Source organism: Paraburkholderia tropica (genome assembly GCF_014171495.1).
Classification (GTDB): Bacteria; Pseudomonadota; Gammaproteobacteria; order Burkholderiales; family Burkholderiaceae; genus Paraburkholderia; species Paraburkholderia tropica.
Map to the genome: position 1 here is coordinate 517,306 of NZ_CP049136.1, position 230,686 is coordinate 747,991.

At 65.0% G+C, this 230,686-nt stretch carries 194 protein-coding genes, 3 pseudogenes and 2 riboswitches (1 of these 199 cut by a window edge); of the genes and pseudogenes, 73 read left to right on the top strand and 124 right to left on the bottom strand.

Annotated features, from left to right (window positions below):
* Positions 1 to 38: 38 nt before the first annotated feature.
* The 3 genes from G5S35_RS25890 to G5S35_RS25900 all read right to left on the bottom strand — a co-directional run bounded on the left by G5S35_RS25890 (position 39) and on the right by G5S35_RS25900 (position 3,791).
* Positions 39 to 995 (bottom strand): flavin reductase family protein, encoded by a 957-nt coding sequence (locus G5S35_RS25890; protein ID WP_110327267.1) that lies wholly within the window; start codon positions 993 to 995, stop codon positions 39 to 41.
* Between the two features lie 434 nt (positions 996 to 1,429).
* The gene (locus G5S35_RS25895; protein ID WP_065060826.1) at positions 1,430 to 2,113 is read right to left on the bottom strand and encodes a GntR family transcriptional regulator; all 684 of its coding nucleotides are present in this window, start codon (positions 2,111 to 2,113) and stop codon (positions 1,430 to 1,432) included.
* Between the two features lie 436 nt (positions 2,114 to 2,549).
* Positions 2,550 to 3,791, bottom strand: coding sequence for an NAD(P)/FAD-dependent oxidoreductase (locus tag G5S35_RS25900; RefSeq protein ID WP_065061013.1), 1,242 nt, complete (start codon positions 3,789 to 3,791; stop codon positions 2,550 to 2,552).
* Between the two features lie 171 nt (positions 3,792 to 3,962).
* Between G5S35_RS25900 and G5S35_RS25905 the strand changes: the two genes are divergently transcribed.
* Complete coding sequence (locus G5S35_RS25905; protein WP_074982045.1) at positions 3,963 to 4,712, top strand: class I SAM-dependent methyltransferase; 750 nt, start codon at positions 3,963 to 3,965, stop codon at positions 4,710 to 4,712.
* 75 nt (positions 4,713 to 4,787) lie between these two features.
* Here G5S35_RS25905 and G5S35_RS25910 read toward each other — a convergent pair whose 3' ends face one another.
* The 18 genes from G5S35_RS25910 to G5S35_RS25995 are packed head-to-tail and all read right to left on the bottom strand — an operon-like array spanning position 4,788 to position 22,041.
* Complete coding sequence (locus G5S35_RS25910) at positions 4,788 to 5,228, bottom strand: excinuclease ABC subunit A (RefSeq protein ID WP_074982043.1); 441 nt, start codon at positions 5,226 to 5,228, stop codon at positions 4,788 to 4,790.
* A gap of 18 nt (positions 5,229 to 5,246) precedes the next feature.
* A complete protein-coding gene (locus G5S35_RS25915; protein ID WP_065061014.1) occupies positions 5,247 to 5,705 on the bottom strand; it encodes a signal peptidase in 459 nt (152 codons plus the stop codon).
* Between the two features lie 57 nt (positions 5,706 to 5,762).
* Positions 5,763 to 7,007 carry a beta-ketoacyl synthase N-terminal-like domain-containing protein gene (locus G5S35_RS25920; protein ID WP_183040019.1) on the bottom strand — a complete coding sequence of 415 codons (1,245 nt, stop codon included), beginning with the start codon at positions 7,005 to 7,007 and terminating at the stop codon, positions 5,763 to 5,765.
* Between the two features lie 2 nt (positions 7,008 to 7,009).
* Complete coding sequence (locus tag G5S35_RS25925) at positions 7,010 to 8,236, bottom strand: beta-ketoacyl-ACP synthase (protein ID WP_176081258.1); 1,227 nt, start codon at positions 8,234 to 8,236, stop codon at positions 7,010 to 7,012.
* Positions 8,236 to 8,985: a 3-ketoacyl-ACP reductase FabG2 gene (locus G5S35_RS25930; RefSeq protein ID WP_065060831.1), complete on the bottom strand. Its 750-nt coding sequence runs from the start codon at positions 8,983 to 8,985 to the stop codon at positions 8,236 to 8,238. Before G5S35_RS25930 ends, G5S35_RS25925 begins: the two co-directional genes overlap by 1 nt.
* Entirely contained in the window at positions 8,982 to 9,473 is a 492-nt protein-coding gene (locus G5S35_RS25935) for a hotdog family protein (RefSeq protein WP_183039918.1), read from the bottom strand. Before G5S35_RS25935 ends, G5S35_RS25930 begins: the two co-directional genes overlap by 4 nt.
* Positions 9,470 to 10,696: a beta-ketoacyl-[acyl-carrier-protein] synthase family protein gene (locus tag G5S35_RS25940; protein ID WP_183039919.1), complete on the bottom strand. Its 1,227-nt coding sequence runs from the start codon at positions 10,694 to 10,696 to the stop codon at positions 9,470 to 9,472. Before G5S35_RS25940 ends, G5S35_RS25935 begins: the two co-directional genes overlap by 4 nt.
* Positions 10,696 to 13,134 carry an MMPL family transporter gene (locus tag G5S35_RS25945; protein WP_183039920.1) on the bottom strand — a complete coding sequence of 813 codons (2,439 nt, stop codon included), beginning with the start codon at positions 13,132 to 13,134 and terminating at the stop codon, positions 10,696 to 10,698. The genes G5S35_RS25940 and G5S35_RS25945 overlap by 1 nt, the downstream gene beginning before the upstream one ends.
* The gene (locus G5S35_RS25950; RefSeq protein WP_183039921.1) at positions 13,134 to 13,808 is read right to left on the bottom strand and encodes an outer membrane lipoprotein carrier protein LolA; all 675 of its coding nucleotides are present in this window, start codon (positions 13,806 to 13,808) and stop codon (positions 13,134 to 13,136) included. Before G5S35_RS25950 ends, G5S35_RS25945 begins: the two co-directional genes overlap by 1 nt.
* The gene (locus G5S35_RS25955) at positions 13,796 to 14,230 is read right to left on the bottom strand and encodes an acyl-CoA thioesterase (protein ID WP_065060835.1); all 435 of its coding nucleotides are present in this window, start codon (positions 14,228 to 14,230) and stop codon (positions 13,796 to 13,798) included. Before G5S35_RS25955 ends, G5S35_RS25950 begins: the two co-directional genes overlap by 13 nt.
* On the bottom strand, positions 14,227 to 15,840 hold the full coding sequence (locus G5S35_RS25960; protein ID WP_183039922.1) for an HAL/PAL/TAL family ammonia-lyase: 1,614 nt from the start codon (positions 15,838 to 15,840) through the stop codon (positions 14,227 to 14,229). The genes G5S35_RS25955 and G5S35_RS25960 overlap by 4 nt, the downstream gene beginning before the upstream one ends.
* A complete protein-coding gene (locus G5S35_RS25965; RefSeq protein ID WP_183039923.1) occupies positions 15,827 to 17,569 on the bottom strand; it encodes a glycosyltransferase family 2 protein in 1,743 nt (580 codons plus the stop codon). Before G5S35_RS25965 ends, G5S35_RS25960 begins: the two co-directional genes overlap by 14 nt.
* Positions 17,566 to 19,374, bottom strand: a complete 1,809-nt coding sequence (locus G5S35_RS25970; RefSeq protein ID WP_237181713.1) for an AMP-binding protein — start codon at positions 19,372 to 19,374, stop codon at positions 17,566 to 17,568. The genes G5S35_RS25965 and G5S35_RS25970 overlap by 4 nt, the downstream gene beginning before the upstream one ends.
* A complete protein-coding gene (locus tag G5S35_RS25975) occupies positions 19,371 to 20,009 on the bottom strand; it encodes a COG4648 family protein (RefSeq protein WP_176081252.1) in 639 nt (212 codons plus the stop codon). Before G5S35_RS25975 ends, G5S35_RS25970 begins: the two co-directional genes overlap by 4 nt.
* Before the next feature lie 8 nt (positions 20,010 to 20,017).
* The gene (locus tag G5S35_RS25980; RefSeq protein WP_065060839.1) at positions 20,018 to 20,269 is read right to left on the bottom strand and encodes an acyl carrier protein; all 252 of its coding nucleotides are present in this window, start codon (positions 20,267 to 20,269) and stop codon (positions 20,018 to 20,020) included.
* Between the two features lie 3 nt (positions 20,270 to 20,272).
* Positions 20,273 to 20,572 (bottom strand): phosphopantetheine-binding protein, encoded by a 300-nt coding sequence (locus G5S35_RS25985; protein WP_065060840.1) that lies wholly within the window; start codon positions 20,570 to 20,572, stop codon positions 20,273 to 20,275.
* Entirely contained in the window at positions 20,547 to 21,341 is a 795-nt protein-coding gene (locus G5S35_RS25990; RefSeq protein WP_074982029.1) for a lysophospholipid acyltransferase family protein, read from the bottom strand. The genes G5S35_RS25985 and G5S35_RS25990 overlap by 26 nt, the downstream gene beginning before the upstream one ends.
* Positions 21,325 to 22,041, bottom strand: a complete 717-nt coding sequence (locus G5S35_RS25995; protein ID WP_074982027.1) for a beta-ketoacyl synthase chain length factor — start codon at positions 22,039 to 22,041, stop codon at positions 21,325 to 21,327. The genes G5S35_RS25990 and G5S35_RS25995 overlap by 17 nt, the downstream gene beginning before the upstream one ends.
* A 354-nt stretch (positions 22,042 to 22,395) precedes the next feature.
* Between G5S35_RS25995 and G5S35_RS26000 the strand changes: the two genes are divergently transcribed.
* From G5S35_RS26000 to G5S35_RS26015, 4 genes are all read left to right on the top strand, one after another.
* Entirely contained in the window at positions 22,396 to 23,154 is a 759-nt protein-coding gene (locus G5S35_RS26000; RefSeq protein ID WP_309251713.1) for a LysE family translocator, read from the top strand.
* Positions 23,155 to 23,182: 28 nt separating this feature from the next.
* The gene (locus tag G5S35_RS39570; RefSeq protein WP_237181715.1) at positions 23,183 to 24,298 is read left to right on the top strand and encodes a methyltransferase family protein; all 1,116 of its coding nucleotides are present in this window, start codon (positions 23,183 to 23,185) and stop codon (positions 24,296 to 24,298) included.
* 109 nt (positions 24,299 to 24,407) lie between these two features.
* On the top strand, positions 24,408 to 24,998 hold the full coding sequence (locus tag G5S35_RS26010) for a GNAT family N-acetyltransferase (protein WP_237181717.1): 591 nt from the start codon (positions 24,408 to 24,410) through the stop codon (positions 24,996 to 24,998).
* Positions 24,995 to 25,402 (top strand): RidA family protein, encoded by a 408-nt coding sequence (locus tag G5S35_RS26015; protein ID WP_074982025.1) that lies wholly within the window; start codon positions 24,995 to 24,997, stop codon positions 25,400 to 25,402. Before G5S35_RS26010 ends, G5S35_RS26015 begins: the two co-directional genes overlap by 4 nt.
* Here G5S35_RS26015 and G5S35_RS26020 read toward each other — a convergent pair.
* The 7 genes from G5S35_RS26020 to G5S35_RS26050 form a co-directional block, all read right to left on the bottom strand.
* On the bottom strand, positions 25,387 to 26,463 hold the full coding sequence (locus G5S35_RS26020) for a helix-turn-helix transcriptional regulator (RefSeq protein ID WP_065060845.1): 1,077 nt from the start codon (positions 26,461 to 26,463) through the stop codon (positions 25,387 to 25,389). The two genes, G5S35_RS26015 and G5S35_RS26020, sit on opposite strands and share 16 nt — an antisense overlap.
* A 180-nt stretch (positions 26,464 to 26,643) precedes the next feature.
* Positions 26,644 to 26,928, bottom strand: coding sequence for a hypothetical protein (locus G5S35_RS26025; protein ID WP_237181718.1), 285 nt, complete (start codon positions 26,926 to 26,928; stop codon positions 26,644 to 26,646).
* Positions 26,929 to 26,988: 60 nt separating this feature from the next.
* Positions 26,989 to 27,381, bottom strand: coding sequence for a hypothetical protein (locus G5S35_RS26030; protein WP_156773773.1), 393 nt, complete (start codon positions 27,379 to 27,381; stop codon positions 26,989 to 26,991).
* A 373-nt stretch (positions 27,382 to 27,754) separates the two neighbouring features.
* Positions 27,755 to 28,636, bottom strand: a complete 882-nt coding sequence (locus tag G5S35_RS26035) for an NmrA family NAD(P)-binding protein (protein ID WP_065060846.1) — start codon at positions 28,634 to 28,636, stop codon at positions 27,755 to 27,757.
* Positions 28,637 to 28,760: 124 nt separating this feature from the next.
* Positions 28,761 to 29,345 carry a TetR/AcrR family transcriptional regulator gene (locus G5S35_RS26040; RefSeq protein ID WP_183039926.1) on the bottom strand — a complete coding sequence of 195 codons (585 nt, stop codon included), beginning with the start codon at positions 29,343 to 29,345 and terminating at the stop codon, positions 28,761 to 28,763.
* 97 nt (positions 29,346 to 29,442) lie between these two features.
* Complete coding sequence (locus G5S35_RS26045; protein WP_074982018.1) at positions 29,443 to 32,016, bottom strand: response regulator; 2,574 nt, start codon at positions 32,014 to 32,016, stop codon at positions 29,443 to 29,445.
* Between the two features lie 17 nt (positions 32,017 to 32,033).
* A complete protein-coding gene (locus tag G5S35_RS26050) occupies positions 32,034 to 33,257 on the bottom strand; it encodes a hypothetical protein (RefSeq protein ID WP_183039927.1) in 1,224 nt (407 codons plus the stop codon).
* Between the two features lie 318 nt (positions 33,258 to 33,575).
* Between G5S35_RS26050 and G5S35_RS26055 the strand changes: the two genes are divergently transcribed.
* On the top strand, positions 33,576 to 34,085 hold the full coding sequence (locus G5S35_RS26055) for a GNAT family N-acetyltransferase (protein ID WP_183039928.1): 510 nt from the start codon (positions 33,576 to 33,578) through the stop codon (positions 34,083 to 34,085).
* A gap of 1 nt (position 34,086) precedes the next feature.
* On the opposite strand, the gene G5S35_RS26060 is transcribed toward G5S35_RS26055, so the two are convergent.
* On the bottom strand, positions 34,087 to 34,977 hold the full coding sequence (locus G5S35_RS26060; protein WP_065060850.1) for a LysR family transcriptional regulator: 891 nt from the start codon (positions 34,975 to 34,977) through the stop codon (positions 34,087 to 34,089).
* 137 nt (positions 34,978 to 35,114) lie between these two features.
* On the opposite strand from G5S35_RS26060, the gene G5S35_RS26065 reads away from it, so the two are divergent.
* Positions 35,115 to 36,692 (top strand): MFS transporter, encoded by a 1,578-nt coding sequence (locus G5S35_RS26065; protein ID WP_183039929.1) that lies wholly within the window; start codon positions 35,115 to 35,117, stop codon positions 36,690 to 36,692.
* A gap of 60 nt (positions 36,693 to 36,752) precedes the next feature.
* Here G5S35_RS26065 and G5S35_RS26070 read toward each other — a convergent pair whose 3' ends face one another.
* The 4 genes from G5S35_RS26070 to G5S35_RS26085 form a co-directional block, all read right to left on the bottom strand.
* Complete coding sequence (locus tag G5S35_RS26070; RefSeq protein ID WP_183039930.1) at positions 36,753 to 37,940, bottom strand: M20 aminoacylase family protein; 1,188 nt, start codon at positions 37,938 to 37,940, stop codon at positions 36,753 to 36,755.
* Between the two features lie 74 nt (positions 37,941 to 38,014).
* The gene (locus tag G5S35_RS26075; RefSeq protein ID WP_074982010.1) at positions 38,015 to 39,352 is read right to left on the bottom strand and encodes a DUF3100 domain-containing protein; all 1,338 of its coding nucleotides are present in this window, start codon (positions 39,350 to 39,352) and stop codon (positions 38,015 to 38,017) included.
* 37 nt (positions 39,353 to 39,389) lie between these two features.
* Positions 39,390 to 40,898, bottom strand: coding sequence for an aldehyde dehydrogenase family protein (locus G5S35_RS26080; RefSeq protein WP_183039931.1), 1,509 nt, complete (start codon positions 40,896 to 40,898; stop codon positions 39,390 to 39,392).
* Positions 40,899 to 40,962: 64 nt separating this feature from the next.
* A complete protein-coding gene (locus G5S35_RS26085; RefSeq protein WP_183039932.1) occupies positions 40,963 to 41,844 on the bottom strand; it encodes an NAD(P)-dependent oxidoreductase in 882 nt (293 codons plus the stop codon).
* A 162-nt stretch (positions 41,845 to 42,006) separates the two neighbouring features.
* Here G5S35_RS26085 and G5S35_RS26090 point away from each other — a divergent pair, with 162 nt between their 5' ends.
* Positions 42,007 to 42,915, top strand: coding sequence for a LysR family transcriptional regulator (locus G5S35_RS26090; RefSeq protein WP_065060855.1), 909 nt, complete (start codon positions 42,007 to 42,009; stop codon positions 42,913 to 42,915).
* Positions 42,916 to 42,933: 18 nt separating this feature from the next.
* Here the strand turns inward: G5S35_RS26090 and G5S35_RS26095 are convergent, their stop codons facing one another.
* On the bottom strand, positions 42,934 to 44,139 hold the full coding sequence (locus tag G5S35_RS26095; protein ID WP_237181721.1) for a phytanoyl-CoA dioxygenase family protein: 1,206 nt from the start codon (positions 44,137 to 44,139) through the stop codon (positions 42,934 to 42,936).
* 106 nt (positions 44,140 to 44,245) lie between these two features.
* Here G5S35_RS26095 and G5S35_RS26100 point away from each other — a divergent pair, with 106 nt between their 5' ends.
* On the top strand, positions 44,246 to 45,337 hold the full coding sequence (locus G5S35_RS26100) for a LacI family DNA-binding transcriptional regulator (RefSeq protein WP_074982004.1): 1,092 nt from the start codon (positions 44,246 to 44,248) through the stop codon (positions 45,335 to 45,337).
* Here G5S35_RS26100 and G5S35_RS26105 read toward each other — a convergent pair.
* From G5S35_RS26105 to G5S35_RS26135, 7 genes are all read right to left on the bottom strand, one after another.
* A complete protein-coding gene (locus tag G5S35_RS26105) occupies positions 45,319 to 46,233 on the bottom strand; it encodes an ABC transporter ATP-binding protein (RefSeq protein ID WP_065060857.1) in 915 nt (304 codons plus the stop codon). The two genes, G5S35_RS26100 and G5S35_RS26105, sit on opposite strands and share 19 nt — an antisense overlap.
* Positions 46,234 to 46,316: 83 nt before the next feature.
* Complete coding sequence (locus G5S35_RS26110; RefSeq protein WP_065060858.1) at positions 46,317 to 47,288, bottom strand: ABC transporter permease; 972 nt, start codon at positions 47,286 to 47,288, stop codon at positions 46,317 to 46,319.
* Between the two features lie 78 nt (positions 47,289 to 47,366).
* On the bottom strand, positions 47,367 to 48,365 hold the full coding sequence (locus tag G5S35_RS26115; RefSeq protein ID WP_065060859.1) for an ABC transporter substrate-binding protein: 999 nt from the start codon (positions 48,363 to 48,365) through the stop codon (positions 47,367 to 47,369).
* A gap of 74 nt (positions 48,366 to 48,439) precedes the next feature.
* Positions 48,440 to 50,263: an allophanate hydrolase gene (gene atzF, locus G5S35_RS26120; RefSeq protein ID WP_420874547.1), complete on the bottom strand. Its 1,824-nt coding sequence runs from the start codon at positions 50,261 to 50,263 to the stop codon at positions 48,440 to 48,442.
* Entirely contained in the window at positions 50,260 to 53,859 is a 3,600-nt protein-coding gene (locus G5S35_RS26125; RefSeq protein WP_183039934.1) for a 5-oxoprolinase/urea amidolyase family protein, read from the bottom strand. The genes atzF and G5S35_RS26125 overlap by 4 nt, the downstream gene beginning before the upstream one ends.
* On the bottom strand, positions 53,859 to 54,512 hold the full coding sequence (locus tag G5S35_RS26130; RefSeq protein WP_065060862.1) for an urea amidolyase associated protein UAAP2: 654 nt from the start codon (positions 54,510 to 54,512) through the stop codon (positions 53,859 to 53,861). The genes G5S35_RS26125 and G5S35_RS26130 overlap by 1 nt, the downstream gene beginning before the upstream one ends.
* Positions 54,513 to 54,521: 9 nt before the next feature.
* Entirely contained in the window at positions 54,522 to 55,295 is a 774-nt protein-coding gene (locus G5S35_RS26135; RefSeq protein ID WP_176081238.1) for an urea amidolyase associated protein UAAP1, read from the bottom strand.
* Positions 55,296 to 55,351: 56 nt separating this feature from the next.
* Positions 55,352 to 55,491, bottom strand: a riboswitch (guanidine-I (ykkC/yxkD leader).
* On the opposite strand from G5S35_RS26135, the gene G5S35_RS26140 reads away from it, so the two are divergent.
* Positions 55,491 to 55,760 (top strand): hypothetical protein, encoded by a 270-nt coding sequence (locus G5S35_RS26140; RefSeq protein ID WP_156773774.1) that lies wholly within the window; start codon positions 55,491 to 55,493, stop codon positions 55,758 to 55,760. It overlaps the preceding riboswitch by 1 nt.
* 295 nt (positions 55,761 to 56,055) lie before the next feature.
* Positions 56,056 to 56,457, top strand: a complete 402-nt coding sequence (locus G5S35_RS26145) for a hypothetical protein (protein ID WP_065060863.1) — start codon at positions 56,056 to 56,058, stop codon at positions 56,455 to 56,457.
* 45 nt (positions 56,458 to 56,502) lie between these two features.
* Here G5S35_RS26145 and G5S35_RS26150 read toward each other — a convergent pair whose 3' ends face one another.
* The gene (locus G5S35_RS26150; protein WP_065060864.1) at positions 56,503 to 56,715 is read right to left on the bottom strand and encodes a DUF1059 domain-containing protein; all 213 of its coding nucleotides are present in this window, start codon (positions 56,713 to 56,715) and stop codon (positions 56,503 to 56,505) included.
* 457 nt (positions 56,716 to 57,172) lie between these two features.
* Here G5S35_RS26150 and G5S35_RS26155 point away from each other — a divergent pair, with 457 nt between their 5' ends.
* Both G5S35_RS26155 and G5S35_RS26160 read left to right on the top strand, forming a co-directional pair.
* Positions 57,173 to 58,567, top strand: a complete 1,395-nt coding sequence (locus G5S35_RS26155; protein WP_065060865.1) for an FAD-binding oxidoreductase — start codon at positions 57,173 to 57,175, stop codon at positions 58,565 to 58,567.
* A 64-nt stretch (positions 58,568 to 58,631) separates the two neighbouring features.
* On the top strand, positions 58,632 to 58,925 hold the full coding sequence (locus G5S35_RS26160; protein ID WP_183039935.1) for a GYD domain-containing protein: 294 nt from the start codon (positions 58,632 to 58,634) through the stop codon (positions 58,923 to 58,925).
* Between the two features lie 10 nt (positions 58,926 to 58,935).
* Here the strand turns inward: G5S35_RS26160 and G5S35_RS26165 are convergent, their stop codons facing one another.
* A complete protein-coding gene (locus G5S35_RS26165) occupies positions 58,936 to 60,183 on the bottom strand; it encodes a hypothetical protein (protein ID WP_183039936.1) in 1,248 nt (415 codons plus the stop codon).
* Between the two features lie 249 nt (positions 60,184 to 60,432).
* Between G5S35_RS26165 and G5S35_RS26170 the strand changes: the two genes are divergently transcribed.
* Positions 60,433 to 61,089 carry a helix-turn-helix domain-containing protein gene (locus G5S35_RS26170; RefSeq protein WP_065060868.1) on the top strand — a complete coding sequence of 219 codons (657 nt, stop codon included), beginning with the start codon at positions 60,433 to 60,435 and terminating at the stop codon, positions 61,087 to 61,089.
* 16 nt (positions 61,090 to 61,105) lie between these two features.
* Here G5S35_RS26170 and G5S35_RS26175 read toward each other — a convergent pair whose 3' ends face one another.
* The 7 genes from G5S35_RS26175 to G5S35_RS26205 form a co-directional block, all read right to left on the bottom strand.
* The gene (locus tag G5S35_RS26175; RefSeq protein ID WP_074981991.1) at positions 61,106 to 62,131 is read right to left on the bottom strand and encodes a substrate-binding domain-containing protein; all 1,026 of its coding nucleotides are present in this window, start codon (positions 62,129 to 62,131) and stop codon (positions 61,106 to 61,108) included.
* Between the two features lie 178 nt (positions 62,132 to 62,309).
* A complete protein-coding gene (gene rbsB, locus G5S35_RS26180) occupies positions 62,310 to 63,302 on the bottom strand; it encodes a ribose ABC transporter substrate-binding protein RbsB (RefSeq protein ID WP_065060870.1) in 993 nt (330 codons plus the stop codon).
* Between the two features lie 84 nt (positions 63,303 to 63,386).
* Positions 63,387 to 64,343, bottom strand: a complete 957-nt coding sequence (locus G5S35_RS26185; protein WP_074981989.1) for an ABC transporter permease — start codon at positions 64,341 to 64,343, stop codon at positions 63,387 to 63,389.
* Positions 64,344 to 64,399: 56 nt separating this feature from the next.
* The gene (locus G5S35_RS26190; protein WP_269453903.1) at positions 64,400 to 65,917 is read right to left on the bottom strand and encodes a sugar ABC transporter ATP-binding protein; all 1,518 of its coding nucleotides are present in this window, start codon (positions 65,915 to 65,917) and stop codon (positions 64,400 to 64,402) included.
* A 7-nt stretch (positions 65,918 to 65,924) separates the two neighbouring features.
* On the bottom strand, positions 65,925 to 66,323 hold the full coding sequence (rbsD, locus tag G5S35_RS26195) for a D-ribose pyranase (protein ID WP_065060872.1): 399 nt from the start codon (positions 66,321 to 66,323) through the stop codon (positions 65,925 to 65,927).
* A gap of 6 nt (positions 66,324 to 66,329) precedes the next feature.
* Complete coding sequence (rbsK, locus tag G5S35_RS26200; protein WP_183039937.1) at positions 66,330 to 67,220, bottom strand: ribokinase; 891 nt, start codon at positions 67,218 to 67,220, stop codon at positions 66,330 to 66,332.
* A 290-nt stretch (positions 67,221 to 67,510) separates the two neighbouring features.
* Positions 67,511 to 67,801: a hypothetical protein gene (locus G5S35_RS26205; RefSeq protein ID WP_065060874.1), complete on the bottom strand. Its 291-nt coding sequence runs from the start codon at positions 67,799 to 67,801 to the stop codon at positions 67,511 to 67,513.
* A gap of 111 nt (positions 67,802 to 67,912) precedes the next feature.
* On the opposite strand from G5S35_RS26205, the gene G5S35_RS26210 reads away from it, so the two are divergent.
* Entirely contained in the window at positions 67,913 to 68,878 is a 966-nt protein-coding gene (locus G5S35_RS26210) for a GlxA family transcriptional regulator (RefSeq protein ID WP_183039938.1), read from the top strand.
* 48 nt (positions 68,879 to 68,926) lie between these two features.
* On the opposite strand, the gene G5S35_RS26215 is transcribed toward G5S35_RS26210, so the two are convergent.
* From G5S35_RS26215 to G5S35_RS26250, 8 genes and pseudogenes are all read right to left on the bottom strand, one after another.
* Entirely contained in the window at positions 68,927 to 70,327 is a 1,401-nt protein-coding gene (locus G5S35_RS26215) for a sensor domain-containing diguanylate cyclase (RefSeq protein ID WP_065060876.1), read from the bottom strand.
* A 109-nt stretch (positions 70,328 to 70,436) separates the two neighbouring features.
* Positions 70,437 to 73,382, bottom strand: coding sequence for a bifunctional diguanylate cyclase/phosphodiesterase (locus G5S35_RS26220; protein ID WP_183039939.1), 2,946 nt, complete (start codon positions 73,380 to 73,382; stop codon positions 70,437 to 70,439).
* Positions 73,379 to 74,620: an ABC transporter substrate-binding protein gene (locus tag G5S35_RS26225; RefSeq protein WP_065061026.1), complete on the bottom strand. Its 1,242-nt coding sequence runs from the start codon at positions 74,618 to 74,620 to the stop codon at positions 73,379 to 73,381. The genes G5S35_RS26220 and G5S35_RS26225 overlap by 4 nt, the downstream gene beginning before the upstream one ends.
* A 580-nt stretch (positions 74,621 to 75,200) precedes the next feature.
* Positions 75,201 to 75,614 carry an SMI1/KNR4 family protein gene (locus tag G5S35_RS26230; protein WP_183039940.1) on the bottom strand — a complete coding sequence of 138 codons (414 nt, stop codon included), beginning with the start codon at positions 75,612 to 75,614 and terminating at the stop codon, positions 75,201 to 75,203.
* Positions 75,615 to 75,616: 2 nt separating this feature from the next.
* Positions 75,617 to 77,389: pseudogene (locus tag G5S35_RS26235) on the bottom strand (HNH endonuclease signature motif containing protein); the annotation flags it as partial.
* A 297-nt stretch (positions 77,390 to 77,686) separates the two neighbouring features.
* Complete coding sequence (locus G5S35_RS26240; RefSeq protein WP_074981978.1) at positions 77,687 to 78,697, bottom strand: PoNe immunity protein domain-containing protein; 1,011 nt, start codon at positions 78,695 to 78,697, stop codon at positions 77,687 to 77,689.
* Positions 78,698 to 78,720: 23 nt separating this feature from the next.
* Complete coding sequence (locus tag G5S35_RS26245; RefSeq protein ID WP_074981977.1) at positions 78,721 to 80,283, bottom strand: hypothetical protein; 1,563 nt, start codon at positions 80,281 to 80,283, stop codon at positions 78,721 to 78,723.
* Entirely contained in the window at positions 80,280 to 83,132 is a 2,853-nt protein-coding gene (locus G5S35_RS26250) for a type VI secretion system Vgr family protein (protein WP_183039941.1), read from the bottom strand. The genes G5S35_RS26245 and G5S35_RS26250 overlap by 4 nt, the downstream gene beginning before the upstream one ends.
* 240 nt (positions 83,133 to 83,372) lie before the next feature.
* On the opposite strand from G5S35_RS26250, the gene G5S35_RS26255 reads away from it, so the two are divergent.
* Positions 83,373 to 84,113 (top strand): transporter substrate-binding domain-containing protein, encoded by a 741-nt coding sequence (locus G5S35_RS26255; RefSeq protein ID WP_074981975.1) that lies wholly within the window; start codon positions 83,373 to 83,375, stop codon positions 84,111 to 84,113.
* A 21-nt stretch (positions 84,114 to 84,134) separates the two neighbouring features.
* Here G5S35_RS26255 and G5S35_RS26260 read toward each other — a convergent pair whose 3' ends face one another.
* Positions 84,135 to 84,863, bottom strand: a complete 729-nt coding sequence (locus tag G5S35_RS26260; protein WP_065060883.1) for a FadR/GntR family transcriptional regulator — start codon at positions 84,861 to 84,863, stop codon at positions 84,135 to 84,137.
* 234 nt (positions 84,864 to 85,097) lie between these two features.
* Here G5S35_RS26260 and uxuA point away from each other — a divergent pair, with 234 nt between their 5' ends.
* The gene (gene uxuA, locus G5S35_RS26265; protein WP_173816913.1) at positions 85,098 to 86,138 is read left to right on the top strand and encodes a mannonate dehydratase; all 1,041 of its coding nucleotides are present in this window, start codon (positions 85,098 to 85,100) and stop codon (positions 86,136 to 86,138) included.
* Positions 86,139 to 86,212: 74 nt separating this feature from the next.
* Positions 86,213 to 87,532 (top strand): MFS transporter, encoded by a 1,320-nt coding sequence (locus G5S35_RS26270; protein ID WP_183039942.1) that lies wholly within the window; start codon positions 86,213 to 86,215, stop codon positions 87,530 to 87,532.
* Between the two features lie 138 nt (positions 87,533 to 87,670).
* Here G5S35_RS26270 and G5S35_RS26275 read toward each other — a convergent pair whose 3' ends face one another.
* Positions 87,671 to 87,841 carry a hypothetical protein gene (locus G5S35_RS26275; RefSeq protein WP_156773776.1) on the bottom strand — a complete coding sequence of 57 codons (171 nt, stop codon included), beginning with the start codon at positions 87,839 to 87,841 and terminating at the stop codon, positions 87,671 to 87,673.
* Positions 87,842 to 87,857: 16 nt separating this feature from the next.
* Here G5S35_RS26275 and G5S35_RS26280 point away from each other — a divergent pair, with 16 nt between their 5' ends.
* The gene (locus G5S35_RS26280; RefSeq protein ID WP_183039943.1) at positions 87,858 to 88,124 is read left to right on the top strand and encodes a hypothetical protein; all 267 of its coding nucleotides are present in this window, start codon (positions 87,858 to 87,860) and stop codon (positions 88,122 to 88,124) included.
* A 104-nt stretch (positions 88,125 to 88,228) separates the two neighbouring features.
* On the top strand, positions 88,229 to 90,586 hold the full coding sequence (locus tag G5S35_RS26285; RefSeq protein ID WP_183039944.1) for a diguanylate cyclase domain-containing protein: 2,358 nt from the start codon (positions 88,229 to 88,231) through the stop codon (positions 90,584 to 90,586).
* Between the two features lie 85 nt (positions 90,587 to 90,671).
* Here the strand turns inward: G5S35_RS26285 and G5S35_RS26290 are convergent, their stop codons facing one another.
* The 7 genes from G5S35_RS26290 to bcsD all read right to left on the bottom strand — a co-directional run bounded on the left by G5S35_RS26290 (position 90,672) and on the right by bcsD (position 104,023).
* A complete protein-coding gene (locus G5S35_RS26290; RefSeq protein ID WP_183039945.1) occupies positions 90,672 to 95,396 on the bottom strand; it encodes a cellulose synthase subunit BcsC-related outer membrane protein in 4,725 nt (1,574 codons plus the stop codon).
* 59 nt (positions 95,397 to 95,455) lie between these two features.
* Positions 95,456 to 96,661: a cellulose synthase complex periplasmic endoglucanase BcsZ gene (gene bcsZ / locus G5S35_RS26295; RefSeq protein ID WP_183039946.1), complete on the bottom strand. Its 1,206-nt coding sequence runs from the start codon at positions 96,659 to 96,661 to the stop codon at positions 95,456 to 95,458.
* 1 nt (position 96,662) lies between these two features.
* Positions 96,663 to 99,323, bottom strand: a complete 2,661-nt coding sequence (bcsB, locus tag G5S35_RS26300; protein WP_183039947.1) for a cellulose biosynthesis cyclic di-GMP-binding regulatory protein BcsB — start codon at positions 99,321 to 99,323, stop codon at positions 96,663 to 96,665.
* Between the two features lie 5 nt (positions 99,324 to 99,328).
* On the bottom strand, positions 99,329 to 101,545 hold the full coding sequence (bcsA, locus tag G5S35_RS26305; protein ID WP_065060889.1) for a UDP-forming cellulose synthase catalytic subunit: 2,217 nt from the start codon (positions 101,543 to 101,545) through the stop codon (positions 99,329 to 99,331).
* A complete protein-coding gene (bcsQ, locus tag G5S35_RS26310; RefSeq protein WP_176080845.1) occupies positions 101,542 to 102,333 on the bottom strand; it encodes a cellulose biosynthesis protein BcsQ in 792 nt (263 codons plus the stop codon). The genes bcsA and bcsQ overlap by 4 nt, the downstream gene beginning before the upstream one ends.
* Entirely contained in the window at positions 102,330 to 103,376 is a 1,047-nt protein-coding gene (gene bcsP, locus G5S35_RS26315) for a cellulose biosynthesis protein BcsP (protein WP_074981966.1), read from the bottom strand. The genes bcsQ and bcsP overlap by 4 nt, the downstream gene beginning before the upstream one ends.
* A 191-nt stretch (positions 103,377 to 103,567) precedes the next feature.
* On the bottom strand, positions 103,568 to 104,023 hold the full coding sequence (bcsD, locus tag G5S35_RS26320) for a cellulose biosynthesis protein BcsD (RefSeq protein ID WP_065060892.1): 456 nt from the start codon (positions 104,021 to 104,023) through the stop codon (positions 103,568 to 103,570).
* A gap of 919 nt (positions 104,024 to 104,942) precedes the next feature.
* Between bcsD and G5S35_RS26325 the strand changes: the two genes are divergently transcribed.
* Positions 104,943 to 105,389, top strand: a complete 447-nt coding sequence (locus G5S35_RS26325; RefSeq protein WP_065060893.1) for a cupin domain-containing protein — start codon at positions 104,943 to 104,945, stop codon at positions 105,387 to 105,389.
* Between the two features lie 36 nt (positions 105,390 to 105,425).
* Here the strand turns inward: G5S35_RS26325 and G5S35_RS26330 are convergent, their stop codons facing one another.
* Positions 105,426 to 106,802: a polyhydroxyalkanoate depolymerase gene (locus G5S35_RS26330; RefSeq protein ID WP_065061029.1), complete on the bottom strand. Its 1,377-nt coding sequence runs from the start codon at positions 106,800 to 106,802 to the stop codon at positions 105,426 to 105,428.
* A gap of 396 nt (positions 106,803 to 107,198) precedes the next feature.
* Here G5S35_RS26330 and G5S35_RS26335 point away from each other — a divergent pair, with 396 nt between their 5' ends.
* Together G5S35_RS26335 and G5S35_RS26340 are read left to right on the top strand one after the other, a co-directional pair.
* Positions 107,199 to 107,870: a glutathione S-transferase family protein gene (locus tag G5S35_RS26335; protein ID WP_065060894.1), complete on the top strand. Its 672-nt coding sequence runs from the start codon at positions 107,199 to 107,201 to the stop codon at positions 107,868 to 107,870.
* Positions 107,871 to 107,994: 124 nt separating this feature from the next.
* Entirely contained in the window at positions 107,995 to 109,467 is a 1,473-nt protein-coding gene (locus tag G5S35_RS26340) for a circularly permuted type 2 ATP-grasp protein (protein WP_065060895.1), read from the top strand.
* Positions 109,468 to 109,534: 67 nt separating this feature from the next.
* On the opposite strand, the gene G5S35_RS26345 is transcribed toward G5S35_RS26340, so the two are convergent.
* Complete coding sequence (locus G5S35_RS26345; RefSeq protein WP_183039948.1) at positions 109,535 to 110,635, bottom strand: zinc-binding metallopeptidase family protein; 1,101 nt, start codon at positions 110,633 to 110,635, stop codon at positions 109,535 to 109,537.
* A 176-nt stretch (positions 110,636 to 110,811) separates the two neighbouring features.
* On the opposite strand from G5S35_RS26345, the gene G5S35_RS26350 reads away from it, so the two are divergent.
* The 3 genes from G5S35_RS26350 to G5S35_RS26360 all read left to right on the top strand — a co-directional run bounded on the left by G5S35_RS26350 (position 110,812) and on the right by G5S35_RS26360 (position 118,057).
* On the top strand, positions 110,812 to 114,342 hold the full coding sequence (locus tag G5S35_RS26350) for a transglutaminase family protein (RefSeq protein WP_183039949.1): 3,531 nt from the start codon (positions 110,812 to 110,814) through the stop codon (positions 114,340 to 114,342).
* Between the two features lie 110 nt (positions 114,343 to 114,452).
* Positions 114,453 to 117,164, top strand: coding sequence for a circularly permuted type 2 ATP-grasp protein (locus tag G5S35_RS26355; RefSeq protein WP_183039950.1), 2,712 nt, complete (start codon positions 114,453 to 114,455; stop codon positions 117,162 to 117,164).
* Positions 117,161 to 118,057: a transglutaminase family protein gene (locus G5S35_RS26360; RefSeq protein ID WP_183039951.1), complete on the top strand. Its 897-nt coding sequence runs from the start codon at positions 117,161 to 117,163 to the stop codon at positions 118,055 to 118,057. Before G5S35_RS26355 ends, G5S35_RS26360 begins: the two co-directional genes overlap by 4 nt.
* 43 nt (positions 118,058 to 118,100) lie before the next feature.
* Here the strand turns inward: G5S35_RS26360 and G5S35_RS26365 are convergent, their stop codons facing one another.
* Entirely contained in the window at positions 118,101 to 118,388 is a 288-nt protein-coding gene (locus tag G5S35_RS26365) for a PAAR domain-containing protein (protein WP_065060899.1), read from the bottom strand.
* A gap of 937 nt (positions 118,389 to 119,325) precedes the next feature.
* On the opposite strand from G5S35_RS26365, the gene G5S35_RS26370 reads away from it, so the two are divergent.
* The 4 genes from G5S35_RS26370 to G5S35_RS26385 are packed head-to-tail and all read left to right on the top strand — an operon-like array spanning position 119,326 to position 121,405.
* Positions 119,326 to 119,508 carry a hypothetical protein gene (locus tag G5S35_RS26370; RefSeq protein WP_065060900.1) on the top strand — a complete coding sequence of 61 codons (183 nt, stop codon included), beginning with the start codon at positions 119,326 to 119,328 and terminating at the stop codon, positions 119,506 to 119,508.
* Positions 119,505 to 119,750, top strand: coding sequence for a DUF6726 family protein (locus tag G5S35_RS26375; protein WP_065060901.1), 246 nt, complete (start codon positions 119,505 to 119,507; stop codon positions 119,748 to 119,750). Before G5S35_RS26370 ends, G5S35_RS26375 begins: the two co-directional genes overlap by 4 nt.
* A gap of 14 nt (positions 119,751 to 119,764) precedes the next feature.
* Positions 119,765 to 120,625 carry a hypothetical protein gene (locus G5S35_RS26380; protein ID WP_074981960.1) on the top strand — a complete coding sequence of 287 codons (861 nt, stop codon included), beginning with the start codon at positions 119,765 to 119,767 and terminating at the stop codon, positions 120,623 to 120,625.
* Positions 120,626 to 120,679: 54 nt separating this feature from the next.
* Positions 120,680 to 121,405, top strand: coding sequence for a flagellar basal body L-ring protein FlgH (locus G5S35_RS26385; protein WP_080180786.1), 726 nt, complete (start codon positions 120,680 to 120,682; stop codon positions 121,403 to 121,405).
* Between the two features lie 143 nt (positions 121,406 to 121,548).
* On the opposite strand, the gene G5S35_RS26390 is transcribed toward G5S35_RS26385, so the two are convergent.
* Positions 121,549 to 122,319 (bottom strand): response regulator, encoded by a 771-nt coding sequence (locus G5S35_RS26390; protein WP_065060903.1) that lies wholly within the window; start codon positions 122,317 to 122,319, stop codon positions 121,549 to 121,551.
* Between the two features lie 81 nt (positions 122,320 to 122,400).
* Positions 122,401 to 122,988, bottom strand: a complete 588-nt coding sequence (locus tag G5S35_RS26395) for a hypothetical protein (protein ID WP_065060904.1) — start codon at positions 122,986 to 122,988, stop codon at positions 122,401 to 122,403.
* A 393-nt stretch (positions 122,989 to 123,381) separates the two neighbouring features.
* Here G5S35_RS26395 and G5S35_RS26400 point away from each other — a divergent pair, with 393 nt between their 5' ends.
* The 3 genes from G5S35_RS26400 to G5S35_RS26410 all read left to right on the top strand — a co-directional run bounded on the left by G5S35_RS26400 (position 123,382) and on the right by G5S35_RS26410 (position 126,452).
* Positions 123,382 to 124,281, top strand: coding sequence for a lysozyme inhibitor LprI family protein (locus G5S35_RS26400; protein WP_183039952.1), 900 nt, complete (start codon positions 123,382 to 123,384; stop codon positions 124,279 to 124,281).
* 128 nt (positions 124,282 to 124,409) lie between these two features.
* A complete protein-coding gene (locus tag G5S35_RS26405) occupies positions 124,410 to 125,177 on the top strand; it encodes a response regulator (RefSeq protein ID WP_074981955.1) in 768 nt (255 codons plus the stop codon).
* A 12-nt stretch (positions 125,178 to 125,189) separates the two neighbouring features.
* Positions 125,190 to 126,452 (top strand): ATP-binding protein, encoded by a 1,263-nt coding sequence (locus G5S35_RS26410; RefSeq protein ID WP_065060907.1) that lies wholly within the window; start codon positions 125,190 to 125,192, stop codon positions 126,450 to 126,452.
* A 73-nt stretch (positions 126,453 to 126,525) separates the two neighbouring features.
* Here the strand turns inward: G5S35_RS26410 and G5S35_RS26415 are convergent, their stop codons facing one another.
* Positions 126,526 to 127,458, bottom strand: coding sequence for a tyrosine-protein phosphatase (locus tag G5S35_RS26415; protein ID WP_080180785.1), 933 nt, complete (start codon positions 127,456 to 127,458; stop codon positions 126,526 to 126,528).
* A 478-nt stretch (positions 127,459 to 127,936) separates the two neighbouring features.
* Between G5S35_RS26415 and flhC the strand changes: the two are divergent.
* A pseudogene (gene flhC / locus G5S35_RS26420) lies at positions 127,937 to 128,503 on the top strand (flagellar transcriptional regulator FlhC); the annotation flags it as partial.
* 276 nt (positions 128,504 to 128,779) lie between these two features.
* Here flhC and G5S35_RS26425 read toward each other — a convergent pair.
* Positions 128,780 to 129,133 carry a phiTE_015 family protein gene (locus G5S35_RS26425; RefSeq protein ID WP_124263106.1) on the bottom strand — a complete coding sequence of 118 codons (354 nt, stop codon included), beginning with the start codon at positions 129,131 to 129,133 and terminating at the stop codon, positions 128,780 to 128,782.
* A gap of 162 nt (positions 129,134 to 129,295) precedes the next feature.
* Between G5S35_RS26425 and G5S35_RS26430 the strand changes: the two genes are divergently transcribed.
* Together G5S35_RS26430 and G5S35_RS26435 are read left to right on the top strand one after the other, a co-directional pair.
* Positions 129,296 to 129,829: a hypothetical protein gene (locus tag G5S35_RS26430; RefSeq protein WP_237181727.1), complete on the top strand. Its 534-nt coding sequence runs from the start codon at positions 129,296 to 129,298 to the stop codon at positions 129,827 to 129,829.
* Positions 129,830 to 129,988: 159 nt separating this feature from the next.
* On the top strand, positions 129,989 to 131,119 hold the full coding sequence (locus G5S35_RS26435; protein ID WP_110327212.1) for a hybrid sensor histidine kinase/response regulator: 1,131 nt from the start codon (positions 129,989 to 129,991) through the stop codon (positions 131,117 to 131,119).
* Between the two features lie 46 nt (positions 131,120 to 131,165).
* Here G5S35_RS26435 and G5S35_RS26440 read toward each other — a convergent pair whose 3' ends face one another.
* The 3 genes from G5S35_RS26440 to G5S35_RS26450 all read right to left on the bottom strand — a co-directional run bounded on the left by G5S35_RS26440 (position 131,166) and on the right by G5S35_RS26450 (position 135,696).
* On the bottom strand, positions 131,166 to 133,823 hold the full coding sequence (locus G5S35_RS26440; protein WP_183039954.1) for an ATP-binding response regulator: 2,658 nt from the start codon (positions 133,821 to 133,823) through the stop codon (positions 131,166 to 131,168).
* Positions 133,824 to 133,851: 28 nt separating this feature from the next.
* A complete protein-coding gene (locus G5S35_RS26445; protein ID WP_110327210.1) occupies positions 133,852 to 134,889 on the bottom strand; it encodes a 3-oxoacyl-[acyl-carrier-protein] synthase III C-terminal domain-containing protein in 1,038 nt (345 codons plus the stop codon).
* A 372-nt stretch (positions 134,890 to 135,261) separates the two neighbouring features.
* The gene (locus tag G5S35_RS26450; protein WP_183039955.1) at positions 135,262 to 135,696 is read right to left on the bottom strand and encodes a hypothetical protein; all 435 of its coding nucleotides are present in this window, start codon (positions 135,694 to 135,696) and stop codon (positions 135,262 to 135,264) included.
* 408 nt (positions 135,697 to 136,104) lie between these two features.
* Between G5S35_RS26450 and G5S35_RS26455 the strand changes: the two genes are divergently transcribed.
* The 4 genes from G5S35_RS26455 to G5S35_RS26470 are packed head-to-tail and all read left to right on the top strand — an operon-like array spanning position 136,105 to position 142,405.
* Complete coding sequence (locus G5S35_RS26455) at positions 136,105 to 139,665, top strand: response regulator (RefSeq protein ID WP_183039956.1); 3,561 nt, start codon at positions 136,105 to 136,107, stop codon at positions 139,663 to 139,665.
* Between the two features lie 3 nt (positions 139,666 to 139,668).
* Entirely contained in the window at positions 139,669 to 140,514 is an 846-nt protein-coding gene (locus tag G5S35_RS26460; protein ID WP_065060916.1) for a CheR family methyltransferase, read from the top strand.
* A gap of 14 nt (positions 140,515 to 140,528) precedes the next feature.
* Positions 140,529 to 141,260, top strand: coding sequence for a chemotaxis protein CheB (locus tag G5S35_RS26465; protein WP_082991981.1), 732 nt, complete (start codon positions 140,529 to 140,531; stop codon positions 141,258 to 141,260).
* A gap of 5 nt (positions 141,261 to 141,265) precedes the next feature.
* Positions 141,266 to 142,405: a hybrid sensor histidine kinase/response regulator gene (locus tag G5S35_RS26470; protein WP_065061034.1), complete on the top strand. Its 1,140-nt coding sequence runs from the start codon at positions 141,266 to 141,268 to the stop codon at positions 142,403 to 142,405.
* 67 nt (positions 142,406 to 142,472) lie between these two features.
* Here G5S35_RS26470 and G5S35_RS26475 read toward each other — a convergent pair whose 3' ends face one another.
* Positions 142,473 to 143,642 carry a porin gene (locus G5S35_RS26475; RefSeq protein WP_065060917.1) on the bottom strand — a complete coding sequence of 390 codons (1,170 nt, stop codon included), beginning with the start codon at positions 143,640 to 143,642 and terminating at the stop codon, positions 142,473 to 142,475.
* A gap of 114 nt (positions 143,643 to 143,756) precedes the next feature.
* Here G5S35_RS26475 and G5S35_RS26480 point away from each other — a divergent pair, with 114 nt between their 5' ends.
* Together G5S35_RS26480 and G5S35_RS26485 are read left to right on the top strand one after the other, a co-directional pair.
* Positions 143,757 to 144,506, top strand: coding sequence for a TetR/AcrR family transcriptional regulator (locus G5S35_RS26480; RefSeq protein WP_322004261.1), 750 nt, complete (start codon positions 143,757 to 143,759; stop codon positions 144,504 to 144,506).
* A 94-nt stretch (positions 144,507 to 144,600) separates the two neighbouring features.
* On the top strand, positions 144,601 to 145,530 hold the full coding sequence (locus G5S35_RS26485) for an alpha/beta fold hydrolase (protein ID WP_183039957.1): 930 nt from the start codon (positions 144,601 to 144,603) through the stop codon (positions 145,528 to 145,530).
* Positions 145,531 to 145,568: 38 nt separating this feature from the next.
* On the opposite strand, the gene G5S35_RS26490 is transcribed toward G5S35_RS26485, so the two are convergent.
* The 5 genes from G5S35_RS26490 to G5S35_RS26510 form a co-directional block, all read right to left on the bottom strand.
* On the bottom strand, positions 145,569 to 146,390 hold the full coding sequence (locus G5S35_RS26490; protein ID WP_065060920.1) for an ATP-binding cassette domain-containing protein: 822 nt from the start codon (positions 146,388 to 146,390) through the stop codon (positions 145,569 to 145,571).
* 8 nt (positions 146,391 to 146,398) lie between these two features.
* Positions 146,399 to 147,544, bottom strand: coding sequence for a FecCD family ABC transporter permease (locus G5S35_RS26495; RefSeq protein WP_183039958.1), 1,146 nt, complete (start codon positions 147,542 to 147,544; stop codon positions 146,399 to 146,401).
* Positions 147,545 to 147,607: 63 nt separating this feature from the next.
* Positions 147,608 to 148,525: a heme/hemin ABC transporter substrate-binding protein gene (locus tag G5S35_RS26500; RefSeq protein WP_183039959.1), complete on the bottom strand. Its 918-nt coding sequence runs from the start codon at positions 148,523 to 148,525 to the stop codon at positions 147,608 to 147,610.
* Positions 148,522 to 149,616 (bottom strand): hemin-degrading factor, encoded by a 1,095-nt coding sequence (locus tag G5S35_RS26505; protein WP_183039960.1) that lies wholly within the window; start codon positions 149,614 to 149,616, stop codon positions 148,522 to 148,524. Before G5S35_RS26505 ends, G5S35_RS26500 begins: the two co-directional genes overlap by 4 nt.
* A gap of 24 nt (positions 149,617 to 149,640) precedes the next feature.
* A complete protein-coding gene (locus G5S35_RS26510) occupies positions 149,641 to 152,016 on the bottom strand; it encodes a TonB-dependent hemoglobin/transferrin/lactoferrin family receptor (protein ID WP_183039961.1) in 2,376 nt (791 codons plus the stop codon).
* Positions 152,017 to 152,764: 748 nt separating this feature from the next.
* Here G5S35_RS26510 and G5S35_RS26515 point away from each other — a divergent pair.
* On the top strand, positions 152,765 to 154,552 hold the full coding sequence (locus G5S35_RS26515; RefSeq protein WP_183039962.1) for a tannase/feruloyl esterase family alpha/beta hydrolase: 1,788 nt from the start codon (positions 152,765 to 152,767) through the stop codon (positions 154,550 to 154,552).
* A gap of 93 nt (positions 154,553 to 154,645) precedes the next feature.
* Here G5S35_RS26515 and G5S35_RS26520 read toward each other — a convergent pair whose 3' ends face one another.
* Positions 154,646 to 155,650 carry an AraC family transcriptional regulator gene (locus G5S35_RS26520; protein WP_183039963.1) on the bottom strand — a complete coding sequence of 335 codons (1,005 nt, stop codon included), beginning with the start codon at positions 155,648 to 155,650 and terminating at the stop codon, positions 154,646 to 154,648.
* 94 nt (positions 155,651 to 155,744) lie between these two features.
* Here G5S35_RS26520 and G5S35_RS26525 point away from each other — a divergent pair, with 94 nt between their 5' ends.
* Complete coding sequence (locus G5S35_RS26525) at positions 155,745 to 156,584, top strand: oxidoreductase (RefSeq protein ID WP_065060926.1); 840 nt, start codon at positions 155,745 to 155,747, stop codon at positions 156,582 to 156,584.
* A gap of 16 nt (positions 156,585 to 156,600) precedes the next feature.
* Here the strand turns inward: G5S35_RS26525 and zigA are convergent, their stop codons facing one another.
* Positions 156,601 to 157,848, bottom strand: a complete 1,248-nt coding sequence (gene zigA, locus G5S35_RS26530; protein ID WP_065060927.1) for a zinc metallochaperone GTPase ZigA — start codon at positions 157,846 to 157,848, stop codon at positions 156,601 to 156,603.
* Between the two features lie 114 nt (positions 157,849 to 157,962).
* Positions 157,963 to 158,110, top strand: a riboswitch (adenosylcobalamin (AdoCbl) riboswitch).
* Between the two features lie 242 nt (positions 158,111 to 158,352).
* Here zigA and G5S35_RS26535 point away from each other — a divergent pair.
* Genes G5S35_RS26535 through G5S35_RS26550 form a run of 4 tightly spaced genes read left to right on the top strand, consistent with a single transcriptional unit; the run spans position 158,353 to position 163,414 of the window.
* Positions 158,353 to 160,557, top strand: coding sequence for a TonB-dependent receptor (locus G5S35_RS26535; RefSeq protein WP_183039964.1), 2,205 nt, complete (start codon positions 158,353 to 158,355; stop codon positions 160,555 to 160,557).
* A gap of 24 nt (positions 160,558 to 160,581) precedes the next feature.
* Positions 160,582 to 161,388 carry an ABC transporter ATP-binding protein gene (locus G5S35_RS26540; RefSeq protein WP_183039965.1) on the top strand — a complete coding sequence of 269 codons (807 nt, stop codon included), beginning with the start codon at positions 160,582 to 160,584 and terminating at the stop codon, positions 161,386 to 161,388.
* Positions 161,385 to 162,383: an ABC transporter substrate-binding protein gene (locus G5S35_RS26545; protein ID WP_183039966.1), complete on the top strand. Its 999-nt coding sequence runs from the start codon at positions 161,385 to 161,387 to the stop codon at positions 162,381 to 162,383. The genes G5S35_RS26540 and G5S35_RS26545 overlap by 4 nt, the downstream gene beginning before the upstream one ends.
* Positions 162,380 to 163,414: a FecCD family ABC transporter permease gene (locus G5S35_RS26550; protein ID WP_183039967.1), complete on the top strand. Its 1,035-nt coding sequence runs from the start codon at positions 162,380 to 162,382 to the stop codon at positions 163,412 to 163,414. Before G5S35_RS26545 ends, G5S35_RS26550 begins: the two co-directional genes overlap by 4 nt.
* A 48-nt stretch (positions 163,415 to 163,462) precedes the next feature.
* Here the strand turns inward: G5S35_RS26550 and G5S35_RS26555 are convergent, their stop codons facing one another.
* Positions 163,463 to 165,001, bottom strand: a complete 1,539-nt coding sequence (locus G5S35_RS26555; RefSeq protein ID WP_065060931.1) for an amino acid permease — start codon at positions 164,999 to 165,001, stop codon at positions 163,463 to 163,465.
* 65 nt (positions 165,002 to 165,066) lie between these two features.
* Complete coding sequence (locus G5S35_RS26560) at positions 165,067 to 165,843, bottom strand: SDR family NAD(P)-dependent oxidoreductase (RefSeq protein ID WP_065060932.1); 777 nt, start codon at positions 165,841 to 165,843, stop codon at positions 165,067 to 165,069.
* Positions 165,844 to 166,076: 233 nt separating this feature from the next.
* On the opposite strand from G5S35_RS26560, the gene G5S35_RS26565 reads away from it, so the two are divergent.
* The 3 genes from G5S35_RS26565 to G5S35_RS26575 all read left to right on the top strand — a co-directional run bounded on the left by G5S35_RS26565 (position 166,077) and on the right by G5S35_RS26575 (position 169,083).
* Positions 166,077 to 167,051 carry a helix-turn-helix domain-containing protein gene (locus tag G5S35_RS26565; RefSeq protein WP_065060933.1) on the top strand — a complete coding sequence of 325 codons (975 nt, stop codon included), beginning with the start codon at positions 166,077 to 166,079 and terminating at the stop codon, positions 167,049 to 167,051.
* A gap of 170 nt (positions 167,052 to 167,221) precedes the next feature.
* A complete protein-coding gene (locus G5S35_RS26570; protein ID WP_074981927.1) occupies positions 167,222 to 168,127 on the top strand; it encodes an intradiol ring-cleavage dioxygenase in 906 nt (301 codons plus the stop codon).
* A gap of 143 nt (positions 168,128 to 168,270) precedes the next feature.
* A complete protein-coding gene (locus G5S35_RS26575; protein WP_183039968.1) occupies positions 168,271 to 169,083 on the top strand; it encodes a phosphodiesterase in 813 nt (270 codons plus the stop codon).
* Between the two features lie 16 nt (positions 169,084 to 169,099).
* On the opposite strand, the gene G5S35_RS26580 is transcribed toward G5S35_RS26575, so the two are convergent.
* Entirely contained in the window at positions 169,100 to 170,860 is a 1,761-nt protein-coding gene (locus G5S35_RS26580) for a methyl-accepting chemotaxis protein (protein ID WP_183039969.1), read from the bottom strand.
* Positions 170,861 to 171,565: 705 nt separating this feature from the next.
* On the opposite strand from G5S35_RS26580, the gene G5S35_RS26585 reads away from it, so the two are divergent.
* Positions 171,566 to 172,114, top strand: a complete 549-nt coding sequence (locus tag G5S35_RS26585; RefSeq protein ID WP_221224336.1) for an ATP phosphoribosyltransferase regulatory subunit — start codon at positions 171,566 to 171,568, stop codon at positions 172,112 to 172,114.
* Between the two features lie 197 nt (positions 172,115 to 172,311).
* Positions 172,312 to 172,644, top strand: coding sequence for an H-NS family nucleoid-associated regulatory protein (locus G5S35_RS26590; RefSeq protein ID WP_074981922.1), 333 nt, complete (start codon positions 172,312 to 172,314; stop codon positions 172,642 to 172,644).
* Positions 172,645 to 172,934: 290 nt separating this feature from the next.
* Here G5S35_RS26590 and G5S35_RS26595 read toward each other — a convergent pair whose 3' ends face one another.
* A complete protein-coding gene (locus G5S35_RS26595; protein WP_065060938.1) occupies positions 172,935 to 174,119 on the bottom strand; it encodes a GGDEF domain-containing protein in 1,185 nt (394 codons plus the stop codon).
* 419 nt (positions 174,120 to 174,538) lie between these two features.
* On the opposite strand from G5S35_RS26595, the gene G5S35_RS26600 reads away from it, so the two are divergent.
* The 11 genes from G5S35_RS26600 (at position 174,539) to G5S35_RS26650 (ending at position 184,309) form a co-directional block, all read left to right on the top strand.
* On the top strand, positions 174,539 to 175,150 hold the full coding sequence (locus tag G5S35_RS26600; protein WP_183039970.1) for a sigma-70 family RNA polymerase sigma factor: 612 nt from the start codon (positions 174,539 to 174,541) through the stop codon (positions 175,148 to 175,150).
* Positions 175,147 to 175,908 carry an anti-sigma factor gene (locus G5S35_RS26605; protein WP_183039971.1) on the top strand — a complete coding sequence of 254 codons (762 nt, stop codon included), beginning with the start codon at positions 175,147 to 175,149 and terminating at the stop codon, positions 175,906 to 175,908. Before G5S35_RS26600 ends, G5S35_RS26605 begins: the two co-directional genes overlap by 4 nt.
* 121 nt (positions 175,909 to 176,029) lie before the next feature.
* Positions 176,030 to 176,854 (top strand): DUF1295 domain-containing protein, encoded by an 825-nt coding sequence (locus G5S35_RS26610; protein WP_176080871.1) that lies wholly within the window; start codon positions 176,030 to 176,032, stop codon positions 176,852 to 176,854.
* Positions 176,851 to 177,996: an SAM-dependent methyltransferase gene (locus G5S35_RS26615; protein WP_183039972.1), complete on the top strand. Its 1,146-nt coding sequence runs from the start codon at positions 176,851 to 176,853 to the stop codon at positions 177,994 to 177,996. The genes G5S35_RS26610 and G5S35_RS26615 overlap by 4 nt, the downstream gene beginning before the upstream one ends.
* A 47-nt stretch (positions 177,997 to 178,043) precedes the next feature.
* Positions 178,044 to 178,652, top strand: coding sequence for a lipocalin family protein (locus tag G5S35_RS26620; protein ID WP_074982189.1), 609 nt, complete (start codon positions 178,044 to 178,046; stop codon positions 178,650 to 178,652).
* Between the two features lie 129 nt (positions 178,653 to 178,781).
* Positions 178,782 to 180,116 carry an NAD(P)/FAD-dependent oxidoreductase gene (locus tag G5S35_RS26625; protein ID WP_183039973.1) on the top strand — a complete coding sequence of 445 codons (1,335 nt, stop codon included), beginning with the start codon at positions 178,782 to 178,784 and terminating at the stop codon, positions 180,114 to 180,116.
* On the top strand, positions 180,113 to 180,973 hold the full coding sequence (locus tag G5S35_RS26630) for a DUF1365 domain-containing protein (protein ID WP_183039974.1): 861 nt from the start codon (positions 180,113 to 180,115) through the stop codon (positions 180,971 to 180,973). Before G5S35_RS26625 ends, G5S35_RS26630 begins: the two co-directional genes overlap by 4 nt.
* Entirely contained in the window at positions 180,970 to 182,229 is a 1,260-nt protein-coding gene (locus G5S35_RS26635) for an SAM-dependent methyltransferase (RefSeq protein ID WP_176080874.1), read from the top strand. Before G5S35_RS26630 ends, G5S35_RS26635 begins: the two co-directional genes overlap by 4 nt.
* Before the next feature lie 142 nt (positions 182,230 to 182,371).
* Entirely contained in the window at positions 182,372 to 182,599 is a 228-nt protein-coding gene (locus G5S35_RS26640; RefSeq protein ID WP_065060946.1) for a hypothetical protein, read from the top strand.
* Positions 182,600 to 182,823: 224 nt separating this feature from the next.
* Positions 182,824 to 183,888, top strand: coding sequence for a polyamine ABC transporter substrate-binding protein (locus G5S35_RS26645; protein WP_237181749.1), 1,065 nt, complete (start codon positions 182,824 to 182,826; stop codon positions 183,886 to 183,888).
* A gap of 58 nt (positions 183,889 to 183,946) precedes the next feature.
* Positions 183,947 to 184,309: a cupin domain-containing protein gene (locus tag G5S35_RS26650; RefSeq protein WP_183039976.1), complete on the top strand. Its 363-nt coding sequence runs from the start codon at positions 183,947 to 183,949 to the stop codon at positions 184,307 to 184,309.
* On the opposite strand, the gene G5S35_RS26655 is transcribed toward G5S35_RS26650, so the two are convergent.
* The 6 genes from G5S35_RS26655 to G5S35_RS26680 all read right to left on the bottom strand — a co-directional run bounded on the left by G5S35_RS26655 (position 184,299) and on the right by G5S35_RS26680 (position 190,568).
* Positions 184,299 to 185,813, bottom strand: coding sequence for an amidase (locus tag G5S35_RS26655; protein ID WP_183039977.1), 1,515 nt, complete (start codon positions 185,811 to 185,813; stop codon positions 184,299 to 184,301). The genes G5S35_RS26650 and G5S35_RS26655 overlap by 11 nt on opposite strands.
* 12 nt (positions 185,814 to 185,825) lie before the next feature.
* Positions 185,826 to 186,491, bottom strand: coding sequence for a GntR family transcriptional regulator (locus tag G5S35_RS26660; RefSeq protein ID WP_074981907.1), 666 nt, complete (start codon positions 186,489 to 186,491; stop codon positions 185,826 to 185,828).
* A 55-nt stretch (positions 186,492 to 186,546) separates the two neighbouring features.
* The gene (locus G5S35_RS26665) at positions 186,547 to 187,872 is read right to left on the bottom strand and encodes an amidase (protein ID WP_183039978.1); all 1,326 of its coding nucleotides are present in this window, start codon (positions 187,870 to 187,872) and stop codon (positions 186,547 to 186,549) included.
* A gap of 61 nt (positions 187,873 to 187,933) precedes the next feature.
* The gene (locus G5S35_RS26670; protein WP_065061040.1) at positions 187,934 to 188,902 is read right to left on the bottom strand and encodes an ABC transporter substrate-binding protein; all 969 of its coding nucleotides are present in this window, start codon (positions 188,900 to 188,902) and stop codon (positions 187,934 to 187,936) included.
* Entirely contained in the window at positions 188,899 to 189,717 is an 819-nt protein-coding gene (locus G5S35_RS26675) for an ABC transporter permease (protein ID WP_065060951.1), read from the bottom strand. The genes G5S35_RS26670 and G5S35_RS26675 overlap by 4 nt, the downstream gene beginning before the upstream one ends.
* Positions 189,714 to 190,568, bottom strand: coding sequence for an ABC transporter ATP-binding protein (locus G5S35_RS26680; RefSeq protein WP_237181730.1), 855 nt, complete (start codon positions 190,566 to 190,568; stop codon positions 189,714 to 189,716). The genes G5S35_RS26675 and G5S35_RS26680 overlap by 4 nt, the downstream gene beginning before the upstream one ends.
* On the opposite strand from G5S35_RS26680, the gene G5S35_RS26685 reads away from it, so the two are divergent.
* A complete protein-coding gene (locus G5S35_RS26685) occupies positions 190,567 to 190,830 on the top strand; it encodes a hypothetical protein (protein WP_156773780.1) in 264 nt (87 codons plus the stop codon). The two genes, G5S35_RS26680 and G5S35_RS26685, sit on opposite strands and share 2 nt — an antisense overlap.
* A gap of 66 nt (positions 190,831 to 190,896) precedes the next feature.
* Here the strand turns inward: G5S35_RS26685 and G5S35_RS26690 are convergent, their stop codons facing one another.
* The 9 genes from G5S35_RS26690 to urtA form a co-directional block, all read right to left on the bottom strand.
* Entirely contained in the window at positions 190,897 to 191,643 is a 747-nt protein-coding gene (locus tag G5S35_RS26690) for an SDR family NAD(P)-dependent oxidoreductase (RefSeq protein WP_183039979.1), read from the bottom strand.
* A 166-nt stretch (positions 191,644 to 191,809) separates the two neighbouring features.
* Positions 191,810 to 192,835, bottom strand: a complete 1,026-nt coding sequence (locus G5S35_RS26695; protein ID WP_065060954.1) for an aliphatic amidase — start codon at positions 192,833 to 192,835, stop codon at positions 191,810 to 191,812.
* A gap of 77 nt (positions 192,836 to 192,912) precedes the next feature.
* A complete protein-coding gene (locus G5S35_RS26700; protein ID WP_065060955.1) occupies positions 192,913 to 193,248 on the bottom strand; it encodes an FmdB family zinc ribbon protein in 336 nt (111 codons plus the stop codon).
* A gap of 38 nt (positions 193,249 to 193,286) precedes the next feature.
* Complete coding sequence (gene fmdA, locus G5S35_RS26705; protein WP_065060956.1) at positions 193,287 to 194,525, bottom strand: formamidase; 1,239 nt, start codon at positions 194,523 to 194,525, stop codon at positions 193,287 to 193,289.
* Positions 194,526 to 194,586: 61 nt separating this feature from the next.
* A complete protein-coding gene (gene urtE / locus G5S35_RS26710; protein ID WP_065060957.1) occupies positions 194,587 to 195,276 on the bottom strand; it encodes an urea ABC transporter ATP-binding subunit UrtE in 690 nt (229 codons plus the stop codon).
* Positions 195,277 to 195,310: 34 nt separating this feature from the next.
* Positions 195,311 to 196,054: an urea ABC transporter ATP-binding protein UrtD gene (gene urtD, locus G5S35_RS26715; RefSeq protein ID WP_065060958.1), complete on the bottom strand. Its 744-nt coding sequence runs from the start codon at positions 196,052 to 196,054 to the stop codon at positions 195,311 to 195,313.
* A 3-nt stretch (positions 196,055 to 196,057) separates the two neighbouring features.
* A complete protein-coding gene (gene urtC, locus G5S35_RS26720; RefSeq protein ID WP_065061041.1) occupies positions 196,058 to 197,227 on the bottom strand; it encodes an urea ABC transporter permease subunit UrtC in 1,170 nt (389 codons plus the stop codon).
* Positions 197,228 to 197,304: 77 nt separating this feature from the next.
* Positions 197,305 to 198,222, bottom strand: coding sequence for an urea ABC transporter permease subunit UrtB (urtB, locus tag G5S35_RS26725; RefSeq protein WP_065060959.1), 918 nt, complete (start codon positions 198,220 to 198,222; stop codon positions 197,305 to 197,307).
* Positions 198,223 to 198,277: 55 nt separating this feature from the next.
* Positions 198,278 to 199,552, bottom strand: coding sequence for an urea ABC transporter substrate-binding protein (gene urtA, locus G5S35_RS26730; protein ID WP_065060960.1), 1,275 nt, complete (start codon positions 199,550 to 199,552; stop codon positions 198,278 to 198,280).
* A 202-nt stretch (positions 199,553 to 199,754) separates the two neighbouring features.
* On the opposite strand from urtA, the gene G5S35_RS26735 reads away from it, so the two are divergent.
* The 3 genes from G5S35_RS26735 (at position 199,755) to G5S35_RS26745 (ending at position 206,585) form a co-directional block, all read left to right on the top strand.
* Positions 199,755 to 203,225 (top strand): hybrid sensor histidine kinase/response regulator, encoded by a 3,471-nt coding sequence (locus G5S35_RS26735; protein ID WP_183039980.1) that lies wholly within the window; start codon positions 199,755 to 199,757, stop codon positions 203,223 to 203,225.
* A gap of 67 nt (positions 203,226 to 203,292) precedes the next feature.
* Positions 203,293 to 204,225 (top strand): response regulator transcription factor, encoded by a 933-nt coding sequence (locus tag G5S35_RS26740; RefSeq protein ID WP_237181752.1) that lies wholly within the window; start codon positions 203,293 to 203,295, stop codon positions 204,223 to 204,225.
* A gap of 197 nt (positions 204,226 to 204,422) precedes the next feature.
* Positions 204,423 to 206,585: a TonB-dependent siderophore receptor gene (locus G5S35_RS26745; RefSeq protein ID WP_074981901.1), complete on the top strand. Its 2,163-nt coding sequence runs from the start codon at positions 204,423 to 204,425 to the stop codon at positions 206,583 to 206,585.
* 98 nt (positions 206,586 to 206,683) lie between these two features.
* On the opposite strand, the gene G5S35_RS26750 is transcribed toward G5S35_RS26745, so the two are convergent.
* The 6 genes and pseudogenes from G5S35_RS26750 to G5S35_RS26775 form a co-directional block, all read right to left on the bottom strand.
* A complete protein-coding gene (locus tag G5S35_RS26750; RefSeq protein WP_183039982.1) occupies positions 206,684 to 206,899 on the bottom strand; it encodes a DUF3820 family protein in 216 nt (71 codons plus the stop codon).
* A gap of 69 nt (positions 206,900 to 206,968) precedes the next feature.
* A complete protein-coding gene (locus G5S35_RS40045) occupies positions 206,969 to 208,786 on the bottom strand; it encodes a methyl-accepting chemotaxis protein (protein ID WP_176080885.1) in 1,818 nt (605 codons plus the stop codon).
* A gap of 210 nt (positions 208,787 to 208,996) precedes the next feature.
* On the bottom strand, positions 208,997 to 209,899 hold the full coding sequence (locus G5S35_RS26760) for an alpha/beta hydrolase (RefSeq protein ID WP_183039983.1): 903 nt from the start codon (positions 209,897 to 209,899) through the stop codon (positions 208,997 to 208,999).
* A gap of 78 nt (positions 209,900 to 209,977) precedes the next feature.
* Complete coding sequence (locus tag G5S35_RS26765; RefSeq protein WP_237181732.1) at positions 209,978 to 210,781, bottom strand: AraC family transcriptional regulator; 804 nt, start codon at positions 210,779 to 210,781, stop codon at positions 209,978 to 209,980.
* 135 nt (positions 210,782 to 210,916) lie between these two features.
* A complete protein-coding gene (locus G5S35_RS26770) occupies positions 210,917 to 212,065 on the bottom strand; it encodes a porin (protein ID WP_183039985.1) in 1,149 nt (382 codons plus the stop codon).
* A gap of 123 nt (positions 212,066 to 212,188) precedes the next feature.
* Positions 212,189 to 212,623 (bottom strand): annotated as a pseudogene (locus tag G5S35_RS26775) (amino acid permease); the annotation flags it as partial.
* A gap of 66 nt (positions 212,624 to 212,689) precedes the next feature.
* Here G5S35_RS26775 and G5S35_RS26780 point away from each other — a divergent pair.
* Complete coding sequence (locus tag G5S35_RS26780) at positions 212,690 to 213,040, top strand: helix-turn-helix domain-containing protein (RefSeq protein WP_074981893.1); 351 nt, start codon at positions 212,690 to 212,692, stop codon at positions 213,038 to 213,040.
* A gap of 31 nt (positions 213,041 to 213,071) precedes the next feature.
* Here G5S35_RS26780 and G5S35_RS26785 read toward each other — a convergent pair whose 3' ends face one another.
* Positions 213,072 to 213,458: a hypothetical protein gene (locus G5S35_RS26785; RefSeq protein ID WP_124263103.1), complete on the bottom strand. Its 387-nt coding sequence runs from the start codon at positions 213,456 to 213,458 to the stop codon at positions 213,072 to 213,074.
* A complete protein-coding gene (locus G5S35_RS26790) occupies positions 213,455 to 214,477 on the bottom strand; it encodes a DUF6402 family protein (RefSeq protein ID WP_237181754.1) in 1,023 nt (340 codons plus the stop codon). The genes G5S35_RS26785 and G5S35_RS26790 overlap by 4 nt, the downstream gene beginning before the upstream one ends.
* Positions 214,478 to 214,689: 212 nt before the next feature.
* On the opposite strand from G5S35_RS26790, the gene G5S35_RS26795 reads away from it, so the two are divergent.
* Positions 214,690 to 214,830, top strand: coding sequence for a hypothetical protein (locus G5S35_RS26795; protein ID WP_161495602.1), 141 nt, complete (start codon positions 214,690 to 214,692; stop codon positions 214,828 to 214,830).
* Positions 214,831 to 215,502: 672 nt separating this feature from the next.
* On the opposite strand, the gene G5S35_RS26800 is transcribed toward G5S35_RS26795, so the two are convergent.
* From G5S35_RS26800 to G5S35_RS26825, 6 genes are all read right to left on the bottom strand, one after another.
* Positions 215,503 to 216,930 carry a gamma-aminobutyraldehyde dehydrogenase gene (locus G5S35_RS26800; RefSeq protein ID WP_110327331.1) on the bottom strand — a complete coding sequence of 476 codons (1,428 nt, stop codon included), beginning with the start codon at positions 216,928 to 216,930 and terminating at the stop codon, positions 215,503 to 215,505.
* A 77-nt stretch (positions 216,931 to 217,007) separates the two neighbouring features.
* Positions 217,008 to 217,817, bottom strand: a complete 810-nt coding sequence (locus tag G5S35_RS26805) for an ABC transporter permease (RefSeq protein WP_183039987.1) — start codon at positions 217,815 to 217,817, stop codon at positions 217,008 to 217,010.
* A complete protein-coding gene (locus G5S35_RS26810; RefSeq protein WP_065060970.1) occupies positions 217,807 to 218,769 on the bottom strand; it encodes an ABC transporter permease in 963 nt (320 codons plus the stop codon). Before G5S35_RS26810 ends, G5S35_RS26805 begins: the two co-directional genes overlap by 11 nt.
* A gap of 2 nt (positions 218,770 to 218,771) precedes the next feature.
* A complete protein-coding gene (locus G5S35_RS26815) occupies positions 218,772 to 219,797 on the bottom strand; it encodes an ABC transporter ATP-binding protein (RefSeq protein ID WP_065061044.1) in 1,026 nt (341 codons plus the stop codon).
* Between the two features lie 90 nt (positions 219,798 to 219,887).
* Positions 219,888 to 221,048, bottom strand: coding sequence for an ABC transporter substrate-binding protein (locus tag G5S35_RS26820; RefSeq protein WP_234774685.1), 1,161 nt, complete (start codon positions 221,046 to 221,048; stop codon positions 219,888 to 219,890).
* Between the two features lie 399 nt (positions 221,049 to 221,447).
* On the bottom strand, positions 221,448 to 222,365 hold the full coding sequence (locus tag G5S35_RS26825) for a LysR family transcriptional regulator (protein WP_065060972.1): 918 nt from the start codon (positions 222,363 to 222,365) through the stop codon (positions 221,448 to 221,450).
* A 247-nt stretch (positions 222,366 to 222,612) separates the two neighbouring features.
* Between G5S35_RS26825 and G5S35_RS26830 the strand changes: the two genes are divergently transcribed.
* A complete protein-coding gene (locus G5S35_RS26830) occupies positions 222,613 to 223,119 on the top strand; it encodes a GNAT family N-acetyltransferase (protein WP_183040026.1) in 507 nt (168 codons plus the stop codon).
* Positions 223,120 to 223,293: 174 nt separating this feature from the next.
* On the opposite strand, the gene G5S35_RS26835 is transcribed toward G5S35_RS26830, so the two are convergent.
* Complete coding sequence (locus tag G5S35_RS26835) at positions 223,294 to 223,866, bottom strand: hypothetical protein (protein WP_110327178.1); 573 nt, start codon at positions 223,864 to 223,866, stop codon at positions 223,294 to 223,296.
* 949 nt (positions 223,867 to 224,815) lie between these two features.
* Here G5S35_RS26835 and G5S35_RS26840 point away from each other — a divergent pair.
* Positions 224,816 to 225,379 (top strand): hypothetical protein, encoded by a 564-nt coding sequence (locus G5S35_RS26840; protein WP_156773781.1) that lies wholly within the window; start codon positions 224,816 to 224,818, stop codon positions 225,377 to 225,379.
* A 259-nt stretch (positions 225,380 to 225,638) separates the two neighbouring features.
* Entirely contained in the window at positions 225,639 to 226,058 is a 420-nt protein-coding gene (locus G5S35_RS26845) for a hypothetical protein (RefSeq protein ID WP_176080890.1), read from the top strand.
* Between the two features lie 358 nt (positions 226,059 to 226,416).
* Here the strand turns inward: G5S35_RS26845 and hutC are convergent, their stop codons facing one another.
* The 5 genes in view from hutC to G5S35_RS26870 are tightly spaced (at most 45 nt apart) and all read right to left on the bottom strand, a layout consistent with a single transcriptional unit that may run on beyond the window.
* Entirely contained in the window at positions 226,417 to 227,151 is a 735-nt protein-coding gene (gene hutC / locus G5S35_RS26850) for a histidine utilization repressor (protein WP_231957601.1), read from the bottom strand.
* Between the two features lie 45 nt (positions 227,152 to 227,196).
* Complete coding sequence (locus G5S35_RS26855) at positions 227,197 to 228,807, bottom strand: HAL/PAL/TAL family ammonia-lyase (protein WP_065060976.1); 1,611 nt, start codon at positions 228,805 to 228,807, stop codon at positions 227,197 to 227,199.
* A gap of 19 nt (positions 228,808 to 228,826) precedes the next feature.
* On the bottom strand, positions 228,827 to 229,618 hold the full coding sequence (locus G5S35_RS26860) for an ABC transporter ATP-binding protein (protein WP_183039988.1): 792 nt from the start codon (positions 229,616 to 229,618) through the stop codon (positions 228,827 to 228,829).
* A 25-nt stretch (positions 229,619 to 229,643) separates the two neighbouring features.
* Positions 229,644 to 230,390 carry an ABC transporter permease gene (locus G5S35_RS26865; protein WP_183039989.1) on the bottom strand — a complete coding sequence of 249 codons (747 nt, stop codon included), beginning with the start codon at positions 230,388 to 230,390 and terminating at the stop codon, positions 229,644 to 229,646.
* 18 nt (positions 230,391 to 230,408) lie between these two features.
* On the bottom strand, positions 230,409 to 230,686 hold the 3' portion of the coding sequence (locus G5S35_RS26870; RefSeq protein ID WP_065060979.1) for an ABC transporter permease. Its footprint extends 445 nt past the window's final position; only the last 278 of its 723 coding nucleotides appear in the window; its start codon lies beyond the right edge, outside the window; it ends in the stop codon at positions 230,409 to 230,411.

Below are 230,686 nucleotides of genomic sequence, written 5' to 3' on the forward strand. Positions count from 1 at the left end.
TTTCAGTCTCTTTTCAGTCGAGCGACTGCCGCACGCGATCAGTGAGCCACGGCAAGTGCCTGAACCGTGCCAGCTTCGTTATCGCCGACATAAATACCGAAAGCGTCCTCGCTGCGTTCGCGCACATAGCGCTGCAACATCGCGCGCACGGCTTCGTCGCGCAGTTTGCTCCACGGAATCTGCGAGAGCGGAACGATATGAATCGCATTGTCCATCATCGCCGCAGCGCTACTGTTCACGCGGCCGCGGTAATACACCTGCACGCTCGACGACGGCCCTTGCCCCGATTCGAATACCGCAAACAGGAAGTCGAGATGCGCCGCGAGGCCGAGTTTCGCGAGCACGCCGCGCAGGCTTGCCGCGTCGCTTGCCGGTTCGAGTTTGACGCCTGTGGGCAACTGGAATCCGTCCGGCGTTTCCAGCAGGATCAGACCGTCACGATGTTCGAGGATCGCGCCGACCTGCGCGCGCGCACCGGTTGCCGCCAGCGCGTCCTGCGAGAGACTGAAATTGACGTAGGCGCCACGGCAATAACCGAGCGGCGAAGCATTCGTATGCACGAAATCCACCACGCGCCCAATGAGAATGATGTGATCGCCCGCATCGACGACTTCATGCGTGCGGCAATCGAATATTGCCGCCGCGCCGTCCATCACCGGCGCGCCGGTCGCGCGGGCGCGCCAGTCCACCTGATCGAATTTGTCGGCCGATTTCGACGCGAATACGCCGGACACGCCCTTCTGGCTTTCCGCAAGCACGCTGACCGCGAAGTGATCGGTGGCGCAGAACACACCGTGACTCGACGCCGTCTTCGCAATGCACACGAGAATCAACGGCGGATCGAGCGACACCGACGTGAATGAATTGGCCGTGAAGCCGCGCGGCGAACCGTCCGGCTGAATCGTGGTGACCACCGTCACGCCGGTGACGAATGCGCCCAGCGCGCGACGAAACTCGGCAACATCGAAAATCGGTTCGATATTCGGCTCAGACATGATGCTCTCCACGATTCCAGATATTCGCTAAACGGCTTTTATGGCGGTGCGGAAAAATCGTTCATTCGCATTAAACCGAATGACGAATCCATTCCTGTCTTTGCGAATGAAAAGCTTCGCTGCGATGCCTTGCGTACCGGCTTGCCCTGCCGCCGTCGCCCGCCCTCCGTCGATTCGGAAGATTATGGTATGCCATACTATCGACTACCACGCATTCTAAATATTATGGAATACCATAAGTAGGCGCAGCACGCGGCTGGCACGAATGCCGCCGACCGACGGTCAAGGAAAGGTGCGACAAATGGGGAAGCGCTGGCGATGGGAAGACAGGCGCCGCTACGCCAGAAAGCGCGCTGGCCGCGCCTGCTGACGTGCGAAGACAGGCCACCGGACAGTCAGCCGGCAGCCAGAGGAGGTGGAGCGTTAGCGGGAAATCAGGCTTCGGGGGCTTCGCCGCGCGCAGCCAGGGCGGCCAGCGCGAGTTCAGCCGTCCGCTTGATGTGCGCGATCGAGGCCGCGAACGCCGCGTCGCCATCGCGTCGCTCGATTGCGTCGAGCATCTTGTTCATCTCGCGATTCGACTCGCCGCTGCGCCCAGGCGTGGCGATCGTCAGCGCCCGCAGCCGGTTGATGCGCGCATTGAGCGTCTTGACCACGGCGAGCGACACCGTCTTGTTCGCGCCTTCGAACAGCGCCTCGTAGAAGCGCTCGGTGTGCGCGAGCACGGTCGGCAGATCGCCGGACTTGAACGCGGCCTCGATCTCCTTGCGAATCTCGCGCAACGATTTAACGAGTTCGGGCGTGGATTGTTCGGCGCAGGCGCGCGCGGCGTTCGCCTCGAGCAGGCCGCGCAACTCGTAAATCTCGCTGACCTGAGCGGGATTGAGCTGCGCGACGACCGGCCCCTGACGCGCGATCACTTCCACGAGCCCTTCCGTTTCCAGGTGCCGCAGAACTTCGCGCACGATGGTGCGGCTCACGCCCAGTTCATCGCACAGCGTGCGTTCGACAAGACGCGCGCCCGGCTTGAAATAGCCTTGCACAATGGCGTCGCGCAGCTTATCCAGCGTCAGTTCCCGAAGGGTTTTGGTTTCGCGGACGATTTTTAGATCTGACATAGGGCGCGTAAGGTGAACGGAGAGAAATAGCCGGACGACGACCATTCGCCGACTTGGGATGCCATATTATCCCTCATACGGAAAGAGCGCCAGTTTTGTAAGCTATTTTCAATGTTCCGCGTCGGGCAGCCCTTGACCTGCAAAACCACTGCGCGGTGGCTTTTGAAGGGTGGTGTTGAGCGCGGTTGACCGTTAGTTGCAACGTTGGGCGGATAGAACGAACCGGCAATACGTTGATCTCCCCGCCCAGCCATCGCACCTTAACAACCTTGCTGAAGCCGGGAACATGAAAACGAGCTATTTAATTCGCAATGCCTGTTATTAAAATTTGCATCGGCATCGGCTCGTTGCGCAAATCAGATTCTTCGCGCGCGTGGACATGAAGCGGCCCAACTGCCGCATCAAACCCTGAGCTTCCCGCACCTTCCCCGCCACCTCACATCCGCAAACACGCCTCATGCAGCGTATTGAGCCGGCGCACCGGTTCCGCCACATACGGATTGCTCTCGTCCCACGCATAACCCGCCAGCACGGAGCTGATCATGCGACGAATCAGCGGCGTTTGACGCGGATAATAAATAATGTCCTGCAATTCGCCCGTGTACCAACGCTCGACGAAAGCACGGAACGTGTCGATGCCCTTGCGCAGCGGCACATCGTATTCAGCGTGCCAATCCACGGTTTCGCCGTTCAGCACGCGATCCACCACTTTCGCGGCCATATGCGCGGAACGCAGCGCGATCGTCACGCCCGAAGAAAACACAGGATCGAGGAACTCGCCCGCGTTACCGAGCAGCGCATAACCCGCGCCGTGCAAACGCTCGACATTCGCCGAATACCCGCCGATCTGGCGCACCGGCATGAGGAACGGCGCATCGCCGATCAAACGATTGAGCGTCGGTTCCTCGCGAATCAGCGTACGCAGGCGCGCTTCGCGCTCGGCTTCCGGCAGATCGAAGAACGCGGCTTCCGCCACGCAACCCACCGACGAGCGCCCGCCCGCCAGCGGAATCATCCAGAACCACACATCGCGATGCACCGGATGCGTCGCGACGCAAATCTTGTTGCGATCGAAATCGTCGAGCGCGAGGCCATCGCGCACGTGGCTGAAAATCGCCGCGCGCGTCGGCAAACCGGTCGGCGCTTCGAGATTCAGCAAACGCGGCAGCACGCGGCCGAAACCGCTCGCGTCGAGCACATAACGCGCGTGCACTTCATAGCGCGTTTCGTTCTCGTCGATGACTTCGAGCACCGGCGCATCGCCCGGATGCATCGCCAGCACGGTGTGACCGAATCGCACTTCCGCGCCCTGTTTTGCCGCACACTGGATCAGCAGTTCGTCGAACTTCGCGCGCTCCACCTGAAACGTCGTGCCCCAACCCGGCGAATGTTTATCGCGAAAGTCGTACGCCGTCGCCTGATCGCGCCACACGAACTGCGCGCCGTTCTTGTACTGGAAACCGGCTTCGACCACGGCCTGCAACATGCCCGCTTCTTCGAGGTATTCCATGCTCTGCGGCAGCAGGCTCTCGCCGATCGAAAAACGCGGAAAATGCTGACGTTCGAGCACCAGCACCGAACGCCCGCGTTTGCGCAGCAGTGCAGCCGCCACCGCACCCGAAGGACCGGCGCCGATGATCGCCACATCGACGCGCTCGCTACGGCCCGAGCCTTCCAATTGACTGTTCACTGCCGCTTCGCGGCGCTGTTCCCGGCTCTGTTCCATGCGTCCCTTCCTGTGCCTGGTTTGCGCGATGCGGATTCGTTGGCGAGTTCATCGCCTCGCACACCACGCTTGCTATTACAATGCCCGTTCTTGTTCACGACCGAATATGCATCGGGGAAAAATATGTCGGTTTCCGAATCAAATGTTGTGCCGTTCGTGCCGGAAACGGCCTTCGGCATCTGGTTTCTCCGCACCCACACGTGGGAGCATCATGTCCTGCGCGTGGCGATCAACGACCTCAAGCGCCTGATCGATCAACCGCTGCCGCACGCGCCCACGATCGTCGACGTCGGCTGCGGCCAGGGCAAATCATTCCGTTTGCTGGCCGAGGCGTTTCGCCCGCGCCGCATCGTCGGGATCGACTTTCACGAAGCGTCGCTCGATCTCGCTCAACAAGCGGCACACGCGGTTCAGCAGCGAGCGGCATCACCGTCGCAAGCGCACATCGAATTCGACGTGCTGCACGGCGACTGCGCGAATCTGCCGCTGCCGTCGGGCAGCGCGGACATCGTGTTCTGTCATCAGACGTTTCATCATCTGGTCGAACAGGAACGCGCGCTCGCGGAATTCCATCGCGTGCTCAAGCCCGGCGGCGTGCTGCTGTTCGCCGAATCCACCGAAGCCTATATTCGCTCGTGGGTCATTCGTCTGCTTTTCCGCCATCCGATGCAGGTGCAAAAGAGCGCCGACGGTTACCTTGCCATGATACGCCACGCAGGTTTCCGCTTCGCCGAGCACAATGTCTCGCTCCCTTATTTGTGGTGGAGCCGCGCGGCGGACTTCGGCCTGTTCGAGCGCCTTGGGCTGCACCATCCGAAGCCTGGCAAGCGTCGCGAAACGCTCGTCAACGTGGCGGCGGTGAAGGCGCAGTAATCCGCTCGACTCGGTGCGGCGCGCGCATTATCACGCGCAGTCACGCGCCGCCGCCCGAAAAAAACTAAAAAATAATTACTTCGCGCCCTTCAACGCCACCACGTCGCCCACCAGCGCCACGCCCGCGATCATCGCGCCCGCGCCGCACGTGAAGTCCGTCGGGCTTTCGGTCAGGTTGTTACGGTAATTGCTCTTGATGTTGATGACCGCGTTGCCGCCCTGCTGGCGCGCGCGCTCCTGAAGCTCGCGCACCGCCGAAAGAAACACGTGCTGACACGCTTCTTCATCGCTCTTGTTGAATGCGTTCGTCTTCTTGTTGGTCGCGATCGTACCCATCGTCTTTTTCACGGCCGGATGCTTCTGGCCCGCGAAGTACAGCGCAATATCGTCGCCCACTTTGCCCGGTTCACTTTGCAGCGCTTGCGCCACCGGATACGTGTCCACCGTATCGCGCGCCCAGGCGTGCGTCGTCACCAAAGCCGCGCAAAGCGCGGTCGTCATCCACAGCTTGTTCATTGTGACTCTCTAGTTGGATCAATGGGCCTGCAGCACCACGAGGTCGCCCTTCACGGCAATCGCCGCCGCGCTCGGGCTCACGCCGCAGGTGAAGTCGGTCGACGAATTCGATTCGTTCTCGTGAAAGCGCGTCGTCACGTCGATAACGGCGTTCGCGCCCTTCGCACGCGCGTCATCGCGCAGCTTGTCGATCGCGCTGGCGAGCGCCTTGTTGCACGACACGTCGGCGCCATCGGCGGAACGCGCGATACGCACGGAATGCGACGCTTCGCCCACGCGCCGCGCGACATCCGCGTGCGCCTCTTTGCCGAAGTAGACCGCGACTTTCGCGCGCTCCGCCGCTGCCGTACTAAATGCATCAGTCGGCGCCGCGGACAGTGCCGGCTGAATCGGCAGCGTCTTCAACTGCGTACCGCAAGCAGCCAGCGCGAGGCTGGCGAACGTGGCGGCGGTGAGCGTAAGGCGTGGTGTTCTCATAGTTTTCCTCGTGGTTTTCAGGAGCGCCTGCAACGTCATGACGCGTTCAAGATGCGCTCATGACAAATTCAGCGTGCGAAACATCAGGCTGGCGCAACTGCCGCCAAACCCGAACGACACCGACATCGCCGATTCGATCCGCGCCTCGCGCGTGACGCGCACGAGCGGCATGCTCGCGGCCAGCGGATCGAGTTCGTCGATCCCCACTGAGCCCGCGAGATGACCGTCGCGCATCATCAGCAAGGTGTAGATCGCTTCGTGCGCGCCGCACGCGCCGAGCGGATGACCGCTGAGCGCTTTCGTCGACGAAAATGCGGGCACGTCCGCGCCGAATACGTCACGCAGCGCGAGCAGTTCCTCGACATCGCCCGAAGGCGTGGAAGGCGCATGCGTGTTGATGTAGTCGGGACGGCACGCGGACTCCGCGAGCGCCGCGCGCATCGCGCGCGCGATGCCGCCCGCTTGCGGCGCGACCATCTGCGCGCCATCCGTGCAATGGCCGAAGCCCGTCAGCTCGGCGTGGATGTGCGCCCCGCGCGAGCGCGCGTGTTCGAGCGATTCGAGCACCAGCACGCCCGCGCCCGAACCGATCACGAAGCCGTCGCGCTGCGTGTCGTACGGCCGCGACGCGCGTTCGGGCGTGTCGTTGAAGCCGCGCGAGAGCGCGCCCATCGCGTCGAACATCAGCGTCATGTTGTCGTGCAGCGCTTCGCTGCCGCCCGCGAGCACGATGTCCTGGCGGCCGGTCTGGATCAGTTGCATCGCCTGGCCGATCGCGAGCGCGGACGTCGTGCACGCCGACGACGGCGAGTACGTCACGCCTTCCATGCCGAACACGTGCGCGAGATTCGCCGACGCCGTGCTGCTCATCGCCTGCGGCACCGTATAGGGTGGCACGCGATCCACGCCGCGCGCATTCGCGCACGCCATCGCCGCGTCGTAGGCCGACATCGTGCCGACGCCCGAACCCACCACCGCACCCACGCGCGGCTGCCGCAACACGGCTTCGTCGAGCCCTGCGTCGTCGATGGCGCTGCGCGCCGCGTGACACGCAAAGCGCGCCGTGTCGCCCATGAAGCGCTCGGCCTTGCGCGCGAACGGCGTCTCGTCGTCCACCGACGCGACCGCCGCCACCTGGCTTCCGAAGCCGCGCTCTCGCCACGCCGCCATGCGCGTGATGCCGCCGCGTCCTTCGCGCAACCGCGCGGACACGCCGTCGAGCGTGTTGCCGAGGCACGAGACGATGCCCATGCCCGTCACGACCACGCGCTGCAATCCATTCGACGCCGACGTTGCGTGCATGCTCACCGGACGCGCTTGAAGATCAACGACGTGTTCACGCCGCCGAACGCGAAGTTATTGCTCATCACGTAATCGGCGTCGATCTCGCGCGGCGCGCCCATGATGTAGTCGAGCGGCGCGCAGGCCGGATCGACTTCGTGCAGATTCAGCGTGGGCGCGTAGCGATTGCGCTTCATCATTTCGATCGTCCACCACGCTTCGATCGCGCCGCACGCGCCGAGCGTATGGCCGATATAGCTCTTGAGCGAACTGATCGGCATGCGCGCGCCGAACGTCTCCGCGGTCGCGTGGCTTTCGGCGATGTCGCCGCGATCGGTCGAGGTGCCGTGCGCGTTCACGTAGGCAATTGCGTCGGGCGCGAGTTGCGCGTCGGCGAGCGCCTGGCGCATCGCCACCGCCATCGTCGCCGCCGTGGGCTGCGTGATGTGCGCGCCATCCGAGTTGCAGCCGAAGCCCACGACTTCCGCGTGAATGCGCGCGCCGCGCGCCACCGCGTGCTCGTATTCTTCGAGCACGAGCGTGGCCGCGCCTTCGCCGACCACGAGGCCGTCGCGCGCGGCGTCGAACGGACGCGGCGTGGTGTGCGGATCGTCGTTGCGCGTGCTCGTGGCGTAGAGCATGTCGAACACGGCCACGCCCGGCCCCGAGAGTTCCTCGGCGCCGCCCGCCAGCATCAGCGTCTGCTTGCCGTTCGCGATCATTTCGTAGGCATAGCCGATCGCCTGGCTGCCCGAGGCGCACGCGCACGACGTCGGCACAATGCGGCCTTTCAGGTCCCAGAAGAGGCTCACGTTGACCGCCGTGGTGTGCGGCATCATCTGCACGTAGCTGTTCGACGTGACGTCGCTCATCGAGCCGGTTTCGAGCATCTTGCCGAACGCGCGCACGGGTTCCACCGAGCCCGCGGACGAACCGTACGCCACGCCCATGCGGCCGTCCTTGATCGACGCATCGTCGAGCAGGCCTGCGTCCGCCAGCGCGTATTCGCTCGCGCGCACCGCGTAGAGCGAGACCGGCCCCATCGAGCGCGTCTTCTTGCGCGGATAGTAGTCGGGCGTTTCGAACGCCGGCAGCGGCGAGGCGAGACGCGTGTGCAGCGCCTCGATGTAATCCCAGTCGTGCACGCGCCGCACCGCATTCACGCCGCGTTCGAGCGCGGCCTCGACCTGCTCCCAACGATCGCCGAGCGCGGTCACGCCGCCCATGCCCGTCACCACGACGCGCTTCATCAGACCATCCCTCCGTTCACGCCGATGACCTGGCGCGTGACGTAGGACGCCGCATCCGACATCAGGAAGCCGACCACCGCGGCCACTTCGGCGGGCTGGCCCACGCGGTTCATCGGCACGGCCTTGAGCGCGTGATCGAGCGGCACCTCGTCGAGCATGCCGGTATCGACGAGACCGGGCGCGACGCTGTTGACGGTGATGTTGCGCGTGGCCAGCTCGACAGCGAGCGCCTTGGTCGCGCCGATCAGGCCCGCCTTCGCGGCGCTGTAGTTGACCTGCCCGCGATTGCCCGTGACGCCCGACACCGACGCCACCGTGACGATGCGGCCGCCCTTGCGCGCGCGCACCATCGGCATGACGAGCGGATGCACGACGTTGTAGAAGGCGTCGAGGCCGGTTTCCAGCACGATGTCCCAGTCTTCGTCGGTCAGTGCGGGGAAGGCGGCGTCGCGCGTCACGCCCGCGCAGCAGACGATGCCGTAGTACGCGCCGTGCGCGGCCACATCGGCTTCGAGCGCGGCGCGGCAGGCGGCGCGATCGCGCACGTCGAATTGCAGCACGCCGGCCGAACCGCCCTGCGCGGCGATGCCGGCGGTCACAGCCTGCGCTTCTTTCAGGCCCGTGCGGCAATGCACGGTGACGGCGAAGCCGTCGGCGGCCAGTTGATAGGCGATCGCGCGGCCAATGCCGCGGCTCGCGCCGGTCACGAGTACACGCCGGATCGTGGTCGGGCTCGGAGTCTGGCTCATGCTCGGGAGTTTTCCTCGATGAAAGTCTGAAAATCGTGCGGCTGATACACCTTGATCGTGGCCTCGGCGCACAGCACGCCATCCTGTTCGATGGTGCAGCCGTAGGCGCCGTGGCCTTCGTCGCTGCGCAGCAGTTCGTTCACGCTCACGCGCAGCGGCGCGCCGGCCGCGAACGCGTCGCGCAGCGCCGTGAAGCGGCGCGTGCCGAGCAGCACGCCGGGGCGCGCCGCCTCGCCCGCGCGCATCGACAGCAGGCCCACGTGGGCCGCGATCGCCTGCGCCATCAGTTCGATGCCGATCCACGCGGGCATCGCGCCCTGCGCATCGGCGTACCATGCGTCGGCGCGCACGCTGGCTTCGGCGCTCAGCGATTCGTCGCTGCACGCGCACACGGCATCGAGCAGCAGCATCGTGCCGCGATGCGGAATGATCGCGTCGATCGGCGGAAAGATCTCGCCGCCCGGCGCGGCGCTCAGGGAGTCGGTCATCGTGCGAGCACCAGGGAAACGTTGCTGCCGCCGAACGCGAACGAATTGCTCATCACGTATTGGCTTTGCGCGCCCGCGCCGCGCGGCAGATAACGCGCGGACTCGACGAAATCGAGCGGCGGCAGCGTCGCGTCGGCCTGGCCGTCCCACCGATGACGCGGCAGCGCGACGTCGTCGCGAGCGAGCGTCAGCCACGCAAGACCCGCTTCGGTCGCGCCCGCCGCGCCGAGCGTGTGGCCCGTGAACGGTTTGGTGCCGCTCACGGCCACGCCGTCGGGAAACACGCGCGCCATCAGGTGCGCTTCCATCTGATCGTTCTTGAGCGTCGCGGTGGCGTGCAGGTTGACGTAGCCGATCGCGCGCGCGTCGATGCCCGCGTCCGCCAACGCCGCGCGCAACGCGATCTCGCCGCCCGCACCTTCCGGATCGGGCGCGGAGATGTGATGCGCGTCGCTCGACTCGCCCGCGCCGGCGAAGCGCACCGGGCCTTCTTCGCGGCTCATCAGAAACACCGCCGCGCCTTCGCCGATATTGATGCCGCGCCGGTTTGCGCTCATCGGATTGGTGCGTACGGCGCTCGTCGATTCGAGCGAGGCGAAGCCTTGCAGCGTGAGTTCGCAGAGCGTGTCGACGCCGCCAACCACCACCGCGTCGCACAACTGCGCGCGCAGCAGACGGCGCGCGGCTGCGAAGGCCTTCGCGCTGGACGTGCAGGCCGTGGAGATCGTGAACGCCGGGCCGCCGAGGCCGAGCGCGGCGGCGGCAAACGGCGCGACCGTGCCGATTTCCATCTGGCGGTAGTCGAAGGACTTCGTGTTCTTTGCCTCGGCGTCGGCGAAAGTGGCTTCGACCGCACCGATGCCCGACGTGCTCGTGCCCAGCACCACGCCGACGCGACCCGCGCCGAAGCGCTCGCAGGCCGCGTCGATGGCGGGCCGGATCTGCGCCAGCGCCGCCAGCAGCAGACGATTGTTGCGGCAGTCGTAGTGCGCGAGCGCGGCGGGCGGCGCGAACGCGGCCTGATCGAGCGATGCGAGCACGCGGCCCGCAAAGGCCTCGCCGATGCGCGTGCGGATCGGGCCCATGCCGGGCGCTTCGCCGCGTGCGAGCGCGGCGGCGATGGCGCTCACGTCGTCGCCGAGCGCGTTGACCATGCCGAGCGCGTGCAGATACACCGGCTGCGAAGTTGGCCGATGCGCTGCCTGAAAAGCGGCTTGCGCCATCAATTCGTTCTCCGTGAATTCGAAGGCATGCCGACCGGCGCGAGCAGGACCGACACCATGATGCCGAGCGACAGCGTCGCGCCGAAGCTCTTGAGCGCGGGCATCGAGGTCATCGCGAGCATGCCGAACGACAGCAGCGTCGTGGCGGCGGACAGCAGCACGCCGGTCCAGACCGCGCCGGTGTCGGCGTTCGCGCGCATCGCGCCTTCGCGCAGAAACACCGCGTAGTTCGCGCCGACGCCGAGCACGAGCATCAGCGCCAGCATATGAAAGAGGTTGATGCGCACGTGCGCATAGCCGAACACGGCCAGCGTCACGCCGATCGCGAGCCACACCGGCAACGCGACCGCGAACGCCGCGCGCCAGCCGTAACGCAGTGTCAGCAGCGCGAGCACCAGCACGAGCGCGCCCGCGAGCCACAGCGCGCCGTCCTCGCGATAGACGCCGAACAGATGCGAAACGCTCGCCGCCTTGTCGACGAAACTCACGCCCGGCAGCGTCGGGGCGAGCGCGCGCAAGGCGGGTTCGTTCGCGTTCGACACGCCTTGCGGAATCACGACCGCCGCGAACGCGCCCGGCGTGCTCGCGGAGCGGCCGAGCCACAGATGGCGGAACGGTTGCGACCACGGCTCGGCGAGCCATGCGTCCACGCTCAGCGCTTTGCCATCGGATTGCGCCCACGCGCGCGGCCATGCCTGCACGATCTCGTCGCGGAAACCCGCCGCGTTCAGCATCGCGCGCAACGCGGCCGGATCGTCGAAAGCGTGCGCGGCCAGCACGGCGCGATCGGCGCGCTGCTGTTTCGCGGACGGCACGAACGACGTGACCGACTGCCAGCCGCTCACGGCGGACGCGCCCGTGAGCGTGCCCAGCTTCGCGCACAGCGCTTCGGCGCGTTCGAGCACGTCTTCCGGCGACGCGCCGCGCACGACGAAGAACTGCGCGCTGTTGTCGACGCCGACCGCGCGGCTCACCACGCGTTCCTGCGCGACCAGCGAAGCATCGCGCTGAATCAGCAGATGGATGTCGTCGTCGCTGCGCAGTTGCAGCCAGCCTGGCGCGGCCACGATCGCCAGCGCGAGCGCGACGAACCATGCGCGACGCCCGCCGATCAGCGCCTGCCATCGCGCGAGCGCGGCGGCGGCCGCGGCGAACAGCGTGCGCGGACTGCGGCGCGCGGGTCGCGTCATCAGGCTCGGCAGCAAGCCGATCACCGAAGCAAAGGCCGTAAAAATGCCGACGATCGCGAAGCACGCGATCTGCTTGAGCGCCGGGAACGGCGCGAAGGTCAGGATCGCGTAGCCGAGCAGACTCGTGCCGAACGCGACCGCCAGCGCGGGCATCACCTCGCGCGCGCCGCGCCGCGCGTTCCACTGCTCGCGCGCGCCCAGATAGACGACGAAATACTGAATCGAATAATCGACGGCCTCGCCGATCAGACTCGCGCCGAACACCAGCGTGAGCAGATGCAGCTTGCCGAAGATCAGCAGGGTCGCCGCGAGCGCGCACAGAATGCCCAGTCCCGTCGACACGAAGCCCAGCGCGATGAGACGCGGCGAGCGGAAGATCCAGAGCATCAGCAACGCAATGCCAACGGCCGAGACGATGCCGATCACGTGCACGTCGCGCTCCGAGGCGCGCCGCGCCGACTCGGCGTAGAACACCGCGCCCGTGCGCGCGACGCTGACGTCGGGCCACGCCGACTTGAGCGCGTTTTCGCCTTGCGCCACGGCGCGCAGCACGTTTTGCTGCACCGACGATTCATACGCCGATCCCGTCAGCGTGCCGACCACCAGCACGCTCGTGGTCGCGCCGCGATGCGCGACCAGCAAGCCGTCCTCGACGGTCAGATTCGACGCCGCGAGCGGCAAGCCCGACAGCCAGTGCTGGAGCCAGCCGAACGGATCGTCGGCGAGCGAGGTCGAAAGGCCCGCGCCCGGCAGGCCGTAGAGGCGCTCGGTCAGCGCGTTGAGCAACGCGGCCTGACCGCCCGTGGCGTTCGTCAAGCTCGCGCGATCGTCGGGCGTGAGCAGGCCGAAGCGGTACGGCATGTAGAAGCGCGCGATGCGTCCGAGATCGAACGGCGGAATGCGCGCGGTCACCGAAGCGAAGGCGTGGCTCGCGCTCAGCGACGCGCCCAGTTGCAGCGCCGCCGCTTTCGCGTGCGCGTCGTCGTCGCTGGAAACCAGCAGCACCGCGCGATTGCCGAGCACGTTCGCGAGTTGATCGACGGCTTCTTCGGCAACGGGATCGGCTTCGGTCGCAGGCAGCAGCGCGAGCAGATTCGTCTGCAACGGCGACGGCCCCGCGAAACGCCAGCCGCAATAGAGCGCGGCGACCACGGCAAGCAACAGCCAGGCGGCGCGCAGCGCCCACTGCCGGCGCGCGGTGCGAGCGGTGCGTTCGACGGGTGCGGTGTGAAGCTCGGGCGATGTCACTACGGCGTTCCGAACAGTTTCTGGTCGGCGGGCGCGAGTTCGCTCACGGGCGCGCTGCCGCTGAACGCGTACTGCGTGACGTCGCCGTTCGCGAGCGTGATGCGCAGCCCTTGCAGGAACTCGCCGCCGTCCATTTCGATGCCGCGCAGCGCCTGCGCGATCTGCGGCTGGCGCGGCACGAGGCGCATCTGCCAGCGCGCGGGCGTGCCGCGCGCCTGGACGTCGAATTGCGTGTAGAGCCCGCTGAGGTCGCCGCCGAGCATCGCGCGCATCATCTTCGCGATTTCGGCCGCGCCGCGCGCACTCTGCGCGCTGTTGTTCGCCACGCGCTGACCGGTCGCGTCGATCGCGATCATGCCCGCGTCGCTCATCACCCAGGTCTTTTTATAGGGCGTGTCGATTTGCCAGATCACGCCGCGATCGCGGAAAAACAGCAGCGATCCCGTGCTGACGAGCGGCGTCTTGAGCGCGGCCAGCGTCTGCGTTTGCGTGAAGCGCGCACGCACGCCTTTCGCTTGCGCAAGGCGTGCCGCGATCTGCGAAACGAGCGCCGCGTCGGCGTCGTTCGATGCGTTTGAACCCGACGATGCCGATGTTGCCGCATACGCAGGCAGACACGCAACCTGAATCGCCATCATTCCCACGAGCGTCGCACGGCAAATCAACGTGCCCATGCGCGCTCCAGTTTCTCCTGCACGCACGGCGGTGAAACGAACTGCAATTCCTGCGTCGCGGCGTTCACCGCAACCTGAATCGTGTAGCCCTTGGTAAGTCGCGCGCGCGTGACGCAATCGAAGATTTCGTAGCCTATTTTCAGGCGATTTTCGTGTTCGAGCAGATGTGCGCAGACCTCGATCTGCTGCCCGTAAATGGCCGGACGCACGTACTTCAAATGCGCCTCGACCACGGGCCACACATAGCCTGAGGCCTGCATCTCGCGATAGTCGTAATCGAACTTGCGCAGCAGCGCCGCGCGGCCGAATTCGAAGTACTTCAGATAGTGGCCGTGCCAGCAGACGTTCATTGCATCGACGTCGTGGAACGGCACTTCAACCGTTGCGCTCGCGCTCAATACCGCTTTGTCCGCCACGCTCATGCTGCGTCTCCTTCACGCTTGCCGCCCTCAACGCCGATGAAATCGCCCTCGGCGATTTTCGCCGTCATCGCGCGCAGTTCGTGTTCGAGCGCGCGGTCTTCGTCGACGAACGGCGACACCGTCGCCACGTCCGTCATGAACGCGCGCAGCGGCGCGGGAATCACGGTGGCGGCGTTGCCGCGCAGACGCAATTGCGCGGCCTGCACGGTGGCGAGCGCGTGCGCCGCCGCGACCTGCTCGGTCAGTTGCAGCACGCGCAGACAGTCGCGCGCCGCAATCGTGCCCATGCTCACCTTGTCCTGGTTGTGCGCTTCGGTCGAACGCGAAAACACGCTCGCGGGCATCGTGTGCTTGAGCGCTTCCGCCGTCCACGCCGACGACGAAATCTGCACGGCCTTGAAGCCGTGATTGATCGGCGCGCGCGCGGCGCTCGCGCCCGTGAGGTTGCGCGGCAGGCCGTTGTTGAATTTGTCGTCGACGAGCAGCGCGAGCTGGCGATCCATCAGATCGGCGAGATTCGCGACGGCGTTCTTCAGGCCGTCCATCGCGAACGCGATATGGCCGCCGTAGAAGTTGCCGCCGTGCAGCACGCGCTCGCCGTCGGGATCGATCAGCGGATTGTCGTTGGCACTGTTCAGTTCGTTTTCGATGTCGCGGCGCATCCACGTCAGCGCGTCGCCGAGCACACCGATCACGTGCGGCGCGCAGCGGATCGAATAGCGGTCCTGCAGGCGATGGCCCGGCGTGTCCGGACGCCCGGCGAGATCGGCGCGAATCCACGCGGCCGCCTCGCCCTGCCCGGCATGCGGCTTGGCTTCGAAGATCAGCGGATCGAAATGCGCGGCGCGACCGTCGAGCGCCACCGTCGCGAGCGCGGTGAGGCGCGCGCTCAGGCGCGCGAGCTGCGTCGCGCGCGCGAACGCGAGGCATGCGAGGCCGGTCATGACGGCCGTGCCGTTCATCAGCGCGAGCCCTTCCTTGGGCGCGAGCGTAAGCGGCGCGTGGCCGAGCGTCTGCCAGGCGTCGCGCGCGCTGCACGACGCGCCGCGAAACTGCACCTCGCGCTCGCCCGCCAGCGCCGCCGCCACGTACGACAGCGGCGTGAGATCGCCGCTCGCGCCCACCGAACCTTCGGCGGGAATGCGCGGCAGCACGCGATGATTGATGAGATCGGCGAGACGTTCGAGCAGCACCGGACGCACGCCCGAGAGCCCGTACGCGAGCGAATTCAGACGCGCGGCGATCACGGCGAGCGCGGACGCATCGTCGAGATATTCGCCCATGCCGCAGCCGTGATAACGCGTGAGTTGCAGCGGCAGCGCCTCGACGAGCGCCATCGGCACGTCGACCACGCAGGCGTCGCCGTAACCCGTGTTGACGCCGTAAACCGTTGCGCCCGCATCGAGATGACGACGCAGGAACTCCGCGCCGCGCGCGATGCGCGCGCGCCAGGCAGCGTCGCCGCTGAGTTGCACGGCGGCGCCTTCGCGCGCGACCGCCACCACGTCCTCGATCGTCAGACGGCGGCCGCCGATCACCACGGCGGCGGTCGCGACGCGGTCGTGGCGCATGTCTTGGCTCATGTCGGCGCTCAGGTCATGTTCGGCCATTCGTCTTCCCACTGGGGCGCGCCCAGAAATCGTAAAAGTTGAACCATTGATAAGGCGCCTTGCGGCAATGGTGTTCGAGGCGGCTCGCGAAGCGCTGCGCCCAGTCCGCGATATGTTCCGCGCGGCCGCGTCGCGGCAGCTCGATGCGCTCGGCGAACGGCTCGAAATAGAGCCGGTAGCCGCTGCGCTCCTTCAGGCAGAACAGCAGATAGACGGGACACGCGAGCGCATGCGCGAGCACGTACGGCCCTTGCGCGAACGGCGCGGTCGCGCCGAGAAACTGCGCTTCGGTCAGACGTCCGCTTTCGTGCGCGGGCGTGCGGTCGCCGACGATCACCAGCAGCTCGCCGCGTTCGATGCGCTCCTGCATCATCAGCGCGGTCTGCGGCCCGAAGTCGCTCACCGGCACCAGATGCTGCATGAAATCGCGGTTCGCGCCCGCCAGCACGCTGTTGAAGCGCTTCGCGTGCTCGGTGTAGACGATGGCGGTCACCCTCGTCTGCGCGCCGCGCACGGCGAGCGCGCGCGCCATTTCCAGATTGCCGAGATGCGAGCCGATCACGAGCGCGCCGCGTCCGCTGGCGAGCAGCGCATCGAGCGCGCGGGCGTCGTCGATTTCGACGTCGGAAAAATCCACGCGGCCGGTCCATGCGGCGAGCTTGTCGAAGCCCGATTGCGCGAACGCGAGCATGTGCCGGTACGAACTGAGCCAGCCGGGGCGCGGCGTGCCGGGCTGCGGCGCGGCGTGCGCGAGCTGCACGAAATAGCGCTGCGACGCCTCGCGCGCCGGACGGCCCGTGAGCAGAAAATACGCGACGATCGGATGCAGCCAGAGCGACGTAAAGCGCCGCCCGAACAGGCGGCAGCTCAGCGCGAGCAGGCTCATGCCGAGACGGCTGCCGCGCTCGGCGCGCCGCCACCATGGCGCGGTGCTCGCGTTTGCGTCTGCGTCTGCGTCTGTGTTTTCGTTTTCACTTTCGCGACGCCGCGGCAAGACCTTGTGCGCAAGCAGCAGCGGCAGACGCGCGAGCATGCCCGCGACGAGCCGCGTGTGGCTGCGGCTGATCCGCACGTTGTCCCAGAGCACGTCGAAATGCGAGACGCCATCGGTCGCGTAGGTCACGGCCGTGGGAATCGACACGAACTCGACGCGCCGCCAGTACAGCCGCACCAGAATTTCGATGTCGAAGTCCATGCGCTCGGGCAGCTTCACGCTGTCGATCAGCGCGCAGGCGAGATCGAGCGGATAGAGCCGGAAGCCGCACATCGAATCGCGGATCGTGAACGACAGCGTCTCGATCCACACCCACACATGCGTCAGATAGCGGCCGTAGAGGCGCGCCTTCGGCACGCTCTCGTCGTAGACGGGCTGGCCGAGCACGACCGCGCGCGGATGCGCGGCGGCGGCGGCGAGAAAGCGCGGCACGTCGGCGGCGTCGTGCTGGCCGTCGGCGTCGATCTGCAAGGCGTGCGTGTAGCCCGCGTCGCGCGCGGCGCGCAGCCCCGCCATCACCGCCGCGCCCTTGCCGCCGTTCACGGGCAGACGCAGCAGCGTGAGCCGGTCCGCGTGGCGCTGCGCGAGATCAGCGAGCACCTGTTGCGTGGCCGCGTCGCTGCCATCGTCGACGACGAACAGCGGCAGGCCGTGCACGACCAGATTCGCCACCGTGCCGCCAATCGCGTCCTTGTGGTTGTAAATCGGAATGACGATGCAGGCCGCGAGGCTCATGCGGGCTCCCGGTACACGATGACGCCCGAGGCGCAGTCTCGCTCGCCGAAGCGCCACGCGAACGCGATGCGGCGGCGCGGCGCGTCGTGCCTGAGCACGAGCTTGAGCACAACGCCCGGCGGCACCGGCGCCATGAATTTCAGCTGCTCGATCGTGGCGAGCGCGCGTGCGCCCGGCACCCATTCGTCGGCGAAACGCAGCGACCAGTCCACCTGCACCACGCCCGGCAGGATCGGCAAGCCGGGAAAGTGGCCTGCAAAATGTTCGAGCGTCAGCGGCACGCGCATTTCGAAGACACGGGCGGGCAAAGCAGGCGGTTGATCGGCTTGATGGGTGGCGTCGGTCTCGTCCCATTCCGCGAGCAGTTCGAAGCCCTCTTCGCGCGCGGCGAACGCCTGCGCCACGGCGCGCGCCTGAATCTTGCCGCGCGCATCGACCGGCAGCGCACGACGGATGCGCCAGTGACGCGGCAGCACGACCGCATCGAAATACGCGGCGAGATGACGACGCAACGCCTTCACGAGCGCCACGCGACCTTCGCGGCGCAAGATCTCGCGGCCTTGCACGGACAGCACGACGAGCGCGCCGATCCGCTGACGCGTCGCGCCCGCAAGCGGCGCGGTCCGCACCTCGGCAATCGCCGGATGCAGCAGCAGACGACTCTCCAGTTCGCCGAGCGAGACGCGTTTGCCGTCGAGCTTGAGCACGCGGTCGAGCCGGCCGCGCAGACGGAAGCGGCCCGCTTCGTCGAACGCGGCCTGGTCGTCGGTGCGATGCCAGTCGTCGTGGCCCAGATGCGGCGAGCGGACTTCGAGCGCGCCGCCGTGGATCGCTTCGTTTACCTCATTGCTTTCGCTGAATTCGCCGGATTCCAGCGCCGCGCCCGCGCGCACGGCGATGCCGTGCATGGGCGTCCAGGCGTCGGTTTCGCTTTGTCGGCGCCACGCAATGCCGCCCGTCTCCGTGCTGCCGTAGATTTCCAGCGGCGCGTCGCCGAACGTCGCGGCGTAACGCAGCGCGGCATCGGCGGAGAGCGGTCCGCCCGACGAGAAAAACGCGCGCGGCACCGGCGCGAGCGTCGCGAAGCCCGGCAAATCGGGCCAACGCGAAAGTTGCGCGGGCGTCGACACCACCACGGTCGCGCCGCATTGCGCGATCCGCGACTGCAATTGCGCGGGATCGGCGCAGGTCGCGCGATCGAACGGCCGCCCCGCCGCCAGCGGCCAGAACACGCGGAACAGCAGCCCGTAGATATGGTGATGCGGCACGCTCGCGAGCACGGTCGCGTCGCCGAGGAGCGTGCCCCATTCGGCTTCGAGCGTGCGCACTTCGGCGTCGAATTGCGCGAGCGTCTTGTGGACCGGCTTCGGCGTGCCGCTGCTGCCCGAGGTGAACAGCGTGAGCGGGGCTTGCGGGTCGATCGCTTCAAACCATGCGCTCGATTCGCTCGATCCACGCGACGGCGATCCGGCAACAGCGCCATCGGCGCACCACGCGGCGAGTTCGCTGTCGTCGAGCACGGCGTCGTAAGCGTCGCGCAGATCGGCGAGATAACCGGGCGTGGCGTTGGCCGGAATCACCGGCACCTTGCCCGCCGCGAACACGCCGAACAGCGCGCACGCGAACACGTAAGGGTCCTCGCTCCAGAGCGCGATGCGTCGCGCGTCGCGCTCGCGCAAACGCGCGGCAATCGCACGCGCCTGCGCCTGAAACGTCGCGAAGCGCGTGACGCTCGCGCCTTCGATGCAGACCACCGTCTGCGCCTCGCGCGCCGACGCCGCGAGCAATGCGTGCAGCGCGATCACAGCGCCTCCTGTCGCGCCGCGCGCGGCAGCATGATCCATTTGCGCCACGCGATCTCGCCCACGATCAGCAGGCCGATCAGCGCATACGCGAGCGCCCCGTTATAGAGCGACCACAGTTTCGGCGGCCAGGCGAACGCCGTCCACGCGGAAAACGCGCCATTCGCGGCGAAGAATACGCACCAGAGCTGCGTGACGCGGCGCGTATAGCGCACGATATGCGCGGGCGGTTCGGGATAGGTCCGCTGCGCGAACTTCTCGATCATCGACGGACCTTTGACGAGCGTCGCACCGAACGCGACGAGCAGCCCGAGATTCACGAATGCGGGATACAGACGCATGATCCGCGCGCTATCGGTAAACACGATCGCCACCGAAGCAAGGTTCAGCGTAATGGCCACGGCCCAATCCACGCGCGTGAGCTTGCGCAGTTGCGCCGCGATCGCGCCGGTGCCCGCCACGCGTTGCAGCCAGAGCAGCGCGAGCAGCATCAGCCCGACGAGACGCGGCGACTCCCAGCGCCACGCGCACAGAATCACGACGGGATACGCGAGATTGGCGAGCAGCCGCAGCTTGCCCGGCGCACGCGCGGCGACGGGCGCGAGCGGCGCGTCGGCGTGCGCGGAACGAACGGTCACGGACGGCCTCAAGCCTGGGTCGCGAGCAGCGACTCCACAGCGGCGATCACGTCGCCCACCGTGCGCACCGACTTGAACTCTTCCGGCTTGATGCGGCGGCCCGTCATTTCCTGCAGCTTGATCGCCAGATCGACGGCGTCGATGCTGTCGAGATCCAGCTCTTCGAACAGGTGCGCTTCAGGCGTGACGCGCGACGGCTCGATGTCGAAATTTTCCTGAAAGATCTCGCGGATGCGCCCGAGAATTTCTGCGTCGTTCATGATTCAATCCCCCTTGCCTGCAGTGGCTTCCAGCGTTTCGTTTTCGTTGCGATGACCCGCGACCAGCGCCGCGAGCGTGGTGATCGAACGAAAATGGCCGCGTACGTTTTCGTCGTCGGCAGCGATGGTCAGTTGATAGTGTTGGCGCAGCACGATGCCGATCTCCAGTGCGTCGATCGAATCGAGCCCCACGCCGTCGGTATCGAACAGCGGTGCGTCGTCGTCGATATCGGCGGGCGTGAGATGCTCCAGATCGAGCGCCTCGATCAGGAGCTGCTTAATTTCCAGTTTTAAAGAATCCATAGTCGAACAGGTACTGGGTGATGTGCGCCTCGATGGCGCGCGTGACGTTGCGTGCAGCGAGCGCCGAGGGCATCTCGCGCGGCGCGAGCCGCTCCACGCCGATGGGCGCCAGCACGTTCACGGTCATGCGAAAGGGCCGCTCCGGCACGTGATACCAGCGCATCTGCTTGGTGAAGGCGGGCGGGTCGCAGTGCATCAGCACCGGCTGGATCGGCACGCCGGCCTCCAGCGCCGTATGCGCGAAACCGCGCGAAAACGCATGCAGACGATTCGGCGCGGGACTGCGCGAGCCTTCGGGAAAAATGATCATGCTGTAGCCGTTCGCGAGCTGGCGCGCGCAGTCTTCCACGAAGCCCTGCGGATCGGCGTTGCTCACGTACTCGGCCGCGCGCACGATGCCCCACAGACACGGATTGCTCCAGTGCGCGTTCTTGACGACGCAGCAGGCCGACGGCATCAGCGCAAGCAGCACGACCACGTCGAGATAAGTGGGATGGTTCGCGACCACGATGGCGGGCGTGCCCGAGCGCAGCGCCTGCACGCCTTCGACGTCGAGCTTCATGACGCCCATGCGCTGCAACGCGGCCACGAGCGCGCGGAAGAACGCGTGAATGATGGCCGACATGGCGCGCTGACGCGACGCGCGATGCGGCCAGACGCACGCAAGCGGAAACGCGACCAGCGAAAACAGCAGCCCGCACACGCCGAACACCACGAAACTGAGCGCCGTGGCGAACAGACGCCAGCCGTAATCAAGCCGTGCCGGCATGCCAGCTCCATTGCCATGTGCCGCCCGCGCCGTCCCACGCAGCACATTCGCCCGCGCTCAGGCAGTGATGCAGCGCTTCGCTCTGCGTCGCGAATTTGCGGAGCGAAGCGGGATTTTGCGTATGAGTTTGCGTAGAAGCATCGGGCGCCACCGAGCACGCGAGGCGGCCTTGCGAAGACTCGCCCGCATCGAGCAGCAACGCGAACGCGCCGCCCTGCACTTCCTGTTCGATATCGCCGTAACGCGCGTGCGCCGGTTCGTCGGCGTAAATCACGAGGACCGGCGCGCCCGGCTCGCTTGCGTATTGCGCGTGCGCTTCGAGCAGCGCGTAGCCCAGCGTTTCAGCGCCGGCCGAGACCGCCGTGGCGGCGGAGCGGTCGCCGCGCGCGATGCCGAATAACCCCGACATGGCGTTGAGCACCGAAAGACTGAACGCGTTCGGCGAGACCGGTTTGCTGGCTTCGATGTCGCCCAGAATGTCGGTCGTGCGGCGCAACTCGCCATGCCGCGACGCGAACACCACGCGCACCGGCGTGCTCGCATCGACGCAATCGCCCGCCACTTTCAGGGCCATCCGCGAAAGCGAACTCAGCCGGCGGCGCATCATCGGGTCGACGAATGCAACAGCCGGCGGGCTTTCCGAAGTGGAAGACCAGAAGGACCATCGCGCCACGGGCACGGTCCAGGCTAAATCAGGCATAGGAGGTGGTCTTGGCGACACAAGCGAGTGTGTCGCGCCCCGAACGGTGTATGTTTATTGTTCCCGCCCCGCGTCAAGGCAGGGGCGAGATCTCGCGCTCACTTTAACGGCATCTCATGAGCTTTATTTAGGGATATCGCCGAAATATTTTAGAATTCCGCGACTATAATCAATACTCACTTTTAAATCAATGGCTTAACAATGTTTTAACATCACCTTCAAATTGACGGCAGAAATAGCCCAATTCGTCAATACGATTCATTCCGCATAGTCTGAATCCGCGCGCCGCTCCGTTCCGCCCCTTATATGGCTGCGTTAGCAACTTTATAGTCATGGCACTCTGCGCGCAAAAACGTGAAGCCCGGCAATAAACCAGGCAGCGGCCGCGAAAGTCGTAAAATGTCGGGCTCACGGCAAGGTTGCGCGCTTCTGGCGGCTACTCTGCCTTTTTGCCGCCCCGCTGCTCGCTCGATGCGGGCCGGCACGCTTGTATCGGTCACTCGTGCTCACCTCATGTTCACCCTTTCCTCTGCCGCGCTGATGGCGTCGGGCTGCGCGATCGTGCTGCTCATGCCCGGACCGACCAACACCCTGCTCGCCGCCGCCGGCTTGAGACTGGGTTTTCGGCGCTCCGCGCATCTGACCGCTTTCGAACTGGCCGGTTATCTCGTCTCGATTACGGTCTGGGGCCTCTGCTTCACGCACGCTTCGCAATCGCTGAGCTGGTTGCCCAAGATTCTGCGCGTGGCCAGCAGCCTGTATCTCGCGTGGCTTGCAATACGTCTGTGGCTCACGGCCGATTCGATCGAAACATCGAACGTTAAAGTGATTGGCCCGCGCACGCTGTTTAGCGCGACGGTGCTCAATCCGAAAGCCATTCTGTTTGCGGGTTCAATTTTTCCGCCCGCGGCATTCGCCACGTTTTCAATCTGGCTGGAAGCCATGGCGTTATTCGCGATTCTGCTGATTCCAATTGGCTGCGCGTGGATTGCCATTGGCGCGGCGCCACGCGAAGGCCGTCTGCCGCTGTTGCGGCCCGCGATTATCCAGCGCTGTGCGTCGGTGGTCGTGGCCTTGTTTTCAGGTTCGCTGATCTGGGCGCTCGCGCATTGAGCGTCATTGAATTCGCGCACGCATAGCCGTGCGGCGAATTCAAACCGTTTCGTCGATACCGATTCACTGCGTATCGACAGGCGGAAAACATCGCGGCATCGCCGTGCTGTTCATTTCGACGATATTCGCGCGCATCACGCCGTATCTCGTGCGGCCCGACCCGCTGCCGATCGCCATCACTGAAGCGTATCCGTTCTACGTCCCCGGTGTGTCCTTACAGCGCGTAACGCTCCGCGCTGCTTTTCAATCTGTTTACGACGAAGTGCTTACTGAACAGTCGCCTTCGATACGCCAGGCCATCGCCGGAATAGCTATATGCGGCACGGGTGATCAATGGCGCAACTCACTACAACGCCTTACGATTCCCTACAGAAATCGAATTCGGCGACCGTTATTGCATGAACTGTCGTCATCGCGCCGCTATTGCGGCAGCCAACCCGAGTTTGTCGAGCGCCGATCCATGTCCCCTCCTGCACCCGCGACCCTGTCCGATCCGCCCAAGGCGGACGCTGCGGCTACGCGCGGCGCAACGGCATCGGCAATCGCCCTGGAAATCGTGTTGCGGACCGGCAGCGTACTCCTGCTGCTCCTCTTTCTCCACACGCTGCTGAAACAGTATCGACTCGACGAATCGCGCATTACCTTGCTGATTCTCGCGATTGGCGAAGCCGTGACGATTGCCGTCTCGCTGATGGCGCGCCTGCCGCGTGCGCGCGACTGGCATCCGTTCAGCATCTTCGTAACGTTTGGCGCGAGCTGGTATTTTCTGTTTGTCCAGTTGCGGCCCGGTATTCATCTGCTGCCGGATACCGTGGGCGCCACGCTGCAAATCGGCGGCGTGCTGTTTTCGATCTGGGCGAAACTCTGTCTGCGCCGCTCATTCGGGCTGCTGCCGGGCAATCGCGGCGTGGTCGTGAATGGACCTTATCGATGGGTCCGGCATCCGGTTTATCTCGGCTATTTCATCCGAGATATTGGCTTTCTGCTGCCGAATTTCGGCATCAGAAACCTCGCGGTGATTCTGTGCCTCTGGGCGCTGCAAATCAGCCGTATCGTGCGCGAAGAGCGGCTGTTGTCAAACGATCCCGCCTACCGTGATTATCGCGAGCGCGTGCGTTTTCGGCTGCTGCCGAGGTTCTTCTAAAGTAATCGCGCGCATTCGGGCGCGCATGCTGGCAATCAACCCGTTCGCGAATTGCTAAATGCCAAGGGTTGAAATATCCTGCGCCATTCACACGCGGATATTGCTCGCCATGTTCGAACCTGTCACGCTGATCACGGCACGCCTGCGCGTGCGCCCGCTCGAACAAACCGACGCGCGCGCGTTCTTCGCCATCTGGTCCGACGCACAAGCCATGCGCTATTTTTCGTTCGCGCCCATGCAGCACGCGCACGAAGCCGAAGCGCGCATCGAGAAAGTCCTGCAATCGGCCGCCAACGGCGAAGTGTTCGTGAGCGCCATTGAGACGCTGGATAGCGGCGAAGTCATCGGCGGTTGCGATCTCTTTCATCTGAACGCACAATGCCGCCGCGCCGAAATTGGCTTCAGCCTGCAACGGCGGCATTGGGGCAAAGGCTATATGAGCGAGGCGGCGGCGGCCGTCGTCGATTACGCGTTCGATATCGCGAAGCTCCATCGCCTCGAAGCCGATATCGATCCGCGCAATCTTGCTTCCGCGCGCGTGCTGGAGCGGCTCGATTTCGTGCGCGAAGGTCTGTTGCGCGAACGCTGGATCGTCGGCGACGATATCAGCGACAGCGCACTATACGGGCGATTGCGGCGCGATTGGCGCGCGGGTTTGAAATACGCCCAGCCTGCTTTTACCGAAGGATCGGGTTCATGACCGACCGTGAAGTCATCATTCCGCCTGCCATGCAGCGCATTGTCGAGCACGCGGGCTACGCGCCCGCCGTGAAGGTTGGCGCAACCGTCTATTGCGCCGGACAAGTCGGGCGCACCGCCGACCTCGACGTGATCGCCGATCCCGAGGCGCAGTTCCGCGCGTGCTGGGACAATCTGCGTATCGTGCTGGAGGCGGCGGGCTGCACATTCGACGATATCGTCGACATGACGACATATCACGTTCAGATGCAGGCGCACATGGCCGTCTTTCGCGAGGTGAAGAATCGCGTTTTCCCGCGCGGAACCTGCGCCTGGACGGCGATCGGCGTAGCGGAACTCGCGCATCCAGGCTTGCTCGTGGAAATCAAGTGCGTGGCGGTGCAGCGCGCTCAGGGCGCGGTGTAAGCGTCGACGTCGGAGTCCACGTCGGAATTCCCATAAGGCGTCGCATAGCGTGTAGCCGCCGCCATCAGCGTCTGGGCAATCTCCGCACGCAGGTGCGCTGGCGAAAGCAGTTCCACCGTGGGCGCGTGTTCGAGCAGCAGATTGCGCAACGCGCGCGAAGGCGTGAGTGTCGCCGTGAGAATAAAACCGCCCGCAACTTCCTCGATCACCTGATCGTCCGAGAGACGCGCCGCGCGAAACGCACTCGGAATGCCATTCGTCTCCGTCACGCGCAACACGCACCGCTCGGGCATTTCCGGAAACCATTCGAAAACGCGTTCGCTGCGAATGAACGCGGCGAGATCGAAATTCGTATCGCGCTTCAAATCGTAGCCGCGCGGTGCGACCGATTGCACACGGTCCATGCGTAGCAGGAAGGGCGCACCCTGCGCGCCGCTCGAACGGCGCAGACTCACGACCAGATACCAGAACGGCGCTTTCTCGACGATCGCATACGGCAGCACGAGATAGTCGCGCGTGGCGCCTTCGCTCGCGTCGGCGGATCGATAGGTGATGTGCAGCGTTTCGTCGCGATAGAGCGCAGCGCACGCCGTATCGAACACGGTCTCGTCGATTTCCGGTTCAAGCACCGGATAACCGGGCGCGACGCGCGCGGTCTTGCCGATCCAGGCCTGTGCGTCGCGCGTGCGGGAGTCGAGCGGCGGCACACCGAGCACGCGATTCGCGCCCGCGAGATATTCCCGGAAGTCGCCGATTTTTCCCGGCGGCAAATGGTGTCGCGCGAGTTGACGCAGTTTCAGCAGAGCCAGCGAAATATCGACGGTCGGCCGAATGGTTTCGCTCGGCCCGCGCGCGAGCAGTATCCACGTGGTATTGCGGCCGTTGCCGTCGCGCTCGATCAATGCATCTTCTTCGAGCTTCACAAATAACCGGCGCACGGTCTTCTCGCCCAACTCCGGCAGCCGCGCCAGCACCGCTTCCTTAAGAATATTCGAAGGCCACGCGCGATCCGGCTGCGTGCCCATGATGTCGAGTACGGTTTTTTCTTCCTGAGTAAGCATGGAGACTGCTGGTCATTTTTGTTTATCCCTGTGCTTATCGTCAGACCACACGAAAACTTTACGGTGATATTGGCGCATCGTCGCCGAATCACTTTTTCGTTTATCGCAATGATGGATTCAGCAAGGACGTCGTGCTTTACTTGAGCAAACGCCTCAAGTTTTGGCAAACGTTTGCCCGGTTTATTTCGGCGTTTTAACGGACGCGTGAAGAAAAAAATCATCGACGATTTTTCGTGCGGCGCTATAACCGCCCATGAGCGCGTCGATATCGGTGGCGAACGGACGACCGCCAATATCGCCGAATCTCAATGGAGAAAACACCGAGACTACCTCGCCCCGCCAATAGAGGGTGACGACCGCCACATAGCCCCCACGCTTGAGCGCATGAGGCACGGAGCCGACCATGACGCAGGACTCGACGGACACTTCGAACGTGTAACCTTCGTACTCGTAGTTGCGCAACATGATGCACACCATTCAACGGGCCGAAAGACCAGGCAGCAATTTCGATTCCCGCCCGGCCCGTCAACCCGGCGTCGCACACCGTCGCGAGTCTTCGAGACGATCGAGACGCGCAAGCAGTGCTTTCGCCTGCTTTTCGATGTGAATCGGCAAAAGCGGCATGGCCAGCAAGGTTCGCACTCGCGCGCGCCAGTAGTTCAGGCTGATGCCTGCGCCGGTCGCCGCGGCGCTGTCTTTCCCGGCCGTATGCTCGAGATGGCCCAGGATATTCTGGATGTGCGCCAGATCCTTCTCCGCGAAGTCATAGCCCACGATTGCCCCCGTTGTGTGCACAATAACCACCCCTGAATTTCTATCAGGATGACTAACGACGTACTCGCGTCCAGCGGCACCAGTCGTGATGATCCAGATGACGCAGCAAGTCAGCGCGTCGGCGTTCCCGGCGATAGTGCGCACGCGTGGACATCGCTACCAACGCCAGCACGATTGCACCGGCCGCCAGCCCGATCCAGGATTGCTCCATGTCCGCCTCCTCTACTTCGCCGTCGTCGTTATGTACGCTCGCGCACACAGTTCAGGCCGCCGTCCCGCCGTTGCATTTGCGACCTAGAGATTTCATTCTAACTTTGTTAAATCCGCGTGGAAGGGTGATGCGATTTGGGAGTTTCCCCAATATATGGAACGCCGGCACGCGTGAGTCCCCGATGGCTCAAGGCCGGCGCGCGGACATGACGACTATTTGACGTTCACGTGAACGCTTTAAGGCAATTCGCCGCCAGCGATAAACACGCGAACGCCCGCTCATCCGCGAGCGGGCGTTCAGCACGAATCATGCTGAAAAAAGCTGACTATTGGTGCGCACGAATGCTTCAACGGTTTGCGGCGCCTTGCCAGTCACCTGCTCGATAATATGGTCGCTGCCTTTAAACACACCATTGCGGTAATCGACGGCGACTTCAATGAAATGCTGGATCGCAAACTCCGGCAAATCGTAGCGTTGCAAATGCGCACGATAGTCGTCCAGCGTGCCGGGGTTATAGACAATCTTCCGGCCGATGACTTCGCTGATCTTCTGCGCGATCTCGTGATGATCGAGTTCGACCGGCCCGCACAGCTCGTAAGCCTTGCCGATATGCGCGGACGGCTGCGTGAGCACCGCCGTGATGAAGCGCGCCTGATCTTCCGCCGCGATCGGTGCGTGACGCCCTTCGCCATAAGGCAGCGTGATCTGGCCTTCCTTGACGATCGTGTCGCGCACCCACGGGAAAATCAGCCATTCCGAAAAGAACGTCGGACGAATGTGAACCGTCGGCACGCCCGACCAGTCGAGCACACGCTCGGCAATCCAGTGATCGCGGGCAGCATGGCTTTTCGCATCTTCACGCGCGGAGATTTGTGACATTTCCACGACCACGTCGAGGCCCGCGCGGCGCGCGGCGTCTGCGAAATACGCGGTGCCTTGAATGAAGCCCGGACGCACCGGGTAGCACAGATACGCGCCCGTCACGCCATCGGTCGCGCGAAGCAGATCGTCGTGATCGAGCAGATCGCCCACCACCACTTCGGCGCCCGCCTCGCGCAGCGCGGCGCTGCGCGCGTCTTCGCCGTGAACCATGGCGCGAACGTCGTGGCCCGCCGCCAGCAGATTGTTGACCGTGTAGACGCCGGTTTTGCCGGTCGCGCCGGTAATCAGGTATTTGCGCTTTTCCATGATGACTCTCCGTTCAGGTTGGGTTCAGATGCGGACAAAGAATCGGCTATCGATTCGATATCCTTATTAGTGCATATGCACATACGGCAGTAAAAAAATGCAGCGCGCGATACGCACCGCTCGTTCAGATCGTTTCGAGTTGTTGTTTGATCGTGTTCAGCAGCGAGGCCGAAGCCTCCGGGTCCGCGACGATGCGCGATAGCGTGAGCCCGCCCACCATCGCCGAGAATGCGAGCAGCGCACGCGAACGGCCCGCTTGCGCGTCCTCGCCTTCACCCGCGCGCTCACGGGGGCTGACGAGCAGATCGACCAGTTCGTCGATGCCGCGCGCGGCCACTTCACGCGTCGCGTCGTCCGCGCGCGCCAGTTCGCTGCCCATGCCCGCGATCGGGCAACCGCGCCCGGGCGCGTCGCGATGGCCGGTCGAGAGATAGGCGTCGACCACGGCCTTGAATGCGTCCTCGCCCGCCTGCCCTTGCGCGGCAGCCGCGAGCGTGCCGACGATGCCGCTCAACCCGGCCTCGCAGGCCTCGGCGACCAGTTGATCCTTCGATTCGAAATGGCGGTAGAAGCCGCCGTGCGACAGGCCCGCTGCGGCCATTACGTCGGCGACGCCGGTGGCGTGAATGCCGTCGGCCCGGAATGCCTCGGCGGCGACCGCCACGATGCGCTCGCGCGTTTCGGCGGTTTCGGCCCTCGATTTCCTCATGGTGCGCCTGCTCCGTGATTCGATGATTTAGATGCTAGTCGTCATCTAAATCGAAGTCAAGGCGCATTTCGCGATCATCCGGAGCGATGCAGGCGGCTCATAACGTTAGCAAACGCGTCGCGCTTGCGTTCGTCGCGCGGTCGGGATGGCGCAGCGGCGTGACCGAATCGAAATACGTTTCCAGCGCGTCGGCCGAGCGCTTGCCCAGCGCGGCGATCTGCTCGATCCAGTCGGGCTCCAGCGGCCACTGCCCGTCGACGATACGCGGATAAATCGTGCGCCCGAACGCATGCAGCGATTTCGCGCCGATATTGCCGCTCACGCCCAGCAGCCGATGCAGCGCCGTGTGCGCGGGCTCCGATTCCATCGAGCGCGCGCCGCGCACGAGTTCGTCGACGAGCGCGCGAATCTGCGCCACGCCGTCGAGAAAGGTCTGGTCGATCAACCCAAGCGCCGTCAATTCACCCAGTTGCAGTTCGTCGAGCAACTCGCGGCCGGTGGGCAGCGTGAGATCGTGCACCATCGGCGGCAACGGCGCCGGTTCCGCGCTCGCGGGCGACGCCTTCGCGCCGAGCCGCGCAATCTGCGTCGACACCGCCGCGCACAGCACGGCGGCCTGCACGGGCTTCACGAGCACGTCGTCCATGCCCACGCTCAGGCACTCGCGAATCGCCTCCATATCGGACTGGCCCGTGAGCGCGACGATCGGCACGTTCGCATACGCGTCCGTGCGCGCGCGGATCGCCGCCGTGGTGTCGGGGCCGCCCATGCCCGGCATGTTCATGTCCATGACAATGGCGTCGATGACCTCGCCCGCGCGCAAATGGTCGAGCACCGCGTGGCCGTGCTCGGCCTCGATCACGCGCGCGCCGCTGCGTTCGAGCCAGGCTTTGGCGATCGAGCGGCTATAGGTATCGTCGTCGGCGACGAGGATCGACTTGCCCGACAGCCGTTCGACGCCCTTGCGCGCCACGCGCCGGTCGCCGCTTTCGAACAGCGCCTGCAACGCGCCGATCAGCTCCAGCACGCTGCCCGCCTTGCCGAGCATGACGTCCATGCCCGCGCGGCGCGCGAGCACTTGCGCCACGCCGCCGGGCTGCGCCGCAAAGCCCGCGATCAGGATGTTCTGGATCGCCCGATGATTCGACGCGCGAATGCGCTCCGCGACCGCATAGCCGTCGAGCGCCGGCATGTTCGCTTCGATCAGCACGAGGTCGTAATGCTCGCCGCCGCGCTCGCGCAGCATGGCCAGCGCGAGCTGGCCGTTGTCGGCCTCGCTGACCTGTGCGCCCATGCCCGCCAGCACGCGACGCGTTTTCGCGCGCTGATACACGTCCTCGTCGCAGAGCAGAATGCGCTTGCCTTCGAAAACCGGACGCGCGCGATCGAGCATTTCGCGCTCGTATTCGGCCACTTCACGATCGGGAATCGCCGGAAAATGCAGCGCGAATTCCGTGAATTTGTCCACTTCGGAGCGGCACGCGATAGTGCCGCCAAACGCCTGCATCGCGCGCTGGCAATAGGCGAGACCGAGCCCCGTTCCCGCCGAATTGCCGGACGTGCGAAACGGCTCGAATAGATGCGCGAGCATCTCAGGCGCAATACCGGAACCGGTATCGCGCACGATAATGCTTTGCCGCTCGACCGTGAGCGTCAACGTGGACGATGCGCGCGCCGCCATGTGATGCAGCGCGTTCTTCATGAGATTGAAGAGAATGAACAGATAAACCGTTTCGTCGACCTTGAAGGTGAAGTCTTCACGCACGAGCAGCTTGACTTTGCTGCGTTCGTCTTCGTCGTCGAAACCGAACTCTTCAAGCGCCTTGCGCGTGGTGGCCGCCGCGCTCAGATACGCGAGACGGTCCGAGCGAATGGGTTTGGCGCTCACTTCGTCCAGCGTCATGGCGATAATGCGCAGACCGCGCTCGATCGACGTTTTGCCCTGCGCGAGATGCCGGTAAAGCGCAGCGGCCTTGTCGTGCGACAGCACCGCAGGACGATTCGGCTCGGTGGCCGCGGGCAGATTTTCCTCGACGTTTTCGAGCACGTGTTTCAACTGGCTCAGCGGATTACGCATTTCATGCGCAATAGATCCTGCAAGCGCCTGCAATACCCGATTCTTTTCAACGAAAATACGCCCGATGCTGATTGCATGACTGAATGCCATGCTGCACAACATCACCACGGGCAGCAAGGCGAGATCGGATTGATTGGCCGTGCTCAGCACAACAGGAACGGGCGACGTAACCACCGCCGCCACCGAACTGGTTGCCACGCCGACACCAATACAGGCCATCAGTAAAAGCGGACTGTCGATGCAGAGCGCCATGATAAAAATCATCATGACTTCCGTCATCATCCACATCGTCGAAAATCCATTACGAATAGCCAGAAACGTGCAGACGAACGGCAAGACGTAAATCAGGCAGGCGTGCCAGTAAAGCAGCAGGTAATGATTGAAACGCCGCGGCCAGTACGCCTGGAAGATCAACGGCACGCAAACGAGCGCCGCGCTCAAACGCAGGGCGAGATTATCGTAGGGCTGCGGCAGGACATAGGTCCAGACCAGGTAATAGATGGGGTGGCACAGGAGGCCCAATATGCCTCCCCATCGGATAGCCAGCCGGCTACGTTCCAGCATCTCCCCCATGCGCTCGCGCGACATCACGATTGGGCCTCCGTTAATCGTTATGGTCCTACCAGTTCCGGTTTGCCGTCATGGCGCATATCCATTTCGATCGGCAAGCCATTTTTCCCGTGAAATGGCCCGACTGAAAAACCGTATTTCTTTACCAGTCCATGCGTATAGGATACGGACCACACGGGCGGACTGCCGATAATGAAATCGGACGCAATGCCCTCTTGCCACGCGGCATAACCTTCGGCAAAGCAGGTATAGCAATCGCGAGTGGACGGTAAGCGGAACGGGAATGCCGTATCGAGCCCAACCGGGCCACGGGCAAAACACTCAATATATAGCGTATGGCCACGCGAAGCGAGTTCCGCTTCGACACTCGCCGCACGCGGATGCGAATCGTCAATCCAGAACTGCGCGCGTTTGAGGTCGGCGGCGGTCAAATACGGCACGCTGGTGCTGCTCGCGAGAATGGCGCCGTCGAATTGTGGCAGCGGCGTGTCGGGGCTGAAGGTATGCACGGACACTTTCGTGTGCCCCAGCAGATCCGAGGCCAGCAATTCCTTCGCTTGATCGTGCAACAAATTCACCTTGTCGGGCAGATCGATCAGGATCAGCTCCTTCGGTGCGTCCTTGTACGTCGCGTAGCGCGCGACCGTCGTGCCGAGCCGTCCCGCCGCGCCGAACAACGCGAGCCGCGTCTTGCCGAAATCGAGCCCGACTTCGTTGCAGCAGTGCATGGCCCATTCCTTGAGCATCGCCGCCGTGGCCGCGTGACCGGTCGTGATATGAGGCGGCTTGATCGGACGCGGCAGCGCGCCGTAATTGCAGGCATAAGGCGTGGACGCGCCCATCGCCACCATGTTCAGACCCGCGCGGCGCGCCAGTTCGAGTGCCGGAAAAAATTGCGTCTCGCGAAAGCGCTTGATGCCGCGCGGACTGCCGAGCCACATTTCAAGCGGTACGGGACAGGCGATATTCGCGCCGATCATTTGCGTGCCCGAATAAATCGGCGACGCAATGAAAGGCGGCGTGCGCCACAGCTCTTCCTCGAATGCCTCATTACGCGTCTTGACGTTATGGAATGAGAATGAAAGCGTCTCCCAGTCGGTGGCATGAAAAAGAAAGCCAATGCCGCCCTGACCGACCGGCAGGTTGTCGCGGATCGATTCAGGATGAATCGTACGTTTGAGTGCTAACGGCGCGTGGACATCGCCCAGGTTGACGTCGGCAAGCTTGAACTCCGCAGCGAGTTCGTGGTGATAAGTCGTGCTCATCTAATTTTCCTTGGGTTGAGGTTGCGCCTGAAATCGGCGCGGTATCGCCGCTCGTGCATGACCGGCGATCCTTCAACTCTAGAGAAAACCCATAGCGTGTGGCCGTCTGTTCGGGCGCATGACGATACTCGCCCGTTCGAATCATTCGTCTACCCGGATTTCGGCGATTTTTTATGCAATTTGGATAGCGTCGATAACGCATGCGAATAGCGCCCCGAATAAGCCCGCCTTAGAGAATTTCGGCACCATTTTTTATTGAGCGACCAGAGAATTTGCTATCTTTCCCTCCCGCCTTTTTGCCCCGAATTCCCGATCCCCATGCGCCCCATTCTGCTGAACCGCGTCACGCGCGCCGACGCGCCCGACCTGATTGCCGCGAACCTCGAAAGCCAGTCCCATCATCTGCCCTGGGTCACGTCCTTCACGGATCAGGCGGGTTTCGACGCCTGGTTCGGGCGCGGTCTGAGCGGCCCGAACGCGAGCCTGATTGCGCGCGAGGCCGCGAGCGGCGGCATTGTCGGCGTCATCAATCTCAGCGAGATCGTCGCTGGCGTGTTTCAGAGCGCGTATCTGGGCTACTACGGCATGGCGCGTTTCGCGCGCACGGGGCGGATGACCGAAGCACTGCGCGCCGCCGTGGCCTACGCCTTCGACGATCTCGGCCTGCACCGGCTCGAAGCGAATATCCAGCCGGAAAACAGCGCGTCGATCGCGCTGGTGCGCCGCGTGGGCTTCAGCAAAGAAGGGTTTTCGCCGCGCTATCTGCGGATCGGCGGCATCTGGCGCGATCACGAACGCTGGGCGATCGTCTCGGATCGCGACGCCTGAATCAGCTCTCGCGAAACAGCTGCTCGCACATGAAGTCGACAAATACGCGCAGCTTCGGCATCAGTTGCCGGTTCGAGGGCCAGAGAATCGAAAACTGACCGGGCGCGATCGTGTGGTCGTCGAGCACGGTCACGAGCGAGCCGCATTCGAGCGCCTCGCGCGCGAGAAAGTCGGGCATGAAGCCGATGCCGAAGCCCGCGATCACCGCGCCGCGCAACGCTTCCATGTTGTTGCACGTCATCGCCGCGCCGAGGTGGGGCGGCTCCGTGCCGTCGGCTTCGAGCGTCCACGGCTGCAATTTGCCCGTGGTCGGAAAGCGGTAGCGCACGCAACGATGCCGCGCGAGGTCCGCGAGCGAGCCCGGCAGGCCGAAGCGCGCCGCGTAATCGGGCGACGCGCACAGCACGAAGCGAAACGGTCCGAGGCGGCGCGACATCAGGCTCGAATCGGTGAGCGCGCCGCTGCGGATCACGGCGTCGAAACCGCCATCCACCACATCCACGAGACGGTCGTTGAAATCGAGGTCGAGTTCGATCTCCGGATACCGCGCGCCGAACGCGGGCAAGACCGGCAGCAAAAAGCGGTAGCCGATCACGGGCAGGCTCACGCGCAGCCGCCCGCGCGGCGTCTGCGCGGCCTGCGAAAGCATCGCTTCGGCGTCGCGCAGTTCGTCGAGAATCCGCTGGCAGCTTTCGTAAAAGCGCCGCCCCTCCTCGGTCAACGTCACGCGGCGCGTGGTGCGGTGAAAGAGGCGCACGCCCAGCGAGCGTTCGAGCTTCGCAATGGTCTTGCCGACCGCCGACGCCGAAATGCCCAGATGCCGCGACGCCGCCACGAAGCTGAGCGTGTCCGCCGTGCGCACGAACGCGACGATGCCGTTGAGATTGTCCATACCCCGATTTGATCCGATCTTTGCCGACGTATTGCGGAATATAGCGCCGCAATTTACGGAACGGCACCTTCTTTTTCGCCGATTGAATCCGAATTATCGTGACTCGCTCCAGCATTCAAGCACTCAGGAGGAGCGTGATGCAACCTTCCCACCCCGGCGACCCGGCGCGACGCCTCGTCGTGCTCGGCGCCGTCTGTATCGCGGCGCTCGCCATGCCGCTCGCATTTTCGGGCGGCGCGGTCGCCACGCCCGCCATCGGGCGCGATCTGGGCGGCAGCGCCGTCGCCATGAACTGGATCACCAACGCGTTCATGCTCGCCTTCGGCAGCCTGCTGATGGCGGCGGGCACGCTCGCCGACCGCTACGGCCGCAAGCGCATCTTCGCCTGGGGCGTGGCGGGCTTTACGCTCAGTTCGCTCGCGCTCGGCTTCGCGCCGTCGATCGTCGTCGATCTGTTGCGCGGCGCGCAGGGCATGGCGGCAGCCGCGGCGCTCGCGGGCGGCACCGCCGCGCTCGCGCAGGAATTCGACGGCCACGCCCGCACGCGCGCCTTCAGCACGCTCGGGGCGACCTTCGGCATCGGGCTCGCGTTCGGACCGGTGATCGCAGGCGGTTTGATCGCGCAGTTCGGCTGGCGCGCGATCTTCGCGACGGGCGCCGTGGCGGGCGCGCTGTCGCTCGTCTTCGGCGTGCCGCGCATGCGCGAGTCGCGCGATCCGCACGCGCGCCAACTCGACCTCGCAGGCACGCTCACGTTCACCGCGGCGCTCACGGCCTTCACATGCGGCGTGATCGAAGCGCCCACGCGCGGCTGGACCTCCGCGCCCGTGCTCGCGCTGCTCGCGGCCTGCGCCGTGTGCGCGCTCGCGTTCGTGGCGGTGGAAACGCGCGTCGCACGGCCCATGCTCGATCTCTCGCTGTTTCGCTATCCGCGTTTCGTCGGCGTGCAGGTGCTGCCGATTGCGACCTGCTACGGCTATATCGTGCTGCTGGTGATGCTGCCGCTGCGCTTCATCGGCATCGACGGCGTAAGCGAAACGCACGCGGGCCTGCTGATGCTGGCCTTGTCGGCGCCGATGCTCGTCATGCCCTTCATCGCCGCGGCGCTCACGCGCTGGCTCTCGGCGGGCGTGATTTCGGGTATCGGCTTGACGATCGCGGCCGCCGGTCTGCTCGCGCTCGGCAGCACGCTGCACGACGTGGGCGGCGCGACGCCTGCGAGCGCCGGCGGCGCAACCTGGGCGATGATCGCGATTGGCGTGGGCGCGGGATTGCCGTGGGGATTGATGGACGGTTTGTCGGTGAGCGTGGTGCCGAAGTCGCGCGCGGGCATGGCGACCGGCATTTTCAGCACGACGCGCGTGGCGGGCGAAGGCATCGCGCTCGCGGTCGTGAACGCGCTGCTCGCGGCGCTCGCGCAAGGGCATCTGCACGCGCTGACAACGCATGCCGATACGGCGACGCTCAACGCCGCGGCCGCGCGCCTCGCCACCGGCGATCTCGCGAACGCGAGCGCGCTGTTGCCGGGCGTCGCGCACGCGGCGCTGCAAGCGAGCTATCGCACGGCGTTCGGCGTGCTGTTGCAGGTGCTCGCGGGCATCACGCTGGTCTGCGCGCTCGCGGCGTTCGCGTTCCTCGCGCGCGTGCGCGCCCAGGACGAATGGCGCGACGCGCAAGCCTGCGAAGTCGGCGAAATCAGGACGAGCGCGCCGTGAGGATGCGCGGCGCGCGCGGCGAATGTCGAGCGTCGAACGTCGAACGTCGAACGTCGAATTTCAGCCGAGGAAACGCTCGGCGAGCTTCACGAAGTAACTCGCGCCCACGGGCAGCAGCGCATCGTTGAAATCGTAGCTCGCGTTATGCAGCAGACACGGACCCGCGCCGTGCCCCACCGCGCGATGATCGCCGCTGCCGTTGCCGATGAACGCATAGCAGCCCGGCTTCGCGCGCAGCATGAACGAGAAGTCTTCGGCGGCCATCGTCGGTTCGGCGGTGGCGTTCACGTGCTCGTCGCCGACCAGGTCGCGCATCACCTCGACCGCCAGCGCGGTCTGCGCGGGATCGTTGATCGTCGCCGGATACTGGCGCTCGAAATCGACCTCGCTCTCGCAGTCGAACGCCGACGCCGTCGCCGCCACCACCGCCTTCATGCGGCGCTCGATCAGATCGAGCGTTTCGTCGGAGAACGTGCGCACGGTGCCGCCGAGCCACGCGTCGGTCGGCACCACGTTGAGCGCCTCGCCCGCGTGAATCTGCGTGACGGACAGCACCGCGCCGTCGATCGGATTGCGGTTGCGCGTGACGATGCCCTGCAGCGCGCTCAGCACCTGCCCCGCCGCGAACACCGGATCGCGGCCCAGATGCGGCATGGCCGCGTGACAGCCCGCGCCGCGCAGCGTGATGCGAAAGAGGCTCGTCGAAGCCATCAGCGCGCCCGGACGCACCGCGAAATCGCCCTCCGGAATGCCCGGCCAGTTGTGCAGGCCAAACACGGCATCGCACGGAAAACGCTCGAACAGACCGTCGTCGATCATCGCGCGCGCGCCGCCGCCCGCTTCCTCGGCGGGCTGGAAAATCACGTTGACGGTGCCGTCGAACGCGCCGTGTGCGGCCAGGTGTTGCGCCGCGCCGAGCAGCATCGCCGTGTGGCCGTCGTGGCCGCACGCGTGCATCGCGCCCGCCACCGTCGAACGATGCGCGAAGGTGTTGGCCTCCTGCACCGGCAGCGCGTCCATGTCGGCGCGCAGACCGATGGCGCGCGTGCTCGTGCCGCGCGTGAGCGTGCCCACAACGCCCGTCTTGCCGACTTCGCGCGTGACCGCGAAGCCCCATTGTTCGAGCCGCCCGGCCACCAGCGCGGCGGTGCGCTGCACGTCGTAGCCAATCTCGGGATGAGCGTGAATATCGCGGCGGATCGCCTGCAACGCGCCGGCGTTCGCCTGAATGGAATCGATCAGTTTCATGCGGAGGAAAGCGGAAGAAAGCGCCGCGCGCCCGTCGCCGCACGAAGGCGGTACGGGCGCGCAGGCGCGTGAAATCAGATGTGGAAGAGCTGGGCGACGAGCGTCGCGCCAATGAACGTACCCGCGTTGGCGACGAACGACACCAGCACGATGCGCCAGCCGAGGCGGCGGAACGCCGGAATGTCCTTCGCGATCGAGAGGCCCGCGAAGGCCAGCATCGGCGTGGTCACGCCAAGGAAATCGTTGTGCGCGCTGAGGGCCGAAATCTGCGTGCCCCACGGGCACCACGGCGAAGTCAGGAACATCGCCACCACCGAGACCCAGCAGACGGCCGGAATCTTGCTGCCGGTCACGCGCGCGAGCGCGTCGCCGACGATGGTCGCGCCCACCATGATCGCGATGCCGGGCAGCCCGACCAGCGGCGTGGTGCCGTGCGCCATCCAGTCGCACACGAGCGCCATCGCGGCGGTCACGACCCACGCGAGCAGCTTGCCGCCATAGCCGAGCGACGGCGCTTCGGTCTGCAAGTCGCCGAGCGACGGACGCGCGCTCGCGTCGTCCTGGGTCGACGCCTTCGTCGTGCGGCCGATCAGCGGTTCGAGCACGCGATAACCCCAGACCGCGAGCGGCAGCGAGATGAACAGCGTGAAATACGTGCCGATGGTCGTCGTGATCAGATTGCTGGCCGCCGCGAACGCGAGCACCGACTTCGCGGTTTCGGCGTCCTGCTGCGCGGCGATCGCGCCCGACGCGGCCGCCATCATGCTGCCCGAGCCGACGCCCGAACCCATCGCCATCGCGAGCGGATCGAAGATGCCGAGGCTCGCGACGAAGCCCGCGAAGATCGCGATGAACACCGCGCCGAACACGGTGCCGGTCAGGTATTCGGCCAGCACGCCGCGCCCTTCGGCGGAATCCATGCCGTACTTCTCGCCGATGATCGCGAGGCTCGGCTCGCGGCCCACCGAGAAGGTCGCGCCGATCGCTTCGCGCTTGATGCCGAGCAGCAGCGCGAGCGGCAAGCCCAGCAAAATCGTGCCGACGAAGTGCCCGAACTCCTGGAACGCGAGCGCCCAGCCCGCCGCCGCGAGCTTCGGCAATGCGCTGCCGACCATCAGCCCGAGCTTCGAGACGAACAGCAGCAGCGCCGGTTGCAGAATGGCCGCCGCGAGAAACTGATTCGACGTGTCGAGACGCGCCGCGCTTTTCCAGCGCTCGCTCGCGAGGCCGAGCGCCGCGCCCAGCAGCAGCGCCCAGATCATCGGCAGCAGCACGACCTTGCCGGGCCCGATCTTGAACGTGAACGACCCGATTGCTTCCGCGATCAGCAGAATGCCCGCCGCGTACAGCATGACCTTGGCCGTGCCGCTGCCGCCGGCCTGCTGCCGTTCGATCCCCATGGTGTGCTCCATCTCAGTCTCCTTCGTCCAGGCCGCGCGTGCGCCCGTGTTACAGATAGCCGAATGCGGTCGGCGGCGCTTCCGCCGTCTCGACCCACACGCTCTTGGTCTGCGTGTACTCGTACAGCGCCTCGACGCCGCTCGAACGGCCATAGCCGCTCAGGCCGTAGCCGCCGAACGGCGACGCCACGTTGATGGTCTTGTAGCCGTTCACCCAGAACGTGCCCGCGTTGACCTGCGCGGCGACGCGATGCGCGCGCGCCACGTCGGTCGTCCAGGCCGCGCCCGCGAGGCCGAAGTCGGTGTCGTTGGCAATCGCCACGGCTTCTTCTTCGGTGTCGAACGGAATCGCCGCGACCACCGGCCCGAAGATCTCGGTGCGCGCCACGTCCATGTCGTTCGTCACGCCCGCGAGCACAGTCGGCGCGACGAAATAGCCGCCGTCGCCGCGCTCGGCCGAACCGGCCGCGAGCGTCGCGCCGTCCGCCACGCCGCGCGCGATCATCGACATCACGTGATCGTATTGCTTGCGATTGTTGATCGGCCCGACTTCGGTCGCGTCGTCGAGCGGCGCGCCCACGCGAATCTGCTTCGCGCCCGAGGCCACCATCGCCACGAATTCGTCGTACACGGCGCGCTGCACCAGCAGACGCGACCCGGCGACGCAGCTCTGGCCGGCGCCCGCGAAAATCGCGGCCTGGGCGGTCAGCGCCGCGCGCTTGAGGTCGGCATCCGCGAACACGATATTCGCCGATTTGCCGCCCAGTTCGAGCACGCACGGCACCACGCGGCGCGCGGCCGCTTCGGCGATGCGCGCGCCGGTCGCGGGCGAGCCGACGAACACGACCTTGCTGACCGTGCGATGCGCGATGGCCGCCTGGCCGACCGTGTGACCGAAACCGGCCAGCACGTTCACGAGACCGCGCGGCAGACCGGCCTGCTCGGCGATGCGTGCGAGCGCGAGCGAGGTGAACGGCGTCAGTTCCGAAGGCTTGAGCAGCACGCTGTTGCCCATCGCGACGGCGGGCGCGACCTGCCAGCCGCAGGTGAACACCGGCGCGTTCCAGGGCGTGATCTGCAGCACCACGCCGGCCGGTTCGCGGCGCGTGTAATTGAGGTGCGAAGTGGGCACCGGAATCACGCTGCCGTAGAACTTGTCGGTCCAGCCCGCGTAGTACTCGAACATCTCCGAGACCTTGGCGACTTCGCCGCGGCAATCGCGGATCGGCTTGCCCGAGCCCAGCGATTCCAGCCGCGCCATCGGTTCGACCTGGGCGCGGATCGCGCGCGCGACGTCGTTCATCACGCGACCGCGCGCCATGTGCGTGAGCGCCCACCATTCGCGTTGCGCGCGGCGCGCACTCGATGCGGCGTGATCGACGAGCGCCGCGCCCGCGTCGCGGTAGGTGAGCGAGGCGAGGCCGGTGGCCGCGTCGTAAAGCTGAACCGGTTCGCCCTGGCCTTCGACCAGTTCTCCGTCGATATACGAACCGAGCGTCTTCGCGCCCGGGAAGAAGTGCGCGAACGCGGCGAGCAAGAGGTCTGCGTGCTGGGTCATGTCCGTGATTCCGTGCTGATTACGTGCTGATGAGTGGGTGCGTGATGGCGAAAAGCGGCGGCGCTCAGTCCTGAGCCACCGTTTCGACGAACTCGACGATGCGGTTGAAATCCTCCGCGTCGCCAATCGACGCCGCGCTTTCGGCCCACAGACGGCCCGCTTCGCGCGCGACCGGCGCGTGGCTGTCCATCTTGTCGAGCAGCGCCATCGCGAGGCGCACGTCCTTGCGCATCAGCTTCATCGTGAAGCCGGAGTCGAACGCGCCATTGAAGATCCACGTCGGGTAGTTCGTGAGCGTCGCGCTGTTGCGGCCCGAGCCGCCGTTGAGCGCATCGACGAGCTTCTCGGGATCGACGCCCGCCGCGCGCGCCGTGCGCACCGCTTCGCTCGCGACCAGCAGATGCACGCCGGTCAGCAGATTGTTGAGCAGCTTGGTGACGTGACCCGCGCCGACCGGCCCGACGTGCACGCGTTTCGCGCTGATGGTTTCGAGGATCGGCGTGACGGCTGCGATATGCGCGTCCGCGCCGCCGAGCACCATCGTCATGGTCGCGGTGGCCGCGCCCTTCGGGCCGCCGCTCACGGGAGCGTCGATGAAGCCGATGCCGCGCTCCGCCAGCTCCGCGGCCACGCGGCGCGTGCTGTCCGGATCGGCGGTGGTGGTGTCGATCACGATCGTGCCGGGGCGCGCATTCGCGAGCACGCCGTGTTCGCCGAGCACCACTTGCTCGACGATCGCCGAGGTCGGCAGCGAGAGCAACAGCACGTCGGCGTCGCGGGCGATCTCGGCGATCGACTCGCGCGCGCTCACCACGCCCTGCTCCGCCAGCGCGGCGGCCACGCCCGGCGCCGCGTCGAAGCCCAGCACGTTAAAACCGCCGCGTTGCAGCGAGCCGGCCATGCCGCGCCCCATATTGCCCAGACCAATCACGCCTACCGTTTTCATGCGCGTCTCCAGAAAAACCCTTGGTTCGGCCGGCGGCAAAGCCCCGCCGGCGCTCGATTGACCTCATGTTCGGCGACGCGAGCCGTATAATCAATCTCATCCAATATTGGTTTTGTTCTAATTTTTAGAACACTCGCCCGATCCTTTACCCCGAGCACGACGATGAGCGACACCCTGACCGACAGCCGGATCGTCTATTTTTACGAGGCGGTGCGCTGCGGCACGATCCGCGCGGCCGCCGACTGGCTGGACGTGGCGCCGTCCGCCGTGAGCCGCCAGATCGGCCTGCTGGAGCAGGAACTGGACGCTGCGCTGATCGAGCGCCACGCGCGCGGCGTCACGCCCACCGAGGCCGGGCGCTGCGTGATCGAATATTTCCGCGAGCAGCTCGCGCACCGCGACGACCTGCTCTCGCGGCTCGAAGAATTGCGCGGCATGAAAACGGGGCAAGTGAACGTGGTGCTGGGCGAAGGCTTCGTCTCCGACCTGCTCGCCGGACCGATGCAGCAGTTCTGCCGCCAGTTTCCGGGCATCCGCGTGAATCTGGACGTGGGCGGCACCAATGACGTGATCCGCAAGATTTCGAACGACGAAGGCGAAATCGGCCTCGTCTACAATCCGCCCGCCGAGCCCAAGCTCGTCTCGCGCGCCTCGAAGCGGCAGCCGATGATGGCGATCGTCGGGCCGGATTTTCCGCGCCGCACGCACAAGGTGCTCACGGTGCAGCAGATTGCGGCGTATCCGCTGGCCGCCACGCATCCGTCCTATGGCACGCGGCAAATGCTCGAAGCCGTCGAATACGCGGAACGCGTCAAGCTCGCGCCCACGGTCACAACCAATTCGTTCGCCATCCTGAAGGAATTCGTGCGCTCAGGTTTGGGCGTCGCGGTGATGCCGTCATTCGCCGTGGCCGCCGAATTGCAGGCGAAGGAACTGTTCGCGATCGACATCGCGCATCCGATTCTGGAGAACGCCGAAGCGCATATGGTCACGCGCGTGGGCCGCAAACTCTCGGTCGCCGCCAACAAGATGCTGCAATTGATGACTTCGCAGATGCGGGCATTTCGTTGAGGCGTTAGTGTCCCGCGGTTAATCTTCCACCATGCCGCGCTTCGCATCGTAAGCGCGCAACGCGTCACGAAGCGCGGCGTCGGTCCAGTTTTCCTTGAGTGCCTGACGCACGATAGCTTGCTGGCTCGGCGGCGCGAGTCCGCCCAACGGCGGGTCGCGGTCGAGATCGGTGGGAAACGGATAGCCCTCGGCGCACGACGCGATCACCGCTTCGATTTCCGCCGCCGACCACGCGCCGCTCGCTCGCGCCTCGCGCAACACGGGAAACACCGCTTCGCTCATGCGTCGCCGGTTCACGGTTTCCATCGCGCGCCCGAACGGCGACGACACCTGCAACAGATTGGCCATGCGCTGCACGTCGGCGGTGCGATTCGCGCCCGCCGCGTGAAAAAGCGCCGGGTTGAAAAACAGCGCGTCGCCTTTCGCAAGCGGCAACTGCACGCAATGCGCCTCGAAATACGCGCGAAAATCCTCCCGCCGCCACGCGACATAACCGGGCGCGTAACGTTGCGAATGCGGCAGCAGCCTGGTCGGCCCGCTTTCGACCGGCATGTCGCTGTGCGCCACCGCGCCCTGCAACGTGAGATACGCCGATACGCGATGCACGTGCGCCGGAAAACGCTGCGCCTCCTCCACGCTCAAAAAACCGAGGTGATAGTCGCGATGCGCGCGCTGCGCTTCGCCGCCCGGACGCACGACGTTGACCTGCGACGTCATCTGATAACCCGGCCCGAGCCACGCTTCGGAAGCCGCCGCGAGCACCGGATTGGCGAAATAGCGCGCAAATACTTCGGGCGCGCGCACGCAGAGTTTCTCCTGCGCATTCCAGATGCGGTCGTTCGCGCCCGCCTTCGCGAAGTGATCGCCCGCACCAATGCCTTGCGTGCGCTCGCTCGCGATGATCGTCTCGAACACGGCGGTCGCGGCATCGACGGGCGCGGGATCGACATACGCGCCGCGCAACACGAACACGCCCGCGCCTGCGTCGAGCACCTGCGCCCACTCGGCCAGCAACGCGGCGCGGCGCGCTGGATCGGCGAGACTGGCCGCCAGCGCCGCGCAATCGTAGAGCGGAATCTTCTGCTGAATCTCGCTCGTGAAACGGGGGACGTGTGCCGGCTGTTCGATCAGCGCGGCGAATTCCTCCAGCGAGCACGCCTGCTCCGTGTAGGCGTGCGCCGTTTGCACCGCCTGCGCGGCCATTTCGATGCCTCGGTGATTCATCGCGTCTCCTGCGGCTTTTATCGTGATGAAACCCAGCATAGCGGCTCGCGGCGGCGCTGGGCTATCATGAATCCATCAAAAAACCATCAAGACCGAGGTGAGGTTCGTGGCGCACCGCTTTCTGGTCAAGGAGATCGCGCTTCAGGCCGGCGTTGGCCCGGCCACCGTCGATCGCGTGCTCAACGGCCGCGCGCATGTGCGCGACCATACGCGGCGGCGCGTCGAGCAGGCCATACGCGAGCTGGAAGATCAGCAATTGCAGATGGCGCGCACGGGCCGCAAGCTCGTCGTCGATGTGGTGGTCGAAGCGCCCGCGCGTTTCGCGAACGAGATCCGCGACGCGCTCGACGCCGAATTGCCCGGCCTGCATCCCGCCGTGTTCCGGCCGCGCTTCGATCTGCGCGAGACCATCGGCACCGAAGAAGTCGTGGCCACGCTCGCGGCGATTGCGCGGCGCGGCAGTCACGGCGTGCTGCTCAAGGCGCGCGACGTGCCCGCCATTGCGGCCGCCATCGGCGAGCTGCAACAGCGCGGCATTCCGGTCATTACGCTCTTCACCGATCTGCCCGATTCGGGCCGCGTGGCCTATGCGGGTCTGGACAATCGCGTGGCGGGCGCGACGGCGGCGTATCTCATCGGGCAATGGACGCGCGCACAGCGGGGCCGCGTGCTCGTCACGATGAGCGACGAACGCTTTCGCGGCGAGGAAGAACGCGAAATCGGCTTTCGCCACGCGCTGGAGGCGCGCTATCCGCATCTGGAGATCGTCGATGCGAGCGGCGGGCACGGACTCGACGCGCCCACCGAAGCGCGCGTGCACGCGGCGCTTGCGCAGCATGGCGAAATCGCCGCGGTCTATTCGATGGGCGGCGGCAATCCCGCAATCCTGCGCGCGCTCGCGCAACGGCAACCGAAACGACAACCGGAGCGGAAACAACATCCGGTCTGCTTCATCGGCCACGATCTCGACCGCGACAACGTGCGTCTGCTGCGCGATGGCCAGATTCACGCCGTTCTGCATCATGAATTACGGCAGGATCTGCGCGCGGCCTGCCATCACGTCATGGCGTTTCACAAGCTGCTGCCGGCTTCGGCTGTGTCGACGTCTTCGTCGGTCGTGGTCGTGACGCCGGAAAACATTCCGGCGTCGGTCATGGCGCGGCTCGGTTATTCGACCGCTTATTCGACCGAGTCGTGAATATCGGTGAGACGGATCATGTGCGGCTTCACGCTCGCGTCGTCGTCGGATTCGGCTTGCGCGGGCGGATGAATCAGCGCGTCGAGCCGCGCGCGCGTCGCGAGAAATTCCGGGGACGTGAACTGCGCATAGCTGCGCGGACGCGGCACCGGCACCTCGATCAGCTCCTGCACTTCGCCTGGATTCGCCTTGAGCACCAGAATGCGATCGGCGAGAAAAATCGCTTCGTCCAGATCGTGCGTGATAAAGAAAATCGTGATGTCGACATTGCGCCAGATATCGAGCAGATGCGCCTGCATCTTCGCGCGCGTCTGCGCATCGAGCGCACCGAACGGCTCGTCCATCAGCAGGATGCCGGGCCGGTTCGCGAGCGCCCGCGCAATCGCCACGCGCTGCTTCATGCCGCCGGAAAGCTGGTGCGGATACGCATTGGCGAACTTCTCCAGCCCCACGAGATCGAGCCATTGCAACGCTTCGCGCTCCGCCTGCGCCGCGCCCTGACCATTCATACGGAGTCCGAACATCACGTTCTTCTTCACGGTCAGCCACGGAAACAGCGTATAGCCCTGAAACACCATGCCGCGATCGGCGCCCGGTCCGCGCACGGCCTTGCCGTTCACGCGCACTTCGCCCGAGGTCTGCGTTTCGAGACCCGCGAGCATACGGATCAGCGTGGACTTGCCGCAACCCGACGGCCCGATCACGCAGACGAATTCGCGCCTGTGCGTGGTGAAGCTGACGTTGGACAGCGCGGTGTGCTCGCCTTGCGGCGTCGAAAAACGCTTGGTGAGATTGCGCACTTCGAGAATCGGCTCGCGTGCCTTCAGGCGCGCGAAACGCTCGCGCACGGCCTCGGATTGCAGGAGATAGTCGGGAACGGGCTGCGGATTGAACATGGCGGCGTCCTGTGATGTGAAAACGCGATGCGTGCGCGAACGGTGAGCGGTGCTGTGAGCCTGGAAACTGTCAGCCTGGAAAATCAGGCCTTCAGCGTGCGGTCCCACGGAAACAGCTTGCGTCCGAGGAACGCGAGCACGATGTCGGTGCCAAGCCCGATGATGCCGATCATCATGATCGCGGCATAGACGTTGTCGAAATGCTGGTAACGCGCCTGCTGCGTGATGTACCACGTGATGCCCGAACTCGTGCCCACGAGTTCCGCCACGATCAGATAAGTCCACGCCCAGCCGAGCAGAATGCGTTGATCGCGATACAGGTCCGGCAAAATGCCCGGCACCACCACATGCGTGAGCAGTTTCAGACGCGACGTGCCGAGCGTCATGGCCGCTTCGAGCAGGCCGAATTCGAGCTTGCGCGTGGTGTTCGCAATGATCAGCACCTGCTGGAACAGCGTGCCGATCACGATAATGGCGATCTTCGGCGCATCGTAAATGCCGAGCACGGCCACCATCAGCGCGCCGAATGCGGGCGCGGGCAAATAGCGGAAGAACTCGAAGAACGGTTCCTGCAAGCGCGCGAGCACGCTATACGTGCCGCACACGATGCCGACCGGCACGCCGATCAGCGAAGAGACGAGAAAGCCCCAGAAAATAATCTGGATGCTGTGCCACAAACTCTGATGCAGCCACACGCCGTCCGCCGAAGCGGGCGGCGTCGTGAACGCGGTGTAGAACGCGCGCAGCACTTCATGCGGCGCGGGCAGATACACGGGATTGGCGGGCACGCCCGTCGGCAGCGCCGTGTGTCCCTCGCGCGCGTGCGCGAGTTCGTCGGCGAAAATCGCCTTATCGACCCGCATGCCCGGCTGGAAATAGTCGACGCTGCCGGGCTGCGTAATCAACATCTGCGGATGCCAGACGAAAGGCGCGTAACTCACCACGCACCACACCAGCAGCGGCAGCAGAAACGAGCCGAGTCCCAACATCCATTTGCCGCGCGGCGTCAGCTCGCGGCGCACTGCAAACACTCCGGTCTGGCTGATCTCTGCCATGAATCTCTCCTGCTGGTGGGGCGGGTTGTCACGCGCCAATACGCTTGCGCTCTTATTTCAAGCGCTTATTTCAGCCGCTTATTTCAGGCTGCTCGTGAGCGACGGATCGACATAGGCGCTCACGTCCTGCGGCGCCTTGTAGACCTGATACTTCACGTTGAACGCATCGGCCGCGCGGCTCGAACCGTACAGCGACTTGAAGCCGTCGGCGTTCACATAAGCCTGTTGCGCTTCGGGCAGCGTGAGCAGCTTCGTGCCCTTGAGCAGAGGCAGATATTGCGCAGGCGTGAGGCCCACGCGCGCCGACATGATCTTCACGGCGTCGCCCTGCGTGGCCGGATCTTCGATGTAATGCACCACGCGATACCAGACCTTCGCGAGCTTCGCGTAGTCGGCCTTGTGCGCGGCGAGGCTCACCGGATTCACCGCCAGCACGTCGTAGATCAGGCCCGGTTCGTCGGCGGACGTGAACACCGGACGCGCGCCCGGCACCGCGCGCTGCGCTTCGCCCGCGTTCGGCTGCCAGGCCGCGATCGCCGCCACATCCGACGATGCGAGCACCTGCGGCGTCTCGGTCGTCTTCGCATTCACGAGCGTCACATCGCTCTCCTTCATGCCCGCGCGTTGCAGCGCGTCGAGCAGCAGCAGGTGATCGACCACGCCGAATTCCACGCCGATCTTCTTGCCCTTGAGGTCCTGAATCTTGCGCGCGGGCGGCTTCGCGATGACCATGTCGTTGCCGTTCGAATAATCGGTGATGAGCGCCATCACGTTCTTCGCGCCGTTCGCGCCCATCGTGAGCGCGTCGCCGTTGGTCACGAGCACCGCGTCGAGCTTGTTGGCCGCGAATGCATCCATCGACGCGGCGTAGTCGAACCAGTCGAACTTGACGTCGAGGCCCGCTTCCTTGAGCCAGCCCTTGTCGATCGCGACCTGCCAGGCGACCCAGCCCGGCCAGTCGCTATAGCCGATGCGCAGCGGCGCGGCGTTCGCGGCTTGCGCACCGGCGGCGAAAAGGCCCGCCGCGAGCGCGAGCCCCGACGCGATGCGTGCGAACGTGAAGTGCTTGGTCTTCATTGCGGTTCTCCAGGTGTAAAAAGTGCAGCGTGGGTTCGGTTGATGATGTCGTTGTCGGTGGAAACGAAGCGGGTTCAGGCCAGTTGCGCCGCGCTGCGTCGATACGCGCGCCAGCCGCCAAACGCGCTGATATCCTCCGCGCCGTCGAGCGCGAGACGCTCGCACAAAAAGCCCTGCACGAAGCCACCATTTGCGAGTTCGAGCGTGCCGATGCCGAGCGGCGACGGGATCAGCGCGACGAACGAACCGTAGTGCTCGACGGGCATCTCCCAGACTTCGACTTCGATTGCGTGGCCGTCTTGCGCCACGCGCACGAGGCCTGGCTTTTCGATGCCTTGTGAAGCGGCTTTCGGCAACGCATAAAGGCGATAGTGTTTCGATGTCGTGGTCGCGGCAACGAGCTTCGCGGCGCGCGACGTCAACTGTGCGTTCAACGGTTCGCCACTCAGATGCGCGCCGACCACGGCCACGCGCACCGTCGCAGGCGCAACCGACGTCACCGTGGCATTCGACGCCGCTTCGCCCAGCCACGCACGCGCGATATCGAGCAGCTTCGCGTCTTCGTGCGCGCGGCCGACGAAGGTGATGCCGAACGGTTTGCCCGCGTGCGCGCCGCTTTCGCAGCGCCCCGCCGGCACAGCCAGCGCGGAGAGATCGAGCAGATTCACGAAGTTCGTGTAATAGCCGAAGCGTGCATTCACGCCGATCGGATCGGCTTCGAGTTCCGCGACCGTGGAGGTGGTCGGCGAAGTCGGCGTGACGATGGCGTCGATCTCGGGCCACACGCGTTCGGCCTGCATACGCAGCGCAGCGAGCGTGTCCTGCGCGGCGAAGGCATCGGCGGCGCTCCAGCGTGCCGCGCCGCCGATGATCGCGCGTGTGACCGGATGCAGCGCGTCGGGATGCGCTTCGTAAAACGGACGAATCGCGGCGAGTCGCTCGGCAACGAACGGCCCTTCGTAAAGCAACCGCGCCGTCGCGAGAAACGGCTCGAAGTCGATCTCGACGAGTTGCGCGCCCGCTGCACGCAGCGCGTCGAGCGCCGCGTCGAACGCCTGCGCGTACGACGCATCGCCATAGAATTCGCGTTGCGACGCACGCGGCACGCCAAGGCGCAAGCCCTTAAACGCGGCGTGCGCGCCCGGATCGCCCTGCCACGCGCGCGCATACGGATCGTTCTGCGCCACGCCATGCGCGCTTGCGAACACGCGCTGCGCATCGTCGGCGGTATGCGCGAAGATCGACACGCAATCGAGCGATCGGCACGCGGGCACCACGCCCAGCGTGCTCAGCACGCCCTTGGTCGGCTTAAGCCCGACGAGACCATGAAACGCCGCCGGCACGCGGCCCGAACCGGCCGTGTCGGTGCCCAGCGAGAACGCGGCGAGGCCCATCGCCACCGAGACCGCCGAGCCCGAACTCGATCCGCCCGACGCATACTCGGGATCAAGCGCGTTGCGGCACGCGCCATACGGCGAGCGCTGCCCCGACAAGCCCGTGGCGAACTGATCGAGATTGGTCTTGCCGACCGGAATCGCGCCCGCCGCAATCAAACGCTCGACCACGGGTGCGCTTTTCTCCGGCAAGTAAGCGTAATCGGGACAGCCCGCCGTGGTCGGCACGCCCGCGAGATCGATGTTGTCCTTGATCGCGAACGGGATGCCGTAGAGCGGCAGCGTGGCCGGGTCCCGGCTCGCGAGCGCATCGGCGTAACGCATCATCTCGTCGCGCGTGAGGGCGCGAATCCAGATGCGATGCGGATCGTCGCCCGCCGTGTGCGCCGCGATGCGCTCGACGAGTTGCGCGGGCGTGAGGCTGCCGTCGAGATAACGCGCGCGCAACGCGGCGATCGTCATCGGCTGACCGGCGGCGTCCGGTGTCGTGGAAAGCAGATTCATTGGCATGCGGCCTCCTCGCCGCTCGGGCTCGTCGTCGTGCTGTCGGTTGTCGTTGCGCTCACGCGGATCGCCATCAAACGCTGGCCCGCCGTCACGGCGTCGCCTTCCTGGCAGGCGAGCGCTTCGATCACGCCGCTCGCGGGCGCGGCGACCGTCACTTCCATCTTCATCGATTCGAGGATCGCCACGTCCTGGCCTTCCTCCACGGCGTCGCCATGCGCGACCAGCAGCTTCCACACGCTGCCCGATACGTCCGCGCCAATCGCGCGGCAATCGTCGTCGAGTTCGGTTTGCGACTGCGCATTCGCGCCGCCTTCCGCGCCCGGCTCGCCGACGTATTCGGCCTGGCCCGCCTCGCGCCAGCGCTCGCGTTCCGCTTCGAACGCCGCTTGTTGCGTGGCTTTGAACGCGGCAATCGACGCGGCTTCGTCGCGCAGAAAACGCTCGTATTCGCCGAGGTCGAACACCGATTCCTCGATGTGCAGACTGCGCCGCCCCGCAATGAATTCGCTGCGCCACTGCGCGAGTTCGCTCTCGCTCACTTCGTAGAAGCGGATCTCGTCGAAGAAACGCAGCAGCCACGGTTTGCCCGCCTCGAATTCCTTCGTGGTGCGATAGCGATTCCACATCTGCACCGTGCGGCCGACGAACTGATAACCGCCGGGGCCTTCCATGCCGTACACGCACAGATACGCGCCGCCGATGCCGACCGCGTTTTCGGGCGTCCACGTACGCGCCGGGTTGTACTTCGTGGTGACGAGCCGATGACGCGGATCCACGGGCGTGGCGACCGGCGCGCCGAGATAGACGTCGCCGAGACCGAGCACGAGATAGCGCGCGTCGAACAAAATGCGCTTCACGTCGTCGATGCTGTTCAGCCCGTTGATGCGACGAATGAACTCGATATTGCTCGGGCACCACGGCGCATCGGGCCGCACGCTCTGCATATAGCGCTCGATGGCCACGCGCGTCGACGGGTCGTCCCACGAGAGCGGCAGATGCACGACGCGGTTCGGCACGCGCATTGCATCGACGGCGGGCAATTGCGTTTCCGCATGCTTGAGATGGTCGAGCAGCGCGTCGAGCGAGAGCGTGCCCGGATCGATATGCACCTGGAGCGAACGAATCCCCGGCGTGAGATCGACGATGCCGGGCAGGCGATGCTCAGCGAGCCAGTTCATCAGCGCGTGCACGCGAAAACGCAGCTTGAGGTCGAGCACGGGCGGCCCGTATTCGATCAGCAGATTGCGATCGCCCGAGCGGCGATAGACGACGTCGACTCCGCTTTCGCCGGTGCTTTCGCTGCGATGAAGCACACACTCGTGCGTCGCGTTCTCCTTCGCGGGCACGAAGCGCACCGTATCGCCGGGACGCAACTGGCCGAGCTTCCACAACTCGTCGCCCACCACCGTCACGGGACATACGAAGCCGCCGAGACTCGGGCCATCGGGACCGAGAATCACCGGCATGTCGCCCGTGAAATCGACCGCGCCGATCGCATAGGCGTTGTCGTGAATATTCGACGGATGCAGGCCCGCTTCGCCGCCGTCCGTGCGCGCCCATTGCGGCTTCGGCCCGATCAGGCGCACGCCCGTGCGGCTGGAGTTGTAATGCACAGTCCAGCGCGCGTCGTAGAGCATCGCGATGTCGTCGGGCGTGAGGAAATCGGGCGCGCCGTGCGGGCCGTCGAGCACCGCGAGTGCCCATTCGTGCGTGAGCGCGGGCACGTCGCCGGGCGGCAGCGTCGCGCCCGCCTCGCCCTTGCCCGCGCCCGGCGCGAGATGCAGCACATCGCCCTTGCGCAATGCGCGGCCCGCGTGGCCGCCGAACTGCCCGAGCGTAAACGTCGCCTTGCTGCCGAGATAATCGGGCACCTGCAGGCCGCCGCGCACCGCGAGGCACGCGCGCACGCCCGCGCCCGTCACGCCGCCAAGCTTGAGCACGCTGCCGGCGCGCGCGCGCACGACTTGCCAGAACGCCACGGGCGCGCCGTCGAGCGACGCCGCGAGCGGCGCGCCGCCGAGCACGAACAGCGTCTCGCAGTTAAAGCGCAGCGTGGCGCCGACCATCGTGAATTCGAGGCCCGCCGCGTCGGCCGCGTTGCCGAGCAATGCGTTCGCGAGCGTGAACGAACGGTCGTCCATCGGGCCCGAGGGCGGCACGCCCACGTCCCAGTAGCCCAGGCGTCCCGGCGTCTGCTGCACGGTCGTCTGCACGCCGCCGTCGAGCACGTCGACGGTGTGCGGCGCGAACACGAAGCGGCCGAGAAAACCCGTGGTCTGCTCGCCCGCCGCAAAGGTCGCCGATCCGACCACGGCGCGCAGATAGTCGAGATTGGTTTCGATGCCGTAGAGCTGCGTGCGGTCGAGCGCGTTCGCGAGCGTGGCGAGCGCCGCTTCGCGCGTATCGCCGCTGGCGATGAGTTTGGCGATCAGCGGATCGTAGAACGCGCTGACTTCCGTGCCCGCATCGACCCAGGTGTCCACGCGCACGTCGTCGGGAAAACTCACGTGCGTGAGCAGCCCCGAACTCGGCTGAAACTGGCGATTCGGATCTTCGGCGTAGATCCGCACCTGCACACTCGCGCCGCGCGGACCTCCGCTCAGCGACTGCGCGAGCGCGTCGAGCGGCGCGAGCGTGCCCTCCGCCTGACGAATCATCCACTCGACGAGATCCACGCCGTAGACCTGCTCGGTCACGCCGTGCTCCACCTGCAGTCGCGTATTCACTTCGAGGAAATAAAACGCGCGCGCGTGCGCGTCGAACACGAACTCCACCGTGCCCGCATTCGCGTACTGCACGGCGCGCGCGAGACGCACGGCGGTTTCATGCAGCGTGGTGCGCTCCGCCTCGCTCAAACCCGGCGCGGGCGTTTCCTCGATCACTTTCTGATTGCGGCGCTGCACCGAGCAGTCGCGTTCGCCGAGCGCGATCACGTCGCCCTTGCCATCGCCGAAAATCTGCACTTCGATATGGCGCGCGTGCTCGACGAATTTTTCGAGGTACACGCCCGCGTTCGCGAAGTTGCTCTGGCCGAGCCGCGCGACCGAGGCGAAGGCCGCTTCGAGTTGCGCGGCGTCGCGGCACAGCGACATGCCGATACCGCCGCCGCCCGCCGTGCTCTTGAGCATGACCGGATAGCCGAGCGAAGCCGCCGCATCGAGCGCGGCCTGGACGTCGGCCAGCAAGCCGGTGCCGGGCAGCAGCGCCACGCCATTCGCTTCGGCGATCTCGCGCGCCGTGTGCTTCAGGCCGAACGCCGTCATCTGCTCCGCGCGCGGGCCAATGAACGCAATGCCCGCGGCTTCGCAATCGCGCGCGAACGCGGCATTTTCCGAAAGAAATCCATAACCGGGATGCACGGCCTGTGCGCCGGTCTTGCGCGCCGCGTCGAGAATGGCCGCCGCGTTCAGATAGCTCTGCGCGACCGGCGCGGGCCCGATGCAGACCGCTTCGTCGGCGAGCATGACGTGCATCGCGTGACGATCCGCTTCCGAATACACCGCCACCGACGCGATGCCGAGCCGCTTGAGCGTGCGGATCACGCGGCACGCAATCTCGCCGCGATTGGCGATGAGGATCTTGTCGAACGCCATCACGCCTCCCACACGAGCAGGCGCACCGGCGTCGGGTTATAGCCGTTGCACGGATTGTTCAGTTGCGGACAGTTCGAAATCAGCACGGTCACGTCTTCTTCGGCGCGCACTTCCACGTATTTGCCGGGCGCGGAAATGCCGTCTTCGAACGTGAGTTTGCCGAGCGGCGTGACCGGCACGTTCATGAAGAAGTTGATGTTGCTGACCAGATCGCGCTTGCCCAGTTGCGAAGCCGCGCCGCACGAGCAATGCGCGAGCGCGTTCAGATAACTGTCGCGACAGCTGTGCATGTGGCGCTTGTCGAGCGCGTAACGCACGGTGTTGCTCTCGGCCGCGCACGCGCCGCCGAGCGTATCGTGACGCCCGCAGGTGTCGGCGACGATGGTGAGCATCGGGCGGCCGAGATTCGACATCAGCACGCTGCCCGCGCTCAGATACAGATTGCCCTGCGTGCGAATGGTGTCCTGCGCGCTATAGCGCTCGGCGGGATCGTCGCTGCGATAGAACAGCGTGTCGACGGCCTGATTGCCTTCGAGATCGACGATACGCAGCGTCTCGCCGCGCTTGATGTCGTAGAGCCACGGCTCGCCCGCGGGCAGCGTGAAGTCGTAACGGGCGGTGCGCGCGTCGAGCGCGCTTTCGATGATCGGCATGGCGGCTCCTCAGGCGAACAGGCGGTCGGTGTTGGTGAACGCGCGGCCGTTTTCGGCGCACGCGTTGCGGCACGGATCGTCGGCGGGCGCGGAGGACTCCGCGGGATAGGCGCGCCATGCAATCAGCTTCACCGGTTTCGGCATGTACTCGCGTTGCGGATCGAGCGGATGCGGCGCCGTGGAAAACGCCGCCAGCGTGTTCATCTCGAAGCGCAGATCGAGCGCAGCGCCCGCGCGCGAATGGCCGCTCACATAGCTGAGCGCGCCGTCGTCGCCCACGGCGACCTTGCTGAAGAAGTTCACGTTCGCCGCAAGATCGCGCGGCCCGAGGCCGTACTTCGCGAGTTCGAGCACGAGGCTGTCGCGGCCATTGCGGATCATCTCGTTGCGATGCGCCTGATAGCGGCGCTCGCCGTATTTGCGCGCGAACAGCGCCGCGTCGCCGACACCGCCGAGCGGATCGTGCCAGCCCAGCGTATCGCCCGTAATCGAGGCGACGACGCGGCCCATGTCGGTATGCAGTGCGTGGCCGCGCGTGAGGTGGGCCGTGTGCTGCGCCTTCAGCGTGTCGGCCATGTTGTAGCGTTCGAGCGGATCTTCCTGGCGATGAAACACGGCGGCGAGATTCGCGCCGCCTTCGATATCGACGATCCGCAGCGCGAGGCCGCGACGCAGAATGCCGGACCAGTGCGTGCCCGCGGGAATCACGGCTTCCCAAAGCGGCGCGGCGACCGGCGCGAGGTCGTTGAAATCGTCGAGTTCAGTGAGGAGGCTGGACGGCATGGAGGCTCCGGGTGGCGAAGGGAATAAGCGTGAGAGGGCGACCGAACGACATCGCGACCTCCCGGGCTTTTATCCCTCCGTGGAGCCTCATCGCCGCCTTGCGTGCAAGGTGGGAGACGAGACCGGATTGCTCTCGGACCAGGCATCGGCACACTCCACAAACTGCGCGCCGACCGGAACCCTAGCGATCCTAAGATGATGCAAATTGCTTCGCACCTCTCGCAGGCTGATGTAGCGAGATCCGTGCCAATGTTCTTGGCGTGGCGTGAAGTGCCTTATGCGGCGGCGCTTTTCAGGCGATTCGATCCGCGTGAAAACGCGTTGGGCGAATGGCGCGTTGCACCGCGAAGCGGCGCTCGCTTGCCCCAACATGGTGATCGGCGCGACGCCGATTTGCGCGCGGCACATTTTCTGTGCGGACGTTTTCTTTCTCTCCGCACGTTCAATGCGTTGATACGCGCATGACAAGGACGCTGCGCGATTGGCATGGCTGTTGCTCGCAGCACAGCGTTCAATCCGAATCATCCACGGGAATCCGCATGAGCCGAGCAACGCGATTTCGACAATTTCTCTACGCGCTCTTCGCGGCGCGCTTCATTGAGTTGCAACGCGCCGACGCGCGGCGTTAAATCCCATTTCTTCACGCGCGCGTTATTCAATCTGTTTTGCAGCTAGCGTTTCCCCGCACCGGACGCCTCGCGCGCGCGGTGTACGATGCGAATGAGCCGCATGTGCTGCGGCCTCGTTCGGGGAACGCGCCATGAAAGTGTCGTGGCAACGCCGCATCACCTTGTTCGTCCAGCGATTCTGGCAGCCGACCAGCGCGTGCATGACCTGCATGCCGGGCAGTTGGGCCAACGTCATGAGCCTCGCGCATTGGGCGATCGCCTTCAAGACCGGTCTGCTCACCGGCGTGCTGGCGCTGCTGCTCACCTTCACGCCGGCGGCCAGACTCTTCGCGAATCGATATGGCAACGCGCTGCTGGTCGGTTGCCTGACCACGATCGGCGACGCGTATTCGCACACGAGCCACTACCGCATTCCTGTTCTGGAGCACCTCGTCACGGGCGCGATCTCGGGGCTGTTCGCGCTCGCCGCATCGTATCTGTTCGAGGACCGCGCGCGCCGCATCCGCACGGTCTGGGTGCGTATCTTCGGATGATTCGATTCGCCCGGTTTCGATCAGATTGAATGCCATGCCCCGCGCTCACGCCGCACGCGGCGATGCAACGGGCGGCGAGCCGTCATGGAACAGACCCGCGAGTTGCGTGCGCAATTCCGGCGAATCGGCATGATGGTGAACAGTGACCGCGTGCTGCACGGCGGCTTCGAGCAGTTCCTGATCGGAATCCGCCGAGATGGCCACCGAGCAGTGCATTTCGCTGGGAAATTCCCGGCAATCTATATACTTGCGAGTCATGGCACGACTCCTCGTTAATCAATTAACTCCAGTCCGATGCATGCCTGCAAAACGCTGCGGTCATGCGACAAAATTATAGGTTCTCAGCATTCCAGTTGCTAAAATAAGCAGAAGACGACGCTGCGCACGCACTTAAAAACAAGCGCAGCGTGCGTTATCAAACGGACGCTTTACATTATTAGTCAGGTTATCTAATCAATCAGGCGGCGTGTCCGGCTACCTGAATTCAATCCGGCTGCGTTCACAAAACGCGCCCCGGCCGGACTGCGCGGCCTCGCCTCCTTCGTGCGCCTGCTGCCTTCCCGAAAGCACGGCATTTCCGGCTTTCCCTACGGGACGCACGCTGCGTCCCACTCACGACTCCTTCCGCATGCTTCGCCACGCGCCGCCGCTCGCACGCATTCGCCACGCCCGTCGCGCCATGCGGATTCGCGAACTGCCGAATGAGAGGTGTGCAATGTCCAGCTTGTCGAGCGATTCCATCGAAACATTCAAACGCGCGCTGCGCGGTCAGGTGCTGCAACCGGACGACGCGGGCTACGACGCAGCCCGCCAGCTCTGGAACGCGATGATCGACCGGCGTCCCGCCTTGATCGTGCGCTGCCAGGGTTGCGCCGACGTGCGCCAGGCCGTCGCGTTCGCGCGCGAGTCCGGGCTCGCGCTCGCCGTGCGCGGCGGCGCACACAACATCGCGGGTAGCGCGATGTGCGACGACGGCCTCGTGATCGACCTGTCGGCGATGAAATCGGTGCGCGTCGAGCCGGCCACGCGCCGCGCGTTTGTCGAGCCCGGCGCGACGCTCGCCGACTTCGACCACGAAGCGCAGGCCTTCGGCCTCGCCACGCCGCTCGGCATCAACTCCACCACGGGCGTGGCCGGACTCACGCTGGGCGGCGGCTTCGGCTGGCTGAGCCGTCGCTTCGGCATGACGGTCGACAATCTCGTGGCCGCCGACGTGGTGACCGCCGACGGCAATCTGCTGCGCGCGAGCGCCACCGAGCACCCCGACCTCTTCTGGGCGATTCGCGGCGGCGGCGGCAATTTCGGCGTGGTGACGATGTTCGAATTCGCGCTGCACGCCGTGGGACCGGAAGTCTATGGCGGACTGGTGGTGCTGCCCATCGCCGCCGCAAAGGAAGCGCTGCAACGCTACCGCGAAGCCGCCGTGGCGATGCCTCGCGATCTCACCGTCTGGAGCGTGCTGCGCTTCGCGCCGCCGCTGCCCTTCCTGCCCGAGGACGTGCACGGCAAGCCCGTGATCGTGTTCGCCATCTGCTATTCGGGGCCGCCCGAGAACGCGGCGGCGGCCGTCGAACCGGTCCGGCAATTCGGCACCGCGTGCGGCGAACATCTCGGGCCGATGCCCTATACGGCGTGGCAGCAGGCCTTCGATCCACTGCTGACACCCGGCGCGCGCAATTACTGGAAGTCGCACAATCTCGCGCAATTGCCGGACGGCCTCATCGATACGCTCACCGCCGCCATCGACACACTGCCTTCGCCGCAGTGCGAAATCTTTTTCGGCCAGATCGGCGGCGCCACCACGAGCGTGCCGCCGGACGCCACCGCGTATCCGAATCGCGACGCGCTCTTTGTGATGAACGTGCACGGCCGCTGGACCGAACCCGACGACGACGCCCGCTGCATCGGCTGGGCGCGCGACTTCTTCGAAGCTTCGGCGCCGTATGCGCTCGGCAGCGTCTACGTGAACTTCCTCACCGACGACGAACGCGCGCGCGTGAGCGACGCCTACGGGCCGAACATGGAACGGCTGATCGCCGTGAAAACGCGCTACGACCCGCACAACCTCTTCAACCGCAATCAGAACATCGCGCCTGCCGCCAACACCTGATGTGCGGATCGTTATCCACGTTCGCCGGGTTCGAACACACCTGGCAATCCTCAGGAGAATCGTCATGCTGACTTATGTGGTGCTCGCGCAATTCACCGATCAAGGCATCCGCACGGTCAAGAACAGTGCGCAGCGCGCCGGTCAGGCCGGCGAACTGGCCCGCACGTTCAAGTGCGAAATGAAGCAGATCTACTGGACGCTCGGCCAGTACGATCTGGTCACGATCGTGGAAGCCGAAGACGAAGCGGGCTTCATGGCGTTCGGTCTCGCGCTCGGCTCGGCGGGGAACATCCGCACGCAAACGTTGCGCGCGTTCGACAAGGACGCCTTCAGCGCGATGCTCGGCAAGCTCGGTTGAGCCGGGACGCTCAGTGATGACTCCATACCGGCAGTTCGCGCGGCATCATGCCGGCGTCCTGCTGATCGCGCTCCGATGAGGCGTTCTCATAGCGCGCGCTGCGCTCGTTCGCGGCGCGCGCGAGCCACCACCTGGCCTCGCGGCTCGATGCGTCGATCGCCAGCGCGCGCGCCGCGTCGTGACGCACGCAGCCCCACTGGCCTGCGCGCCCGCAGCGGTGCGCGTAGGCGAGCAAGGTGTCGCGATCCTGCTCGCGGGTCGTCAGTTCGGCGCGCATGCGCTGGGCGGCGTCGTTGTCGGGCTGCGCGGCCAGCGCGCGGGCGAGCGCGGCGTGCGCCGCCGCGAGGCGGTTCTGGTCGAGGTACGCGCGCGCGCTGGCGAGATTGGCGGTCACGTCGGACCGCGCGCCCGCTGCCGATTTCGATGCCGGCGACGTCCGCGCACCGGTGGCGGCCGCGGAGGTCGACGTGATCGGCGGCTTGCTGCCGGACCGCGGCGCAGGCACCGCTGTGGCAGCCGCGGCGGTGGCGGCGGCCACAGCCGGCTGTGCGCCGGAACCCGCGTCGGCGGCCGGCGACCGTCCGATTACCGCGCCCTCGGCCACCTGCGCCGCGGAAGCCCGCGCGCCGTCGTCGCCGCGGTGGCCGATCAGAAACGCTGCCAGCACCGCGAGCGCCGTCAGGCTCGCGCACGCCACGAGCGGCACGCGCTTGCGACGCGCGAAATCGGCTTCATCGTGTGATTCGTATTCAAACGTCCGGATCGGAGTTTCGACGCCCGGCATGCGGGCGGGCGCGACGCGCGCGCCCGCATGCCGTGTCGGCGATAGTGCGGTCGACGCGGCCACGCCAGGCGGTGCAAGCGCGCCCGTCGCACCCATTGCCACCGACGACAACGTTTGCGCGCCGCCTTTGCGCGTCTGCACAACCGGCGCAGCCAGTCTATTCACGCCGCATCGCGGGCAGAAAATCAATGGCGCGTGAAAGGCGGCGCCGCAGCGCTCGCACTGCTCGCCTTGCTGAACGGCGGTGTCGCTTCGACCAGGTTCGCTGAACATGGGAAGTACTAAACGATGGAAGGAGGATCGTCGAAAATCGCCTGAACGCCCGTCGCCAAAAGGGGCCGCCTCAATATGGGCCACTTCGTGGGCAAGATCAATCGGAGGATTCCGCCAGCGTGGCGGATACAGACAGGCCGCTGGCGCGAGAAGCCGGGCGCGCAGGCACAGAGAAGCGCGCGTGGCCGCAATGCCGGACAAACCCACTCGGGTATTTAGAGGCAAAGTCTCAAAAAACAGACGCTGATAAGCCGCAAACCCCGTCGCTACGAATGCGCGTCATTTTGCCGCCCGCGACCCATCAGTCCCTGGTGTGACAATGCTCGAAACGAACCAAGGAGTCATCCGATGCTGTCACCCGCCGCGGTATCCGACATCGTTGTACGTCGTATCGGACGTACCCCTACGGCGCCCGCCGTTTCGGCATCCGCACGATGCTCGGGATGTGCGATGCGCCACCTTTGCGTGCCCCAAGGCATGGCATCGGACGACATGCCCAAACTCGAAGCGGTCATCTGCAGCGCGCGCCGTGTGCGCCGCGGCGAGTCGCTCTACCGTTCGGGCGAGCGTTTCGACAATCTCTACGCCGTGCGCTCCGGCTCGCTCAAGACCACCATCGTCCATCGCGACGGCCGCGAGCAGATCACCGGCCTGCGCCTCGCGGGCGAAGCGCTCGGTCTCGACGGCATCGCCACTGACGTGCATGCGTTCAGCGCGGTGGCGCTCGAAGACAGCTCGATCTGCATCATTCCCTACGACGCACTCAAGACGCTGTGCCGCGAAGTCGGCACGATGCAGGATCGCATGAACCGCCTGATGGGCGATCAGTTCAACCGCGAAGCCTCGCAGATGATGGTGCTCGGTTCGCTCTCCGCCGAGGAGCGCGTGGCGGCTTTCCTGCTCGACGTGTCCGATCGCAACGCGCAGCGCGGCTACTCGCACGCCGAATTCCATCTGCGCATGTCGCGCGAAGATATGGGCAGCTATCTCGGCATCACGCTCGAAACGGTGAGCCGGATTCTGTCTCGTTTCCAGAAGCGCGGTCTGATCGAAACGCAGGGCAAGTTCATTCGTATCGACGACCTCGAAGGTCTGCGCGCGCTTTAAGCTTCCCGCCCGGCGTTCACTGGTTCGCGGCGCGCCGCTGCCGATAGTGAATCTGCGCGGGCACGCGCAGCGACTCGGGCGCGGCCTTGCCTTCGAGCAGCGAGAACACGCAGCGCAGGCTGTGCTCGGCGAGTTGCCCGCTGTCCTGCACGATGGCGTCGATCTGCAACGGCAGGCAGTCGAGCAACTGATGATCGTCGAAGGTCATCAGGCGGCCCGGCGCCTGCGCGAGCCGGTGCGCTTCGTTAATAAACTCCAGCACGCCTTCCAGCAGCGTGATCGAGCCCGCGAACAGCGCCTCGGGATAGCGGCCGTGCGTCTCGAACCACGCCTTCATCAGCGCATAGCCCGACTCGCGCTGATAGTCGCGCTGGAACACCCAGTCGTCCTGTTCGGCCACGCCTTGCGTCGCGAGCGCGTGCCGGTAGCCCGCCAGACGGTCGCGGCTCGCCGACAGTTCGGGCTGGCCGCCGAAATACACCACTTCGCGCGCGCCTTTCGCGAGCGCTTCGCCCACCAGCGTCGCCACGGTTTCGGCCGCGTCGGTCACAACGTAAGGAATCGTGCTGGTTTCCACGCGGCGGTCGGCGAACACCAGCGGCAGACGCTTGACCCATTGCTCGTAGCGCGGCGCATCGGCCGTGCACGGCACCACCACCACGCCGTCCACCTGATGCGAAACCAGATGCGCGATGCCTTCGGTCTCGCGCACGGGGTCTTCGTCGCTCGTCACGATCACGAGCTGATAGCGATACTGCTCGCGGCACTGCGATTCGAGCGCCTGCGCGAGCGCGGCGTGCGCGGAGTTGGTCAGGTCGGGAATCACGAGGCCGAGCGTGTTGCTGCGCCGCGAACGCAGCGCGCGCGCCGACTGCGACGGCGTGAAATGATGATCCCGCGCCACCTGGAGCACGCGCTCGACGGTAGCCGCCGAAATGCGGTAACGCTCGGCGTTGCCGTTCAGCACCATGCTGGCCGTGGTGCGCGAGACTTCCGCAAGGCGGGCGATGTCGTCGATGGTCAGACGCTCGAACTGGGACACGCGGGCTTCCTGCTGGCTTGTGGGTGAAATCGATACGGCGGCGCGCTTTACAACGTCTGCGTGAAAAGCACCGGCGCGGCGCGCGTGAGAGAACGGCGTGAAAGATGCGCCCCGATCGTGTCGGGGCGCATGAGACGCAACGGGCGCGGGTCTTCGCGCCAGATGGTACTACGGAAAATTACTGCTTGTAGAGATTCAGCGGCACCGGAATGAACTTGTCGACCGGCTGGCCGTCGACGAGCTTCTTCGCGGTCTGCACGCCGTACTGGCCGATCAGTTCCGGCTGCTGCTGCACGGTCGCGGCCATCTGGCCGGCCTTCACGGCGGCGATCGCGTCGTCGGTGGCGTCGAAGCCCACCACGGCCACGTCCTTCAGGCCCGCCGCCTGCAGCGCCTTGACCGCGCCCAGCGCCATTTCGTCGTTCTGCGCGAACACGCCCTGGATGTCCTTGTTGCTCTGGATGATGTTTTCCATCACCGAGAGACCCTTCGCGCGGTCGAAGTCGGCCGGCTGCTTCGTGGCGATCTTCACGCCGCCCTTCGCGGCGATCTCGTCGTCGAAGCCCGCGCCGCGCTCGTTGGCCGCCGAGGAACCCGGAATGCCTTGCAGCTCGACGATATTGCCCTTGCCGCCCAGTTTCTCGACGAGGAAGTCGGCCGCCATCTTGCCGCCGGCCTTGTTGTCCGAGGCGATATGCGAGCTGACTTCAGCGCCGTTCACGCTACGGTCGAGCGAGATCACCTTGATGCCCTTGCTGGTCGCTTCCTTGACCACGTTCGCCACCGCCGACGAATCGGTCGGGTTGATCAGGATGACATTGACCTTCTTCTCGATCAGGTCTTCGACGCTCGCCTGCTGCTTCGCGGGGTCGTTCTGCGCATCGACGGTGATGAGGTTCACGCCGTCTTTCTTCGCTTCGTCCTCGGCGCCCTTTTTGAGCGAGACGAAGAACGGATTGTTCAGCGTGGAGATCGACAGACCGATCGTGACCGCGCCGCCCGAGGCAGGCGCCGCCGCCGATGCGCCGCTCGCGCCCGCGTCGGACGAACCCGACGAGCCCGGACCTTCCTTCGAGCAGGCCGCGAGGCCCAGCGCGAGCGAACCGGCGACGAGCGCTGCAAAGAGTTTCGAGAACGTCGGCGATTTCATGGTGGTGTTCGATTGCTGCATAGTCATCCTCCTCGTATTTATGTGTGGAGTTGCATCGATGGTGATTCGGTTAATCAGGATTGCTTTGCAATTACAACGCTGCGCTTACGACTTCTTGTTACCGCGATCGATCAGCACGGCGAGCAGGATCACGCCGCCCTTGATGACCTGCTGATAGAACGACGACACGTCGAGCAGATTCAGGCCGTTGTTCAGCACGCCGATCAGCAGCGCGCCCACGAGCGTGCCGAAGATCCAGCCGCGCCCGCCCGTGAGGCTCGTGCCGCCCAGCACCACGGCGGCGATCGCGTCGAGCTCGTAGCCCGTGCCCGCCGTCGGCTGCGCCGAGTTCAGGCGCGACGTAAGGACCACGCCCGCGAGCGCCGACATCACGCCGGAGATCGTGTACACCCACAGTTGAATGCGATCGACCTTCACGCCCGAGAGCTTGGCCGATTCCGCGTTGCCGCCGGTCGCGTAGACATGGCGGCCGAACACGGTCTTGCGCAGCAGCACCCAGAACACGCCGAACATCACGAGCATCAGCACGACGGGAATCGGAATCAGACGCGCGACATAACCGCCGCCGAGCAGCGAGAAGAAGTCGCTGTTGAAGCTGCTGATCGGGCTGCCGTTCGAGACCACCAGCGCGAGACCGCGCAACACCGTCATCGAGCCGAGCGTGGCGATGAACGGCGCCACCTTGCCCTTGCTGATGACGAGGCCGTTGGCGAGACCCATCAGGCCGCCCGCCGCGAGGCCCGCGACGGTCGCGACCAGCGCATTGGTGCCCGAACTGAGGAGCGTCGCGATGATCACCGACGACAGCGCCAGCACCGAGCCCGCCGAAAGATCGATGCCGCCGAGCAGAATCACGAGCGTCATGCCGAACGCGATCAGCGCGTTGATCGACGCCTGCCGCATCACGTTGAGCAGGTTGTCGACCGTGAGGAAGTCGCGGCTCACGATCGACAATGCGACCGCTATGATCAGCAGCGCGATAAAAGGTCCGAGCTTTTGCAGCGTCGCCTTGCTGCTGGGAGTCATCGTCAGTTGCGCCATGTCGAATCTCGCGAATGTGCTGTAGAGGTGCTGTGTTTGAAGTGCGCGGCCTGGACTCAGGCCGCCGCTTGCGGCGCGTCGTGCTGCGCCGCATGGCCGCCTGCCGCGGCCGTCATGATCTGTTCCTGGGTGGCGCTCGCCGCCTCGAAAATGCCGGCCTGACGACCCTGGTGCATCACGAGAATGCGGTCGCTCATCGCCAGCACCTCGGGCAGTTCGGACGACACCATCACGATCGCCACGCCCTGCTCCGCGAGCTGGTTGACGATCGTGTAGATCTCGGCCTTGCCGCCCACGTCCACGCCGCGCGTGGGTTCGTCGAGCAGCAGCACCTTGGGCGGCTTCGCGAGCCACTTGGCGAACACCACCTTCTGCTGGTTGCCGCCGGAGAGCGACTTCACGTCGAGTTCCGCGTCGCGCGTGCGCACGCGCAACTGCTTGATGAGGCCGTTGACCGCGCTGCGTTCGGCCTTGTCGTTGACGAAGCCGAGCTTCGCGTAACGGTCCAGATGCACGAGCGTCGCGTTCTCGCGCACCGACATGCCGAGCACGAGACCTTGCCGCTTGCGGTCTTCCGTGACGAAGCCGATGCCCGCCGCAATCGCACTCGAGGCGTCGCGCACGTCGAGCGGCTTGCCGTCGAGCTTCACGGTGCCCGCGCGCTTGCGGTTCGCGCCAAACAGCGTGCGCAGAATCTCGCTGCGGCCCGCGCCCATCAGCCCCGCGATGCCGAGCACTTCGCCCGCGCGCACCTCGAAGCTCACGCCTTCGATATGGCCGTCGTCGGCGAGATTCTCGACCTGCATGCGCACGTCGCCCGGCGTGTGATTGCGCTTCGGAAAACGCTCGCCGAGTTCACGGCCCACCATCAGTCGCACGATCTCGTCGAAATTGGTGTCGGGAATCGCGCGCTCGCCCACGAAGTGGCCGTCGCGCAGCACGCTGATCTTGTCGCAGATACGGAAGATTTCTTCCATGCGGTGCGAGACGTAGACAATCGCCACGCCGCGCGCCTTCAGTTGCTGCATGATCTCGAACAGCGTGTCGATTTCGCGGTTCGTGAGCGCGGCGGTGGGCTCGTCCATGATCAGCACCTGCGCGTTCAGCGAGAGCGCCTTGGCGATTTCCACGAGCTGCTGCTGGCCGATCGACAGCGTGCCTGCCTCGGTTTGCGGATCGATGCGCTGCGCGCCGACCATGTCGAGCCACGTGCGCGCCTGCTTGCGCATCGCGGCGGTATCGACCATGCCGAAACGGCTCGGCTCGCGGCCGAGAAACAGGTTCTCCATCACCGTGAGCTGCGGAATCAGATTCAGCTCCTGGTGGATGATGGCGATGCCCGCGCGTTCGGCGTCCACGGTGCTGCGGATCTGCACGGCTTGACCGTCGATCAGCACGGCGCCCGCGTCGGCCTGATACACGCCGCTCAGAATCTTCATGAGCGTCGATTTACCGGCGCCGTTCTCGCCCATCAGCGCGTGAATCTCACCCGCCTCGATGTGGAAATCGACGCCTTCGAGCACCCGCACGGGGCCGAACGCCTTGCCGATGCCCTGCATCTTCACTTGCATCATCGACCTCCTAGAAGATCACGCCCGAATGCAGGATCACATTCGCGTAAGGGCTGCATTCGCCGGTGCGGATCACCGCTTTCGCTGCACGGCAGCGGCGCTTGAATTCTTCGTGCGGCACTTCTTCGATGACGACCTGCGCAGCAGCCAGCTCGCGCTCGCGTGCGACCACGGCGGCGTTATGCGTCTGCGCCTCGCTCGCGAACACCGCGCGCTCGGCCTTGAAGTCGGCGAGCACGCTGTCGAGCACGTCGAAGAAGCCCGGCACGCCGAGCGACATCGACAGGTCGATGCATTCGACGCCCTCGGGGATCGGCAGACCGCAATCGGCGATCACGAGGCTGTCGGTATGGCCCATGCCGGCCAGCACGCGCGCGATGTCGCGATTCAAATGTCCGTGTTTTTTCATCGCGTATTACGCCTGCTGTTTCAAGAGTGCTTCGAGTTCGGCGAGCGTGGGCATGCCGCCCTGCGCGCCCGCACGCGTGACGGAGAGCGCGCCCGCCGCGTTCGCGCGGCGCACGGCTTCACTCATGCCCAGATGCCAGAAGGCCGCCAGCGCGCCGTTGAAGGTGTCGCCCGCGCCGGTGCTGTCGACCGCTTCGACGGTGAACCCCGGCTGATGCGCGAGCGTGCCGTCGGCCTGCGTGAAGTACGCGCCTTCCTTGCCGTGCGTCATCGCAATGCGGCCCGGACGGCTTGCCAGCGTGCGCGCCCAGTCGGCTTCGGGCTGCTGCAGCGCGGCCGCGAGTTCGTGTTCGTTGGGCGTGAGCAGCGTGGCCAGTTCGACGAGTTCGTCGCTGAGCGCCACGGCGGGCGCGGGATTCAGGAAGAACGGCTTGCCGTGCTCGCGCGCGCGGCGCGCGGCGTGGATCACGGTCGCCATCGGCACTTCGAGTTGCGCGAGCACGACGTCGGCCTGTGCGAAGGCGTCGCTCGCCGCGTCGATATGCGCAGGCGTGAGTTCGTCATTCGCGCCCGGCACGACGATGATCGCGTTGTCGCCGCCCGACACCGTGATCGAGGCGATGCCGGTGGCCTCGCGGCCGGTACTCACATGGCGGATGTCCACGCCTTCGCGCGCGAGCGTCGCCTTCATCTCGTTGCCGAACGCGTCGTCGCCCACGCAACCGATCATCGTCACGTCGGCGCCCAGACGTGCCGCAGCCACCGCCTGGTTCGCGCCCTTGCCACCGGGATGTGTCGAGAAACGCGTGCCGAACAGCGTCTCGCCCAGGCGGGGAAACGTCTCGGTCGCGACGACCATGTCCATGTTGATACTGCCCACCACTACGACGCGCGCCATGGCACTCCTTTCGACGGCTTTCGGCGCGTTATCCGCGCCTGCGATTTTTCACCGTGCTAAAACGTAATCAGCTTGGGAGCGCATTTATAGCAGAGTTCTGGCGGACGAGAAATAGCCCCAGGGTAATACCGGATAGGTTGTCCGAAATGAGGGAACGGACGCGCGCAATATGGAGAAAAACTACATGATTTAAGTAGAAAAACTACGCGCGCTCGATGCAAATCGAACGCGCGCGAATACTGCTTTGATAATCCGGATTGCTGATTATTTTTCGATGTTTTCCAACACCCTTATTGCGGAATCAGACGACCGAGCGGCGCGAGCGGACCCACCGGCGTGAGATCGAACGTCATCAACCCGTTTTCGACCAGCGGCAGCGTGTCGAGCGAAGCCTTGGCCTCTTCCACGGTCGCGGCGTTCATCAGGAAGATCACACCGGGCGTGTCGTGACGAAACCAGAACTGGTCGATCTTGCCGTCGAGATAGAGTTGAAGCGTGTGCGGCACTTCCTTCGGCATGATGCGTTGCTGCTCTTCATCGGTGAGCGGCTTGACGATCGTTCCGACTGCGAAAACCTTCATGGGAAATCTCCTGTATTCGAGCGTCGTTGCGACGTGCAACGGAGATCACTGTAGCGTTGCGGCCGGAAAAGCAGTATCGTCGCAAATGACAACTTTAGGGTCATTTACGCCATGCGCATCGCCGTGCTCGCCCTCGACGGACTCTTCGATACCGGACTCGCCGTGGTGCTCGACACGCTGCGGGCCGCCAACAATCTCGGCGCGCGCGTGACGCGCGGCGCGCCGCGTTTCGAGGTGAGCGTGGTGGGCATGCGCAAGCGCGTGCGTTCGGGCCACGGCTTCACGATTCCGGTGCAGCCGATCACGGCCGACCTGAAGCCCGACTGGGTGGTCGTGCCCGCGCTCGCGGCCGTCACGCCCGAGACCCTGCTGCCGGCGCTTGCGCGCGCGGACGTGCGCGACGCCCAGGCGCAGTTGCGTGCGTGGCGCGATCAAGGCGTGTTCGTGGCGGCGTCTTGCATCGGCACCTTCGTGCTGGCCGAAGCGGGTTTGCTCGACGATCGCGACGCCACCACCACCTGGTCGCTCGCGCCGCTGTTCCGGCAGCGCTATCCGCGCGTGCGGCTCGACGAAACGCGCATGCTCGTGGCCACCGACGCGGGCGCGACGGCGGGCGCGGCGATGGGCCATCTCGACCTCGCGCTATGGCTGGTCCGCAAGCAGAGTCCCGAACTCGCGACGGTGGTGTCGCGCTATCTGCTCGCCGATATCCGCAGCTCGCAGGCGCCGTACATCATCCCCAATCATCTCGCGCAGGCCGACCCGCTGATTCAGCGCTTCGAGCAATGGTCGCGCACGCACCTCAAGCGCGGCTTCTCATTGCAGGAAGCCGCCGGCGCGCTGGCCACGAGCCCGCGTTCGCTGCAACGGCGTTGTCAGGAAGTGCTGGGGAAATCGCCGCTGGCGTACTTTCAGGATCTGCGCGTCGAGCGCGCGCAATCGCTGCTGCACGGCAGCGGTATGGACATCGACGCGATTGCCGCCGAAGTGGGCTACGAAGATGGGGCGACGCTGCGCACGTTATTGCGTCAGCGTCTCGGGCGCGGCGTGCGCGATCTGCGCGCCGCGCTGCGTTGAATCGATACGAATAAAAGCGGCGGCGCCGTTTATACCGTCGATGGCGAATCAGCCTTCGACAGTTGCCGCCGACGAAGCGAGCGGCACGATCGACGGCAGCGCGCTCGCCATCACCTTGTCGCGGCCCGCGGCTTTCGCGCGATAGAGATTTTCGTCGGCAGCCCTAAGCGGATCGACAGCGAATTCATCGCCGAAATCGCTGGTGAACGCACCGATCGACACCGTCACGCGCTTCGCCTGCGTGCGCGCGCGAATGTCGAGACTGCGCACGGCCACGCGCATCGCTTCGCCAATCGCAATGGCCGCGTCGCGCGCGCAACCGGGCAACAGCACCACGAATTCTTCGCCGCCGTAGCGGCACACGGCGTCGTCCGTGCGCCGCAAACAGGCTTGCAGCGCATCGGCGATCAAACGCAGACAGACGTCGCCCGCACCGTGCCCGTAGGCGTCGTTGTATTGCTTGAAGTGATCGACGTCGACCATCAGCACCGAAAGCGGACTCGCGCGATGACGCGCGGAAAGATGTTCGCGCGCATACGCGGCGTCGAACCAGCCGCGGTTGTAGAGGCCCGTCAAGGCGTCGCGATTCGCTTTCTGTTCGAGATCCTCGTTCATCTTCGCGAGCCGCGAATAGAGCATCGCGATCTCGACCAGCAACGCGGCCAGCAATGCCGACGACGCGATCATCGACGCCCCGCGCGCGCCATACCAGCCGATCGTGTAGCGCGCCGAACCGGCGAGCGTGAGGACGACATCGGCGAAAAAGGCGAGCAGCGCAATCGTCAGCCAGATGTCGAGCACCGTGCGCAGACGGCCCGAGACGAGTTGCGCGATGAGGGCCGCCACGCTCACGAACACGACCAGCGCCGTGACGGGGCTGTGCTGAAGCGCGGCATACGAGCCGTCGCGGATCAGCGCGGGCAGCCAGTCGCTCGCGCGCACCGCGACGAGACAACCGAGCGCGCTGGCGCCGAGCGCGAGCCACACGAGCGAACGTGCGTGCGGAAGGCGCAGCGCCGCCTTCTTGCCCGCGAGACGGCGCAGCGTGAAGCCGATCAGCACGATCGCCGGAAAGCCGCCGTGCCAGAGCACCCAGACCCACACTGCCGTCTGCTTGCCGGCGCCCAGCAGGCCGGTAGGCGAGAACACGCCGGGGAAAATCAGCAATTGCACCGCGCAGGTCAGGCTGCTGAACGCGTACGCCGCCGACAAGGCCGCGTCGAGCGGCGACTTGCCCATGCGGTAACGCACCCACATCAGCAGCGCAGTAATCGATTCGGTCACCACGACCGCCGTGCAAAAAACAGGCACGAAAGGCAGACACGCCGGCAAAGGCGTGGCCGCGCGCGGCAGAATCGCCGCGACCAGCAGTCCGATGCACAGCGCCATGCCCACGGCAATCCAGCGATGCAGGCGCGTCGGACGCCGAGAAGTGATCAACTTATTCATTCTTTTTACAAACGGCTTGCGAAAGGAAGCGCGGCGCAGGTCTTGATTCGACACCTGGATAACGACCGCCGCACCGCGCACCTTTAACACGAATACGGCGTATTCGCGATCAGTTTCGTACCGGCTCTACGCTTTCTTCGATGAGCGGCCAGACCAGCGCCTCGAATTGCGCGCGCGGCACCGGCGCCGAATAATAAAAACCCTGCGCGAAATCGCAGCCCACGGCCTTGAGAAAATCGCGCTGCTCGGCGGTTTCCACGCCTTCCGCGATGACCTGCAGCCCGAGTTTGTGCGCGAGCACGACCATGGCTTCGCAAAGCGCCTGATTGTCTTCGTTGACGCTGAGATCCTGAACGAACGAACGGTCGATTTTCAGGTAATCGATATCGAAACGCTGCAAATACGCGAGCGACGAATAGCCGGTGCCGAAGTCGTCGATCGAAATCCCGATGCCCGCGCGCCGGAAACTTACGAGTTTCTCGTCGATTTTCGATTCCGCCTGAAGCAGCAGACCTTCGGTGATTTCCACCACGACGCTCTGCCCCGGCACGCCTTCAATCGCGAGATATTCAGACCAGCGCGAGCACACGAGACTGTCCTGGCGCACCTGAACCGGCGACATGTTCACGCCAATCTGGAAACACGACTGATATTGATCGCGCCATTGGCGAACCTGCTGCACCGCTTGCCGGAATACCCAGTCGCCAATCGGCACGATCAGCCCGGTATCTTCCGCCAACGGAATGAAATCGAGCGGGCTGATCATGCCGCGCTCCGGATGCAGCCAGCGCAGCAGCGCTTCCGCCTTGCAAATCTTCCCGGTCGCAAGATCGACAATCGGCTGATAAAACACCTGAAACTGATTGCCCGGTAGCGCGACGCGCAAATCATTGGTGAGCCGCAGTCGCTTTTCGGCTTCCACCTGCATGTCGGGCGTGAAATAGCTGAAACGATTGCGGCCCGCGCTCTTTGCGGCGTACATCGCCTGATCGGCGTTCTTGAACAGCACATCGAGTTCGCGCGCGTCGTCCGGATAAAACGTCACGCCGATACTCGCGGAAATAAAGACTTCGTCGGCGCCCAGTTTGAACGGCTCGGCAAGCTGCGCAATGATGGCTTTCGCCATGCGCTCGACGCTGTCGGGATCGTCGAAATTCGGCAGAATGACGGTGAATTCGTCGCCGCCCAGACGCGCTACCGTGTCGATGTCGCGCACGCAATCGCCAATGCGCTTGCCCGCTTCGATCAGCAATACGTCGCCCCTGTCGTGGCCGAGCGAATCGTTCACTTCCTTGAAGCGGTCGAGATCGATCAGCATGAGCGCGATGCGCTGCCCCGAATGGCGCGAATGCATCGCTTCGCGGTCGAGTCGATCGAGAAACATCTGACGATTGGGCAGGCCGGTTAATGCGTCAAAATTCGCCTGTTTCCAGATGGTGGCCTCGAACGCCATACGGTCGGACAGATCGCGGCCTACGGCGAGCACGGAATTCACCACGCCCGCACGATCGATTTCCGGCGTAATGCGAATATGCGTGCATTGCTCCTCGCCGTCCTTGCCGACCCAGCGCAGTTCGAATTGCGCACTTTTACCGCTCGCAAACACCTCGCCGATTTTCTTTTCGTAAACCAGCGCGTTAGGGCCGCCCGGCAACTCCGAAGGCCGCTTGCCGAGCGAGTCGGTCAGCGTGCATCCGGCCGACGCGCAAAATGCCGGATTGGCGTAAATGCGCCGCGCCTCGCGGTCGTAGCGCGTGATCGTATCGGGCGAATTCTCGATCAGCGTGCGCGACTCGCGTTCGCGTGTGACGAGCTCCGCCGTGCGATCCGCCACGGTCTGCTCAAGCGACGCATTGATTTCGTTGATCTTCTGAATCTTCTGCTGAATCGCGTCGTGCATGCGTTCGAAACGCAGCGCGAGGCGCCCGAGTTCGTCCTGCCCGCCGGCCTTATCGCTCGCGTGCAGCGTGTCGTCCACATTCGCGCCCGCGTCGTCGCCGGAGTCGTGCATCTTGCGCACCAATTGACGCAACGGCGCGGAAATACTGTGCGAAATGAAATACGCCAGAAAGATCGACAGCAGGAAACCCGAAATACCGACGAGGACGATCTGGTTGCGCACGGTCTGCGCCTCGACAGTCAGCTTTTTCTCCGCGATCGTGCTGACCACATACCATGTCGTGCCGGGGACTTTGGAAAACGCCGCCAGATAGCGGCCGCCGTGCTTCGTCGCCAGCATCACGACGCTGCTGGTCTCGCCCGATTGCGCGCTGCGCGCGATGGTTTCGGCCAGCGCGGCATCGGGCGCGGCGTCGGCATTCGCGGACGCGTTATCGGCGCGCAGAATGATCTTGTTGTTGCTCGCGTCGAAGATATCGATTTCGGTACCGCTGCCGGTGGCCACGTCGTTGAAGATCGTCGAGAAATACTCGGGCCGCACGATCAACACCAGATTGCCGATCTTCTGGTTATTGGTCTTGTCGAAAATGACGCGCACCATGCCCAGATTCTGTTGCCCGACACCGTTGTCGTAACTGCCCCAGTATGTGCGCTCATTCACGCCCTGCGCCTGCACGACAAGATTCGTCACGCCTTGCGTGAGCTGCGCGAACGCCTGCGTATCCAGCACCTGGTTGTTGCGGTCGAGCAGATACTTTTGATTGATGTAATCGACCGAACCGTAATGGTCCAGCAACAGCCGCGTCATAGCCTGACGCGCCTCGCTCTGTTCCTTGAGGCGGCCACTCGAAGCGCGCGCCAGCGCACCCTGCACGCGATCGGACAGCACGAGCAGATTGCTTTCCGTTTCGATCTGCTGCATGCGAAGCTGGATATTGCGCGAGACCTGTTTGACGACTTCCTTCGAAAAGATCTCGGCATTCTCCTTGATGGCCGCAATCGATTTCACATAGGAAATGCAGCCCGACACGAAAATGGGCAGCAGCGACAACAGGATGAATGCCGCAATCAAGCGATAGCGAATTTCGACCCGTCGCAGCAAATCCTGAGAGAGATAGTCGAAAGCGCGTCGTAGCGAAACGGGGATGGCGATCATTTGTAGTGCATCTTCGCTTCGTTTTTTACCGACGCATCGAGGCGCTGCGCGGCCTGCCTCGGCGTCATTTTCTTGAGCAGCACGTCCTGCATCAGTTCATGCAGCAATTCGATCGTATTCGACGGCAGCGTCGAGTAATACGGACTCGCCGTCACAGCGTAGCGGCTCACGGCATTCGTGTAATCGACAATTTCCGGATCGCTCACCGCTGTGCCCGCGCCGTGCTGAAACGGCGAAATGTTATGACGCTTCGCCTGCAGAACCGAAAAGCCCTTCGCGGCGATGAATTCGAGGAAACGCATGGCGGCCGCCTTATTGCGCGTTTCGCAAACGGCGAAACCCGTTTCGCTGCCGAGCACCGGCACGACTTTCTCGCCGCGCGCGTTCCATGGCGGAATAAACAGGCCAACGGGAAATGCGTTCCCGTGCAGCATGGGGCCGGCGGCCCAATTCCCCTGAAATGCCATGGCGACCTTGCCTTCCTTGAAAAGCCGCATGCCTTCGTCGTAACCCGTCGACATGTAATCCGGCTGTACATAACCGCGCGCGGGAATCAGCGCCATCTTTGTGAAGATATCGGCGACTTCAGGCGTATTCAGATCGAGCGAACCATCGGCCATCTTGTTGCGCCAATCGGGCTCGCGCGCGACGACATTATTCGCGAAGCCCGAACTGAACGGCCCATTGCCGAGCATGTTGGGAAAGCCGCCATTCCAGACGACAGGCGTCGATCCCGCGCGCTTGAGTTTCGCACAGTCCTGCAGAAATTCGTCGAAATTCGCGGGCGGTGCAGTGATGCCGGCTTTAGCGAACATATCGCGGTTGTAGTAAATCATCGTGGTCGCGACGCCGCCGGAAATGCCAAAGCCTTTACCGCGATGACTCGTCCAGTCGCGCTTGAGCGGTTCGAGCATGCTCTGCCATGCCGCTGTGTGGCTGAGGTCGGCGAGAATGCCCTGATCGGCCAGTTCGGCCGCGTACGCGTTGGGATTGACGCTCACGAGATCGGGCAAGGTGCCGGCCGCGATGCGCGGCTTGATGTTCTCCTCCACCGAATTGCCGACCATGAACTGAACGTCGACGTGCACGTCCGGATTCTGTTTGCTGAAATCGGAGGCGATGCGCAGCATCTCTTCGGGCCAGTCCGGCGCCCAGACGAGCGCGGTGATGCTGGTGCGCGCTGGGGCCGACGTGGCGACCGATGCGGCATCGCGCGAGTGACAGGCGCCCAGAAACATCGTGCAGATCAAACCGGACAGCAGGCAGGCAAACTTGATTCGTCGCACGTCATGCTCGCTTTCGAGTTCGAATTGAACCGCCGTGGCGCGGCAAGCGTGTGGACGACACGGCCCGCCCCTCGATCGGCGCGCCAGACAGCGTTGCCTTCAAATGGCATACGGATTCAGCCGGACGCTGGATAACCGTATCTGCATATCGGCAGGTTGGGTGAAAGCTTTAGTGGGGGGGGCTCGGTTGATTGAGCGGAGCGTGGAGTTCGAGCGCTCGTGCGGTGAGGGTAAGGCGAGGTAAGTATTGCTCGGGGCGTTGATGTAAACGTTTGCTTTCTTTTCAGAAACTTTTTACTAGCGGGATTTAAAGCTAAGGTACTCGTGGATACGGTGAATGTGCGAGTGGTCTCCTAACAAGGGGAACCGTCCAACGGGCCGCTTCATCAGCAGCCCGCAGTTATCCGGACTATGAAGTGATGCACCTATACATCAAGGGGAGATTCGCGCGGCCACCCGTCATCCGACCATCTAGAATCGGCGAATCTGCTTTATCCCTTAGACGTGACATCACCTCGTCCTCTCCGCTCTACTACGATACTTGAAGACCGTTCAAAAACTGGTCAAATGAATTACAGACGAAAAAGATATCCTTAGTATCCGCAGTAATTTGAAGCACTGCACCGCAATCATTACCCGTCGTCGCGATATAAAAAATATTACTCCCTTGATCATATGCAAACGGGATAGCATCCGACAATCCGAAATCTTCGGCCAAATCCTTTTTCATCATTTCGATCGTCAGCGCACCATATTTCAGCGGAAAGAAGCCGTGAAATGGGAATACATGATCCAGACCAACGACCCTCTCCACATCTACCGGGTATCCGCCATTATGGCCAAGATAATGACGCTTGAACGCTTCCGGCAAACGAATCTTGGTGACGTGTTCGAAAGCGTCGAGGTCGTTTTCCGACAAACTCTGTTCTGTGTCTTCGTAGCGCATTCTTATCTCCTGCACGGGTGTGAGTATTTTTGACCGGTCGCGGCTTGGTACTGGCTAACCCCTCCCACATGAGGAATGCCATTATGCGCCTCTTGCTTTACGAGTTGCATTGTCCCAGTGTTGTCCTCAGGGTTGTAGTCGTCAACGTGATGCCACACGTAACCACGTGGGGTCGTTTTTTGCCCCAACGCAGCCATCGACGCATTTTGAAAATCAGTCTCGTAATCGCCGGTGTACGTGATAGTCTGGATCGGATTCGCACCATTTTTATTGTACAGCGCGTTGCTATTGGAATAGTCAAGGCCGCCGTTTTCGTTCCGCGACACGCCACTGAATCCGCGATCTGCAAGCTTCTGGAGGGGGCAAGTCGCGAGCCCCAACGGATCAATCCACTGCACCGCATTCGGCGCATACTGATAGACGTTGATTCCACCCGCCAACCCAATCGGATCCTTGCTAACAAACCGCCCAGTGGCCGGATCATAATACCGATACCGATTGTAATGCAGCCCCGTCTCTTCATCGACGAACTGCCCCTGGAACCTCAGCGGATTCTTCACTGCCTCGCCGCCGCTCACAGCAGACGCACGCTCGATCACTTCCGGCGCTTCGCCCCAGGCCTTATACGTCGCTTCCCACACCACCTCGCCGGCTTCATCCGTCATCATCAACGGCGTGCCAATCTGATCGCAGTGATAGAACATCATGCGCGCATCGACATTCGCTACCGGCACACGCTGTAACGGATCATCCTCCGGCATATACCGGTCGCCCTCACGACGCACCGGCGTCTCGATCCCGGCAACCGGCGCAGCCACATACTGCGCCATCGGCACGAAACTCCGCGCCTCGTAGACATAATGCGTGCTTCGCTCGTCGGTTGATTCGTATGCCAGCGCTTCGCCGTCCCAACCGAACACCGTCTCCACGCCGTCCACGACTTTCGCAATACGTCGCCCAAACGGATCGTAGAAATAACTCGACACGCTATGCCGCGACGGCGCATCGACACTCGCGCCACTCAAGCGGTCATACGCATCCCACTCGAACCGCCGCGTGCCAGCCGACGAACGCTTCTGCACAAGATTGCCCTGCGCGTCGTAATCGAAGTGCGTGCCCGCATATTCCCTGAGCAGATTGCCCAACACCTTCGGCACCGAAGCCGGCAGCGTGCTTTCGCTGCGCGCGGCAAACGAATAGCCGGGTGCACGATCAGGCTGCACAGGATCGACGATATTGCTCGCAGGATCGAACGCAAAGCGCTCCTTGCCGCCCGGCCCGATCGCTTCCAGCAAACGCCCCACCGGATCGTAACGATAATCCGTCACGCCCTTGCGGCTGTCCTCGATCTGCGTGAGTTGTCCCGCCGTGTCATAGCGATAGCGCCGCGCGCTCAACGGCGCAGGCGCTTTCTCGCGTTGCACCGTCTGCCTTTCGATACGTCCCGCCGGGTCATAAAGCGTGCTATGACCAATACGGCTCGACAGCGTACGGCGAATCTCGCGATGCAAGTCGTCGCGCTCGATTTCCAGGCGCTCTTCGCCATCCACGAGCAGTCCGTGCACGTGTCCCGAGCCAGACATCAGCCAGTCGATCGCATGACCATCCGGGCGCACCGTGCGCGTGCGATTTCCCAGTTCGTCGTAGCTGTGATGCCAGACGTAACTGCGCGACACGCCGAACACGTCGTACGCGTGATGCTCGCGCACGAGATTGCCCACCGGATCGAAGAAACGTTGAATGCGGCTATAGCGATTGCTCGCGTCGATCAAGCGGCGCGCCAAACAGGAGCGCCTTCAGGCTGCTTACGCAAATAGCCGCATACTGAAAACTGACTTGATATATCGGTAGGCCAGGAAAGAACTTCGACAAGAAATGCCGCTGAGAAAATTGATTCCGATTTCGTATTAATTGACGGTCGATCGCCCTCCGAAGGCCCGAACATGAGGCCCGTCGGCGGATGCATGGTCGGCGAGCCAACGGGCATTGCCGTCTGACTATGTTTTCGGCAGACTCCGCTTGAGCCGGCCGCCGCTACCTTGCTCAGTGACCGCCGGGCCAACCGTTCGACGTCATGCCTTGCGCTCGAATTCCCAGACCGCTGGCTGCGGACGATGTGCGCCGCTGCGGTCTGGACCGAACACCTCGGGCATACGATCGCCTTCACGCATCATCACCCCTGGCACATTGTGCCCCTTCGCTTTCCAGATGCCGGTTTCAGGGCAGAGTTGCCCCGTGCGCACCGTCTTGGGTCCAATGTCATCAAGGGGTTGCGCGTTGCCATTCGATTCGTCAAAATCCCGCGCGAAGTCAGCGAGGTCTTTTGGATATAACGGATGATCCCGGAACGCGCTATCGTCCATCTGCAGCAAAAGTGCCACAGCGGCGGCTTCAATGGCCCAGTAGCCGACATAGGTACCCTTGCCCCCCCTTCGGGCGTCAAGATGACCATCATGCCAGGAAGCGTCCACCATTCCTGGATACCACGCGTCGAGATACTCCTGCAGATCGTTGACGGGCTCGTGGCTGGTCTCACGATACAAGCTAAAGACGAGTGGCCGATAGGGTACATCGTGATACCAGTTGTCGACGTTGATCCGTCCTTCCAGCTCATAGGCCAGCAGATCCTCATACAAGGTATCCCTGCCCCGATAGGAAGGATCGAACATGGCGACTAGCCGAGGAAGCAAATCACGCCTGTGCAGCAGATAGCAAAAGCCAATCAACTGCATCACTGTTTCATACTCGCCAATTTCTTCGAATATCAGTGGCGGCTCGGTCGCGTCATGCAAGCTCAAGCGTTGGGCAATCGCGTAGCTTTCATACGCATCCACAACCAGATCGAGCCCGCCCCGTAACACTGAAATATCCGCGCCCCCCGTGTACATGAGCAGGAAGCGCCGATATACATCGGCGGCGTAATAACGCTGAGTGATCGCTTTTCGCTCCGCCTCATCGCTACCCGTCGGAGCCGTATTTTCCGACCAGTACGCGATGCTGTCATTCAACAGACCCAAACGCCAATTGAAATAGTCCTCGTCAAGAAAGCGTTGCCGCCGCTTCGAATCGAAGTCTTCGCTCATATCAGTAATCTCATAGCACTACACTATTTTATCCGGCTCGCCTTGAGTTTAACCGCCTGGTCAACCTCGCCCTCTTTGTAGTGGTGAGTGACGGGGAGATCGTGATCCGTATGTTCATGTTCAGCGCCGGTGGCCAGGGCTTCGACGTGCTGGATAGCCGATGGAAGATAGAACGGGACATACAACAGATGTCGCGCGTATCCCGACCTGAGTATGCTTTCCACCAGACTCTGGTTCGGCACCGCAGCAGGGAGTCTTCCTTCAATCCACTGGTGACTCATCTGGACCCGAGCAATTTTCGCGCTGCCAGGTCCGGATGACGCTCCCCCGCCCTTCGCGCTCGCTCCGGTTGCCGATTGGTCGCCACTGGTTTGCTGCTTCCTCTGCGGACCACTGACGTACCCGCCTGGCTCGCGCTTTCCACTACCCATCGAAGGTTTGCCTCCTCCTGGCTTCCCTCCCCCTGCGGCCGACGGCGTCGGCACCGCGTTTTCCGCAGGTTCGAGCAGGTCTTGGGCTGGAGGACGGACCGCCTCCTTGATCGTGCCGAGCTTGCTCGCAACGCCTGGCTTGGCATTCGGGTCCTTGAGCTTCCGGGTCGTCGTTGATGACTTGATCTCAACGATAGCAAAGTCCTTGAGCTGATTGTTGGACGGCGCGGCACGCCAGACCCCATCGAGACCGTGGCCACGCGCCTTGAGGTCGAACAGCTTGTTCAGCTTGCCATAATCGTTGAGTTTCCCCATGACGCGAAGGCCCGGTTTCTCAGTCCATTTGCCGGCCAGCCCCTTGTCATGCCCCTTCCAGCCGTTACCCCAATTGAGCTTTTCATAGCAATAGTAATCACCGATGTGTTCGCCCAGGATACCGGTGATACTCGTCGTGATATCGGTGACAGCAAGCCTGGCATTCACCACTCCGCGCGAAGGCGTCGAGACCGGCCGCTCGTGTCCTGCTTTAGCCTCTTCGCCCTTTGCGCCAGGCTTCGCAGTGGTCCGGTGATCTTCCAAAGTGCTCATTGCAGACGAGTTTGGCTGCTTCCTGCGCCAATGCAGCAACTTGCGTTGAACGAACTGCGCGAGCCAATAAGGCAGGTTTGTTTCCACGAAGGCCAGCGCCTGCATGAAAGTGACCTGAACGCCGGACGGCATCTCACGATACAACCACGACTTCTGAATATGCACTCGCGCATCAATCAGATACTTCTTTACGCCGGTTGCGTCGAACAGTTTGTCGATTAGCGTTTCCGGGCTGGTCTGAATGTGCGCCTGCTGGAGAACGAGACGCAGAATATCGAAAAGTAACGGACCATATATTTCCGACCTGTGATTGACGAGGCGGAACGTGCGCTTGACGCCCGCTCCGACCACCGGAACCCAGCCAACGACCGAAAATACAAGGTCAATACCGGCCTCGATTTTCGTCATCTCGTCTGTGCTCGCTCGCGCATTCCACACAGTCCAGACGCTCTCGGTCGTGTCGTAAACGTTCTGTGCAACATAGAACAACGGCACGGCGTTCGTTGCCATAGACAAGCTGATTTCTTTGACGGCATCCTCTATTGCCTGTTGGTCGTTTTTGTTCATGACACGTCCGGACGACCAGAGAATTTGTTGAAGAGGCTATATAGGTTTTCGTCCGTAATGCCGTGGTGTCCAGCTTGATGCAGTTCCTTGAGAACGTCAGACTGCGCAATCTCCTGAGCTGCGGGAACGGACTGGGGCGTAAAAGACCGAACATCTTCACCAAAAAACACCTTCGCCGCGCCGTCCGGCACGTCCCGCAGGACGGCGTGGCCGCTTCCGTCGAGTTTGCCAGCCAAGGTCGTTCCGTCCTCGAACACCACTTTGTAGGGAGCCTGCGGTACAGGCTTGAGATTGCCGTCCGTGAGATTGAGCTCAAGCTTGTTGTGGAGATCGCCCTTCGCGAGCACGGGCAGGTCATACGGACTGCTGGTGGGGCCGTCAAGTGCGTGCTGCGCGCCCTTGATGTCGATGTCCCGCGGTGCGTGAATCTCGATGTTGCCGTCCTTTATACGAATATACGCACCGCCACAGGTCAGCAGAATTTCCTGATTCGCCGCTACCTCGATGCGCTCCGAAGCCGAAATCAGCCGTAGCGTCTTCTGCGCCGTCACCTCGATATTGTCCGACTGCGCCTGAATCTCGAACTTGCCTTTGCCCGCGAACAGTTTCATGCCCGCCGTTTGCGCAAAGAGACTCAGCTTTTCGCCGATACTCGCGAGCAGCGACTTACCCGCCGCCACATGCGTGCTTTGCTTGCTGACGAACGTGATCTGCTCTTTAGCAGCGACATGCGCCGAATCCTGCGTAGAAAGCGCAATCCCCGACGGACTCGCCATCAGCATCACCGGCTCGGTGAACGCATTCGCGCTGCCCGTTCCGCCGCCCGCGGTATTGCCGCCCGATGCGCTGCTGCTCGCGCCTTGTTGCGTCGATTGTGTCGATTGCGTCGCGCTCGCAAACGTCTTGAGCGCCTGCGTGCCGTCCTGCAGCGATTCGGCCTGATGCTTCTCGCTCGCCTGCGACAGCGCGTCGATGGTTTCCTGCGCGCTTTCCAACTGCGTTTTCGCTTCGCTCACGTCGAGCTGCTGACTCGTCGCGCTCTTCGCATAGGTGCTCACATAGAGCCCTTGCCCTGCATTCACCGCGCCGAACGCATCCGACTTCAGATCGAAGCCGCTGCCCAGATACGCGCCGCGCGAATTGGCGCTCTGCGCAATCAGATGGCCGAGTTGCAATTGCGAATTCGCGCTCGTGCTGTAAAGCTGCGCGCGATTCTGGCCCGTCGCATCGTCCATCACCATCTGGTTGTAGCCGCTGCCGCCGAATTCCTTCGACTTGTAGCCGGAGAGAATGCCGTTCGAATGCCAGTTCGGATTCGTGTCGCCGTTATAGACGCGCGCCGTCACGATCGGTCGATCGCAATCGCCGTCGAGCCAGCTCACGACCACTTCTTCGCCGATACGCGGCACGTGCACGCTGCCGTAACTGCCACCCGAATCGGACATGGCCACGCGTATCCAGCACGACGCCGCTTCGTCGCCCGCATTCAGACGGTCCCAATGAAAATAGACTTTGATGCGGTTTTGCGTATCGGTATAGACTTCTTCGTTTTCCGGGCCGACCACCAGCGCCGTCTGCATGGTCATCTTCGGCTTGCGATGCTCGAGCGGGCTGCGATACGGCACGGCCTTGCGCTGCGCCTCGATCTGCACGAGCAGAAAACCCGCGCTGCCGTCCGTGGCTTTCACCGCGAGCGCGTCGCTGCCGCTCGCATTCGCGGCCTTGATCGCCGCCAGCTCGCCTTGCAGGCTGTGCGGGAACGTTTGCGTCTGCGTGGCCGAAACGGGCAGATTGTTGTCGATGAACCAGCGCGCCTCGATCACGGCAAATTGCCGGTCCTGCTGGCTGTCCGTGTCGTGCACCGGATGGCCGTCGAGTTCGAACCAGCGCCCCGCGTCGAGATTGCGCACGGCGCCCGCGCCTTCGAAACGCTTCGAGCGCGACTCCCACTCTTCCATGCGCGTTTCGCTGAGCGTGTCGCCACGCGACTGATCGCCGTAGGTGTACGCGCCCGTATATTCGTAGACTTCAGCCTGCTGCGGAAGATCGCCTTGATTCGCGTGCGTGGGCACCGAGGTGCCCTTCGGATTCGCGACCGTGCCCGGCGATTTGTAGTCGAACGTGCGCGTCGTGAGCGTCACGCTTTGCAAAGTGCGCGTGCCGCTCCATTGCACCAGCGCATTGGTTTCGCTATTCACGCCCGATCGGTAAAAATTAACCGATTGCGGATTTAAAGCGGGCAATGCGTCGATATTATCGGTAATTACGACCGTGTGCGATTTCCCATCGGCGGCCTGTTCGAAATAACTGAAGAGGCCTTCGGATTCCATAATCCGCTGGCAGAAATTCCAGTCGCTCTCGTATTGCACGCAAAACGAACGCGTGGGCAAGACATGTTGAATGGCGAACCGGAAAGCGCCGCGCGCCTGAGGATGCGCATTGAATACGTCGGTGAGGATGGCGTCGGCGGTTTTATCCTGCCAGATGCGGGCGTCCGAGCGATAGCGCAGGAAGTGCTGCCAGGAGGCGAATTCGAGCTGATAGCTCGTCAAACCGCCGTCCGCGCCCAGCCGGCGGGCCGTGTGGACGTAGCCGTGATGCGGCAGATAGGTCTGATCGGCCTGTTGCAGCCACAACGTCACGGGCTGCGCGATCAGCTGTTTCAACTCGACGTTTTCGTTCGTGGAAACGACATCGAGTGTAAAGCCGTAATCGCGGCCCATACGTGCGTGACCCACCGCGCGTTGCGGTAGAAGCACATTATCGCCGAGTGGGGTATCAAGCTTGATTAGCCGATCGGTTTGCGCCACGCCCCCGGTAATGGCTGCAATGAGATCCTGCGCCCCCATTCCTGTCCTTTTCTGGTCGCCATTTAAACGCTCAGCATTATCTTACAAAATTTTCCGGGAAATACATTCAGCCCTTTATTATTTCCGCTTTTAACGTCATTGATGCGTATTGAATCGAGTGCATTCGCCGATCCGCGTACTTGGTTCTGTCACAACCACTTCCGGCTCTTTCGCGACAAAAGCCACCGCACTGAAATATGGCCTGCGTAGAATGTCCGCTCTCCTTCCCGCGAGTGCGTCATGAAAGTCACGATCGCGTATATCGAAGAACCGCCGTTCGGTTGGACCGATGTCGCCAGCGGCCACGCCACGGGCGCCGATATCGAACTCGCCGAATGCGTGCTCACGGCGATCGGCATCACGCAGATCGCGTATCGGGCGACCACCTTCAGCGCGTTATTGCCCGGCGTGCAGGCGGGCGACTGGGACATGAATGTGCCGCTTTTCGTCACGCCGCAACGTGCGCATACGGTGGCGTTCAGCACGCCGGTCTGGGCGATCGGCGACGGGTTTTTGCTACGCGCGGGCAATCCGAAATCGCTCGTGAATTACGCAGCCGTCGCGCGACGCGACGATGCGCGGCTCGGCATCATCGCGGGACAGGTGCAGCACGATTCGGCGCTTGCGGCTGGCGTGCGCGATCGGCAGATCACCTTATTCGATCAACAGTCCGAAGCAATTTCCGCACTGCGCGAAGGACGTATCGACGCTTATGCGAGCACCGCGCTCGGCAATCGCATCCTTGCGTCGCGTATCGGCGATGCGAATCTCGAAGCGGTGGATCACGCCAACGCAAGCGCAAGCGCCGGCACGAACACAAAATGCGCGCCGCTCGGCGCATTCTCGTTCAACCGCAATAACACGCCGTTGCTCGCCGCGGTGAACGCGCAGTTACGCGCGTATCTCGGCAGCGACGATCATCGCGCGCGCATGGCGGCGTATGGCTTGTCGAGCCAGGAAATCGACCCGGTACTGGCCTGAGCGTTTCCTGCCCGATACGCCTTAACGCCACGCCTGCGTAAACTCGCCAATCACCCGCGTCAGATGCGCCTGCATCGCCGCGCGCGCGCCGGCGGCATCGCGCGTCATGATCGCCGTGAAGATGCGCTGATGCTCCTCCTGCGACGCCGCGCGCAAGGCCGTGGTGTGAAAGTGCTCTTCGATCTTGCGCCATAGCGGATCGGCGCGCGAACTGTCCCACATCGCCGCCACCATGTGCCGAAGCACGGCATTGCCCGACGCCTCGGCGATCGCCAGATGGAAATCGCGGTCCGCCGCTTCGTTCGCGGCCTTGTCGTCCATGTTCTCGCGCATCGCGCGCAACGCGGCGAACAGCCGGTCGAGATCGGCGTCCTTGCGCTCGGTGGCGGCCAGCGCCGCGATCTCCGCTTCGATCAGCGCACGCGCGCGCAGCGTCTCGATCGGTCCGGGTCCGCGCGGCAATTCGAACGCCGCCGGCAGCGGCGCGACCTGCTCCGCCACGTAGATGCCCGAGCCCACGCGCACTTCCACCGCGCCGCGCACTTCCAGCGCGATGATCGCCTCGCGCACCTGCGTGCGGCTCACGCCGAAGCGTTCCGCCAGCGTGCGCTCGGAGGGCAGGCGCGCGCCGGGGCCGAAATCGCCCGCAGCAATGAGTTCGTAGATCTGTTTCGCCAGGCCGACATAGGACCGGTCGGCCGCTTCGGCGTCTGCCACGCGAGACGCGGGCGTGAGGGAGACGTCGGTCATCCAGTGTTCTCGAAAAACCGCTGGCCGCCCGTCGCGGCCACGCTGGCCGAAATGGTACACCACTTTGCACGGCCATCGGCTCGCGCGCCGGAATCTGCGACGGGGCGCGGCGTCGGCTGGCGCGCCGCAGTGGTAAACCACTATCTCGCCTCATTGGTTGACCAATTATATTTCTGGTGAACCAAGGCAGACGGACCACGCGTTCGCCGTCGCCGCATCCCGCAGGAGTCCGCTTTGAAAATGTCGTTCCGTTGGTATGGCGAGTCCGATCCGGTCCCGCTCCAGTACATCCGCCAGATTCCGGGCGTGACGCAGATCGTGTCGGCCATTTACGACGAGCCGGTCGGCGAGGTCTGGCCGCCGCACAAAATCGCCGCGCTCAAGGCGACGATCGAAGCCGCGGGCCTGCGTTTCGAGGTGGTCGAGTCGGTGCCCGTGCACGAGGACATCAAGCTCGGCAAACCCGGCCGCGACCGCCTGATCGCCAACTATCAGCAGACCATCCGCCATCTGGCTGCGGCCGGCGTGCAGGTGATCTGCTACAACTTCATGCCGGTGTTCGACTGGACCCGCACCGAACTGGCGAAGACGCTCGAAGACGGTTCGACCTGTCTCGCGTTCAGCACCGCGGAAGTGGAGCGCATCGATCCGAGCCAGGGCATTTCGCTGCCGGGCTGGGACGCGAGTTATCGCCCGGAGCAATTGCAGGCGCTGCTCGCGGACTATCGCGAGATCGACGAAGCGCGGCTGTGGGAGCACCTCGAATACTTTCTCAAGGCGATCGTGCCCGTGGCCGCCGAATGCGGCATCAAGATGGCGATCCATCCCGACGATCCGCCGCGCCCGATCTTCGGTCTGCCGCGCATCGTGAAGAATCGCGACGACCTCGCGCGCATCGTGAAGATCGTCGATCACCCGGCCAACGGCCTGACGCTCTGCTCCGGTTCGCTCGGCGCGGGCCCGCAGAACAACGTCGAAGCGCTGGTGCGCGAGTTCGGCGCGATGGGCCGCATTCACTTCGCGCACATCCGCAACGTGAAGATCACGCCCGAGGGCGATTTCGAGGAATCCGCGCATCTGTCGAGCTGCGGCTCGCTCGACATCGCGGCCATCGTGAAGGCGTATCACGACACCGGCTTCACGGGCTACGTGCGCCCCGACCACGGCCGCATGATCTGGGGCGAAACCGGCAAACCCGGCTACGGCCTCTACGATCGCGCGCTCGGCGCCGTGTATCTGAACGGGCTCTGGGAAGCGATGGACAAGGCGCCCTGACGCCGCACGAACAACAACGCCGCGCCCACGCAGGCGCGGCCGCCAGTCACGATCCAACGAAGCGGAGACCTTCGATGCCAAGAATCCGATGGGCGATGATCCTCATGTGTTTCCTCGCCAACGTCATCAACTTCGTCGATCGCGCCAATCTCGCGATCGCGGCGCCCAGCATCCGCACGGACCTCGGGCTCGACGCCGTCGGCATGGGCCTCGTGCTGAGCGCGTTTTTCTGGACCTACGCGTTCCTGCAATTGCCCGCGGGCTGGTTCATCGACAAGGTCGGCGTGCGGCTCGCGCTCGCCTTCGCGGTGGGCTGGTGGTCGGTGTTCACGGTAGCGACGGGCGCCGCACGCGGGCTCGCGCAGCTCGTCGGCATGCGCCTGATGCTGGGCGTGGGCGAAGCCGCCGCGATTCCGTCGTTTGCGAAGGTCGCGTTCAACTGGTTTCCGCGTCGCGAACGCGGGCTCGCGAGCAGCATCTTCGATAGCGGCTCGCGCGTGGGCTCGGCGCTGTCGCTGCCGTTCGTCGCGTGGCTGATCTCCGCCGTGGGCTGGCGCGGTTCGTTCGCGGTCACGGGCGCGCTCGGCGTGGTCTGGGCGCTCGCGTGGTGGTTCATCTATCGCGACCCGGAGCGTTTTCGCGGCATCGCGCCCGCGCAGGTCGCCGCCTTGCTGGCCGAACGCGGCGTCCCCAACGCACCGGATGCACCGGATGCGCCGGACGCGCCGCGCGTGCGCTGGATCGACCTGTTCCGCTACCGCACGGTGTGGGGCATGATGATCGGCCTGTTCTGCCTGAATTTCGCGATCTACTTCTTCATCACCTGGTTTCCGAGCTATCTGCTGCAATCGCGCGGTTTTTCGCTCGCGTCGCTGGGCACGCTCGGCATGCTGCCCGCGCTGCTCGCGATTCCCGGCGGCTGGCTGGGCGGCTGGGTCTCCGACACGCTGTTCAAACGCGGCTGGAGCGCCACCGCCGCGCGCAAGACCTGTCTCGTGGGCGGCATGATCGCGTCGTCGGCGATTGCGTTTTCGGCGCTCGTGCAGGACGTGTGGCTCTGTCTCGGGCTGTTCGCGCTCTCGTATGCGGCGCTGTCGTTCGCAGGCGCGAATGTCTGGACGCTCGTCGGCGAAGTCGCGCCCACGCCCGCGCATGTGGCCTCGCTCGGCGGCATCCAGAACTTCGCGGGCAATCTCGCGGGCATCTTCATCACCACGTTCACCGGCGTGATGCTGACGATCACCAGGGGCTCGTTCGTGGTGCCGCTCGTCGCGGCGGGCGTGCTGTGCCTCGTGGGCGCGCTGTCGTATCTCTTTCTGGTGGGCAAGGTCGAGCCGCTGCCGCCGCTCGCGCCGGCGCGCAACCGTCACGCGTTGAGCCGCGTGGCGCATTGAAGCGCGTCGCAGTCGTACGCGCCGACACACCTCGTTGCGCTCGCCTGTTTGCTTCGCGAGCGCAAGCCATCGTCCTATTTGTCTAAAGAATTCCCGCGCGATGCCGATATTCCATGCGGTTCGCCGTGCAAGCGCCGGTCAGAAAAGCGCGCGCGGCGTGGATTCCGCATGACGGTGGTGTGCATTGGACACAACAAAAAAACGGGTAATCGGGAGCTTGCTGTCGCTGGGGATATCGACGGGGACGTCGGCGGCATGCGCCATCAATACGCAGAGCGCGCTTTTCGCGCCCGCTGCGGCATCGGCCATTGCCACGCAAACTGACGTGGCTGACAAATTGGCGCCTGCCGCGCCGATCACGCCAATCACGCCAATCACGCCAATCCCGCCGCCAGCGCCGATCACGCCAACGCCCGGCCACTTCGCCTCGCTATCCGCCGACGGCGTGCGCCGCACGCTCGCCGCACTGGACACGCGCCCCGCCGCGCGGCCGCCCGACTATGGCATGCTCTGGACCGATACGATCGACGACGCCGACCGCCGCGCCGTCGCCGTGATCCACCGCACCACGATCGAACGCGCACCGCAATGATGTCGGCGGGCCACGCCGCCCGCGAGCTTTCCCTCACGTTCCATTAACGGGCGCCCGCTATACTGGGCGCCACATTCGTCTGACAAGTCGCCGGAGCGCGCGCCATGTGGTCATCCGTATTTCCCTCGCCGGTTGCACCCATCGAACGGAAGCGCTTCCATCTGCGCTCGCTTGAGCTTCAGCGGCCGCTCTCGTTCGTGACGATGGCGCTGTCGATCGGCACTTACGCGTTGTTCGCCGTCGCGCGGCTGCTGCTCGTCGATGGGCGCTATCCGTTCTGGGTCACCGTGCTCGCGGCCATCGGTCTCGTGCTGCTCGTGCTCGCGATTCCGCGCACGCGCACGACCGCCGAGTTCGGTTTTATCGGCGTGGCCTATGTGGTCATCATGCAGTGCGCGGCCAATACGCTCGTGCGCGGCACCGGCGCGCCGCTCGCGTGGATGCTGCCCGCCGTGGTGGCGATCACGCTGTGCGCCGCGCCGCTGTGGCTCACGCCGCGCCATTTCGTGGTCGGCAACGTGCTCTATTACGTCGCGACGCTGCCGTTCGTGCTCACGCTCTCGCCCGAGCAGCTCGCGATCTTCGGCGTCTGGGTGACGATCTCGCTGAGCACCGCCGTGGTGTTTCATTTCGGCTTCTATCACTTCCGCTTTCGTCACTTCCGGCTCGAAGAAGAACTGACGACGCTCGCGGCCACCGACCCGCTCACGGGCGTGCAGAACCGTCGCGCGTTTCTCGACGCGGCGGCGCAGACCATCGAGCAGCGCACGGCCGACAGCCCGCCCGTCGCCCTCCTCTTCGTCGACATCGACCAGTTCAAGTCGATCAACGATCAGTTCGGCCACGGCGCGGGCGACAAGGCGCTCATGAACGTCGCACAGACGATCGTCGCGCTCGCGCCCGCCGGCACGCTGATCGCGCGCATCGGCGGCGAGGAGTTCGTCGCGCTGATGCCGGAACAGGCCGACTGCCCGATTGAACGCTTCGCAGAATCGCTACGTGCCGAGATCGCCCGCCTGCCGCGACCGGAAGGTTTCGTGACCGCGAGCATCGGCGTGGCGCGGCTCGCGCACGGCGACACCGTCGCCTCGCTGCTCGAACGCGCCGACGAAGCGCTGTTCCGCGCCAAGCAGGCCGGCCGCAATCAGGTCGCGTTCGAGCGCGGCGTGCTGCGCGTGCCGGTGCGCAACACCGCGAGCGACGCGCCCGCGCCGCTGCGCGCGCGCGACCTTGCGAGCCATGCGATGCCGCATCTGCGCTGGCGCAACGTCACGCTGGTCTCGCATTTTCAGCCGCTCTGGAGCCTGCCGCGCGAGCAGTTGATCGGCGTGGAAGCGCTGCTGCGCGGCGAGGACGACGACCATCAGCTGGTCGCGCCCGTCGTGCTGTTCGGCGGCCTCACGCCCGACGAGCTGATGGCGCTCGACGTGCTCGCGCACCAATGCCATCTGCGCAGTGTCGGCGCGCAGTTGCCCGAGGGCGCGCGCCTGTTCCTGAACGTGCTGCCGTCCACCTTCGTGCGGCCCGGCTACGAACTGGAACTCGCGAGCCTCGTGCACGACGCGGGCCTCGACACCGGCGACATCGTGCTCGAACTGCTCGAAACCGACGACGCCGATCCGAACGAACTCTCGCTCGCCGCGAACCGCTATCGCGATTGCGGTTTCCTGATCGCCGTCGACGACTTCGGCGCGCGCTATTCGAACCTCGACCGCCTGCTGCGCATCCAGCCCGATCTTGTGAAGCTCGACGGCGAATTGATCCGCGCGCGCAACCGGCGCTCGGGCCGTCCGCTGCTGCGCGACCTCGTCACGTTGCTGCATCAGGCGGACATCGTCGTCGTGGTCGAAGGCGTGGAAACCACCGAAGAACTGGTGCTCGCCGTGGAAGCCAAGGTGGATATCGCGCAGGGTTATCTGCTCGGACGGCCGAGCGCGTCGCTCGCGCCCGGCGGCGCGGCGCCCACGCGTATCGATCATGCGTTCGACGTAGTCGCGCTCGCGCGCTCGACGCGCATGGGCCAGTTCGATTCGACGATCCGCCCGTATCTCGACGCGCTCACCGACGCGGGCAGGCAGGTCGAATCGGGCGTGCCGTATCCGGTTTCGCTGGCCGCGCTGCTCGCGCGTCCGCTGTGTCTGCGTGTGTTCGCGCTCGGTCCGACCGGCCGCGCGACGCTGTTCGAAGCGCGCGGTGCCGCCGATGCGCCGCCCGTCAATCATCTCTATGGCGACAAGCGCACGAGCGCGGTCGTGAGCGGACGCTGGGACCATCGCGCGTTCTTCTGGAAGGCCGTGCGCCAGCGCGGCAGCGCCGTCTACTCGGGGCCGATGCTGTCGCCGATCACGAGCAATCTGTGCATCATCGTGTCGATCGCGCTGCGTGTGAACGACATGCAGGTGCTGCTCGCCGTCGAACTCGACTGGGCCACGCCGGGTTTGCCGTGGCCCGAGGCGGCTTGAAGCGGCTTGAACGCGCGCTGAAATAAAACGGCCCGATGCGTGATGCGCATCGGGCCGTTATTCTGGAGCCGACGAACCGTCCGCGTCAGTCCGATGTCGCGAGGAACGGCGACGAGAACGCGCGCGGCGGGAACGGTTGCGAGCCCGACTGCGGCGAGAAGCTGTAGCGCAGATACACGGCGGCGAGCCACTCGCGATACTGATACGCGTTGCCGAGCGAAGCCATCGCGCCGACCGCGAGCTGCGGCCCGAGCTGATACTCGCCGCTCGCGTAGACCGAGTACGCGAAGCCGGTCTTGCTCTGCCCCGGATAGGTCGCGTTCGGGTCGAGCGTGGCGGCGGCGGAGCTCACGCTGTTCATGTTGCTACTGGCCGCGCCTTGCAGGCCTGCATCGAGCGGGAAGTACGGCACCGCATCCTCGCGATAATGCTGCACGCCGATCGAGCCCTTCAGATCGAACGAGAACGGCCCGTTGCGGCCCGCGTATTCGACCGGCAGGTTCAGGATCACGTACTGCTGCGGACTGAAGTAGCCGCCCTGACCGTAGGTGTAGTACGACTGGTTCTTGTCGAACATCATCCACGTGGTGTTCACGCCCACCGTGAAGGTCTGGTCGGCGTCCTTGTAGACGCGCGTGTAGAAACCGCCGCCCGCCTTGCCGCCGACGTTGTCTTCCACATGGTGGCCGTTGTAGAACATGGCCTCGCCGTTCACGTAGAGGCCGTTCGTGCCGTCGTCCCACGACAGCGCGGCGCGGCCGCCCGATTTCATCACGCCGCCCCATTCGAGGTTCGCGCCCGCGTCGCGCGCGCCCGCGTAGGACAAGAGACTGTCGGTGACCGCGCGGCGCGTGATGGCGAGCGAGTACGAGACCTTGTCGGTGATGCCGCCGTCGTATTCCGCACCCGCCGTCACGTTCTGATAGCGGAAACCGACCGGCGTCGCGCCGATGTCGGCCTTCACCGACTTCGTTTCATAGCCGATCGAGAGACCCACGCCGCTCGCCGTCTGCGAGCCGAAGCCGGTGCTGCCGGCCTTGCTGCCGCTGAGGCCCGAGCCGAAGCGCGCGAGCGTCGGCAGGTCGGTGGCGGCCGTGCCGGCGTCGAGCGTCACGGGCGTCGCCGTCACGACGATATGCCCATTGCCCGCCTTGATGCGGCCTTCGATCGGCGCTTCGATATCGGTGAGATTCGAGAGGCCGTCCTCGCCCGTGCGGTTGCGGAAGATCACGCCGCCCGAGATCGTGCTCGACTGCTCGCGGTTGATCTGCGCGAGTTCGTCGGCGACACCAAGCGTCTGCGAATTCGCGATCTGTTGCGGCGTGGGCGTGGCATTCGCGGCAGCGGCGGCAGGCGGCGCATACGGCTGCGCGTAGCCCGCGGGCGGCTGCGGAATGTAGGCCGGCGCGCCGTATTGCTGCTGCGCGTACGGCGGTTGCGGCATGTAGCCGCCTTGCTGCGGGTAGCCTTGCTGCGGATAACCGCCTTGCGCGTACGGCTGCGGCGCGTAACCCTGTTGCGGATACGGCTGCTGCGGATACCCACCCTGCGCGTAACCCTGCTGCGGATATTGCGGGTAGCCGCCCTGCGGATACCCACCCTGCGGATACGGCTGCGCGTAGCCCTGCTGCTGGGCGTACGCGGCGCGGTTATTCGCCTGCTTGTTCTTCGACGTGCGCTTCGACGTACGCGACGACGGCGCGGCAGGCTGCGCATAACCGCCCTGTGCGGCCTGAGCGGCGGGCGACATCGGCCAGGGCGTCGCGGCATACGGCTGCTGCGGATAACCCTGCGGATACGCCTGTTGCTGCGGATAGCCGCCCTGCGGATACGCCTGCTGCTGCGGATAGCCACCCTGCGGATACCCGCCCGGCGCGTATTGCGCATACGGCTGCAACGGCTGCGCCGTCGCGGGGCCGCCCGACGCGCTGGAGCCGGACGTATCCGGCCCATAGCCGTCCGTCGATCCGGCGGGCGCCTGGTAGCCCGAGGTGGAGCCGGCGGGCGGCGCCACATAAGGTGCAACATACGGCGCGGGCTGCGCCGGAGGCAGGGAAATAGGCACGGTCGGTACAGGAGACGAAAGTTTGGACCACGACGGCGAACTCGGCGCGGGCGTCGCAAAAGCGCTCGCGCCGCTCGTCGCGCCCGCCGTGTTCGCGTCGCTGGCGGCATCGACCGCCGTCTTGCCCTCGAAGGGATTGGTGCCCGGCAGCGGATTCGCGCCCAGCGGACGGCTGAGCGCTTCCCAGCCGCGCGGCACGTTGGCGGCGCGTCCGGTCGCGGCCGGCCGCGCGCCGACAGGCGTCGTGCTCGCGACGAGCGACTGCTTGAGATACTGCGCGGCGAGCGTGAGCTTGCCCTGCGCGCGATACATGCGGCCCACGGCGGCCAGCGTTTCGGGATCGTCGGGCGCGCTGCGCAAGGCCGTATCGGCGAGTTGCCCGGCGTAGTGCCAGGACTTCGCGCCCGCCGCCGCGTAGAGCGCCGCCAGTTGCAGGCCGTGATCGTCGGGGCGGCGCGCCAGCGCGATGCGATAGCACTTGAGCGCGTTGGCCGGATCGCCCGCCGACGAATAGAGCCGCGCGAGCGACGCCTGCAAGTCGGGGTTGTCGGGCATCGCCGCGAGCCACGGCGCGATCACCGAATACGCACCGGCGAGATCGCCGCTCGTGCGCACGGCGTCCGCGCGGCGCACCACGATCGCGAGATTGAGGTTGTCGAAGTCGGTGCGCTGGTCGGGCGTGAGCTGCATCGTCTGCAGGCGCTGCATGACCTGGCCGAGCATCTCGTCCTGATGGCTCGCGAGCAGAATGCCCGCGTACTGCAGTTGCAGGCCCGCATCGCCGGGCGCCGCCGACATCGCGCCTTGCACGAGCCACAGCGCGCGGTCGGGCGCGCCCGCGGCGACATAACCGCCCGCCAGTTCGCCGATCAGCGCCGGATTCGCCTGCGCGACCGGCTCCGCGCCGCTCAGCAGCGCGAGCGCCTGCTGACGCTGCCCGCGCTTCGCCATCTGCGTCGCGAGATCGACTTGCTGACCGAGCCACAGCCGATGCTGCAACTCGGCCATCGCCGTCGTGCGCTTGTCGGCGGGAATGCGGTCGAGCATCTGCAGGCCGTTGCCGTAGTCGCGCGTCTGCTCGGCGAGCAGCGCGCTCGCATAGAGCGCGTCGACCATGTCGGGATGCGCGGCGATCAAGCCGTCCATCATGCTGCGCGCGGTGCCCACCGCGCCCTGGCGCACGTAGATGCGCGCGAGGTCGAGACGCAGCCACGGATCGTCAGGATTGCTGACGAGCGCGCTTTCGAACAGGCTGCGCGCGCGGCCCAGATCGCCCTGCGCTTCGGCGGCGCGCGCCTGGGCCGCTTCGGCCGTGCCGCGCAGACGGTCGAGACCGCCCGCCTTGCTCTGCTGTTCGGTCGTGAGCTGGTTCGCGAACTGCAGCGCTTCGTCGCCGCGCCCTTGCGCCGCGAGCGCGCCGACGAGCCCGCGAATCGCGTCGGGGTTGTCGGCCTGACGGCGCAGCGCCATGCGATACGCCTGCTCCGCGCCCTGCGGATCGTGATTGGCCAGCAGCAGCTCGCCGAGCATCACCTGGGCCGTCACATCCGAAGGATTGAGCGCAATCGCGCGCTCGAACAGCGACTTCGCTTTCGCAACTTCGCCGTTGCTCTGCGCGCCCAGCGCCTCGCTGGTGTAGGTCCAGTACGAGGCGCTTGCGAGCGCCTCGCGCCAGCGCGCCGGATTGCCCGCGCGCGACGCGCGTTCGAGGTAATTGCGCGCCTCGGGAAAGTGTTCCTGCTTCAGTTCGACCACGCCCATGCCGCCGAGCGCGTCGGCGTCGTTGGGCGAGTTCGCGAGAATCGCCGAAAAACGCGCGCGCGCCGTCGCCAGATCGTTGCGGTCGAGCGCGGCGAAACCGTCGGCGACCGCGCGGCCGCGCGCATCGTTCGCCTGATCCTGAGCGGCGCGCTCGCGCGTGGCCTGATCCTGCACGACCATGCTTTCGTAGCGCGCCTTCACGGCGGGATCGTCGGGCGAGAGCTTCAGATAGGCGTCGAAACTCGGCTGATCCGAGGGCCGCGCCGCGAGCCACAACAGCGCCTGACGCCAGCTCTGACGCGCCTGCGGTCCGACCTTGCTGTCGTTGGCGAGCACCTGCAGACGCGCGATGCCGTCGCGGCGCGTGGTGTCGCGATACGTGAGGTGCTGCGCGTAGGCGAGCGCATAGCGCGGATCGTCGGGATTGTCGCGCGCGAGCTGGTCGAGGCCCTTGCGCGCCTCGTCCCAGCCGTTGGGCGTGGCCGCGAGCGCCTGGTAATACTCGAGCCGCAGTTGCGGCGTGGCGGGCACGCCGTTGAGCGCCTTCTGATACTGTTCGACCGCCGACGCGCTCTTGCCCATCTGCGCGAGACGCCGCGCGTCGTTCACGGTCTGGTCGCGCGGGCTCGATTGCCCGAGGCGGCGGCCCAGATCGTCGATGCCGGGATAGTTCGGCGCGACCTGGCGCAGTTGTTCGAGATAGGACTCGGCGCGGCCGCCGTCCTTGCGGTCGGCCATCACCATGCCCATGCCGAGCAGCGCGTCGGGCTGCTTCGCGTCGAGGCGCAGCACCTTCTCCCACGCCTGCTCCGCGAGGTCGCCGCGGCCATGCGCCTGCCAGTACTTGCCCTGATCGATGAGCGCCTTGAGCGCGTCGTCGGCGGCGTGCGCGAGCGGCGCGTGCGAGAACGCAACCACGCCCGCCAGCGCGAGCGTGCGCGCCAAAGCGCCGAACGGCTTGCGCGGGGTGGGCTTCTTCTGCATCGGTTCTGTCGTTTTACTTGTCTTCAGCAACGCGCCGCGTGAGCGGATCGAGCGCGGGGTCATCGGCATGCGCCCTCCCACGCGGGCACGAGCCGCCCGTTCGCGTCGAAGCGATAGCGGCCTTCCACCGCGCCCGCGCCGAACAGGCCGAGCACGCGATCGTAGTACACCGGTTCGCGGCCCGGCGTCGCGCCGTCGAGCGCGGCAAGACGCGAGCGGGCGAGCGCGAGGCTTTTCGTGTCGCCGAGCGCCGCGAAATACGGCGCGAGCGCGCCCCAGTAGCTGAGCGGCCCTTCGCCGCTGCCGACGCCCGTTGCGGCCGCCACCTTCTCGGGCGGCACGCCGGTTTGCGCGACGCGATCGGCCATGCCGCGCACGGCGTTCAGCCAGGGCTTCGCGAGCGGGTCGGCGGCATTCGCGAGACCGGCCCAGAGATAGACGCGGATGGCGTCGTAGCTGCCGACGTCGCCCGTTTTCGGATCGACGACGAACTGCCCCGCGTGCCACGCCGCCCAGTCGGGCGCGAAGCCGCGCGGCGAGGTGCCGGAAACGAGCTTGTAGCCGTTCTGCGCGAGCGCGCTCCACGGGCCGCCCTTGAGCGCGCTCGCGAGACCGCGCAGCACGGGCAGCGGCGAATAGCTCGGATTCAGGCGCGTGACGTCGCCGTTGACGAAACCTTGCGGCCCCGGCAGCAGCATCGGGCCGAGGCCCGCGAAATCGCTCACTTCGCGTTTGGCGATCTGCGCCGCGAGCGCGGTGCCGAGCGCCGTGTATTCGGGCGCGCGCCACAGGCGTCCCGCTTCGAGCAGGTCGTAGGCGATCCACACGTCGGAATCGGAAGCCGGATTCGGATCGATCACGCCCCAGCTGCCGTCCGGTTTATGGCCCCACTGCCACGCGGGCAGACGCACGTTGTCGGCGTCGAACTGGCCGCCCGCGAGATTGGCGCGCAACCAGCCGAGCATGCGGTCGAAGCCCGCGCGGTCGTTGGCGACGAGCGCGAAGAACATGCCGTAGGACTGGCCTTCCGAAGTGGTCTGCTGGACCGGCGTGGTGGCGTCGAGCACGCGTCCGTCGGCTTGCACCGTGCGCGTCATGAAGGCGCGATACGCCGGCCAGTCGCCGCACGCCGGCGCCGGGGCAGACTGCGCGCGGGCCGGGCCCGCCGCCGTGGCGCACAGCAGCGCGACGGCCAGCGCCGACGCCGCCAGCGGCGAACGCGCGCGGCGCGCGGTGCCTCGTGGGCTCGGTTGGGTCGGCATCATGTCAGTCCTTGAGGCGGCGCGCGGCGATGCCGCGCAGCACGCGATAGAACAGCGCCGCGATCACGATCGCCGCGAGCACGCCCGCGAGCAGCAGCAACAGCGGATGCGACGACAGCACCCAGCGCGCGTATTCGAGCGGCGAGAGCTTGCCGACGTAGTAGGTGTCGCCGTTCGACGTCACCGTGACCGAGCGGCCGTGCACGACGGCCATCGCGCCCTGAAGCTGCGGCAGCACGTCGGCGTCGAGCAGCGCCGAGGTCATGTCGGCTTCGGACTCGCCCGGCGAGCTGATCAACGCGACCACGCTGCGGCCCGACTTGAGCGGCGACTCGAAACCCGCGATCAGCGCGCTGCCGCCGTTGCTCACGAGCGAGAGGTCGGCGCGCGCGGGCGTGCGTTCCGCACCGTGCGAGCCGTGCCACCAGTCCTCGACCTTGAAGCCGATGTCCGAGAGCGTGAAGGTGCTGGTGTCGCCATCGCTCGAAAACGGCATCGACTTCGCCCAGCGTTGCAGCAGCGGCTGACGGCCGGGGCCGCCGAGCAGCAGCAGGTCTTTATCCGCGAGACGGTCGATGTCGCCGGGACCGGCCACCGTCACGCCCGTGACCGGATAACCCGTCGACTCGCCCATGCGGCCCATCGCCAGCAGGAACAGGCTGTAGTCGCCCGAGGTGGGATCGTCGGGCAGGATCGCGGCCGTCTGCGAGAGGTCGGCCATGCGCGTGAACGGGAAGCCGCTGTTCGCGAACGCGGCCAGATCGGGCAGCGCCATGTAGTGCGGGAATGACGACAGGTCGATGGTCGAATCGGGATCGATCGAGCCCTCCACGTTCGGCATCAGGCGGCCCGAGCATTCGCCCGTGTTCGGGATGTCGTAGAAGTAATGCAGGCGCAGTTGCGAGCGCGGCGTGAGCAGCAGCGGCGGCACGTAGACGATGCGGCGCGTCACGCCCGTGGTGTACGCCTGCGCGCCGAAGCGGCCGAGGAAATGGCCGAGGCTGAAGCGCGACGGATCGACGGCCGGAATTTCCAGCGCCTGCACGAAGCTGTTGTTGACGCTGATGTTCAGCGACGAGCGGTCCGGACGCGGACGCACCGTGTAGCGATAACGCAGGTCGAGCGGCGCGCCCTTCGTGTTCCACATGAACATGTCGGGCGGCACGTGCAGATTGATCGCGATCGCACCGGCGTCGTAGCCGGTCACGGACAGCGCGCGCTCGTCGGCCAGTTCGCCGAAGCGCACCGGACGATTCGACGGCAGCCAGTTCGGCGCGTCGTACGGCGTGCGCGGCTTGAGCGTCACCAGTTGGCCGATCGTCACGCTGGTGCCGGAGAGCGTGTTCTGGCCGAGCGCGAGCGCGCTGGCCGCGGTCTTCAGTTCCTCGCCGTTGCGGCCGAGCACGAGCAGCAGTTCGCCGCGCGCGGGCGCGGCGCGTTCGGCCACCGCGATGGTCGGTCCGCTGATGGCGGGCAGCGTCACGCCGTCGAGATGCGAGTCGGCGAGCGCGAACACCACCGCGTTGCCCGAGAGCGGCGCGTTGCCCACTTGCGCCGGGAAGACCGCGCCGCGATAACCCGCCAGCGAGCCGAACCACGAAGCCAGCGTGCCCGCGGCTTCGAGCGTGGCCGCGTCGGGCTTCGTCGCGAACACCATCGGCAATTCGAGCCGGCGCACGTCGCGGCGATCGAAGAACGGCTGCGGCAGCGCGCCCAGATCGGGCTTCGTCGGCAACGAGGCGTAGGTCAGGTCGAGCGAACTCGCGTTGCTGACCGTGGCCCAGAGCACCGAATTCGCGGGATCTTCGCAACTGCGCGTGTAATGGCCGATCAGCTGCACGTTCAGGTGATTGAACTCGGTGATGAAGCGCGGATCGAGCGGCACATCGCGCGCGACGGTGGTGCCGCCCTGCGATTGCGGCACCGGCAGCGTCGCGGCCACTTCGCCGTTGATCAGCACCTTGAGCTGCGAAAGCTCGGGCAGCAGCGCGGGCGAATAGCTGTAGATCAAATGCAGCGTGGCGCCGGTCACGACTTCGTCGTTACGCACCGAGAACGGCACGCCGTTCTGGCCGTCGGTGCCGCGCAGTTGCAGCGGATCGAGCGCGCCGAGGTCGGCGAACGTGAGCGTCTGACGACGGCCGCCGGGCACCAGCGTGCCGGGATTCGCGGTCGTCGGCGGACGCATGCCCAGCAGCTTCTGCTGCTCGGGCGGCAGCGGCGGCGACGGCAAGGCGAACGCGGGCTGCGCGCCCGCTTGCGGATCGAAAGTCTGCGCGGGACCGGGCGGCGGCGCGGAACCGACCGAGGTCGCGCCGTCGGCGGCGCTGTGGTTCGCGCCCGGCAGCGGCGGCGGTGCGTCGCTCGGCGTGGTGGATTTCGCGGCGGCGTTTGTGGCGTTCGTGGCGTTCGTTGCATTCGCCGCGGTATTGGCCGATGCCGCCATCGCCATCGGCGCGAACGTCATGAACGGCGCGGCGCACAGCTGCACGGCGAGACCGCAGACGAGCGCGCGCGCGAGGCGCGGCAAACGCTGCGCGCCGGTTGCCGGCATCGCGTCGAAGTCCTGCGCGCGCTGTGCATCGATTCGAGGCGCCGCGAGACGCGCGCTCCCCTGCTCGCCCGAACGCGCGTGCGGGCGTGACAAACCGCTCCCTTTCTTCATGTGTCTTAGCTGTCTTGTTGTCCGGTCCGCTTGCCGCCGCGCTTTCCCCAGGCGCGCAAGTCCGCGTATAGATGCTGGAAGAGGCCGCCGATACCGCCGAGGCCCGCTCCGAGCACGTTCGAGAGCGCGCGCAGCGGGGCGTCGGCCTGACGGCCCTCGGCCCAGCCGGTCCACGCATCGGCGCGCGAAAAGGTCGTCTTCACGAAATCGAATTCCTGCGCCTTCGTCATTTCGAGGAACTGCAGGCCGGCGCGCCCCGGCGCCGAAAAGCTCACGGTCGCGCGAAACGCGTATTCCTCGTCGCCGCGAAACAGCGACACCGTCACCGTTTCATGCAGCGGAATCGCAATGTTCTGCGGCAGCGCCACGCCCACGCCGCCCTCGGAGTAATCGAGCGTCTCGCACGCAAGCGTGCGGCCCGTGCCGAAACGCAGCATCACCGGCATCTTCATGGCCACGCGGTGCACCGCGCGCACCTGCTTGTGCTCGTTGGCGGCGGCCACGCTCGCGCCGAGAATCAGCATGTTGTAGGCCGTCCACGCGAGGTTCAGCAGCGTCGTGTTGACCACGCTCTTCACGTGCCAGTACGCGTGGATATGCCAGAGCCCGACCAGGAAGCCGATCAGGTTCAGCATCAGCAGAATCAGGTACGGGCGCGAGATCGCCCAGTCGAAATAGTTCTCGGCGATCTTGCCGCCCTTCGCCGTCACGTTGAACTTGCCGAGCTTCGGGTTGATCAGCGCGAGCAGCGTGGGCGCGGTGATGTACGACGCGAGCACCGACTCGTAGACCTCCGCCCAGAACGAATGGCGGAACTGGCTCTGCATGCGCGAGTTCGTGACGTTCGCATGGAACATGTGCGGCAGCGCGAACAGCGCGATGGTCGCCGCCGACGCCTGGATCACGTGCGCGCCGAAGAACAGGAACGAGAGCGGCGCGGTGAGGAACACGAGACGCGGGATGCCGTAGAAGAAGTGCATCATCGCGTTCAGATAGCACAGGCGCTGGCCGAACGAGAGGCCCTTGCCCATCAGCGGATTGTCGACGCGGAAAATCTGCGTCATGCCGCGCGCCCAGCGAATGCGCTGGCCGATGTGGCCCGAGAGGCTTTCGGTCGCGAGACCGGCGGCCTGCGGAATCGCCAGATACGCCGTGGTGTAGCCGAGCCGATGCAGCTTGAGCGCGGTATGCGCGTCCTCGGTCACGGTTTCCACGGCAATGCCGCCGATCTCTTCGACCATCGAGCGGCGCAGCAGCGCGCACGAGCCGCAGAAGAACGTGGCGTTCCAGAGATCGTTGCCGTCCTGCACGAGGCCGTAGAACAGCTCGCCTTCGTTCGGCACCTTGCGGAACGTGCCGAGATTGCGTTCGAACGGATCGGCGGAAAAGAAGTGGTGCGGCGTTTGCAGCATCGACAGCTTCTTGTCGCGCAGAAACCAGCCGAGGCAGACCTGCAGAAACGAGCGCGTGGGAATGTGGTCGCAGTCGAAGATCGCGAAGTATTCGCCGTCGGTGATCTTGAGCGCTTCGTTGATGTTGCCCGCCTTGGCGTGGCGGTTGTGCGCGCGGATCGTCCAGTTCACGCCCACTTCTTCGCAGAAGGCCTTGAAGTCGGGACGGCGGCCGTCGTCGAGCACGTGGATCGAAAGCTTGTCGGACGGATAGTCGAGCGCGAGCGCCGCGTAGATCGTGGGCTTCACGACCGAGAGCGGTTCGTTGTAGGTCGGAATGAAGATGTCGACGGTCGGCCAGTCGGCGCGCGAGGCGGGCAGCGGCACCGGCTTGCGCTTGAGCGGCCAGGCGGTCTGGAAGTAGCCGAGCATCAGCACGAGCGCGGCGTAGACTTCGGCGGACACCAGCAGCAGGCCCCAGACGGCGTCGAGCGGACGCGTCCAGTACGTGGTTTCCGTGAGACGCCAGTACATGTAGCGGCCCGAGGCGATCACGGAGAGCATGATCATCACGAGCGTGGCGTAATGACCCGCGAAACGCCGGAAGAACAGCGCGCAGACGAAGCAGCAGATCGCGAAGATCAGTTGCTCGCGGTCGGGCAGCGGCACCGTGAAGACGAAAAACAGCGCGCACAGCGAGAACACCGTGAGGAGCGCCATCACCGGCAGGCTGCCCCAGAAGCGCGCGTCGGCGAAACGCTCGAGGCGCGACGTGCCCTTGCCGCCGTCTTCCTGCGCGCCCGCGCCGGGACCCGACTCGATCGTGCTCATGCCACGCTCCTGCGCGACGGCGCGCGATCCGACTCCAGCGCGTTCAACAGCCATGCGCCGAACGCGCGCATGTCGGCGGCGGCCTGGCACAGCGGGTCGTAGCGCACGACCGTGGTGTTGCAGGCGAGCGATTCGCTCACGCCTTCGTCGTCGTGCACGACGCCCGGAAACATGTGGTCGCCGAGCATGTCGCGCAGCACGCGCAACACGTCCTTGTTGAGCTGGCGCGACTGATCGACCTGATTCACCACATAGCCCTCGCCGCGAAACTCGGGGCGCGGCGCGGCGTAGGCGTCGATCATGCGTTGCATCTGCGGGATCGCGGCGTACGACGCGGCGTCCGCGAGCACCACGTTGACCGCGAAATGCGCGGCGCTGAGCGCGGCGCGCGTGTACGCGGACGAGCCCGGCGGCGTGTCGATCACGACGATGTCCGGTGCGTCGAGGCGCAGCGACTCCAGACCGCGCAGCAGCCATTGCGGGTTTTCGTCGAGATGGCGCTCGAACAAATGCTGTTCTTCTTCGATCAGCGCGCCGAACGCGAGCACCACCACGCCGTCGCTGCCGTCGACCATCGCGCTCTGCCAGGGCGCGCCCGTGAGCGCCGCGCGCGACAGGCCGTCGACGCTGTCGAGCGGCACGCCGAAATACAGGCGCAGCGAGTTCTGCGGGTCGAGATCCACCGCCACCACATGGCGGCCCTGCGCCGCGAGCACCGAGGCGAGATTCGCCGCGACGGTCGTCTTGCCGACGCCGCCTTTCGCCGACACCACACTCACCACTTTCATGGCCCGCTCACTCCCTTGAGAAACCACGGACGGCGCGGCGCGGCTTCACTGCTGCCATCACGGTTGCCGGTGTTGCTGTTTTTACCGATGTTGCCGACGTTGCCGCCCCGCAGCCGGTCGAACAGATGGTTCAGGCGTGCGGGCGCGGCGTCGGGCGCCGGTGCGTGCGGACGCGCGCCACCCTCGCCCGCACCCACGCGGCCGAAGAGTTTCTTCAGCGGCGTGGCGTCGACGGCGGTGGTCGCATCGATCGCATCGATCGCACCCCGCGCGGCGAGAGCACGCGGCGTGCCTGAGACGCGCGAGGCATCGGCTTGAATGGCGGGCGACGGGTTGAGCATTGGCGCTGCGGCTTGCACCGGCGCCGGCTTTTGCATCGACGCGAAAGCCGGCGCGCCCGCTGCGCCCAGCGCCGACGCCGGTTGCGCAAAGCGCGGCGCGAGCGGAGGCAAAGCGCGCACCGCTTCCGTCGACGCTTCGTTCGCTGCCGCATTCGTTGCGCTTACGTTCGTTGCGCTTACATCAGACGTATTCGCGGCGGACCCAGACGGCGTCACGTCGCCGGTCGCGGGAATCGCGAAAGCGAGCGGCGCGGCATCGGCTTGCGCATCGGCGGCCGATACAGTTTGCGAGTTCGGGTCGGCTTTCGCATCGCCTTTCGCTTCGTCCTGTGCACCGCGCAAGGCGGGCGTCGGCGAAAAACGGAATGCACTGCTCGTGGGCGCAGCGGGCTTTTCCTTGCGGATGACCGGCGGCACGTCGCGGCGCGGCGAGCGCGTGAACAGCGGCGCCGACTGGCGCAGCGTCGCCTGGGTGTCGTCGCGCTGGGCGCGCGGCAACTTCACGCGCAGTTCGGGCGCCTGCGGTGCGCCGGGCTTCGCTTCCGCCGCCGACAGATCGACCTCACGCGGATCGATCATGCCGAGCAACGGCCAGCGGCCGCGCGCATCGCGGGCCTCGTTTTCCATACGGATTTCCCGATAACTGCTCGCGTCTCCGCCGAACCGGTCGAAGAGCGCTTTGACATCGCGCGAGGTGCTCATGAGACGACTCACTGGCCGTGGCCAAAATCAAGGACTGACAAAACGGTACGAGCTCATTGCACAAGCTCGGTAAAAGCTGCCGATCACAACCGGCAACCCGAAACGCGCGCCGCACGTTCATCGCGCGGCGACGCGCGCCGGAGCAACGCGCGGGCGACAGGTGTCTATAACGGCACGCGCGGCGCCCGACTTCAGGCTGTTGCGCGCGCGAGACGGAATTCGACGACGAAACCTTCGTCGGGCACGTCCGCCTGCGCCACCACCAGTTCGGCCGCGCCCATGGCGTCGAGCCAGGCCTGGTAGCAGCCTTGCAGGAAGGCGGGCGTCCAGGCGAGCGCCGCGCCGCCGAACGCCGCGAGCGGCGCGCCGTAATGGATGATGCGCAGGTAGTCGCCTTCGTCGGCGAGTTCCACGTAGCCCCACTGAATGCCCGACCAGTGCGCATTCAACGCATCGGCGAGGTCGTCGGTGGACTCGCACGGCGGCAACGCATGGCTTTCGGCGAAACGCGCGCCGACGCGGAACATCAGTTGACGCAGTTCGTCAGGGCTCAGCTGGGACTCGAATTCCGCGGCGAGGGCCCGCAACAGGCCGCGCCACTGGGGGGAAAGATGTTGCTCAAGCAGAAAATCGACGACGGTCGGCATGGGCAGGCTGGTCCAGTTCAGGTCGGAAACGCAAAGGTTTTGCACACTTCGCAACACGGCGTTCGTGGCTCGCACGTGACGTGCCACAGGCCCCCGCCTGACTACCGCGCGCATTGAAAGCTATTTGAAATATCGAGCGCAGTCTGATAAGCAATCGCAACATTTCAGACTAAGCCTTGAAATGTTTCATACAAAATCAGCACCGCCTTCTCGGAAGCCGAAGTATAACGCACGCATATATTGTTAATCCGACGATATTTCTGCCAAACGCTTGATAGCTCCCCTTTTAGAGACAGCCGGCGTTACCGATTCTTTCATCCGACTGTCACTTTTTTGTAATACGAAAATGCCGCACGATCGTTCGCCGGAACGGCTGTCGGACGGGCGTGTGGCGCGGATCCGGGGTGCGGCATCGCGCCGCGCCGCCGGACCATTCGCCGCTCGCGGAATGCTCTTATGTGAGCACGATTCATCTCGATGGCGGGAATAGTGGCGCGTAATGACGAATCGTTATTCATCTCGTCGAATAATTCGCGACGGACAGACGGTATTCAAAACGAATGAGAACGCCGCCCGCATGCCGCCTCGCGCAGAAAGATTGCGTAAGAGGCAGACGATAGATTGAGTAAGACGCAGTCTCGATAAGTCAGGGAACCGCTTTTTTGCGATGCAGGACGCATTTTGAGACGACTTCGTCGCGTGCGCGTCTTGCCCGCCGGTCTTAATGCATCGACGCCCCGCATTTGGGATTTTATTTATTGAAAAAAGGAAAGTCCGCACTGAATTGGCGCGTAAAGTCCAGCGATTTAATTAATCGAATTGCTTTCTGCGCCTTTAATGTGGAAATGACGCGTTTTCAGCATGCTGGAACAGAGCATGCTTGATTGTCGGCGCGCGTTTTTTCATCGGGAGACCTGTCATGCAAACCGGATTCGCCACGGGCTTTTCGCACGTCAAACCGCAGGACACGGATTTCAAGGGCGGCGGCCTGCGCGACTTCTTCGTCTATCGCGACCTCGGCATTACCGAGGCCACGCACGGCAAAGTGGTCGCGCAGCTCGTCAGGGCCAACGAAGCGCCCGAAGCCGGCACGGGCTGGCATCGCCACGAGGCGGACTTCCATATCGTCATCATGCTCAAGGGCTGGGCGCGCTTCATGTATGGCGATCGCGAAACGCTGGTCGAGGCGGGCGATTGCGTGCATCAGGCGCCGGGCATCGCGCATTTCCTGTTCGATTATTCGCCCGACATGGAGTACCTGGAGATCGTGAGCCCCGCCGACTTCAAGTCGATCGACGTGGACGCGCCCTGCGAGGTGCCCGCGCCCACGCCGTGGCAGGAGGACGCGGCACCAGCGGCGCCGTGACGCGGCGGCGCGCCGTCGCGCCGCTTGTATCGACGTCTAGGCCTGCGCGGCGCGCGCGATGACGGCTTCCGCGTGCGCTTCGGCGGCGAGCAGCGCGCCCAGCGTGACCTGACCCGCGTCCGCGGTGGCCGACGTCGTCGAAGCCGCGCCGATGCGCCGCGCGCGCGGCTCGTGATCGTGGATCGTCGCGCGCACCAGCGGGTAGATCTGCGTGTCCCAGCGGCGTCCGTTGAACACGCCGTAATGCCCCGCGCCGGTCTGCACGTGATGCGTCTTCATATAAGGACGCAGGCCGGAGCACAACTCCTGCGCGGCCACCGTCTGACCGACGGCGCAGATATCGTCTTTTTCGCCTTCGATCGTGAGCAATGCGGTGCGCCGGATCGCATGCGGTTCGACGAGGCGCTCGCCCACCTTCAGCTTGCCGAGCGGCAGCGCGTACTGCTGGAACACCGCGCTGACCGTCTCCAGATAGAACTCGGCCGTCAGGTCCGTGGTGGCGAAATATTCGCGATAGAACACGCGGACCGCGTCGGCTTTCGCGGGGTCGCCCTTCGCGCGCTCGTGGCGCATCTCCTCGAACGAGGCCAGATGTCGCTCCAGATTCATCGACATGAACGCGCTCAACTGCACGAAGCCCGGATAGACGCGCCGCTGCGCGCCGGGAAAACCGCCCGGCACGGCGCTGATCAGATTGCGCTCGAACCACTCGATCGGCTTGCTGTTGGCGAGGTCGTTGACCTTGGTCGGATTCACGCGGCAGTCGATCGGCCCCGCCATCAGCGTCATGCTCGCGGGCTGCGCGGGATCGTTGTCGGCGGCCATCAGCGAGACGGCGGCGAGCGCGGCCACGGTCGGCTGGCAGATCGCGACCAGATGCGCGTCCGGCCCGATGCGGCGGATGAACGCCATCACGTGCTCGACGTATTCGTCGAAACCGAAACGCCCCGCCGACAGCGGCACGTCGCGCGGATTGTGCCAGTCGGTGATGTAGACGTCGTGATCGGCGAGCATGGTGCGCACGGTGCCGCGCAGCAGCGTCGCGAAGTGGCCCGACATCGGCGCGACCAGCAGCACGCGCGGCTGCGGCGCGGGCGTGTCCTTGCGAAAGTGCAGCAGCGAGCCGAACGGCGTGCGCTTGACAACCTCCTCCGTCACCGGCGTGCGCACGCCGTCCACCTGCACGGCGTCGATGCCGAACGGCGGCCGCGCGTGCGTGAGCCCGGCCATTTCGATCTGTTCCCAGCAGGCGTCGAGATAACGCGCGTCGATGCCGGTCGCGAAGGTGGGCCACGCGGTGGGCCACGCAGCGGACCACTCAGCGAGCGCCGCGCGCGCGAACGAGGCGGCGGCGCGCCACGGGCGCGTGAAATCCGCGAACGCCTGATAGGCCGGATAGGCAAGCAGGTTCATGGGCGCAAGCTCCTGATCGGGGATGAGCGGCAATGGGCGCAAGAGAGGCAATAGCTATGCCACTCGCGGTTCGGCAGGCTCGTGCGCGCTCATTGGCACGGTGCTTGCAATTTTTCGGTGACGGCTCGACGGACAAACGGCGCAAGGACGACGAACACACGGGCGAAGGATTCGCGCATGCGCGGCGCGTCACAGCGCGGCGCGGCTTCACGGCATTGTTACGTTCGTGTGATATCCGTACGACCGGCCCGTGACTGCGCGTGAGCGCACGTGAAGGCGCGCACCGCGAAGCCGTGCGCTTTCGGGCGCGGCGTCCCTTCGCGGTGCATCGCGCCCGAACGCTGTGCGCCGCGCTACAGATTGGTGTGATGCGGGTGTGATGCCCGAGGAGGCCGCATGGCTAGTCAGACAAGTCAGACGAATACGACCTTGACGATCAGCAGCCGCAATTATTCGTCGTGGTCGATGCGCGGCTGGCTGCTCGCGAAACTCGCGGGTCTCGAATTCGAAACGCTCGCCGTGCCGATCGACGACGCCGCCGCGCGCGCCGAACTGCTGCTGCTCTCGCCGTCGATTCTCGTGCCCTGCCTGCGCCACGACGGCAACGAGATCTGGGACACGCTCGCCATCTGCGAATACCTCAACGAAATCCGCCCGCAGGCGCATCTGCTGCCCGCCGACCGCAAGGCGCGCGCGCACTGCCGCTCGGTGTGCGGCGAAATGCACTCGGGCTTCGGCGCGCTGCGCTCCGCGCTGCCGATGAACCTGCGCGGCCACTTTCCGTCGTTCCGCATCTGGTCGCGCGCGCACGACGACATCGAACGCATCGTGACGATCTGGCGCGACTGTCTCCAGCGCTACGGCGGCCCCTGGCTGTTCGGCGAGATCGGCGCCGCCGACGCCATGTACGCCCCCGTCGTCACGCGTCTGCTCACCTACGACGTGCCGATCGACCCCGACATCGGCGAGTACTGCATGCGCGTGCTCAAACAACCGTATGTGGCCGAATGGATCGCCGCCGCGAAGGCGGAAACGGAGGACATCGACGAGCTCGACATGGAGTTCTGAGCGGCGCGCCTTGCCATGCTCGCGTCGGCATGGAAGTTGCATCGGGCGTTCTGGCCCGAAACGGAAGCACGCGACCGCAAGAACCGTATTTAGAACGAACCAGCAGCGGACGGAAGAACTATCTATGACGCAAGCCTTCTTCAACGAGATGTTCGAGCAAGGGCAATTCGACGTTCGGGGCGTGGCCGCCACGGCGTTCGCTCAGGTGGGCGAACCGCGCGCGCATTACCGCGAATTCTTCGCGTGGATGCGCGGCCAGAGCGAGCAGCAGATGCACAAGAAGCGCGCTGAAGCCGACACGATCTTCCGGCGCGTGGGCATCACCTTCGCCGTCTATGGCGAGAAGGACGTCACCGGCGCGGGCACCGAGCGCACGATTCCCTTCGACGTGATTCCGCGTATTTTCCAGCGCGACGAATGGAACAAGCTGGAGCGCGGCCTGCGCCAGCGCGTGAATGCGCTGAACCGCTTTATCCACGACATCTATCACGATCAGGAGATCGTCAAGCGCGGCATCGTGCCCGCCGACCAGATCCTGAACAACGCGCAATATCGCCCGGAAATGCAGGGCGTGAACGTCGCGCGCGACATCTACGCGCATATCGCGGGCATCGACATCGTGCGCGCCGACGAGGGCGAGTTCTACGTGCTCGAAGACAATCTGCGCGTGCCGTCGGGCGTCTCGTACATGCTCGAAAACCGCAAGATGATGATGCGGCTCTTTCCGGATCTGTTCGTGCGCAACCGCATCGCGCCCGTCGCGCATTATCCCGACCTGCTGCTCGACACGCTGCGCGCCGCCGCGCCCTCGGGCGCCGACAATCCCACCGTGGTCGTGCTCACGCCGGGCATGTACAACTCGGCGTATTTCGAGCACGCGTTCCTCGCGCAGCAGATGGGCTGCGAGCTGGTCGAAGGTCAGGACCTGTTCGTCGACAACGACTATCTGTACATGCGCACGACGCAGGGGCCGCAGCGCATCGACGTGATCTACCGCCGCGTGGACGACGACTTTCTCGACCCGCTCGTCTTCCGTCCCGATTCCACGCTCGGCGCGGCGGGCCTGATGAACGTCTACCGCAAGGGCAACGTCACGCTGTGCAACGCGGTGGGCACGGGCGTCGCCGACGACAAGTCGATCTACCCCTACGTGCCCGACATGGTGCGCTTCTATCTGGGCGAAGAACCGCTGCTCAACAACGTGCCGACGTGGATGTGCCGCAAGCCCGACGATCTCCAGTACGTGCTCGATCATCTGGCCGATCTCGTCGTGAAGGAAACGCACGGCGCGGGCGGCTACGGCATGCTGATCGGCCCGGCGTCGACGAAAGCCGAAATCGAGGCGTTCCGCGCGGCGCTGCTCGCGAATCCCGACAAATACATCGCGCAGCCGACGCTCTCGCTCTCGACCTGCCCGACGTGGGTGGAAGCGGGCATCGCGCCGCGCCATATCGATCTGCGTCCGTTCGTGCTCTCGGGCAAGGAAGTGCGCATGGTGCCGGGCGGCCTCACGCGCGTGGCGCTGCGCGAGGGCTCGCTCGTCGTCAATTCCTCGCAGGGCGGCGGCACCAAGGACACGTGGGTGCTCGAACGCTGATCCGCGAACTGTGCAATCGCGCAATCGCGCAACCGCACAATCGGTCAGGAAACCGGATCAAACGGTCTCATGCCGGTTGCGAAGCAGCCGAGTCCGAAGCCGACGCCGAAATCACGCGATGAACGAACCGCAATTTGTCGATGACCGGCGGGGCCAGCGCGAACGGATAGCCGTCCGGCATGCCGAGGCTGCGGTTCAGGCTGTTCAGCACGTAGGTGAGCGGAAACCAGCGCGCCATCAGGTTATCGAAGCTCGCTTCGTCGACGGGCGTCTGGTCGAGCAGCACCGGTTCGTCGCGGCGCTCGGGCAGCAGCGCGAGCCCGCAGGCGGTGGCCGTGTCGAGCGTATCGACGATATGCAGGTAATGCGCCCACGTTTCCGCCCAATCCTCCCACGGATGCACGGACGCGTAGGCGCTCACGTAGCGCTCGGCCCAATCGGGCGCGGCACCGTTGGCGTAATGCGCGGCGAGCGCGTCGGCGTAATTGGCGCGCTCGTCGCCGAACAGCGTGCGAAACGGCTCGATGCGGCGCGTCTCCATCACAAGGCGGTCGAAATAGTAATGGCCGACTTCGTGGCGGAAATGGCCGAGCAGCGTGCGATACGGTTCGTGCAGCGAGACGCGCGTGCGTTCGCGATGAGCGTCGTCGGCTTCGGCGATGTTCATCGTAATGAGACCGTGATCGTGGCCGGTGAGCACGCGCTGGCCGTCGCCGGTGTCTTCGAGAAACTCGAATTGCAGGCCGTGTTCGGGATCTTCCGCGCGTGTGGCGAGCGGCAGGCCGAGCGCGGTCAGCGTGGCGAGCAGACGCCGCTTGGCGGTTTCGAGCCGATACCAGTAGACGCGGTTGTCGGGCCGCGAGAGATCGGGAATCGTGCGCGTGAACTGGCAGGCGCGGCAGAGCGTGTCGGGCGAATCGGCGGCGATCATGCCGTTGCAGATATTTTCGACCGCGTAGTTGTGACATTGGCGGAACAGCGCGGCCGCTTGCTCGCCCTCCGCCGCCGCGGCCTGGCGCTGGATGCGCCACAAGCCGTCGCCCGCCGCCTCGAACGCGTGCATCTCGCCGCTTTGCGGCACGTAGCCGAGCCGCGCGTCGCAGCGTTCGCAGCGCTCGTTCTCGAAAAACACCAGTTGATTGCAGTGATCGCAGTGAAAGGTTTTCATCGCCGCCGTCCCGGGGTGAGTGTGCCGCGCGAGGCGCATGCTGCGCGCGCGCAGCCTCGCGAAGCACGCGGCGTGCCGCGCGCGGCTGTCACATCGCGCACTCGTTGTCCCGGCATCATAGCCACGCGCCGCGCGCGCGCCCTGTTTCATCGTCCACGTCGATCGAGGAGTCGGATGTGTCCATCCGTGTCGCGTTAAACCATGTCACGCAGTACCGCTACGACCGGCTCGTGCATCTCGCGCCCCACATCGTGCGGCTGCGCCCGGCGCCGCACTGCCGCACGCCCATCGTCTCGTATTCGATGCGCGTGGAGCCCGCCGATCACTTCGTGAACTGGCAGCAGGACCCGTTTTCCAACTACCAGGCGCGGCTGGCCTTTCCGGAGCCGATGCGCGAGTTCCGCGTGACCATCGATCTGGTCGCGGAAATGGCCGTCTACAACCCGTTCGACTTCTTCCTCGAACCGGGCGCCGAGCACTTTCCGTTCGCCTACACGCCCGAGCTGGCCGCCGAACTCGCGCCCTATCTCGTGCGCAGCGAGCCGACGCCGCGTTTCGCCGCCTTCATCGAGTCGATCGACCGCACGCCGTCCGCCGAGACCCGCACGATCGACTTTCTGGTCGGGCTCAATCAGCGCCTGCAAAGCGAGATCGGCTATTTGATCCGCATGGAGCCGGGCGTGCAGACACCCGAGGAAACGCTGGAGAAGGGTTCGGGTTCGTGCCGCGACACCGGCTGGCTGCTGGTGCAGACGCTGCGCCAGCTCGGGCTCGCGGCGCGTTTCGTGTCGGGTTATCTGCTGCAGTTGAAGCCCGATGTGAAGGCGATCGACGGCCCGGTCGGCGCCGAATACGACTTCACCGACCTGCACGCGTGGTGCGAGGTCTATCTGCCGGGCGCGGGCTGGATCGGCTTCGATCCGACTTCGGGCCTGCTCGCGGGCGAAGGCCATATTCCGGTCGCCTGCACGCCGGAACCGGGCAGCGCCGCGCCCATTTCCGGCGCGCTCGACGACTGCGAAGTCGAATTCGAGCATTCGATGACGATCGAGCGCGTGCTGGAAACGCCGCGCGTCACCAAGCCCTACACCGACGAGCAATGGGCGGCGATGCAGGCGATGGGCGCGCAGGTGGACGCCGCGCTGACCGGCCAGGACGTGCGCCTGACGATGGGCGGCGAGCCGACCTTCGTGGCCGAGCGCGACCGCGATGCACCGGAATGGAACACCGACGCGCTCGGCCCGACCAAACGCCGCTACGCCATCGCGCTGATGGACAAACTGCGCGCGCAGTACGGCGCGCGCGGCTTTCTGCACATCGGCCAGGGCAAGTGGTATCCGGGCGAGCAGTTGCCGCGGTGGGCGCTCTCGCTGTTCTGGCGCGCGGACGGCCAGCCGTGCTGGCACGATCCGTCCTTGTTCGCCGACGAACGCACGCCCACGCATCACACGGCCGCCGACGCGCAGCGCTTCATCGCGCATCTCGCGGGCAAGCTGGGCGTCGAGCCGAAATACGTGCAGCCCGGCTACGAGGACACCTGGTATTACCTGTGGCGCGAGCGCCGCCTGCCCGTGAACGTCGATCCGTTCGAATCGCGTCTCGACGACGAACTCGAACGCCTGCGCCTGCGCCGCGTGTTCGACGCGGGGCTCGACGCCGTGACCGGTTACGTGCTGCCGCTGGTGCGCGAGCGCGCGTCGTCCGCGCTGCCGGCGCTACAGTCGCCGCGCTGGGTCAGCGGTCCGTGGTTCTTCCGCGACGAGCGCATGTATCTGATGCCGGGCGACTCGCCGATGGGCTATCGCCTGCCGCTCGACTCGCTGCCGTGGGTGGCGGCGGCCGACTATCCGTGGCAGCACACGCACGATCCGTTCGCGCCCGCCGAGCCGCTGCGCAGCGCCGCCGAATTGCGCATGCAGTATCGCGAAGGTTTCGAGCTGGGCGCGCAGGCATATGGCGATGCAGGCGGCGCGGTGGGTGCTGGTGCTTCCGCTGACGGCAGTGGCGATGATGAAAGCCCGCGCGGCCTCGCCGACGACCGGGCCGCCCACGCCAACTTCACCGATCGCTACCCGCAACGCGGCGAATCCGCCGCCTGGATCCGCCGCACGGCGCTGTGCGTCGAAGCCCGCGACCCGGCGCGCGCCGCCGGTCCGAAAGCCGAAGCCGACGCGTTCGGCAGCGGACAAGGCCAGTTGCACGTCTTCATGCCGCCGCTCACCGAACTCGACGACTATCTCGACCTGCTCGCCGCCGTCGAAGCCACCGCCGGCGACCTCGCGTTGCCCGTCGTCGTCGAAGGCTATCCGCCGCCGCGCGACGCGCGCCTGAAAATGCTCCAGGTCACGCCCGACCCCGGCGTGATCGAGGTGAACATCCACCCGTCGTCGAACTGGGAAGAACTGGTCGAGCGCACCGAATTCCTCTACCGCGCCGCGCACGAAACCGCGCTCTCGTCCGAGAAGTTCATGCTCGACGGCCGCCACACCGGCACCGGCGGCGGCAATCACCTCGTGCTCGGCGGCGCCACGCCCGCCGACAGCCCGTTCCTGCGCCGTCCCGACCTGCTCGCGAGCCTGATCGCGTACTGGCACAACCATCCGTCGCTGTCGTATCTGTTTTCGGGCCTCTTTATCGGGCCGACGAGCCAGGCGCCGCGCGTCGACGAAGCGCGCAACGACCAGGTCTACGAGCTCGAAATCGCCTTCGCGGAGATCCAGCGGCAGGTCGATCTGCTGCGCGGTTTCGGGGACGCCAGCATGAATGGCGGAAGCGGCGCGCCCGTGCCGCCCTGGCTGATCGATCGCGCGCTGCGCAACATCCTGATCGACGTGACCGGCAACACGCACCGCGCCGAGTTCTGCATCGACAAGCTCTATTCGCCCGACGGCCCCACCGGCCGCCTTGGCCTGCTGGAACTGCGCGGTTTCGAAATGCCGCCGCACGCGCGCATGAGCCTCGCGCAGCAACTGCTGCTGCGCGCGCTGGTGGCGCGCTTCTGGCGCACGCCGTACACGCAGCGCCTGACGCGCTGGGGCACCGAGCTGCACGACCGCTTCATGCTCTCGACTTTCGTGCAGATGGATTTCGACGACGTGCTGGCCGAGCTGCGCGACGCGGGCTTCGCGCTCGACGCCGGCTGGTTCGCGCCGCACTTCGAATTCCGCTTCCCGGTGGTGGGCGAATTGCAGACGAGCGGCATCGCGCTCACGCTGCGCAACGCGCTCGAACCGTGGCACGTAATGGGCGAGGAAGGCGCGCCCGGCGGCACGGTGCGTTACGTGGATTCGTCGGTGGAACGTCTGGAAGTGCGCGTGCTGGGCCTGAACGAAAGCCGCCATCTCGTGACCGTCAATGGCCACGCGCTGCCGCTCCAGCCGACCGGACGCGTCAGCGAAAGCGTGGCGGGCGTGCGCTTTCGCGCGTGGCGCCAGGCGGCGTCGCTGCATCCGACCATCGGCGTGCATGCGCCGCTCACGATCGATATCGTCGATACGTGGAGCGGCCGCGCCATCGGCGGATGCCAGTATCATGTTGCGCATCCGGGCGGCCGCAATTATCAGACGTTTCCGGTCAACGCGTACGAGGCGGAGAGCCGGCGGCGCGCGCGCTTCTTCACGACCGGGCACACGCCCGGGCCGTTCGAGGCCGCGCCGCCCTCGCGCAGCCTTGAGTTTCCGTTTACGCTGGATCTGCGGCGTGGCTGATTTCTGCCGATAACACGGTTGACTGACACGCCAACCCAAGCCCCAACCGAAGACGCGCCCCGCTTGCCGGGGCGCGTCGCCATTAGCGCCCAGGCGCAGCAGCGACGATCTTGCCGACTCAATCCACCCTGCCGTTCGATTCCGCCGCCGACGAAGCCCTCGCGCTAGCGCCGCTGCGCTCGCTTCCCGTGCGCGAGGGCCACTGGGACGAACTGCGCGCGCCGGACGGCGCCTTGCGCGAACCGTGGCGCCAGTTTTTCGCGCTGCTCGGCAAGGCGGGCGCGGCGGGGCTCGACGGCGCGGCGGCCTCGGTCGCGCGCCAGGTGCGCGAAAACGACATCACCTATAACGTCTACGCCGATCGCGGCGGCCCGCGTCCGTGGTCGCTCGACCTGCTGCCGCTGTTGATCGACGAAGACGAATGGGCGCTGATCGAGCGCGGCGTGGCGCAGCGCGCGCGGCTGCTCAACGAGATCGTCGCCGATATCTACGGGCCGCAGACGCTGCTCGCGCGCGGCCTGCTGCCGGGCGCGCTGGTGTTCGGCCACCCCGGCTATCTGCGCGCGGTGAAAGGCTACACGCCGCCGGATCGGCAGTATCTGCAGATCGTCGCGCTCGACCTCGCGCGCGCGCCCGACGGCCAGTGGACCGTGGTCTCGCATCGCACCGAGGCGCCGTCCGGGCTCGGCTATCTGCTCGAAAACCGCCTGATCGTGTCCAGCCTGTTCGCCGAGCCGTTTCGCGCGATGCGCGTGCACCGGCTCGCGCCCTCGTATTCGCAACTGATCGCCACGCTCGCGGACGCCGCGCGCGCGATCATGCGCGCCGACGAGCACAGCGCGCGCGGCGGCTCGCCGCATATCGTGCTGCTGACGCCTGGGCCGTTCAGCGAGACCTATTTCGAGCATGTGTTTCTCGCGCGCTATCTCGGCCTCACGCTGGTCGAGGGCAAGGACCTCACGGTGCGCGACGACATGCTCTACCTGAAGACGCTCGGCGGCCTGGAGCGCGTGCATGCCGTGCTGCGCCGTCTCGACGATACGTTCTGCGACCCGGTCGAACTGCGCGCCGACTCGACCATCGGCGTGCCCGGACTGCTCCAGGTGATGCGCGCGGGCAACGTGATGGTCTCGAACGTGCCGGGCGCGGGCTTCGTGGAGTCGCCCGCGCTGCACGGCTTCATGCCCGGCATCGCGCAGGCGCTGCTCGGCGAGCCGCTCGTGCTGCCCGGCGTGCCGACGTGGTGGTGCGGCGAGGACGCGGCGTGGCGCGACGCGCTCACGCAATTGCCCGAAGCGCTACTGGTGCCGACCTGGCCCGGCGGCGCGCACGCCAGGGACAGCAAGCGCGCCACGCCGCCGGGCCTCGCGGCAGGCCCGCAATTGCTCGCCGACTGGCGCGCGCGCATCGAGCAACTGCCCGACGCCTTCACGGTCCAGCAGCCGTTGAACTACAGCTACACGCCGCGCTACGACAACGCCGCCGACCAGGACCGCGCCGACGCCTCCGGCGGCGCGCCCATGCTTGGCGCGCGGCCCGCGGTGCTGCGCGTCTACGCCATCGCCGACCAGACATGCGGCTGGCGCGTGCTGCCGGGCGGCTTCACGCGCCTCGCGGCCGAACATCAGGAATCCGTATCGATGCAGGTGGGCGGCAGCAGCGTCGATACCTGGGTGCTGTCGAGCCAGCCCGGCACGGCGTTTTCGCTGCTGCCGACTCCGATGAAGCCCTCCGATCTGCGCCGCGAGCATCGCCGCGTGTCGAGCCGCGCCGCCGAAAACCTCTTCTGGGCAGGCCGATACGGCGAGCGCGCCGAAAACGCCGTGCGCCTGTGCCGCCTGATTCTCGGCTCGCTCGAAGGCAGCGACGCCGAGGAACTGTTCGGCACCTTCACCGAACTGGCCGCCGCGAGCGGCCTGGTGACGGTCGCGGGTGCGACGACTCCGGCGAACACCGAGGAACCCCTCGCCGGTCGCCGCCGCGGCCTCGACGGCTTCGAGCGCGAGCTGGTCGCCAATCTGCACGAAAGCGCGCGCGCCCCCAGCATCGGCCAGATGCTCGCGAGCCAGGCCTACGCGTGCGGCGAAATACGCGGGCGTCTGTCGAGCGATCACTGGCGCACTGTGCTCGCCGCGCGCAACGACTTCCGCGACGCGCTGCAGGCGCTCTCGCTCGCCCCCGCGCCCGCGCGCCAGGGCGTGCTGCTCGAATTCCGCCAGCCCACGCCGTACGACCGCATGGCGCTGATCCGCGCGCTCGACGCGCTCGCCACGCAACTGAGCGCGATCAGCGGCTGCCAGGGCGACCGCATGACGCGCGACGAGGCCTGGCGTCTGCTGTTCGCGGGCCGCCATATCGAGCGCGTGGCGGCGATGGCGGGCGTGCTGCGCATCGCGGCGCACGAACGCACGCTCGCCACGCCCGCCGGTTTCGACGTGCTGCTGCAACTGTTCGACAGCACGCTGACCTATCGCACGCTGTATCCGGGACGACTCGAAGTGCCCGCGCTGCTCGACCTGATCGTCACCGATCCGACCAATCCGCGCGGCCTCTACGGCGTGTACGACCGCCTGCGCACGCGTCTCGACGAAATCGCCCAGGCGGCGGGCGGCCCGCGCCGCGAGCCGTTCGCCGCGCAGCTCGCGCCCGTCGACGCGCTGCCCGATCTCGAAGCGATCTGCGCCCCCGGCGAGGACGGCCGCTATCCCGCGCTCACCGCGCTGTGCGACGCGCTCGCCGCACGCATGGCGGCCGCCTCGAACGAAATCAGCGCGCGCTGGTTCAGCCACGCGATGCCGCTCGCCGCGCAGGTGTGGTCATGAGCGGCACGCGCCTGTCCGTCACCCATCGCACGACCTATCGCTATTCGACGCTGGTCGAAACGGCGCAGCATCTCGCGACCATCCGTCCGCTCGAACTGCCGTGGCAGCGCGTGCTCGAACACCGCGAGCGCATCGAGCCCGCGCCCTCGTATCAGACGAGCCGACGCGACGCATTCGGCAACGACGTGCTGTATTTTTCGTTCGACGCCCCGCACGACTATCTGCAGATGACGATGGAAACGAGCGTGCTGCTCGCGCCGCGCTACGACGCGCTCGACGCCGACGCCACGCCCGCGTGGGAAGACGTGGCGAACGCGCTGCGCTACACGGCGGGCGGCGCGTTTCATGCGGAGTCGGAGTTTTGCTGTGCGTCGCCGAATATCGCGCTTTCGCCCGCGTTACGCGCGTATGCGCTGGAGAGTTTCACGCCGGGCGCGCCGGTGCTGGCGGCGGCCATCGACCTGATGCACCGCATTCATCGCGATTTCGACTATCGTCCGGCGGCGACGGCCTTCGACACACCGGCCGCGCGCGCCTTCGAACTGCGTCACGGGGTGTGCCAGGATTTCGCGCAGGTGATGATCGGCGGGCTGCGCTCGCTGGGTCTCGCGGCGCGCTATGTGAGCGGTTATCTGCGCAACGATCCGCCCGAGGGCGCGACGCCGATGATCGGCGCGGATGCCTCGCATGCGTGGGTGTCGCTGCACGTGCCGCAAGCGGGCTGGATCGATCTCGATCCGACCAACGACGTGCTCGCCGATCAGGGCCACGTGACGCTCGCGGTCGGACGCGATTACAGCGACGTGTCGCTGCTGCGCGGGGTCATTCTGGGCGGCGGCGCGCATCGCGTCGACGTGGCCGTCGACGTGCGGGCCGATCCGGACGGCGTATAAGCGCGGTCGGCGTAATCAGCTCAAGCAGCACGAAAACGGAAGCTTAGCTGCCGGCCAGCGTGCCCGTATCCATCGACGCCACGAGCTTCGGCTGCGGCTGGCACTCGCACTGGCAGAGGTCGTTTTCGAGCGCGACCACCTTGCCCATCACGGTCATCGTGTGCGGACCGCCATCGGAGACGATCACACCCTGCTTCGAGCAGGTCTGGCACATCACCGGCGCGCCGATATAGGCGAGCGGACGTCCGTGATACGACGATCCTTCGATACCGTCCATCACGACGCCGTTGTGGTCGGTCTTGTCGTCTTTGAGGATGAATTTACGGGTCATCTCCAGGGCCTCGGGAATGGGGTTCCGGCGTTGCGCCGATGGGACGGGAAATATACCAGCGTTTTCCTTTCGCTTCCTTTCCGGGCGCCGCGCTCGGGCGCAATGTGGACGCAATACGTTGGAACGCGTGCGCAAAACCGCTCGTGGCGGGCATGGCGGGCCTGGAGAAACAGGTCCGAGTGACGAGCGCCACGCGTCCGTGAGATGCGGGATTTCGAAGGAAAACGCCCATTACAAACCCTCCTCTCAGGTAAGACATAACAAGGAAAATCGCGAGAAATTTCATTCACGCGGACCGCAATGCCGCGCTTCACATCAACAGGAAACCTTTTCCGGACGACAAAGCCCGGCCAATGCATCCGCTCGCGCGACCTCGCGATTCGCGCCGAAACCCCTTGATTGACAGGCTTTCCAGTCGATCAACACGCACTGGAAAAGCACCGCTTCACGCAACGTCCAAAGACCTTTCGCGCACAACTTTCCAGCACCGCAACACGCCAAATCCGAAATCATTACCGTGAAAGGCCGCTTTCAGCGACTTTTCACGCGTCAGTCTCGTCGCGAAAAACGCTCGCCTCGCGCTTCGTTCCACCCGCATTCGCGCGCCCGCGCCGCCTCGCGCAACGCCAGCTCCGACAAGGCTTGCACCGAACACTACACCGTCTCGCGCCCGCCCTCGTCCAGCCGATTTCAACCCGCGTTTTTCGCGCTCGCCCGCGCCCGTTTTCCTTCCGCTTCTTGCGCATTTGTATACGACCGGAAGGACTCGTAAGGCTTGAATCAAAGGCCCCATTGATTATTGCTTCACGCAACAGACGTAGACGCGAAGATGCTATCGCCGCTCGTCGACTACTTCCCCTATCGGCGTAACGCGGGGGCGCGCACCCCTCTACGTGCGCCCCCTCCTTTTTGTGTCAATCCGCCCAGGAGGCCCATCATGACCAGCCCTATCGGCTCCAGCAGCGTCGGCCACTCGTCGCCCTTGACGACGTTCGACCCTAACCGCAACAAGAACTCCGGCAGCGCAGGCTCCGCCGGCAACCATTCCGCCCAACCGGAAACCGTGCATCCCGGCACGCCGGTCGGTCCGCTCGGCCACAACATCAATACCACCGCATGACGAATTCGCTGTCGCAAGAGGCGCCGCTGAAGGCAAAGCGCGCACATCACCTGTCGCGTGCGGCATTGCATGGGCTGCGCGCCGCTGCGGTGATTGCACTCGCCTGCCTCACCCTGCCGCTCGAAGGTTGTGCGGTAGCGGCATTACCTTGCCGGCTCGTCTCGGCGACGGTGAAGATCGTGCCGGTGGTTGGGCATCCCGCAGCCGTGCCGTTCGACGCGTGCGCAGCGGCTATTGACTGATCGAGGTCCACTCGATGAAACGGGCGTCTCTGACTGCTTTCCTGACCTGCGCTGCCGCTGCAGCGCTTGCCGGCACGCTGGCCGCACCGGCGAGCGCCGACACGAGCTTCGAAGGGCGCATCACGCCGCTTCCGACGCCCGTCGTCAGCGCACCTGTCGTTGCGCCTGCCAGCGCGCCTGCCATCGTGCAGGCGAACGCCGCATCCGCGCCTGCGCCCGCGCCGCAAAAGACGGCCAGCGCACAGGCGCCGCGCAACAAGGTCAAGAAGCGTCGTCCGACGCCCGTCACCGCGGCGGCGCGTTCGCGCGCCGTCGCCCTGGACGACACGCCGTTCTCGTTTCGCGGCATTGCGCTCGGCGTCACGCTGACTGAATTGCGCGAGGCCAACACGGTCCGCGCCACGCCGCACGAAAGCGCGCTGGTTTGCGAAACCGACGTGGCCGGCGGCGACATCGGCATGCCGTTCAAGAGCTATGCGAGCCTGACGATCGCGTGCCGCTGGGCGCATCGCACGCCGCAAGGCTGGACGCCTTCGCATGCCGTCGTGGACGGCGTGCCGGCGAGCGATCACGTGCTGCGTTTCGCGCACGAATCCGCGGGCGAGCCGCTACGTCTCTATGAAATGTCGTTTGTCGTCGATGCCGCTACGGCGTTCGATCTGCGCGATCTGCTGGCCTCGCGTTACGGCGCGCCGCGCATGGCCGGCGATCCGTCGCTGCCGCTGCTCGAATGGGACAACGCGTCGAGCACGATCACGATCTGTCTGATGCCGAACGGCGGTCACGCCACCCTGACTTACCTGCTTAAACCCGCGAGTCCGCGCGCGAAGGGCATCGAACGCGCGCTCAAGATCAGCCAGTTCGACGAAGGCTGATCGCCACGCACGCCCACTGACCCGACGACGCCTTCACGCGAGCGCTTCTTACTTATGCTTTCCAATCAATCGCACTCCTTACCTTCCTGCAAGCACTTCGCGCGCCTTTCTTTTGCGCTGCCGCGTGTGCTGCTGTGCGCATCGGCATTCGCTGCGTTCTCGGGGTGCGCGACCTCGCCCGAATCGATCGTCAACACGCCGATGACGCCGCCGCTCGCCGAACCGCCGCTGAACGTCAACACGGGCGGCTCGATCTATCAGCAAGGCACCGCCATCGCGTTGTATGAAACGCCGCGCGCGCAGCGTATCGGCGACGTGCTCACGATCCGCCTCTCCGAAACTTACAACGGCGCCGACACCGCGGCCGCGTCCGCGAAACGCGACAGCACCATCACCGCCACCGCCGCCGATCAATCGACGGGCGCGGCAGCACGTCTCGCGCGCCTGTTCAATATCGGTTCGGCGTCGACGACGTTCAACGGCACGGGCAGCCACACGCTGTCGAGCGACATGACGGGCACGCTGGCCGTGACGGTCATCAGCAAGACGCCGACGGGCAATCTCGTGGTGTCGGGCGAAAAGATCATTGCGATGAGCGGCGAGCATCAGCGTCTGCGTCTCTCGGGCATCGTCAATCCGAACGACGTGGAGTCGGACAACTACGTCGATTCGAGCAAGATCGCCAACGCGCGTATCGAACAGGTGGGCCACGGCATGCTCAACGACGCGACCACGGTCGGCTGGCTGCAGCGCATGTTCCTGAGCGTGCTCACGTTCTGATGTTGCCTTGATGCTGCATTCCGATGCTTGCCTCAAGCATCGGGCAAGCAAAAACGGCGCGCCTCGATGGCGCGCCGTTTTTATTTCATCGCGAAGGTTCAGTCAGGCCGACATCGCTCGCCGACTGAACTGAACCGCGCCGCTCACTCTTCCTGCGCGGCGTCGGGCATGTCACCCGCGTATTCGCTGTAGCGCTCGGCGAAACCGACTTCGCCGTCCGGCACGAACACGTAGCCGTGTCCCCAGACCGTCTGCAGATAACGCGGCTCGGACGGATCGGTTTCGATCAGCCGGCGCAAACGCCAGATCGCCACGTCGAGACTGCGATTGCGATAACGCCCCGCTTCGCCGTAGACGATTTCGATGATGCGTTCGCGCGACAGAATCGTCATCGCGTGATTGACGAACAGCTTCAGGAACGCGAATTCGCTCGAACGCAGCGGAATGCGTTCTTCGTCGCGATACAGCTCGCGCGAGCGGAAATCGAGTTCGTACGGGCCGAAGCGGAACGAGGCGCGACTTTCCGGCGCACCCGTCGAGTTCGACACGCTGCGGCGGCGCATGACCGTGCGGATACGCGCGGCCAGCTCGCCTGGATCGAAGGGCTTGCCCACGTAATCGTCGGCGCCGAATTCGAGGCCGAGCACGCGGTCGATCACCTCGTTGCGCGCGGTGAGCAGGATCACAGGCAGGTCGTCGCCGCTTTCGCGCAGCGCGCGCAAGGCGCTGATGCCATCCAGCTCCGGCATCATGATGTCGAGCACCACGACCTGCGGCCGCTCGGTGCGCAACTGCTGCTGCAAGGCGCGCGCGGACGGCAGCTTCGTCACGGTGAAGCCGCGCATTTGCAGATATTCGGCGGTAACGTCGCGCACGACGGGATCGTCGTCGACGAGAAAAATATTATTTGCCATGCACAAATCGTAAGGGACGCAAACGGACCGGCATAGGCCCGCCGCCTTTCCATTCCTTTCCTGAATATGCGGCGTGAAAGACTACAGGCCGCGCGAAGCGGACTCGAACGTCGAACCCAGTTGCGTCTGATCCACCACCATGCTGTCCAGCAGGCCCTTGAGCTTCACCGCCGCGCTAGAAAAGCGGTCGGTGCCGAGCCCGCGCACTTCGTAACGCGCTGTCACCGCAATATGGTTATGCAAGAAGATCGTCAGATTGATGGTGGACAGATACGCGCGGCTGTCGTCGCTGAACGTCGGCTTGCCGTATTCGATCGACGCGTTGTAAACCAGCCGCCCCTCGCACGTGACCGGCTCGGTACCGGGGCTGTAGACGTCCGAAGTCACGCCGCGCTGCGCCAGCACGAGTTGCAGCGACGGCACGAAATCGGCCGACGTCACCATCGGATTGTTCTCGATGCAGATCGACGCGATATTCACCGGTCGCCCGGTCACGAATCTCGGCGACGAGTAATTCGCCGCGACCGCATAACCCGCCTGGATCACGGAGCCCGTAGCATCGGCGGCGGTGATCAGCGTCCAGGCGCAGCCATTGAGCGCGAGCGCAGCGCCGAGCGCGGCGGCAAGGCGGGCCGCGCGGCGGACGTTGGAGCGAAAAGGATGGGGCATGGGAACGATGACATGACGCGTCGATGGGCTGCGCGCGCGATGCGAAGGGATGCAGGCGGCAGGGCTCGTCATGCATCATCAAGGCAAAGCGCACCACACGATGGGCGGGACATCGGCCATTGTTGACAAGCGCTTTCCAGTTCTTCGCAAATCTCACGCGAAGTAAGGACCGGAAAGCATGCTGCACGGGTTCAGGCCGTCGAAACACCCGCACAACTTACCGCACGCGTAATGGATGAAATGTTTCGTAAGCGGTGGACGCAATCGACCCGTTGAGCGCCGCTTTGCGCCAGAGGCGCTGAGCTATTGTTCTCATCGCGGCGCCTCGCGCCGTGGCGACGCCGGACTAGCCGCCCGTCGTCCCCCGCTATTTCATACAACATCGTGCCTGCCATGAATCGAGAACAGAAAATCCGTCGCGCTCACTCCCTTCGCCGCGGCCTGAACGTCGCTGCGCTCGCGCTCTTCGCGTCGCTCGCCGGTTCGCCGTTCGCTCAGGCGGCGAGCTTTCACTGCCCGCACAACGCCTCGGCGTCCGAGCGCCTCGTGTGCAACGATCCGACGCTGTCCGCGCTCGACGACAAACTCGCCGCGCTCTATCACAGCGCGCTCGACGCGACGCCCGACACGACGGCGCTCGAAGCCGACCGCGTGAGCCAGTGGCAATGGCGCCAGCACAACTGCAAGGACAAGGCTTGCGTGACGGACTGGTATAACCGCCGCATCGCCGAACTTCAGGGCGATCTGCAACACGGCAAGCAAGCCAGCGTGCAACGCGTGAAGGACGGCGTGGTCGATCAGCACCTCGCGCCTTCCGCACAGGACGCCGTGCTGGAAATGAAGGGCATCGACGCTGCGCCGAAGGGCCAGAGCGACAAGCCGGCCCCGACGGCCGACGGCTCGAAGGCCGCGCCGAAGACGGGCGCGAAGCTCGCCGGCGCGCACACCGACGCCTCGCTGCATCTGGAAAAAATGCCGAGCGGCGTTGCTGCCGACGCGCGCCAGAAGCATCTCGCCGATGCACATACGCACGCCATCCCGGCTGACGAAGTCGCGCCGGCGAAGTCGGCCAAGCCGGCCGCCACGGCGGAAACCTCGGCCAAGGCCGCCAGCATGGCGGGTTCGGGCACGGCCTTCGCGAAGGCCGCGGGCATTGCCTCGCTCGACGCACCGTCTGCCGCGAAGCCGGCCGCTGCTGCCGCGCATTCGTCGGAAGAAAAATCCGCTGCCGCGACCGATTCGACGCAAGCCGGTCAAGCGCCGGTGCAGGAAAGCGCACTCGCCGCGAAGTAAGACAGGGCGCTCGCGGCGAATGGGATACGCAAGCCCGCGCCGCGAAAACCCACCCCAGGTAAGCCCGAGTAAGAAATAGAAAGAACGCCGCTATTCTGTAAGCCGTCGATAAGCATTAAAATTTCACGATGAGTCCACACGTTCTCATCGTCGACGACGATCCGGTCGTGCGCGATCTTCTCTCCCGCTTCCTGCGGGCCAACGGCTTCGAAGCCTCGGTCCTGCACGATGGCACGCATCTCGGTCAGCGTCTCGAACGCGAGCGGCCTGCTGTCGTCGTGCTGGACGTCATGATGCCCGGCACCGACGGCCTGCGCGCCCTCGCCGCCCTGCGTGCGAAAGGCGACGACATTCCGGTGATCTTCGCGTCCGCACGCGGCGCGGTCGCCGACCGCATCGCGGGCCTCACGCTCGGTGCGGACGATTACGTCGCCAAGCCGTTCGATCCGCAGGAACTGTTGCTGCGCATCCAGACCGTGCTGCGCCGTCGTGGCGCGGTACCCGCGGGTGCGCCGGAAGCACGCGAACGCTGCCGCTTTGGCCCCTTCGAGCTCGATTTCACGACGCGCACGCTGTTGCGCGACGGCGAGCGCGTGGCGCTGCGCGACGGCGAATTCGCCTTGCTGAAGGTCTTCACACGACACCCTTACCGCGTGCTCTCGCGCGTGCTCATTCACGATCTGCTGCATGCCGACGGCCTCGAATTCCACGAGCGCAGTCTCGACGTGCCGATCTGGCGCCTGCGCCGCGTGATCGAAGACGATCCCTCGCAACCGCGTTTCGTGCAAACGGTACGCGGCAAGGGCTATGTGTTCGTGCCGCTGCGCGAAGGCGAAGCCGCCGACACCGACGCCCACGGCGCCGAGGATGCCCAGGATCCCGACGGCGGCGCATGATCGCGTGAATGCATGAACAATCCGTTGAATACGCTGTTCGGGCGCATGGCGCTGATGTCGGCGCTCGTGCTGTTCGCGATTCAGGCGTGCTGGTTCGTCGTGTTCGCGCCGCAGCCGCGCCGCCATGAAGTCGAGGGCTTCGAGCGCGGCCTGCTGCTGATGCTGCACGCCGCCACCGGCGCGGCGCCCAACGAGCTCGAACTCGCACCCGCGTTGCGCGTGCATCTCGTGCCCACCTGGAACATGCCCGCCGACGTGAAGCTCGAGGTGCCGAAGCGCGAGCCGCTCGCGGACCTGCGCCGGCAACTGCTGCGCGACCTGCCCGCCGGCACCGAAATTCTCGCCGACACGCGCAATCGCGCGACGCTCTGGGTGCGCTTTCCCGGCCATCCCACGTGGATCGTCGCGCCGATCGACCTGCCGCCGCCGCCCAATCTGGTGCCGCAATTCGCGTCGATGCTCGCGGTCTCGCTGCTGCTCGCGCTGCTCGCCGTGTGGCAGATGCAGCGCCCGCTGTCGATCGTCGCGCAGACCGCGCGCGCGTTCGGCTCGGGCAATCGTCCGCCGCCCGTCGACGAACTCGGTCCGCGCGAACTGCGCGAACTGATCGGCTCGTTCAACGGCATGATGAAACAGCTCAACGAAGCCGACGACGATCAGGCCATCATGCTCGCGGGCGTGGCGCACGATCTGAAGTCGCCGCTCACGCGCCTGAAGCTGCGCGCGAGCATGCTGGGGTCCGAGCGCGAGCGCGAACAGTTCACGCGCGAAGTCGATTCGCTCAACGACATCGTGCAGCAGTTTCTGGAATTCGCGCGGCAACGGCCGGAATCCGGTCCCGAAGTGGACGTGGATTCGCTGTTGCGCGAGCAGTTTTCATCCGATACGGCGGAGGAGGAAGACACGCTGTTCCGTCTCGATCTGCGCGCCGGTGCGGGCTTTCGCATGCCGCGCACGCTGCTCGACCGGCTGGTGTCGAATCTCGTCGACAATGCGCTCGAACACGGCGAACCGCCGGTGGAAATCGGCACGCGCCGCGAAGGGTCGAACTGGATTATCGAAGTCCGCGATCACGGTCCCGGCATTCCCGCCGAACGCGTGGCCGCGGCGCTCAAGCCGTTCGTGCGGCTGGACGAAGCGCGCGGCGGCGAAGGGCATTGCGGACTCGGTCTCGCGATCGTCACGCGTCTCGTGCGCAATCAGGGCGGACGCTGCGAAGTGTCGAACCATCCCGAAGGCGGTCTGCGCATCAAGATCGCGTTTCCAACCGCCTGAGTTTGTCGGCCCGGAAGGTGTGACGGGCGCTCGCGGGCGCCCGTTCCTTTTTATGTCTGGCGAAGCGCGCCGCTTACACCACGAGGCGGCCGCGCAGCAGATCCACCGTCGTCGAAGACAGCCCGAGACCGGCGTTGAGATAGCGGTTCAGATCGCCGAACCCTTTTTGCAGCGCATCGAACGCGCTTTGCAGATAGCTGGCCTGCACGGGCGGTGCGAGATTGTCCTCGTCGACGCCCGTCGAGCGCCACGCGTTCGTCAGCAGAAAATCCTTCACGACGATTTCCAGCGGCACGTTCGCGATCAGCAGCAGCAGCGCGCCCGCCCAACCCGCCACGTCCACGCCCTTTCCGCCCACCACGACGACCGGCCCGCCGGCCTGCGCGATCTGCTCGAGCAGCGCGCCGTACGCCATGCACTGCGTGTGACCCATGACGAATTCGCGCCAGTGCGCCTGCATGGCCGAATCGAGTTCCGGACCCGACATCCCGGCGAACGACGGCGGCGCATGCGTGCCGAGCACGTTCAGCGAAACGTAGCTCGCGGTGCTCAGCGGCGTATCCGGCAAAGCGTCGGCTTCCACCGGCGTGCGCAGATCGTAGATGCCCGCTAGCCCGATGCCTTCGAGCGTGGCCGTGTCGGCCGTATTCGCGGTCAGCACGTCGGAGCGATAGAGGATGGCGCGGCGAAAATGCGCGCCGTCGCTCGTCGAGTAGCCTGGCGCCGCGCCGCCCACGTCGCGGAAGTTCGCCACCGAATTCATTACCGGCGTGGGCGCGTCCTGCGGCCCGTCTCCGCCGGTGTAATCGCCGCCGCACGCGCTCAGCAGCGTGGTGCCGCAACCGCTCAGCGCCAGCACGCTCATCGTGCCCTTGAGCAGCCGGCGGCGCGGCGGACTGGCAGGCCCGGCCCCGCGCCGGCACGCGAAGTCGCCGGACAAGGGCGCGGGCACGCCCTTGCGCGCTTCCTTGCGCGAAGAAGAACTGGCGGAGAAACGAAGAATCATCGGTTAGCAGCTAAGGTATGAGGCTCGCGCGCGTGGGCGGGGCCAGCCTCTGCAACGGCGGGGCGTCGCATGCATTCGGAAAAACGAAGTTTACCGGCAGATGACCCCGAAAAGGTTACGACGCAAGACTCGGTAATAATTCGTAGGAAACCGCAGCGACTATAAATGCGCCGTCGCACGCATGCGGCGGCGTCATAAATCGCCATAAAAAACGGGGGTCGATCTGTTCTTTTCACCCGATTCTTTCCAGAACTTACCAATTCCTATAATCGTGAAAGCAAAATAAGAAGCGGCGCCCATTCCTGTGGCGGTTTCGCCCGAAAATGCCCGTCACGGCCCGTAATTCCTTATTAAATCCTGTAAATTCTTTCTAAATATTATTCTTGACGCTCGTTTGCGCGCTCCTATAATCGCCCGTGAATTCAGGCATTTAGGCCTGATTGTCGCGGCAGTAGTCACTGCCCAGGAGTTCTAAGTCATGTACAAAGGCAGTGTGACCGAGGAAGCGCGCGAGGTTTTGCGCGCAATCGAGCTGATCCAGCTTGGTGCTCGCATGCCGGTGCTCGAAAAGGAACTGACGCTCTCGAGAAATCGTCTGATTCGCCTTTATCGCGAACTCAAGAGCGCTTCGCCGCCCAAAGGCATGCTTCCGTTTTCGGCCGACTGGTATTTCACGTGGTTACCGAATATTCACGCTTCGCTTTTTTACAACATCTTCCTGTTCCTGAAAGACGAAGCGAAATGCAGCCGGCTCGATGCGCTCACACGCGCGTACCGCCTCTATATCGAGCACTGCGAATGCGCTGAATCCGAACGCGTGCTGAGCTTCACGCGCGCGTGGACGCTGCTGCGCTTCTTCGAGGGCGGTCTGCTCGCGCTCACGCGCTGCACGGTCTGCTCGGGCCGCTTCGTGCGCCACGCGCGCGATGCGATGAAACCGGCAACCTGCTGCATCTGCGCGCCGCCTTCGCGCGCCGGCGTCACGCGCGCGATGCTCGCCAGCCGCGAACTCGCGCAAGGCGCGGCAGATACGGCCGATTCGAGCGATACGCCGGATACGCCGACTTCGTCGAGCAAACGCAGGGGCACGTCACCGCTGAGCGAGATTTCCGAAGCGATGCGCGATACGCTCGCCGAAGTGAAACGCGCGGTCGATCCGAAGCGCAACGCGGCGGCGGGATCGTCGGGCAACGCAGCGGGCAAGCCGACCAGCCACCCCTTCCTGCCCAGGTCGATTCCCGTCTAGCGTCTGGCCCCGGCACTGCCGGCCGCATTCGCGAAACGGACCACGCAAAAGCGCGCCCCGGCGCGCTTTGCCGCTTTACAGATCTTCTTTTTCCGTCGCCGCCAGCAACGCGCGAATATCGCTCGCGCACAGCCGGCACACTGCTTTGCCATCCTGACTAATGTGCTGCGCCTGGCGGCTCTCGCACAACTGCGCGGCCACTTCGATCGCATGCTCGTGCGCCGCCTGCCAGATTTCCCAGGCAATCTGCGCGCCGCTCTGGGCATATTCGTCGTTGGGGGCGCGTTCGAGCGCGTCGGGCTGTTGTGCATGGGCACGCACGTAATGCGCGCGGTACAGCGCCTCGAACACCATGCGCCGCGAAGGCCGCGTCACACGGGGCTCCCCGTCGGGGTTGCCGTTGTTCCGCTGCGCGAGTGCTTCGTCCACATTCGCCTCAAGGAGTGCTGTTTCATGCAAACGACATTGTGACAGGCCAAGCTGGACAAGGGGTCTCGGAATACCGCGAATTTCTTCGCGTTATTCGTGGACCGCACCAGGCGGACAACGTGGGATTATGGTTGCCGTGTAAAAAAATAGAAGGAACCGACCATGCAACTCGGGGGTACGACGTCGTTTTCCGGCGGGGGCGCCACGACGCAGAGGTTCAACGACGGCGCGGATGACGCGGCGGCCGCGCAAGCGGCTCAAGCCGCGCAGGCGACGCCCGACATGAAGGCCTCCGCGTCGACCGGCAGCACGGACGACGCGGTCACGTCGCAGGACGACGCCGTGCGGATCTCGCCGCGCGGCTATGCCGCGGCGGCCAACGACGACAGCATCGCGGACGACGGCAACGACACCAGCGTGGACGACAGCGGCGACAGCGCCACGGCGGACGCCAGCGCGGACGGCGCCGACGGCTCGGAGACCGGCATCGACAGCACGGACGGCGCACAAACCGACGGCTCCACGGACGGCAGCGGCGACACCGCGCCGAACGCGCAGCCCGTCAAATCGCTCGTCTACGGCGCGTTCGGCCTCGAACGCCCGGACCAGGCGCCCGATCCGAACCAGGCTTACAGCACCGGCCGATGGATCGCGGCGGCCATTACGGTCGGCGGCATCGTCTCGCTTTTCATCTGACGCGAGGATCCGGCGCAAGTCGCGTCACGTTTTGAGTCGCGGCTCGAATTGCGACCCGTTACGCATAAGACGAATGAAAGGCGCTGCGTCGGGTCACCCGGCTCGACTACAATCGCATTTCCACAAGAATCAACGCCCGATTCATTTGCCGGGAATGCGATGACCAGCGCCGCCCTCCACTCCACCTTCTCCATTCTCTTCGTCGACGACGACGAGATTTCGCGCGTGCACTTCGCGCGCGCCATGCATGGACTCTATCCGGTACACGTCGCGCGCGGCGCGGAGGAAGCCATGAGCGTGCTCGCGCAGCATGGCGCGGAGATCGCGGTGCTGGTGACCGACTTCCGCATGCCCGAGCGCGACGGCGACCAGTTGCTGGAGGAAGTCGCGCAGAAATATCCGCAGATCGTGCGCATTCTGGTGACGGCGTATGCCGACAAGGACATGCTGCTGAACACGGTCAACACGGGCAATGTGTTCCGCATCCTCGAAAAGCCGCTGCGCATGGAGGCGGTGCGCGACGTGCTGCAACAGGCGGTGGCGCGCTATACCGAACGCGAAACGCGTCAGCAGCGGCTGCTGGCAATGGATGAAACACTGGCGTTTCTCGCGCATGAACTGAACACGCCGCTGGCGACCATCGCGCTGTTCGCGCGCACCATCGAAAACGACGTGTCGGGCGAATTCGACCCCGACTCGCAAACCCGCATCGCGAGCGCGGCATCGTCGATGCTCAACAACACGCAGTATTGCCTCTCGCTGATCTCGTCGTTCTGGGCCACGCTGCACAAGAACAGCGGATCGCCCTCGCTCTCGCGCGACGGCACGCGCGAAGTGAGCGCCACGCGCCTGATCGCCACGCTGCTCGACACCTATCCGTTCGCCGCCGCCCAGCGCGACTGGATCACCGTGGACGTGCAGCAGGACTTCGTCGTGCGCGCGATGCCCAATTGCGTCGCGCTCGTACTTTCCTCGCTGCTGTCGAACGCGTTGCGCGCGCTCACGAACGCCACCGAGCCCGCGCTGCATATCGAAGTGCTCAGGAACAGCGAGCATGAGATTCGCGTGCGCGACAACGGCACGGGCATCGCGCCCGACGTCAAGGCGCGTCTGCTGCAGGACCCCGTCACCACGCACGCCGAAGACGGCGGTCACGGCATGGGCATGATCTTCTGCAATCGCATCATGCGTTCGTTCGGCGGCAGCCTGCGCATCGACTCCGACTGGGGCGAGGGCACCACCGTCACGATGGGTTTCGGCAACCCGCACAAGCCCAGCGAAATCCACTGATTGCCGCGTCGCGATCGCCGTTCTCTGTATTCGCGCGGCCGAAGCGTCACTCGTCGTTCAACGCATCGCGATACCCGTTCGCCGACGCCGACGCCACGAAATAGCGCTGCAACGCATCCGCCGACCGGTTGCCGAGTGTCGTGACCTGCGCGAGCCAGTCGGCTTCCGTGGGCCACTGTCCGTCGAGCACACGCGGATAAATCTGCCGCACGTACACGTGCAGCGCCTTCGCGCCGATGTTCCCGCTGATGCCCAGCAGCAGATGCAGCGTGAAATGCGCCGCCTTCACATCGCCGGCCTGCGCGCTGTCGGCCAGTTGACCGATCAAGGTGCGGATCTGCGCGATGCCTTTGAGGAAGGTCTGATCGAGCATGTCGAGCGACGCCAGTTCTTCCAGATGCGCCTCGTCGAGCAGTTCGGTATCGATCGCAACGGACGGCGACGTGGCCGGGGTCGATGCGCGGCCGGATGCGTTATCCGCTGCACGGCTCGCTGCATGGCCCACCGCGCTGCTCGACGCAAGACGCGCACGCGCAACCGGCGTGCGCGGCGTTTCCGCGTGTTCGTGCGCACTCGCGGCGGGCGTCTGCGCGAACTGCCGCGCGAGACACGCATAGAGCGCGCCCACGCGCACCGGCTTGATCATCACTTCGTTCATGCCCGCGTCGAGACACGCGCGCAACGCTTCCATATCGGACTGGCCCGTCAACGCCACGATGGGCGCCTTCGCGTACGCGTCGTTGCGCGCGCGGATGGTCGCCGCCGTTTCCACGCCGCCCATGCCCGGCATGTTCATGTCGATCACCAGCGCGTCGATCGCGAGGCCCTGGTTGAGCCGCTCCAGCACGCCCAGCCCGTTCTCCGCTTCGAGCACGCTCGCGCCGCAGCGTTCGAGATAACTCTTCGCGACCATGCGGCTATAGGTGTCGTCGTCGGCGACGAGAATCGTCTTGCCCGCGAAGCCGTCGAAGCGCCGGTTGCGGCGGCTGCGATCGACGTTCTCCATCAGCGTTTGCAGCGCGCTGATCAGCTCGACCATGCTGATGGATTTACCGATCGTCTCGTCCATGCCCGCGCCCTGCGCCAGCACCCGCGCGACGCTATGCGGCTCCGACGTATAGCCCACGATCAACGCATTCCAGTTCGCGTGCGCGCGGTCGGCGCGAATGCGCTCCGTGGTGGTATAGCCGTCGAGGCCCGGCATGTTGATGTCCATGAGGATCAGGTCGAACGGCGCGGCGTCCTGCAGCAGCGCGAGCGCCTTTACGCCGCTCTCCGCCTCGCTCACCTGCGCGCTCACGCCGGACAGCGCCTGGCTCACGCGCGCGCGCTGGCCCGCGTCGTCGTCGACGAGCAGGATGTGCTTGTGCGCGAAGAACTGCGTGGCGCGCGCGAGCACCTGCTGACGATGCGTCGCGACTTCGGCCTCCGACACCACCGGGAATTCCAGCGTGAACTGCGTGAACTTGCCGACTTCCGAACGGCAGCCGATGCTGCCGCCGAACGAGCGCATGGCGCGCTGACAATACGCGAGGCCGAGGCCCGTGCCGGCCAGGTTGCCGTGCGTGCGGAACGGCACGAACAGATGCGACATGATCTCGGGCGCGATGCCCGGCCCCGTGTCGTGCACGATGACCTTTTGCCGTTCGACGGTCAGCGTCAGCGTGGCCGACGGATTCGCCGCCATGTGATGCAACGCGTTGCGGATCAGGTTGAACAGCGTGAACAGGTAAACCGTTTCATCGACCTTGAACGTGAAGTCCTCCAGCACCACGAGCCGCACTTTGCTGCGCTCCTTGCGGTCGCTGAAACCATATTCGTCGAGCGCCTTGCGCGTGGCGGCCGCCGCGCTCGCGTAGGTGAGATTGTCGGAACGCACGGGCTTGGCGCTCACTTCGTCGAGCGTCATGGCGATGATGCGCAGACCGCGATCGATCGCGAGCTGGCCATGTTCGAGATGCTGCGAAAGCGAGCCCACGCCGCTCGACGACGACACGGCGGACGGCCGCGTTTCGGTCATCGTGGGCAGCGCTTCTTCCATGCGGTCGAGCACGTAGCGCAACTGGCTCAGCGGATTGCGCATCTCGTGCGCGATGGTGCCCGCGAGCGCGCGCAGCGCCTCGTTTTTCGCCTGCGCGGTGATGCCCTTCATGTTGCTGTGGCTGAACGTGACACCCGCGCAAATACCGAACGCGAACACCGGCAGATACACGAACAGCAGCATGTGCGAATCGACCGCGAGCAGGCGCGGATCGACGATCCACGCGCACAGAATGGCCACGCCGACGCCAATGACCAGATTCGCCGCCAGCGCGACGAACGACGGAAAAATCGCGATCAGGAAAAACACCATGCCCACTTCGGCCATGGACCACAGCATCGAATAATGGCCGCTGAGCAGATACCAGGTGAAGAAAAACGGTAGCGTGTAGGCTACCGTCGCAAAGTAATACCACGGCAGGAAACGCGCGGCGCCGGCGGGCCAGAAGCGGCGCAGCAACAGCAGCACGCACGCGATCGAACCCACCACGCGCATCGGCAGATTCTCGTTGGGCTGCGGGTCGACGAACGTCCACCAGAACCAGTACAACGGATGACCGAGCGCACCAATCACGCCAACGGCCAGCACGCTGTAATCGGACACGTGGTAGGCGTCAATCACCCGCTGCTTCAACACGCGGATGCCTCCTGCAATGGCTCTCATATTGTTCTCGATATGCGCTCAGTCAGTCTCAGAAGATGAAGCTGCTGACATTGAATGACATGCCCGCGCTGCCCACCCAGCAGAGCGCCCGGTCGCCGCGCTTGAGCGCGCCGCTTTCCTTCGCCAGCGAGATCGCCGCGGGAATGGAAGCGGATACCAGATTACCCGTGTCGGGATAGACGTGATACATCTTGTCGTCGATGCCGGCCTTCACGCCGTAACCGTGCCACGCCGCCTTCGACGAGGCATGCGTAAACACGATGTCGATGTCCTTGCGAGGCACCGCCAGTTTCGCGAACACGTCGATCAGTTCGTCCGAGTTCTTGTGCAGATCGTGACCGTACGATGTAAAACGCATGTCGCCGTTCTTGCCGATCCGTTCGGACGGGTGACAAAACCCTTCGTAGCCGGGAATGGGGATCGTGCACAAGTCGGAAACCTCGGGCTTGCCGCGAAATTCAAAACGGAAATTATCAGGCTCTTTCGCCACGACGAGGGTTGCGGTGGCGGCTTCGCCTATCGTGAACGATGGTAATGTATATTCGACCTGCGCGTGGTTCTTCAGTTCGAAGTTGGCGGGATAGAGCGGGCCGCCGTCGAGCATGTTGAATTCGGCGTTGACGATCATCGCATTGCGATACTGGCCCGCCTTGAACAGGCTGTCCGCAATCGACATGGCGCGCGTCCAGCTCATGCAGGCATCCACCACGTCGAAGCATTCCGCATTCACGAAGCCCAGCGCGCTCGCCATCATGTGGCTGTTGCCCGGCTCCAGAAAACCGCGGCCAATGCCGACGAAAATAAACAGCTCGATCTGCTCGGGCCGCAGATACGATTCCGAGAGCGCTTTGCGCGTGGCCATCGCCACATGATCGATCGGCGACTCGTGCTTGCCGCACCAGCGCCGGTTCACCAGCCCGCTGCGGTCCAGCAGCGTCTTGATGGTCCGCAGCGTTCTGTCGACATCGCCTTCGAATCCCGAGGAGTGAAAGCGAATCAGATCGACGACTTCTTCATTTGAAACGACCCGTGACGGAAGGCTCACAGCGACATTCTTGATAAGCATAGAAAATCCGTGAAAGACGTAGATGGATGAACAAGAAAGATTGCGCGCGCAATGCACGCAGATATCGCAACGCGCGATCTCCGGCCTTGCGGCCCTCGTACATTAGCGCTTCCATCGTTATTCACGAATTGCCTGTGAGGCTGGCCAGTCACTTTCGAAAGGGCGATCTATTCGGTCGCCGCCCTCGGCGCTTCATCGATTCAAATACTTTCCTTTCATTACAGCCACACCGGATAACGGCAAGCCGCATTTGAAACTTGACCAGGTGAAATGCGGATGCCGGACAGCACGCCGCCGTCCGGGTCCCGCGGCGCAAAAGCTGATCGACGAAGCGAAGACGTAGTGGCGGATGTCGCGGCGCTTCCGGGCACTTCAGCACGAAGGCGCCGGGCCCGCCGTGCAATAGCCTAGCGGCGCGCGCCGGGTATCGACCAGGGGCAGCGCGGGCGCGGGCGCGCGCACGGGCAGCGCGGGCGCGCGCACGGGCAGCGCGATCGCACCGCACCATTCGGTATGGCTTTGCCCGGCGTGGCAGGGCATCGTGGCTTCGAGCCGTTCTTCGGCGTCCATCTCGCGGCGCTCGCGCGCGACCACGGCGGGCCGCAATTGCGCGTCGAGCCATGTCGCGAACCCCAGGACGCAACCGGCCACCACCATCAGCACGATCACGCGCGGCTTGTTGGCGCGCAGCAGCGCGAGCACGCGCGCCGCTCTGGTGTTGCCCGGCCGGCCTGCCGGATTGTCCGTATTGGCTTGCTTCTGGATGGCGGCCCGCTCGCCCGCCCCTTCGATCATTCTGGTTGCCACGCTTTCTTCGTCTTGCTGGGGTGCTTGCTGGAATTGTTGTGTGCGTCGTCGGGGCGACTGGCGATACGCCGCCCCACCTGGTTATCGGCACCACCGCGCATTACGAAAGGGCCAGAATGAAATATATTTTTTACAACGCGGCTCTGGCAGATCCGTCCCGCCGGGCGAAAACCCGCGCCGTCCCGGCCGGACACCGCCGGGCATGCGGATTGCTTTCCCGCGCGAGCCGCATGCGCTCGGGATTCCCGAGACATTCACGCAATCCGCATCCTTTTTGTATGATTGCGTTGTATCGATTTGACTTTCTCTTTATCCACGATGGGGCGGGGTTCCCACGCGCGGAATTCGCCATAAAAGCCGGTCGATATACCCGACGACCGTGCCTTCGCCCATAAAAATCGGAAAAAAATGCAAGCCGTGAACGCGATCGACCCGCTGCGCTTCAGACGCATCATTCAAAGAAACGTCGCGCTGCCACTATTGGCGGGGCTGGCGACCGCCATCGCCTTCGTGGCGCTGATCGTCTACCTCGTTTCGACGATGAGTTGGGCCGAGCACTCGGAACGCGTGATCGGCGACGCCTACGAACTGCTGCGCATTCAGGCCGACCGCGAGTCGAGCGTGCGCGGCTTTCTGCTCAATGGCGACGAACCCTCGCTGTCGACCTACGAGGTCGGCAAACCGCGTTTCGCCGCGCAGTTGCAGACGCTGAACGGGCTCGTCATCGACAACCCGCCGCAAATCGAGCGGCTCGCCCGCGTGCGCGCCATCGCCGCGCAATGGGACGCGTCCACGGCCGAGGCCATCCGTCTGCGCCGCAACCACGACAGCGTGCTCGCCACGGTCGAAAACGAACGCGGCAACGCCAGCGCCGACGCCATCCGCCGCGAATTCAGCGACTTCCTCACCGAGGAACTGCGTCTGCGCCAGGAGCGCACCGCGGCGGCGCGCCAGCTAACCGTCGTGACGGTCGCCGTCTTTCTGGCGCTCACGCTGCTCGTCAACGGCCTGCTCGCCTGGCTCGGGCGACGCGAAATGACCTCGCTGTCCTCGACTTACGACGACGCACTGCGCGGTCAGGCCGAGCAGTCCCAGGCGCTCGCGGAACAGGTCTGGCTGCGTTCTGGCCAGCGTCTGCTGGCCGAGAGCGGCATGGGCAAGGAAGCGCTCGCCGAAGTGGGCGGCGCGATGCTCGATTGCCTCGCCGGTTATCTGAGCGCGAGCGTCGCGACGCTCTATGTGCGCGACACCCGCGAAGGCGCGCTGCGCCGCGTGGCCACCTTCGGTTTCGGCGACGAAAGCGCGTACAACGTGCCGCTGCTGCAGGACGGGCAGACGCTCGTCGGCCAGGCCGCCGCGTCGCGCCGCGTGATCGAACTGAAAGACGCGCCGGCCGGTTATCTGAAGGTCGAATCGGGACTCGGCTCGACCACGCCCGCCTCGCTGCTGATCGCGCCGATCGACGCCTCGGGCCGCATCAACGGCGTGGTCGAACTCGGCTTCATGCGCGCGCTGCTGCCGCGCGACAACGAGTTTCTCTCGCGCGTGAGCAGCACGATGGGCGACCTCGTGGAAGGCGCGGTGTCGCGCGAGCGCCTGCAGGAGTCGTATTCGCAGTCGCAGCAACTGAATCACGAATTGCAGGTGCAGCAGGAAGAACTGCGCGTCGCGAACGAAGGGCTCGAAGAACGCGGCCGCGCGCTGATGGATTCGCAAACGCGGCTCGAAGCGCAGCAGGTCGAACTCGAACAGACCAACGTGCAACTCGAGGAATACGCGCGCCGGCTCGAAACGCAAAAGAGCGAACTCGAACGCGCGCAGGGCGACCTCAAGCGCAACGCCGACCGCCTCGCGCAAGCGAGCCGCTACAAGTCGGAATTCCTCGCCAACATGTCGCACGAATTGCGCACGCCGCTCAACAGCTCGCTGATCCTCGCGAAGCTGCTGCAACAGAATCGCAGCGGCAATCTGAGCGAGGAACAGGTGCGTTATGCGGCCACGATTCACGCATCGAATACCGACCTGCTCTCGCTCATCAACGACATTCTCGATCTGTCGAAAGTCGAAGCCGGGCAGATTCAGCTCATGCTCGAAACCGTGCCGCTCGAAAGCCTGCTTTCGTCGCTGCGCGAAACATTCACGCCGCTCGCGCGCGAAAAGCACGTCGCGCTCTCGATCGACCGTCTGCCTGGCGTCGCCGATCAATTTACGACCGACGGCCAGCGCGTGCTGCAAATCCTGCGCAACCTGCTGTCGAACGCGCTGAAATTCACCTCGCAAGGCGAAGTCTCGCTGACGGTGTCGCCGGTCGATGCGGGCTCCGTGCGCATCGACGTGCGCGACACCGGCATCGGTATCGCCGAAGACAAGCTCGACATGATCTTCGAGGCGTTCCAGCAAGCCGATGGTTCGACGAGCCGTCAATATGGCGGCAGCGGTCTGGGCCTGTCGATCTCGCGCGAACTGGCGCGTCTGCTCGGCGGGCGCATCGCCGTGGCGAGCGAGCCCGGCGTGGGCAGCGTCTTCACGCTGTGGCTGCCGCTCGACAGCACTGCCGCCGTCGACAGCGAAGCGCAAGCCGTGCAGGCGCTGGCCAACGCGAGCGCCTCGGCGGCGCAAGCGGGCGCGCAGGCGCGCCGCGACAGCGCCGTGCTCACCACCGCGGACACCTACACCACAACCGCCCCCGCACACGCGCCTGTCCACGCACGCGCCGCCACGCCGCCGACATCGGCGCCGTCCCACGGCGAAGGCGCGCAACCGATCGACGACGACCGCGACCAGCGCACGCACGGCAGCCGCGCGATCCTCGTGATCGAAGACGACCTGCCCTTCGCGGAAATCCTGCGCGACCTCGTGCACGAACTGCAATTCGATTTCCTGCACGCCGCCGACGCGGCCACCGGCTTCGCGATGGTCAAGGATCAGGCTCCCGTGGCCGTGCTGCTCGACGTGGGCCTGCCCGACCGCTCGGGTCTTTCGGTGCTCGAATGGCTCAAGAGCGATCCGGGCACGCGCCATATTCCCGTGCACATCGTCTCGGCCACCGACCACGCCGACAAGGCGCTGCATCTGGGCGCGATCGGCTACACGCTCAAGCCCACCGCGCGCAGCACGCTCGAAGCGGCGATTCGCCGGCTGGAGTCGCGGCTCGAACAACGCGTGAAGCGCGTGCTGGTGATCGAGGACGACCACGCGATGCGCGAAAGCATTCGCGCGCTGCTGGTCGGCGACGGCGTGGAGATCGTGGCCGTGGGCACACTTGCCGACGCGCACGCGCAGATCGCGCAAGGCGCGTTCGACTGCATCGTCACCGACCTCACGCTGCCCGACGGCACCGGCTACGACCTGCTGGAAACGCTCGCGGGCGAAGCGGGCGTCGCGCCGCTGCCGGTGATCGTCTACACGGGCCGCATGCTCTCCGACGACGACGAGCAGCGCCTGCGCCGCTATTCGAAGTCGATCATCATCAAGGGCGCGCGCTCGCCCGAGCGGCTGCTCGACGAAGTGACGCTGTTCCTGCATAGCGTGGAGTCGTCGCTCGCGCCGGAACAGCAGCGCATGCTGCGCGCCGTGCGCCAGCGCGACGACACCTTCGAAGGCAAGACCATCCTGCTCGCCGAAGACGACGTGCGCAACATCTTCGCGCTCTCGCACGTGATCGAACCGCTCGGCGCGAAGCTGCTGATCGCGCGCAACGGCCGCGAGGCGCTCGACCTGCTCGACGGCAAGGACGATGTCGATCTCGTGCTGATGGACGTGATGATGCCCGAGATGGACGGCCTCGCCGCCATGCGCGCGCTGCGCGCGAATCCGCGTCTCGCGCGCCTGCCCGTGATCGCGCTCACCGCGAAGGCAATGGCCGACGACCGCATGCGCTGCCTCGAAGCGGGCGCCGACGACTACGTTTCCAAACCCATCGACGTGGACAAGCTCGTGTCGCTGTGCCGCGTCTGGTTGCGCAAATAGCCCATGACCGACACCACGACCAGCGGCGCCCGGCAGACCAGCGTATTCGACATCGAATTGCGCCTGCTGCTCGAAGCGATCTATCTGCGCTATCAGCACGATTTCCGGCACTATTCGCTGCCGTCGCTGCGGCGCCGGCTCGAACAGGCGCGCCAGGATTTCGGCGTGGCGTCGCTGAGCCAGTTGCAGGATCGCGTGCTGCGCAGCGCCGACGACTTCTCGCGCCTGTTCGGCTACATGACGATCCAGGTCAGCGACATGTTTCGCGATCCTGAGTATTTTCTGGCGCTGCGCCAGCATGTGCTGCCGGTGCTGCAAACCTATCCGTCGCTCAAGGTCTGGGTCGCGGGCTGCAGCTCGGGCGAGGAATTGTGGTCGCTGAAAATTCTGTTCGAGGAAGAAGGGCTCGCCGAGCGCACGCTGTTCTATGCCACCGACATCAGCCCCGAAGCGCTCGAACGCGCCGAAGCCGCGATCTATCCGGTGGACCGCTTCGCAGGCTTCAGCCAGAACTATCTCGCGGCGGGCGGCAAACGCACGCTCTCCGACTACTATCACGCGGCCTACGGCAGCGCGCGTCTGTCGAGCGCGCTCAAGGAACGCGTGGTGTTCGCCGATCACAGCCTCGCGACCGACGAAGTGTTTCTCGAAGCGCATCTGGTGTCGTGCCGCAATGTGCTGATCTATTTCGATCGCCCGTTGCAGGATCGCGCCATCGGCCTGTTCGAACGCGCGCTCGTGCGGCGTGGTTTTCTCGGTCTCGGCAGCAAGGAAAATCTGCGTTTCTCGAAGCGTCACGAAGCGTTCGAGGAATTCCGCGCCGCCGAGCGCATTTACCAGAAGCGTTGAGCGGATCACCCACCATGCCAGGCTCACGCGCTAAATCCGCCCTGCTCGCCGCCGCCAGCGCGGCGCTGCGCGCCACGCGCGGCGGCAAAACGCGCTCGGGGCAAACGGCGCAGGCATCGAGCGCTGCATCGACCCACGCATCGCCCCCCGCATCTTCCGATGCGAAATTCGACGCCGTGGTCATCGGCGCATCGGCGGGCGGCGTAGACGTGCTCGGCCAGTTGCTGCCGATGCTGCCTGCGCGTTTCGGCGCGGCCGTGCTGATCGTGCTGCATCTGCCGCCCGCCTCGCCGAGCTTTCTGGTCCAGGCGCTCGGCGTTCGCTGCGCGCTGCCCGTGAGCGAGCCCGACGCGGGCGAACCGATCCAGGGCGGGCGCGTCTATATCGCGCCGCCCGACTACCATATGCTCGTGGACAGCGACGCGAGCGTCGCGCTGTCGATCGAAGGCCCGGTGCGTTTTTCACGCCCCTCGATCGACGTGTTGATGGAATCCGCCGCCGCGGTCTACGGCGCGCGGCTGCTCGGCGTGCTGCTCTCGGGCGCGAACGACGACGGCGCGCGCGGCCTCGCCGCGATCCGCGCGGCGGGCGGCACGACCTGGGCGCAGGCGCCCGACACCGCCTACGCGCCGCAAATGCCGGAGGCGGCCATCGCCGCCGGCGCGGTCAACGAAACGCTGACACCCACCGCCCTCGGCGCGCGCCTTGCCGCGTGGCCGAGGCTGTTACCCGCTTCACCCGGATGAATCGCATGTCCCTGCCTACCGTAAATGTTCTGATCGTCGACGACATCGAGCACAATCTCACGGCGCTCGCGGCCCTGCTCGCGCGTCCCGAAGTGCATCTGCTCGTCGCCCGCTCGGGTGTGGAGGCGCTCGAACTGCTGCTCGAACACGACGTCGCGGTGGCGATTCTCGACGTCAACATGCCGGGCATGAGCGGCTTCGAACTGGCCTCGCTGATCCGCGGCAGCCCGCGCACTTCGCACGTGCCGATCATCTTCCTCACCGCCACGTCGCAGGACGCGATCCGCACGTTTCAGGGCTACGAAGCGGGCGCGGTGGACTTTCTCTACAAGCCGATCGAGCCGCGCATCGTGCAGTCAAAAGTCGGCATCTTCGTGCAGATCGAACTGCAGAAGCGCCAGCTCGCCGATCAGCTCGCGGCCACGCGCCAGATGCTCGAAGCCAACGAAATGCTGATGGCCGTGCTGAGCCACGATCTGCGCACGCCGTTGTCGGCGGTGATGAGTTCGGCGGAATATCTGATGCGCGCGTCGAGCGACGAGAAGATCGTGTCGGTGGGCAAGCGCATCGAGCATTGCGGACGGCGCATGTCGCGCATGGTCGAGCAACTGCTCAATCTGGCGCGGCTGCAAGGCGGACGGCTGCCGTTACGGCGCACCGACGTGCAGCTCGACGCGCTCTGCCAGGCCGTGATCGAAGAGTTTTCCCCGCACGCCGCAAACGGACGGCTCGCCTATGCGCCGCACGGCGATCTCGGCGGTCAGTGGGATGCGGATCTGGTGGCGCAGGCCGTGTCGAATCTCGTCAGCAATGCGCTCACGCATGGCGAGCCGGGCATGCCGGTGCACGTGCGCGTGGACGGCGCGTCGCCGCATGAAGTGCTCGTGAGCGTGCACAATCGCGGCGCGATTCCCGCCGACGTCGTGCCGCTGCTGTTCTGCGCGTTCAGCACGGCGACGCGCGCGGGGCATCAGGGTTCGGGACTCGGTCTCGGGCTGCACATCGTGCGCCTGATCGCGCGCACGCATGGCGGCGACGTCAACGTGGTCTCGAACGAGCAGGACGGCACCGCGTTCACGATGCGTCTGCCGCGCGCGGCGCGTCGTCAGGTCGATCTCGACGAGAGCGAAGGCGCGCGCGCGTGAGTGAGTATGTGAGCGAGTGGATTCGCGCGGCGTGTCGCACCGCGCGAATCACACTTAAAAGCCCACCTTAGAAGCGGTGACGCAAGCCCGCCGCCACGACCACCTGATTGCTGTTCGACGACGGCGTGAGCGTATAGACCGACGCATCGAACGCCGCATTGCCGCGACCGCCGCTCACGCTCTGGAACACGCCTTCCAGATAGACATCGGTGCGCGGCGTGATGACCTTGTCGATCTGCGCCACCACCTGATTCCACTTCGGACGCGCCGAACGCGAACCCGCATCGAAACGCGCCTGCGTGTACGTATAAGCCGCCGACAGGTACAGCGAAGGCGTGACCGCGTAGCGGCCGTCGATCGAGAAGTTATCGAAAATCAGCGTATTGCCCTTGAGCGCCGTGGTCGAGCCGCCTTGCCACACGCCCGTGACGTCGTCGGTGGCCGAGTGCGTCCAGCTCACGCCCACCGAGTGCGGACCGAATGCGTAGCGCGCGCCCAGCGCCCAGATCAGCTCGTCGCCGCCCGTGATCGTGGCCGAGCCATCGGTGCTGCTGACTGCGCCATCGGCGTTCGCCACGTTGCCGTCGCGATTGATCTTGAGGATTGCCGCGCCCGCCTTGAACGGCCCGTTCGCATACGACAGACCCGCGCTGTACGCCGCGTTATTGCCGAAGCTGCCCGCCGTGTTCGAGAAGCCGTACATCGCGCCGGCCGTGAAACCGCGATAGGTCTCGCTCGTGTAGCGCACCGCGTTGTTGATGCGGATGTTCTGGATCGAATCGTCGTTGTCGTACGGGTGCATCGCCAGATTGCCGCCCCAGCCCGAACCCGCCGCGCCCAGCGGCGTCACGAAAGTCAGGATGAAGTCGTACTGGCGACCCATCGTGAACGTGCCGTAACCATTGGCGCGCAAGCCCACATACGATTGACGGCCGAACAGTTTGCCGCCGTTGCTGGTCTTGCCGTTGACCGACGAGAAGCCGCCTTCCAGCATGAAGATCGCCGACATGCCGCCGCCGAGATCTTCCGCGCCGCGCAGGCCCCAGCGCGACGCACTGAGATTGCCGCTATTCATCTGCACGCCACCGCTGCCCGGCGAATTCGCGCCATTGGTGCGCTGATTGCTTACGTAGGATATCGAAGTATCGACGAGACCGTAGAGCGTGACGCTACTCTGCGCGTGGGCTGCGCCTGCGCTGAGGCCGCCGAGACAGGCGATCAGGATTTTCTTGTTCATCGTGTGCTGGTCTGTTTGCGTTCGGACGCCGCATGACACCGCCGCGCGGCGCACCGGGGAACTCGTTGTAATTGGAGATGCACGAGCGCTCGTGCATCGCGCCGATTGTCGCGGGTGTCGCGTCGCGAATTAATAGGGCCATCGCGAAAGCACCATTCCATAAAACGCAAGGAATCGAGTCGCAACAAAGGTCGCGCACGGTTTTCGCTTGATTTGGAAACGAACATTTCCTATACTCCCGCCATGACATCCGAAACGTCTTCCAGAGCCCAGGCGCGCAGCCCCGGCCGCCCGCGCGAATTCGATATGGACAGCGTGCTGGACGGCGCCGTGCGGGTTTTTCGCGAGCGCGGCTATCACGCGACCTCGGTGGGCGACCTCGGCGACGCCACCGGCCTGACTGCGGGCAGCCTGTATAAAGCCTTCGGCGACAAGCGCGGCGTGTTTCTCGCGGCCTTCGAACGCTACGTGCAAACACGCAACGCCGATCTGCGCCAGCAGCTGGATCGACAATCTAGCGGATTCGAAAAGATTCGCGCCGTGTTGCACTTCTATGCAGCGTCTTCGCATGGCCTCGAAGGACAGCGCGGCTGCCTCGTCATTTCCAGCGCCACGGCGCTCGCCACGCTCGACGAGGAAATGGCCACGCTCGTCGAATCCACCATTCGTCACACTGAAGCGATGCTGCGCCGTCTCCTGCAACAAGGGCAGGAAGACGGTTCGATCAGCTGCGAACTGCACGTCGCGGCCATGGCGCGCACGCTGCTCGCGCTTTTACAGGGTTTTCGTCTGCTCGGCAAATCGGGGCGTTCGGCGCACGACATGCATTCTGCCGCCGACGAAGCGCTGCGCCTGCTGACCTGAAAATTTTTTCGCCAATTAGGAAACGATTATTTCCAATATAGACGATGACGATCATCGCCATTCATTTCATTATCGCAACGGGAAACTCGCCATCATGACTACACCCTCGCCCGCCGGCGCGCCGCGCATCGTGGACCCCGGTCCCGCTTCATCGCCGGATGCCGTGCTCGTCGGCTTCGAGCATCGTTACGCGACTGTCGACGGCATTCGTCTTCACTACGTAACAGGCGGCAAGTCGGACGGCGACGTGCTGGTTCTGCTCGCCGGTTTCCCCGAAAGCTGGTACGCGTGGCGCAAGGTCATGCCGATCCTCGGCGAGCGTTATCGCATCATCGCGCCGGATCTGCCCGGTCAGGGCGATTCGGATCGCCCGCTCGACGTTTACGACACGCAGTCGCTGGCGACCGTGCTGCACGCGTTGCTCGGCAAGCTCGGCGTATCGCGCTATGACCTCGCGGCACACGACGTGGGCGCGTGGGTCGCGTATCCGTATGCCGCGCTGTTCGGCGACGAAGTGAAACGGCTCGCACTGTTCGATGCGGGCATTCCCGGCATCACGCTGCCCGACGCCCTGCCGCTCGCGCCCGAGCGTGCGTGGCGCACGTGGCATTTCGCATTTCATGCGGTGGCAGACCTGCCCGAAGTGCTGATCGAAGGGAAAGAGCGCGCGTATCTCGACTGGTTCTTGCGCCGCAAAACCGCGAATCCGCAAACCTTCCTCGACACCGATCTCGACGAGTACGAACGCGTCTTCAAGAAAGATGGCGGCTTGCGCGCCGGGCTCGCCTACTATCGCGCCGCCGCCGAATCGGCGCGGCAGAACCGTGCATTGAGCGCACGCGGCAAGCTCGGCATGCCCGTGCTCGCGCTCAGCGCCGATCACGGTTCGATCGCCGATATGGCCGCGCCGCTGCGCCCGTACGCCGAATCCGTGGAAGGCGTGATGATCGCGCAATGCGGCCACTTTCTGCCCGAGGAACAGCCCGTCGCGGTCGCCGCGGAACTCATGCGCTTCTTCGCATAGCGGCGGGATCGCCGCGCGAAAGACGGCCCATAACGCCGTTACGCCGGAAAAATCCCCGCCACCGAGCCGTCGAACGTGCCGAACACCTGCATCGGCGCACCGTAACAACGTTCGAGCAGATCGGTGCGCATGACGTCGCGCGGCGGGCCGTCGGCGATGGCGCGTCCATCGGCGAGCAATACGAGGCGGTCGGCATGACGCGCCGCGAGATTGCAGTCATGCGCAATCGCGAGCGCGCCAATATTCCATTCGCGCGTGAGACGGCGCGCCGTCGCGAACAGTCGGTGCTGCTGCACGAGATCGAGCGCCGCGGTTGGCTCGTCCATCAGCAGATAACGCGGCGGCATCCAGTGGCTGTCGAGCGTCCACAACTGTGCGAGCGCACGCGCGAATTGCACGCGCGCAAATTCGCCGCCCGACAGCGTCGTGACGTTGCGCTGCGCGAGCGGCGCGACGCCCGCGAGCGCGAGCATGTCGTAGGCGAGCACCTCGGGCGAATACGGCAGCGCCGGGCCGTCGAGATGCGGATAACGGCCGAGCTGCACCACGTCGCTGACCGGCACGGGATAGGTGTTCGGCACGCTCTGCGCGAGCACGGCGCGCAGTTGCGCGAGGCGGCGCGGCCCGATGCGGCGCACGTCCTCGCCATTGAGCGTGAGCGTCGCGCGGCTGTGCGAATCGGGGAAACCGTGCAGCGTGAAGTCGCCCGCGAGCGCCTTGAGCAAGGTGCTCTTGCCGACGCCGTTCTGCCCGAGCACCACCACGAACTCGCCCGGCGCGACCGTCAGCGAAAAATCTTCGAACAAGGGCTGACCGCCCTTGCCGCGATAGCCGATATGCAGGTTCTGAATCGAAAGCATCGCGTCCCTCACGCGCCGAACTGACGGCGGCTGCGCACGATCAGCAAGATGAAAAACGGGGCGCCGAGCAAGGCCGTCAACACGCCGAGCGGAATCTCGGCGGGCGCGACCAGCGTGCGCGCCGCGAGATCGGCGGTCACCGTGAGCAGCGCGCCGAGCAGCATCGAGCCCGGCAGCACCACGCGCTGATCGGGTCCGCATGCGAGGCGCACGCAATGCGGCGCAACGAGGCCGATGAACCCGATCTGCCCCGTCGTCGACACGAGCGCGCCCACCGCGAGCGCGCTCGCGAGCAGGATCGTGTGCTTCACGCGGCGCACGGGCACGCCGAGGTAATGCGCTTCCAGTTCGCCGAGCTGCATCGCGTTGAGCGAGCGCGTGTGCGCGGCGATCATCGCCATGCCCGCGAGCACGAAGGGCGCGATGGTCGCGAGCGTTGACCACTTCGCATCGGCGAGACTGCCGAGACTCCAGAAGGTCAGCGAACGCAGTTGCGCGTCGGTCGCGAGATAGGAGAGCGTGCCGATCACCGCACCCGCGAGCGCATTGGCGGCCACGCCCGCGAGCAGCAGGATCGGCAGCACGATGCGTCCGTTCGAGGTGGCGAGCCGGTACACGGCGAGCGTCACGACGAGCGCGCCCGCGAACGCGGCGCACGCCGTGAGGCGATCCGCGCCGAACAGCTCGGCCATGACGGGCGGCAGCGCAAGATGCGCGGCGAGATGCGGCATCAGCACCGCGCCGAACACGATCAGCAGCGACGCGCCGAGCGCCGCGCCGCTCGATACGCCGATCAGGCCCGGATCGGCCAGCGGGTTGCGCAGCAGCGCCTGCAACGCGCTGCCCGTCGCACCGAAACCCGCGCCGACGAGCAAGGCGAGCACGACGCGCGGCAAGCGCAGTTCGAACAGCACGAGCGCGGCGCGATCGGTCTGCGCGTTCGTCGGCGCGTCGGCGCTGATAAACGCGTGCCAGAGGGCTTGCGGCGAAACGGGATACGCGCCCATGCACACGCCGCCGAGCACGGCGAGTGCGAGCAGCGCCGCGAGCGCGCCGAGCACGTAGGGCGTGCGCGAGCGCGGCGCGCTCGCGGGAAGATGCGCGCCCGCGGAGGGCGGCGCGACGCTGAGCGTCTGGAAAGTCGGCCTGGACATGACGATTGGGTGATTCGGGTAACGCGCTACGGCTGCTTTAAGTCAGTGAAAAAACGATGGCGATCAGGCTTGCGCCAGGCTGCGGTTGAGCGCATCCACGGCGTCGGGCAAACGCGGGCCGAAGCCGAGCAGGAACAGCGCATCGAGCGCGACCACGCGCGTCGCGCGGCCTGCGGGCGTCAGCGAGAACCCTGCGGAATCGAGCAGATGACGCTTGCTGCCGGCGGCTTTCAAGGCGTCGTCGGTGGTCAGCACGATGTCGGGTTGCGCGGCAACGAGCGCTTCGGGCGTGAGCGCGCGATAGCCGGAGAAGCCCTGCATCGCGTTGCGCACGCCCGCGTAGGCGAGCATCGCGTCGGCGGCCGTGTGCTGGCCCGCGACCATCGGCTGGTTGCCCGTGGGGCTCATCAGGAACAGCACGCTCGGCGGCGTTTTTGCGTCGCGCTTCGACGCGTCCTGCGCCGCGGCGATGCGCGTCGTGGTGGCCGTCCACGCACGGTCAAAACGCGCAAGCAAGGTCTGCCCCGCGTTCTCCGCATCGAGCGCGCGCGCGACGCCGATGATCTTCTCGCGCACCGACGCCACGTCGTGGCCTTCCTCGAAGCTCACGAGCTTCACGCCCGCGCCCGCCACGCGTTGCAGCACGGAAGGCGGCCCGGCTTCCGCCGAGGCGAGAATCAGCGTGGGTTCGAGCGACAGCAGACCTTCGGCGGAAAGCGCGCGCTGATAACCCACCTTCGGCAGCGACTGCGCCTCGCGCGGATACGTGCAGGTCGTGTCGCTGCCCACCAGCGCGTCGGCGCGTCCGAGCGCGTAGACGATCTCCGCAAGCGCGCCGCCGATCACCACCACGCGTTGCGCCGTGGGCGCGGCGGCCTTCGCCACCGTGACGCCCTGGATCGCGCCCGCCGCTGCGAGCAGCAGCCCGCCGGTACCGATCAGCAGACGTCGGCGTTGCACATCGAAACGATCGTCGCTCATGCTGCACCGCCTTGCTCATTGCGCTCAATGCGTGCGAGCGCGCGCACGGCGTCGCGCCAGTCCGCGAGTTCCGGATTGCCGGGCTTGCGCGCGCCGAACAGCATGGCGACGTTCTCGCCATCGGCGTCGAACAGTTCGACCGAAGTCACGACGCCGTCGGTCGTGGGCTTGCGCACGACCCACGCCTGGGCGACGAGATTCGTGCGCAGATGCAGGCTGAAATCCGGATCGAGCACGTTGAGCCACGGCCCCATTCTGCGGATCGTCTGCACCGGTCCGGTATGAATCTGGATCATCCCGTGATTGCCGACGAACACCATGATCGGCAGGCGCGTGCGCGCGGCGCTTTCGAACAGCGCGTCGATCGCATCCGTCGAGATGGGCTCCGCGTACTGCGGATCGGCAAGACGCAAGGCCTGCACTCTCGTCACACCGAATTTCTTCAGGATATCGAAGAATTCGTGCGTATCCTGCATCGCGGCCCAAGCGGCGCGAAAGCCTTCCACGTCGATCTGCGCGTCGGCGCGTTGCGGCGCGCGTGCGGTCGCGCGCACGACGCTCAACCCCGCGACTTGTGGCTGCGCCGTGTGGCGCTCGATCAGCGCGTCGAACGCGGCATGATCGCTCGCGTCTCGCAGATACACCTTCGTGACTGCCACGCCCTGCGCGTCGAAAAATTGCAGACTCTTGCGCACGCCGTCGTCATAGGTCTCGCGCACCGCGAACGCCGACGACCACTTCCCGTAGAAAATCCGCAGATCGATCGCGCGGCCCACGGTGAGCCCGACCTGACCGCTGCGCGTCATCTTTTCGAAGCGGCCGGTTTTCTCGTGCACGGCGGCTTCGTTGCGCGTCAGCACCATCACTTCGCCGAGCGTGGGCATCGCTTCGAACAGCTCGACGAATCGGTCGTCGAGACGCACGACGTGCTCGCCGACGAAAGCCGCCAGCGCTTGTGCCTCACTCACGCCGAGTTCCGCCGCGGCCTCGCGGTGACGCAGCTTGCGCGCTGTGCGCAGCTCGTTGAAGGCGTCGCGCAGCAGCGCGAGCGACGCGGGATGGGACGCGGTGGGCGTCGTCGCTTGATTCATGATCTCGGTTGCCTTGTTCGGTTATCAAAAGTCGATTTTCATCGCCACGTTGAAGTTGCGGCCCGGCGCGGTGTAGGCGTCGATCTTCGCCGCGCCGTCGCTGTCGGCCAGACCGCGCACGTCGTTCCAGATCCAGTATTTGCGGTCGAACACGTTGTTGATGCCCGCCGTCACGCTCACGTGGCGCGTGATGTTGACGCCCGCGTGCAGGTCGAGAATCGTGTACGACGGCGTCGCGAAGTACGACGACGAGGACATCTGCGACTTGCTCTTGCGCGAGTTGTAGGTGAGGTCCGCGCTCGCGAACCAGCGTTCGGTGGGCGCGTATTTCACGCCGAGCACGACCGCCAGCGGCGGCACGGTGTCGAGGCCGCTCGTCACGCCGTCCTTGGTCTCGGTGCCGTGAATCCACGCGAAGCCGCCCGTCACTTCGAGCGCGTCGTTCACGTACCAGTCGGCCTTGCCTTCGAGGCCCTGGATCGACGCCTTCGAGTAGTTCACGTACTGCACGGTGTACGGATTCGTCGCCGAAGTGAGGCTGCCGCCCACCACCTTGCTGTCGATGAAGTTGCTGTAGCGGCCCGCGAATGCGGCGGCGCTGTAGTTCACCTGGCCGTGGCCCACGCCGAGCTTGCCGCGCAGACCCACTTCGACGGAGTTGCTCGTTTCCGGCTTCAGGTTCGGATTGCCGACCTGCTGGTAGTACAGCCCGTACGAACCCGCCGGGTTATAGAAGCTGTTGACCTGATACGCGGACGGCGCGCGGAATCCATGCGCGTACTGCACGTAGGGCACGAACGCGGGCGAGACCTCGTAGAGAATCGCGAGGCGCGGCGAGACGGCGTTGCCCGTCGAGGTCGAGGTCGGCTTGGTCGAACTCGCGGACATCGACTCGTAAGTCGCGTCCGGATGCGGCGTCATGTCGTAATAGTCAAAGCGCACGCCCGGCACGACGCTCAGCTTGTTCCAGCGGATCTCGTCCTGGATGAACGCGCCCAGCGAGGTTTGCGTGGTCTTCGGGAACGCCTCGGGATAACCGTCCGCGTTGCTCGTCCACTCGCTGCTCGCCGAGCTTGCCGTGCTGTAGTGCGAAACGCTCGCGTCGAAGCCGTAGGTCAGCTTGTGTTGCAGCACGCCGGTGTTGAACGCGCTGTCCGCCACCACGCTGCCGCCGAGAATGTTGTCGCCGTAGTCGTTGGTGCGCGAGCGCGAGGACGTCGCGCCGCTCGCGTTCGCGCCGGAAATATCGAGCGTCTGGCGCGTGGACGCATTGCGGTAATAGAGCGACGCGTGCAGTTGCTGGAAGTACGGATTGGTCGCGTCGCGATGGTCGAAATCGAGCTGCACGCGATTGCTGTTCACCTCGTTGCCGGTGACGTAACCGTTGGCCGTGTAGCCGCTCCACGTATACGCGCCGCCCAGTTGCGAAAGCCCGTCGCTTGAGTTCGCATTACTAAGCGTTTCCGCGGTCAATTTGAGCGTGTCGTGCGGCGTCAATTTGAAAACGAGCTTGCCGAGCGCGCTGCGGTTGTTGTACGTGAGCGGGTCCGGCGTGGATCGCGATGCGCCCAGCGTGTTGCTATCGCCCTTGTTATCGGTCTCGTGACCGTGGCGGCCCGAGAGCGCGATCATGCCCTGCACGACGTCGCCGCCGAATGCGGCCGTGGCCGTCGAGCCCCAGCTGCGGTCGGTCGAGTCGTAGCCCGCCTTCAACGAGAAGTACGTCTTCTTGTTGTAGATCGCGAGCAGATCGCTCGGGTCCTTGGTCACGAAATTGACCGCGCCGGTGAGACCGTCGCTGCCGTACAGCGCCGAGGTCGGGCCGCGCAGCACTTCAATACGCTGATACAGATCCGTATTCAGATAGTCGCCGCGGCCCGCCGAACCCGAGCCGAACGCATACGACTGCGGCAGCGGCACGCCGTCTTCGAGCAGCAGCACCTGGTTGCCTTCGAGCCCGCGAATATTGATGCCTTCATTGCCCGCGCGTCCCGTCGACCCGGTGATGCCCGCCGGACGATAGACCGAGCGGCGCACTTCCACGCCCGGCTCGTACTTGAGCGCGTCCTTGACGTCTTTCGCGTTGTTCTCGTCGATGTCGTCGCTGGTGATCACCGAGACGGTCGCCGCCGTACGGTTCGGGTCCGCCGTGCCGCCGCGCGTGGCCGTCACGGAAACGGCCTTGAGCGCCTCTTCGCGGCGCACGCGTTGCGGATTCGCGCTTTCGACGGCGTTCGCGGCGGCGTTCGCGGACGTGCTGGCATTCGTGGTCGCGCTCTGCTGCTCGGCGGGCTCGCCCGCCTGTGGATCGGCGGCGAGCGCATGGCCGGCGTGCATCGCACAGATCTCGGCGATCAGCGCAGGCAACAGGCGCCGCACCAGGCGTTGCTTCAAATGCATCGTTCTTCCCCGTAGTCAAAATCGAGGCTTTCGTTGTTCTTTACATGTCGAAAGCGGGCTCAATCCTACATTAGATGCGAATACTTCTCATTTACTTTTTAAAACCCGGATGGTCTGAGTGGGCAAAACGCATGGCGACGAAGGCGCGCACGGAGATGACGCGCCGCCTGTAAATCCACGATTTATCAATCAGTTAGCGAGATTCAGAAAGGAAGAAGCCATGTAACTCGAAGTCCTTTGAATGACATTCGAAAGCCCATAGAAATGACCTTGTATGCGTTGTGGGTATGTATTGCACTCATCCGCACAGCTTCTTGCGAGTTCTTTCTTTTCCTATCCGCTTTCCTTATCGTGCCGCGCGCCCGCCGCGATCTCGCGCGCGTGCTCGCGGCGTCGCGCGCGTCACGTGGCGTAGGGGCGGCGCGCCCCTTTTTCGCATCGACTAGCCGCCGCGCATCGTCGTGACCTTCGCTACAGACCGGCAGCGGCGCACGGCTCTATGGTTTACCCACCCTTTTTTGCGGGCATCGCTTCTCGCTATCGTTCGCCCCATCAGCGAATCCCGCGCGCCGTCGCGTTTTGCGAAGACGCATGCATGACGCAACGTCGTACGCCATTGCGCATCGCCACACGATCTCTCCAGACGATTTAAGCAGGATTGCTAATCGATAGAACGAACCCGACCGCGCCTCCAGAACGAACAGACAAACACCGACTATCCAACGACGACAACACCAGGAGACGAAACATGAGAGCACGACACCGGCAGCGCCTGCTCCAACCTTTTCACCAGGCACGCACACGCATCGCGTCCTGGCTCACGCTCATCGCGATCGGCTTCGGCGCGGCTGTGCTCGCCGCGTGCGGCAGCGGCGGCAACGTCGATACCGGCTCGACCGCCACGGCCAACGCGCCGTTGGCGGTCGTCGCGCCGGTCACCGATTGCGCCAAACTCACCACAGTCGATATCACCGATATCGGCGGCTCGGGCAGCACCATCACCTCGGCTGCCGTGACGACCGCCACCATCAACGGCGCGCAGGTCAACTTCTGCACCGTGAAGGGCACGCTCGCGCCGTCGAACAGCTTTGAAGTCGCGTTGCCGGTCAGCAGCTGGACGCAGCGTTTCGCGCAACTGGGTTGCGGCGGGCTCTGCGGCACGCTCAGCGATCCCACGCAGCAAAGCTCGTTCAGCTTCAGCTACACCTGCCCGCTCGTGCAGGAAGGCGGCTTCGTGACGGCGGCGACCGACATGGGCCACTCGGGCAACAGCACGACGTGGACGCAGAACGCGCAGCAACGCGCCGACTTCGCCTATCGCGGCCAGCACATCACCACGCTCACCGCTGAAAAGCTGATCAAGGCCTACTACGGCCAGGCGCAGAAGTACGCGTACTTCATCGGCTGCTCGGACGGCGGACGCGAAGCGCTGATGGCCGCCCAACGTTATCCGACCGACTACAACGGCATCGTCGCGGGCGCACCGGCGGCGCACTTCCAGATCCAGAATTCGCTGTATCACGGCTGGAGCGTGGAGTCGCAAAGCACGACCGGCGACAGCACCGGCAACGCCATCCTCTATGCCGACAAGGCGCTCGTGCTGCACAAGGCCGTCGTGGCCGCATGCGGCGGACAGGCAGGCGTGCCCGACGGCTTGATCGCCGATCCGCGCACCTGCAACTTCGACCCCGCATCGATTCAATGCGCGAGCGGCGCGACCAGCACCAGCAACTGCCTGACCGCCGCCGAAGTGAGCACCGCGAGCAAGATCTACGGCGGCCCCGTCGACGCCACCACGGGCGAGCGCATGCTGGCCGGATCGCCACAACCTGGCTCGGAAGAAAACTGGGTGGGCGTCGAAGTGCCGACCACGAATTCGACGGACGCGCCTGTGCCCGTGACGAGCCTCTTCAGCTACATGATCGTCTCGGGTGCGTACAACCTGATCTTCACCGGCTCGCCGACGATGCCGACCGTCGACACCTTCGGCTACAAGGACGCGAGTTTCTACACGAACTATCTGCAGGCGAATCACCCGCTGAACGACGCGACGAATCCCGATCTCTCGGCCTTCAACAAGGCGGGCGGCAAGCTGATTCTGTGGCACGGCTGGGCCGATCAGCATATCTCGCCGCTGTTCACGATCCAGTATTACGAAGCGATGCAGAACACGATGGGCGCATTGACCGTGAACGATTTCGCGCGGCTGTATCTGGTGCCGGGCGTGGGTCATTGCGGCGGCGGCGAAGGCTTCCCGAACATCGACCTCGTTTCGCAGATCACGGCCTGGGCCGAGCACGGTACGGCGCCGAACGCGGTGATGACGTACCAGACCGATTCGTCGAACGCGGTCACGGCGAGCCGTCCGGTGTATCCGTATCCGGCCGTCGCGCAGTATGCGGGCAGCGGCGACTGGCACAACGGCGCGAACTGGACGCAAGGCGCGGCGCTCTACAACGAGCCGACGCATAGCTGGGCCGGTTCGAGCTTCTACACCTCGTACACGCCGACAATGCTCGGGGTCGCGGCGCCGTAATTCTCGCGCTAAATCTTCGTAAATCGAATCGCCGGACCGGTGCGGTTGTGCCGGTCCGGCGATTCGTCGTTCAAGCCGTTGCGTGCGTCGGCTTCAATGCGACGACACGAAGACCGCATCGTCGAACGCCTCGGGAATCGAGAAACTCTCGCGCATGCGCTTCGTTTCCGCGGCCGGCGACAAACCAAACAGGCGCTTGAATTCGCGACTGAACTGCGACGCGCTCGTATAACCGACCGCATGACACGCGGCTTCCGCGGTCAGATCCTGGCGCACCATCAGCAGACGCGCCTGATGCAGCCGCGTCGACTTCACATACTGCATCGGCGAAACCTGCGTGACGGCCTTGAAGTGACTGTGGAAGCTCGGCACGCTCATGCCCGCTTCCTCGGCCAGTCGCGTCACGTCGAGGTCCTGCGCATAACCGGCGTGGATCAGCCGCAGCGATTTGCCGATGCGCCCGAACTGCCCGCGCGTCGACAGCGCCTCGCGCATCGAGCTGCCTTGCGCGCCCGTGAGCACGCGGAAATACAGTTCGCGCAACAGGTTCGGCCCCAGCACGGCGGCTTCGAGCGGACGATGCAACGCTTCGAGAAACCGCAGCACGGAGGATTGCATCGCATCGTCCATCGGCGTCGACATCATGCTTTGCGGCGGCTGCACCGGTTCGGCCGGGCCCGCGCGGTCGATCTGCATCGCCAGTTCCGCGGCCAGCGTGAAGTCGAGGTGCAGATACAGCGCGAGCAGCGGGCGCGCCTCGCTCGCCTCGGTTTCCATATTGAACGGCACCGGCACGGAGACGGCCAAGTAATGGCGTTCGTCGTAAAGATAAAGTTGATCGCCGAAATAGCCGCGCTTGCGGCCCTGGCAGACGATCACGATACCCGGATCGTAGAGCACCGGCGTGCGCGCGAGCGGCCGGTTCGAGCGCAGGACGCGCACACTCGGCAACGCGGTGAGGTTGTAGCCTTCGTCGGGCGCGAGGGCGCGCAGCAACGCGATCGTGCGTTTCTGGATGCGTTCCTGGGTGCGTTGCTCGCTACATTCAGCCGCGCCGACCGGCTCGGTCTTGCGGGACGGGGTGCGCTTGGCATTCATAGTTTCAGGCAAGAATATTCTGGAATTGGGCCTTAGCCGGTCTCGGTATCAAGACTAGTATGCATGCATCAGTCACCAACCGGGAGAAACGCAAATGGCATCCAGCAAAATTCTGCTCATCACGGGCGTTAGCAGCGGTTTTGGTCGCGCCCTCGCGCAAGAGGCGCTCGCGGCGGGTCACACGGTCGTCGGCACGGTGCGCAGCGCGCAGGCGCAGAGCGAGTTCGAGACGCTGCACGCACGGGCCGTGGCGCGCGTGCTCGACGTTACCCACTTCGACGCAATCGACGCCGTCGTCGCAGAGATCGAATCGGGCGTCGGCCCCATCGACGTGCTCGTCAACAACGCCGGTTACGGCCACGAGGGCGTGATGGAAGAATCGTCGCTCGAAGCAATGCGCCAGCAATTCGACGTCAACGTATTCGGCGCGGTCGCCATGATGAAGGCGGTGCTGCCCTTCATGCGCGCGCGTCGCCGCGGCCACATCCTGAACATCACGTCGATGGGCGGCCACATCACGATGCCGGGCATCACTTATTACTGCGGCAGCAAGTTCGCGCTCGAAGGCATTTCCGAGTCGCTGGGCAAGGAAGTCGCGCCGCTCGGCATCGCGGTCACGGCGGTCGCGCCGGGTTCGTTCCGCACGGATTGGGCGGGCCGCTCGATGCAGCGCACGCCGCGCGCAATCGCCGATTACGACGCGATCTTCGATCCGATCCGCCAGGCGCGCGTGGAAAAGAGCGGCAAGCAACTCGGCGATCCGCGCAAGGCGGCGCGTGCGATGCTCGTCGCGATCGAGTCCGAGACGCCGCCCGCGCATCTGTTGCTGGGCTCCGACGCGCTCGGTCTCGTGCGCGGCAAGCTCGCCGCGTTCGAAAAGGAGATCGCCGCGTGGGAAAGCGTGACGATCTCGACGGACGCATCGGACAGTTAAACGAAACGCGCGCGATCTACGCGCGCAGTTCGTCTGCGTCTGCGTCGGCGGCGTCCGCTTCATCGGCGCCGTTGTCGCTCCATGCGGGGAACGGATCGCGATATGCGATCCACGCCTGCGGCCCTTCGGCCATTTCGGCGTCGGTGAGCAGACAGGCATCGAGCCGCGCGCGCAAGCCCGCTTCGTCCATCTCCATGCCGATCAGCACGAGTTCCTGGCGCGCGTCGCCCACTGTCTCGTCCCAGTTGCCTTCGATGAATTCGAGCGACTCCTCATCGGTCGGCCAGCGATGCTTCGGCACCGCGGCCCACCACAACCCTGCCATGCCGTGCCGGCACACCGCGCCCGCCTGCGACCACGACGCCGCGTGCGTCGGCCGGCTCGCGAGCCAGAAAAAGCCTTTCGAGCGCACCACGCCCGGCCATTCCGAATTGATCAACGCCCAGAAACGCTGCGGATGCAGCGGCCTGCGCGCGCGCCACACGAAACTGGTGATGCCGTATTCCTCGGTTTCCGGCGTGTGCTCACCGCGCAGCTCCGCGAGCCAGCCCGGCGCTTTCGACGCTTCCTCGAAATCGAACAGACGCGTATCGAGCACGCGATCGAGCGGCACGCGGCCGAATTCCGCGACCTCGATGCGCGCACGCGGATTGAGCCGCCGCAGGATCGCCGTCAGCCGTTCGAGCCCCGCGTCGTCGATCAGATCGACCTTGTTGAGCACGATCGCATCGCAGAACTCGACCTGCTCGATCAGCAGATCGACGACCGTGCGCGTGTCCTCGTCGCCGAGCGATTCGCCGCGCGTCTGCAGGCTGTCCTGCGAGCCGTAGTCGCGCAGGAAATTGAACGCGTCGACCACCGTCACCATCGTGTCGAGACGCGCGACGTCCGAAAGACTCTGGCCGCTTTCGTCCGCGAACGTGAAGGTTTCCGCCACCGGCAGCGGCTCCGAAATCCCCGTCGATTCGATCACGAGCTGATCGAAGCGCCCTTCGCGCGCAAGCCGGTTCACTTCGAGCAGCAGATCCTCGCGCAGCGTGCAGCAGATGCAGCCGTTGCTCATTTCCACGAGCTTTTCGTCGGTACGCGAGAGTTCCGCGCCGCCGTTGCGCACGAGCGCGGCGTCGATGTTCACCTCGCTCATATCGTTGACGATGACCGCGACGCGCCGCCCTTCGCGGTTGTTCAGGATGTGGTTGAGCAGCGTGGTCTTGCCCGCGCCCAGAAAACCGGACAGCACGGTGACCGGCAAGCGTGAATCCATCGGATGACTCCTTCGACGAGTGTGGGGATCGGGGCGCTAGCCCGAATAATTGTTATGTTATAACATTCTCTACGAAGCCAGCAACGACGGAATCGGGCCTCCGGGCGGGCCGCGTGCCTTACAATTCTGTCGCCATGTCCGGAAGCTGGTGCAAATCCAGCGCGGTCGCGCCACTGTGATCGGCCTTCGCGCCGAAAGTCAGACCTGGGCATCGGCGCACATCAATCGCATTTTCGGGGCGCGAAACCCCTGGAGAAATCAGCATGTCTGCACCGGACACCTCGCGGCGCGCGTTCGCTCGCCGCCCGTTCCTCGTCTCGAACGTTCATTCGCGCGTCGGCATCGGCTTGACGTTGGTCCGCTAGGCGTTCGTCGCTCCGTCGCACTCCGTTTCGCTGCCCGCTTTTCGCTTTCGCGTCGATCGCCTCGACGCGGGCCTGCGTACGCGCTCGCACGCCGCGCGCCCCGCACACCTCGCATAACAACAACGCACACCGTATAAGCATGGACGTATCCACACCGCTTTCGCGCGCGCGGCGCTTCGCCGTGCACGGCACCTTCGCCTGCTCCTGCCTCGCTCACGCCGCTCACGTTTTCGCGCAAAGCGACAGCGCTTCATCCGCCGACGCCGCGTCTTCAACCGCTTCGCCATCGACCTTGCCCGCCGTGCGCGTGAACGCCGCGTCGTCGCAAACCGCGTCGTCCGGCAAGCCGGACCTCGCCACGCCGCTCACCACCGGCAGCCGCCTCGGCCTTTCCAGCCTCGACACGCCCGCAAGCGTCGACGCCATCGGCAGCGCGCAACTGAGCGCGCGCGGCGACAACAACGTGACCCAGGCCGTCACGCGCGCCGCCGGTTTCGCCACCGACGCCGCGCCCGGCAACGGCGGCACCTCGGTCTCGGTGCGCGGCTTCAGCGGCCCCGAATCGGTGACCACGCTTTACGACGGCCTGCGCATGTACGCGGGCGCGGGCACCGTGTCGTTCCCGTTCGACACGTGGTCGGCGGAACGCATCGAAGTGCTGCGCGGCCCGGCCACCGTGCTCTACGGCGAAGGCGGCATCGGCGGCGTCATCAACGTCGTGCCGAAAGCGCCGCAACGCGACGATGCGACGACGATCCAGCTCGGCGCGGGCACCTATGGCGAAAAACGCGTGGCGCTCGACACGACCGGCGCGCTCGGCCCGATGCTTTCCTACCGCTTCTATCTCGCCGACGACCGGAACAACGGCTGGCTGCCGCGCGGTGAATCGCACACGACCGCGCTCGGCGGCGCGCTGCGTCTGGACGTGAATCCGCGTCTCTCGTTCACGCTCGATTACGACTACGGCCGGCAAATGCCCGCGCGTTATTTCGGCGTGCCGGTGACGGACGGTCAGCTCGATCCCGCGCTCGAACGCCAGAACTACAACGTCGGCAATGCGTCGATCGCGTACTTCGACCAGTGGACGCGCCTGAACACGCAATGGCGCGCCGCGCCCGGCATCACCGTGCGCAACCAGCTCTACTATCTGGTCACGAACCGTCACTGGCGCGACAGCGAAAGCTACACGCTGATGGGCGACGGCAACGTGCAGCGCAGCGATTACCTCGAAATCCTCCATCACGAACGGCAGGTCGGCGATACGCTCGACGCGACCTTCGACGGCCATCTGCTCGGCCGCCAGGACCGCCTCGTCGTGGGCGCGGATTTCAATCAGATTTCGTTTCTCGACACCAGCAATTCTCCCTACGACGGCTCGTCGATCGTGCCGCAATACGGCTTCGATCCGGGCGTGTTTTCGAGCCCCGATCCGACCGTGCCGCAATTTCGCACCAGCACGCGCCAGGCGTCCGTGTACGCCGAAAACCGCCTTGAACTGACCGACCGCCTCGCGTGGATCGCGGGCCTGCGCTACGACCATATCGACTATCACCGCGATACCTTCGCGACGGTCAGCGGTCCCGCGTCGTCGTTCGATCGCACCTTCGCGCACACGGGCTGGCGCACCGGCCTCGTGTTCTCGCTCACGCCGGATCTCTCGGTCTACGCGCAATACACCACGGGCGCCGAGGGCGTGGGCTCGCTCGTCACGCTCTCGAAGTCGAGCAGCAACTTCTCTCTCGCCAACGGCGAACAATGGGAAGCGGGCGTCAAGCAGCAGTGGTGGGGCGGCCGCGCGTCGTGGACGCTCGCGTTCTATCAGATCGTCAAGCGCGATCTCCTGAGCACCGATCCGTCGAATCCCGATCTCACGCAGCAGGTCGGCAAGCAGTCGTCGCGCGGCGTGGAATGGACGGGCGCGCTGCAATTGGGCGGCGGCTGGTCGATCGACGCGAACGCCTCGTTCCTGCGCGCGCGTTACGACGATTTCAACGAAAGCGTGAATGGCCAGAGCGTGTCGCGCGCGGGCAACGTGCCGTACAACATTCCCGAGCAGACCGCGAACGTGTGGCTCGACTGGGCCTTCATGCCGGGCTGGCGCGCGGGCGCGGGCGTGCATTACGTGGGCCGCCGTTACGGCGATACGGCGAACACCGTGTCGATTCCGAGCTACACGCTGATCGACGCCTCGGCGTCGTGGCGCGCTACGCGCAACCTCACGCTCGCGCTCTATCTGCGCAATCTCACGAACCGCACCTACGCGGTGACGACGCAGAACGACGGCGGCCAATGGCTGCTGGGCGCGCCGCGTTCGGGCTGGGTCACGGCCACGTTGAGTTTCTGATTCATTTCCTCAGGATGCCGAATTATGACGTCATTGCAGATCGACGGACTCGACTGGTCGCCACACGATGAACGCGGCGAACGCGGCGCGCGTGCGCTGCTGCACGCCATCGACGTCGACGTGAAGCCCGGCGAATTCGTCGGTCTGATCGGGCCGAACGGCAGCGGCAAAACCAGCCTGCTGCGTTGCGCGTTTCGTTACGCGAAGCCGCAGCGCGGCGCGATCACGCTCGACGGCGACGACGTCTGGGCGCAGAGCGCGCGCTGGAGCGCGCAGCGCATCGCGGTGCTGCTGCAGGACGCGCCCGATGATTTCGGCCTGAGCGTCGCGGAAGTCGTCGCGATGGGACGCACGCCGCATCAACGCGCGCTCGCGGGCGAAACGGCCGAGGACCGCGAACGCATCGAGCGCGCGCTGCTCGACGTCGGGCTCGCCCACGCACGCACACGGCCCTTCGCCACGCTGTCGGGCGGCGAGCGCCAGCGCGCGCTGCTCGCGCGTGCGCTCGTACAGGCGCCGCGCGTGCTGATGCTCGACGAACCCACCAACCATCTCGATCCACGCCATCAGATCGATTTGCTCGCGCTCGTGAAGCGTCAGCGCATCACGACGCTCGCGACGATCCACGATCTCAATCTCGCCGCCGCGTTCTGCGACCGGCTGTTCGTGATCGACGCGGGCGAGATCGTCGCGCGCGGCACGCCGGACCAGGTGCTGACCGAAGCGCTGCTCAAGCGCGTTTATGGCGTCGATGCGATCGTCGATCGCCATCCGGTGACGGGCGGGCCGCGCGTCACGTTGATCACCACGCATTCGGAGTCGAACGCATGAAAATGAACCGAGGTTTGCGCGCCGCTGTCGCGCTGCTGCTCGCGTGCGCGAGCGCGGCCGCGCACGCGGGCCACTATCCCGTCACGGTGCGCAGTTGCAATCGCGACGTGACGTTCACGCAGATGCCCGCGCGCGCCGTGAGCAACGACGTGAATCTCACGGAGATGATGCTCGCGCTCGGTCTGCGCACGCGCATGGCGGGCTTTACCGGCATCAGCGGCTGGAAGACGGCGGACCCCGCGTTGCAGGCCGCGCTGCTCGGTCTGCCCGAACTCGCGCGCCGCTATCCGTCGCTCGAAACGCTCGCTGCCGCGCACGCCGATCTCTACGTGGCGGGCTGGAATTACGGCATGCGCGTGGGCGGCCCGATCACGCCGCAAACGCTCGCGCGCTTCAATATCGCCACCTATGAACTCACGGAATCGTGCTCGCATGTGATGCCGCGACCGGCCGCTTCGCTCGACGATGTCTATAACGACCTGCGCAACCTCGGCGCGATTTTCGATGTCGAGGCGCGCGCACGGATGCTGATCGCGTCGATGCAATCGCGCGTCGCCGATGTGCGCCGCGTGCTGAATGCCAACACGCAGACGACGCCGCGCGTACTCGTCTACGACAGCGGCGAGGACAAGCCCTTCACGGCGGGCGCGCTCGCGATGCCCACGGCGCTGATCCGCGCGGCGGGCGGCCGCAACGTGATGGACGACGTCGCGCAAAGCTGGACCCAGGTGAGTTGGGAAAGCGTGGTCGCGCGCGATCCGCAGGTGATCGTAATCGTCGATTACGGCGCGGTGACGGCGGCGCAGAAGGAAGCGTTTCTGCTGAGCTCGCCCGCGCTTGCGAACGTCGCGGCGATTCGCGCGCGTCGCTTCGTCGTGGTGGCGTACGACGCGGCAACGCCGGGCGTGCGCAACGCGCAAGCCGTCGAAACGATCGCGCGCGGTTTGCATCCGGAAGCCTTTGCGGCGCACAACAACACACCGGGCACGCCATGAACGCACGCCCTTCGGACACATCCGCGCCATTGACGCTGCCCTTCACGGCGATCGTGTCGCTCGCGTGCGCGCTCGCCGTTTCCATCGTGCTCGCGGTCGGCTTCGGGCCGGCGCACATCGCGCCGCTCGACGTCGTGCGCACGGTGGCTTCGCACATCAGCGGCGGCGCGCAGATCAACACGATGATCGACGATATCGTCTGGCAAATCCGCCTGCCGCGCGTACTGCTGGGCGCGCTCGTGGGCGCCGCGCTCGCGCTGTCCGGCGCGGTCCTGCAAGCCGCCACGTCGAACCGTCTCGCCGATCCGCATCTGCTCGGCGTGAGCGCGGGGGCAAGCGTCGGCGCGGTCGCGGCGACGCTGTGGCTCGGCGCGGCATGGGGCGCGCTGACCTTGCCCGCGTGCGCCTTCGTCGGCGCGCTCGCGGCTACTGCGCTTGTGATCGATTGCGGCACGCGCGGCGCGCGGCTCGATGCGCAGCGCCTCCTGCTCGCGGGCGTCGCCATGTCGTTCGTGCTGATGGCGCTCGCGAATCTGCTGCTCTATATGGGCGATCAGCGCGCGTCCGCCTCGGTGCTGTTCTGGATGCTCGGCGGCCTCGGCCTCGCGCGCTGGAGTCTGCTCGGAATCCCCGCCGCGTTCGTCGCCGGCGGCCTGCTTCTGCTGATCGCGCGCCGTCGCGAACTCAATGCACTGATGAGCGGCGACATCGTGGCCGCCACGCTCGGCCTCAATGTGGCGCGCGTGCGCCGCGAGTTGTTCGTCGTGTGTTCGTTGCTGACGGCGGCCATGGTGGCCGTGAGCGGCGCGATTGGCTTCGTGGGACTGGTGGCGCCGCATATCGCGCGGCGACTCGTCGGCACCGATCATGCGCGCGTGCTGCCCGCCTCGGCGCTCGTCGGCGCGTTGCTGCTCGTATGGGCCGACGTGACCGCGCGCACGCTGATCGCGCCCGACGATTTGCCGGTTGGCGTGGTGACGGGATTATTCGGCGGCGCGTTTTTCGTGCTGTTGATCGGGCGCGGAAAATAAGCTGCATCGCCATTCACACGACTTCGGCGATGCAGCGTCATTCACGATTTATTTAGCGCCGATCTCATGTTCCGCGAGATTCAATTCGCGCTCGCGCTCGCTCGAGGTTTTCGCAATCGGCGGACCGGAAAAGCGGTGACGCACGCCGCCCACATACCAGATCGCGAGCAGCACGAGCAACAGGCTGACGATCAGATACAGGACTTTCTCGTTCGGCGGTTGAATGCCGACATAAGCGAGAATCAGCGCGCCGCCCACCGCCGCAATCGCAAACGGCTTCGAGAATTTGCCCAGTTGAAACGGTCCTTTCTCGGTCCAGGTGCGGCCTTCGGCGAAAATGCCGGCGGCAATCGGCATCGCATACGAAACGAACAGAAACACCGCACTGCCCGCGCTGAGTACCGTGAAGGCGTCGCCATAGAGCGTCGCGGCAATCGCGAGCACCGCCGACGTCCAGATCGCCGCGCCCGGCGTGCGATGCGCGGGATTGACCTTGCGTAGCCATTTCGATCCCGGCAGACCGCCGTCACGCGCAAAGGCGAACATCATGCGCGAGGTCGAGGTGACCGCGGCCAGCCCGCACGCGTAGTTGATAAAGAACATCAGCAATTCGATGCTGATGCGCAGCGGCGTGGGAATCGGCGCGAGAATGGCCTGGAAAAAGCCCGTTCCCTGTTTGACCGCCGCGCCGAGACTCGGCATCACGAGCACGAATGCGCACACCATCACGTAGCCGAACGTCGTCGACCAGAACACCGAACCGACAATACCGCGCGGCACGTTGCGCGCCGCCTGATGCGTTTCTTCGGACGTATGCGCGGACGCGTCGAAGCCCGTGATCGTATAGGCGGTCAGCAGCAGACCCGAGAGAAACGCCATCGCGATCGTCTGTTTCGGCCACGCGCTGCCGTCGGTGCCGGTGAAATTCGTGAACGTATAGAGCCGCGAGAGATCGATCTTGACCGGCGAATACGCCAGCAGCGACACCACGAGCACGACCGTCACGACGAAAATCAGGTAGCCGGACAGATCGGTAATCTTGCTCGTAATGCGAATGCCGCGATGATTCAGAAACGCCTGCGAAGCGGTAATCAGCGTGAGGAAAATCGTTTGATCCCACCAGCCGAGCGAATCGGGATTGACGCCGAACATTGGCGCAATCAAGGTGCGAAAGAACGGATCGTAGGTGCCGTAATTGATCGCGGCGACCACGAACACCAGACCGAGCAGATTCAGCCACGCGGTGAGCCAGCCCCAGGTCTTGCCGCCGAGAATCGAGCCCCAGTGATAGAGACCGCCCGCCGTGGGATACGACGAGGCGATCTGCGCCATCGCCGCCGCCACGACCAGCGCGAACAGCGAGCCGAGCGGCCAGCCGAGCCCGATCGATGCGCCGCCCGCCGCCGAAAATCCCATCTGAAACGACGTAATGCCGCCGGACAAAATGCAGATCAGCGAAAACGACACCGCGAAGTTGGAAAACGCGCCCATGCGGCGCGAAAGCTCCTGCGCGTAACCCATCTTGTGCAACAGCGAGACATCATGATCGGCGGATTCGGCCGCCGGTTCGATTGCATTCGCGTCCATATGACGATCCTTCAAGCGAGAGGGTGGAAACGTCGAACTGGTGATGATTTAATCCGTATTCCGTATCAAGCAGCCGTAAAACAGTTATCGACGAACAGATGCGCGCCGTTAATGAAACTCGCGTCGTCGCTGGCGAGGAACAGCGCGGCCTGCGCCACTTCCTCGGGCTTGCACAAGCGTCCCTGCTGAAGCGAGAGCGCCGCTTCGCTGGCGTCGAAACCATATTGCGCGAGTGCGCTGATTTCGCGCTGGCCGTGGGGCGTGTTGATGAAGCCCGGGCACACCGCGTTGCAGCGGATGCCGCGATCGCGATACTCGACCGCAATCGCGCGCGCGAACATCGCGCACGCGCCCTTGGTCGTGCAATAGAGCACTTCGAGCGGCGTGGCCGCGACCGACGAGATCGACGCCGTGCAGACGATCGAGCCCTTGCCCGCTTCGAGCATGTGAGGGAGCACCGCGCGCGTCATCATGAACATGCTTTTCACGTTGACGTTCATGAGCCAGTCGTAGTCGTCGTCGCTGGTGTCGAGAAACGGCTTCACGACGATGCTGCCCGCGTGGTTGAACAGCGTGTCGATACGGCCAAAACGCCCGATCACGCCCGCCACGGCGGCGTCCACGGCGGCGCGCTGCGAGACGTCCGCCACGAACAACTCCGCCACGCCGCCTTCGGCGCGGATGCGCGCGACGATTTCCTCGCCCGCGCCGCGATTGACGTCCACCACGGCCACCTGCGCGCCTTCGCGGTGAAACAGCAGCGACGCCGCGCCGCCCGCGCCCGTCGCCCCGCCCGATACGATGGCCACCTTGCCCGCCAGCTTTCCTGCCCTTTCCGTCATTCCCGGCTCCTATGCGCATTCACGGTACGCACAAGTTAGGTGCACCGAAAATCGGCCACTATCCAAATTTGGCAAAAAAATAAAATTGCCGTAAAAATCAGGAATCGCGAAAATCGGCAACGCATTGCTGCGATGCACGAGCGCCGGGCGCGGATCGTGCGCAGCCGCGTCCGCGCGTTGCTCCGGTCGATCGCCATTTTGCGGCGCCAGCCGAGGCCGTCCCGGGAGACTCCATGGAAGCGGGCTACTCGCCGAACGAGGCCATCCAGTTTCGGAACTGTCACAGCGTCGACGAACAGGCGGCGCTGCTCGACGCATGGAACCAGAGCTATTGCCAGCTTTCGCGCGGCACGTTCAACGGTTCGGTGACGTCGTTCATGGCGGGCGGCGTGAAAGTGCTGGTCGAGCGGCTGAACCGCACGGTTTATCAGCGGGGCGACGTGGTCGGCCATAAATTCGCGCTGGGCATTCCGTTTCAGCTCGAAGGGCATGCGCTGCTTTCGGGACAGACGAGTCACCTCGACGCGCTGCACGTGTTTTCCGGCCGCGACGGCTTCGAGTTTCTCTCGCCGGACCGCCATGTGTTCGTCAACCTCGAAATGGAGCCCGCCGCCGTGACGGATTTCGCCACGCGTGCACAGCTCGAATCGATCATCGCGCGCATCGGCGCGAAGGCGGGCGTGGTGAATATCGCGCCCGCGCGGCTCCAGCAATTCCGCGACGTGTTGAGCGTGCTGCTCGACGACGTGGTTCGCGCGCCGCGTTTGCTCCACGACCGCGAGAGCGTGAGCGCGCTGGAAAAAGCCATTATTTTCGGTCTGAGCGAAACACTGCATGATTTCCCCGATATCGCGCAGCACGAACGCGGCGAAGCGCGCATCGCGCGAAACTGGCAACTGGTGCGCAGCGTGCGCGATATCGTCGAAGGGTCGCCCGATTGCCCGCTCTCCGTCGCCGAGCTGTGCGCGCGTATGCACGCGAGCCGACGCACGGTGCAGTATGCGTTCGAAGAGACGACCGGCATCAGTCCGCTCGCGTATATGCGCGCCGTGCGTCTTGCGCGCGTGCGCAAGGAACTCGTGCATGCGGCCACGGTGACCGAGGTCGCCACGCGCTGGGGATTCTGGCATTTCGGCAATTTCGCCAGTGAATACCGCGAGCAATTCGGCGAGTTGCCGAGCGAGACGTGGCGCAGGAATCGCGCGTGAAGTCCATGCCGATTGGGCGGCACACGAATTCGATGCGTACGCAACCAATATGGGGCGCACCCCAACCTTTCCGGGCAGAAAGAATCGGCAATAAAACGTAATGCCGGATGTAATCGCCAGGCGACTTCGCTCCGGTAGAGTGCGGACATTCCGCACCTTGCAGCACAATAATGACCTCACGCCTGTCACGACGGGAATTCATCAAACTGACCATCGCCGTGGGCACCACCGCTTCGGTCTTCGACGCGAATTCCCTCGCCCTCGCCAACCCCGCGCCCTGCCAGCTCACGCCCGAACAGGAAGTCGGTCCTTACTGGATCGACGGCGCGCTGATGCGCAGCGACATCCGCGAAGGCAAGCCCGGCGTGGCGCTGACGCTCGACATCGTGCTGACCGACAAGCGCACCTGCGCGCCGCTCGTGGGCGCCGCCGTCGACATCTGGCAATGCGACGCGATGGGCATCTATTCCGGCTACACGAAAACGGCGGCCATGCCGCCGCCGCCCGATTTCGCCTCGGGCGCGCCGGGCCGTCCGCCTGCGGGGATGCCGTTCGGCGTGCCGCCCGGCGGTTTCCAGGGTCAGCCCGGCCGGCCGCCCGGTCCGCCGCCGCCCACCGATCACCTCACCTTCCTGCGCGGCATGCAGCACACCGACCGCAGCGGCGCGGTCAGGTTCGAAACCATCGTGCCGGGCGTGTATCCCGGGCGCACGAATCACATCCACTTCAAGGTCCGCACGCCGGATGCGCAGCACGCGAAAGGCACGCACGTCTCGCACGTCGGCCAGCTCTTTCTGCCCGAAGCGCTGATGGTGCAGCTGATGCAAACCGATCCATATCGCGCGCACTCGATCCGGCGCACGACGTCGCGCGAGGACCCGGTGTTCACGGACCAGCACGGTTCGAGCATGATCGCCAGCGTGAATCCGTTCACCGTGGATGGTCGCGTCAAGCCTCTGCGCGCGCGCGTGGAAGCGGTCGTCGATCCCGACGCCACGCCGCAACCGGTCGAACCGCGGTTTGATCCGAACTTCGGTCCGCGCGCCGATTCGCACTTCGGTCCGCCGCCGCGCTAACGCGCCGCGCGTCCTCCCCGATCGCTCACGGAAAAAGCGGCCAATCAAACTCAACGGTTTTTGGCCGCTTATTTTTGGCCGCTTAATCTCGTCTCGTTGCCGATATGTTCAACACGCGCGAGCCGATACGGCAGGAGGAATGCGTGAGCGTCATTGCCCAGATTTCGGATATTCATGTGCGGCCGCGCGGCCAGCGCTATCAGGATCTCGTCGATTCGAACGCGATGTTCGCGCAAGCGGTCGCCACGCTCAACCGACTCGATCCCGCGCCCGATTTCGTCCTTATCAGCGGCGACCTGACCGACGAAGGCCGGCCCGACGAATACGCCATGCTGCGCGAATTGCTCGCGCCGTTGCGGCTGCCGTATGCGGTGATGCCGGGCAATCACGATCATCGCCGGTTTCTGCGCGAGGCGTTTGCCGATCACGCGTGGCTGCCGCGCGAAGGCGAACTGCATTTCGGCATCGACGCAGGCGCGATTCGTCTGCTCGCGCTCGACTCGACCGTGCCCGGTTTTCACCACGGCGAATTGAGTCCGGCTTCGCTCGACTGGCTCGAACGCGAACTCGTCGAACATGCGCGGCGGCGCGTGATGATCGCGTTGCATCACCCGCCGTTCGCGACCGGCATTCCTTATCTCGACCTGTACGGCATGACGAATGTGAAGCCGCTGCGCGATCTCGTCGCGCGTCACGCCAACGTCGATCGCATCGTTGCGGGCCACGTGCATCGTTCGATGCACGCGCGTCTTGGCAACGTGCCGGTGTTGACGTGCCCGAGCACAACGACGCAAATCGCGCTGCGGCTCCAACCCGACGCCGATCCGGCGTCATACATGGAACCGCCCGCCTTCATGCTGCATCGCTGGAGCGACGACGATCGCGACGGTGAAAGCAGCGCGGTCTCGCATCTTTGCTATATCGGTCAGTTCGACGGACCGCTGCCGTTCGCGTGAGCGTCGCGCGGCTTGATCAGAACGTGTCCCAGCCGTCGTTGTCGATCAGCGCAGGAGCGGAAGCGGGAGCCGGCGCGGCCGCAGGTTTTGCGGGCGCGGCGGTCTTGCGCACCGCCGTCGCAGGCGCGCGCGTGCTCACTTTGCGCGGCGCAACGCCCGCAGCACGAACCGGCGCGGCCGCCACGCTCACCGCCTGAAACCCCGCCTCGGCGTCCAGATGGAAAAACGCAATCGCCTGATTCAACTTCACGCCCTGATCCTCGAGCGATTTCGACGCGGCCGCCGCTTCCTCCACCAGCGCCGCGTTCTGTTGCGTGACGTCGTCCATCTGCGTGATCGCCTGATTGACCTGCTCGATCCCGCGGCTCTGCTCGGTCGACGCGGCGGCGATTTCGCCCATGATGTCGGTCACGCGCGCGACGGCCTGCGTAACTTCCGCCATCGTCCGGCCCGCCTCATCCGCCAGCGACGAACCGTCCTGAATCTTCTGCACCGACGCGTTGATCAGTTCCTTGATCTCCTTCGCCGCGCTCGACGAGCGTTGCGCGAGGCTGCGCACTTCGCTCGCGACCACCGCGAAACCGCGCCCCTGCTCGCCCGCGCGGGCCGCTTCCACCGCCGCATTCAGCGCGAGAATGTTGGTCTGGAACGCAATCCCTTCGATGATGCCGGTGATGTCGGCGATCCGCGTGGAGCTCGTGCTGATCTCGCCCATCGTCTCGACCACCTGGCCGACCACCTGATTGCCGCGCCCCGCCACTTCCGATGCGTTGTGCGAGAGCGCGCTCGCCTGCTGGGCGTTTTCGGCGTTCTGCTTCACGGTCGAGGTCAACTCCTCCATGCTCGCCGCGGTTTCCTGCAACGACGCCGCCTGCTGTTCCGTGCGCGACGACAGTTCCGTGTTGCCCGACGCAATCTGGCTCGCACCGGTGCCGATGCTGTTCGCGGACGTGCGGACCTGCCCGATCAGGCTCACGAGGCTCGCCTGCATCTCGCCCATCGAGGCAAGCACGCTACCCGCGGGCGCGCGCTGCGCACCCGGCACCGGACGCAGATCGCCCGACGCCACGCGCTGCGTGACTTCGCCGAGTTCGGCCGGTTCGGCGCCCAGCGCGCGCAACAGCCCGCGCGTGATGAGCACGCCCGCCAGCACCGCCAGCGCGACGGCGGCGAGGCAAATCGCGATCAGCAGCATGCGTTGCCGCGCGAATTGCTCCGCCGATTCCTGGACCTGTTGCGCCGCGCGCTCCTGGGTGAAATCGGCGAAATCGTTCGACGCCTTGATCAGCGCCGCGAGCAAAGGCCGGCATTTCGTGTCGATTTCGGCGATCGCGGCGTCGCGTTGATTCTTCAGCGCCAGCCGGTCGATATCGAGCGCGACCGGACGATACAGCGCTTCGATGCGCGGCAGTTCGGCGGCCAGGCTGCGGCCTTTTTCGTTCATGTCGGACGCGCTCGCAACGAGGGCGTTGAAGGTGTCGAGATTGGTTTCGACGCGCCGTTCGGCGTCCTCGACCGCGGCTTTTTCGAGCGCGACGTCCTCGGGCGTGGTGACCAGCACCAGATTGCGCACCGCCATCGCACGATCGTCGACTGCCGTGCGGACCGCGACCGCCGCCCTGGCGCGCGCGTCGATCCCGCTGACGTAGCCCGCGAAGCGGTTATTCGCGGCGTTCAATTCGTGCAACGACAACGCGGACACGATCAACACGATAAAGGCCAAAATCCCGAACGCACCCGTGAGCTTTGCCTTCACCGACAATCGATTCAGATTCATATTTTTTGTTTTCCATTTCTATGAAGGGGCAAATAAGGCGGACGGTCGCTTTTACGATGCCCAATTCACGCAACGGAACAATATGCGTCTGCGCCCCCGGCAGACGTATGCGCAGAGCATATGATTTTACTGAGTCCGCGTGAATAAACCGCAGAAAAACCGTCGTGAAATCAACGCGCAAACGTTAGCGGAATATTGTATTTTTCTATGAGGCATATTTACCGTATAGAATGCCGGCTCCAATAAAATGTGCCATACGTGCGCATCTTTAATCCCGAAACGAATCAATCGGAAAATATTTCCGGATTAATACCGGAGCGCGCCGCTAAAACCCACGACCCGATACCGCTGGCAATAAGTGGTAATAAAAAGTGGATACGAACGCAGCCATTCACAGACGCAATTCGCTGTGTCATTATCGGAGCATGGAACTCCGTCACGAACTCGCCCGGTTTCATCATCATCGCGGTCGCCACACCTTGCGCCGGGGTTCGTTACGTCCATCGCTCTGAAGCCGCCGGCTTCGGACACCAGGAACCAGGCGCCAGATGGCGCCTTTTTTATTGCCTACGGAGAAAAACATGACTATGCTTCGCGGAACCCGTTTCGTCACCGGCCAGTCGGCCGCCGTCATGCGCTCGCTCGAAAACCGCTTCCGGAGCTACCTTCATTGATCGTGGCGCTGAAGAAGCGATCGTCCCGGCGTTGTGGTCGCAAGACACCTTCGTCGAGAAAGCCGGCGGCAGCGAAATCCTCCAGCAGATGTGGACGTTCACCGATAAATCCGGTCGGCCATGCTGTCTGATTCCGGAAGCCACCGCGCTCTTTCAGGAACAGGCGGTCAATCTGCTCGGCGGTGCGCGCGAACGGATGCTCTTTTATATTGCACGGTGTTACAGGTACGAGCGGCCGCAAGCCGGTCGATACCGCGAATTTACGCAACTCGGCTTTGAATATCTATGCGCGGAACCTGAACGCGCGGCGGCATTCAGCGTCGATGTCGCAACGGGGTTTCTGGATTCATTGGGTGTCCGATATGATCTCGACCGTGCCGCGCGCCGGGGCTTGAGCTATTACCTCGGCGGCCAGGGTTTTGAAATGCGCTGCGCGGCGCTCGGCGCCCAGCAGCAGATCGCGGGCGGTGGCGCGTATCGCGAAGGCGCGGGTTTCGGCATCGGTCTCGAACGCCTGGTGCTCGCGATGTCGTCATCGTCTTTGGGCGAGTTAAACGCGCCGGATGATCAATCGTCTTAAAGTAAACGTTCGGCGCGAGTTGGCGGTCTGGCGCATGTCGGTCAATCGACGCGCTCGCCTGCTCGCGCCGGCTCTCTCTGATTGAAAAATGCTGCGTGCATCCCGCACCCCGGGCGCGCAGCCGTGCTATCGTTGCGGCATGCGATTTGCGACCTGCAAAGTGCAGCACAGTCCCTCGCATGAAGGAGTTTTTAAACGTGGATGAACGTAAACGGGAAAGCATCGTTGCTTACCTTCGCCGCAGAATGGAAGAGTTCGGCATCGAGCCGGACGACATCGCGGCCTCGATCGCTGCCGATCAGCTTCGAATTCGCGCCGCGCGTTATCAAAACGCGGCGGGCGACACCTGGGACGGTCAGGGTGAAATGCCGCAATGGCTCGTACAAGTGACTAGCGCCGGTCAGGCGCTGGAGCACTTCGCCATTCGCAAACCGGAAGAGCGCGCCGAAGCGCCGCGCCCGCGCGTCGACTGGGCCAACGACCCTTTCGCCGGCAGCCGCCTCGCGACCGTCAGCGCCGAACGCCTGTAAATCACCCATTCACCGTCAATCAGCAAGCGAGCCGCGCCGGCGCTGAATCGCACCGCGCGGAGATGTTGCGCGCCCCTGTCATTCGCCGCTGTTCAATCGTGTTTGGGTTGTATTTGGGCTTTTCCCCAGGCGGGTTTTCGCTGATCGGTTTTATCGCTCGTTTTTGTCTTTTTCGTCTATTGAGCATTGCGCCATTCGCCATGATTCGCCGACCATGAATCATCGGGAATAACGCATCGAGTGTTTCCGCCGGGCGCCAACCTGCCCGCCATGAATCCAGCCGCATCCTTTCAGCGCAATGCGGCCAGATAACCGGTTTCGCGATTGCCTTCGTGCGTGCCCGCGGCCACCGCCACCCGATTACGCCCCGCCGCTTTCGCAACGTAAAGCGCGGCGTCCACGCGCGCGATGGCGCTCTCCAGGCTTTCGGTTGCGCCGATGCTGTCCACGCCCGCGCTGAGCGTGCAGGACACGCCGTCCGTGGACGAACACTCGACGGCCACTCTCAGCGCATTGGTCGACGCCTCCGCCTCGCGTCTCGTGACATCGACGAACGCGACGGCGAACTCCTCGCCGCCCAGCCGCCCGAACAGATCGCACGGCCGGATCTGCGCAGCGACGATCCGCGAAATATGCGCGAGCAGCCGGTCGCCTGCCGCATGGCCGAAGCTGTCGTTGACCGTCTTGAACTTGTCGATGTCGAGAATGGCGATCGCCATCGTGCCGCCGCGCGCGCGCCGGTGCGCGAGCAACGCCTGCGCCCGCTCCATGAATGCGCGTCGCGTGAGCGCGCCCGTCAATTCGTCGACGGTGGCGAGCTTTTCCATTCTGCGCAGAATGCGTTCGTGCGCGAGCATCACCATGCCCGTCGACATGCACGGCAGCGAGACGATTGCGAGCCCGAGCAGCGCGATATTCCACGGCGACGGTTGCAAAAACGACAATGCCGGCGCAAGGCCCAGCACGATCGCGACGATACGCGCGAGATAAACCAGCGCGCCCAGCCAGGCGGCCACCGCGATCAGGCGGCAGGCGTAGCTCGCGCCGTCACGCGCGGCGTGACGCAACGCGAGGCTGCCCACCACGAAGCGGCCATACACGAAACCCAGCGAGACGATCACGCCGCGCGCATTCGCACTGGGCGCAACACGGGTGAAGTAGACCAGCGCGGCTACGGCGAAGACGAGCGCCGCGCATTCGTCGCGACGCACGGGCGGCACGTCGAAGAATCGCCGCGTGCCCTGCACGAGCAGCAGCACCGCGCCCAGCGTCAGCGAACTCACGCCGACGATCGTCATCGCGCCCGCCTGCATTCCGCCGATCAGAATCCACGTCGCCGCCACGCCGAGCAGCGCATAACCCACGCACCAGCGGCCCACGCCCGGCACCGACGCGCGCACGAGCGAACCCAGCACGGCCACGCTCATCAGACACGAAACGATCAGGATCGCCAAAAGAGCGAAAGCGCTGGGCATGAGAACGAATTCAGGCGGCGATAAAAATCAGAGGAAAAAGCGATCAGGGAAAACCACGTGTTATGCCGGATCGCGAAAGACAATCGAAATCTTTTAAAAGCTGTTTAAAACCCGCGCGGCGACATCTGGCGCTCGGGCTGCACCCGTTTGATGCGGGACGCCTATCGTATCGCACGTCACGTCTGAAAAAATGACGATCGAAGCCAGGCGGTTCAATTCATGCACGCGAATGCGCGGATGCAATGCGCGTCCGCCGCGCGCGCGCATCCGTATATCGTGAAACCCTTCGCTTCACGCTCATGACGCCAGCCGACTTTCGCCACGCTCGTTGTCCGTACCGCCCGCCGCCGCGCATCGGGCGGTCGATGCTATATTCGGGCCCATGTCCTCCAGCGGGTGCGCCAGCGCGCCCTCCTCGCATGAGTGATCCGTCCGGCGGCCTCGACGACAACGCAGCCTCGCCATCCGCACGCGCCGAGGCGTCCGACGCGGCGCGCCGCGCGCGTCTGAACCAGTTGCTCGACGCCACGGCGCGCGGCGAGCAGCGCGCTTTCGCCGAGCTTTACCGGCTCGCCTCCGGCCATGTCTTCGCCGTGCTCGCGCGCATGGTTCACGACCGCGCCGAAGCCGAAGATCTGCTTCAGGAAGTGTTCACGGCCGCATGGCGTCGCGCCGATACGTTCGATGCCGCGCGCGGCGGCGCGATGACCTGGCTCGTGACGCTCGCGCGCAACCGCGCGATCGACCGCCTGCGCCAGCATCACGAAAGTCCGCTCGACGACGCCGTCGCGCACGCCATCGCCGACGACGATCCCACGCCCGCCGCCCGCGCCGAAGCCAGCGAGGAATGCCAGCGGCTCGAACGCTGCATGGCGCAACTCGAACCCACGCAGCGCGGCGCGGTCCGCGAAGCGTTTTTCAGCGGCGCGACTTACAGCGAACTGGCGGAGCGTCTGAGCGTGCCGCTCGGCACGCTGAAAAGCTGGATCCGGCGCAGCCTCATGCAACTCAAATCGTGTCTGGAATCATGAGCACGCCCGCCGATCACGATCCCGACCTGCTCGGCGCCGAATACGCGCTCGGCGTGCTCGACGCGAACGAGCGGCGCGCGCTCGAACACGCCGCCGAAACCGATCCCGTCCTGCTCGCCGCCATCGAACGCTGGCAGCGCCGCCTCGGGCCGCTCGCCGAGGAACTGCGTCCGCTGGCCGTGCCCGCGCGCGTGTGGACCCGCATCGAGCGCGATCTCGGCTTCCTGCCACCGCGCCGCACGCCGACGCAAGATGCGGGACCGTGGTGGAACAGCTTGCGCCTGTGGCGCTTCGTGGGCGTCGGTGCGAGCGTCGCGGCGCTCGCGCTCGCGCTGGTCAACGTGGTCGTGCTGCGCGAGATGCAGGCGATACACGAGGCCGCGGGCCCGGCGCCGGTGGCCGCCGCGCCCGGCGGCGCCTATATGGTCGCGACGATCGCCCGCCCCGACGGCATCGCCCACTGGACCGCAACCGTCGATCTGCGCCGCAGCGAAATGGTCGTCGTGCCCGCCGTGAAGCCGACCGTGCCGGCCGGACGCGCCACCGAACTCTGGCTGATTGCGCCCGGCGAAAAGCCGGTCGCGCTCGGTGTGTTCCCAGCCGATGCGCCCGCACACATGAACCTGCCCGCCAGCGTGGTCGCGAAGCTCAGCGCGCGCGCCGTGCTGGCCGTCTCGATCGAACCGACCGGCGGCTCGCCGACGGGCCAGCCGACCGGCCCCGTCGTCGCTACCGGCACGATGCACGCCACGGCCTGAGCCCCCCGCCGCGCGTCGGCGCGGCGCGTTCGTCCCTCGCGACGATTCCGCAGCACTGGCGCTGCATCCAAACGCCGCGCTCGTCCGTATCTCCCGGCATCAGCCTCCTCACGGAGTCTCCATGCCGATCACCACCGCCGTTCTTGCCACGTTTGGCGCGCTCGTCGTCGCGTTCGGCGTCGTCTGGCTCGTGCAATTGCGCACCGGCAACGCGGGCATGATCGACCCGGTCTGGGCGCTGTCGCTCGGCGCCGTGGCCGTCTTCGCCGCCCTCGCCGGTCCGGGCGCGATGCTGAACCGCGTGGCGGTCGCGTTCGGCGGCGGCGTGTGGGGTCTGCGGCTCGGCGCGCATCTCTGGCGACGCAACCGTCGCGGCCCGGAAGACCCGCGCTACGCCGCGCTGCGCACGCGCTGGGGGCGCCACGCGCCGGCGCGCATGCTCGGCTTCTTCATGCTCCAGGCAGTGATCTCGCTGCTGCTGTCGATCGCGTTCTTCGTGCCCGCCTGGCAGGCGCACACGCCGTCGATTCCGGCCATCGTCATCGCCTTGTCCATCGGCTTCGCGGCGCTCGCGGGCGAAGCCGCCGCCGACCGCCAGTTGCGCGGCCATCTCGCCGATCCCGCCGCGCGCGGCCAGGTCTGCACGCGCGGCTGGTGGCGTTACTCGCGCCATCCGAATTACTTCTTCGAATCGCTGCACTGGTGCGCCTACACGGTCTGGTCGATCGGCCAGCCCTGGGGTTGGGCGACGCTCGTGCCGCCGTTCGCGATGGCGTGGCTGCTGCTCAAGCTCTCCGGCGTGCCGCTGCTCGAAGCGCGGCTCGTGCAGACGCGTGCCGGCTATCGCGACTACATGGCGACCACGCACGCGTTCATTCCGTGGCCGCCGCGCCACGCGCACGCCGACGACGCCTCACATCGCCCTTCGAGGAGCCCGCGATCATGACCGTGACCGTTCCGCCGTTGCAGGATTCGCACGACCGTCCGCACGACACACCGCACGACACGCCGCCGCCATCGAGCACTTACGACACCTCGCTTGCGATCCGCCTGTGCGAACGCGGCTGGCTGCCCGATGCGTTGATCCGCATGGGCATGCGCACGCTGCTGCGCCGCCGTCTCGCCGACGAACACGCGCACGACGGCACGCGACGCGCCGAAGCGTTCGAAACGCTGATCGACGAACTGCGCGCCAGCCCGATCGCCATCGAAACGCAGGCCGCCAACGCGCAGCACTACGAGATTCCGGGCGCGTTCTTCGCGGCGCATCTCGGGCCGCGCCTGAAGTATTCGTGCGGCTACTATCCGCGCGGCGACGAAACGCTCGCGCAGGCCGAGGACGCCATGCTTGCGCTCTATGCAGCGCGCGCGGAACTCGCCGACGGTCAGCGCATCCTCGACCTCGGCTGCGGCTGGGGCGCGCTCACGCTCTGGCTCGCGCAACGTTATCCGCATGCGAGCATCGTCGGGCTGTCGAATTCGCACGGGCAGCGCGCGTTCATCGAGCGCCGCGCCAACGAGCTGGGGCTCGCGAATCTGCGCATCGTGACCGGCGATGTCGCGCGCTTTGAGTTCGCGCCCGGCGAGCCGCGTTTCGACCGCGTGCTGTCGATCGAAATGTTCGAGCACATGAAGCACTACGGCCTGCTGCTCGCGAAGATTGCGCGCTGGCTCGACGACGACGGCCGACTCTTCGTGCATCTGTTCGCGCATCGGCTGCTCGCGTATCACTTCGAGGTGCGCGACGGCAGCGACTGGATGTCCCGTCATTTCTTCACGGGCGGCACGATGCCCTCGGCGCATCTGCTGCTGCGTTTTCAGGACGATCTGCGCGTCGAGCGGCAATGGTGGATCGACGGCACGCATTACGCGCGCACCGCGAACCAGTGGCTCGCCGCGCTCGATGCCGCGCGCGCCCAGGCGCTGCCGCTGCTCGACGCGAGCGGCAACCCGCGTCTCGCGTTCCAGCGCTGGCGCATGTTCTATCTGGCCGTGGCCGAACTGTTCGGCTATGCGCGCGGCGAGGAGTGGGGCGTCGCGCATTATCTGCTGCGCAAGCGCGCGGCGCGGCCTGGCACCAGCGAGTAAGCGCGATGCCGACGATGCTTTTCATGCCTGATTTCAGGCGCGATTTCATGCGTGATTTCATGCGATCCCTGCGGCGTGTAACGTTCTTCGCGCCGCTATCGCTCGTGGCATGCATCGCGCTCGGCGGCTGCACGAACGGGCCGCCCAATCCGAATCCTCGCGCCGACCAGCCGCTCGAACCGGTCAGCGTCGACCTGCCGCGCTACATGGGCCGCTGGTACGTGATCGCCAACATTCCGTATTTCGCGGAACGCGGTTTCGTGGCGAGCCGCGCCGAGTGGACGCTGCGCGCGGACGGCCGCATCGACGACGCCTTCTTCGGTCGCAAAGGCGGCTTCGACGCGCCCGAAAAGCACTACCGCTTCGTCGATGCGGTCGTGCCCGGCAGCGGCGGCGGGCGCTGGCGCGTGCGCCTGTTCTGGCCGATCCACGTCACACAGCTCACGCTCTATGTCGACCCGGATTATCGCGTGACGATCCTCGGTTATCCGGGCAAATCGCTCGGCTGGATTTTCTCGCGCGAGCCCGAGATGGACGACGCGACCTATCACGCACTGCTCGCGCGTCTCGATGCGATGGGCTACGACAGCACGCGTTTTCGACGCGTGCCGCAGTTTCCCGCGCAATTGGGTCAGCCGGGATTTGCTTCGCCGTAGTTTCGCGCGACTTTCGCGCGCATCGCGTGCATCCGCGCGCGCCTTCCGTCCGTATCTGCACACAAGGAAGTCTGCACGCAGCAGTCACCGATTCCATGACGACAACGCACGAATCAGGGAGAAAAACGCATGGAACCCGCCCAGATCGCCGACGCCACGAGCGCCGCCTTGCCGCCGGGCCGCCGCGTGGCGGTCGTCGGCGGGGGTATCGCCGGGCTGGCGAGCGCGTGGCTGCTCGCGCGTCGCCATCGCGTCACGCTGTTCGAGGCGGCCGCGACGGCGGGCGGCCACGCGCATACCGTCGACGTCGCGCTCGACGGACAGCGTCATCCCGTCGACACCGGTTTTCTGGTGTTCAACGAGCGCACCTATCCGAACCTCGTGGCGCTGTTCGCCGAACTCGGCGTGCGCGTGCATCGCAGCGAGATGTCGTTTTCGGTGTCGATGGACGGCGGCGCGCTGGAGTGGGCGGGCACGAATCTGAACACCGTGTTCGCGCAGCGCCGCAACCTCTTTTCGCCGACGTTCATCGGTATGCTGCGCGACATTCTGCGTTTCAACGCCGCCGCCGAACATCATCTGGAAACAGCGCGGCGCGAGCGGCTTTCGGTGGGCGAACTGCTGACGGCGGGCGGCTACGGCGCACCGTTCCAGCGCCACTATCTGTTGCCGATGGCCGCCGCCATCTGGTCGAGCGCCGCGCGCGACGTGCTGCGCTTTCCGGCCGCGACCTTTCTGCGCTTCTGCCTCAATCACGCCTTGCTACAGGTGAACAACCGGCCGCCGTGGCAAACCGTGGCGGGCGGCTCGCGCGAATACGTCGCGCGCCTGCTCGCCACGCTCGACGACGTGCGCCTGAACACGCCCGTGCGCGCGGTGCGCCGCGACGCGTCGGGCGTCATGATCGCGACCGATGACGCGGGCGCGGAACGTTTCGACGCCATCGTGCTCGCGAGCCACGCGCCCACGACGCTGGCCTTGCTCGCCGATGCCGACGACGCCGAACGCGACGTGCTCGGGGCCGTGCGCTATCAACGCAACGTGGCGCTGCTACACACCGACACGGCGCTGCTGCCGCGCCGCCGACGCGTGTGGTCGGCGTGGAATTACCTCAGCCGTGCGTCGGCGCATCATGCGGGCAGCGACGCCGATGCGCAGCCCGTCTGCGTGAGCTACCTCATCAACCAGTTGCAGCCGCTGCCGTTTCGCACGCCCGTGGTGGTCACGCTCAATCCGGTGAGCGAACCCGCGCCGCACGCCGTGCTCGGCCGCTACGTCTACGAACATCCGCTGCTCGACCTCGCGGCCATCGACGCGCAACAGCGCCTGCCCGATCTGCAAGGGCGGCGCGCGACGTGGTTCGCGGGCGCGTGGACCGGCTACGGCTTTCACGAAGACGGCCTCAAGTCGGCGCTGCGCGTGGCGCGCGACTTCGGCGTGATGCCTGCGTGGGGCCGCCCATGAGCCCACGCGCCGATCTCGCGCGCGGCGCGCCGCCGTTCGCCCGCCCCGCACGCCCAGGCGAGGATGCGCACGCGGCCTGTCTGCTCACGGGCCGCGTGGTGCACGAACGCCTGCGCCCCGCACATCACGCGTTCGCGTATCCGCTGTTCCAGATCTGCTGCGATCTCGACCGCCTCGACGCGCTGCAATGCGGGTGGTTCGGCATCGACCGTCGGCGCGTGTTCTCGCTCGATCCGCGCGACTATGGACCGCGCGATGGACGCGCGCTCGCGCCGTGGATGCGCGCGCGTCTCGCCGACGCGGGCATTCCCGCCGATGGCGCGATCTGGTTGCAAACGCTGCCGCGCATCTTCGGTCACGCGTTCAATCCGGTGAGCTTCTGGTATTGCTACGACCGCGCGGGCCGCCTGCGCGCGCTCTACGCCGACGTACGCAACACCTTCGGCGCGCATCACGGCTATCTATTGAGCGCGCCCGATCACGCGCCGATCGGCAATACGACCGAGCTGCAGTGCCGCAAGACCTTTCACGTTTCGCCGTTTTGCCGCGTCGAGGGCCACTATCGGTTTCGCGTGCGCCAGCACGGCGCGCGGCTTGTCACCGCGATCGATTACGTCGATAGTCTCGGCGTGCTGCTGCGCACCGCCATCGCCATGCGCGCCGAACCGCTCGACGCACGCCGCGCATTCGGCGCGCTCCTGCGTCAGCCGCTCCTCACGCCCGGCGTCGTGCTGCGGATTCACTGGCAGGCGCTGCGCCTCTGGCTCAAACGCGTGCCGTTTTTCGGCAAACACCCGCCTACACCCCACGCATCCGACGCATCCTTGCGCCCCACCGATCACGAGGCCCGCTCATGACGCTGCTCCGCCTGCCCACGGCCGCGCACCCGCCGATGCCGCTTGCGGCCCGTCTCTTTCTTGCCTTGCTGCGCAGGATCCGTCACGGCCATCTGACGCTGACGACGCCCGACGGCGCGCAGCAGGTGTTCGGCGATGCACGCGACGTCCCGGCCGCCGCGCTGCGCATTCACGACTGGCGCGCGTGCCGGGCGATCCTTCGCGCGGGCGATATCGGTTTCGCCGAGGCGTTGCGCGCGCAATGGCTCGACGCGCCCGATCTCACCGCGCTGATGCGCCTCGCGATCCGCAACGAAGACGCCGTCGCCACGACCCTGCACGGCGGCCCGCTCGCGCGCGTGTGGTACGCGCTGCGCCATCGGCTGCGCCGCAACACGCGCGCCGGCAGCCGACGCAATATCCACGCGCATTACGATCTGGGCAACGCGTTCTACGCGGCGTGGCTCGATGAAACGATGACCTATTCGAGCGCCTGTTTCGACGACGACGCACACCGTCCGCTCGACGAAGCGCAGTGCGCGAAGTATCAGCGCATCATCGATACGCTCGCGCTCGCGCCCGGCATGCGCGTGCTCGAAATCGGCTGCGGCTGGGGCGGTTTCGCGTTGTATGCGGCGCGGCAAGGCATCCATGTGCGCGGCGTGACGATTTCGCAGGAACAACACGCGTGGGCCAGCGAACGCGTGAAAGCGGCGCAGCTTGCGCATCTCGCGGAGATCGAGTTGCGCGATTATCGTGATCTTCGCGAAAACGACGGCCAGTACGATGCGATCGTCTCCATCGAAATGTTCGAAGCCGTGGGCGAAGCGTGGTGGCCGACGTATTTCGACACGCTTTCGCGTCTGCTGAAACCGGGCGCGCGGGCGCTCGTGCAAACCATCACCATCGACGATGCGCATGTCGAACGTTATCGCACGTCGAGCGACTTTATCCGCGAGATGATTTTTCCGGGCGGCATGTTGCCCGGTCCGCAGCAATTCGTGCGCGCCGCGCAGCAGGCGCAGCTCGAAGCACGCGCCGTCTTTGCATTCGGACGCGATTATGCGCAGACCTTGCGTCTGTGGCGCGCAAGTTTCGAAAGCCGACTCGACACCCTGCGCGCGCTCGGTTTCGACGATGCGTTCATTCGCATCTGGACGCTCTATTTCGGCTATTGCGAAGCCGCGTTCGACGAAGGACGCACGGATGTGATGCATTTCGTCGTGCAACGCTGTGACGGACATCCTCGCGCTCATCCCCGCGCACATCCCCATTGACACGCTTTTTGGCGCGGGTACCATGAATCCACCGGTTAAAGCGTGCGTGGCGCTGCGCATTTCCAGGCCACCGCTTCGCTATTCAACCGGCATCCGCTCAACAGTCCGACGCTCCTGTGCTTCGACCCGTGCGCCTTAGATCATGAAAATTCGTGGCCCCTTGATACAGTACGATCGAGGACGTGGCGGCTTTCTCGCCATGCGCAGCACGATTGTTTCAGGCGCCAGCCACGTCGCCCGGCCGTGCAGCTATTGCTCGATCGACACGGTCATCTCCATTCGCTCCGTGCGCCGCCATCATTCGGCTATGAGCTGCGATTTCATCGGCGTTCGTAAAGACGAAATCGCCTCCCTGCTGCCCAAGCCCTAGCCTGCTGTCCGCCCCGTTCGTCTGATATCGCGCCGCTTCGCGTTGTGCGGCCTTGCTGCGCGCCACGCGATCGCACGCGATGCCGGTCATCACGTACGCCTCGTCCGTTCACGCGGATGCCGGGCGCGAAGACGCGCATACCGTCTTCGAATCAACTCCAGGGAAGCAGGATGAAACTTCACGACACGCTCCAACGCACCGTCCCCGTGACGTGCGCCGCCACGATGCTCGCGCTCGCCGCCGTCCAGCCCGCCATGGCGGACGACGCACAGGTCAACGTCTACAACTGGTCCGACTACATTGCGCAGGACACGGTGCCCACGTTCGAGAAGCAGACCGGCATCAAGGTGCGTTACGACAGCTACGATAGCGACGACACGCTGCAAGCCAAACTGCTCGCCGGCAGTTCCGGTTACGACGTGGTCGTGCCATCGTCGGCGTATATGGCGCGGCAGATCGAGGCCGGCGTGTATCAGAAGCTCGATAAATCGCAATTGCCGAATCTCGCGAATCTCGACCCGCATCTGATGAAAATGGTCAGCGACGCCGACCCCGGCAATCAATACGGCGTGCCGTGGGCGTGGGGCACGGACGGCGTCGCGTACAACGCACAGGAAGTGCAAAAGGCGTTCGGCGGCGCGACGCCGCCCGATTCATGGGCGCTGGTTTTCGATCCCGAGAATCTCTCGAAACTCAAAAGCTGTGGCGTGTCGTTTCTCGATTCGGCATCGGACGTATTTCCCGCCGTGCTGCAATATCTGCATCGCAATCCGAACAGCACGAATCCCGCCGATTACACCGCGGCCTACGAAGTGCTGAAGAAAGTGCGCCCCTATATCACGCAGTTCAATTCGTCGGGCTATATCAACGACCTCGCGAATAACGACGTGTGCATCGCCGTGGCGTATTCGGGCGATGCCGGTATCGCGCGTCGGCGCGCTATCGAGGCGAAGCGCCACTATCAGATTCAGTTCGTGAATCCGCAGGAAGGCGGTCTGCTCTGGTTCGACATGATGGCGATTCCGAAAGACGCGCCGCATCCCGAAGCGGCGCTCAAATGGATCAATTACATCGAAGATCCGAAAACGAGCGCCGGCATCACCAACGAAGTGTTTTATCCGACCGCGAATCGTGCGTCGTATCCGCTGGTTCAAACGGCGATCATGAAAGATGCCAGCACGTTTCCTTCCGACGAAGTCATCGACAAGATGACCGTCATGCGTCCGCAACCGGCGGCAATCATGCGGCTGCAAAGCCGTTTGTGGGCGCAGTTGAAATCGGGCACGTAAGGGCTTGATTCGCCGCCGCGCGCCGCTTTGTTTCTCTCACCTTTTTATTGCCAACATCATGCGCATTCTGGATATCGTCGATTACTCGCAACCCGCGAAAGAAACGCTCGAATGGGAGCCGAAGCCCGAAGTCGTGCTTTCCGGCCGACCGCGTCAATCGGCCGACATGCATTTCACGAGCCCGTGCGGACAATTGTCGACGGGCATCTGGACCAGCGAACGCGGTTGCTGGCGCGTGAATTTCACGGAGAACGAGTATTGCGAAATTCTCGAAGGCGTCTCGGTGCTGCGCGATGAATCGGGTGCGGAAAAAGCCGTGCGCGCGGGCGACCGCTTCCTGATACCCGCCGGTTTTCAGGGGACGTGGGAAGTGGTCGAGCCGTGCCGCAAAGTGTTCGTCTCGGTCGAGTTCAAAGGCTGAGCGACGCGTCGCGCAAGCGAGGCGGATCGGTGACGATCGAACGCAGCGCGGCGCGCGCCTGATGGGGCGTGCCGCGCAACGCGGCGAGATCCGGCACCGGGCGCGCGAGCGCGGGTTCGCGCGCGAACGCGACTTCGAGCGCCTGCGCCGCGTCGAGCAGGCGCGCGTCGCCGCGCATCGGCCCGATCAGTTGCAGACCGAACGGCATGCCCGCGTGATCGATGCCGCAAGGCAGCGACATCGATGGATTCGTCAACACCGTCACAACATAAGTGAGCGCGACCCATCGATAATAATTTTCGAGCGGCGTGCCGTCGATCGACTCGCAATGCGAGGTCGTCCACGCAAACGGCGTGACCGGCGAGACCGGCGAAACAATCACGTCGTAGCGCGAGAAATGCGCCTGAAACTGCCGATACAACGCCGTGCGCTGCGTCTCGGCGCGCGCAACGTCGGCGAGCGTGAGCGCCCCGCCCATTTCGTAATTCGCGCGCGTATTCGCGCCGAGCAGCGACGGATCGCGCTCATAGGTCTCGCGCAGGCTCGCAACGAATTCCTGCGCGCGCACGACGTCGAACACGCGATGCGCTTCGCGCAAATCGATGTCGATCGGCTCGCACTGCGCCACGATGCGCGAGAGGCGCTCGATCTTCGCGCGGAACGTGGCGCGAATCGACGCATCGACGGCGCACGCGCCAAAATCTTCGGTATAGCCGATGCGCAGCGCCGAAAGATCGAGGCGCGGCTCGCGCGCGAAGGCGTCGAGCGTCGCGGGATAGCTAAGCGGATCGGCGCTCGCGTGACCGGCGACGGCGGCCAGTTGCAGCCGCACATCGGCGACGTTGCGCCCCATCGGGCCGCTGACCCAGTTCGGCGCCCAGCCCAACACGCGGCGTTCGGAGGGCACGAGCCCCGGCGACGCGCGATAGCCCACCACGCCGCAAAGCGCGGCCGGAATGCGCAGCGAGCCGCCGAGATCCGAACCCGTGGCGAGCGGCAGCATGCCGGTGGCGAGTGCGACCGCCGAGCCGCCCGACGAACCGCCCGCGTTCAGCCGCGTGTCGAACGGATTGCCCGTCGCGCCCCAGACCGCGTTGCGCGTGTTCGCGCCCGCACCCATTTCCGGCACATTGGTTTTGGCCGCGACGATGGCGCCCGCCGCGCGCAAACGCGCGACGAAAGCGTTATCGCTGACCGGCACATGATCGCGATACAGCGGCGAGCCGTAAGTGGTCAGCAAGCCGCCCGTCTCTTCGAGATCCTTCACACCGATCGGCAAACCGTGCAGCACGCCCAGCGCTTCGCCACGCGCGACAGCCTGTTCGGCACGACGCGCTTCGTCGCGCGCGCGTTCGAACGCCGTGGCCGCGAGCGCGTTGACGGCAGGCTCGATCGATTCGATGCGCGCGAGACACGCATCGAGCAATTCGACCGGCGACAACTCGCCGTTGCCGATCAGACGCCGCGCGTCGACGGCGGATAAATCAGCCAGTGAAACAGACATTCGAACCTTCCATCAAGCCGCCAGCGCGCGCGCCGATTGATCGACGCAGGCGACGATCGCATCGCGCGTGTTGAGCAGATGCACGCGCGTCTGCTCCTGCACGGCGGCGGCGTCGCGCGCGCGCCAGGCCGCGAGCAGATGCGCGTGCTCGTCGTTATTGCTCGCCATGATATCCGGCTGCACGTACATCGACAGCGACACATACGGACGCGCGAGCAGCGACAGCCCGCGCACGACTTCGAACAGCCGCGTGTGCGCCTCGCACTGCATCAGATGCTGATGAAAATCCTCGTTGAGCAAGGCCCATTGCTCGGAACTGGGCGCGGCCTGGCTCATGGCATCGTGGCTCGCCTGCGCCGCGTCGAGTTGCGCGGCGCTCGCGCGCAGACACGCACGCGCGGCAAGCATCGGTTCGAGCAGCATGCGCAACTCGTAGATTTCGCTGACGTCGTCGGCGGTGAGGCCGCGCACTTCCACGCCCTTGTTCGGATCGATCGCCACCAGCCCTTCGGCGCGCAGATCGCGGAACGCTTCGCGCACGGGCGTCGTGCTCACGCCGAGCCGCTTTGCCACTTCCTCCTGGCGCATGCGCGTGCCCGCCTTGTAGACGCCCTGCAAAATCTCCGCGCGCAGCGTGCCGAGTACGTATTCCTGAATCGTGCGATACGGCTTGCCCATGCTGTCTCCCTGGTCGCTCTGGTCGCTCTGGTCGCTCTGGTCGCTATCGTCGACGCTACGCGATCGCCTCGGTGCTCGCCGCGGCAAGCTCAAGCTCGCGCCGCGCGCCGATCACCTGCTCGATCCACGCCGCCACGCGCAGCGTCTCAAGATCCTCGCCAAACGCGCCGATGGTCTGGAAACCCAGCGGCAACCCCGCATCGGTCCAGCCCGACGGCACCGTCACGGCCGGCATGCCGAGCAGACTCCACGGCGCGCAGAACGTGGGGTCGCCGGTGTCGTCGAGACCTTGCGGCGCGACGCCCGTGGCGGGCACGCTCACGAGCGCGTCGCAGCCCGCGAGCAGTTGCGCCGAGCGCGCGCGCCATTGCGCCTGCAATTCGAGCGCGGCCTGATAACGCGCCTCGGGCATCGCCGCGCCTTCATCGACGAGCGCACGCATATGCTCACTCAACTGCTCGCGATGCGCGCGCGCCTCGGGCCCGACCGCGTGCCACGCTTCCACGCGCAGAATCACCTGCAACGCGTCGACGATCTGTTCGAGATCGGCCTCGAATTCGATCTCGGCGATCTCCGCGCCCGCCGCGCGCAACTGCGCGAGCGCGGCGTCGAAATTCACTTTCTGCATGTCCTGCAAACGCGCATCGAACGGCGTGCGTACGACACCGAGACGCGGCGGCGCAGCGAGCGGCGCGAACCACGCCTGCCAGGCGTCGACGCTGTCGATCGCTTCCACGCGCTGCGCGACGAACAGCGCGTGCGCGAGCGCCGCCACTTCCACGTCGCGCGCGAAGAAGCCGATGTGATCGAGCGACGCGGCGAGCGCATGCACGCCCTCGCGCGAGATCGTGCCGTAGCTCGGCTTGTAGCCCACCACGCCACAGTACGCGGCGGGCCGGATCACCGATCCCACCGTCTGCGTGCCGAGCGCAAGCGGCACGATGCCCGCGCCCACAGCCGCCGCCGATCCGCTCGACGATCCGCCGGGCGTATGATCGCGACGCCAAGGATTCACGGTCGGCCCCGGCTGACGCCAGGCGAATTCGGTCGTCACGGTCTTGCCGAACACCAGCGCGCCGAGTTCGCGCAGTTGCGTCACGATCGGCGCATCGGCTTGCGGACGATGGCCGCGCCAGATCGGCGAGCCGTAGCACGTCGGCATATCGACGGTGTCGATCAGGTCCTTCACGCCCACGGGCAGACCCGCGAGCGGCGCATACGCGTCGGGCTCGACGTACGCATCCGGACGATGCGTGAAAACGTGCAGCGATTCGAGCGCCTCGGCGCGCGCCACGGCTTCGTCGAGCCGCGCGCGACTCGCGGCCGGATTGCCGCGCTGCGCGATCAGCGCCGTCACGAACGACGGGTTGGCTTCGTTCATCCTGTCCTTCCATTCGAAGCGTCGGCGCAGCGCGCCGACGCGATAACGGGCGTCGCGGCGCTTACTTCTTCGCGGCGGCCGCGGCAAACGAATTGTCGACGGCACTTGCATAGCTCACGCTGCCAGGCTTGATATTGCCGATCGACTCCTGCAGATCGAGCGCATTGCGAAACGCCTGCTCGGAAATCTCGGGCGTCGGCGCGTAAATGTTTTGATCGATCAGGCGGCCCACGGCCGCGTCGACGATCTTCGCGTCGAGCGAGGGAAATTCCGTCTTCGCGACCGCCTTCGCCGTGTCCGGCGATTGATGAATCAGCGCCTCGGCCTCGCCGATCGACTTCACGAACGCCGCCACCATCTGCGGCTTGTCCTTGATGGTCGACGCCGCCGTGTCGATGGTCGAGAACGCATAGCCGCCCGGATAGGCCTTCGGGAAACCGTACACGACCTTGTAGCCCTGCGCGATGCCGGTGTCCGCCTGCGGTTCGTAGACTGCCGCCGCCTGGCTGCGGCCCGCGCTCACGGGCGCGAGTTCGGTGCCCAGTTGCACCGTGTTCAGCGACACCTTCTCGATCTTCTGATCCTTGATGAGCCGTTGCAGCAGATACGTGCTGGTCGAAGGCGGCAGCGCCGTGGCGACGCTCTTGCTCGACATGTCGCCGGGCTGATGCACGCCCGCGTCGGGCGGCGCGATCACCCACACCGGCACGCCCGCCACCACGTTCGCGACGGCCATCACGTTCGCGCCCTTGAGGTTCGCGAGCACGGCCGTCATCGGATCCTGCAGCGAGAAGTCCGCATGGCCGCCGATCACCGCCGCCACGCCCGCCGCGCCGCTGCCCGCCGTGACCTTCTTCACGTCGAGACCGTTCTTCGCGAAGATCCCCTTGTCGATCGCCACGTAAAGCGGCAGATACTGAATCGACTGAAAAGCCTGATACACCGTAACCGGTTCCGCCGCCCGCGCGGACACCTGAACGCTCAACCCCGTCACTGCCGCCGCAATGGCAATCGCGCTTACTCGTTTCATCGTGTTGACTTCCATGAAATGACCTTTGCTTCCGTGAATTGGACGATCCAGCCCAGCAGCGTCGCCATCAGCGTGAGCACGATAATGCCGAGCCACACCGTATTCAGATCGAACAGCGATCCGGCGACGAACACCTCATGCCCGAGTCCTGCCTGCGAAGCGATGTACTCGCCCACCACCGCGCCGATCAGCGCGAAGCCGATGTTCACGCGCAGCGTCGAGAACACCCACGGCAGCGCGCCCGGCACGATCAGCTTCGTGAAGATCATCGAAGGCTTCGCGTTGAACGAGCGGAACAGGTTGAGCAGATCCTTGTCGACTTCGCGCGCCGCCGCACACGACGAGATCATCGCCACGGCGAAGGTGGAAATGCCCGCGAGCCAGACTTTCGACGTCATGTCCGAGCCGAACCAGATGACGATCAGCGGCCCGAGCGCGATCTTCGGAATACTGTTCAGGATGACTGATAATCCTTCAGCGACGCCTGACACGCGCGGCACGAACCACAGCAGCAGCCCGAGGCCGATTCCGAGTCCGCTGCCCACCACGAGGCCCACCACCGTTTCGTAGAGCGTGACGAGCGTGTCGGGTATCAGCGTGCCGCCGTTCAGGCCTTGTTGCGCGGCCTGCCAGATGCCCGCGGGCGAGCCGAGCAGCTTGCCGTTGATCCAGCCCGCCGTGACCGCCACCTGCCACAGCGCGATCAGCGCCACGACGATGAGCGCGACCGCGCCCGTGGTGCCGAGCTTCGCCGCGCGGCGCGGCTTCGCGCGCCGCCGTGCGGGCGCGTTGGAGGAGATCGCAATATCGCTCATGCCGTGGCTCCCGCGTGCTGGATGGTATGGCTGCGCAGTCCGTTCCAGACGCGCGAATGGTAGGTGCGGAACTCGGGCGCCTCGCGCGCCGAGACCGCCGTGCGCGCGCCATGCGTGGTCAGGCGCACGTCGATGTCGTCTTCGATACGCGCCGGGCGGCCGCCCAGCAGGATCACGCGGTCGCTCATCGCAATCGCTTCCTCGATGTCATGCGTGACGAGCACGACGCTCGTGCCGCTCTGCTGGCGCAACGCCATCACATCGTCTTCGAGAGCGAGACGCGTCTCGTAGTCGAGCGCGGAAAACGGTTCGTCGAGCAGCACCAGCGTGGGATCGACCAGCAGCGTGCGCGTGAGCGCCACGCGCTGGCGCATGCCGCCCGAGAGCGAATGCGGATACGCGTCGGCCACCGCGCCGAGGCCGTAACGCGCGAGCATCTGGCGCGCGCGTTCGAGGTCGGCGCGCTTGACCTTGCGATACAGCTCGATGCCGAGCACGGCGTTTTGCAGCACCGTGCGCCACGGCATCAGCAGGTCTTTTTGCAGCATGTAGGCGATGCGCCCGGCGCTGCCGTCGTCGCGCTTGCCCACGCTGATCTGCCCCGACTGCGGCTTGATGAGCCCCGAGACGAGATTGAACAGCGTGCTCTTGCCCGCGCCGCTGCGGCCGACAATCGAGACGATCTCGCCGCTGCGCACGCTGAAATCGAGCCGTTCGAAGATCGGCACGTCGACACCATCGGCAGTCCGAAATGCGTGACTGAGTTGCTGGACCTTCAGGCGGTCCGTACCCGACGCATGCGTCGAAGCGATGTTCCCCGCGTGCGGGGTTGCAATGGCTGAGACACTCATGGACATCCTCATCGGTACGTGGCGTACGTTTGTGCTGTGCACAACACATAGTGCACAGTCAAAAAACCACGACGCAAGTGAAAAAATAAATTCCGCGCAATCGGGAATTCACCTGCTCGATGATGGTGCGTCAATGCGGATTCGCGGGCGCGAATCGCACCAGAGCGGCGTGCAAACGCCGTGCGATGGTGCGTTTTTCGGGGAGACGTGTGAACAGGAGGCGCGCGTCGAAAAAGAAACCGCGCGCAAACAACGAGACTAGCGAAATCAAAATAGAAACGCCGCCAGCGAGATCGCGGGCGGCGCGTCTTACTGCCGGAATCGACGATTAACGGATACCGCCCGCCGCCAGCAGATGCTCGCCGGTTAGCCAGCGCGCTTCGTCGGAAGCGAGGAACACCGCCACATCGGCGATATCCTGCGGCTGACCCGCGCGGCCGAGCGGCGTCTTCGCGATGAAGTCCGCGGCCATGTCCGAGCCGGTGATGCCCGCGCTGTGCGTGCCTTCGGTTTCGACGTAGCCGGGATTGATCGCGTTCACGCGGATCTTACGCGGGGCAAGCTCCAGCGCCAATACGTTCGTGATCGCGTCGAGCGCGCCTTTGGTGCCGGTGTAGATCGCGCTCGCGGGCGGCGTGATGCGCGTGACGCCCGAACTGATATTGATGATGCTTGCGCCTTCGCCCAGATGCTTCACGGCCGCCTGGGTGACGAGCAGCGGCCCGAGCACGTTGGTGTCGAACTGGCGATGGAACTCCTCGGCGGTGATGTCCTCGACCGGCGAGAACGCATACACGCCCGAATTGTTCACGACGATATCGAGGCGGCCGAACGCGTCGATGGCCGTTTGCACGAGCTTCGCGGCGTCGGCGGGCTGCGAGACGTCGCCGCCTGCCGCCGTCGCCTTGCCGCCCGCAGCCTGAATCCGCTCGACGACCGCCAGCGCGCCGGATTGGCTGCTCGCATACGTCACCACGACCGACGCGCCCTCTTTCGCGAGCGCGCGGGCGATCGCCGCGCCGATTCCCTTCGATGCGCCCGTAACGAGCGCGACCTTTCCTTCGAGCCTGGCCATGACAAACCTCCAATGTGGATTGAACCGTTCGCTCGCCGCGCTGCGGCTTGCGTCGGTGCCGAACCACAATGTAGAGGGTGCCAGTGCCGCGAAAAAGGGCCTGGCGACGAATGGAGTGGCCGCATTTGCCGAACAATGCGCGTCGTGGACAAAGCCTCGACAGCGCTCAGTCTTCGTGTGGAATCCCGTCGATCGGGCACTCCGCCGTGCCGGGCGTGCTGCGCGTGAGCGCTTCCACGCGTCGGCGCGTGGCCTCGGGGTCGGCCACCCAATCGCGATAGAAACCGAACGGGCAATCCGCCACGCCGTTCGCGCCGTCGCCGGAATGGATCGTGCCGGTATAGCCGCGATGCAGCAGCTTGTACAGATGGTTCTGCGACTGCATGTTGCGGCGCGCGTCGCGGATCATGCCGAGCGACAGTTCCGCGTATTGCACCCCCATTTCCTCTTCGCCGCATTCGCCGAGCGTGCGCCCGTCGAAGCCCACGATCGCCGAGTGGCCGAAGTACGAATACACGCCGTCCCAGCCCGTGGCGTTCGCGACCGCCACATAGGTGTTGTTCATCCACGCCATCGCTTTCGCGACCATCACCTGCTGCTCTTTCGCCGGATACATATAGCCCTGGCAGCGCACGATCAACTCCGCGCCGTTCATCGCGCAGTCGCGCCAGATCTCCGGATAATTGCCGTCGTCGCAAATAATCAGGCTGATTTTCAGGCCTTTCGGACCGTCCGACACATACGTGCGATCGCCCGGATACCAGCCTTCGATCGGCGTCCACGGCATGATCTTGCGGTACTTCTGCACGATCTCGCCGCGATTGTCGATCAGCACGAGCGTGTTGTACGGCACCTTGCGCGGATGCTCCTCGTGACGTTCGCCCGTGATCGAGAACACACCCCACACATTGGCCTTGCGGCACGCCGCCGCGAAAATATCGGTCTCTTCGCCGGGAATCGTCGACGCCGTATCGAACATCTCCTGGCGGTCGTACATGATGCCGTGCGTGGAATACTCGGGAAACACCACGAGGTCCATGCCCGGCAAACCCTGCTTCATGCCGACCACCATATCGGCGATACGGCGCGCGTTGTCGAGCACCTCCGCCTTCGTGTGCAGACGCGGCATCTTGTAGTTGACCACCGCAACGCCCACACAATCGCGGCTGCTCGAAATATCACCATGTCGCATGATGCTTCCTCCTTGAATGCGTTGATGCCACGCGCGAAGGCCGCCGCTTGCGGGCAGCGGTTCGCGCGCGGCACACCTTAGTGGCTGATCATCCAGGGCCGTCCCGCCGGCCGTTTGAGACCGTCCGACGCCGCGCCCGCGAGCTTCGCGGCGCCGCCCGAGCAGCAACTGCACCCCGCACGATGACGCAGCGGCGGACCGTCGCCGGACTGACGCGGCGCGTGCGCGGCGCGTTCGTTGGTCGCGTGCGCCGCGCGGCGCGTGTTCGCCATCAGCGCCAGCGAAGGCGCACTGATGACGCGTCCGCCTTCCGCGCCGCAGTCGGGACAACGGCACGGTTTTTCGCGGTCCGCAATGCGGCGCATGACGGAGAACGGCCCGCAGCTTGCGCACTCGAAGTCGTAGATCGGCATGACAGCTTCCTTTGAATGACGTCGGCGAGAATCCGGAATCAGGCCTTCACGAGATCCGGCGAACACGGCAGATCCACGCCGCCCTGAATGTGCTGGATCGGGCCGTCGGCGTTCGGGCGAATGTCGAAATCGAAGATCTGCGTGGGCAGCCACAAGGTCGCGCACGCATTCGGAATATCGACCACGCCGCTGATATGCCCCTGCACCGGCGCACAACCGAGCAGCGAATACGCCTGCGCGCCGGAATAGCCGAACTTCTTCAGATATTCGATCGCGTTCAGACACGCCTGGCGATACGCGGTGGTCACGTCGAGATAATGCTGGCCGCCCTGCTCGTCGACGGAAATGCCTTCAAAAATGAGGTAATCGTTGTAATTGGGCGTGATCGGGCTCGGCTGGAACACGGGATTGCGAATGCCGTATTTCGCCATGCCGCCCTTGATGACGTTCACGCGCATATGCACCCAGCCCGCCATTTCGATCGCGCCGCAGAACGTGATTTCGCCGTCGCCCTGGCTGAAGTGCAGATCGCCGACCGAAAGGCCCGCGCCATCCACGTAGACCGGGAAAAACACCTTCGAGCCGCGCGACAGATCCTTGATGTCGCAATTGCCGCCGTGCTCGCGCGGCGGCACCGTACGTGCGCCCTGCGCGGCGGCTTTGTCGCGTGCTTCGCCCGCGAGCTTGCCCATGTGCGCCGTGGCCGCGAACGGCGGATTCGCAAGCGGCGGCACGCGTTCCGGATCGGTGGCGATCAGGCCGGTTTCGCGCGCATTCCACGTTTCCAGCAGTTTCGGATCGGGCAGGCAGCCGATCAGACCCGGGTGAATCAGGCCGGCGAAATTCACGCCCGGAATATGGCGCGAACTCGTGTAGACACCGTGAAAATCCCAGATCGACTTTTGCGCGCTCGGGAAATGATCGGTCAGAAAGCCGCCGCCGTTCGTCTTCGAAAAGAAGCCGTTGAAACCCCACTGGCTGTCCGCTTTCGCGCCGATGTCGAGCAGATCCACCACGAGCAGGTCGCCCGGCTCCGCGCCGTGCACGCCCACCGGGCCGGAGAGAAAGTGCACGATCGACAGGTCGATGTCGCGCACGTCGTCGGCGCTGTCGTCGTTCTTGATGAAGCCGCCGGTCCAGTCGTAGGTTTCGAGGATGAAGTCGTCGCCGGGCTTCACCCAGCAGGCCATCGGAATGTCGGGGTGCCAGCGGTTGTGCACCTGTTCGTTTTCGTAGGCCGACTGGTTCAGATCGACCTTGATGAGAGTGTCGGGCATTGCGTTCGCTCCTGGGTTCGCGGATTGACATACGGCGCGGCGCGCGAACGCCGCGCCGCGCTCAGACGGAGAGGTATTCGCGGATGCGGTCGGTGTCGCCCGCATCGCGCGTGCTTTGGTGCACGAAGCGCCCGCCTTCGATCACGAAGAGCCGGTCGGCCACGTCGAGCGCGAAGCTCAACACCTGCTCCGACACGACGATGGCGATGTTGCGGCTCGTGCGAATCTGATTGAGCGCCTTGGCGATGTCCTTGATGACCGAAGGCTGGATGCCTTCGGTCGGCTCATCGAGCAGCAGCACTTTCGGGTCGGTCGCGAGCGCGCGCGCAATCGCGAGTTGCTGCTGCTGGCCGCCCGAAAGATTGCCGCCCTTGCGCTTGCGCATGTCGAACAGCACGGGAAACAGCGCGTAAAGTTCGTCGGGCACGCGCTGGCTCTGCGCGTTTTCGAGGCCCGTCTGAATGTTTTCCTCGACGCTCAGCGAGGCGAAAATCTGCCGGCCTTGCGGCACGTAGGCGATGCCTTTCGACACGCGGCGGTAACTCTCGTCCTTCGAGACGTCGGCGCCGCCCACGCGCACCGTGCCGCGATTGGCGGGCAGCATGCCGATCAGCGCCTTGAACAGCGTGGTCTTGCCCATGCCGTTGCGGCCCATCACGGCCACGCTTTCGCCTTGCGAAACGGAAAAGCCGATGCCGTGCAGCACTTCGCTCTGGCCGTAGCTGACGACGAGATCGTCGACTTCCAGCATGATGTGTTCTCCGTGTTGTCGTTCAGTGGCCAACTCAGTGGCCCAGATAAACGTCGATCACGCGCGGATCGGCCTGCACCTGCGCCATCGGCCCTTCCGCGAGAATCTTTCCCTGATGCATGACCGTGACCTTGTGCGCGATACGCTCGACGAACGCCATGTCGTGCTCGATCACGATCATCGAGCGATTGCGGCAGATGCGGTCGAGCAGATCGGCCGTCAGTTCGCGCTCGCGCACGCTCATGCCCGCGATCGGTTCGTCGAGCATCAATAGTTCGGGATCCTGCATCAGCAGCATGCCGATTTCGAGCCACTGTTTCTGGCCGTGCGAGAGCAATCCCGCTTCCATATCGAGCGCGGCGGCCAGACCGATTTCGTCGGCGACGTCACGCACGCGATCGGCCACTTCGGCGTCTTCGCGATAGGCGAGCGCGCCAAACACGCTGCGTCCGCGCGGAAACGACACTTCGAGGTTCTGCGCCACGCTCAGGTTTTCGTAGATCGACGGCGTCTGGAACTTGCGGCCGATGCCTTTGCGCACGCGGCGAAATTCCGCGAGATTCGTGATCTCCTCGTTGCGGAATTTGATGCTGCCGGCCGTTTCCTTCGTCTTGCCGCAAATCAGATCGAGCAGCGTGGTCTTGCCGGCTCCGTTCGGTCCGATCACCACGCGCAGCTCGCCGCGTTCGAGATAGAGATTGAGCGAATCGATCGCCTTGAAGCCGTCGAACGACACGGTCAGGTCTTCGATCGCGAGCAGAAAGTCGGTATTGCTCATGCTTCATGCCTCCTTGTTCGCCGCGCCGAGCAGCCGCCGCACGCGCGGGCGCACGTGCTCTTCGTAGAGGCCCGCGAGCCCGTTCGGAAACACCATCACCACGCCGATGAACATCGCCGCCATCAGATAGAGCCAGAGATTCGGAAAGCTCTCCGAGAACCAGCTCTTGCCGAGGTTGACGAGAATCGCGCCGTACACCGCGCCGACCAGCGACATGCGCCCGCCGATGGCCGCGTAGATCACCATTTCGATCGACGGCACGATGCCCACGAACGACGGCGACATGAAGCCCACCTGCAGCGTAAACATCGCGCCGCCGATGGCCGCCAGCATCGCCGCGAGACAGAACGCGAACACCTTGAACATGGCGACGTCGTAGCCCGAGAAGCGCACGCGGTCTTCCTTGTCGCGCATCGCGAGCAGCAGCGTGCCGAGCTTGCTGCGCTGGACCCAGCGGCAGGCGAGCAGCGCGCCGATCAGCAGCGCGGCGTTCACGAAGTACAGCACCAGCTTCGCGTGATCGGTGCGAATGTCCCAGCCGAGCAGCGTGCGCAGGTCGGTGATGCCGTTCACGCCGCCCGTATAACCTTGCTGGCCGATGATCAGCACCGAGAGAATCAGCGCGACGGCCTGCGTGATGATCGCGAAGTACACGCCGCCCACGCGCCGCTTGAACATCGCGTAGCCGATCACGAACGCGAGCGCCGTGGGCACCACGAGCACCGCGAGTATCGAGAACGGCAAGTAGTGAAACGGCTTCCACCACGCGGGCAGCGCGGTGAGCTGATTCCAGTCCATGAAGTCCGGAATGCCGGGCGTGGTCTGCGTGCGCGTGGCGGCCGGATCGGACGCTTCGAGCTTGAGAAACATCGCCATCGCGTAGCCGCCGAGGCCGAAGAACACGCCCTGGCCGAGACTGAGCACGCCGCCGTAGCCCCACGCGATCACGAGGCCGATCGCCACGAACGCGTAGGTCAGGTACTTGCCCATCAGGTTCAGGCGGAACGTGTCGAGCGCGAGCGGAAACACGACCACGATCACCAGCGCGAGCAGCACGATGCCCGCGTAGCCCGAAGCGTCGAGCCACGCGAGGCGCGCGCGCCAGCCGGCCGGCGGCGCGCCCTGGCCGGATCGCGGGGATACGCCGCCCGCCGTGGGTTGGATGGGTTCCATGTCCATCTCCATACGAATGAAGCTGTGTGAATGAGGCTTGTGCAAAGACGTACGCTTTAACGCGGCTTCTGCGCGGCTTAAACGCGCCGCACCTTCGAAGCGAACAGACCTTGCGGACGCAGCATGAGAATCACCACGACGGTCAGCAGCGTGAGCACGCGCGCAATCGAGCCCGAGAGAAAGAACTCGCTGATCGACTGCATCTGCGCGATGCCGAACGCCGACGCCACGGTGCCGAGCAGACTCGCCGCGCCGCCGAACGTGACCACCAGAAACGAATCGACGATATAGAGCGAGCCGCTCGTCGGTCCCGTCGAGCCGATCGCCGTGAAGGCCGCGCCCGCCACGCCCGCGATGCCGCAGCCGATCGCGAAGGTCATGCGGTCGGTGCGCCGCGTGTTGATGCCCGCCGCGTTCGCCATCGGCCGGTTCGCGACCGTGGCGCGCACGCGCAGGCCCCAGCGCGAGCGATAGAGCGCGAGCAGCAGGCCGCCCGTCATCAGCAACGCGAGAAACATCACGAACATGCCGCTCACCGGAATGTCGAGGCCGGGCGTGGGCTCCCACGAACCCATCAGCCAGTCGGGCAGCGCCGGGCTCACTTCCTTCGGCCCGAAGGTCGAGCGAAACACCTGCTGCATGCCGAGGCTCAGGCCCCAGGTGGCGAGCAGCGTGTCGAGCGGGCGCTTGTAGAGATGGCGGATCAGCGCCCATTCGGCGAGCCAGCCCGCCGCGAACGCCAGCGCGAACGCCGCGAGAATCGCGAAGAAGAAATACACGGGCGTGAATGCGTGCCAGACGTTCTGCGAGAACCACGAAAACATGTAGACCGTATAGGCGCCGATCGTCATGAATTCGCCGTGCGCCATATTGATGACGCCCATCTGGCCGAAGATCACGGCGAGCCCGAGCCCCATCAGGAGCAGGACGCTGAAGAGGCTCAGACCGGCGAAGCCCTGCATCAGCGTGATGTTGAAAATATCGGTAGCGGACATCGAACGCTCCTCGCGCGGCGGCGTCGTGCGCCGCCGCGCCGCTGCGGTTGACGGATTACATGTAGCCCTTCGGGAACGGATTCGGCTGGATCGGCTGCTCCGACTGCGCCACGACCTTGAACTGACCGTCCGCCTGTCCTTCGCCGATCAGCGAACGGCTCCACAGGTGATGGTTCGGATCGACCTTCGCGTAGCCTTGCGGCGCGTTCGCCACTTCGATACCGGCCGAATGCGCGACCACCTTGTCGACGTCGAAACTGCCCGCGCGCTCGCACGCGGCCTTCCAGATCCACGGGCCCAGATAGGCGGCCTGCGTGACGTCGCCGATCACCGACTTCTGGCCATAGCGCGCCTTGAACGCCGCCACGAACTTCTTGTTGTTCTCGTTATCGAGCGACTGGAAGTACTTCATCGACGAGAAGAAGCCCGCGAAATTCTCGCCGCCGATGCCGAGCACTTCGTCTTCCGTGACCGAGAGCGTCAGCAGGAACTGCTTCTGCGGCGTGATGCCCGCGGCCTTGAGCTGCTTGTAGAACGCCACGTTCGAGCCGCCCACCACGGTCGCGAAGATGCAGTCCGGGCGCGCGAGCTTGATCTTGTTCATCAGCGAGGCGAACTCGGTCGTGCCGAGCGGGTAATACTCCTCGCCCACCACCTTCGCGTGCAGATGCTGTTCGATATGGCGGCGCGCGATCTTGTTCGACGTGCGCGGCCAGATGTAGTCGGAGCCGATCAGGAAGAAGGTCTTCGCTTTCTTGGTGTTCGAGGCCCAGTCGAGCGCCCAGAGAATCTGCTGGGTCGCTTCCTGGCCCGTGTAAAACACGTTCTTCGACTGTTCGAGGCCTTCGTAGAAGGTCGGGTAATAGAGCAGGCCGTTGTCCTTCTCGAACACCGGCAGCACCGCCTTGCGCGAGGCCGAGGTCCAGCAGCCGAACACGGCCGCGACGTGATCGTTCTCCAGCAGCTTCTTCGACTTTTCGGCGAAGGTCGGCCAGTCGGACGCGCCGTCTTCCTGAATGATCTGTACCTTGCGGCCCAGCACGCCGCCCATCGCGTTGATCTGCTCGATGGCGAGACGTTCGGCCTGGATCGAGCCGGTTTCCGAAATCGCCATCGTGCCCGTGGCCGAGTGCAGCTGGCCGACCGTCACCGTGGTGTCCGTGACCGCGAGGCCCGTGGTGTTGACCTTCGCGGTGGGCGGCGTTTGCGCAAACGCGCCGCGCGAGAAGCCCATCGCCATCAGCGGCGCGGCGGCCAGGCCACCGAGCATTTTCCGGCGCAGCGGCGAGGGCATCGGGGCATCGTCATCGAATCGATCGTCTGCGGACATCACGTTCTCCTTATCGGGTGCCCGGCGCTGAACGCTGCGGGCTGGGTCGAGGGTTGGACGCAATGTAGAAAGCCAAATTGACGACCGGAATACGTCGATTGACGTATTCCCGGCGCGCGCACTGGAATGTAATTTGCATCGCACTGCGATCCCGCGCGCCGCCGCGGTTTCCGCCGCTTTCGCACCAATCCGGAACATCGTCATGTCCCAGAGTCACCCGTCACTGGGCGCGCCCAGCACGCAACGCATCGTCAAGGTGCGCCGCGACTACAACGCCTGGGTCGGCGACGAAACCCTCGAGGACTACGCACTGCGCTTCACGCCGCGTTCGTTCCGGCGCTGGTCGGAGCTGCGCGTGGCCAACACCGCAATCGGCGCGGTGTCGTTTCTGGTGCTGGAGGCGATCGGCGGCAGTCTCGTGGTCAACTACGGCTTCACCAACGCGTTCTGGGCCATCGCCGCGGTCTCCGTGCTGATCTGGCTGACGAGCCTGCCCATCAGCTATTACGCCGCGCGCTACGGCGTGGACATGGACCTGCTCACGCGCGGCGCGGGCTTCGGCTATATCGGCTCGACGGTCACCTCGCTGCTTTACGCGGTGTTCACGTTTATTTTTTTCGCGCTCGAAGCGGCCATCATGTCGCTCGCGCTCCAGCTTTATTTCCACATATCGCTGGCGATTGCCTACGTGGTGAGTTCGCTCGTGGTGATCCCGATCGTCATGTTCGGCATCACGCTGATCAACCGCCTGCAAAGCTGGACGCAGCCGCTCTGGCTCGTGCTGTTCGTGCTACCCTACGCCGCCGTGCTCTGGCATCACCCCGATCTGCTCGCGCAGTGGACCACCTTCGCGGGCTTCGCGCCGCAGGGCCGCGCGTTCAGCCTGATCGCGTTCGGTCAGGCGTCGACGGTCGTATTCGCGCTGATCGTGCAGGTCGGCGAGCAAGTGGACTATCTGCGCTTTCTGCCGCCGCTGACCGCGAAAAACCGCACGCGCTGGTGGCTCGCACTGCTCTCGGCGGGACCGGGCTGGATCGTGCCGGGCGCGCTCAAGATGCTCGGCGGCGCGTTTCTCGCCTTCGTCGCGCTGCAGTACGAAGTCGATGCGAGCCACGCGGCGCAGCCCACGCAGATGTATCTCGTTGCCTATCACCTGCTGCTCGATCCGTTCGGGCTCGCGAGCTGGGCGCTGCCCGCGATGACGCTATTCGTGATCGTCTCGCAGTTGAAGATCAACGTGACCAATGCGTATGCGGGCTCGCTCGCGTGGTCGAATTTTTTCGCGCGGCTCACGCACAGTCATCCGGGCCGCGTGGTGTGGCTTGTGTTCAACGTGATGATCGCGTTGCTGCTCGTGGAAATGGGTGTGTTCGACGCGATCGGCAAGGTGCTCTCGCTCTACGCGAACATCGCGATTGCGTGGGTCGGCGCACTGTTCGCCGATCTCGTCATCAACAAGCCGCTCGGTTATAGCCCGCGTCATATCGAGTTCAAGCGCGCGCATCTCTACGATGTGAATCCCGTGGGCGTGGGCGCGATGCTGATCGCGGCCGCCGTCGCGATGCTCGCGCACAGCGGCCTGTTCGGCGTGCTCGCCAAGGCGATGTCGTCGTTTATCGCGTTCGGCGTGGCGTTCGCCTGCGCGCCCGTGCTCGCGGTGATCACGCGCGGACGCTACTACATCGCGCGCGCGGCGCAACCGACCGGCGACGCCACCTCGCTGCGCTGCGCGATCTGCGAAAACAGCTTCGAGCCCGACGACACGGCGTACTGCCCCGCCTACGGCGGCACGATCTGCTCGCTGTGCTGCTCGCTCGATTCGCGCTGCCACGACCGCTGCAAACCGCACGCGCGCTTCGCCTCGCAGGCCGACCGCGCGCTGCATCGCGTGCTGCCCGGCGCGCGGCTCGGTCCCGCCGCGCTGCGTCTGATTCACTACGCGAGCCTCGTATTCGCGATGCTCGCCGTGCTCGGCAGCGTGCTCTATCTGATCTGGTCGCAGAGCGCGACTTCAGTGGCCGCAGCCGATTCGATCGTCGGCCCTGCCATCGGCCACGCGATTGCGAGCAGCTTTCTGAAGATCTTTCTCGCGCTCTCGCTGGTCGGCTGCATCGCCGCGTGGTGGTTCGTGCTGGAGCGCGAAAGCCGGCGCGTCACGCAGGAAGAATCGCAGCGGCAAAACGAATTGCTGATGCTCGAAATCGACGCGCACCAGAAAACCGACGCGGCGCTCAAGCGCGCGACCGCCGCGGCCGAATCGGCGAACCAGGCGAAAAGCCGCTACGTGTCCGGCCTGAGCCACGAATTACGCACGCCGCTCAACAGCATTCTCGGTTACGCGCAATTGCTGCTGCAGGCGAAAGACGAACTCACGCCCACGCGCTACAACGCGGTGCGTACGATCCATCGCAGCGGCGAGCATCTGCTTGCGCTCGTCGACGGTTTGCTCGACGTCGCGCGCATCGAGGCGGGCAAGCTGCAACTGAATATCGCCAAGGTGCCGCTCGCGGATTTCGTCGCGCACGTGACGTCGATGCTGCGTCCGCAGGCGCTCGAAAAAGCGCTCGCCTTCGACGTGCAGACAGTCGGACGCCTGCCCGCCACCGTGCGCACCGACCAGAAATGCGTCGGCCAGATCCTCACCAATCTGATCGGCAACGCGATTCGCTTTACGTCGAGCGGCACGGTCACGCTGCGCGTGAGCCACGTGCTCGACACGCTCAAATTCGAAGTCGCCGATACCGGCCCCGGCATTCCGCCCGCCGAAATGGAGCGCCTGTTTTTACCGTTCGAGCGCGGCGTGGCGGCGCACGCGCACGATCACGGCGCGGGCCTCGGCCTCACGATCTGCCGCTTGCTCACGCAGGCGCTCGGCGGCAGTCTCGAAGTGGACAGCGAAGTCGGGCGCGGCACGCGCTTCGTGGTGCGCCTGTTCGCGCCCGCCGTCGACAGCGCCGCTGCCACGCATACCGAACTCGCGTCGATACGCGGCTACACGGGCGCGCGCCGCGCGATTCTCGTGGTCGACGATCTCGACGATCAGCGCGGCATCGTCGTGCAGTTGCTCACGCCGCTCGGCTTCGACGTCGCCGAAGCGGCCAGCGGCACCGACGCGCTGCGCTGGCTCGCCACGCATACGGTGGACGCGATCATCATGGATATTTCGATGCCGCTGATGGACGGCTACGAAACCAGCCGGCTGATCTCGGAGAACCAGCTATCGAACGCGCCCATCGTGCTGCTCTCGGCCAACGCGTTCGCCGACGACCGCGAGCGCGCGAGCGCGACCGGTTGCGCGGGTTATCTGGTGAAGCCCTTGCAGGTGAATCTGCTGCTCGACAAGCTCGCGCAATTGCTCGCGTTCGAGTGGATCGCGTCCGAGACGAGCGCGCCCGCGCTGCCGGACGCGACTGCGGCCGACCACGCGAAGCCCGCATTGTCGACTTCGGACGCGCCGCCCGCGCCTGCCGCGTGGCCGCCCGAACTCATCGACCATCTGCATGCGCATCTTGAAGTCGGCTATGTGCAGGGCGTGGTCGAACAGCTCAATGCCGCGCACGCGACCTGGCCCGCGTTGCAGGATCAGATCGACGTGCTGCGCGCATTGGCCGAACGTTTTCAGTTAAGGGAACTCGAGCATGAACTCGACCGACTTGCGCGCGGCGCCACTTGACGCGCACGCCGCGCTGGCGCCAACGCCACGCACGGACGACGCGGCCGTCTGGCTGCGCGACCGCCCGGTGGTGCTGATCGTCGACGATACGCCGGACAACCTCGCGTTTCTCTCCGATACGCTGCAGGCGCACGGCTATGCGGTGCTGGTCGCGCTCTCGGGCGAGGACGCCCTCAAGCGTCTCGCGCGCGTGACGCCCGACGTGGTGTTGCTCGACGCGATGATGCCTGGCATGGACGGCTTCGAAACCTGTCGCCGCATGAAGCAGGACGCGCGGCACGAGCATCTGCCCGTGATCTTCATGACGGCGTTGACCGAGACCGAGCACGTGGTGCGCGGTTTTCGCGTGGGCGGCATCGATTACGTGACCAAGCCGGTGCGGCCCGAGGAGTTGTGCGCGCGCATCGGCGCGCATGTGCAGCGTTCGCGCGCGCAGCTTTACGCGCAGGCGGCGCTGTCGCTCGACGCGCGCGCGGCGTTGATCGTCGGCGCGGACGGCACGATCCGCTGGCAGAGTCCGCAGGCCGCGCATCAGATCGCGGCCTACGACACCGGTCGCACGGATACAGCCACCATCCGCGATGCCGACGATGGCGACGATGCGCAGCCGAAGCTGCCGCCGTCGCTGCGCACCTGGTTCGTCGACTGGCTCGCGCGCGGCGCGCAAAGCGACGCCGTCCACGAATTCACCTCGGGCCACGTGCGGCGCTCGGCCAGCGCGACGCCCGCACCGGAACCGGGCGAGTGGATCGTCATCCTCAAGGAAACCGACGACACCGTGCATCGCAATGCGCTCGCCGAGCGCTTCGGTCTGACCGCGCGCGAAGCCGAAGTGCTGCTCTGGGTCTCGCGCGGCAAGACCAACCGCGATATCGGCGACATCCTCGGCATGGCGGCGCGCACGGTGAACAAGCATCTTGAACATCTGTTCCGCAAGCTGCATGTCGAGACGCGCGCGGCGGCGGCGGGCGTGGCGATCAAGACGCTCGATCGCGCCTGAGATCCGCGTAAAACGGAACCTTTTGGTACCGTTTTGTGTGCATTCTCGTTAGCACCGCGAAGCCGGTTCGTCAGCCGAATGCAACCCTGCCGTAAATATTTGCACCGATACAACACGCATTGATTGTAGGTAATTACCCGTAGTAGGATGCGCAACTCAATTAATAATGATTCGCATTTAGCTTGGGGTTCTTTTCAATGCGTCACCGCCAGATCTACGCTGCACTGCTGCTCGCCTTCTCCGCCACCCCAACGCTCGTGCTCGCGCAAGCCGCTTCCGCCGATGCCGCCAGCGCTGCATCAGAAAGCCCGCAGAAAGCTGGCGCGGATGCGCCCGCAAGCGCCGCCGGCAACGGCGAATTGCCCACGGTCAAGATCAGCGCGAGCGGCGCGCCGCGCGCGGCCTTCGACATGCCCGCCGCCGCGCAGGTGACGAAGTCGTCGGTGCCCTTGAAGGAAACGCCGCAGTCGATCAGCGTGGTGACGCGCGATCTGATGGACGCGCAGCAGGTCCAGACGCTCAACGACGCGCTGCACGACGTACCCGGCGTGATCTCGGGCACCTATGGCCGGCGCGGCTGGGACGACTTCATCATTCGCGGCCAGACCGCGTCGGATTCGGTCTACCTCGACGGCCTGCGCGCCGCCATCAACAACCGCTTCGCCGAAGAGACCTTCGGCCTGCAGCAGATCGAAGTGCTCAAGGGTCCGGCCACGCTGCTCTCGGGCCTCGTGCTGCCCGGCGGCATGGTCAACGAAGTCAGCAAGCGCCCGGTGGACTACACCTTCGCCGATGTGGACGCCACCGTCGGCAGCCACGGCTACTACCAGGGCAGCGTCGACATGGGCACGCCGCTCTCGGAGAACGGCAAGGCCGCGTTCCGCATCAACGCGCTGGCGATGAATTCGAACGACGCCACCGATTACGTCTGGTCGCGCAATCGCTACATCGCGCCGTCGCTGTCGCTCGATCTCGGTCCACGCACGGAATTCACGATCCTGACCAGCTATCAGGAACGCAATTACATCCGCCAGCAAGGCCTGCCGTGGTCGGGCTCGGTGCTCGCGAACAAGAACGGCAGCCTCTCGCGCAGCACCTTCACGGGCGAGCCCGACCAGCAGCCGTACTCGGGTCACGAGGCGCGCGTGGGCTACAGCTTCGCCCATCACTTCGATTCGGGCTGGACCGTCAACCAGAACTTCCGCTGGCAGCAGTTCTCGCTCGGCGGCCAGCTGGTGGCCAACGGCAAGGTCGCCTCGAACGGCTATACGCTGAGCCGCACGGCCACCGATTCGCAATGGTCCGGCGACACGATCTCGCTCGACAACAACGCGCAAAAGACCTTCGATACCGCGCTCGGCCGCCACGAAGTGACCTTCGGCATCGACTACATGCGCGGTCGCGAAGACGCCGCCTCGACCACCTGCACGGTCGGTTCCATCAACATGTACGACCCGGCTTACACGGGCACGATCACCTGCCCGTCCACGCCGAAGACGCATACGTACACCACGATCCGCGATCTCGGCTTCTACGCGCGCGACCAGATCGCGCTCGGCCAGCGCTGGCGCGTGCTCGCGGGCGTGCGTTACGACAACGCGTCGAGCGACGTGCTGAACGAACTCAAGGACACGCGTAGCGGCAATCCGTCGAGCGCGACCACGGGCTCGGTCGCGCTGATGTACGAACTGCTGCCGGGCGTGCGTCCGTACGTGAGCTACGCGACTTCGTTCTATCCGAACAGCGGCGCGGACGTGAACGGCAGCGCGTTCGATCCGGAAACGGGCAAGCAGTGGGAAGCGGGCGTGAAGTTCGACATCGAAAAAGGCCGCACTAGCGTGACGGTCGCGGCGTTCGATCTGCGCCGCCGCAACGTGCTCGAAGACGATCCGAACAACGACGGCTACAGCATCGCCGTGGGCGAGGAGCATTCGCGCGGCTTCGAATTCAGCTTCAACACCGCGCCGACCAATCACCTGAGCGTGACGGGCGGCTATGCGTACACCTCGGCCGTGATCGCCGACGACGGCGGCCAGACGCCTTCGACCGACGGCACGCGCATCAACAACGTGCCGCGTCACAGCTTCAACGTGTTCGCGCGCTACAAGCTGCCGGGCGAGCTGTATCGCTGGGAAATCAACGGCGGCGTGCGCGGCCAGAGCAGTATGTACGCGTACGGCTACACGATTCCGGGCTTCGTGGTCAGCGACGTGGGCGTGGGCTATAGCGCGCCGCGCTGGCACGCGGCGCTGCGTCTGAGCAACATCTTCAACCGGCATTACTACACGGGCGGCTTGAGCAATGCCGTGGCGCTCGGCGACGACCGCGCGGTGATGCTCACGCTCGGGTATCGCTACTGAGCGAAGACTGAGCGAAGACTGAAGGAAGTGAGGCGGCTGCGCGCGGAGGTTGTGCGCAGCCGTGAAAGGCCATCAGGAAGACGGTAAAGAACGCAGCGTCAGCCGCGTTTGCGCAGCGGATCGAGCAGGCTGCGCAGACCGTTGTGGTCCATTTCCTGCATCAACGCAAGCAGACGGCCGATCTCGCCAGGCGGAAAGCCTTCGCGGGCGAACCAGTTCAGATAGTGCCCCGGCAGGTCGACGATGAGCCGACCTTTGTATTTGCCGAACGGCATGGCGAGGGTGACGAGGCGTTCGAGGTCTTCGACTTTCATGAGAAGCGGCGGAAAAGCAGGCAAGCGGGTGAACGCATGATACCCGCCCTGCTCCGCCGCTTCACGTCATCAGAACGTTTCCCAGTCGTTGCTGTCGTCCTTCGCGACGACAACCGCTTCGCGCACAGGCGCGCGCGGCTCGGTTCGCGCCTCGGTTCGCGGCTCTGCTCGGGCCTCGATCTGCTTCGGCTTCGGCGCGGGCTTCGCGCTGGCCGCGCTGCCCGCACGCTTCATGCTGGCCTGGCTCGACTGGCTCGCCGGCTTCGACGCCAGCACGGGACGGCGCAGCGGCTCGACGCCCGCCGACATCGCGCCAGAACCGCCCGCGAGGTGGAACACCGACACCGCCTCGCGCAGACGCTGCGCCTGATCCTCGAGCGACTTCGCCGCCGCCGCCGCTTCCTCGACGAGCGCCGCGTTCTGCTGCGTGACGTTGTCCATCTGCACGACGGCCTGATTGACTTCCTCGATGCCGGTGCTCTGCTCCTCGGCGGCCGCCGCGATTTCGCCGACGATGCCCGACACCTGGCGGATCGAGTCCTTGATTTGCGACATCGACGCGCTGACCTGCGAAGCCTGATGCGCGCCGCCTTCGATCGTCGCCACCGACGCACCGATCAACTCCTTGATCTCCTTCGCCGCCGCCGCCGAGCGCTGCGCGAGCGAACGCACTTCGCTCGCCACCACCGCGAAGCCGCGGCCCTGTTCGCCCGCGCGCGCCGCTTCCACGGCCGCGTTGAGCGCGAGAATGTTGGTCTGGAACGCGATGCCTTCGATGATCGTGGTGATCTCCGAAATCTTGCTGGAGCTTTCGCTGATCTGCGACATGGTCGCGACCATCTCCTCGACGGTCGACGCGCCGCCGTCCACGACCTGCGTCGCGTTGCTCGTCAGCTCGCTCGCGTGGCGCGCGTTGTCGGCGCTCTGGCGCACGGTCGTCGTAATCTGCGTCATGCTCGACGCGGTCTCTTCGAGCGACGCGGCCTGCTGCTCCGTGCGCGCCGAAAGATCGGTATTGCCCGCCGCGATTTCGATCGACGCCGACTTCACGCTCTCGGTCGCGTCGCGAATGCCGCGCACGGTGCCTTCGAGCTGGTCGCGCATCTCGCGCAGCGAAAAGATCAGGCTCGACGTGTCGTCGCCCTGCACCTCGACGCGTTGATCGAGACGGCCTTGCGCGATGTTGCGAGCGATTTCCTGCGCGTAAGCCGGCTCGCCGCCAAGCTGGTTCAGAATGCTGCGCCGGATGAGAATCGAGAGCCCGATCGAGATCACCAGACCCGCAAGCGCGAGCGCCAGCAAAGTGCCGCGCCCCGCGTCATAGGTCGAATGCGCCGACGCGGCGGCGCGCTTGTTCTTGTCGACTTCGTAGTCGCGGAAACGGCCGATCGCATCGGTCCACGATTGCAGCGCGGGCGACGTCTGCTGGTTGAGCATGTCGGCGGCCGTGGCGTCGCCCTTCATGCCAAGCGCCGCGTTGTTCATCACGAGCGGTTCGGCGGCCTGCGCGAGCTGGTTGATCTGATTGAGGAGTTCGCGCTCCTGGTCGTCGGTGTCGTCGCTTTGCTGGAGCAAGGCCGAGACCTGCGTGATGGCGTCGTGATAGCTCGCGAGTTTTTCGTCGACGCTGCGCTTTTGCGCTTCCATGCCGGCGGTGTCGTGCGTGACGATCAGGCGTTGCATCGCGAGCGACGCGCCCTGCGCCTTGCCGAGCGCGCGGCCGACGAGGCCGATCTTGGCCGAGCCCGAGTCGAGCCCCGAGGCGATCACGGTGTTGAGCGAATGCAGGACGACGAGCGACGCCCCGACGACGATGGCGAACAGCACCAGCAGGACGCCGAAAGCGACTGAGAGGCGCGTCCCTACGTTGAATCGCGAAAGCTGCATGAGAGACAATCCCCGAAAATGAAAAAAGGTGTCTCTTCCGTTTGCTGTCGCCCCTAAAGACCAAGGGTTGTTGTGATGGCCGGCGCCGCCGCCCAGCTTGCCGTTCTGGCGCAATCGATGTTGGAGGTGTGTGCTTTGCGCCGCGACAGTCGCTCTATCGGCAAGTCTGAGCCAAACTTTAGACGAATACCTCGAATGGCGGCGCAGGCCTTATTCCACGGGCCGCAGATGGCGCGCGAACCACTGCGCCGCGCGTTGGCTGGTGGTGTCGAAATGCTCGACGTAGGGCGTGAAATGGCCGCCGGCGATCATCTCCAGCTGCTTGGGCTGGAGCGCGTCTTCGTAGGCGCGCAGGCAGAGGTCGGTGGCGGTCAGCGTGTCGGCGTCGGCGACGATCATCAGCAGCGGCGTCGGGCTGATGCGCGCGATGTACACGCCCGGTTCGTTTTCGCGCGAGCGTTCGGCGCTGCGCAAGGTCACTTCGTTGCGCCAGGCCGGCGCGAAGGCCGCCGTTGCCGCGAAGAACGCGTGGCTGTCCGCGCCCGCCATCGCGCAAGGTTCGGCGGGATCGGCGCTGGTGGCGGGCAGCATCGCCGGTGCGCCGCCCGCGAAACGCTGGGCGCGGTCCGCTTCGAAGCGGGCCAGCAGCGCGGACACCTGATCCGCGCGCGTGCGCCGCAACGCCGACTGATAGCCGCTGATTTGCGGCACCTGCGAGACCACGCACTTCACGCGACGGTCGATCGCGGCGACTTCGAGCACGTGACCGCCGCTGAAGCTCGATCCCCAGATGCCGATGCGCGACGCGTCCACGTCGGCGCGCGTCTGCACGTAGCTGATCGCGTCGCGATAGCCGCGCTTCTGCGACACCGGATCGACTTCCTGGCGCGGCAGACCTTCGCTTGCGCCGAAATTGCGATGATCGTAGACGAGCACGGCGAATCCCGCCGCGGCGAACACCTCGGCGTAACGGTCGAGATATTGCTCCTTGACCGCCGAAAAGCCGTGCGCCATCACGATGGCCGGATGCGGTCCCGTTTGCGCCGACGGCAAGTAAAACCAGCCGCGCAGGCGCGCGCCTTCCGAATCGAACTCCACGTTTTCACGTTGCATCGCGTATTCCTCCTGAGTTGAGCGTTTCAGGACGATACGCAGACGCGGCACGCGCTGCGTCGCGCGGCCGGACATCCGCTACGCCGGATCGGACAGCTTGCAATCCGCCGCATTGAAATACGCGCTCGGCGTCGCGCCCGTCACGCGGCGGAACATGGCCGCGAACGCGCCCGGCGTGTCGTAACCGAGCGCGGCGCTCACGTCCGCGACCGGCATGCCGCTCGCGAGCAGCGGCAGCGCGTGCTGCACGCGCACGAGCTGACGCCAGTGCACGAACGACAGCCCGGTTTCGGCGATAAAGAGCCGCGCGAGCGTGCGCGTGGATGCACCCGCCTCAGCGGCCCAGGCGTCGAGCGTGCGCGGATCGCCGGGCGCGCGGAGAATCGCGCCGCAGATGTGCTTGAGTCGCCGGTCGCCGCCCGCGGGCATACGCAGCGGATGGCCGGGCACCCAGTCGATTTCGGCGAGCAGATGCGCGATGACCAGCGCGTCGCGGCCCGTGGGTTCCTCGTCGACGGGAATCGATGCCGCGCGCACGATCAATTCGCGCAGCAACGGCGTGACGTTGACGGCGTGCGGCGTCGACGGAAAACCCGGCGGGCAATGTCCGTCGCGGATATACGGGCTGCGCAGCGAGACCGCGCCGCGCGCGCGCATGGCGTGCGGCGTGTCGGCGGGCATCCAGAGCGCGCGTTGCGGCGGCACGAGCCAGAGCGTGTGCGCGACCGTCACTTCGAGCACGCCGCGCGTCGCATAGATCAGTTGCGCGCGTGCGTGACGATGCTCGCCGACCTCGAAGCCGTCCGCGTATTCCTTCGCGAGCACCGAAGCGGGACCGGGCGCGCGCTGATAATCGGCGGGATTCGTGCTCCGCGCGGGCAAGTTTGAAGAGGGCGACGAAAGCGGCGCGTTGCGTGAACGGCCTGACGAAGCGGCGGACGGCATGGGCGCGGACGAGCGGTGCAAAGGCCAGCAGTATAGTGCGGCCCCGGCGAGCGCGCCCGCGCCTGCGCGGCTTCAGAACTTGTGCAGCAGGCCCACGCGCCAGACCATCTGGTTGCCGCTCGACGAAAGATCGGCGGACCCGACGATATGCGCCGCGTCCAGATCCGTTCCCGTGCTGCCGTTGGTGTGCTGCCACGCGCCCTGCGTGTACACCGAGGTGCGCTTGCTCAGGCTGTAGCTGAGCGCGAGCGCGCATTGCAGCCAGTACGGGCTGGTGCTCGCCTGCGTCTCCTTGAACGAGCCGTGCGTGTACGTAAGCGCGCCCGCCAGCGAGAGATCGGGCTGAATGAAGTACTGGCCGTTCAGTTCGAAGTTATCGAATTTCCACGACTTCCAGGCATTGCCGCCGATGTCGCTCACATAGGCGTTCGCGGTGGGATCATCGACATCGACGTGCGAATACGCGAAGCCCACGTTCGAGCCGTCGGAGAAGGTCCACTTGACGCCCGCGTTGACATTCTGTTGCGACGACGCCGTGAACACCGCATCGCTGCCCAGCGCGCCCGCCGCCGTTGTGCCGCCATGGTTCGTGCGCATATAGGCCGCCGCCGCGCTCAGCGAACCGGCGGACCACGTCACGCCCGCGCTGTAGTTGCGGTTGTCGGCGAAGCCCGTCGAATTGCTGAAGCCGTAGACCGCTTCGACCTGCGCGCCGCCGAAAACCGGCGACAGATACTTGACCGCGTTGTTCACGCGCGTGTCGTAGTCGGCGTTGTCGTTGTCGAACGGGTGCGCGGCGAGATCGCCGATCGTGCTGCCCGCCGCCGTGAACGGGCTCCACAGATCGACGGTGGCGTCGTACTGGCGGCCAAGCGTGAGCGTGCCCGCCTGTTGCGAGGCGAGGCCCACGAAAGCCTGACGACCGAACAGGCGGCCGCCCTGATTCGCCGCGCCGGTGGACGCATTGAAGCCGTTTTCGAGTGTGAAGATCGCGCTCAGTCCGCCGCCCAGATCCTCGACGCCCTTGAGGCCCCACATCGACTCCTGGCTGTCGCCGCTGACCATCGCGAAGGCATGATGGCCCGCCGCATTGGAGGTGAAGTTCACGCCTTCGTCGATGGCGCCGTACAGCGTCACGCTGCTCTGCGCATGCGCCGCCGTAGCGCCGAGCAAGACCGTAGCGAGAATGGCGCTCGCGCGCGCTATGGTGTGTTTTTTCATGAGAGGTGGCTTTGTCGTTATCAACATCTATTTGGATGACTAATTATTTGCAGGCGAAGAACGAATTTTTTTGCAGCGCGGCGCGGCCCGAGTCAGATCCGCCCGCCGCCCCGCATTACCTCCTCAGAAAGTCGTGACGACTTCCGGCGTCGTGCTCGCGCTGCGCACATCGGGCGGTCCGGCAAAGCGGTTGCGCACACCCAGACCGAACCACAGCAGCGTCATCACGCCGATCAATCCGAGGCTGACGTAAAGCACTTTCTCGTTCGGCGGCTGGCAACCCACGTACACCAGCACGGAGCCGCCCAGCACGGCCAGCAGCGCCACCGGCTTCGACCACTTGCCCAGATTGAACGGGCCTTTGCGCGTCCACGTACGACCTTCGGCATTCAGGCCCGCCGCGATCGGCATCACATAGGAGACATACAGGAACACCGCACTGCCCGTCGAGAGCACGGCGAAGGCGTCGCCGTAGAGCGTCACCGCGATGGCGAGCGCAGAGCACACCCAGATGGCCGCGCCCGGCGTGCCGTAGTCATTCACCTTCTTGAGCCAATCGGCTCGCCTTCCGAAACCGTGAACTTCGAAGGCATGACTCGAATCGAGATTCACGGCCAATGTTCGATGGTCATCGACGCGGCCCGCTCGCGCCTGTTCGGCGTTGAACGCGCCGTGGTCATCGCACGGTTCGCCCCGCTCGAAGCGGTCAAGCGCGTCGGCGTGACCGGACTTGTCGATGCGCTCGCGGGCGGCTCGCCAGTCGGCAACCTCAATGCGCTCGAATCGCTGGTTTGGCGTCGCTACGTTCCAAAGGGCTATCGCGACGGGTATTCGTTGCGCGCAATCGCCAAACGAACCGGCGTGTCGAAGTCAACCCTTGCGCGTGCATCGGAATGGATCGACGGTCAATGCGACGGCTTTGAACCTCGCGCGCTTCGGCGTCTCGAAGAAACCTTCGTGCCGCACGGCGTTTGAGGCGCGATAGTGTTGGAGGCATAACCGCGGTTCAGGGAAGCTTTGCGCGTAACTTGTCGCGCCAGTTCGGCGGAATGGCGACTGTGCCCGATGCGTCATCGCCCCCCCGGCGAAACATGACGGCGCTTTCGTCGGGCATGAATACGGGCAAACTACCGTCCATCGAATCGAAATCGGTTCTGGCTAGAAGCGCGCCGCTGTGTAACTCATACAATCGTCCGACAAAGGAAACAACGTTTCCATTGGCCCCTGTTTCACACGCTTCGGCGCGATATCGGCCGCTAGGCGAAGTAACCGAATAACAGTCGTTTGCTTTCGCGCGCTCCCGTGCATCGAATATGTATTGCACGACAATAAACGCGACGACTATTGAGACGCCGACAACGACGATGCGACGAACGCGCTTTGGCACGCTCATTTCATCACCCTGAATCTGATTGGATCAATCTTCACAACCCGGCAATCAGAGAACAGCACCATATCGCCGCCCGCGTTATGCGCGTCCTGCCAACGCCGGAAGTCGCTGTTATGCACGGGCCAGAATGTGCGACCGTGTGGGCCTTCTGGCCTGATGATGTAATTACTCCAACTCCCCCAGTTCGCTTTTTGTGCAACGAACCCTTCCGGTACAAGACAGATTCCATCCTTGTTCCAGTGTCCGAGATATTGCGGTCCACCTTCGCCCGGATCGTCAAAAAACGAATAAGGATTCTTGACGTATATAGCTACCTTGGTTATCGAAACTTCGATTCCGCCAATGAATAATGGTGTAAATGTCGCTTCGGCAATTGCCGCATACATAGCGAAGCCGCCCAGCGCCCCGGCAAGATCATCCGGCTTACCGTGGCGAAGCATTGCGCCGAAGAATTGTGCCGCCTTATCGAGCGCAGACGTATCTACTTTTACATATTGAAATTGGAAATTATTGTGTAGCGCGTGAATATTTCCCCCGACTAGATCTAGCGTATTGATTCGCTGTCGATGACGGTATGGATAGACACCGCTGACGAGAGATTCCCGTGTGTTGGTGCTTAAGTAGTTAGAATTCTGCAAGTTTTTAAACCCTGATTGCGTGCGCGGATATGAAAGCACCCAATCAAGTTTTATGGTTTCCTTGTCGAAGCGATCAGCCGGGTATACGCCTGTTTTCCCGTCTCGATTGATTCCATGTGGCTTCTGAAAGCTGTTCATCGCCTGATTCTTTGGCGCATAGGCAAACCACTTTCTCAGCAACGCAGCCGACTTGTGCCAACCCATCTTTGACATGGCACCAGGAATTTCAGTGACTTCGAACTTTTCATCGGTCGTGAATGTTTCGGGGCCGCGTGTTATGTCGGGAGAATTTCCGCCTTCTCGGTTCGACCACCAGATATCACCAGATTGTTGCCGCCATTCCCCGTTACTCGGCGTATAGACGGTTAATTCTTGCGCGCTCATAGAGTTCATCAGGAAACCTTTGGAGCGTTCCTTATAGCACTGTGCGTTCACGCAAACCACTCCAAAGCGTCAACGGCTGTCAAGTTTCGAGTTCGCCGTATCATGGTCAACTCCGATGCACTTTATGCGCAGCACATGCCCCCCGCGATATGCAACGCTTGCACCTACAGTCACATGTGAAGGTGCGCCGCCTTGAAGCTGACGTTGACCGCATGGCCGATGTACTCGCGTTGATCGTCACGCTTGCCGACAGCGACCCCGCGCCGTTCACGCCCGCCGACACCCTGACCGAAATCGCGCGGCTCGGGCGCGCCGCGTTGATCGGCGCAACACCGCCCGACACGTCGCCTTGACGGTCAGGAACAAATCCTCTAGCCTTTCGTCAGGTTCGAAGTAGTGTGTTCGCAAGACCGAAAAGCCCCGGAACGGGGCTTTTTTCGTTCATGGCGGGCCTCGGAAGGGTCGCGGAGCACCCAAGCATAGGCGACCCCGTTCATCGCCTAGAAAGCCCGCCAATCGAACAGACAGAATTCCGAAATAAATAGATAGCAGTCCATACATATTCGTATAGGTCCGCATATACCCGGAAGCCCCATGAAACCCACGCCGACGCCGACGCCCCGAACACGCGAACGGAAGTGGCGTCGTATCATGGCGCGACAACTCGCGCACCATCCGCTTTGTAAGCATTGCTGGGATGAAGGCGGGTTTGTTGTCGAAGCAACGGAGCATGAGTTCCTGCGTGTAGCCCATGCTGCCGAGAATGCTGGCGTCGTGATCCGCCGCATCCGTCTTCGGGGTGGGTTCCATCCTGATCTCCTGGTCGGGTCGGCCCGCGTGCGCCTGGCGCGCGCGCCGGTTTGCCTGCGTTGCCGGTGTGTTGTCGTGCGTGTTTTAGTTGGTTGTGCTTATTCTTATTGCGCGGCGACGACTTGCGCGTCGCCGGGTGCTGCGGACTGCTTGTTTAAAGCGCGATCGTTCAGCGAGAGCGGCAAAAAGCGGCCCGCCGCAGCGGGCCGTTTGCTTCAGGGGAACTTCGCCATGATGTGGCGCGCGCACGTGTACTCTTCCAGCGCGAACACCGACATGTCCTTGCCGTAGCCCGACCGCTTCATGCCGCCGTGCGGCATTTCGCTCACGAGCGTGAAGTGCGTGTTGATCCACGTGCAGCCGTATTGCAGTTCGGCGGCCACCTTGAAGGCCTTGTTGACGTCGCGGGTCCAGACCGAACTCGCGAGGCCGAAGTCCGAATCGTTGGCCCAGTCGATCGCCTGCTCCGCGCCGTTGAAACGCGTGACCGACACCACCGGCCCGAACACTTCGCGGCGCACGATCTCGTCGTCCTGACGCGCGCCCGCCACCACGGTCGGCTCGTAGAAGAAGCCGCGGCCGTCGGCGAGCTTGCCGCCCGTCGTGATCTCGATGTGCTTCTGGCTCGCCGCGCGCTCGACGAAACTCGCCACGCGTCCGCGCTGGCGCTCGGAGATCAGCGGTCCCATCTCCACGCCTTCGAGATGCTGCTCGCCGTAGCGGATCGAACTCACGGCGCTCGACAGATCGGCAACGAGGCGATCGTAGATTTTGTCTTCCGCGTAGACGCGGCACGCGGCCGTGCAGTCCTGTCCCGCGTTGTAGTAACCGAAGGTGCGCAGGCCGGCCACCACTTCGTCGAGATCGGCGTCGTCGAACACGATCACGGGCGCTTTGCCGCCCAGTTCCAGGTGCGTGCGCTTCACCGTGCGCGACGCCGCTTCGAGAATGCGCTGGCCCGTCGAGACATCGCCGGTGATCGAAATCATGCGCACTTGCGGCTGCGTGATGAGCGGCGCGCCCACGGTGTCGCCGCGTCCCGTCACCACGTTGATGACGCCTGCCGGAAAAATCGCCGCGATCAGTTCGGCGAGCTTGAGCGTGGTGAGCGGCGTCTGCTCGGACGGCTTGAGCACGACCGTGTTGCCCGCCGCGACGGCGGGCGCGAGCTTCCACGCGGCCATCATCAGCGGATAGTTCCACGGTGCGATCGAGGCGATCACGCCCAGCGAATCGCGGCGGATCATGCTCGTGTGGCCCGCCAGATATTCGCCCGCGACTGGGCCGTGCTGCGTGCGGCACGCGCCCGCGAAGAAGCGGAACACGTCGGCGACCGCGGGGATTTCGTCGTTGAGCGCGCCGAGATACGGCTTGCCGCAATTGAGCGATTCGAGCCGCGCGAATTCGGTGGCGCGCGACTCGATGGCGTCGGCGAGCTTGAGCAGCAGCGTGGCGCGATCCTTCGGCGTGCTGCGCGCCCACGCGGGCCACGCGCGGCTCGCGGCGGCGGTGGCCGCCTGCACCTGTTCGAGCGACGCCTCGGCCACGAGCGCGATCACTTCGCCCGTCGACGGATTGAAGATGTTTTCCTTGCTGCCGTGGCCCGGCACGAATTCACCGCCGATCAGCAGGTTCGTTTGCATCGATTTTTCCATTTGCTCTCTCTTCGTTGAGCCCACGCTCTTGAGTGTCGGTCTTGTCCGCGATGGCCGCGCGCTGTTCAGCGGCTGCTGCCTGCGGTGCTTTCGGTGTCGCGCGTGAGATACCACGCGCCCAGAATCGGAATCATCGTGATGGCCATCACCATCAGCGCAACCACGTTGGTCACGGGGACGTCGCGCGGCCGCGAAAGCTGGTTCAGCAGCCAGATCGGCAGCGTGCGCTCCTGCCCCGCCGTGAACGTCGTGACGATGATCTCGTCGAAGCTCAGCGCGAACGCGAGGATCGCGCCCGCCAGCAGCGCCGTGGCGATCTGCGGCAGCACAACGTAGCGGAAGGTCTGCCAGCCGTCCGCGCCCAGATCCATCGACGCTTCCACGAGGCTCGCGGGCATGCGCCGCATGCGCGCGACCACGTTGTTGTAGACCATCACCACGCAGAACGTGCCGTGCCCGACCGCGATGGTCCAGAAGCCCAGGTCGAGATTCGCGGTCTTGAACGCGGACAGCAGCGCGATGCCGGTGATGATGCCGGGCAGCGCGATCGGCAAAATCAGCGCGAACGTAATCGCTTCCTTGCCGAAGAAGTTGCGACGGTACAGCGCGCCTGCCGCCGCCGTGCCGAGCAGCACAGCGAGCAGCGTCGCGAGCGCCGCCACTTTCACCGAGAGCCACGCGGCCGCGAGCATGTCGTCGCGCGCGAAGGCTTCGGTGAACCAGTGCAGCGTGAAGCCCTTGAGCGGGAAGCTGAACGCGCTGGTTTCGGTGTTGAACGCGTAGAGCGCGACCACGAGAATCGGCAGATGCAGGAACGCGAGGCCGCCCCAGGCGGCGCAGCGCAGCAGGCGCGAGGGTTGGGCGTCAGAGCGCATCGAAGGCTCCCAGGCGTTTGGCGACGGCGAGATACACGCCGATCAGCACCATCGGCACGACCGTGAAGGCGGCGGCCATCGGCACGTTGCCGATCGAGCCTTGCATCGTGTAGACCATGGTGCCGATAAACAGGCCGCTCGGTCCCACCAGTTGCGGAATGATGTAGTCGCCCAGCGTGAGCGAGAACGTGAAGATCGAGCCCGCCGCGATGCCGGGAAACGCGAGCGGCAGGATCACCGTGCGGAAGGTCTGACGCGGATGCGCGCCGAGGTCGGCGGACGCCTGCAGCAGATTGGCCGGAATGCGCTCGATGGCGGCCTGGATCGGCAGGATCATGAACGGCAGCCAGATATACGTGAAGACGAGGAAGCGGCCGATGTTCGAGGTCGACAGCGAGTCGCCGCCGATCACGGGCACACGCAGCAACGCATCGAGCGCGGCGCGCAGATGCAGCATGTCGATGATCCAGTAGAGCACGCCGCCTTGCGCGAGAATCACGGTCCACGCGTAGACCTTGACGATGTAGCTGGCCCACATCGGCAGCATCACGGCCACGTAAAACAGGCCCTTTTTCCAGCCCCTCGCGTAGCGCGCCATGTAGTACGCGACCGGAAACGCGAGCAGCGCGCTCGCGATCGTCACGCAACAGGCCATGCCGGTCGTGCGCAGGACCACGTCGAGATTCGCGGGGTCGCGGATCAGCGCCACATAGTTCGCGAGCGTGAAGTCGGGGCTCACGGCCATCGTGAAGTCGTCGAAGCGCCAGACGCTTTGCAGCAGCAGCGCGAACAGCGAGCCCAGATAGACCACGCCGAACCACAGCAGCGGCGGCAGCAGCAACAGCAACAAATACAGATTCGCGTGGCGATGCAGGAAGCCGCTCGCGCGGCGTACCAGGCCGTCGCGTGGCGGGACGGCGCGCGGGACCGCGGCGTTCGAAGTCGTGGTCATGCTCACCCCCGCAGCTCCAGCGTCACCATCGCGCGGCGCGCCCAGGCGAGCGTGACGGCGTCGCCGACCGCGGGCAGCGTCGTCGTCGCATCGTCCTGATTCGCGATCGTCACGGCGAGGCGCTGGCCCGCATCCGAACGCACCTCGAAGCGGCTCGTCGCGCCGTAGTACTGGATGTCGATCAGCGTGCCGGGCAACTGCACGTCGTCGGCGTTTGCGGGCGATGCGCCGCCGAAACGAATGTGCTCGGGGCGAATCGCAAACGGCTGGGCCGCGCCGAGGCGTTGCAGCGAGGCCGCGTCGGCGATCACGTTCGAGGTGCCCACGAAATCCGCGACGAACGGCGTGGCCGGACGCGTGTAGAGATTGCGCGGCGTATCCACCTGCTCGATGCGGCCTTTGTTGAACACCGCGACGCGATCCGACATCGACAGCGCCTCGCCCTGATCGTGCGTGACGTAGATGAAGGTCACGCCGAGCTTGCGCTGCAAGCTCTTGAGTTCGATCTGCATCTGCTCGCGCAGCTTGAGATCGAGTGCGCCGAGCGGCTCGTCGAGCAACAGAATGCGCGGACGCCGCACCAGCGCGCGCGCCAACGCCACGCGCTGCCGCTGGCCGCCCGACAACTGGCCGGGTCGGCGCGCGCCATAGCCGCCGAGCGCGACGAGTTCGAGTGCCTCTTCCGCCTGACGATGGCGCGTGCGTTTATCGACGCCGCTCACCAGCAGTCCATAGGCCACGTTGTCGCGAATATTCATGTGCGGGAACAGCGCGTAGTCCTGGAACACGGTGTTCACGTCGCGCTGATACGGCGGCAGGCCGGTCGCGTCGCGAGCATGCAGGACGACGCGGCCCGCGCTCGGCTGCTCGAAGCCCGCGATCAGACGCAGACAGGTCGTCTTGCCCGATCCCGACGGTCCGAGCATCGAGAAGAATTCGCCGTCGTGGACGACGAGCGAAACGTCATCCACGGCGCGCACGCCGTCGTAGTGACGCGAAACCCTGGAGAATTCGACTGCGCTATTCATGATGTTTCCTGCCGGTTGCGGCTGCATTCTTCTGCTTTCGATGCCGTGATGCGAAGCGATCCGGGCGCGGCTGAAGACGCGCCCGTGGCTCTATCGACCACCCATGATCGAGATGAAATCCTGGGTCCATCGGCTGTACGGCACGCACTTGCCCTGCGAACCGCAATTGGCGACCGGCGTCTTCCAGAAGTGAATCTGATCGAAGCGGTCATAGCCGTTTGCCGCGCAGAAGTTCGAACCGCCCACCGCCGCCTGCTGGCAACCGCCCTGGATCACCGGATTCGAGCCGAACCATTCGGCCAGATCGGCCTGCAATTTGCGGTTCAGCGACCAGTTCATCCACTTGTAGGCGCAGACCGGATGCGGCGCGTCCGCGTGCATCATCGTGGTGTCGGCCCAACCCGTCGCGCCTTCCTGCGGAATCGTCGCGGCGATCGGGAATTTCTCGGCTTGCAGCGAGTTCACCGCATAACCCCATGCGCTCGACACGGCCACGCCTTCGTTCTTGAAGTCGTTCATCTGCACCGTGACGTCGTGCCAGTAACGATGCACCAGCGGCTTTTGCGCGCGCAGCACCTTGAGCACTTCGGCGTATTGCGCTTCGTTCAGCTCGTACGGGTCCTTGATGCCGAGCGCGGGATTCTTGTGCATCAGATAGACGGCGGCGTCGGCCACATAGATCGCGCCGTTATAGGCCTGCACGCGGCCCTTGTTGCTCTTGCCGTCCGGCAGCGTCTGCTGCTCGAAGACGACCGACCACGAAGTGGGCGCCTTCGGGAAAATCTTCGTGTTGTACGCGAGGAAATTCGCGCCCCACTGATACGGCACGCCGTAATGGACGCCGTTGACCGTGTGCCACGGCGCGTTCTGCAGCCGCGGCTCGATCGTGTTCCAGGCGGGAATCAGCGCCGTGTTGATCGGCTGCACCTTCTTGCCGTAGACGAGCCGCAGGCTCGCATCGCCCGATGCGGTGACGAGGTCGTAGCCACCCTGGTTCATCAGCGAGACCATTTCGTCGGAGGTCGCGGCCGTCTTCACGTTCACCTTGCAGCCCGACTCCTTCTCGAAGCCGGTGACCCAGTCGTATTTCTTGTCGGTGTCGCCGCGCTCGATGTAACCCGGCCACGCGATGATGTTGACCTGGCCTTCCGGCTTCCCCAGTTGCGTGAGCGGACCGGCCGCGCTGGCCAGCCCCGTGTTGACGAGCGCGGCAAGGGCAATGGCGGCAGCCATGTAAGGGGTGTGCGACATGCTCCGATTCCTCGTGGTTGTGGCCCGGGCGGCGTACCGGAAAGCCCCGTGGGCAAAGGGTTTGAGGCAATACGATGATGGACGGAGCTATTCTAGGAGGCGGTCGTTTTTGACCGATAGGCCGAAACCCAGATACGAGCTATCGGTAATGCCGAAGGCTATCGCCGTACAAGTCGACGAAAACCTGCTCGAACGTGGCGACGCAACGGGTTGGGAATCGAGGCTCGCCCGTATGACACGGAGCTTTCAGACCCGGCGAAGCACCGTGGATTCGCCGCCCGGCGGGCCTCTACGGATGCGGCGGCGCCGCAGACGGACTCCGTAAAAACCCGAACGAGAGTGCGTAAAAATCGCGTCAATTTCGGCGAAAGCGAACGCTCGGAGAACGATATCGATATTTCAGATCGACGATTTGCTGTGCGTGCGCGAGTACTCGCGGGCCACGACGAGGAAGTGCTGCACCATCTCCGGCAGCGTGAGGCTGCGCCGCCAGGCGATGCCGATATCCACGGTCGGCATCTCGCCGAGAATCTTGCGCACCTCCAGCCGGTCGCCGTCGAGCGACCACGGGCGATACAGCACATCGGGAAGAATCGACAGGCCCGCGCCGGTGGCCACCAGACTGCGCACCGCTTCCACCGACGCCGTGCGCATCACCGTGTTCGGCCGTAGACCCGCCGCGCGCCAGAACGCGGTGGTGTTGTCTTCCAGCTCGTCCACTTTCAGCATGATCATGCCTTCGTTGGCGATCTCCTGAAGCGAGATGCTGCCGAGCCCGCGCAGCGCGTGATTCGCGGGCAGCCACAAACGCCACGCGGCTTTGATCAGCGATTCGGTTTCGATGGCCTGACTGTTCTGCACGTTCGAAACGATCAGCACGGCGACATCCAGCTCGCCGTTGACGAGCAGATGCTCGATGTAATCGCGCTGATCTTCGACCACCTGCACTTCGACTTTGGGAAAGACGCGCTTGTAGTGGTCCAGCAGATAAGGCAGAAAGTAGCCCGTCATCAGACTCGTGACGCCGACGTTCAAGCGGCCCGTCTTGGTGTCCGGGCGCGCGGAGAGCGCTTGCTGGGCGTTGCGGACGGCGGCGAGGATCTGATGCGCGTGACGCAGGAACTGGTGGCCCGCGTGCGTGAGCACCATGCCGCGCGCGTGACGCACGAAGAGCTGCGCGCCGAGTTCGCTTTCGAGGCCTTTGATGGCTTCAGTGATGACCGACTGCGAGATGTTGAGTGTCTGCGTGGCGCCCGTCACGGATTCGGCTTCCGCCACCGCGATAAAGTAACGCACGCTTTTGACGGAGAGGCTCATGGGGGTGGTGCGGGATTTTGGGATTGGGGGAGTATATAACCTGTCCGTTTTCTATCGAATATCTGATCAAGCGGCGCAGTCAGTAGCGAGGAACATATACCGGACGACGAAGTTCGGCCAAGAGCGGCCCCTCTTCCTCGCTGTTCGTCGAAATTTGATCCATACGGCGCGGCTGAACACATCAAAGTCAGAACGTGTGCGAGATATCGCGTACCGTAAGCGCTTTGGCTTCCTCTCCTTCCATCCCATGATCACTGTCCGGACACTAGACGCCCATGACGCGGAGCAATTCAAAGCCTTGCGTCTTCTCGCCGTCGACAACTCCCCCACTGCCATATGGCCTACCCGCCAGGAGGAAATGGCGCGCTCGATCGCGGAGATCGTAGGCCGCATTCGTTCGACGCGAACACAGGCCGTCTTTGGTGCGTTTGAAGTTGACGTGCTGGTCGGCTTCACGGGCATTCGTCGCGAGCCGCTATCTCAAGTGAGTCACAAGGCCACCATTTGGGGCGTGTTTGTCAACCCTTCATACCGCGGGCGGGGAATCGCACAAACACTTTTAGCCGCAGCTACAGCTCACGCGACCGACGAGTGGAACACCATCCAGTTGATGCTTTGTGTCAATGCGGAAAACCTGTCAGCGAAGAGGCTTTATGCGTCGCAAGGCTTTCAGGTGTTCGGCGTGGAGCCGCGAGCGATGAAGGTCGAAGATCGCTTCTATGACGAGGAGCACATGTTCAAAACGCTGCTCTAGCGAGTCGCCTCCTCACTTCAAGCTGCCTCTAGCCGCACAGGAAGGCGGATTCAACCGGTCAGTCGACATCGTCTCCTGGATCGTAGACAATCAGCGCCTCGATCCAGTCGGGGTCGTCATGTGCCGGCCGGCCGCGACCTCATTCGAGAAAACGCGAAGTGCCTACTTCTGCGCCTACGCCAGCAACACTAAAAAGGCGTCAATGTTCGTGGGCAGTTGAGCAAAGCGCTGATCAAGCGCGGCTGTGCCGTACGCCTCTTCCAACTGGCTCCATTCAGCACGCAGCAATGGAAGAAAGCAAAGGTCGCTGTTTCCAAGTGAGTCCCTGCATAGCCGTGTATCAATCTCTGCATTAGCAAGCTGAGCGATGGCCACCACGACGATAAAGCAGTCCTCTCGTGATGCCCTGTACGTGACGTCGCTAGTATGTCCTTTGTAGCTCAGCCTGACGGTAAGAGCGGCGACGGGGGCAGGGAGAGAAATCATGTGCTCCGGATCAAGCAGATGGTTCCACTGACCAACAATCTCTTCCGTGTCGAGTCCCCAGTCCACCGTTAAGAAGGCATCACGGTGGCGCAAGAGTTGCCAATCTTCAGCGCGCCAACGGCCACGCTCCGACGGCAGAGCGAGTAAGCTGCGCACGATATCGAGCTTCGCCTTACCGCCAGGATCAGCGAGGGTCTCTGTCTTTGTCGGAACGGTTGTAATGGGAGCGTGCCTAAAGAGACGGCTTGGCATCTTGACCATTGTTGGAGCGCTGCTGTAATTGTCAGGCTATCTTACAAGAATTCCGCCTTGCGAAATCAACAGTGCTGAGCGACAGATTTTCGATGCACAGAATGACCACACAGGGTCGCTTATGCTTTTTGCAAAGGATGGCGTGCCCGCGGCGATCGCCACGCTTCGTCGTCGGGCGCTGCCCGGCCACAACCGGTCGTTCGACATCGCTGGCTGGATCGTTGACAATGCCGGCTGTGGATAACGTCGAGATCGGAAGAATGGATAAGAACCGAGCGTTTCTGCTGCCGTTCGGAATCGACCTAAGGGTTGAAGACGGAATCGTAAGTATCGAATCTAACTTGCCGGATGCACTACCTAGGTTTAGCGATCCCGTGGAAAACAGGCGTATCGTCGGGATTGTTAAAGGCGTCGAGCAATTGTTGCTTTCGCTCGCCCGCGTCGGTATCGGCTTGTCCAACCCGCAGTTCGCGGAGGCAATCCACGATTGCGTATCTAACCTCCATTCAGTTCGATCGACGCGTCGTCCTAAATCGCCGACAATCCGACGGTGGAGCGACAATAAGGGATGAGAGATGGGTTCATGGGTTCGGTGCAAGTGTGATCGACTTGTTCATAAGAACCTGTTCTGCGGAACGGGCATATCGTTGCTTGCGACGGAAGAATTCCTTGATTCAAACCACGAGGGAAGAAGCGCAGATGATCTGATCTCTGATCTCGTTCGGCGGTCTGACCTCCTTCTCACCTGCGGAAACTGCGGCCGGAAAATCTTAGTGAGGGAGACAAAAGACGTATTCGAGGTCCGGTTCTTCAAACCAGAACAAGACGAGTAGGCACGAATTGGCGCCGGTTCGCTCCCAGTCAATCGGGAGGGAAGTGGCATTTCAAGGTCGGCCAGGAGCGGGCATTCACGAGATCCATCACAAAACGCCGCCATTTAGACCACGGACATTGATCGATGTTATTCGGTTCGAAATCTGAGTTTGCCATCGAAGCCATGATCGAACCTGGTCTGGTCCCGCCTTCCGCCGTCTACGGGCGAATGCAAGTATGGTGCGCGAATACGTCGATAGGCGATTTTTCTAATCCTCGATGTTCTTTGTATCCGGCATATCTAGGATTCAAACAGCTCGTGGCGGCCCTTCCAGATCTTTGGCGAAGTGATCTGGACAATCTGAACGACGAACAGTTAATCGATCGTCTTGATCGGCTACTGTACGGGGCTCAAGGCGATCAATTGCTTGAAGATGACGTTCGAACCGCCTTCGAATGCGAGCGCGATTGGGAGAAATATGGCGTTTTCAATTTCTTGACGAATTGGGGCGAGCAATTCGACCGGGAAGGCAAGGCTTTCATTTTCTGCCCGCCGGCACAAGCGGCGAAGATTCTTATTCTGCGACGTGGCTCCGACACGATTCTGCCCTTGCATGCAGCAGTGCCCGCCGCCGCCGCCGCTATCGATAAGTTCCTCAGGTGGTTTGATGAATCAGCAGCGCTGCTTGCCAACCCAAACTCGATCTAGGCGCATACGTTGAACGGTCGCTTTGGGGAAAGTCAAAGGTCAGCAACGGGTCGCACTCAGACTCTCCCCTCTATCTTGACCCGCACCATGCAATACGCGCAAGCGGCACCCGACCACGAAAGGACGTTCGACAGCGGGCGTAAAACTGTTGACATCGCAAACCGCCGAATATCACCATTATCGCGCGGCGAGAATTGGCCCACCGACGGCAATACTGAAAACGTGAGTCGCCTAACACGTCATCAAGGAGCAGAGTCGTATGAAAACCGATTGGCATCTGATACGTGATGTTTTGAATGCCGCGATCGACAGTTGCGAGGCGTTGGAATCGGCAGGGTACGCCGAAGAGCACCGGGCTCGGACGATCATCGTGAATGGACGACCGGTTAGCGTTCAAGAGTTCTTGACCAGCGCGTGGACATTGCCCGAGAACGTACGCTATGCGGTGATTCGCCAGCGGCACGACGCAGGACTCGACAGTCCCTACATTCCCGAGGCGGCGAGAATTCTTATTGCCGTCGCTGCCGCGTGCGCGGAAATTGTCGGCGCGGGAAATAGCCCGCCCGGTATCGAAGGGATGCAAAATATGGCAGCGTGGTATCGCAACCACTTCGATCCCAACGTGAAGGCGGCGATCGATGGCATCAGCGGACCATATTCGAGTGCAACAACTCCATAACGCACAAGGCAGGCCGACGGATCTGGATATGCGGAGAGTCATCCGCGTACTCGCCGCGCTAATCCTCGGTTGTTTCGACTGAGTAATTTAGACGATAAGCCAGATTGACCTTGTATCGCGATGGCCGCTTCGGTGTGACTCTGCGGCCTCTTGTGGGTCGACGTGTATCGCGCACCGGTCCACGCAGGCTTCATACGGCCAGCTTCGCTAACGCCATGAAGCCCTCGAGATCGTCAGCATGCGCATCTGGAATGGATGCGGCCGTTCGGGGCGCTCCCCGCGCTATACGCCCAACGCTGTAACACGCCCCCGACTCATAAGGTCAAACTCCCCCGCCCGATCACGCCATCCAATCCACTCAAACCGCGCCCGCCAGATGAAAGCGCGACGCCGGATGCCAGAGTTGCACCGCGGTCGCCACATCGTCTCCGACCCAGGTGCGCCGCCATAGCATCAGGCAAGGCTCGCCGATATCCATCGCGAGATGGCGGCGAATCTGCGCATCGGGCTTGCGCGCGTAAATGCGGAATTCCGCGCGCTGGATCGGCGCGACCCGCACCATGTAAACGTTCGGCGTTTCCAGCGTGAAGTCCTGCTCCAGATAGTGCGGAAACACGCGCGGATTCACATAGCGGTCCTCGAACTGGATCGGTTCATCGTCCTCCATATGGATGATGGCGGAATGAAAAACCGGACCGCTGTCCAATTCGAGTTCGTCAATCGCCGTAGGCCAGCCGCTCGCTTCGAGCGCGATCACGCGCGCCGCGTGTCGATGACCGCGCGAAGCGATTTCATCCGCGATATTGCGGATATCGAGCACCGTCGATTCGTAATCGCGCGGCGCGACGAATGTGCCCGATCCCTGCACGCGCGTGAGCACGCGCTCCGCGGTCAGTTCGCGCAACGCGCGCGAGACCGTCATGCGCGCCACCCCGAACTCCTTCACGAACTCGGTTTCCGAGGGTATTGCATCGCCGGGTTTCCAGGTGCCGTCGGCGATATGCCCCATCACGTAACGCTTGATCTGCTCGTAGGGCGGCGCGACCTTGCGCGGCGCGGACAGCGAGCGCCGCATCGCGCTGTCGGCCTGCATCGGAGCATTCATGTCCGTCATGTTCTCGTTGCGCCTTGAATGGCTTTAGCTGCCGACCACGCCCGGCATCGCATCGTTGGCCGACGCTGCACCCGCACCCGCCACGGACTCCACGGGCGCGGGCGTACAGCGCTCAAGCGTCGAAGGGAAATCGCACGGATCGGGCAGCGGCGGCGGCCCGCCGTCGGCGATCAGGTGGAAGGCCAGCGTCATGTCCTCCGCGAGCGGGCGATCGTCGCAATAGGTCGGCAGGACGGCGCGCACCTGCGTATAGAGCGCTTCCGTGTATGGCGCGCGCGACGCCGCGAGCGGCTGGAGATCGTAGGCCTGCGCCGCCGCCAGCAGTTCGATGCCGACAATGCGACTGCTGTTTTCGATGACGGCGAGCGCCTTGAGCGCGGCGGGCGTCGCGTGGCACAGGTGATCTTCCTGCAAGCCGGACGTCACCCCGCCGTCGAGACTTGCCGGAGCGGCTTCGCGACGGTTCTGCGCGACCAGCGCCGCCGCCGTGTACTGCGCGATCATGAAGCCCGAACGCGTGCCGCTCGCTTGTGCGAGGAATGCGGGCAGTCCGCTCACAAGGGGATTCACGAGGCGGTCCAGTCGTCGCTCCGCCATCGCCGCGACCTGCGCGACGGCCGCGGCGAGGCTGTCCATCGCCAGCGCGATCGATGCGCCCACCGCGTGCGCCTGCGAATACACGCGCGGCTCGTCGAGCGTCCCGGCGACAATCGGGTTGTCGGTCGTCGAGGCGAGTTCGCGATTCACCACTTCCGCCGTCGCGGCCAGCACGTCGCGCGCCGCGCCGTGCACGTGCGGAATCGTCCGCATGCTCAGCGGGTCCTGAGTGCGCCGGCCGAGCGCCGCTGCCAGCAGGCCGCTGCCCGCCAGCGCCGCGCGCATACGCGCGCCGACTCGCGCGAGCCCCGGCGAAACGCGAAACGCCAGCGAGCCCGCGTCGAACGCCGCCATCTGGCCGCCGAGATTTTCGAAGCTCATCGCGGCGACGGCATCGGCCCAATCGAGCAGCCAATGCGCGCGCTGGAGCGCGAGCGCCGCGAGCCCCGTCACGCACGGCGTGCCGTTCACGAGGCTCAAGCCTTCCTTTGCTTGCAGCGATAGCGGTTCGAGCCCGAGTCGCCGCAACGCGTCTGCGCCGCTCATGCGTTCGCCGCGCCAGCGCGCGTGCCCCGCGCCCACGCACACGAGCGCGATGTGCGCCATGTGGCTCAGGTAACCGACCGAACCGAGCGCGGGCACTTCGGGCAGGCAATCGGCCTCGAGCAGCGCCACGAGCCGTTCGACGAGTTCGACGCGCACACCCGAATGACCATGCGCGTAATTGTTGATGGCGGCGGCCATGATCGCGCGCGTTTCCTGCGCGCCCAGCGGCTCGCCCACGCCCACCGCGTGGCTCATCAGAATGTTGTGCGAGAGCGCATGCTGCTCGGCCGGCGACACCACCACGTCGCACAGTGCGCCGACGCCCGTGTTCACGCCGTACGCGCGGATATTGCGGGCAATGATCTGCTCGACGAGCGCACGCGCGGCGCCGATGCGTTCGCGCGCGTCGGGCGCCAGTTCGAGCGGCGCGCCCGCGGCGACGGCGCAGATTTCGCGCCAGTCCAGCGGGCGCGTGGAACGGATGACTGACATGATGAACTCGCGCTGGAAATCAGTGAGCGTTGCGGTCCTGGTGGCTCGACACGAACTGGCGGAAGCGTTCCGACTTGTGTTCGCCGAATACCTCGTCGGGCGTGCCGTCCGAATCGACCTGGCCTTGATGCAGAAACATCACGCGATTCGACACATGTTTCGCGAACCCCATTTCATGCGTGACGACCAGCATCGTGCGGCCTTCGTCGGCGAGCGCGCGCATCACGCGCAGCACTTCGCCCACGAGTTCGGGATCGAGCGCCGAGGTCGGCTCGTCGAACAACATGACCTTCGGATGCATCGCAAGGGCGCGCGCGATGGCCACGCGCTGCTGCTGGCCGCCGGACAGATGCGCGGGATAGTGCGCGCGCTTGTCGGCGAGACCGACCTTGGCGAGCAGCGCTTCGGCTTCCTCGACCGATTCCGCGCGCGTGCGCTTGAGCACGCGCATCGGCCCTTCGATGAGGTTGTCGAGCACGGTCATATGCGACCAGAGATTGAAGTTCTGAAACACCATGCCCAGTTGCGAGCGCACGCGGTCCACCTGCCGGCGGTCCTCCGGTTGCAGTTTTCCGTCGCGGCGGCGCTTCATTTTTAGCGCTTCGCCGCCGAGCGATACGGAACCGTCATCGGGCATTTCGAGCAGATTCAGGCAACGCAGAAAGGTGCTCTTGCCCGAGCCGCTCGCGCCGAGAATCGAAATCACATCGCCTTCGTGAGCATCGAGCGAAATACCTTTGAGGACGTGATGGTCGCCAAACGACTTGTGAATGTTCTTCACGGACAGGGCGACCGGTGCAAATGCGTTCATACGTTTCTCCGGGGAGATGCGCGGCTCACGAAGCGGCGCGGCGGGTTTCGAGTTGCGTGGCAGCACGGCGCGCTGACACGGGCGCGGCGCGCAGATGGCGCGACAGGCGACGCTCCAGCAGCCCGATCAGGCTAACCACGAGGAAATTCAGGCACAGATAAATCAGCGCGGCGCAGGCGAACACTTCGGTGGTCCGATAGGTTTGCTGAATGATTTGCTGCGCAACGCCGGTGACTTCCCACACGGTGACGAGGCTCGCGAGCGCCGTCGACTTCACGAGCAGCACGGCCTCGGTCGAATACGCGGGCAGGCACTGACGCAGCGCGATCGGGCCGATGACGCGGCGCAGCAGCGAGAAGCCCGAAAGGCCGATGGCATAGCCCGCCTCGATCTGTCCGACCGGCACCGCCATCAAGCCGCCGCGAATAATTTCGGCGGTATAGCCCGCCGTGCAGAGCGCGAGCGAAAGCACGGCGCACACATACGGCTCGCGCAGCACGGGCCACAGAAAACTCTCGCGAATCACGCCGAACTGGCCGAGACCGTAATAGACGAGAAACATCTGGATCAGCAGCGGCGAGCCGCGAAACACGAGGATGTACGCGCGCGCAAAGCGATTGGGCAGCCAGTGCGGCGAGACGCGCATCGTGACGACCACGAGCGACAGCAGCCCGCCGATCACGAGCGAGGCGAAGAACAGACCCAGCGTGACCGGCACCGCCGCGATCAGCTGACGCGTGGTGTCGAGAAGAAAGTCGAAGTCGATTTGCATGATGGGGCCGCTCTGGCGTCAGTTGCGCGCGAAGTTGCGTTTGAAGGAGCGGCCGACGATCGCTTCCGCCCGGCCGAACACGCGGTTCGATACCCCCGTCATCGCGAGATACAGCGCGCCGCCCACGACGAAGAACAGGAAGTACTGATGCGTCGATCCCGCCGCCACCTGGCTCGCGCGCAGCAATTCGACGAGACCGGTGACCGAAATCAGCGCGGAATCTTTCAGGCTCAGTTGCCAGACGTTTCCGATACCGGGCAATGCGAAACGCAGCACCTGGGGAATCAGGATGCGGC

Coding starts and splice junctions, on each gene's coding strand:
- G5S35_RS25890 (WP_110327267.1), bottom strand. CDS start 995: ATGTCTGAGCCGAATATCGAACCGATTTTCGATGTTGCCGAGTTTCGT.
- G5S35_RS25895 (WP_065060826.1), bottom strand. CDS start 2,113: ATGTCAGATCTAAAAATCGTCCGCGAAACCAAAACCCTTCGGGAACTG.
- G5S35_RS25905 (WP_074982045.1), top strand. CDS start 3,963: ATGTCGGTTTCCGAATCAAATGTTGTGCCGTTCGTGCCGGAAACGGCC.
- G5S35_RS25910 (WP_074982043.1), bottom strand. CDS start 5,228: ATGAACAAGCTGTGGATGACGACCGCGCTTTGCGCGGCTTTGGTGACG.
- G5S35_RS25915 (WP_065061014.1), bottom strand. CDS start 5,705: ATGAGAACACCACGCCTTACGCTCACCGCCGCCACGTTCGCCAGCCTC.
- G5S35_RS25920 (WP_183040019.1), bottom strand. CDS start 7,007: ATGCACGCAACGTCGGCGTCGAATGGATTGCAGCGCGTGGTCGTGACG.
- G5S35_RS25925 (WP_176081258.1), bottom strand. CDS start 8,236: ATGAAGCGCGTCGTGGTGACGGGCATGGGCGGCGTGACCGCGCTCGGC.
- G5S35_RS25930 (WP_065060831.1), bottom strand. CDS start 8,985: ATGAGCCAGACTCCGAGCCCGACCACGATCCGGCGTGTACTCGTGACC.
- G5S35_RS25935 (WP_183039918.1), bottom strand. CDS start 9,473: ATGACCGACTCCCTGAGCGCCGCGCCGGGCGGCGAGATCTTTCCGCCG.
- G5S35_RS25940 (WP_183039919.1), bottom strand. CDS start 10,696: ATGGCGCAAGCCGCTTTTCAGGCAGCGCATCGGCCAACTTCGCAGCCG.
- G5S35_RS25950 (WP_183039921.1), bottom strand. CDS start 13,808: ATGGGCACGTTGATTTGCCGTGCGACGCTCGTGGGAATGATGGCGATT.
- G5S35_RS25955 (WP_065060835.1), bottom strand. CDS start 14,230: ATGAGCGTGGCGGACAAAGCGGTATTGAGCGCGAGCGCAACGGTTGAA.
- G5S35_RS25960 (WP_183039922.1), bottom strand. CDS start 15,840: ATGGCCGAACATGACCTGAGCGCCGACATGAGCCAAGACATGCGCCAC.
- G5S35_RS25965 (WP_183039923.1), bottom strand. CDS start 17,569: ATGAGCCTCGCGGCCTGCATCGTCATTCCGATTTACAACCACAAGGAC.
- G5S35_RS25980 (WP_065060839.1), bottom strand. CDS start 20,269: ATGAACGACGCAGAAATTCTCGGGCGCATCCGCGAGATCTTTCAGGAA.
- G5S35_RS25985 (WP_065060840.1), bottom strand. CDS start 20,572: ATGGATTCTTTAAAACTGGAAATTAAGCAGCTCCTGATCGAGGCGCTC.
- G5S35_RS25990 (WP_074982029.1), bottom strand. CDS start 21,341: ATGCCGGCACGGCTTGATTACGGCTGGCGTCTGTTCGCCACGGCGCTC.
- G5S35_RS25995 (WP_074982027.1), bottom strand. CDS start 22,041: ATGCCTGATTTAGCCTGGACCGTGCCCGTGGCGCGATGGTCCTTCTGG.
- G5S35_RS26010 (WP_237181717.1), top strand. CDS start 24,408: ATGTTCGAACCTGTCACGCTGATCACGGCACGCCTGCGCGTGCGCCCG.
- G5S35_RS26015 (WP_074982025.1), top strand. CDS start 24,995: ATGACCGACCGTGAAGTCATCATTCCGCCTGCCATGCAGCGCATTGTC.
- G5S35_RS26020 (WP_065060845.1), bottom strand. CDS start 26,463: ATGCTTACTCAGGAAGAAAAAACCGTACTCGACATCATGGGCACGCAG.
- G5S35_RS26025 (WP_237181718.1), bottom strand. CDS start 26,928: ATGTTGCGCAACTACGAGTACGAAGGTTACACGTTCGAAGTGTCCGTC.
- G5S35_RS26035 (WP_065060846.1), bottom strand. CDS start 28,636: ATGGAAAAGCGCAAATACCTGATTACCGGCGCGACCGGCAAAACCGGC.
- G5S35_RS26040 (WP_183039926.1), bottom strand. CDS start 29,345: ATGAGGAAATCGAGGGCCGAAACCGCCGAAACGCGCGAGCGCATCGTG.
- G5S35_RS26050 (WP_183039927.1), bottom strand. CDS start 33,257: ATGAGCACGACTTATCACCACGAACTCGCTGCGGAGTTCAAGCTTGCC.
- G5S35_RS26055 (WP_183039928.1), top strand. CDS start 33,576: ATGCGCCCCATTCTGCTGAACCGCGTCACGCGCGCCGACGCGCCCGAC.
- G5S35_RS26060 (WP_065060850.1), bottom strand. CDS start 34,977: ATGGACAATCTCAACGGCATCGTCGCGTTCGTGCGCACGGCGGACACG.
- G5S35_RS26065 (WP_183039929.1), top strand. CDS start 35,115: ATGCAACCTTCCCACCCCGGCGACCCGGCGCGACGCCTCGTCGTGCTC.
- G5S35_RS26070 (WP_183039930.1), bottom strand. CDS start 37,940: ATGAAACTGATCGATTCCATTCAGGCGAACGCCGGCGCGTTGCAGGCG.
- G5S35_RS26075 (WP_074982010.1), bottom strand. CDS start 39,352: ATGGAGCACACCATGGGGATCGAACGGCAGCAGGCCGGCGGCAGCGGC.
- G5S35_RS26080 (WP_183039931.1), bottom strand. CDS start 40,898: ATGACCCAGCACGCAGACCTCTTGCTCGCCGCGTTCGCGCACTTCTTC.
- G5S35_RS26085 (WP_183039932.1), bottom strand. CDS start 41,844: ATGAAAACGGTAGGCGTGATTGGTCTGGGCAATATGGGGCGCGGCATG.
- G5S35_RS26090 (WP_065060855.1), top strand. CDS start 42,007: ATGAGCGACACCCTGACCGACAGCCGGATCGTCTATTTTTACGAGGCG.
- G5S35_RS26095 (WP_237181721.1), bottom strand. CDS start 44,139: ATGAATCACCGAGGCATCGAAATGGCCGCGCAGGCGGTGCAAACGGCG.
- G5S35_RS26105 (WP_065060857.1), bottom strand. CDS start 46,233: ATGTTCAATCCGCAGCCCGTTCCCGACTATCTCCTGCAATCCGAGGCC.
- G5S35_RS26110 (WP_065060858.1), bottom strand. CDS start 47,288: ATGGCAGAGATCAGCCAGACCGGAGTGTTTGCAGTGCGCCGCGAGCTG.
- G5S35_RS26115 (WP_065060859.1), bottom strand. CDS start 48,365: ATGAAGACCAAGCACTTCACGTTCGCACGCATCGCGTCGGGGCTCGCG.
- atzF (WP_420874547.1), bottom strand. CDS start 50,263: ATGAATCTGCTTTCCACGACACCGGACGCCGCCGGTCAGCCGATGACG.
- G5S35_RS26125 (WP_183039934.1), bottom strand. CDS start 53,859: ATGGCGTTCGACAAGATCCTCATCGCCAATCGCGGCGAGATTGCGTGC.
- G5S35_RS26130 (WP_065060862.1), bottom strand. CDS start 54,512: ATGCCGATCATCGAAAGCGCGCTCGACGCGCGCACCGCCCGTTACGAC.
- G5S35_RS26135 (WP_176081238.1), bottom strand. CDS start 55,295: ATGCCGTCCAGCCTCCTCACTGAACTCGACGATTTCAACGACCTCGCG.
- G5S35_RS26140 (WP_156773774.1), top strand. CDS start 55,491: ATGATGCAAATTGCTTCGCACCTCTCGCAGGCTGATGTAGCGAGATCC.
- G5S35_RS26145 (WP_065060863.1), top strand. CDS start 56,056: ATGAAAGTGTCGTGGCAACGCCGCATCACCTTGTTCGTCCAGCGATTC.
- G5S35_RS26150 (WP_065060864.1), bottom strand. CDS start 56,715: ATGACTCGCAAGTATATAGATTGCCGGGAATTTCCCAGCGAAATGCAC.
- G5S35_RS26155 (WP_065060865.1), top strand. CDS start 57,173: ATGTCCAGCTTGTCGAGCGATTCCATCGAAACATTCAAACGCGCGCTG.
- G5S35_RS26160 (WP_183039935.1), top strand. CDS start 58,632: ATGCTGACTTATGTGGTGCTCGCGCAATTCACCGATCAAGGCATCCGC.
- G5S35_RS26170 (WP_065060868.1), top strand. CDS start 60,433: ATGCGCCACCTTTGCGTGCCCCAAGGCATGGCATCGGACGACATGCCC.
- rbsB (WP_065060870.1), bottom strand. CDS start 63,302: ATGCAGCAATCGAACACCACCATGAAATCGCCGACGTTCTCGAAACTC.
- G5S35_RS26185 (WP_074981989.1), bottom strand. CDS start 64,343: ATGGCGCAACTGACGATGACTCCCAGCAGCAAGGCGACGCTGCAAAAG.
- G5S35_RS26190 (WP_269453903.1), bottom strand. CDS start 65,917: ATGATGCAAGTGAAGATGCAGGGCATCGGCAAGGCGTTCGGCCCCGTG.
- rbsD (WP_065060872.1), bottom strand. CDS start 66,323: ATGAAAAAACACGGACATTTGAATCGCGACATCGCGCGCGTGCTGGCC.
- rbsK (WP_183039937.1), bottom strand. CDS start 67,220: ATGGCGCGCGTCGTAGTGGTGGGCAGTATCAACATGGACATGGTCGTC.
- G5S35_RS26205 (WP_065060874.1), bottom strand. CDS start 67,801: ATGAAGGTTTTCGCAGTCGGAACGATCGTCAAGCCGCTCACCGATGAA.
- G5S35_RS26210 (WP_183039938.1), top strand. CDS start 67,913: ATGCGCATCGCCGTGCTCGCCCTCGACGGACTCTTCGATACCGGACTC.
- G5S35_RS26215 (WP_065060876.1), bottom strand. CDS start 70,327: ATGAATAAGTTGATCACTTCTCGGCGTCCGACGCGCCTGCATCGCTGG.
- G5S35_RS26220 (WP_183039939.1), bottom strand. CDS start 73,382: ATGATCGCCATCCCCGTTTCGCTACGACGCGCTTTCGACTATCTCTCT.
- G5S35_RS26225 (WP_065061026.1), bottom strand. CDS start 74,620: ATGTTTCTGGGCGCCTGTCACTCGCGCGATGCCGCATCGGTCGCCACG.
- G5S35_RS26230 (WP_183039940.1), bottom strand. CDS start 75,614: ATGCGCTACGAAGACACAGAACAGAGTTTGTCGGAAAACGACCTCGAC.
- G5S35_RS26240 (WP_074981978.1), bottom strand. CDS start 78,697: ATGAGCGAAGACTTCGATTCGAAGCGGCGGCAACGCTTTCTTGACGAG.
- G5S35_RS26245 (WP_074981977.1), bottom strand. CDS start 80,283: ATGAACAAAAACGACCAACAGGCAATAGAGGATGCCGTCAAAGAAATC.
- G5S35_RS26250 (WP_183039941.1), bottom strand. CDS start 83,132: ATGGGGGCGCAGGATCTCATTGCAGCCATTACCGGGGGCGTGGCGCAA.
- G5S35_RS26255 (WP_074981975.1), top strand. CDS start 83,373: ATGAAAGTCACGATCGCGTATATCGAAGAACCGCCGTTCGGTTGGACC.
- G5S35_RS26260 (WP_065060883.1), bottom strand. CDS start 84,863: ATGACCGACGTCTCCCTCACGCCCGCGTCTCGCGTGGCAGACGCCGAA.
- G5S35_RS26270 (WP_183039942.1), top strand. CDS start 86,213: ATGCCAAGAATCCGATGGGCGATGATCCTCATGTGTTTCCTCGCCAAC.
- G5S35_RS26275 (WP_156773776.1), bottom strand. CDS start 87,841: ATGGCCGATGCCGCAGCGGGCGCGAAAAGCGCGCTCTGCGTATTGATG.
- G5S35_RS26285 (WP_183039944.1), top strand. CDS start 88,229: ATGTGGTCATCCGTATTTCCCTCGCCGGTTGCACCCATCGAACGGAAG.
- G5S35_RS26290 (WP_183039945.1), bottom strand. CDS start 95,396: ATGCAGAAGAAGCCCACCCCGCGCAAGCCGTTCGGCGCTTTGGCGCGC.
- bcsZ (WP_183039946.1), bottom strand. CDS start 96,661: ATGATGCCGACCCAACCGAGCCCACGAGGCACCGCGCGCCGCGCGCGT.
- bcsB (WP_183039947.1), bottom strand. CDS start 99,323: ATGAAGAAAGGGAGCGGTTTGTCACGCCCGCACGCGCGTTCGGGCGAG.
- bcsA (WP_065060889.1), bottom strand. CDS start 101,545: ATGAGCACGATCGAGTCGGGTCCCGGCGCGGGCGCGCAGGAAGACGGC.
- bcsQ (WP_176080845.1), bottom strand. CDS start 102,333: ATGAAAGTGGTGAGTGTGGTGTCGGCGAAAGGCGGCGTCGGCAAGACG.
- bcsP (WP_074981966.1), bottom strand. CDS start 103,376: ATGAGCACCTCGCGCGATGTCAAAGCGCTCTTCGACCGGTTCGGCGGA.
- bcsD (WP_065060892.1), bottom strand. CDS start 104,023: ATGCCGACCGTCGTCGATTTTCTGCTTGAGCAACATCTTTCCCCCCAG.
- G5S35_RS26325 (WP_065060893.1), top strand. CDS start 104,943: ATGCAAACCGGATTCGCCACGGGCTTTTCGCACGTCAAACCGCAGGAC.
- G5S35_RS26330 (WP_065061029.1), bottom strand. CDS start 106,802: ATGAACCTGCTTGCCTATCCGGCCTATCAGGCGTTCGCGGATTTCACG.
- G5S35_RS26335 (WP_065060894.1), top strand. CDS start 107,199: ATGGCTAGTCAGACAAGTCAGACGAATACGACCTTGACGATCAGCAGC.
- G5S35_RS26340 (WP_065060895.1), top strand. CDS start 107,995: ATGACGCAAGCCTTCTTCAACGAGATGTTCGAGCAAGGGCAATTCGAC.
- G5S35_RS26345 (WP_183039948.1), bottom strand. CDS start 110,635: ATGAAAACCTTTCACTGCGATCACTGCAATCAACTGGTGTTTTTCGAG.
- G5S35_RS26360 (WP_183039951.1), top strand. CDS start 117,161: ATGAGCGGCACGCGCCTGTCCGTCACCCATCGCACGACCTATCGCTAT.
- G5S35_RS26365 (WP_065060899.1), bottom strand. CDS start 118,388: ATGACCCGTAAATTCATCCTCAAAGACGACAAGACCGACCACAACGGC.
- G5S35_RS26370 (WP_065060900.1), top strand. CDS start 119,326: ATGACCAGCCCTATCGGCTCCAGCAGCGTCGGCCACTCGTCGCCCTTG.
- G5S35_RS26375 (WP_065060901.1), top strand. CDS start 119,505: ATGACGAATTCGCTGTCGCAAGAGGCGCCGCTGAAGGCAAAGCGCGCA.
- G5S35_RS26380 (WP_074981960.1), top strand. CDS start 119,765: ATGAAACGGGCGTCTCTGACTGCTTTCCTGACCTGCGCTGCCGCTGCA.
- G5S35_RS26385 (WP_080180786.1), top strand. CDS start 120,680: ATGCTTTCCAATCAATCGCACTCCTTACCTTCCTGCAAGCACTTCGCG.
- G5S35_RS26390 (WP_065060903.1), bottom strand. CDS start 122,319: ATGGCAAATAATATTTTTCTCGTCGACGACGATCCCGTCGTGCGCGAC.
- G5S35_RS26395 (WP_065060904.1), bottom strand. CDS start 122,988: ATGCCCCATCCTTTTCGCTCCAACGTCCGCCGCGCGGCCCGCCTTGCC.
- G5S35_RS26400 (WP_183039952.1), top strand. CDS start 123,382: ATGAATCGAGAACAGAAAATCCGTCGCGCTCACTCCCTTCGCCGCGGC.
- G5S35_RS26405 (WP_074981955.1), top strand. CDS start 124,410: ATGAGTCCACACGTTCTCATCGTCGACGACGATCCGGTCGTGCGCGAT.
- G5S35_RS26410 (WP_065060907.1), top strand. CDS start 125,190: ATGAACAATCCGTTGAATACGCTGTTCGGGCGCATGGCGCTGATGTCG.
- G5S35_RS26415 (WP_080180785.1), bottom strand. CDS start 127,458: ATGATTCTTCGTTTCTCCGCCAGTTCTTCTTCGCGCAAGGAAGCGCGC.
- G5S35_RS26430 (WP_237181727.1), top strand. CDS start 129,296: ATGCAACTCGGGGGTACGACGTCGTTTTCCGGCGGGGGCGCCACGACG.
- G5S35_RS26435 (WP_110327212.1), top strand. CDS start 129,989: ATGACCAGCGCCGCCCTCCACTCCACCTTCTCCATTCTCTTCGTCGAC.
- G5S35_RS26440 (WP_183039954.1), bottom strand. CDS start 133,823: ATGAGAGCCATTGCAGGAGGCATCCGCGTGTTGAAGCAGCGGGTGATT.
- G5S35_RS26445 (WP_110327210.1), bottom strand. CDS start 134,889: ATGCTTATCAAGAATGTCGCTGTGAGCCTTCCGTCACGGGTCGTTTCA.
- G5S35_RS26455 (WP_183039956.1), top strand. CDS start 136,105: ATGCAAGCCGTGAACGCGATCGACCCGCTGCGCTTCAGACGCATCATT.
- G5S35_RS26460 (WP_065060916.1), top strand. CDS start 139,669: ATGACCGACACCACGACCAGCGGCGCCCGGCAGACCAGCGTATTCGAC.
- G5S35_RS26465 (WP_082991981.1), top strand. CDS start 140,529: ATGCCAGGCTCACGCGCTAAATCCGCCCTGCTCGCCGCCGCCAGCGCG.
- G5S35_RS26470 (WP_065061034.1), top strand. CDS start 141,266: ATGTCCCTGCCTACCGTAAATGTTCTGATCGTCGACGACATCGAGCAC.
- G5S35_RS26475 (WP_065060917.1), bottom strand. CDS start 143,642: ATGAACAAGAAAATCCTGATCGCCTGTCTCGGCGGCCTCAGCGCAGGC.
- G5S35_RS26485 (WP_183039957.1), top strand. CDS start 144,601: ATGACTACACCCTCGCCCGCCGGCGCGCCGCGCATCGTGGACCCCGGT.
- G5S35_RS26490 (WP_065060920.1), bottom strand. CDS start 146,390: ATGCTTTCGATTCAGAACCTGCATATCGGCTATCGCGGCAAGGGCGGT.
- G5S35_RS26495 (WP_183039958.1), bottom strand. CDS start 147,544: ATGTCCAGGCCGACTTTCCAGACGCTCAGCGTCGCGCCGCCCTCCGCG.
- G5S35_RS26500 (WP_183039959.1), bottom strand. CDS start 148,525: ATGAGCGACGATCGTTTCGATGTGCAACGCCGACGTCTGCTGATCGGT.
- G5S35_RS26505 (WP_183039960.1), bottom strand. CDS start 149,616: ATGAATCAAGCGACGACGCCCACCGCGTCCCATCCCGCGTCGCTCGCG.
- G5S35_RS26510 (WP_183039961.1), bottom strand. CDS start 152,016: ATGCATTTGAAGCAACGCCTGGTGCGGCGCCTGTTGCCTGCGCTGATC.
- G5S35_RS26515 (WP_183039962.1), top strand. CDS start 152,765: ATGAGAGCACGACACCGGCAGCGCCTGCTCCAACCTTTTCACCAGGCA.
- G5S35_RS26520 (WP_183039963.1), bottom strand. CDS start 155,650: ATGAATGCCAAGCGCACCCCGTCCCGCAAGACCGAGCCGGTCGGCGCG.
- G5S35_RS26525 (WP_065060926.1), top strand. CDS start 155,745: ATGGCATCCAGCAAAATTCTGCTCATCACGGGCGTTAGCAGCGGTTTT.
- zigA (WP_065060927.1), bottom strand. CDS start 157,848: ATGGATTCACGCTTGCCGGTCACCGTGCTGTCCGGTTTTCTGGGCGCG.
- G5S35_RS26535 (WP_183039964.1), top strand. CDS start 158,353: ATGGACGTATCCACACCGCTTTCGCGCGCGCGGCGCTTCGCCGTGCAC.
- G5S35_RS26540 (WP_183039965.1), top strand. CDS start 160,582: ATGACGTCATTGCAGATCGACGGACTCGACTGGTCGCCACACGATGAA.
- G5S35_RS26545 (WP_183039966.1), top strand. CDS start 161,385: ATGAAAATGAACCGAGGTTTGCGCGCCGCTGTCGCGCTGCTGCTCGCG.
- G5S35_RS26550 (WP_183039967.1), top strand. CDS start 162,380: ATGAACGCACGCCCTTCGGACACATCCGCGCCATTGACGCTGCCCTTC.
- G5S35_RS26555 (WP_065060931.1), bottom strand. CDS start 165,001: ATGGACGCGAATGCAATCGAACCGGCGGCCGAATCCGCCGATCATGAT.
- G5S35_RS26560 (WP_065060932.1), bottom strand. CDS start 165,843: ATGACGGAAAGGGCAGGAAAGCTGGCGGGCAAGGTGGCCATCGTATCG.
- G5S35_RS26565 (WP_065060933.1), top strand. CDS start 166,077: ATGGAAGCGGGCTACTCGCCGAACGAGGCCATCCAGTTTCGGAACTGT.
- G5S35_RS26570 (WP_074981927.1), top strand. CDS start 167,222: ATGACCTCACGCCTGTCACGACGGGAATTCATCAAACTGACCATCGCC.
- G5S35_RS26580 (WP_183039969.1), bottom strand. CDS start 170,860: ATGAATCTGAATCGATTGTCGGTGAAGGCAAAGCTCACGGGTGCGTTC.
- G5S35_RS26595 (WP_065060938.1), bottom strand. CDS start 174,119: ATGCCCAGCGCTTTCGCTCTTTTGGCGATCCTGATCGTTTCGTGTCTG.
- G5S35_RS26600 (WP_183039970.1), top strand. CDS start 174,539: ATGAGTGATCCGTCCGGCGGCCTCGACGACAACGCAGCCTCGCCATCC.
- G5S35_RS26605 (WP_183039971.1), top strand. CDS start 175,147: ATGAGCACGCCCGCCGATCACGATCCCGACCTGCTCGGCGCCGAATAC.
- G5S35_RS26610 (WP_176080871.1), top strand. CDS start 176,030: ATGCCGATCACCACCGCCGTTCTTGCCACGTTTGGCGCGCTCGTCGTC.
- G5S35_RS26615 (WP_183039972.1), top strand. CDS start 176,851: ATGACCGTGACCGTTCCGCCGTTGCAGGATTCGCACGACCGTCCGCAC.
- G5S35_RS26620 (WP_074982189.1), top strand. CDS start 178,044: ATGCGTGATTTCATGCGATCCCTGCGGCGTGTAACGTTCTTCGCGCCG.
- G5S35_RS26625 (WP_183039973.1), top strand. CDS start 178,782: ATGGAACCCGCCCAGATCGCCGACGCCACGAGCGCCGCCTTGCCGCCG.
- G5S35_RS26630 (WP_183039974.1), top strand. CDS start 180,113: ATGAGCCCACGCGCCGATCTCGCGCGCGGCGCGCCGCCGTTCGCCCGC.
- G5S35_RS26635 (WP_176080874.1), top strand. CDS start 180,970: ATGACGCTGCTCCGCCTGCCCACGGCCGCGCACCCGCCGATGCCGCTT.
- G5S35_RS26640 (WP_065060946.1), top strand. CDS start 182,372: ATGAAAATTCGTGGCCCCTTGATACAGTACGATCGAGGACGTGGCGGC.
- G5S35_RS26645 (WP_237181749.1), top strand. CDS start 182,824: ATGCTCGCGCTCGCCGCCGTCCAGCCCGCCATGGCGGACGACGCACAG.
- G5S35_RS26650 (WP_183039976.1), top strand. CDS start 183,947: ATGCGCATTCTGGATATCGTCGATTACTCGCAACCCGCGAAAGAAACG.
- G5S35_RS26655 (WP_183039977.1), bottom strand. CDS start 185,813: ATGTCTGTTTCACTGGCTGATTTATCCGCCGTCGACGCGCGGCGTCTG.
- G5S35_RS26660 (WP_074981907.1), bottom strand. CDS start 186,491: ATGGGCAAGCCGTATCGCACGATTCAGGAATACGTACTCGGCACGCTG.
- G5S35_RS26665 (WP_183039978.1), bottom strand. CDS start 187,872: ATGAACGAAGCCAACCCGTCGTTCGTGACGGCGCTGATCGCGCAGCGC.
- G5S35_RS26670 (WP_065061040.1), bottom strand. CDS start 188,902: ATGAAACGAGTAAGCGCGATTGCCATTGCGGCGGCAGTGACGGGGTTG.
- G5S35_RS26675 (WP_065060951.1), bottom strand. CDS start 189,717: ATGAGCGATATTGCGATCTCCTCCAACGCGCCCGCACGGCGGCGCGCG.
- G5S35_RS26685 (WP_156773780.1), top strand. CDS start 190,567: ATGGACATCCTCATCGGTACGTGGCGTACGTTTGTGCTGTGCACAACA.
- G5S35_RS26680 (WP_237181730.1), bottom strand. CDS start 190,568: ATGAGTGTCTCAGCCATTGCAACCCCGCACGCGGGGAACATCGCTTCG.
- G5S35_RS26690 (WP_183039979.1), bottom strand. CDS start 191,643: ATGGCCAGGCTCGAAGGAAAGGTCGCGCTCGTTACGGGCGCATCGAAG.
- G5S35_RS26695 (WP_065060954.1), bottom strand. CDS start 192,835: ATGCGACATGGTGATATTTCGAGCAGCCGCGATTGTGTGGGCGTTGCG.
- G5S35_RS26700 (WP_065060955.1), bottom strand. CDS start 193,248: ATGCCGATCTACGACTTCGAGTGCGCAAGCTGCGGGCCGTTCTCCGTC.
- fmdA (WP_065060956.1), bottom strand. CDS start 194,525: ATGCCCGACACTCTCATCAAGGTCGATCTGAACCAGTCGGCCTACGAA.
- urtE (WP_065060957.1), bottom strand. CDS start 195,276: ATGCTGGAAGTCGACGATCTCGTCGTCAGCTACGGCCAGAGCGAAGTG.
- urtD (WP_065060958.1), bottom strand. CDS start 196,054: ATGAGCAATACCGACTTTCTGCTCGCGATCGAAGACCTGACCGTGTCG.
- urtC (WP_065061041.1), bottom strand. CDS start 197,227: ATGGAACCCATCCAACCCACGGCGGGCGGCGTATCCCCGCGATCCGGC.
- urtB (WP_065060959.1), bottom strand. CDS start 198,222: ATGTCCGCTACCGATATTTTCAACATCACGCTGATGCAGGGCTTCGCC.
- urtA (WP_065060960.1), bottom strand. CDS start 199,552: ATGTCCGCAGACGATCGATTCGATGACGATGCCCCGATGCCCTCGCCG.
- G5S35_RS26735 (WP_183039980.1), top strand. CDS start 199,755: ATGTCCCAGAGTCACCCGTCACTGGGCGCGCCCAGCACGCAACGCATC.
- G5S35_RS26745 (WP_074981901.1), top strand. CDS start 204,423: ATGCGTCACCGCCAGATCTACGCTGCACTGCTGCTCGCCTTCTCCGCC.
- G5S35_RS26750 (WP_183039982.1), bottom strand. CDS start 206,899: ATGAAAGTCGAAGACCTCGAACGCCTCGTCACCCTCGCCATGCCGTTC.
- G5S35_RS40045 (WP_176080885.1), bottom strand. CDS start 208,786: ATGCAGCTTTCGCGATTCAACGTAGGGACGCGCCTCTCAGTCGCTTTC.
- G5S35_RS26760 (WP_183039983.1), bottom strand. CDS start 209,899: ATGCAACGTGAAAACGTGGAGTTCGATTCGGAAGGCGCGCGCCTGCGC.
- G5S35_RS26770 (WP_183039985.1), bottom strand. CDS start 212,065: ATGAAAAAACACACCATAGCGCGCGCGAGCGCCATTCTCGCTACGGTC.
- G5S35_RS26780 (WP_074981893.1), top strand. CDS start 212,690: ATGGTCATCGACGCGGCCCGCTCGCGCCTGTTCGGCGTTGAACGCGCC.
- G5S35_RS26785 (WP_124263103.1), bottom strand. CDS start 213,458: ATGAGCGTGCCAAAGCGCGTTCGTCGCATCGTCGTTGTCGGCGTCTCA.
- G5S35_RS26790 (WP_237181754.1), bottom strand. CDS start 214,477: ATGAGCGCGCAAGAATTAACCGTCTATACGCCGAGTAACGGGGAATGG.
- G5S35_RS26795 (WP_161495602.1), top strand. CDS start 214,690: ATGGCCGATGTACTCGCGTTGATCGTCACGCTTGCCGACAGCGACCCC.
- G5S35_RS26800 (WP_110327331.1), bottom strand. CDS start 216,930: ATGCAAACGAACCTGCTGATCGGCGGTGAATTCGTGCCGGGCCACGGC.
- G5S35_RS26805 (WP_183039987.1), bottom strand. CDS start 217,817: ATGCGCTCTGACGCCCAACCCTCGCGCCTGCTGCGCTGCGCCGCCTGG.
- G5S35_RS26810 (WP_065060970.1), bottom strand. CDS start 218,769: ATGACCACGACTTCGAACGCCGCGGTCCCGCGCGCCGTCCCGCCACGC.
- G5S35_RS26815 (WP_065061044.1), bottom strand. CDS start 219,797: ATGAATAGCGCAGTCGAATTCTCCAGGGTTTCGCGTCACTACGACGGC.
- G5S35_RS26820 (WP_234774685.1), bottom strand. CDS start 221,048: ATGTCGCACACCCCTTACATGGCTGCCGCCATTGCCCTTGCCGCGCTC.
- G5S35_RS26825 (WP_065060972.1), bottom strand. CDS start 222,365: ATGAGCCTCTCCGTCAAAAGCGTGCGTTACTTTATCGCGGTGGCGGAA.
- G5S35_RS26830 (WP_183040026.1), top strand. CDS start 222,613: ATGATCACTGTCCGGACACTAGACGCCCATGACGCGGAGCAATTCAAA.
- G5S35_RS26835 (WP_110327178.1), bottom strand. CDS start 223,866: ATGGTCAAGATGCCAAGCCGTCTCTTTAGGCACGCTCCCATTACAACC.
- G5S35_RS26840 (WP_156773781.1), top strand. CDS start 224,816: ATGTTATTCGGTTCGAAATCTGAGTTTGCCATCGAAGCCATGATCGAA.
- G5S35_RS26845 (WP_176080890.1), top strand. CDS start 225,639: ATGAAAACCGATTGGCATCTGATACGTGATGTTTTGAATGCCGCGATC.
- hutC (WP_231957601.1), bottom strand. CDS start 227,151: ATGCAGGCCGACAGCGCGATGCGGCGCTCGCTGTCCGCGCCGCGCAAG.
- G5S35_RS26855 (WP_065060976.1), bottom strand. CDS start 228,807: ATGTCAGTCATCCGTTCCACGCGCCCGCTGGACTGGCGCGAAATCTGC.
- G5S35_RS26860 (WP_183039988.1), bottom strand. CDS start 229,618: ATGAACGCATTTGCACCGGTCGCCCTGTCCGTGAAGAACATTCACAAG.
- G5S35_RS26865 (WP_183039989.1), bottom strand. CDS start 230,390: ATGCAAATCGACTTCGACTTTCTTCTCGACACCACGCGTCAGCTGATC.